The 221,304-nt window shown below is 69.5% G+C and carries 199 protein-coding genes, 2 tRNA genes and 3 pseudogenes; 69 read left to right on the forward strand and 135 right to left on the reverse strand.

Annotated features, from left to right (window positions below; genetic code table 11):
* From ACE37J_RS06235 to ACE37J_RS06255, 5 genes and pseudogenes are all read right to left on the reverse strand, one after another.
* A partial coding sequence (locus ACE37J_RS06235) for a choice-of-anchor I family protein (protein ID WP_409708708.1) occupies positions 1–5,257 on the reverse strand: 5,257 nt, incomplete at its 3' end.
* A gap of 514 nt (positions 5,258–5,771) precedes the next feature.
* Positions 5,772–5,909: a hypothetical protein gene (locus ACE37J_RS06240; RefSeq protein ID WP_409709300.1), complete on the reverse strand. Its 138-nt coding sequence runs from the start codon at positions 5,907–5,909 to the stop codon at positions 5,772–5,774.
* Between the two features lie 352 nt (positions 5,910–6,261).
* A pseudogene (locus tag ACE37J_RS06245) lies at positions 6,262–6,327 on the reverse strand (resolvase); the annotation flags it as partial.
* A 142-nt stretch (positions 6,328–6,469) separates the two neighbouring features.
* The gene (locus ACE37J_RS06250) at positions 6,470–7,537 is read right to left on the reverse strand and encodes a 2-hydroxyacid dehydrogenase (protein ID WP_409708711.1); all 1,068 of its coding nucleotides are present in this window, start codon (positions 7,535–7,537) and stop codon (positions 6,470–6,472) included.
* 101 nt (positions 7,538–7,638) lie between these two features.
* Positions 7,639–8,529: a LysR substrate-binding domain-containing protein gene (locus ACE37J_RS06255; RefSeq protein WP_409708714.1), complete on the reverse strand. Its 891-nt coding sequence runs from the start codon at positions 8,527–8,529 to the stop codon at positions 7,639–7,641.
* Positions 8,530–8,787: 258 nt separating this feature from the next.
* Here ACE37J_RS06255 and ACE37J_RS06260 point away from each other — a divergent pair, with 258 nt between their 5' ends.
* The gene (locus ACE37J_RS06260; RefSeq protein WP_409708717.1) at positions 8,788–9,459 is read left to right on the forward strand and encodes an FMN-dependent NADH-azoreductase; all 672 of its coding nucleotides are present in this window, start codon (positions 8,788–8,790) and stop codon (positions 9,457–9,459) included.
* Positions 9,460–9,834: 375 nt separating this feature from the next.
* Here ACE37J_RS06260 and ACE37J_RS06265 read toward each other — a convergent pair whose 3' ends face one another.
* The 3 genes from ACE37J_RS06265 to ACE37J_RS06275 are packed head-to-tail and all read right to left on the reverse strand — an operon-like array spanning position 9,835 to position 12,954.
* Positions 9,835–10,545 carry an orotate phosphoribosyltransferase gene (locus tag ACE37J_RS06265; protein ID WP_409708720.1) on the reverse strand — a complete coding sequence of 237 codons (711 nt, stop codon included), beginning with the start codon at positions 10,543–10,545 and terminating at the stop codon, positions 9,835–9,837.
* Positions 10,542–11,852 (reverse strand): hydantoinase/carbamoylase family amidase, encoded by a 1,311-nt coding sequence (locus ACE37J_RS06270; protein WP_409708723.1) that lies wholly within the window; start codon positions 11,850–11,852, stop codon positions 10,542–10,544. The genes ACE37J_RS06265 and ACE37J_RS06270 overlap by 4 nt, the downstream gene beginning before the upstream one ends.
* Before the next feature lie 4 nt (positions 11,853–11,856).
* Complete coding sequence (locus ACE37J_RS06275) at positions 11,857–12,954, reverse strand: Ldh family oxidoreductase (RefSeq protein ID WP_409708726.1); 1,098 nt, start codon at positions 12,952–12,954, stop codon at positions 11,857–11,859.
* 300 nt (positions 12,955–13,254) lie between these two features.
* On the opposite strand from ACE37J_RS06275, the gene ACE37J_RS06280 reads away from it, so the two are divergent.
* Entirely contained in the window at positions 13,255–14,388 is a 1,134-nt protein-coding gene (locus ACE37J_RS06280) for an aromatic ring-hydroxylating oxygenase subunit alpha (RefSeq protein ID WP_409708729.1), read from the forward strand.
* On the opposite strand, the gene ACE37J_RS06285 is transcribed toward ACE37J_RS06280, so the two are convergent.
* Positions 14,372–15,310: a LysR family transcriptional regulator gene (locus ACE37J_RS06285; protein WP_409708732.1), complete on the reverse strand. Its 939-nt coding sequence runs from the start codon at positions 15,308–15,310 to the stop codon at positions 14,372–14,374. The genes ACE37J_RS06280 and ACE37J_RS06285 overlap by 17 nt on opposite strands.
* A gap of 122 nt (positions 15,311–15,432) precedes the next feature.
* Between ACE37J_RS06285 and ACE37J_RS06290 the strand changes: the two genes are divergently transcribed.
* The 11 genes from ACE37J_RS06290 to ACE37J_RS06340 are packed head-to-tail and all read left to right on the forward strand — an operon-like array spanning position 15,433 to position 25,011.
* Positions 15,433–16,206: an aspartate/glutamate racemase family protein gene (locus ACE37J_RS06290; protein WP_409708735.1), complete on the forward strand. Its 774-nt coding sequence runs from the start codon at positions 15,433–15,435 to the stop codon at positions 16,204–16,206.
* Positions 16,207–16,241: 35 nt separating this feature from the next.
* Entirely contained in the window at positions 16,242–17,732 is a 1,491-nt protein-coding gene (locus ACE37J_RS06295) for an amidohydrolase family protein (RefSeq protein WP_409708738.1), read from the forward strand.
* The gene (gene ehuA, locus ACE37J_RS06300; protein ID WP_409708741.1) at positions 17,725–18,558 is read left to right on the forward strand and encodes an ectoine/hydroxyectoine ABC transporter ATP-binding protein EhuA; all 834 of its coding nucleotides are present in this window, start codon (positions 17,725–17,727) and stop codon (positions 18,556–18,558) included. Before ACE37J_RS06295 ends, ehuA begins: the two co-directional genes overlap by 8 nt.
* A gap of 10 nt (positions 18,559–18,568) precedes the next feature.
* Positions 18,569–19,252: an amino acid ABC transporter permease gene (locus ACE37J_RS06305; RefSeq protein ID WP_409708744.1), complete on the forward strand. Its 684-nt coding sequence runs from the start codon at positions 18,569–18,571 to the stop codon at positions 19,250–19,252.
* On the forward strand, positions 19,249–19,908 hold the full coding sequence (gene ehuD / locus ACE37J_RS06310; RefSeq protein ID WP_409708747.1) for an ectoine/hydroxyectoine ABC transporter permease subunit EhuD: 660 nt from the start codon (positions 19,249–19,251) through the stop codon (positions 19,906–19,908). Before ACE37J_RS06305 ends, ehuD begins: the two co-directional genes overlap by 4 nt.
* A 40-nt stretch (positions 19,909–19,948) precedes the next feature.
* Positions 19,949–20,791 (forward strand): ectoine/hydroxyectoine ABC transporter substrate-binding protein EhuB, encoded by an 843-nt coding sequence (gene ehuB, locus ACE37J_RS06315; protein WP_409708750.1) that lies wholly within the window; start codon positions 19,949–19,951, stop codon positions 20,789–20,791.
* A gap of 54 nt (positions 20,792–20,845) precedes the next feature.
* Complete coding sequence (locus ACE37J_RS06320; protein WP_409708753.1) at positions 20,846–22,015, forward strand: M20 family metallopeptidase; 1,170 nt, start codon at positions 20,846–20,848, stop codon at positions 22,013–22,015.
* Position 22,016: 1 nt separating this feature from the next.
* Positions 22,017–23,249: a Gfo/Idh/MocA family protein gene (locus ACE37J_RS06325; RefSeq protein ID WP_409708756.1), complete on the forward strand. Its 1,233-nt coding sequence runs from the start codon at positions 22,017–22,019 to the stop codon at positions 23,247–23,249.
* 8 nt (positions 23,250–23,257) lie between these two features.
* Positions 23,258–23,947 (forward strand): SDR family NAD(P)-dependent oxidoreductase, encoded by a 690-nt coding sequence (locus tag ACE37J_RS06330; RefSeq protein WP_409708759.1) that lies wholly within the window; start codon positions 23,258–23,260, stop codon positions 23,945–23,947.
* A gap of 16 nt (positions 23,948–23,963) precedes the next feature.
* Positions 23,964–24,524 (forward strand): ureidoglycolate lyase, encoded by a 561-nt coding sequence (locus ACE37J_RS06335; protein WP_409708762.1) that lies wholly within the window; start codon positions 23,964–23,966, stop codon positions 24,522–24,524.
* A gap of 13 nt (positions 24,525–24,537) precedes the next feature.
* Positions 24,538–25,011 (forward strand): RidA family protein, encoded by a 474-nt coding sequence (locus ACE37J_RS06340; RefSeq protein WP_409708765.1) that lies wholly within the window; start codon positions 24,538–24,540, stop codon positions 25,009–25,011.
* Positions 25,012–25,328: 317 nt separating this feature from the next.
* On the opposite strand, the gene ACE37J_RS06345 is transcribed toward ACE37J_RS06340, so the two are convergent.
* The 4 genes from ACE37J_RS06345 to ACE37J_RS06360 all read right to left on the reverse strand — a co-directional run bounded on the left by ACE37J_RS06345 (position 25,329) and on the right by ACE37J_RS06360 (position 29,361).
* A complete protein-coding gene (locus ACE37J_RS06345) occupies positions 25,329–26,801 on the reverse strand; it encodes a DHA2 family efflux MFS transporter permease subunit (RefSeq protein WP_409708768.1) in 1,473 nt (490 codons plus the stop codon).
* A 47-nt stretch (positions 26,802–26,848) separates the two neighbouring features.
* Positions 26,849–27,940, reverse strand: coding sequence for an HlyD family secretion protein (locus tag ACE37J_RS06350; protein ID WP_409708771.1), 1,092 nt, complete (start codon positions 27,938–27,940; stop codon positions 26,849–26,851).
* Positions 27,941–27,950: 10 nt separating this feature from the next.
* Positions 27,951–28,457, reverse strand: coding sequence for a MarR family winged helix-turn-helix transcriptional regulator (locus ACE37J_RS06355; RefSeq protein ID WP_409708774.1), 507 nt, complete (start codon positions 28,455–28,457; stop codon positions 27,951–27,953).
* Between the two features lie 412 nt (positions 28,458–28,869).
* A complete protein-coding gene (locus tag ACE37J_RS06360) occupies positions 28,870–29,361 on the reverse strand; it encodes a DDE-type integrase/transposase/recombinase (protein ID WP_409708777.1) in 492 nt (163 codons plus the stop codon).
* Positions 29,362–29,605: 244 nt separating this feature from the next.
* Here ACE37J_RS06360 and speB point away from each other — a divergent pair, with 244 nt between their 5' ends.
* A complete protein-coding gene (speB, locus tag ACE37J_RS06365) occupies positions 29,606–30,568 on the forward strand; it encodes an agmatinase (protein WP_409708780.1) in 963 nt (320 codons plus the stop codon).
* Here speB and ACE37J_RS06370 read toward each other — a convergent pair.
* A complete protein-coding gene (locus tag ACE37J_RS06370) occupies positions 30,565–31,485 on the reverse strand; it encodes an aminotransferase class IV (RefSeq protein WP_409708783.1) in 921 nt (306 codons plus the stop codon). The two genes, speB and ACE37J_RS06370, sit on opposite strands and share 4 nt — an antisense overlap.
* 224 nt (positions 31,486–31,709) lie before the next feature.
* On the opposite strand from ACE37J_RS06370, the gene ACE37J_RS06375 reads away from it, so the two are divergent.
* Positions 31,710–32,831: a M20 family metallopeptidase gene (locus ACE37J_RS06375; RefSeq protein WP_409708786.1), complete on the forward strand. Its 1,122-nt coding sequence runs from the start codon at positions 31,710–31,712 to the stop codon at positions 32,829–32,831.
* A 540-nt stretch (positions 32,832–33,371) separates the two neighbouring features.
* On the opposite strand, the gene ACE37J_RS06380 is transcribed toward ACE37J_RS06375, so the two are convergent.
* Together ACE37J_RS06380 and ACE37J_RS06385 are read right to left on the reverse strand one after the other, a co-directional pair.
* Entirely contained in the window at positions 33,372–34,688 is a 1,317-nt protein-coding gene (locus ACE37J_RS06380; RefSeq protein ID WP_409708789.1) for a PQQ-binding-like beta-propeller repeat protein, read from the reverse strand.
* A 7-nt stretch (positions 34,689–34,695) separates the two neighbouring features.
* Positions 34,696–35,361, reverse strand: a complete 666-nt coding sequence (locus ACE37J_RS06385; protein WP_409708792.1) for a tetratricopeptide repeat protein — start codon at positions 35,359–35,361, stop codon at positions 34,696–34,698.
* A gap of 206 nt (positions 35,362–35,567) precedes the next feature.
* On the opposite strand from ACE37J_RS06385, the gene ACE37J_RS06390 reads away from it, so the two are divergent.
* Both ACE37J_RS06390 and ACE37J_RS06395 read left to right on the forward strand, forming a co-directional pair.
* Complete coding sequence (locus ACE37J_RS06390) at positions 35,568–36,587, forward strand: efflux RND transporter periplasmic adaptor subunit (protein ID WP_409708795.1); 1,020 nt, start codon at positions 35,568–35,570, stop codon at positions 36,585–36,587.
* Positions 36,584–39,976, forward strand: a complete 3,393-nt coding sequence (locus ACE37J_RS06395; RefSeq protein ID WP_409708798.1) for an efflux RND transporter permease subunit — start codon at positions 36,584–36,586, stop codon at positions 39,974–39,976. The genes ACE37J_RS06390 and ACE37J_RS06395 overlap by 4 nt, the downstream gene beginning before the upstream one ends.
* A gap of 285 nt (positions 39,977–40,261) precedes the next feature.
* Here ACE37J_RS06395 and ACE37J_RS06400 read toward each other — a convergent pair whose 3' ends face one another.
* Together ACE37J_RS06400 and ACE37J_RS06405 are read right to left on the reverse strand one after the other, a co-directional pair.
* Complete coding sequence (locus ACE37J_RS06400) at positions 40,262–42,079, reverse strand: ABCB family ABC transporter ATP-binding protein/permease (protein WP_409708801.1); 1,818 nt, start codon at positions 42,077–42,079, stop codon at positions 40,262–40,264.
* Positions 42,080–42,439: 360 nt separating this feature from the next.
* On the reverse strand, positions 42,440–43,537 hold the full coding sequence (locus ACE37J_RS06405) for a LysM peptidoglycan-binding domain-containing protein (protein WP_409708804.1): 1,098 nt from the start codon (positions 43,535–43,537) through the stop codon (positions 42,440–42,442).
* 127 nt (positions 43,538–43,664) lie between these two features.
* On the opposite strand from ACE37J_RS06405, the gene ACE37J_RS06410 reads away from it, so the two are divergent.
* Positions 43,665–45,263: a peptide chain release factor 3 gene (locus tag ACE37J_RS06410; protein WP_409708807.1), complete on the forward strand. Its 1,599-nt coding sequence runs from the start codon at positions 43,665–43,667 to the stop codon at positions 45,261–45,263.
* Between the two features lie 66 nt (positions 45,264–45,329).
* Entirely contained in the window at positions 45,330–45,467 is a 138-nt protein-coding gene (locus ACE37J_RS06415; RefSeq protein WP_409708811.1) for an entericidin A/B family lipoprotein, read from the forward strand.
* A gap of 249 nt (positions 45,468–45,716) precedes the next feature.
* Here ACE37J_RS06415 and ACE37J_RS06420 read toward each other — a convergent pair whose 3' ends face one another.
* Complete coding sequence (locus ACE37J_RS06420) at positions 45,717–46,454, reverse strand: delta-class carbonic anhydrase (RefSeq protein WP_409708814.1); 738 nt, start codon at positions 46,452–46,454, stop codon at positions 45,717–45,719.
* A 163-nt stretch (positions 46,455–46,617) separates the two neighbouring features.
* On the opposite strand from ACE37J_RS06420, the gene ACE37J_RS06425 reads away from it, so the two are divergent.
* The gene (locus tag ACE37J_RS06425; RefSeq protein ID WP_409708817.1) at positions 46,618–48,129 is read left to right on the forward strand and encodes a DEAD/DEAH box helicase; all 1,512 of its coding nucleotides are present in this window, start codon (positions 46,618–46,620) and stop codon (positions 48,127–48,129) included.
* 21 nt (positions 48,130–48,150) lie between these two features.
* Here ACE37J_RS06425 and ACE37J_RS06430 read toward each other — a convergent pair whose 3' ends face one another.
* Positions 48,151–48,606, reverse strand: a complete 456-nt coding sequence (locus ACE37J_RS06430) for a YtoQ family protein (protein ID WP_409708820.1) — start codon at positions 48,604–48,606, stop codon at positions 48,151–48,153.
* A 164-nt stretch (positions 48,607–48,770) separates the two neighbouring features.
* Between ACE37J_RS06430 and ACE37J_RS06435 the strand changes: the two genes are divergently transcribed.
* Complete coding sequence (locus ACE37J_RS06435; RefSeq protein ID WP_409708823.1) at positions 48,771–49,673, forward strand: LysR family transcriptional regulator; 903 nt, start codon at positions 48,771–48,773, stop codon at positions 49,671–49,673.
* Here the strand turns inward: ACE37J_RS06435 and ACE37J_RS06440 are convergent.
* The 46 genes from ACE37J_RS06440 to bchF all read right to left on the reverse strand — a co-directional run bounded on the left by ACE37J_RS06440 (position 49,567) and on the right by bchF (position 92,620).
* Entirely contained in the window at positions 49,567–50,388 is an 822-nt protein-coding gene (locus tag ACE37J_RS06440; RefSeq protein ID WP_409708826.1) for a hypothetical protein, read from the reverse strand. The two genes, ACE37J_RS06435 and ACE37J_RS06440, sit on opposite strands and share 107 nt — an antisense overlap.
* Before the next feature lie 98 nt (positions 50,389–50,486).
* A complete protein-coding gene (locus ACE37J_RS06445) occupies positions 50,487–52,160 on the reverse strand; it encodes a ribonuclease J (protein ID WP_409708828.1) in 1,674 nt (557 codons plus the stop codon).
* The gene (locus ACE37J_RS06450; RefSeq protein WP_409708831.1) at positions 52,161–52,931 is read right to left on the reverse strand and encodes a type III pantothenate kinase; all 771 of its coding nucleotides are present in this window, start codon (positions 52,929–52,931) and stop codon (positions 52,161–52,163) included.
* Positions 52,932–52,945: 14 nt separating this feature from the next.
* Positions 52,946–53,698, reverse strand: a complete 753-nt coding sequence (locus ACE37J_RS06455; protein WP_409708834.1) for a biotin--[acetyl-CoA-carboxylase] ligase — start codon at positions 53,696–53,698, stop codon at positions 52,946–52,948.
* Entirely contained in the window at positions 53,688–55,133 is a 1,446-nt protein-coding gene (gene nuoN, locus ACE37J_RS06460; protein WP_409708837.1) for an NADH-quinone oxidoreductase subunit NuoN, read from the reverse strand. Before nuoN ends, ACE37J_RS06455 begins: the two co-directional genes overlap by 11 nt.
* 21 nt (positions 55,134–55,154) lie before the next feature.
* Positions 55,155–56,684, reverse strand: coding sequence for an NADH-quinone oxidoreductase subunit M (locus ACE37J_RS06465; protein WP_409709273.1), 1,530 nt, complete (start codon positions 56,682–56,684; stop codon positions 55,155–55,157).
* A gap of 2 nt (positions 56,685–56,686) precedes the next feature.
* A complete protein-coding gene (gene nuoL, locus ACE37J_RS06470; protein WP_409708840.1) occupies positions 56,687–58,624 on the reverse strand; it encodes an NADH-quinone oxidoreductase subunit L in 1,938 nt (645 codons plus the stop codon).
* A gap of 3 nt (positions 58,625–58,627) precedes the next feature.
* Positions 58,628–58,936, reverse strand: coding sequence for an NADH-quinone oxidoreductase subunit NuoK (gene nuoK, locus ACE37J_RS06475; RefSeq protein WP_409708843.1), 309 nt, complete (start codon positions 58,934–58,936; stop codon positions 58,628–58,630).
* Position 58,937: 1 nt separating this feature from the next.
* Entirely contained in the window at positions 58,938–59,552 is a 615-nt protein-coding gene (locus tag ACE37J_RS06480) for an NADH-quinone oxidoreductase subunit J (protein ID WP_409708846.1), read from the reverse strand.
* Positions 59,553–59,573: 21 nt separating this feature from the next.
* Positions 59,574–60,065: an NADH-quinone oxidoreductase subunit NuoI gene (nuoI, locus tag ACE37J_RS06485; protein WP_409708849.1), complete on the reverse strand. Its 492-nt coding sequence runs from the start codon at positions 60,063–60,065 to the stop codon at positions 59,574–59,576.
* Positions 60,065–60,811 carry a class I SAM-dependent methyltransferase gene (locus tag ACE37J_RS06490; protein WP_409708852.1) on the reverse strand — a complete coding sequence of 249 codons (747 nt, stop codon included), beginning with the start codon at positions 60,809–60,811 and terminating at the stop codon, positions 60,065–60,067. The genes nuoI and ACE37J_RS06490 overlap by 1 nt, the downstream gene beginning before the upstream one ends.
* 2 nt (positions 60,812–60,813) lie before the next feature.
* Entirely contained in the window at positions 60,814–61,845 is a 1,032-nt protein-coding gene (gene nuoH / locus ACE37J_RS06495) for an NADH-quinone oxidoreductase subunit NuoH (RefSeq protein WP_409709276.1), read from the reverse strand.
* The gene (locus tag ACE37J_RS06500; RefSeq protein ID WP_409708855.1) at positions 61,842–62,264 is read right to left on the reverse strand and encodes a hypothetical protein; all 423 of its coding nucleotides are present in this window, start codon (positions 62,262–62,264) and stop codon (positions 61,842–61,844) included. Before ACE37J_RS06500 ends, nuoH begins: the two co-directional genes overlap by 4 nt.
* Positions 62,261–64,282, reverse strand: a complete 2,022-nt coding sequence (nuoG, locus tag ACE37J_RS06505) for an NADH-quinone oxidoreductase subunit NuoG (RefSeq protein WP_409708858.1) — start codon at positions 64,280–64,282, stop codon at positions 62,261–62,263. Before nuoG ends, ACE37J_RS06500 begins: the two co-directional genes overlap by 4 nt.
* Complete coding sequence (locus tag ACE37J_RS06510) at positions 64,279–64,449, reverse strand: hypothetical protein (protein ID WP_409708861.1); 171 nt, start codon at positions 64,447–64,449, stop codon at positions 64,279–64,281. The genes nuoG and ACE37J_RS06510 overlap by 4 nt, the downstream gene beginning before the upstream one ends.
* Before the next feature lie 9 nt (positions 64,450–64,458).
* On the reverse strand, positions 64,459–64,731 hold the full coding sequence (locus ACE37J_RS06515; RefSeq protein WP_409708864.1) for a pentapeptide repeat-containing protein: 273 nt from the start codon (positions 64,729–64,731) through the stop codon (positions 64,459–64,461).
* Between the two features lie 4 nt (positions 64,732–64,735).
* Positions 64,736–65,239 (reverse strand): DUF3291 domain-containing protein, encoded by a 504-nt coding sequence (locus ACE37J_RS06520; protein ID WP_409708867.1) that lies wholly within the window; start codon positions 65,237–65,239, stop codon positions 64,736–64,738.
* Positions 65,236–66,534, reverse strand: a complete 1,299-nt coding sequence (gene nuoF / locus ACE37J_RS06525) for an NADH-quinone oxidoreductase subunit NuoF (RefSeq protein ID WP_409708870.1) — start codon at positions 66,532–66,534, stop codon at positions 65,236–65,238. Before nuoF ends, ACE37J_RS06520 begins: the two co-directional genes overlap by 4 nt.
* A 28-nt stretch (positions 66,535–66,562) precedes the next feature.
* Entirely contained in the window at positions 66,563–67,249 is a 687-nt protein-coding gene (locus tag ACE37J_RS06530; protein ID WP_409708873.1) for a hypothetical protein, read from the reverse strand.
* 12 nt (positions 67,250–67,261) lie between these two features.
* Positions 67,262–68,311, reverse strand: coding sequence for an NADH-quinone oxidoreductase subunit NuoE (gene nuoE / locus ACE37J_RS06535; RefSeq protein ID WP_409708876.1), 1,050 nt, complete (start codon positions 68,309–68,311; stop codon positions 67,262–67,264).
* Positions 68,311–68,589: a DUF2442 domain-containing protein gene (locus ACE37J_RS06540; RefSeq protein WP_409708879.1), complete on the reverse strand. Its 279-nt coding sequence runs from the start codon at positions 68,587–68,589 to the stop codon at positions 68,311–68,313. Before ACE37J_RS06540 ends, nuoE begins: the two co-directional genes overlap by 1 nt.
* Entirely contained in the window at positions 68,586–68,813 is a 228-nt protein-coding gene (locus ACE37J_RS06545; RefSeq protein WP_409708882.1) for a DUF4160 domain-containing protein, read from the reverse strand. Before ACE37J_RS06545 ends, ACE37J_RS06540 begins: the two co-directional genes overlap by 4 nt.
* Before the next feature lies 1 nt (position 68,814).
* Positions 68,815–70,020: an NADH-quinone oxidoreductase subunit D gene (locus tag ACE37J_RS06550; RefSeq protein ID WP_409708885.1), complete on the reverse strand. Its 1,206-nt coding sequence runs from the start codon at positions 70,018–70,020 to the stop codon at positions 68,815–68,817.
* Between the two features lie 2 nt (positions 70,021–70,022).
* On the reverse strand, positions 70,023–70,400 hold the full coding sequence (locus ACE37J_RS06555) for a nuclear transport factor 2 family protein (protein WP_409708888.1): 378 nt from the start codon (positions 70,398–70,400) through the stop codon (positions 70,023–70,025).
* Positions 70,400–71,005: an NADH-quinone oxidoreductase subunit C gene (locus ACE37J_RS06560; RefSeq protein ID WP_409708891.1), complete on the reverse strand. Its 606-nt coding sequence runs from the start codon at positions 71,003–71,005 to the stop codon at positions 70,400–70,402. Before ACE37J_RS06560 ends, ACE37J_RS06555 begins: the two co-directional genes overlap by 1 nt.
* Positions 71,006–71,013: 8 nt before the next feature.
* The gene (locus ACE37J_RS06565; RefSeq protein WP_409708894.1) at positions 71,014–71,547 is read right to left on the reverse strand and encodes a NuoB/complex I 20 kDa subunit family protein; all 534 of its coding nucleotides are present in this window, start codon (positions 71,545–71,547) and stop codon (positions 71,014–71,016) included.
* The gene (locus ACE37J_RS06570) at positions 71,538–71,903 is read right to left on the reverse strand and encodes an NADH-quinone oxidoreductase subunit A (RefSeq protein ID WP_409708897.1); all 366 of its coding nucleotides are present in this window, start codon (positions 71,901–71,903) and stop codon (positions 71,538–71,540) included. Before ACE37J_RS06570 ends, ACE37J_RS06565 begins: the two co-directional genes overlap by 10 nt.
* Before the next feature lie 245 nt (positions 71,904–72,148).
* Positions 72,149–72,225: transfer RNA gene (locus ACE37J_RS06575), tRNA-Asp, on the reverse strand.
* Positions 72,226–72,324: 99 nt separating this feature from the next.
* A tRNA-Val gene (locus ACE37J_RS06580) sits at positions 72,325–72,400 on the reverse strand.
* Between the two features lie 64 nt (positions 72,401–72,464).
* On the reverse strand, positions 72,465–74,870 hold the full coding sequence (lon, locus tag ACE37J_RS06585) for an endopeptidase La (protein WP_409708900.1): 2,406 nt from the start codon (positions 74,868–74,870) through the stop codon (positions 72,465–72,467).
* 132 nt (positions 74,871–75,002) lie between these two features.
* The gene (gene clpX / locus ACE37J_RS06590) at positions 75,003–76,274 is read right to left on the reverse strand and encodes an ATP-dependent Clp protease ATP-binding subunit ClpX (protein WP_409708903.1); all 1,272 of its coding nucleotides are present in this window, start codon (positions 76,272–76,274) and stop codon (positions 75,003–75,005) included.
* Positions 76,275–76,464: 190 nt separating this feature from the next.
* The gene (gene clpP, locus ACE37J_RS06595; RefSeq protein WP_409708906.1) at positions 76,465–77,094 is read right to left on the reverse strand and encodes an ATP-dependent Clp endopeptidase proteolytic subunit ClpP; all 630 of its coding nucleotides are present in this window, start codon (positions 77,092–77,094) and stop codon (positions 76,465–76,467) included.
* 238 nt (positions 77,095–77,332) lie between these two features.
* On the reverse strand, positions 77,333–78,547 hold the full coding sequence (gene hemA, locus ACE37J_RS06600) for a 5-aminolevulinate synthase (protein ID WP_409708910.1): 1,215 nt from the start codon (positions 78,545–78,547) through the stop codon (positions 77,333–77,335).
* Positions 78,537–79,349 (reverse strand): putative photosynthetic complex assembly protein PuhE, encoded by an 813-nt coding sequence (gene puhE / locus ACE37J_RS06605; RefSeq protein ID WP_409708913.1) that lies wholly within the window; start codon positions 79,347–79,349, stop codon positions 78,537–78,539. Before puhE ends, hemA begins: the two co-directional genes overlap by 11 nt.
* Complete coding sequence (gene acsF / locus ACE37J_RS06610; protein WP_409708916.1) at positions 79,349–80,422, reverse strand: magnesium-protoporphyrin IX monomethyl ester (oxidative) cyclase; 1,074 nt, start codon at positions 80,420–80,422, stop codon at positions 79,349–79,351. Before acsF ends, puhE begins: the two co-directional genes overlap by 1 nt.
* The gene (locus ACE37J_RS06615; RefSeq protein ID WP_409708919.1) at positions 80,419–80,715 is read right to left on the reverse strand and encodes a hypothetical protein; all 297 of its coding nucleotides are present in this window, start codon (positions 80,713–80,715) and stop codon (positions 80,419–80,421) included. The genes acsF and ACE37J_RS06615 overlap by 4 nt, the downstream gene beginning before the upstream one ends.
* A gap of 35 nt (positions 80,716–80,750) precedes the next feature.
* Complete coding sequence (gene puhC, locus ACE37J_RS06620; protein ID WP_409708921.1) at positions 80,751–81,212, reverse strand: photosynthetic complex assembly protein PuhC; 462 nt, start codon at positions 81,210–81,212, stop codon at positions 80,751–80,753.
* Positions 81,213–81,221: 9 nt separating this feature from the next.
* Positions 81,222–81,869, reverse strand: coding sequence for a photosynthetic complex putative assembly protein PuhB (gene puhB / locus ACE37J_RS06625; RefSeq protein WP_409708924.1), 648 nt, complete (start codon positions 81,867–81,869; stop codon positions 81,222–81,224).
* A 40-nt stretch (positions 81,870–81,909) separates the two neighbouring features.
* A complete protein-coding gene (gene puhA / locus ACE37J_RS06630; RefSeq protein WP_409708927.1) occupies positions 81,910–82,677 on the reverse strand; it encodes a photosynthetic reaction center subunit H in 768 nt (255 codons plus the stop codon).
* Positions 82,678–82,704: 27 nt separating this feature from the next.
* Positions 82,705–84,105 carry an MFS transporter gene (locus tag ACE37J_RS06635; RefSeq protein ID WP_409709279.1) on the reverse strand — a complete coding sequence of 467 codons (1,401 nt, stop codon included), beginning with the start codon at positions 84,103–84,105 and terminating at the stop codon, positions 82,705–82,707.
* A 38-nt stretch (positions 84,106–84,143) separates the two neighbouring features.
* Positions 84,144–84,833 carry a magnesium protoporphyrin IX methyltransferase gene (gene bchM, locus ACE37J_RS06640; protein ID WP_409708930.1) on the reverse strand — a complete coding sequence of 230 codons (690 nt, stop codon included), beginning with the start codon at positions 84,831–84,833 and terminating at the stop codon, positions 84,144–84,146.
* On the reverse strand, positions 84,833–85,732 hold the full coding sequence (gene bchL, locus ACE37J_RS06645; RefSeq protein ID WP_409708933.1) for a ferredoxin:protochlorophyllide reductase (ATP-dependent) iron-sulfur ATP-binding protein: 900 nt from the start codon (positions 85,730–85,732) through the stop codon (positions 84,833–84,835). The genes bchM and bchL overlap by 1 nt, the downstream gene beginning before the upstream one ends.
* Before the next feature lie 10 nt (positions 85,733–85,742).
* A complete protein-coding gene (locus ACE37J_RS06650) occupies positions 85,743–89,291 on the reverse strand; it encodes a magnesium chelatase subunit H (RefSeq protein ID WP_409708936.1) in 3,549 nt (1,182 codons plus the stop codon).
* The gene (gene bchB / locus ACE37J_RS06655) at positions 89,281–90,813 is read right to left on the reverse strand and encodes a ferredoxin:protochlorophyllide reductase (ATP-dependent) subunit B (RefSeq protein ID WP_409708939.1); all 1,533 of its coding nucleotides are present in this window, start codon (positions 90,811–90,813) and stop codon (positions 89,281–89,283) included. The genes ACE37J_RS06650 and bchB overlap by 11 nt, the downstream gene beginning before the upstream one ends.
* Positions 90,810–92,120, reverse strand: coding sequence for a ferredoxin:protochlorophyllide reductase (ATP-dependent) subunit N (locus ACE37J_RS06660; RefSeq protein WP_409708942.1), 1,311 nt, complete (start codon positions 92,118–92,120; stop codon positions 90,810–90,812). The genes bchB and ACE37J_RS06660 overlap by 4 nt, the downstream gene beginning before the upstream one ends.
* Positions 92,117–92,620, reverse strand: a complete 504-nt coding sequence (bchF, locus tag ACE37J_RS06665; protein WP_409708945.1) for a 2-vinyl bacteriochlorophyllide hydratase — start codon at positions 92,618–92,620, stop codon at positions 92,117–92,119. The genes ACE37J_RS06660 and bchF overlap by 4 nt, the downstream gene beginning before the upstream one ends.
* Before the next feature lie 340 nt (positions 92,621–92,960).
* On the opposite strand from bchF, the gene ACE37J_RS06670 reads away from it, so the two are divergent.
* The 6 genes from ACE37J_RS06670 (at position 92,961) to idi (ending at position 99,273) form a co-directional block, all read left to right on the forward strand.
* A complete protein-coding gene (locus tag ACE37J_RS06670; RefSeq protein WP_409708948.1) occupies positions 92,961–93,782 on the forward strand; it encodes a B12-binding domain-containing protein in 822 nt (273 codons plus the stop codon).
* Entirely contained in the window at positions 93,779–95,188 is a 1,410-nt protein-coding gene (gene ppsR / locus ACE37J_RS06675) for a transcriptional regulator PpsR (RefSeq protein ID WP_409708951.1), read from the forward strand. The genes ACE37J_RS06670 and ppsR overlap by 4 nt, the downstream gene beginning before the upstream one ends.
* Positions 95,189–95,343: 155 nt before the next feature.
* Entirely contained in the window at positions 95,344–96,240 is an 897-nt protein-coding gene (chlG, locus tag ACE37J_RS06680) for a chlorophyll synthase ChlG (RefSeq protein ID WP_409708954.1), read from the forward strand.
* Positions 96,240–97,532, forward strand: a complete 1,293-nt coding sequence (locus ACE37J_RS06685; protein ID WP_409708957.1) for a BCD family MFS transporter — start codon at positions 96,240–96,242, stop codon at positions 97,530–97,532. The genes chlG and ACE37J_RS06685 overlap by 1 nt, the downstream gene beginning before the upstream one ends.
* Before the next feature lie 2 nt (positions 97,533–97,534).
* Positions 97,535–98,725 carry a geranylgeranyl diphosphate reductase gene (locus tag ACE37J_RS06690; RefSeq protein WP_409708960.1) on the forward strand — a complete coding sequence of 397 codons (1,191 nt, stop codon included), beginning with the start codon at positions 97,535–97,537 and terminating at the stop codon, positions 98,723–98,725.
* A complete protein-coding gene (gene idi, locus ACE37J_RS06695) occupies positions 98,722–99,273 on the forward strand; it encodes an isopentenyl-diphosphate Delta-isomerase (protein WP_409708963.1) in 552 nt (183 codons plus the stop codon). The genes ACE37J_RS06690 and idi overlap by 4 nt, the downstream gene beginning before the upstream one ends.
* Positions 99,274–99,330: 57 nt before the next feature.
* Here idi and dxs read toward each other — a convergent pair whose 3' ends face one another.
* The 13 genes from dxs to ACE37J_RS06760 form a co-directional block, all read right to left on the reverse strand.
* Positions 99,331–101,241 (reverse strand): 1-deoxy-D-xylulose-5-phosphate synthase, encoded by a 1,911-nt coding sequence (gene dxs, locus ACE37J_RS06700; protein WP_409708966.1) that lies wholly within the window; start codon positions 101,239–101,241, stop codon positions 99,331–99,333.
* Positions 101,242–101,406: 165 nt separating this feature from the next.
* Complete coding sequence (pufC, locus tag ACE37J_RS06705; protein WP_409708969.1) at positions 101,407–102,426, reverse strand: photosynthetic reaction center cytochrome PufC; 1,020 nt, start codon at positions 102,424–102,426, stop codon at positions 101,407–101,409.
* Position 102,427: 1 nt separating this feature from the next.
* Complete coding sequence (pufM, locus tag ACE37J_RS06710) at positions 102,428–103,396, reverse strand: photosynthetic reaction center subunit M (protein ID WP_409708972.1); 969 nt, start codon at positions 103,394–103,396, stop codon at positions 102,428–102,430.
* A gap of 1 nt (position 103,397) precedes the next feature.
* The gene (gene pufL, locus ACE37J_RS06715; protein WP_409708975.1) at positions 103,398–104,273 is read right to left on the reverse strand and encodes a photosynthetic reaction center subunit L; all 876 of its coding nucleotides are present in this window, start codon (positions 104,271–104,273) and stop codon (positions 103,398–103,400) included.
* A gap of 138 nt (positions 104,274–104,411) precedes the next feature.
* Positions 104,412–104,576 (reverse strand): light-harvesting antenna LH1, alpha subunit, encoded by a 165-nt coding sequence (gene pufA, locus ACE37J_RS06720; RefSeq protein ID WP_409708978.1) that lies wholly within the window; start codon positions 104,574–104,576, stop codon positions 104,412–104,414.
* 10 nt (positions 104,577–104,586) lie between these two features.
* Positions 104,587–104,736, reverse strand: coding sequence for a light-harvesting antenna LH1, beta subunit (pufB, locus tag ACE37J_RS06725; protein WP_409708981.1), 150 nt, complete (start codon positions 104,734–104,736; stop codon positions 104,587–104,589).
* 126 nt (positions 104,737–104,862) lie between these two features.
* Entirely contained in the window at positions 104,863–105,078 is a 216-nt protein-coding gene (gene pufQ / locus ACE37J_RS06730; protein ID WP_409708983.1) for a cytochrome PufQ, read from the reverse strand.
* Positions 105,075–106,550, reverse strand: coding sequence for a chlorophyllide a reductase subunit Z (bchZ, locus tag ACE37J_RS06735; protein WP_409708986.1), 1,476 nt, complete (start codon positions 106,548–106,550; stop codon positions 105,075–105,077). The genes pufQ and bchZ overlap by 4 nt, the downstream gene beginning before the upstream one ends.
* Positions 106,550–107,992 carry a chlorophyllide a reductase subunit Y gene (gene bchY / locus ACE37J_RS06740; protein WP_409709282.1) on the reverse strand — a complete coding sequence of 481 codons (1,443 nt, stop codon included), beginning with the start codon at positions 107,990–107,992 and terminating at the stop codon, positions 106,550–106,552. Before bchY ends, bchZ begins: the two co-directional genes overlap by 1 nt.
* A gap of 255 nt (positions 107,993–108,247) precedes the next feature.
* Positions 108,248–109,252: a chlorophyllide a reductase iron protein subunit X gene (locus ACE37J_RS06745; protein ID WP_409708990.1), complete on the reverse strand. Its 1,005-nt coding sequence runs from the start codon at positions 109,250–109,252 to the stop codon at positions 108,248–108,250.
* On the reverse strand, positions 109,249–110,190 hold the full coding sequence (bchC, locus tag ACE37J_RS06750; RefSeq protein ID WP_409708993.1) for a chlorophyll synthesis pathway protein BchC: 942 nt from the start codon (positions 110,188–110,190) through the stop codon (positions 109,249–109,251). Before bchC ends, ACE37J_RS06745 begins: the two co-directional genes overlap by 4 nt.
* Positions 110,191–110,314: 124 nt before the next feature.
* Positions 110,315–111,421 carry a methyltransferase gene (locus ACE37J_RS06755; protein WP_409708996.1) on the reverse strand — a complete coding sequence of 369 codons (1,107 nt, stop codon included), beginning with the start codon at positions 111,419–111,421 and terminating at the stop codon, positions 110,315–110,317.
* 32 nt (positions 111,422–111,453) lie between these two features.
* Positions 111,454–112,338 (reverse strand): polyprenyl synthetase family protein, encoded by an 885-nt coding sequence (locus tag ACE37J_RS06760; RefSeq protein WP_409708999.1) that lies wholly within the window; start codon positions 112,336–112,338, stop codon positions 111,454–111,456.
* A 93-nt stretch (positions 112,339–112,431) separates the two neighbouring features.
* Between ACE37J_RS06760 and crtD the strand changes: the two genes are divergently transcribed.
* Positions 112,432–114,036: a 1-hydroxycarotenoid 3,4-desaturase CrtD gene (crtD, locus tag ACE37J_RS06765; protein ID WP_409709002.1), complete on the forward strand. Its 1,605-nt coding sequence runs from the start codon at positions 112,432–112,434 to the stop codon at positions 114,034–114,036.
* A complete protein-coding gene (gene crtC / locus ACE37J_RS06770) occupies positions 113,991–114,881 on the forward strand; it encodes a carotenoid 1,2-hydratase (RefSeq protein WP_409709285.1) in 891 nt (296 codons plus the stop codon). The genes crtD and crtC overlap by 46 nt, the downstream gene beginning before the upstream one ends.
* Here the strand turns inward: crtC and tspO are convergent.
* From tspO to ACE37J_RS06805, 7 genes are all read right to left on the reverse strand, one after another.
* Positions 114,856–115,320 (reverse strand): tryptophan-rich sensory protein TspO, encoded by a 465-nt coding sequence (gene tspO / locus ACE37J_RS06775; RefSeq protein WP_409709005.1) that lies wholly within the window; start codon positions 115,318–115,320, stop codon positions 114,856–114,858. The two genes, crtC and tspO, sit on opposite strands and share 26 nt — an antisense overlap.
* 6 nt (positions 115,321–115,326) lie before the next feature.
* Positions 115,327–116,217, reverse strand: coding sequence for a PhzF family phenazine biosynthesis protein (locus ACE37J_RS06780; RefSeq protein WP_409709008.1), 891 nt, complete (start codon positions 116,215–116,217; stop codon positions 115,327–115,329).
* Positions 116,214–116,645, reverse strand: coding sequence for a cytochrome c maturation protein CcmE (ccmE, locus tag ACE37J_RS06785; RefSeq protein ID WP_409709011.1), 432 nt, complete (start codon positions 116,643–116,645; stop codon positions 116,214–116,216). Before ccmE ends, ACE37J_RS06780 begins: the two co-directional genes overlap by 4 nt.
* A gap of 1 nt (position 116,646) precedes the next feature.
* Positions 116,647–117,465 (reverse strand): YihY/virulence factor BrkB family protein, encoded by an 819-nt coding sequence (locus tag ACE37J_RS06790; RefSeq protein ID WP_409709014.1) that lies wholly within the window; start codon positions 117,463–117,465, stop codon positions 116,647–116,649.
* Positions 117,462–118,496: an N-acetyl-gamma-glutamyl-phosphate reductase gene (argC, locus tag ACE37J_RS06795; protein ID WP_409709017.1), complete on the reverse strand. Its 1,035-nt coding sequence runs from the start codon at positions 118,494–118,496 to the stop codon at positions 117,462–117,464. Before argC ends, ACE37J_RS06790 begins: the two co-directional genes overlap by 4 nt.
* 357 nt (positions 118,497–118,853) lie before the next feature.
* Entirely contained in the window at positions 118,854–120,059 is a 1,206-nt protein-coding gene (locus ACE37J_RS06800; protein WP_409709020.1) for an MFS transporter, read from the reverse strand.
* Positions 120,056–121,495, reverse strand: a complete 1,440-nt coding sequence (locus tag ACE37J_RS06805) for an MATE family efflux transporter (RefSeq protein WP_409709023.1) — start codon at positions 121,493–121,495, stop codon at positions 120,056–120,058. Before ACE37J_RS06805 ends, ACE37J_RS06800 begins: the two co-directional genes overlap by 4 nt.
* An 81-nt stretch (positions 121,496–121,576) precedes the next feature.
* Here ACE37J_RS06805 and ACE37J_RS06810 point away from each other — a divergent pair, with 81 nt between their 5' ends.
* Positions 121,577–122,011, forward strand: coding sequence for a winged helix-turn-helix transcriptional regulator (locus tag ACE37J_RS06810; RefSeq protein WP_409709026.1), 435 nt, complete (start codon positions 121,577–121,579; stop codon positions 122,009–122,011).
* A 3-nt stretch (positions 122,012–122,014) separates the two neighbouring features.
* Here ACE37J_RS06810 and ACE37J_RS06815 read toward each other — a convergent pair whose 3' ends face one another.
* Positions 122,015–122,944, reverse strand: coding sequence for a lysophospholipid acyltransferase family protein (locus ACE37J_RS06815; protein ID WP_409709028.1), 930 nt, complete (start codon positions 122,942–122,944; stop codon positions 122,015–122,017).
* A gap of 253 nt (positions 122,945–123,197) precedes the next feature.
* On the opposite strand from ACE37J_RS06815, the gene speD reads away from it, so the two are divergent.
* From speD to ACE37J_RS06830, 3 genes are all read left to right on the forward strand, one after another.
* Entirely contained in the window at positions 123,198–123,731 is a 534-nt protein-coding gene (speD, locus tag ACE37J_RS06820) for an adenosylmethionine decarboxylase (RefSeq protein WP_409709031.1), read from the forward strand.
* Positions 123,728–124,576, forward strand: a complete 849-nt coding sequence (gene speE / locus ACE37J_RS06825) for a polyamine aminopropyltransferase (protein WP_409709034.1) — start codon at positions 123,728–123,730, stop codon at positions 124,574–124,576. Before speD ends, speE begins: the two co-directional genes overlap by 4 nt.
* A 123-nt stretch (positions 124,577–124,699) precedes the next feature.
* Positions 124,700–124,897 (forward strand): CsbD family protein, encoded by a 198-nt coding sequence (locus ACE37J_RS06830; RefSeq protein WP_409709037.1) that lies wholly within the window; start codon positions 124,700–124,702, stop codon positions 124,895–124,897.
* Positions 124,898–124,970: 73 nt separating this feature from the next.
* On the opposite strand, the gene ACE37J_RS06835 is transcribed toward ACE37J_RS06830, so the two are convergent.
* Positions 124,971–125,741: a response regulator gene (locus ACE37J_RS06835; RefSeq protein ID WP_409709040.1), complete on the reverse strand. Its 771-nt coding sequence runs from the start codon at positions 125,739–125,741 to the stop codon at positions 124,971–124,973.
* A 110-nt stretch (positions 125,742–125,851) separates the two neighbouring features.
* On the opposite strand from ACE37J_RS06835, the gene ACE37J_RS06840 reads away from it, so the two are divergent.
* From ACE37J_RS06840 to ACE37J_RS06850, 3 genes are read left to right on the forward strand one after another with little or no spacing between them, the layout of a single operon-like run.
* The gene (locus ACE37J_RS06840; RefSeq protein ID WP_409709043.1) at positions 125,852–126,022 is read left to right on the forward strand and encodes a NepR family anti-sigma factor; all 171 of its coding nucleotides are present in this window, start codon (positions 125,852–125,854) and stop codon (positions 126,020–126,022) included.
* Entirely contained in the window at positions 126,019–126,555 is a 537-nt protein-coding gene (locus ACE37J_RS06845; protein WP_409709046.1) for a sigma-70 family RNA polymerase sigma factor, read from the forward strand. Before ACE37J_RS06840 ends, ACE37J_RS06845 begins: the two co-directional genes overlap by 4 nt.
* Positions 126,556–126,561: 6 nt before the next feature.
* Complete coding sequence (locus ACE37J_RS06850) at positions 126,562–128,277, forward strand: sensor histidine kinase (protein ID WP_409709049.1); 1,716 nt, start codon at positions 126,562–126,564, stop codon at positions 128,275–128,277.
* 103 nt (positions 128,278–128,380) lie between these two features.
* On the opposite strand, the gene ACE37J_RS06855 is transcribed toward ACE37J_RS06850, so the two are convergent.
* Complete coding sequence (locus ACE37J_RS06855; RefSeq protein WP_409709051.1) at positions 128,381–128,554, reverse strand: DUF1328 domain-containing protein; 174 nt, start codon at positions 128,552–128,554, stop codon at positions 128,381–128,383.
* 144 nt (positions 128,555–128,698) lie between these two features.
* Here ACE37J_RS06855 and ACE37J_RS06860 point away from each other — a divergent pair, with 144 nt between their 5' ends.
* From ACE37J_RS06860 to ACE37J_RS06870, 3 genes are read left to right on the forward strand one after another with little or no spacing between them, the layout of a single operon-like run.
* Positions 128,699–128,878, forward strand: a complete 180-nt coding sequence (locus ACE37J_RS06860; protein ID WP_409709054.1) for a hypothetical protein — start codon at positions 128,699–128,701, stop codon at positions 128,876–128,878.
* A gap of 41 nt (positions 128,879–128,919) precedes the next feature.
* Entirely contained in the window at positions 128,920–129,423 is a 504-nt protein-coding gene (locus ACE37J_RS06865) for a Dps family protein (RefSeq protein ID WP_409709057.1), read from the forward strand.
* Between the two features lie 23 nt (positions 129,424–129,446).
* Entirely contained in the window at positions 129,447–129,674 is a 228-nt protein-coding gene (locus ACE37J_RS06870) for a hypothetical protein (RefSeq protein ID WP_409709060.1), read from the forward strand.
* On the opposite strand, the gene ACE37J_RS06875 is transcribed toward ACE37J_RS06870, so the two are convergent.
* Positions 129,661–130,611, reverse strand: coding sequence for an HWE histidine kinase domain-containing protein (locus ACE37J_RS06875; protein ID WP_409709063.1), 951 nt, complete (start codon positions 130,609–130,611; stop codon positions 129,661–129,663). The two genes, ACE37J_RS06870 and ACE37J_RS06875, sit on opposite strands and share 14 nt — an antisense overlap.
* A gap of 149 nt (positions 130,612–130,760) precedes the next feature.
* Here ACE37J_RS06875 and ACE37J_RS06880 point away from each other — a divergent pair, with 149 nt between their 5' ends.
* Both ACE37J_RS06880 and ACE37J_RS06885 read left to right on the forward strand, forming a co-directional pair.
* Positions 130,761–131,495, forward strand: a complete 735-nt coding sequence (locus ACE37J_RS06880) for a Crp/Fnr family transcriptional regulator (RefSeq protein WP_409709066.1) — start codon at positions 130,761–130,763, stop codon at positions 131,493–131,495.
* Positions 131,496–131,580: 85 nt separating this feature from the next.
* Positions 131,581–131,937 (forward strand): hypothetical protein, encoded by a 357-nt coding sequence (locus ACE37J_RS06885; RefSeq protein ID WP_409709069.1) that lies wholly within the window; start codon positions 131,581–131,583, stop codon positions 131,935–131,937.
* Between the two features lie 82 nt (positions 131,938–132,019).
* Here ACE37J_RS06885 and ACE37J_RS06890 read toward each other — a convergent pair whose 3' ends face one another.
* Entirely contained in the window at positions 132,020–133,576 is a 1,557-nt protein-coding gene (locus ACE37J_RS06890; protein WP_409709072.1) for a phospholipase D family protein, read from the reverse strand.
* A gap of 174 nt (positions 133,577–133,750) precedes the next feature.
* On the opposite strand from ACE37J_RS06890, the gene ACE37J_RS06895 reads away from it, so the two are divergent.
* Both ACE37J_RS06895 and ACE37J_RS06900 read left to right on the forward strand, forming a co-directional pair.
* On the forward strand, positions 133,751–133,945 hold the full coding sequence (locus ACE37J_RS06895; RefSeq protein WP_409709075.1) for a PLDc N-terminal domain-containing protein: 195 nt from the start codon (positions 133,751–133,753) through the stop codon (positions 133,943–133,945).
* Between the two features lie 58 nt (positions 133,946–134,003).
* A complete protein-coding gene (locus tag ACE37J_RS06900; protein ID WP_409709078.1) occupies positions 134,004–135,140 on the forward strand; it encodes an AI-2E family transporter in 1,137 nt (378 codons plus the stop codon).
* A gap of 15 nt (positions 135,141–135,155) precedes the next feature.
* On the opposite strand, the gene ACE37J_RS06905 is transcribed toward ACE37J_RS06900, so the two are convergent.
* The 4 genes from ACE37J_RS06905 to ACE37J_RS06920 form a co-directional block, all read right to left on the reverse strand.
* A complete protein-coding gene (locus tag ACE37J_RS06905; RefSeq protein ID WP_409709081.1) occupies positions 135,156–135,620 on the reverse strand; it encodes a hypothetical protein in 465 nt (154 codons plus the stop codon).
* The gene (locus tag ACE37J_RS06910) at positions 135,617–136,000 is read right to left on the reverse strand and encodes a phage holin family protein (protein WP_409709084.1); all 384 of its coding nucleotides are present in this window, start codon (positions 135,998–136,000) and stop codon (positions 135,617–135,619) included. The genes ACE37J_RS06905 and ACE37J_RS06910 overlap by 4 nt, the downstream gene beginning before the upstream one ends.
* A 378-nt stretch (positions 136,001–136,378) precedes the next feature.
* Positions 136,379–137,617, reverse strand: a complete 1,239-nt coding sequence (locus ACE37J_RS06915; protein WP_409709087.1) for a CoA transferase — start codon at positions 137,615–137,617, stop codon at positions 136,379–136,381.
* Positions 137,614–138,480, reverse strand: coding sequence for a MaoC family dehydratase N-terminal domain-containing protein (locus ACE37J_RS06920; protein ID WP_409709090.1), 867 nt, complete (start codon positions 138,478–138,480; stop codon positions 137,614–137,616). The genes ACE37J_RS06915 and ACE37J_RS06920 overlap by 4 nt, the downstream gene beginning before the upstream one ends.
* A gap of 155 nt (positions 138,481–138,635) precedes the next feature.
* On the opposite strand from ACE37J_RS06920, the gene ACE37J_RS06925 reads away from it, so the two are divergent.
* Positions 138,636–140,036 (forward strand): short-chain fatty acyl-CoA regulator family protein, encoded by a 1,401-nt coding sequence (locus ACE37J_RS06925; protein WP_409709093.1) that lies wholly within the window; start codon positions 138,636–138,638, stop codon positions 140,034–140,036.
* A 44-nt stretch (positions 140,037–140,080) separates the two neighbouring features.
* Here ACE37J_RS06925 and ggpS read toward each other — a convergent pair whose 3' ends face one another.
* Genes ggpS through ACE37J_RS06940 form a run of 3 tightly spaced genes read right to left on the reverse strand, consistent with a single transcriptional unit; the run spans position 140,081 to position 143,458 of the window.
* Positions 140,081–141,577, reverse strand: coding sequence for a glucosylglycerol-phosphate synthase (gene ggpS, locus ACE37J_RS06930; RefSeq protein WP_409709096.1), 1,497 nt, complete (start codon positions 141,575–141,577; stop codon positions 140,081–140,083).
* On the reverse strand, positions 141,567–142,352 hold the full coding sequence (locus ACE37J_RS06935) for an HAD-IIB family hydrolase (RefSeq protein WP_409709099.1): 786 nt from the start codon (positions 142,350–142,352) through the stop codon (positions 141,567–141,569). The genes ggpS and ACE37J_RS06935 overlap by 11 nt, the downstream gene beginning before the upstream one ends.
* Positions 142,349–143,458, reverse strand: coding sequence for an NAD(P)H-dependent glycerol-3-phosphate dehydrogenase (locus ACE37J_RS06940; RefSeq protein WP_409709102.1), 1,110 nt, complete (start codon positions 143,456–143,458; stop codon positions 142,349–142,351). Before ACE37J_RS06940 ends, ACE37J_RS06935 begins: the two co-directional genes overlap by 4 nt.
* Positions 143,459–143,658: 200 nt before the next feature.
* Between ACE37J_RS06940 and glgB the strand changes: the two genes are divergently transcribed.
* Positions 143,659–145,791, forward strand: a complete 2,133-nt coding sequence (gene glgB / locus ACE37J_RS06945; RefSeq protein ID WP_409709105.1) for a 1,4-alpha-glucan branching protein GlgB — start codon at positions 143,659–143,661, stop codon at positions 145,789–145,791.
* A complete protein-coding gene (gene gghA / locus ACE37J_RS06950) occupies positions 145,788–148,163 on the forward strand; it encodes a glucosylglycerol hydrolase (RefSeq protein WP_409709108.1) in 2,376 nt (791 codons plus the stop codon). The genes glgB and gghA overlap by 4 nt, the downstream gene beginning before the upstream one ends.
* Here the strand turns inward: gghA and ACE37J_RS06955 are convergent.
* Both ACE37J_RS06955 and ACE37J_RS06960 read right to left on the reverse strand, forming a co-directional pair.
* The gene (locus ACE37J_RS06955) at positions 148,146–148,754 is read right to left on the reverse strand and encodes a phospholipid-binding protein MlaC (RefSeq protein WP_409709111.1); all 609 of its coding nucleotides are present in this window, start codon (positions 148,752–148,754) and stop codon (positions 148,146–148,148) included. The genes gghA and ACE37J_RS06955 overlap by 18 nt on opposite strands.
* 20 nt (positions 148,755–148,774) lie before the next feature.
* Complete coding sequence (locus tag ACE37J_RS06960; protein ID WP_409709113.1) at positions 148,775–149,536, reverse strand: VacJ family lipoprotein; 762 nt, start codon at positions 149,534–149,536, stop codon at positions 148,775–148,777.
* Positions 149,537–149,786: 250 nt separating this feature from the next.
* Between ACE37J_RS06960 and ACE37J_RS06965 the strand changes: the two genes are divergently transcribed.
* Together ACE37J_RS06965 and ACE37J_RS06970 are read left to right on the forward strand one after the other, a co-directional pair.
* A complete protein-coding gene (locus tag ACE37J_RS06965; RefSeq protein WP_409709116.1) occupies positions 149,787–151,673 on the forward strand; it encodes a type I secretion system permease/ATPase in 1,887 nt (628 codons plus the stop codon).
* Entirely contained in the window at positions 151,670–153,007 is a 1,338-nt protein-coding gene (locus ACE37J_RS06970) for an HlyD family type I secretion periplasmic adaptor subunit (protein WP_409709119.1), read from the forward strand. Before ACE37J_RS06965 ends, ACE37J_RS06970 begins: the two co-directional genes overlap by 4 nt.
* Before the next feature lie 3 nt (positions 153,008–153,010).
* Here the strand turns inward: ACE37J_RS06970 and ACE37J_RS06975 are convergent, their stop codons facing one another.
* On the reverse strand, positions 153,011–155,293 hold the full coding sequence (locus ACE37J_RS06975) for an FAD-dependent oxidoreductase (RefSeq protein WP_409709122.1): 2,283 nt from the start codon (positions 155,291–155,293) through the stop codon (positions 153,011–153,013).
* 20 nt (positions 155,294–155,313) lie between these two features.
* A complete protein-coding gene (locus ACE37J_RS06980) occupies positions 155,314–157,347 on the reverse strand; it encodes a BTAD domain-containing putative transcriptional regulator (RefSeq protein ID WP_409709125.1) in 2,034 nt (677 codons plus the stop codon).
* Between the two features lie 98 nt (positions 157,348–157,445).
* Here ACE37J_RS06980 and ACE37J_RS06985 point away from each other — a divergent pair, with 98 nt between their 5' ends.
* Together ACE37J_RS06985 and ACE37J_RS06990 are read left to right on the forward strand one after the other, a co-directional pair.
* Positions 157,446–158,027, forward strand: coding sequence for a YqaA family protein (locus ACE37J_RS06985; protein WP_409709128.1), 582 nt, complete (start codon positions 157,446–157,448; stop codon positions 158,025–158,027).
* A complete protein-coding gene (locus ACE37J_RS06990) occupies positions 158,024–158,512 on the forward strand; it encodes a disulfide bond formation protein B (protein WP_409709131.1) in 489 nt (162 codons plus the stop codon). Before ACE37J_RS06985 ends, ACE37J_RS06990 begins: the two co-directional genes overlap by 4 nt.
* Here the strand turns inward: ACE37J_RS06990 and ACE37J_RS06995 are convergent.
* The 6 genes from ACE37J_RS06995 to ACE37J_RS07020 form a co-directional block, all read right to left on the reverse strand.
* Entirely contained in the window at positions 158,485–159,069 is a 585-nt protein-coding gene (locus ACE37J_RS06995; RefSeq protein ID WP_409709134.1) for an HNH endonuclease, read from the reverse strand. The genes ACE37J_RS06990 and ACE37J_RS06995 overlap by 28 nt on opposite strands.
* 146 nt (positions 159,070–159,215) lie before the next feature.
* Entirely contained in the window at positions 159,216–159,887 is a 672-nt protein-coding gene (locus ACE37J_RS07000; RefSeq protein ID WP_409709137.1) for a VPLPA-CTERM sorting domain-containing protein, read from the reverse strand.
* Between the two features lie 171 nt (positions 159,888–160,058).
* Positions 160,059–160,706, reverse strand: coding sequence for an alpha/beta hydrolase (locus tag ACE37J_RS07005; protein ID WP_409709140.1), 648 nt, complete (start codon positions 160,704–160,706; stop codon positions 160,059–160,061).
* Positions 160,703–161,326, reverse strand: coding sequence for a DNA-3-methyladenine glycosylase family protein (locus tag ACE37J_RS07010; protein ID WP_409709143.1), 624 nt, complete (start codon positions 161,324–161,326; stop codon positions 160,703–160,705). The genes ACE37J_RS07005 and ACE37J_RS07010 overlap by 4 nt, the downstream gene beginning before the upstream one ends.
* On the reverse strand, positions 161,323–162,126 hold the full coding sequence (locus tag ACE37J_RS07015; RefSeq protein ID WP_409709146.1) for a class I SAM-dependent methyltransferase: 804 nt from the start codon (positions 162,124–162,126) through the stop codon (positions 161,323–161,325). The genes ACE37J_RS07010 and ACE37J_RS07015 overlap by 4 nt, the downstream gene beginning before the upstream one ends.
* Positions 162,127–162,150: 24 nt before the next feature.
* A complete protein-coding gene (locus ACE37J_RS07020) occupies positions 162,151–162,759 on the reverse strand; it encodes a TlpA family protein disulfide reductase (protein WP_409709149.1) in 609 nt (202 codons plus the stop codon).
* Positions 162,760–162,811: 52 nt separating this feature from the next.
* Between ACE37J_RS07020 and ACE37J_RS07025 the strand changes: the two genes are divergently transcribed.
* Entirely contained in the window at positions 162,812–163,303 is a 492-nt protein-coding gene (locus ACE37J_RS07025) for a YcgN family cysteine cluster protein (protein ID WP_409709288.1), read from the forward strand.
* On the forward strand, positions 163,303–164,337 hold the full coding sequence (locus ACE37J_RS07030) for a threonine aldolase family protein (protein WP_409709152.1): 1,035 nt from the start codon (positions 163,303–163,305) through the stop codon (positions 164,335–164,337). Before ACE37J_RS07025 ends, ACE37J_RS07030 begins: the two co-directional genes overlap by 1 nt.
* A gap of 7 nt (positions 164,338–164,344) precedes the next feature.
* On the opposite strand, the gene ACE37J_RS07035 is transcribed toward ACE37J_RS07030, so the two are convergent.
* Together ACE37J_RS07035 and ACE37J_RS07040 are read right to left on the reverse strand one after the other, a co-directional pair.
* Complete coding sequence (locus ACE37J_RS07035; protein ID WP_409709155.1) at positions 164,345–164,665, reverse strand: c-type cytochrome; 321 nt, start codon at positions 164,663–164,665, stop codon at positions 164,345–164,347.
* Positions 164,662–165,873, reverse strand: coding sequence for an NADP-dependent isocitrate dehydrogenase (locus ACE37J_RS07040; RefSeq protein ID WP_409709158.1), 1,212 nt, complete (start codon positions 165,871–165,873; stop codon positions 164,662–164,664). The genes ACE37J_RS07035 and ACE37J_RS07040 overlap by 4 nt, the downstream gene beginning before the upstream one ends.
* 120 nt (positions 165,874–165,993) lie before the next feature.
* Between ACE37J_RS07040 and ACE37J_RS07045 the strand changes: the two genes are divergently transcribed.
* Positions 165,994–166,803: a class I SAM-dependent methyltransferase gene (locus tag ACE37J_RS07045; RefSeq protein WP_409709161.1), complete on the forward strand. Its 810-nt coding sequence runs from the start codon at positions 165,994–165,996 to the stop codon at positions 166,801–166,803.
* A gap of 32 nt (positions 166,804–166,835) precedes the next feature.
* Positions 166,836–167,573 (forward strand): RNA methyltransferase, encoded by a 738-nt coding sequence (locus ACE37J_RS07050; protein ID WP_409709291.1) that lies wholly within the window; start codon positions 166,836–166,838, stop codon positions 167,571–167,573.
* 101 nt (positions 167,574–167,674) lie between these two features.
* Here the strand turns inward: ACE37J_RS07050 and ACE37J_RS07055 are convergent, their stop codons facing one another.
* Genes ACE37J_RS07055 through ACE37J_RS07080 form a run of 6 tightly spaced genes read right to left on the reverse strand, consistent with a single transcriptional unit; the run spans position 167,675 to position 178,951 of the window.
* On the reverse strand, positions 167,675–168,376 hold the full coding sequence (locus tag ACE37J_RS07055) for a hypothetical protein (protein ID WP_409709164.1): 702 nt from the start codon (positions 168,374–168,376) through the stop codon (positions 167,675–167,677).
* Between the two features lie 2 nt (positions 168,377–168,378).
* Positions 168,379–170,331 carry a CHASE2 domain-containing protein gene (locus tag ACE37J_RS07060; protein ID WP_409709167.1) on the reverse strand — a complete coding sequence of 651 codons (1,953 nt, stop codon included), beginning with the start codon at positions 170,329–170,331 and terminating at the stop codon, positions 168,379–168,381.
* Positions 170,328–172,439, reverse strand: coding sequence for a CHAT domain-containing protein (locus ACE37J_RS07065; RefSeq protein WP_409709170.1), 2,112 nt, complete (start codon positions 172,437–172,439; stop codon positions 170,328–170,330). Before ACE37J_RS07065 ends, ACE37J_RS07060 begins: the two co-directional genes overlap by 4 nt.
* Complete coding sequence (locus tag ACE37J_RS07070) at positions 172,414–174,006, reverse strand: ShlB/FhaC/HecB family hemolysin secretion/activation protein (RefSeq protein WP_409709173.1); 1,593 nt, start codon at positions 174,004–174,006, stop codon at positions 172,414–172,416. Before ACE37J_RS07070 ends, ACE37J_RS07065 begins: the two co-directional genes overlap by 26 nt.
* Entirely contained in the window at positions 174,006–176,237 is a 2,232-nt protein-coding gene (locus tag ACE37J_RS07075; RefSeq protein ID WP_409709176.1) for a filamentous hemagglutinin N-terminal domain-containing protein, read from the reverse strand. The genes ACE37J_RS07070 and ACE37J_RS07075 overlap by 1 nt, the downstream gene beginning before the upstream one ends.
* On the reverse strand, positions 176,237–178,951 hold the full coding sequence (locus ACE37J_RS07080; RefSeq protein ID WP_409709179.1) for a hypothetical protein: 2,715 nt from the start codon (positions 178,949–178,951) through the stop codon (positions 176,237–176,239). The genes ACE37J_RS07075 and ACE37J_RS07080 overlap by 1 nt, the downstream gene beginning before the upstream one ends.
* 258 nt (positions 178,952–179,209) lie before the next feature.
* On the opposite strand from ACE37J_RS07080, the gene ACE37J_RS07085 reads away from it, so the two are divergent.
* Positions 179,210–182,803, forward strand: coding sequence for a M10 family metallopeptidase C-terminal domain-containing protein (locus ACE37J_RS07085; RefSeq protein ID WP_409709182.1), 3,594 nt, complete (start codon positions 179,210–179,212; stop codon positions 182,801–182,803).
* A gap of 13 nt (positions 182,804–182,816) precedes the next feature.
* Here the strand turns inward: ACE37J_RS07085 and ACE37J_RS07090 are convergent, their stop codons facing one another.
* From ACE37J_RS07090 to ACE37J_RS07100, 3 genes are all read right to left on the reverse strand, one after another.
* Positions 182,817–186,332: a M10 family metallopeptidase C-terminal domain-containing protein gene (locus tag ACE37J_RS07090; protein ID WP_409709185.1), complete on the reverse strand. Its 3,516-nt coding sequence runs from the start codon at positions 186,330–186,332 to the stop codon at positions 182,817–182,819.
* Between the two features lie 104 nt (positions 186,333–186,436).
* Positions 186,437–187,363: a 2-dehydropantoate 2-reductase gene (locus ACE37J_RS07095; protein WP_409709189.1), complete on the reverse strand. Its 927-nt coding sequence runs from the start codon at positions 187,361–187,363 to the stop codon at positions 186,437–186,439.
* Positions 187,360–187,923 (reverse strand): YceD family protein, encoded by a 564-nt coding sequence (locus ACE37J_RS07100; protein WP_409709192.1) that lies wholly within the window; start codon positions 187,921–187,923, stop codon positions 187,360–187,362. The genes ACE37J_RS07095 and ACE37J_RS07100 overlap by 4 nt, the downstream gene beginning before the upstream one ends.
* Before the next feature lie 131 nt (positions 187,924–188,054).
* On the opposite strand from ACE37J_RS07100, the gene ACE37J_RS07105 reads away from it, so the two are divergent.
* The gene (locus tag ACE37J_RS07105) at positions 188,055–188,531 is read left to right on the forward strand and encodes an outer membrane protein assembly factor BamE (protein WP_409709195.1); all 477 of its coding nucleotides are present in this window, start codon (positions 188,055–188,057) and stop codon (positions 188,529–188,531) included.
* A gap of 14 nt (positions 188,532–188,545) precedes the next feature.
* Here ACE37J_RS07105 and ACE37J_RS07110 read toward each other — a convergent pair whose 3' ends face one another.
* Positions 188,546–189,775, reverse strand: a complete 1,230-nt coding sequence (locus ACE37J_RS07110) for an MFS transporter (RefSeq protein WP_409709198.1) — start codon at positions 189,773–189,775, stop codon at positions 188,546–188,548.
* A gap of 289 nt (positions 189,776–190,064) precedes the next feature.
* Between ACE37J_RS07110 and ACE37J_RS07115 the strand changes: the two genes are divergently transcribed.
* Positions 190,065–190,715 carry a choice-of-anchor E domain-containing protein gene (locus ACE37J_RS07115; protein ID WP_409709201.1) on the forward strand — a complete coding sequence of 217 codons (651 nt, stop codon included), beginning with the start codon at positions 190,065–190,067 and terminating at the stop codon, positions 190,713–190,715.
* Between the two features lie 123 nt (positions 190,716–190,838).
* Here ACE37J_RS07115 and ACE37J_RS07120 read toward each other — a convergent pair whose 3' ends face one another.
* Together ACE37J_RS07120 and ACE37J_RS07125 are read right to left on the reverse strand one after the other, a co-directional pair.
* Positions 190,839–192,209 (reverse strand): cytochrome P450, encoded by a 1,371-nt coding sequence (locus ACE37J_RS07120; RefSeq protein WP_409709204.1) that lies wholly within the window; start codon positions 192,207–192,209, stop codon positions 190,839–190,841.
* A 5-nt stretch (positions 192,210–192,214) separates the two neighbouring features.
* Positions 192,215–192,886 (reverse strand): DUF2161 family putative PD-(D/E)XK-type phosphodiesterase, encoded by a 672-nt coding sequence (locus ACE37J_RS07125; protein WP_409709207.1) that lies wholly within the window; start codon positions 192,884–192,886, stop codon positions 192,215–192,217.
* A gap of 47 nt (positions 192,887–192,933) precedes the next feature.
* Between ACE37J_RS07125 and ACE37J_RS07130 the strand changes: the two genes are divergently transcribed.
* Complete coding sequence (locus tag ACE37J_RS07130) at positions 192,934–193,749, forward strand: alpha/beta hydrolase family esterase (RefSeq protein ID WP_409709210.1); 816 nt, start codon at positions 192,934–192,936, stop codon at positions 193,747–193,749.
* A 90-nt stretch (positions 193,750–193,839) separates the two neighbouring features.
* Complete coding sequence (locus tag ACE37J_RS07135) at positions 193,840–194,967, forward strand: aminotransferase class V-fold PLP-dependent enzyme (protein ID WP_409709213.1); 1,128 nt, start codon at positions 193,840–193,842, stop codon at positions 194,965–194,967.
* Between the two features lie 10 nt (positions 194,968–194,977).
* Here ACE37J_RS07135 and ACE37J_RS07140 read toward each other — a convergent pair whose 3' ends face one another.
* The 6 genes from ACE37J_RS07140 to ACE37J_RS07165 all read right to left on the reverse strand — a co-directional run bounded on the left by ACE37J_RS07140 (position 194,978) and on the right by ACE37J_RS07165 (position 204,202).
* Positions 194,978–196,966, reverse strand: coding sequence for an FG-GAP-like repeat-containing protein (locus ACE37J_RS07140; RefSeq protein ID WP_409709216.1), 1,989 nt, complete (start codon positions 196,964–196,966; stop codon positions 194,978–194,980).
* Between the two features lie 113 nt (positions 196,967–197,079).
* Positions 197,080–197,970 carry a calcium-binding protein gene (locus ACE37J_RS07145; RefSeq protein ID WP_409709219.1) on the reverse strand — a complete coding sequence of 297 codons (891 nt, stop codon included), beginning with the start codon at positions 197,968–197,970 and terminating at the stop codon, positions 197,080–197,082.
* A 116-nt stretch (positions 197,971–198,086) separates the two neighbouring features.
* Positions 198,087–200,123: a M3 family metallopeptidase gene (locus ACE37J_RS07150; RefSeq protein ID WP_409709222.1), complete on the reverse strand. Its 2,037-nt coding sequence runs from the start codon at positions 200,121–200,123 to the stop codon at positions 198,087–198,089.
* An 86-nt stretch (positions 200,124–200,209) separates the two neighbouring features.
* Entirely contained in the window at positions 200,210–202,303 is a 2,094-nt protein-coding gene (locus tag ACE37J_RS07155) for a PQQ-dependent dehydrogenase, methanol/ethanol family (RefSeq protein ID WP_409709225.1), read from the reverse strand.
* Between the two features lie 119 nt (positions 202,304–202,422).
* A complete protein-coding gene (locus tag ACE37J_RS07160) occupies positions 202,423–203,376 on the reverse strand; it encodes a hypothetical protein (RefSeq protein ID WP_409709228.1) in 954 nt (317 codons plus the stop codon).
* The gene (locus ACE37J_RS07165; protein ID WP_409709231.1) at positions 203,339–204,202 is read right to left on the reverse strand and encodes a DUF6502 family protein; all 864 of its coding nucleotides are present in this window, start codon (positions 204,200–204,202) and stop codon (positions 203,339–203,341) included. Before ACE37J_RS07165 ends, ACE37J_RS07160 begins: the two co-directional genes overlap by 38 nt.
* Positions 204,203–204,339: 137 nt before the next feature.
* Here ACE37J_RS07165 and ACE37J_RS07170 point away from each other — a divergent pair, with 137 nt between their 5' ends.
* Positions 204,340–204,828 carry a fasciclin domain-containing protein gene (locus tag ACE37J_RS07170; RefSeq protein ID WP_409709234.1) on the forward strand — a complete coding sequence of 163 codons (489 nt, stop codon included), beginning with the start codon at positions 204,340–204,342 and terminating at the stop codon, positions 204,826–204,828.
* Positions 204,829–204,911: 83 nt separating this feature from the next.
* Here the strand turns inward: ACE37J_RS07170 and ACE37J_RS07175 are convergent, their stop codons facing one another.
* Positions 204,912–205,721, reverse strand: a complete 810-nt coding sequence (locus tag ACE37J_RS07175; RefSeq protein WP_409709237.1) for a phytanoyl-CoA dioxygenase family protein — start codon at positions 205,719–205,721, stop codon at positions 204,912–204,914.
* 162 nt (positions 205,722–205,883) lie between these two features.
* Here ACE37J_RS07175 and ACE37J_RS07180 point away from each other — a divergent pair, with 162 nt between their 5' ends.
* The 8 genes and pseudogenes from ACE37J_RS07180 to ACE37J_RS07215 all read left to right on the forward strand — a co-directional run bounded on the left by ACE37J_RS07180 (position 205,884) and on the right by ACE37J_RS07215 (position 216,581).
* Positions 205,884–207,806 (forward strand): acyltransferase family protein, encoded by a 1,923-nt coding sequence (locus ACE37J_RS07180; protein ID WP_409709240.1) that lies wholly within the window; start codon positions 205,884–205,886, stop codon positions 207,804–207,806.
* 601 nt (positions 207,807–208,407) lie between these two features.
* The gene (locus ACE37J_RS07185; protein ID WP_409709294.1) at positions 208,408–209,595 is read left to right on the forward strand and encodes a DUF932 domain-containing protein; all 1,188 of its coding nucleotides are present in this window, start codon (positions 208,408–208,410) and stop codon (positions 209,593–209,595) included.
* Positions 209,596–209,714: 119 nt separating this feature from the next.
* Positions 209,715–211,865, forward strand: a complete 2,151-nt coding sequence (locus tag ACE37J_RS07190; RefSeq protein ID WP_409709243.1) for a ParB/RepB/Spo0J family partition protein — start codon at positions 209,715–209,717, stop codon at positions 211,863–211,865.
* A 109-nt stretch (positions 211,866–211,974) separates the two neighbouring features.
* Positions 211,975–213,018, forward strand: a complete 1,044-nt coding sequence (locus ACE37J_RS07195; protein WP_409709246.1) for a toprim domain-containing protein — start codon at positions 211,975–211,977, stop codon at positions 213,016–213,018.
* Positions 213,019–213,250: 232 nt separating this feature from the next.
* Entirely contained in the window at positions 213,251–214,168 is a 918-nt protein-coding gene (locus tag ACE37J_RS07200) for a DUF2493 domain-containing protein (protein WP_409709249.1), read from the forward strand.
* Positions 214,169–214,294: 126 nt separating this feature from the next.
* Positions 214,295–214,840, forward strand: a complete 546-nt coding sequence (locus ACE37J_RS07205; protein ID WP_409709252.1) for a hypothetical protein — start codon at positions 214,295–214,297, stop codon at positions 214,838–214,840.
* Positions 214,841–215,320: 480 nt separating this feature from the next.
* Positions 215,321–215,659 (forward strand): DUF736 domain-containing protein, encoded by a 339-nt coding sequence (locus ACE37J_RS07210; RefSeq protein ID WP_409709297.1) that lies wholly within the window; start codon positions 215,321–215,323, stop codon positions 215,657–215,659.
* Between the two features lie 290 nt (positions 215,660–215,949).
* Positions 215,950–216,581, forward strand: a pseudogene (locus ACE37J_RS07215) (tyrosine-type recombinase/integrase).
* Between the two features lie 277 nt (positions 216,582–216,858).
* On the opposite strand, the gene ACE37J_RS07220 reads toward ACE37J_RS07215, so the two are convergent.
* The 6 genes from ACE37J_RS07220 to ACE37J_RS07245 all read right to left on the reverse strand — a co-directional run bounded on the left by ACE37J_RS07220 (position 216,859) and on the right by ACE37J_RS07245 (position 221,102).
* Positions 216,859–218,070, reverse strand: coding sequence for an MFS transporter (locus ACE37J_RS07220; RefSeq protein WP_409709255.1), 1,212 nt, complete (start codon positions 218,068–218,070; stop codon positions 216,859–216,861).
* On the reverse strand, positions 218,067–219,260 hold the full coding sequence (locus tag ACE37J_RS07225) for an iron-containing alcohol dehydrogenase (protein WP_409709258.1): 1,194 nt from the start codon (positions 219,258–219,260) through the stop codon (positions 218,067–218,069). Before ACE37J_RS07225 ends, ACE37J_RS07220 begins: the two co-directional genes overlap by 4 nt.
* Positions 219,257–219,463: a hypothetical protein gene (locus tag ACE37J_RS07230; RefSeq protein WP_409709261.1), complete on the reverse strand. Its 207-nt coding sequence runs from the start codon at positions 219,461–219,463 to the stop codon at positions 219,257–219,259. The genes ACE37J_RS07225 and ACE37J_RS07230 overlap by 4 nt, the downstream gene beginning before the upstream one ends.
* Entirely contained in the window at positions 219,460–219,615 is a 156-nt protein-coding gene (locus tag ACE37J_RS07235; RefSeq protein ID WP_409709264.1) for a hypothetical protein, read from the reverse strand. The genes ACE37J_RS07230 and ACE37J_RS07235 overlap by 4 nt, the downstream gene beginning before the upstream one ends.
* 66 nt (positions 219,616–219,681) lie before the next feature.
* Positions 219,682–220,155: an ester cyclase gene (locus ACE37J_RS07240; RefSeq protein ID WP_409709267.1), complete on the reverse strand. Its 474-nt coding sequence runs from the start codon at positions 220,153–220,155 to the stop codon at positions 219,682–219,684.
* A 56-nt stretch (positions 220,156–220,211) separates the two neighbouring features.
* Positions 220,212–221,102 carry an SDR family oxidoreductase gene (locus ACE37J_RS07245; RefSeq protein WP_409709270.1) on the reverse strand — a complete coding sequence of 297 codons (891 nt, stop codon included), beginning with the start codon at positions 221,100–221,102 and terminating at the stop codon, positions 220,212–220,214.
* Positions 221,103–221,117: 15 nt separating this feature from the next.
* Here ACE37J_RS07245 and ACE37J_RS07250 point away from each other — a divergent pair.
* A pseudogene (locus tag ACE37J_RS07250) lies at positions 221,118–221,304 on the forward strand (hypothetical protein); the annotation flags it as partial.

The raw sequence follows: 221,304 nt of genomic DNA on the forward strand, positions 1-221,304 counted from the left end.
CGATCGCCTCGATGATGACGATCTGGCCCTCAAGCGCCGCACGGTCGTCCACGCCCACCTGGGTGACCCCGGCGGACGAGCCCTGGATCGCGCTGATGAGCGTGATCTCCGCCTCTTCGAGGTCGATCTCGTAGAAGCTGAGCGTATTGGAGACCTCGGAGGAGATGGCGAGCAGCGGATTGCCCGTCGGGCTCTCTTCCGCCGTGATGAACCGCAGCCCCTCCGGCCCGAAATCGCCCGGCGTCTGGAGATACTGCTCGAAGACCGGCGCCGCCGGGTTCGTCACGTCATAGACCATGACGCCGCCGACCCGCTCCAGCCCGATGAAGGCGTAGGTCTTGCCGTCGATCTCCCCGAGGACGACCGCCTCCGGCTCCGGCCCCTTGTCGTCGGAGCGGCTGTCGAAGGAGGAGGCGTTCTGGTTGCCGTTGAAATTGCCGGGAACCTGAACCGCCGTGATCTGCTCGAAATCGTCGCCCGAGTCGAAGACGAGGGTTCCGTTCTCGTCGAAGATCGAGAAGGAGCGGGCGCCGAAGCTGTGCAGCACGTCGATGTCGCCGTCGCCGTCCGTATCCCCGTCCACAGTCGAGAAGAGGAGCCGGCCGAGCTGCGTGTTGTCTGCGAGCTGGGCGAGGAGTTCGGCCCCGATATCCGGGTCCACCTCGCCGTTGGCGAGGTTGCCGTCCACCAGCTGCGCGCCCCGCGCCTCGTCCACGCCGCGGGTGTCGCCCTCGTTCGCGGTGAGGAAGTAGCGGACGCCGCCGACCTCGTAGCTGTCCATCCCGTCCGGCTGGAAGATGCCGAAGATGTCGTAATTGGCGATGTTGATCGCGCTATCCTGGTTGGAGGCGTCGAGGCCCTGGTTGACGACCGAATGGTCCTTCAGTCCCAGCGGCAGGATCGAGTCGATGGTGAAGGCGGTCGGGTTCGTGATGTCCTCGATCACGGCCACCGCGTTGTTCTCCTGCAGCGCGATATAGGCCGTGTTCCCGACGATGGTCGCGAATTCCGGCTCGATATCGGCGGCGACGGAGGGGGCGCTCGGATTGATCCGCACGCCCTTCGCCTCCAGCGCCTCCGCCGTGATCGAAGCGTCGGTGAAGCCGAGCGTCGTGACGGTCGAGGCCGAAAGGTCCTCAAGGTTCAGCGCGACGATGGAGACAGAGCCCTCCGGGTTCGGCAGCGCGTCCGGCTCGTTGTCGGAGCCCGCCGACTGGCCCTCGTTCGAGACGACGAGATGCGTGCCCGCCGCGTTGAACTTCACCGCATCGGGAAGCGGGCCGACATCGACCGAACCGAGCAGCTCCAGCGTCTCGGCGGAGAAGAAGAGCACCTGCCCGTTATCGGTGACGACCGCCGCCGGCAGCGCCACAGCGACGATCCCGTTCCGGACGGAGACCGACGTCACGTCGTCCGTCGCGAAGCCGAAATCGGTCGCCGCCAGCGTCGTCTCGACCGTGAGGTTCGAAAGGTCGGAGGCGTCCACCACGATCAGCCCCCCGCCCGAGGTGACGAAGGCCCGGCCCGTCGCCGCGTCGAAGTCCACGATCTCGGCCCCGCCGAGCGTGATCGTGCCGGCGAGGGCGATGGAGAGCTCGTTAAGCGGGTCCGGCGCGCCATCCGGCGTGACGGCCGGGTCGCCCCCCGGCGAGCCCACATCCGCGCCCGAATTGCCCGCCTCGGCCTCGGAGACCCGCCCGGTCCCGACCGGCGTCTCGCCGCCGATTGTGGAGAGCGCCCAGTTCGCGGTGTCGTTGTTGTCAGCGGCGAGGTCGGTCAGGAAGATCGAGCCGTTACCGTCGTCGAGATTGCCGATCGGGTTGTAGTCCACCACGTCGATGACATTTGCGAAGGTCGTCTCGTCGCCCTGATATTCCGCGAAGCTCGACCAGAGGCCGACGATATCGCCGCCATTGTTGAGCGCCAGCGCGGACCAGTTGGTCACGGCGATGAGGTTGAGCCCCGGCCCCCAGGCCGCGAGGAACTCTTCCGCCGTCACGTCGTCCGCGTTGTAGAGCACGGCGGAGGCGCCCGCCTCGATCAGGCCGCCGCCAACATTCGCCGCGCTGTGGAACGCGTTGTTGCCGTCATCGAGAACCCAGCCGGACGTGTCGATGGCTTCGGAGCCGACATTGACGATCTCGATCCACTCCCAATCGTCCTCGGCGGAGGCCGGGTTGTACATGATCTCGGAGATGACGATCTGCGGCCCCTCGATCACCTCCCCGAACACCGCGTCGGCGCGGAAGTTGAGGTTCTGGATTCGCGTGTCTTCGGAGAGCGGCGTGTCCGCCTCGGCGAAGGGCGTATTGAGGAAATTCGCGAGGAGGAATTCGGCGAAGGCGTCCTGCTCGGTGCCGTCATCCGCGAAGGTCGCCTCGCCGCTCCGCACGCCGGCCTCGGCGAGGTTCACGCGGTCCGCGCCGCCGCCCTCGGGGAACGGATAGCCGTCGCCGCCATCCGCGAGGAAACCGAGCGTCACCACGCGGATCGGCGTGTCGGGGGAGACGGTCTCGCCGTCCCGCACCAGTTCGATCAGCACTTCGCCGTCATCGCCGAGGATCGCGGCGTTGACGATGCGGGCGCCGCCCGGAAGGTCCGGATCGAAGGAGAAGGAGACGCCCGCCACCTGCGGGAAGCGGCCCTGCTGGTTCACGCCGCCGTTCTCGTCATAGGTCGAGGCCGCGACGCCGTGCTCCAGCACCGCGCGCAGCTCTTCTCCCGTCAGCGTCACTATGGTGAGGGAGTTGTTGAAGCGGAGCGCGCCGATGATGTCGTTCTGGCTGATCCCGCCTTCCGGCTTGATCACGTTCCCCTCGCCGTCGAGGATTTCCTCGTTCGGGATGCGCACGGCCTCCGTCCCTCCGGCAGGAACGATGATCTGCCCGATATCGTCCCGGATGCCGCCGCCGTTCTTGATGGAGACGAGCACGGAGGCGTCCGCCTTCTTCGCCTCGAAGAGGTTGGCGTCGGCGGTGAGGTTGCCGAGATTGGTCTCTTGCTGCCGCACCTCGGGGCGGAGGCCGGCGAGATAGACGTCGGAGACGCCGAAGACGTTGCCCTCGGTCAACTCGATCTGCGCTCCGATCAGGTCCGCCACCGCCTGGATTTCCGGGTCGATGAGCCCTTCGGCGCCCAGCGCCGCCACGCCCGCATCGTCCGTCGCATAGGCGCCGGATATCTCCGCGTCATAGCTCTCCGCGATGATGTTGCCCTCGGCGTCGAAGTCGATGACGAGGCGGCCGATATACTTGTAGGAGCCGTCGGTGTTCACGATCAGCGTCTGCGTGCCGCCGGCGTTCGTCTCCACAAGCGGATAGACGCCCTGCGCCGTGTCGCCGTCGCGCAGCCGGTCCGTCTCGTCGAGGAGGCGGGTGTTGGAGCCCCCCGCGACGATGATGTCGACGTCCGTAAGGCGCTTGGCCAGCTCCTGCTCGATTGATATCTGCTGCATGTGGGCGAGCAGGATCACCTTGTTCATCGTCGGGTTGGCGGCGAGCAGAGAGTCCACCTCCGCCTGGATGATCGCCGCGAGCGCGTCGATCTGCTCCGGCGTCGGCGCAGAGTCGAAATCCTCCGGAAGCACGCCGAGGAGGCCGGGGCTGGAAATGAAGTCGATGGTCGGCGTCGTGGCGCCGACGACGCCGACCAGCTCGCCGCTCATTTCGAACACGACGGAGGAGGTGACGGTGTTCGGCATCGGCGCGCCGCCGCCCGGAACTTCGAGCGGCGCGAGGCTCGGCTCGGTCGAGAAGTCGAGATTGGAGGAGAGATAGGGGAAGTCCGTCCCCATGAAGTCCGGCACGCCCTCGAAGCTGTAACTCGCCGGCGTCTCCGGCGTCGCAGGGTTTCCGTCGAGGTCGAAGGTCCCGTCGATCAGGTCGGCGATGAAACCCGAGCCGAAATCGAATTCGTGGTTGCCGAATGCGATGGCGTCGAATCCGAGTTCGTTCTGGATGATCATGTCCGCGAGGCCGGCGACGCCGAACACCGCCGCGGAGGCCTGGAAGAAGAGGCCGGGCAGGATCGCGTCGCCCGATGAGAGGCGGAGCGTGTTGTCCGCGATCCCGTCATTCCCGAGGTCCTGCGCCTCGAGCGCGTTCATCACGGCGGAGAGCCGCGGCGCGTCGAATACGGCGCCGGAGGAGGCCTCCTGGTCCGTCACATGGAGAATTTCGAGGGTGAAGGCGGAGACGGCGACTTGCTGCGTAAAGACGACCCCGTCCGTCGGCGAGCCGATCGCCGGCTGGTTTTCGTCATTTCGGGCGTTCGTCGTCGCAACGCCGTCCGTATCCGCTTCGCCGAAATTGTCCGCGTCGGAAGAGAAGTCGCCCGGGCCGACCTCGTAACTCTGGCCGCCATCTCCCTCGGCGTCCGGATAAGCTTCGAGGTCGATCAGGTCACCCGCATCCACCCCGTCGCCTTCGTCATCAAGGAAGAGCGCGACCGCGTCGCCGCCCTGCCCGAGCCCGGCGCCGGCATAGGTCCCGACCTGGCCAAGCTCGATCACCGCGCCCCAGATTGCGCGGAATTCGTCCGCGCTCGCGTCGTCCACGAATACGACGCTCTCGCCCGGCGCGATCTCGGTCACGCCCATCAGCATGTCGGCGTCGCCCGGCGCCGCGCTCTCGTCGTCGAAGAAGAGCGCGCCGTCCGCGATGGTCCAGGCGACCGTGCCGAAATTCGTCACCTCGAACCAGTCCTCGGTCAGGTTCGCGCCCGGCTCGTTGCCCGGCCAGATTTCCGTGATCTGAAGGTCGAAGGTCCCCGGCGCCGCAAAGGTCTGGCCCGTGTTCACTGCGCCCGGGGTCTCGGCCTGGCTCGGCTGGAAGGTGAAGTCCGCCGCCTCGGTTCCCGTCCCCGCCCGCTGGAGCGAGAAGCCGACGGGCGAATTGGAGGCTTCGGAGACGCCGACATCGGTGGAGGTCATCCCGTCCGCCGGGCCGCCGACCGCCGTGAACGCGCCTTCATAGGAGAGGAACTCGATCACCGCTCCCGCGTCGTCGACCAGCGCGAAGCCGTCCGGCGCGCCGTTCTGGATGGCCGCGCGCGGAAAGGCGAGCGCGCCGAAGCCGTTGGACAGGTTCGGGATCTCGCCCGAAAGCATGAATGTGTCGTAGGCTGATCCATTCGAGCCGTTGTAGAGCACGATGCTCCAGCCCGTCAGGTCCGTCCCCGCCGGGCCCGCGACCTCGATGAACTCGCCGGCGTCCGCGCCGTCATTGTCGTAGTGAAACTCGTTGATGAAGGCGTTCATGGAGGGGCCCCGTACGTTGGAATCAAGTCGGGCGACACAGCCCGAGACGGTCGGCAAATTCGCCGCGCTCCTTAACTATTGGTTCACCATGACGTGACGCTTTCGTGACGGCGCGCGAAGGCTTCCCCTCCCCTGCGGCATGGCCAGGCTCGCGCTGTGAACCGCCCGACGGCGACCTTCGCCCTTCATCTCGGCGCGCACAAAACGGGCACGAGCCATCTTCAGGCCACGCCCGTGCCCGAACGCCCGGTCTCTTGTCGCCTCAGGCTTGCTCACTCCGCCGATGGCGACAGTGCGGAGCGAGGCGACAAGCCATGTCTGCGCCGAGCCGCACCGGGCGCGCATGGCTCCGCGCCCTCGCCGCCGTATGGTGCGCCGGGCGGCGGCTCTCAGTTTATGGCCAGCAGCGACCGCGCCGCCGCCTGAAGGATGTCCTGCGCCATGCGAGTTCGCACCGCCACACGCCGCCCTCTCGGGGCTCGCCCAAATTCTCCTGCAGCCAGTCGCGCGCCGCTTACGAAACGGGGCCCGGTATCGTCACCGTGCCGTGATCGTCGATCCGGATGTGTCGCCAGCCCTTGGTCATGCGAATGACGATCGCCGACGCTCCCGCTTCGAGCCAGCGCGGGGCGAAAGCTTCTGAACGGACCATCGGAGGACTTCGGCGTGAGCCGCGCCATTGGCAAGGCGCGTCGGAGCTGCCGCTCGCCCCCTCCAACCTTTCGATCAAGTTCCGGAAGTTGGAGACGCCCCGGGCCCCGCCGCGCCGCGTCAGCACGCCCCTCCGCAACGATCCCCCGGAGGGTGGTGGCGCCCGCAGCCCCGATCTCGGTCAGCACCGGCGCGAGATCCCGCACGAAGGCGCCGGCGTTGCGGGAGACGGCCATGCGGAGGAGCGTTCCGCCCTTGCCGGCGGGGTGAAGGGCTGCGGCTCCGTCCGGGTTCCCGAGCTTAACGCCACGGGCCTTGGCGACTGCCAGCGCCTCGCGGGTGCGCCGGGAGATGAGGTCGCGCTCGGCCTCGGCGACGAGCGCCATGATCCCTACACTGAGATCGTTCGCCGCCGGCATGTCGCAGGCAGTGGACTACCATGCGCCGTTCGATCTCCTCGAGGCGAAGCCTCAGCCAGTCCCCGCTGTGATTGTGGACGATGGCCTCGCTGCGAATGGCTGCTCCCAGCCCTTTCTCTCGGTTCCCTGCGGCCGCCGATCGTCAGCCGCCTTGTCCGGAGCCCAGGAAGACCACGTTACGCGGCGCCTCCCCGCGCCCGATCCGCGCGCAGTTTTCGGCCACGAACCGCCAGCGTCGCTGGTGCATCTCCTCGGTCGATGCGCTGCGGTGGCCGGAGAGAATGACGTTGTCCAAATCCTGAAACGGGCGCTTGGAGGGCCACACGTCTTCGCCGCCAGGCTGCGGGTAGGCGTACCAGACGTCCAGGACCGCGCCGCCGATCCGCCGCTCGGAGAGCGCCGACCAAAGCGCATCCTCGTCCACGATCCGCCCGCGCGCCACGTTGATCAGAACGCCGGTCGGCTTCATCAGCGCGAGGCGCTCCGCGTTGATCAGTCCGATCGTCTCCTCGTTCATGTCGCAGGCAATCAGGACGAAATCCGCCTCCGCCAGCAGCTCGTCGAGCCGGTCGTTCTGGCCGAGCCAGTCCAGCTCCGGCGGGCGCGGAGCCGCGCTTCGGCGCACGCCCACGCAGCGCATGCCGAACGCCTTGGCGCGATGCGCGGTCTCGCGCCCTATATGGCCGTATCCGACGATGCCGAGCGTTCGCCCGCGAAGCTCGCCATGCGAGGGCGCGCGCCCGGTTGCATGGCCGCCCCAGCCCGAACTCCGGAACTCTTCGTCGAGCCGCCGCAGCCCGATCACCCATTCGAGCATCCCGGCGAGCACGTATTCCGCGATGGCGGTTTCATGTTCGAAGGTGTTGGCGACGGGCACGCCGGCGGGCATCCTTTCGGGCGACGTGAAGTCGTAACCGGCCCAGGGAATCTGAAACAGTCTCAGCTTCGGCGTCGCCGGCCACGGGACCGGGATCGCTCCGCCGACGATGACGTCGGCCTCTTGCGCGAGCGGCGCAAAGACAGCGACTTCATCCGTATCCGGATTCCACACGCGAACCTTCCAGCCCTCGGGAGCGTATCGGCGCATCAGATCGGCTTTAGGGGCGGCGATCCGTCCCTGGACGAGTACGGTGGGCATTTCTGATCCTGCGTATGGGTGACGGTGCGCGGGCTCATCAAACAGCTGCCCATGCAGGCGAGCCGCCGGCAATGGCGGGCTGGCTGTGCCGCCGAAATGATGCGAACGAAACGGACGGCGTATACGATTGCACTATGAAGCCGCTCCGGCAACCCTGTCGCGACCAAGATGAATCAGCTCTCGTCCCGGAACGTGCTCTGCGCCCAGTCCATGAACCGGACGATCTTGCGTTCGCGCCGCCGACCTGGCGCGCAGATCGCCGTGTAGGTCCCTGCGGCGCCAGGCAGGATCACGTCGGGACGAAGCTGGACTAGCAACCCGCGCTCAAGCGCGTCGCCTACCAACGCGCTGCTCATCAGCGCGACGCCGTGTCCCGCGATGGCCGCCTGCAAGACAAAGAGCTCCTCTTCGTAGCGCAGAAGCCTTACGCCCTGCCGCGGCGCGTCGCCACTCGCCGCAAACCAGGCGCCCCACGTGACATTGGCCAGCACCGGCCGCTGCCAGCCGGTCTCGATCAGCGTGTCGGCGCCCTGCGGCCCCCCTTCGAACCGGTCCGGCGCGGCGTAGGCGCCGAAACGCTCGGTGATCAGAGGCACGACATGGTCGCCCTGTGGCGCTTCCGCGGAATAGCGGATCGCCACGTCGACCCGTCGGTCGCGTCGCAGATCCACTAGATCTGCGCCGGTCTCGACGCGCACACGCAGTCCGGGCCACATCGCCTGGAAGGCAGGCAGGCGCGGCATGAGACGGAGGGCGGCGAACGCTGCGGTGGTCGTGATCGTAAGGCTCTGCTCGGCCTCAACGACCTCCTCCAGCGCCGTTCGCATCGCGAGGAGGCCCTCATGCACCGCGGGCGAGAGCCGGGCGCCAGCCTCCGTCAGGTCGACTGCGCGCGTGCGGCGCACGAAGAGCGGCGTGTCCAGCATGTCTTCGAGCGCGCGGATTTGATGCGAGACCGCGGTCGGGGTCACGCCAAGCTCCGCAGCGGCTTCCTTGAAGCTGCCGAGACGCGCGGCGGCCTCGAAGGTTCGAAGGGCGGCGGGCGAGGGTATGCGCGCGAACATGACTCAACATGGATCAATCCTCTTCATCTGTCAGTCAGAATTTCTCCTTTGTCTCGTGACCCGTCCTTTTCCATCTCTTCCAGCAAGGCTCGGCGATGGAACCGTTTGGTCTGGTAGCCAGCCTCGTGGCGGGAGCAAGCCCGGCACGGAAAGGAAACTGACGGAAGAAGAGAGCGCATCCATGAGCAACCATTCCAGACGCGCTCTGGCAGTCACCGCCGCCAGCCTGCGCGCCGCGGCCTGAGAGGGAGAAGTCCAATGACGACCATTCTGCGGATCGACGCCAGCCCGCGGCGGGAGCGTTCGCTCACCCGGCGACTGGCAGACCGCTTCATCGAAACATGGCTGACGGCGCGCCCCGGCGACCGGGTGATCGCCCGCGACGTCGGTCTCGAACCGCCGCCGGCAGTGAGCGAGGCATGGATCGCCGCGGCCTTCACGCCCGAGGCGGAGCGGGACGGGGCGCAACGCGCGCTGCTCGCGCTATCTGACACTTTGATCGACGAGCTGGCGGCGGCGGATGTGATCCTGATGGCGGCGCCGATGCATAACTATGGCATGCCGGCGGCGCTCAAGGCATGGATCGACCAGATCGTGCGGATAGACCGGACCTTCACCTTCGATCTCGACCGAGGAGACTGGCCGCTCGAGCCGGTGATGGGAGACAAGACGCTGGTGCTGCTGACGGCCAGCGGCGAGTTCGGCTTTGCCCCCGGAGGCGTCCGCGAGGGTTGGAATCATCTCGACCCGCATATCCGGACGGTCGCCCACTATCTGGGCGTCAGCGACACACACCACCTGGCGATCGAGTACCAGGAGTTCCGCGATGATCGGCACGAGGCCTCGGTCAAGGCGGCTCACGACGCGGTTCCCGGCCTGGTCGATCGCCTGACCCGGCGCGACATGACTAACTTGCGCGCCGGAGAGTGAGAAAGCAGGCAGATCACCATGGCCGCTCGGCTCGTGTATCGATGTGTCGGCAAGGGTTCTTCGAGGCGCGGCGCGTCATAGACTGCCCGCTGCGTCGCTTTCGACGTCGCGTGAAGGCTCAGATGGCCGGCGCTCCTGGTCGAGTAGAAGCACCGGTAGTTCCTGCAACAGGTTTGCGTTGCTCACGGCACAGGGCCGACGCTCGTTCACTGCGCAGCGAACGTCTGAACCGCGATACCGGACTTGGCGGCGTCACGAAGCGAGCGACGTTCGGGGCCGCCGCCCTGGCTGGGCCGCCCCCTTTGTCTCGGCCATTCGGAGCGTCTGCACGACAATGAAGGCCAAGGAGGCCGGCTCTCAGCGGCAGGGCCCGAACTATATTGCCCGCGACGCTCCCAATTCCGGGAACGTCCCCACGCCGCCATGGGCCGCAGACCAGCCCATCGGGTTGGCCAGGAAGGCCTCAACGGCGACCCGGTCACGGGGCGGAAAGTGGCCCTTTGCCGTCGCGATGCGCAGGATGTCGGCCCAGGTCGCGAGCGAATGGATGCGGATCCCGTTCTCCTTCAGCATTGCATCCGTCTGTGGGAAGATGCCGTAGTTGAAGACGACGAACGCGTTCTCCACGATCAAGCCGCCTTTCCGCATCGCCTCGCAGAACCGCACCTTGCTGCGGCCATCGGTCGTGAGGTCTTCCACGAGTAGAACACGTGCGCCCGGGGCGTATTCGCCTTCGATCTGCGCGTCGCGGCCAAGGCCACGGGGCTTCTTGCGCACGTATTGCAGCGGCAGCATCAGCCGGTCAGCGAGCCAGGCCGCGAAAGGGATGCCCGCCGTCTCGCCTCCGGCGACCGCGTCGAGCTGCTCGAAGCCGATCTCTCGCAGGATGACGGAGGCTGCAAACTCCATAAGCGTCATCCGCATGCGGGGGTAGGAGATGAGCTTGCGGCAGTCGATGTAGACCGGGCTCGCCCAGCCGGACGTGAAGCGGAAGGGCGTGTCGGTGCGGACCTGGACTGCACCAACCTCGAGCAGCATGCGCGCAGTCAGGTCGGCGATCGTGGCGCGGTCCGGAAAGTCGGTCATCCGGACGTCCCGGCCAGCGCCTCGGCCGCGCGGCGAAGCACGCGGGCGCCGATGAGCATGTCGTCTATGTCCATGTCCTCGTCCGGGTTGTGGGAGCCGTTCTCGTTCCGCACGAAGAGCATTCCCGAAGGAACGCCGGCAAGCTGGAAGATCGCCGCGTCATGGCCTGCGCCGCTCGGAACCGTCTCGGTCGGCATGTCCTCGGCCGCGCAGGCGGCGGCGAGGGCCGCCGTCACCTCCGCGTCGAGCATCGCCCCGGGGGAGTGAACCGGCGCGTCAAAGACGAAACGCACGCCGCGGTCCCGCGCGATATCGGCGCACTCGGCGTGAAGCAGGCCCTCGACGGCCTTGATGGTCGCCGCGTTCTGGCTGCGAGCCTCGAAGCTGAAGGTGGTCTCTCCCGGGATGCGCGACATCGCGTTGTGGGACGCATCGGTGTGGATGACGCCGGCGGTCAGCACGAGGTCGCCGCCCTGCTGTTCGATCTCGGACCAGTGGTCATCCATCCGTATGAGCAGGTCCGCCGTCGCCATCACCGCATCGCGGCGGAGCCAGCGAGGGACGGCGCCGGAATGTCCTGCTTCGCCCAGGCAGCGGATCTCGCGGTGGCGGACGTTGCCGCGGATGCCGGTGACGGTGGCGACGGGCCAGCCGCGCGCAAGCAGCAGGGGACCCTGCTCGATGTGAAGTTCGAGGAAGAAGGCCATGTGGGACGCATCCGCCAGCGGTTCGCCGCGTGCGACGCGGGACGTGTCGACGCCGCAGGACGACATGGCATCGGCGAGCGGAACGCCGTCGAGGACGCTGCGCGCGGCGAGGGCGCCGGGAACGAGGCGGCCGAACATCGCGAGCGAGCCGGTATAGGCATGGCCGAAGATCGCGCTTTCCTCGCCGCGCATGGCGATCGCGCGGACGGGCAGAACGGTCTCAACCCCATCGCGGTCGAGTGAGATCAACGCCAGCATCGCCGCGACCGTGCCCGCGAGGCCGTCAAAATTGCCTCCCTGGGGAACGGAATCCACGTGGCTGCCGACAAGGCCATGACGCGCGTGGTGGTCTGTATCGTCCGCGCGGGACATGATGAGCCCGCCGGCCGCATCGAGCCGGGTGCAGAGGCCGTGTCGGCGGGCGACCATTCCGAGGTAGTCTAGAACCGCCGTTTCCACCGGCGACCATGCGGGACGCGAGACGCCGCGCACGTCGGGCGAGAGCGCCCTGACATGATCGAAGATTTCCAGCGCAAGGGCGCGCCCCTCCCCGCCGAGGACGTCGCCGCGCGCGCTGGCGAGAAGGGTGCGTGCGGGCATGAGGTCAGGAGACGACCGGCGGCAGGGCGTCCGCGAAGCCGAGACGGCGCGCGAGCGAAATCGCCATTTCCCATTCCTCGTCCCGGACCTCGACGCCCTCTGCAAGCCAAGCCGCCTTGCGGGCCTGCGCGCCGCCGCCCGGCATCCGCACGGCCCTGAAGCCCTGCGCGGGGGGAGAGGAGGTGAGCGTCGCCACCATCCGTTCGGCGGCGGCATGGAAGGCGGCGGGCTCCTGGAAATGGGCGATCGAGATCGCGATGAAGGTCTGTGAATAGTAGGCTGCGCGGTCGCGTGTATCGGCCACCTTCGGCGCCTCGGTCTGCGGCGTCGCCCCCCAACTGCGCTCGCCGCTGAGAAGGGCGGCCAGCATCTCCACGATCAGCAGCATCCCGAAGCCCTTCGGGCCTGCGGGCAGGAGCGCCCCCTTCATGGGGCTTTCGCGATCCATCGGGTTCAGGATGACGTCGCGCGGCTGGTCGGTGTAGCGCCCGGCCGTATCGACGAGCCACGCGCCGTCGAGCCTGCACCCGTCGCGTGCGGCGAGGACGACGTTTCCCATGGAATAGGCGCTGGTCGCCATGTCTATCACGATGGGGTCCGCCGCCCCGGCCGGGACGGCGACCGAGAACGGGTTCGTGCAGAACTGCACCTCCGTCCCGCCCCAGGGCGCGACGAGAAGCGGGCCGGTGCTCATCGCGATGCCGATCATGTCGTGCGGCACGGCGCGGAGCGCGAAGCTCGCCACCATTCCGCAATCGCCCGAGTTGCGCGTGGTGACCATGCCGATTCCGGTATCGCGGGCCTTGCTGATCGCGAGGTCCATCGCGCGGGCGGAGATCACGTGGCCGGAGCCGCCATTGCCGTCGACGACCGCCGTGCCGGGGCTGTCCTCGATGATGGCGAAGGGCGCGCCGAAGCGGGCGACGCCTGCGCCGAAGAGTTCGTCCATGTAGCCCACGAGACCCAAGCCCTGCGTCTGGTGGGCGCGCAGGTCGGCGTCGAGCAGGCTGTCCGCAAAGAGGCGCGCCTCGTCATCGGCGGCGCCGTGGGCGCGGGCGAGCCCGTCGTAAAGCGCGTGAAGGGTGGGCGCGGGGATGCGCATGGTCCGCTCCGGCAAGGATTGTCATCGTCAAGAATTGAGCGGGCGCAGCCACGGAAAAATCATTAATGAAGTCGTGGGAAGTTTGATCGAAACCAAAGTTTCGGCGCGGCGGATCGCAGACGGCCCGTGCAAACCTGTGGAGAGGAGCGGCGACGGCGAATGCAGCCTCCGGACCCGCCGGGATGTTTGACGCCTGTCAAAGTGAGGGGCTCACCATTACACATGTTCCCTGCTTGCCGGCCCTTCCAAATAGACCCTGCAGGAGTGCCGTTTGCGCCTCGCGAAACGGAGGGATTCGAGATGACCAGATTCGACCGCATCGAAGCGCTGGACGACCTCCGGGCGAATGTCGCCGTTCCGTTCCGGCGCGCCCGCGCGATGCCGCGCAGCGTCTATACCTCGCCCGAGTTCATGGCGCTCGAGATCGAGCGGATCTTCGCGCGCGAATGGCTCTGCGCGGGACGAGCGTCTGCGCTCGCGGCTCCTGGCGACTACCTCACGATGGAGATTGCAGGCTACCCGATCATTGTGCTCCGTGATCGCGAGGGCGGCCTGCGCGCGCTTTCGAACGTGTGTCTGCACCGCATGTCCACGCTGCTTGAAGGTCAGGGCCACATCCGCGCCATCAGTTGCCCCTATCATGCGTGGTCCTACAACCTCGACGGCAGCTTGCGCGGGGCGCCGGGGATGGCGGCGAACGAAGACTTCTGCAAGGCCGACTACCGCCTGCCGGCGTTCCGTTGCGAGGAGTGGCTGGGCTGGATCATGGTGACCGTGAACCCGGACGCCCCGCCGGTGGCCGAGCAGTTGTCGGAACTCGGATCGCTCGTGAAGCACTACGGGATGGAAAACTACGTCGAGTCCTTCCGCGAGACGCTGACGTGGAACACCAACTGGAAGGTGCTGGCGGAGAACTTCATGGAAAGCTACCATGTGCCGGTCTGCCACAACGGCACCATCGGGCCACAGGTATCGCTTGACGAGGTGGAGTGCGTGCCGGGGACCGCCACCTTCAACTACCATTGCGCGCTGAAGAGCGAGGACCAGTACCTCGCCCTCGCCCATCCGAGCAATACGCGCCTGTCGGGGGATGACCGGCGGCGGACCTATATCATCAGCGTTTATCCCGGCCTCTTCATCTCGCTGTCGCCGGGCTACTTCTGGTACCTGTCGCTCTACCCCCGCGCGCCGGGCGAGGTGGACGTGATCTACGGCGGCGGTCTTGCCCCCGAGTTCATGGAGGACCCCGACGCGCCCATGCATTTTGCCGCGCTCAAGGCCCTGATCGACGAGGTCAACGCCGAGGACAAGGGGTGCACGGAGCGGGTGTTCAAGGGGCTGATGGGCGCCGTCGCAGGATCCGGGCACCTGTCCCACCTCGAACTGCCGAACTACGAATTCGCGCAGTACATCCTGTCTAAGGTCGACGCCTGAGCGCTGACTGCTTCATCGGAAGCGGCGGCTCTTCGGTCAGCGCGGCCGCGTTCACCTCGGCGAGAATGAGCGGGACAAGCGTCGCGGCCGCGGTGGACAGGTCGAGTGAGCGGGGCAGCACCAGCGCGTGGTGCGAGACCTGTTCGAGTTCCGGCGCCGCAATCGCCCAGAGGTCGCCCGCCTCTTCCCAGGGCCGGGCGAGGTGGTCGGGGACCAGCCCGATATAGGTTCCCGTCAGCACGAGTGTCAGCATCGCCTCCATGTTGTTGGCGGTCGCGCGCACGTTCATGTCAAGAAACCGCTCCTCGTCGGCGCGGCCGAGATGGCTGCGCAGGACGAAGGGATGCAGTGCGAGCGCGGTTCGGGAGATCGCGCCCTCGCGCCCGAAAAGCGGATGATCCCGGCCGCAATACAGCCGGTGGCGTTCAATGAAGAGCCGGTGGAAGTCGAGCCCCGCCACGGGCCGCACGAAGGGGCTGATCGCTGCGTGAAGATCGTGGGCAAGCACCCGGCGCTCGAGTTCGGAGCGTTCGTTGACAAGCAGCTGCATCTCCACCTCGTTGTCGAGCCTGTTGAACTTCCTCAGCGCCTCGGTAAGCGGGCTGTGGGGATGGGTGATGAGCGAATCGACGATGCCGAGGCGGATCTTTCCGGTGAGGCGCTTGCGCAGGGACAGGATGCTGTCGAAGTGGTCGTCCATCGTGTTCAGCATCCGTTTGGCCTGCTGGTAGGTCAGATACCCACGGTCGGTCAGTGCGAATCCCGCCCGGCCGCGCTGGCACAGGCGGAAGCCGAGCCGCTTTTCCAGTTCGGTCATGTGAAGCGAAATCGTCGAGGTCGAGGTGTCCAGTACGCTTTGTGCTGCGGAAAGCCCCCCGGCTTCCACGACTGCCCGAAAAACGCGCAGCAGGCGGATGTCCACGTCGGCAAGACGGCCCATTTGTCACCAAACTTCTGATTCTGCCAAAGTAAGGTGCGCCAAAGTCCAGCTGGAATGAAGCAGAATTCCGCGCCTAACTCGCTGACAAGCGAAAGGAAACAGCGATGTCGCGGACTTGGCGGGTCATTCCGGGCGACGCGCACGGCTTTGACGACGGGCCGGGCGCGCGGGCTTCGATCGGGGTGATCGGACTGTCGGTGGACCGCGCGAGCGTGCTGGACTGCGGCGCCTTCCTCGCACCGTTTCCCGGAAGCGACCTGTTCGTGACCCGCGTGCCGATGAGTCCCGTCTGCACGCCGACCACGCTGGCCGAAATGGCGGACCACCTCGCGGCCGCGGCGGCGCTTCTCGTCCCCGAAAGCCCACTGCATGCCGTGGCCTTCGCCTGCACGTCTGGGCTTGTCGCGATCGGGGCCGAACGCGTTCACCGCGCCATCGCGGCGGGGCGCCCCGGCGTGCCGGTCGTCACTCCGCTCGAGGCGGCTGCCAAGGGTCTCGAACGCCTTGGCGCTCGGCGGCTGTCTATCCTCGCGCCCTATCACGAGGACGCCTGCAACCTGATCGCGGGGCATTTCGAGACAGCGGGTTTCACGCTCGACCGCTGCACGACCTTCGATCTCGACGGCGACCTTCAGATGAACCGTCTGTCGGGCGCCGCGCTAAAGGCGGGGGCGGCGCAGGCGCTGCACCCCGAAAGCGACGCGCTCTTCATCTCGTGCACAGGGCTGCGCACCAGCGGGATCATCGCGGCGCTGGAGGACGCGCTTGGCGTCCCGGTCGTAACCAGCAACCAGGCCATCGTATGGGACTGCCTGCGCCATGCGGGCGAGCGGGAACTTGCGCGCGGCGAGGGGCGGCTCTTCGGGCTCGCTGCATGAACGCGGCGGGCGACCTCCTTATCCGGGGCGGGCGAGTGCTCGACCTCGACGGCGACGTGGACCGTCCGCAGGTTGCGGATGTGCTGATCCGGGGCGGGCGCATCACGGACGTGCGCGCCGACATTTCCGTCGACGCCGGGACGCCAGCCATCGACGCGACGGGGCATCTGGTGATCCCGGGCCTGGTGAACGCCCACTATCATTCGCACGACGTGCTCCTGCGCGGGCTGTTCGAGCAGATGCCCCTCGATGTCTGGGGCATGTATAGCGGACCCGGCAACTACCCGGCGGCGAGCGCCGCCGACGTGCGGCTGCGGACGCTTCTGGGCGCGGCGGATTGCTTGGTGAACGGGATCACCACCGTGCAGGACATGGTGACGGTCACAGGCGCGCTTGGCGAACAGGTCGACGCCGTGCTGGCGGGATACGCAGACGCAGGCATCCGGGTTTCGCTCGGCCTGCAGATCGCTGACCGGGTTGCGGCCGAAACGGTGCCCTACTGGGACGAAATCGGCGGCGCCGTCGGCGCCCGGCTGCGCCAGCCGGTCGATGTGAGCGCGCTCAGGGCCCTGATTGAGGCGACGATCGAGACGCGGCCGGACGACAGGATCACATGGGCGCTTGCGCCATCCGCGCCGCAACGGGCCTCTGACGAGCTTCTCGACTGGGTCGCGGGACTTGCGCGGGAACAAGACATTCAGGTCTTCACCCATCTCTACGAGGCGCGAAATCAGGCCGTCATGGCTCGGATCAGGACGGCGGAGGGGTCTCTTGTGTCGCGGCTCGACCGCTTCGGGCTTCTGTCCCGGCGACTGACCATCGCGCATGGCGTCTGGATCGACGACGACGAGGTCGCCCGCTTCGGCGCTGCGGGCGCGAATCTTGCCTGCAATCCCGCGAGCAACCTCAAGCTCCTGAATGGTTTCGCACCGGTCCGGCGCTATGCCGACAGCGGCGCCGGACTGGCGCTTGGCTGCGACAACTGCAGCGGCAACGACGTGCAGAGCCTTTTCCAGTCGATGAAGCTCTTCGCACTCTACTGGGGAATGCAATCCGACGCTGGCGAGACGGGAGCGGCGCGGCGCGCCTTTCACGCGGCGACGTTGGGGGGCGCGCGGGCGCTGGGACTCGAAGGTGAGGTGGGGGCGCTCCGGCCTGGGTTCCGGGGAGACGCGGTTCTTCTCGAGCTTTCCGGGCCGTCCTATCGGCCGCTCCATTCGGCGCTGCGGCAGGTGGTCTATGCAGAGACCGGCCAGGCGATCCGCGCGGTCGTGGTGAACGGGCGGATCGTCGTCCGCAACGGTGAACTCGCACGACATCGCTCCGATGCGCTGCGCGACGCGGCGGAGGAGGTGCGCGCGCGCATGGCGCCCGCGATCCGCGATGTAACCCTCCGCAACGCGGAACTGCTCGAGCCGCTTCTCGCGGCCTATCGCCGGGCCGAAGGTTATCCGCTGCCCATCGATCGCTACCGCCTTCCGCGGCCTGGCTACAGCGCCATGGCATGCGGGTGTCGCCATGACTGAACTGCGCGTGTCGGGATGGGAGCCGGGGACCGCCGAAACGCCGAAGGCTGCCGCCGCCTATGTCGAGTTCCGTTCGGTCCTGAAGTCCTTCGGCGCGGCCACGGTCCTGAAGGACTTCAGCCTCACGGTGCCGAAGGGCCAGCGCCTCGCGCTCATTGGGCCGAGCGGGTCGGGCAAGACGACGATCCTTCGCATCCTCATGACGCTCGAGACGATCCAGGGCGGGTCGGTCTGGATCGGCGGCGCGCCGCTGTTCCACGAGGCGCGCGGCGACGCGCTCATCCCGGCGTCCGAGACCTACCAGAGGCGACAGCGGCGGCATCTGGGCATGGTGTTCCAGAGCTTCAACCTGTTCCCGCATCTGTCGGTGATCGAGAACATCGCCCAGCCGCAGCGGCTGAACCTGAAGCGCTCCCGTGCGGAAGCCGAGGCGCGGGCGATGGAGCTTCTCGATTCCGTCGGGCTGGCGCACAAGGCGCGGGCCTGGCCCGACGAGCTGTCGGGCGGGCAGAAGCAGCGCGTGGCCATCGCCCGGACGCTCGCGATGGACCCCGACATCCTGCTGTTTGACGAGATCACCTCGGCGCTCGACCCCGAACTGGTCGACGAAGTGCTGAGCGTCCTGCGCGGACTGTCGAACCGCACCGACCTCACCATGCTCCTCGTCACGCACGAGATGGGCTTCGCGCGCGAGTTCGCCGACCGGGTGATCTTCATGGAGGCGGGGCAGATCGTGGAGGACGCCACGCCCGAGACGCTGTTCATCGCCCCTGCGCAGGACCGTACGCGGCAGTTTCTGCGCAAGATCCTGCCGCACACGCGCTGAGGGGCAGGGCATGGAGCGCTTCCTTCCCTACGCGCCTCTCCTCCTCGAAGGGCTGAAAGTCACGCTCGCCATCTACGCCTGCGCCGTGGTGGCGTCGGTGACATTCGCGATCTTCGCGGGCGTGGTGCGCTTTGCGGGGCCCGCCTGGCTGCGCTGGCCCGTGGGCGCTGTGGTGGAATTCCTGCGCGGCACCTCCTGTTTCGTGCAGCTCTTCTGGTGCTTCTACGCGCTGCCGATGCTGGGGGTCACGCTCTCGCCCTTCGTGACGTCGGTCATCGTGCTCGGTCTAAACTCGGGCAGCTTCGGGTCCGAGGTGGTGCGCGGGGCGCTTGAGGCCGTGCCGAAGGGGCAGACCGAGGCGGCGCGGGCGCTCAGCTATTCGCCCTTCCGCATCTTCGTCCACGTGCTTGCGCCGCAGGCGGGCCGCATCGCCATCCGGCCCGCGGCGAACCTGCTCGTCGACCTTCTCAAGCTGACGCCGCTCACTTCGCTCGTGACGGTCTCGGACCTGACGCGCAATGCGATGATCATGCGGACTCAGACGGGGAGCACGCTCGTCACGCTTCTCGTCATCTTCGCGCTCTACTTCCTGCTCGCCTCGCTGATCTATGCCGTGATGAACCGGCTCGAGGCGCGGCTCCATCACAGGCGCGCAGCGCGGCGCGCCGAGACGCCGGTCGGGGCGGCCGCATGAGCTGGAGCAACGAGTTCGCCCTGTCGATCCTGCCGCTGCTGCTCAAGGGCTTCCTGATCACGGTGCAGGCGACGGCGGGGGGCACGGTGCTGGCGCTGCTGCTCGGCCTCGTGCTTGCGCTCTTCGCCTACGCCCCGCAGGCCGCGCTGCGCCAGGGGGCGCAAGCGGTGACCGAGCTTCTCCGCCGCACGCCGCTTCTCGTGCATCTCTACATCCTCTTTTTCGCCTTGCCGGACCTCGGCGTTGTCCTGTCGCCCCTGGCCGCGGGCATCCTCGCGCTCGGGCTTCACACCGGGTCCTACATGTCGGCGGTCTACCAGTCGGGCATCAACGCAGTGCCCGCGGGGCAATGGGAGGCGGCGCGGTCGCTCGGCTATTCGCGGCGTGACATCTGGGTGCGGATCGTGCTCCCGCAGGCCGTGCCGATGATGATCCCCGCGCTCGGCAACTACATCCTGCTGATGTTCAAGGAGAGCGCGATCCTGTCCGTGATCGCCGTTCCCGAGGCGATGCAGACCGCGCTGTCGATCGGCAACAAGACCTACCGCTACCTCGAGGCGGTGACGGTCGTGGGCCTCCTCTACCTCGCCATAAGCCTGCCCGTCGCCGCCGCGCTTCGCGGGCTCGAACGGCGCTACGTCACGCCCTCGCAATGATCCACGCCACCCTCAGATGACATCAGCCAAGGAGTCTCCCATGTCCAGACCGTCCCTCCACACCCGCAGCCTGATCGCGGCAACCCTTCTCGCCACGGTGGCGCTTCCTGCGGCGGCGCAAGGCAAGCTCGACCAGATCAAGGCAGACGGCGTCATCCAGATGGGTGTCGCGCTCGAGCCGCCGTACTCCATTCTCGAACCCGACGGAAAGCTCACCGGAGCCGATCCCGACGTGCTGCGCGCGGTCTTCTCCGAACTCGGCGATGTGGACCTCAAGGCCAACGTCGTCGACTGGGGCGCGCTGATCCCGGGCCTTCTGGCCGGGCGGTTCGATTCCGTCGCCACCGGCCTCTTCATCCGCCCCGAGCGCTGCGAGGCGGTCCTGTTCTCGCAGCCCGTGCTTTGCGCATCGGAAGCCTTCATCGTGCGCGCGGGCAATCCGAACGGCATCACGACCTATGCCGAACTCGCGGCCAGCGGTGTCATGTTCTCCACCGTCGCGGGGGCCGAGGAAAAGCGGGCTCTGGAAGTCGGCGTGCCGCCCGAACGGATCATGGTGGCGCCCGACATCTTTGGCTCGGTGGACCTGCTCAAGAGCGGGCGCGTGGACGTCATCGGGTTCCCGGACGTGACGCTGATCGAGGCGATGAAGTCGCTGCCCGAGGGCGAGTACGATCTTCTGACCGGGCTCGCGGGCGAGCCGATCCAGTGTTCCGCGGCGGCCTTCGCCAAGGGGAACGCGGACCTTCGCGACTTCTTCGACGCGCGCCTCGCGGAGCTTCAGGCGAGCGGCGAGTTCGCCGCGATCCTCACGTCCTACGGCTTCGATCCGACCGTGACCGCGAAGACCGACCGCACCACGCTCTGCGGCGCCGAGAACTGAGCCAGGAGAGGCCCCGGCCCTTTCGGCCGGGGCGCCGCAAGAACGGCGGCCCTCATGACCCGAACCACCCTCGTCCCGCCCGCACGGCTGACGGACTGGGCGCGACGCCTTGTCGCCGCGCCCAGCCCGCAGACGGATCTGTTCGAACGCGAGCCTGCCGTGCAGGGCTTTCTTGCCGGGCCGGTTGTGGAGCTGCTGGATGAGATCGGACTGCCGCACCGGCGGGACGGTATGGGCAGCGTGATCGTGGAGATCGGCCCCGAGGGCGGGCCGTCTCTGATGTTCATGGCCTATGCGATGACGCATCCGGCGAACCGCATGGCGGATCCCTTCGGGGCGACGCTGGTCGATGGCGGAACGCGCCTGCGCGGCCGGGGCGTGGCCGAGCAGAAGGGCGCGCTGGCCGCGGCCCTTGCGGCCGTCGCGGCCATGCAGGACCGCGCACTCGGCGGACGGCTTGTCCTCGCGATCACCAGCGCGGGCGAGACGGGGCGGCACGACGCCGCGGCGTCGGTGCTGGACGTGCTGGGGTTTGTGCCGGACATGACGGTGATCGTCGTGGGCACCTCGGGCCGGCTCGCGCTGGCCAACAAGGGACGGATCGACGTGGAGGTCGCCGTGCGCGGGCGCGCGGCGCATTCCTCGACGCCGTCGGCCGGAATCGACGCGATCGAGGGCGCGCGACGGGTGCTAGACCGTGTGCTGGCGCTCGACATGGGCGCGCGGGCGCATCCGGGCCTTGGACAGGCGACGCTGGCCGCCACGTCGATCCGGTCATGGCCGGAAGCCACCCACACGATCCAGGACGAGGTTCGGCTGGTCTTCGACCGTCGCCTCCTGCCGGGCGATGACCCTGAGGCGGCCTTCGCCGCGATTGCCCGCGCCGCCGACATCGGACCGCCGTGGGAGGTCGACTGCCGGCGGGGGCCGCACATGTTCCCCGCCGAGATCGCCGCCGACGGCAGGTTTGCCCGCGCGGTGACCGCGGGCTGCCTGGCGCGCGGGCTGTCGCCGCCTGCGCCCTTCTACTCGCACGGGGCGCTCGATGCGGGGCTCTTCTGCGCGAAGGGCGCGGAGGCCGCCTTGTGGGGCCCCGGAGAGACGATACTCTGGCACTCGGACGAGGAGAGCATCGCGTTGGCGGACCTGCAGGCCGGGGCGGAGGGCTATCTCGGGCTGATCGAGACGGTGCTGTGCAGTGCGCCCCGCAGGAGTGAATACTGAGATGCCCGATTTCGAACCCTTGCGCCTTGGCCTGATCGGATGCGGCGGCATGGGCTTGCGCCACGCGCTCGCCGTGGCCGACATGCACGCGGCCGGGCGCCGCCCTGTCGAGATCGTGGCCATCTGCGACACCGACGAGGGAAAGCGCGCCCGCGTGGCGGCGCTGCTGTCCGAGCGGACGGGCCGGCAGCCGGCGCAGCACGTCTCTACCGGAACGCTGCTCGACGACCGGAGGGTCGAGGCGGTGGACGTGGTGCTGCCCACCTCGCTTCACCATGCGACGGTGCTCGATGCGCTGTCGGCAGGGATGCACGTGCTGGTGGAGAAACCGCTCGCGCTCACGGTTTCCGCCTGCGACCTGATCGTCGCGGCGGCGGCGCGGGCCGGCAAGGTCGTGGCGAGCTCCGAGAACTACCGCCGCCTGCCGGGCAACCGCGCGCTGGCCGCACTCATCGCTGACGGCGCGCTCGGGCCCCTTGATGCAATGTTCGTCCGCAACTTCGCCCCGCCCGAACCGCCGGTCAAGCGCGGGGAAGCTCCGGTGGAGAGCCCCGGATGGTACCGCGCCCGCACCCATGCAGGCGGCTACCACGCGATGGAGATGGGCGCGCACGAAGCGGACCTGCAGGAGTTCTGGTTCGGTGCGGTCGCATCCGTTTCGGCCGAGATGCGAACCTTCGGGCATTCGGTCTCGCCCGACGTGACCGAGGATCTTCTGACGGCGACCTTCCGGTTTGAAAGCGGGTTCGTCTCGAACATCGCCTTCGCCTCGACCATGCGCGGGTTCGAGATCGCGGACCGACTGCTGATTGGGCAGGCGGCGGTCCTGTCGAGCGCCGCCTGGCACGAATGGCAGAATGGCGCGGTGGCGCGGGCGGACGGGACGCGGCAGTCATCGGACGACCTCGTGGCCGCATGGCTCGGGAGCTTGGCGCCGGACACACGCCAGCGGCTTCTTCCCGAGGGCGTGTGGACGCGGGGACGCGACGGATCCGTCGCAACGGAACCGCTCAGCTATGGCGTGGGCGTGGCGATCCACGACTTCGCGCGGGCGGTCCGGACAGGGACCGCGCCCGAAATCCCGGCCGACCGGGCGCGGCGCGCGGTCGCGCTCTGCTGCGCCATGATGGAAGCCGCGCACGCCGGGGCGCCGGTGCGGATGGAGCAGATCCTGTCGGGCGAGATCCGGGCGGCGCAGGCGGCGCTCAACCAGGCCATCGGGCTTCCTGCATGACGGGAGTGTTGACCGGGCGTCTCGCGATCGTCACGGGCGCCGCGCAGGGAATCGGCGCAGGAATCGTGGCCGCACTCCGCGCAGAGGGCGCAACGGTGACGGGTATCGACCGGCAGCCGACCCCGGACGGCGGGATCGTGTGCGACCTGGCCCGCGGCGACGACATCGTTGGAGCGGTCGCCGCAGCCGTGCGCCGGATGGGGCGCATCGACATCATCGTCAACAACGCCGGCGTCAACGAAAGGCGCGTTCTCGGCGATATCGACGCGGGCCATCTCGACCGCCTGATCGCCGTCAACCTGCGCGCGCCGATCCTCGTGTCGCAAGCGGCGCTGCCGCATATGGGCGAGGGCGGGCGCATCGTAAACGTGGCCTCCGAACTCGCCCATCTCGGACGCGCAGGCGGGTCCGTCTATGCGGCGACCAAGGCGGGGCTGATCGCGCTGACCCGGAGCTGGGCGCGCGAACTGTCGCCGCGCATCCTGGTCAACGCTATCGCCCCGGGGCCGACGGACACACCGCTTCTCGGCTTTGACCGCCTGCCGCCGGAACGGCGGGCCGAAGAGACCGCGAACCCGATGGGCCGCATCGGGACGGTGGCCGAGGTCGCCGCCACCTGCGTATTCCTGTGCGGACCGGGCGGGAACTTTTATACCGGACAGTGCCTTGGCCCGAACGGCGGCGCCGTGATGACGTGAGACGCAGGAGAGACCCATGCGGCGCACCGTGCCTGTTCCCGTAACGCTCGCCACGCCCGAAAGCTTCGCGCCCTACGGGCATGTCCTGGACCCGGCGACGGCGATGCCGGGCTATGTCGGCCCGGGCTATTCCACGACGCGCTTTCCGCTGCAGCTTGGCGGCCTCCCCGACCTCACGCTGCTGCGCCATCCGTTCGACCGGATCGCCTGTCATGCGATGGAGCGACACACGCAGGTGACGGAGTTGCGGGTGCCGCTTGAACCCCGCGCCTCGATCGTGTTCGTCGCGGCCCCCGGCGCGGCGCCGGCGCCAGGGGACGTGCGAGGCTTCCTCGTCGATGGCGCGACGGCCATCCTGATCGCGCGGGAGTGCTGGCATTCGCCGTCCTACCCGCTGGACCCGCGGGGCGCGTCCTTTGTCCTGCTGTCCGACGCCGAGACCGAGGCGGAGCTGGAGACGGCGGGGCAAGGGGCCACGTCCCGCTTTACACATGTCGCCGACTGGGGCGGAGAGGTGGAGTTCATCCCCGATCTTTCCGGGCTCGGCCGGCCCAATGACCGGCTTCGGCCGGCGTGACGAAAGGATCGCCATGGGACGGATCGACCGCAGGCTCGCGGAACTTGGACTGGCGCTGCCGCCGCCATGGACGCCTCAGGGGAACTTCCTGCCGTTCCGGCGGGACGGCGATATCGTCTACCTCGCCGGTCAGACCTGCGAGTGGGCCGGGCGAGTGGTCTGCGCAGGACCCGTGGGCCGCGGCGGGGCCGATGTCGCGGTCGCCCGCGAGGCCGCCAGGGTTTGCGCGCTCAATCTTCTCTTCACGCTCAGGCTGGCGTGCGACGGCGATCTGGACCGGGTCCGGACGGTCCTGCGGCTCGGCGGCTTCGTCAACTGCGTCGCCGGCTTCGACCGGAGCCCCGACGTGGTGGACGGTGCGACAGACGTGTTCCTGGCTGTCTTCGGTGAAGCGGGACGACATGCGAGGACTGCGGTCGGCGTGGCGGGGCTTCCCGGAAACGCCGCCGTGGAAGTCGATGCGATTGTGGCGCTGGAGACCCGGTGAAGGGTCAAGAAGCCGGGTTCCGGTCCGTCCTCCCCTTGTCCTTCGGGCCGCTCACTCCCGGCCCTGGCTTCACCCGTCGACGGGGACAAGGTGCGCGACGGGCGTCTCTCGTTTCGCGGATGACATCGTCGTTGGAAAAACGGACCTTTAGGCTGGACGCAGCGAAAGTCCGCTTTCCGCGCTGTCTGTATGAAGGCAAGAACGGCCGGGAGCCGCCGTTCCAGGCTCCAGCCGCTTTTGCGGCGGCGAGGGTGCAGCGGGCGTGATCGGCCAGGACGGACCTTCCGGGCACTAGGGCGCGCCGACGGGTCCGCGCTCTAGCTACGACGCGTCCGCACAATCAAGACCAGCGGCGCTGCGAGGACGGCGCACACGGCGAAGAACAGAAACGCGTTGATATAGCCGATCATCGTCGCCTGGCGCCCGATCTCTCCCGCGACCCGGCCCACCGCCGCGAGGTCGTCGAGGTCGAGCGCCCCGTCGATGCCGGGCTGGGAGAAAGCCTCGCGGTACGGGGTCACCGCCGCGCTCAGCTCCGACCGGTTGACCGCGGTCTGCCGGATCACCAGCGCCACGGTGATCGAGATGAAGATCGAGCTGCCCATGTTGCGCAGCAGGTGGAAGATGGCCGTGCCGTCGGGCACCAGCGGCTTGGGCAGCGTCGCGAAGGTGACGACGCTGAGCGGGATCCACATCAGCCCGACGCCCAGCCCCTGCAGCGCCGAGGCCCACAGCACCTGCCCGATCGAGACGTCGACGCTGAAGCCCGCCATCAGCCAGCCCGACCAGGCCTGAAGCGCCAGTCCGGTCATCATCGGGATGCGCGGGTCGAGTCCGCCGATCACGAACATCGCCGCGAAGCCGACCAGCGTGCCCGCCCCCCGCGCCGAGAGGATCTGGCCGATGATGCTGTCGGGGAAGCCGGAGACGGTCTGCAGCAGCGTCGGCAGCAGGGTGATGGGCGTGAAGTTCAGCATGCCGAAGATGAAGATCAGCACGGTTCCGACCACGAAGTTTCGGTCGCGGAGCAGCGCCGGGTTCAGGAATGGCGTGCGGGAGATCGCGTTGCGGACCCCGAAGACCCACAGCGCCGAGAGGCACACGGCGAGGTAGATCAGGATCTCCCACGACTCGAGCCAGCCCGCCCGCTCGCCCCGGTCGAGCGCCAGCTGAAGCGCGGTGATCGCGACCGCCAGCGCGCCAAAGCCCGTCCAGTCCAGCTTCGGGTGGCTCTTCGCGTCTCCGGCGGGGATCATCGCCAGCACGCCGACCAGCGCGACGGCGGTGAAGGGCACGAGCATGAAGAAGACCCAGCGCCAGCCGTACGCCTCCGACAGCGCGCCGCCGAGGGCGGGGGCGATGATCGGGCCGAGGATCACGCCCGTGCCCCAGATCGACATCATCTTCTGGCGCTTCTCCTCCGGAAAGGCCTCGATCACGATCGCCTGGCAGAGCGGCACCAGCGGCGCCCCGAAGGCGCCCTGGGCGATGCGGTAGACCACCAGCTCGGGCACCGAGTTCGCGAGCCCGCAGGCGACCGAGGCCGCGCCGAAGCCCATGATGCCCCACACCATCAGCCGCCGCCGCCCCAGCCAGCCGGCCAGCCAGCCGGCGATGGGCGTCACCACCGCGGTGGCGACGATGTTGAAGGTGACGATCCAGGCGATCTGGTCGGGCGTCGAAGAGAGCGAACCCTGCATCTGCGGCAGCGAAACGTTCGCGATGGTCACCGTCATCGCGTAGAGCATCGTCACGAAGGTCAGCGTGCCGAGCAGCATCGCCTGGCGCATCGCCGAGGGCGCCGCGGCCGCCGGCGCGGCGGCGAGCGCGGCGCCGGTCACTGCGGCTCGCCGCGGATCCAGGCGGTGGCGGCGTCGATCAGCTGGGGCGTCGGTCGCGCCCACCCGGTGTCGATCGAGACCGCAACGCTCATGCCCGCGCGCAGCGTCGGCTGATCGGGCGCAGGCTCGATCTCCAACGTCACCGGCACCCGCTGCACCACCTTGACCCAGTTGCCCGACGCGTTCTGCGGCGGCAGCAGCGCGAACTCCGCCCCCGTGGCGGGCGCGAGGCTGGCCACTGTCGCCGACCAGGTCAGGCCGGGATAGGCGTCGACCTCGAAGACCGCGGACTGGCCCTCGCGCAGATGGGTCAGGTCCGTCTCCTTGAGGTTCGCTTCGATCCAGAAGCGCTCGGCGTCGATCAGGGTCATCACCGCGGCGCCGTCCTCGACGTATTCGCCCGGCTGCAGGCGCACGTTGGCGGCGAAGGCGTCCGCGGGCGCGCGCACCGTGGCCGCGGCGAGGTCGTGCTCGGCCTCGCGCAGGGCCGCCAGGTGCCGGCGCACCTCCGGATGGGCGTCGACCGATCCGTCCGGGTCTCCGGCGAGCTCCGCCAGCGCCTCGCCGATCTCCTCGACGGCGAGGCGCGAGCGGCTTTCGGCCTGCGCCAGCGCGCGCTCGGCGTCGCGCAGGCGGACGTTGGAGACCGCGCCTCCTTGCGCCAGCGCCCGCGTGCGATCAAGGTCCTCGTGCAGGAAGACGCCGTCGCGCGTCGCCGCCTGAAGCTGCGCCAGCGCCATGCGGTGACGGGCCTTGAGCGCCTCGACGCGCAGCCGCGCGGCGGCGAGATCGGCGGCGCGGCGGTCGCGCTCGATCTCGAACCGCGTCGGGTCGAGCCGGAACAGCACCTCGCCCTTGGCGAAGCGCTGGTTGTTGACGACCCCGACTTCCACGACGAGGCCCGAAACCTCGGAGGCCACAATGATGATGTCAGCCTTCACGTAGGCGTTCTCCGTCGTGACGTGCCGTCCTGACGCCATCCAGAACTGGTAGCCGCCAACCGCGATCGCGACCGGGCCGACGACCATGAGCAGCGTGCGCGTCAGGGCGCGCCGCAGCCACGCGAAGAGGCGGCCGATGCGGGCCATCGCCGCGGCCCTACTCCGCCGCCCGGGGCGCGGTCGCGTCCCGCGGAGCTTCGCCCGCCGCGGCGGCCGTCGTTCGGGCCTCGGGCGAAACGTTGGCCTTGATGCGCAGCAGCATGGCGACCAGCCTCTCCCGCTCGTCCGCGCTCAGCCCGGCGAGGGCGGCGTCCTGCGTCTGCTCGGCCAGCGCGCGCATGCGCGGGAGCAGCGGGCGCGAGCCCTCGCCCATATGCAGCCGCCAGGCGCGGCGGTCCTCGGGGTCGCGGCGCCGCTCCACCAACCCGGCCGCCTCCAGCCGGTCGACGTGGCGCGACAGCGTGACGACGTCGAGCTCAAGGATCTCGGCCAGCGCCCGCTGGTTGACGCCTTCGCGCGGGGCGAGGTGCACGAGCACGCGCCATTGCGAGCGCGTCAGCCCCAGCTCGCGCGCATGCACGTCGAACCATGCGCGCATCAGGCGCGAGACGTCGCTGAAGAGGAAGCCGACGCTCGACTCGGCATCGATGAAGTTAGCATGCATATTATAAGCTTGCCTACATTCGTGAAACTGTCAATCGCAGGCGGCGAATCCGGCGGTCGGGCAAGACGCGCGACGCCCCGCCGGCACAGCCCTGTCCACCTGACGGCGCGCAGCTAGAGGCGGCGCGCAGCGGCCATTCGCGCGGTTCGCAACGAACGGCGGCTTCCCGCCCTGATTGCCCAAATCGCGCGCGCCTGCTGTACGCGCCGTCTCGCCGCCCTCACTGGCGCGATGGAGGACAGGTTGTTCCGCCCCCGGCGCGTTCATCCGGCTGAAACCGGAGCGGGGGGTGAGAATCATCCGCTTGCGCGAAGCGGCGTTGGGCGCTCGACCGGAGTTGGAGTTGGAGTTCCCCCGGGTTTGTTGACGGTTGCGGGCCAGAGATCTCTGGCGTCTCGAGGGCGCTCCTTCCTTAGTCGATGGGTGCGAGATATCCCGGAGCCGAGTGACGGCGGCCTCGATTGCATCTGAGTCCGAAGGCCACGGACGTGTGCCGCGAACCCTGGTCGCTGTGGTGGATCACGTCCGGCGGCTTGCGCTGACCGGCCGCCACGTTCATCGCGTCGAGAACGAGCTGCGTCTTCAGCTTCGTCCCCATGGCCCATCCGACGATCCGTCGCGAGAACGCATCGGGCGCCACCGCCAGATGCAGGAAGCCCGCCCAGGCCGGCACATGGGCAATGTCCGCCACGCAGGGCATGTTCGGTCCGTCAGCGTAGACCTTGCGATCGACCAGATCGGCAGGTGGGCGCACGCGGTGGCCCCGAATGGTTGTCGGCGCGCTCCGGCGACGGCTGACGCCAGCCGGCCCTGCCGCTTTCATCAGCCGCTCCACGCGCCTGCAGCCGAGCGACGCGAGATTCGAACTCCCGCGCGAGGTCATCGGAACTCCGCCCAGCCCCATGCTGCTCGACAATCTGTTCCCGAAAAGCCGCCGGATGCGGGTTTCTTGTTCGTGGCATGCGAACACCCTACCCCTCCAGTCAGGGGGCGTCCGCGAAACCGGGGGGAACTCCAGGTCCGGCCGGGCTCTGATCCGGGCGCTTCGATCGAGGGCGGACGGGGGCGTCAATGCAGTTGGCGCGTTGCGAAAAGCCGCGCTACGCTTGGCCCGCAGTTTCCGAGCAGATCGGGGAAAGAGGCGAGGCATGGTCGATCCGAAGTATCAGCCGCTGGACGCGACGAAGGTGCCGCGATTTTCGGACGTGGCGACGTTCATGCGCACGCGCCGGGTTGATCCGGTTCGGGACATAGACATCGGGCTCGTGGGCGTCCCGTTCGATATCGGCCTGAACTACAGGTCCGGCCCGCGGGAGGCGCCCGGCGCCGTGCGGCACGCGAGCCGGCTGATCCGGACGGCGCATCCCTCCACCAATGTGGAGCCCTACAAGCTCTGCAACGTCGCGGACCTGGGCGACGCGCCCGTGAACCCCATGAACCTCGACGCCTCCATCGAGATGATCGAGGCGTTCTACGCAAACCTGAAGGCGCTCGACATCCGCCCCGTGACCATCGGCGGCGACCACACGATCCCGACGCCGATCCTCCGTGCGCTCGCCAAGGACGGGCCGGTCGGCCTGCTGCAGATCGACAGCCATGCGGACGTGATGGACGAGATGTGCGGCACGAAGGTCAATCACGCCACCTTCATGCGGCGCGCGCACGAGGAGGGGCTGATCGACCCGTCGCGCACCGTGCAACTCGGCCTGCGCGGCTCCCGCTTCGTGCCGGAGGACATCCGGTACGGCTACGACGCCGGCTTCACGATCATGACGATGGACGACTACGAGGAGATCGGCCGCGCCGCGGCGATCGCGAAGATCCGGGAAACGCTCGGCGAGGGGCCGGTCTACATCACCATCGACATAGACGGGCTCGACCCCTCCTTCTGCCCCGGAACCGCCGTGCCGGAGATCGGCGGGATCACGCCGCGCGACGTGCAGAAGATCCTCCAGGGCCTGATGGGGTTCGACATCGTCGGCGCCGATATCTGCGAGGTCGCGCCCTGCTACGACCCGACCGGGATCACCGCCGTCACCGCCGCCAACCTGATGTTCGAACTGACCTGCCTGATCGCCCACAGCCTGTCGTCGGGCCAGATCGGGGGCTAGAGACGATCCAGATATTGCTGGACGAAGTCGCAGCCGACCAGTTCGACATAGGCGTCGATCAGCCGCTTCGTCACCGGCCCATAGGCGCCGTGCGGCATCGCCGCGCCGTTGATCGAGGCGACGGGGCAGATGCAGAGCGAAGTGGAGGTGATGAAGGCCTCGTCCGCGTTGTAGGCGTCGTAAAGGTCCAGATCGTCCTCGACGCATTCGACGCCGAGATCGGCGGCGAGCTCCATGGCGGTGGCCCGGCTCACGCCGGGCAGCACGAATTTCTCTCGCGGCGTGCGGATCACGCCGTCCTTCACCAGAAAGATGTTGGAGCCGAGCCCCTCGTTCAGGTTCCCCGCCATGTCGAGGAGGATCGCCCAGCCCTTCGGGTTCTGCGCCTTCACCTCAAGGTCGCCCATGATGAGGTTGAGATAGTTGTGGGTTTTCGCCCGCGGCGTCAGGCATTCCGGAGGGATGCGGCGCACCGAGGGCGTCACGACCTGGATGCCGTCGCGATACATGTGCGCGCGCTCGGCCATAGGCATGGGCGAGCATTCGATGATGACGTTGGGGCCGTAGTGATCCCAGTTGTCGCCCTCGACCTTGAGAACCCCGCGGCTGAGCCGCTGGCCGACCCAGTAATCGTCGTTCTCGCCGAGCAGATGCCTGTTCCGGTCCACCACCTCGCGCGTGATCTCGGCCATGCGCTCCGGCGGCATCGTCGCGTCCATGTGGAGCGCCTTCAGCGAGCGATAGAGCCGCTCGATATGCTCGTCGAGCTTGAAGATGCGCCCCTGGAACGTCCGCGTCAGATCGAAGGCGCCGTCGCCGTAGAGAAAACTCCGGTCGCGGAAGGGCACGACGGCCTGGCTCTCGGGCATGAACTCGCCGTTCATCCAGACGGTTCTCTCGTTTGCGCGTCCGTCCATGATGTCCTCTCCTCGCCAAGTCCTCCCGGTCAAGAAGACCGCCAGTCGCGCCCGCGCGCAAGGCCCCCCGGAACGTTCCGCAGCGCCGCGCCCGCTTCCGCCGCTTCCGGCGCATGTTGCGTCCGGCCTCGGCGGCGCAGATTGTCGCGAGCGAGGATTCGGGGGGATCGGGCGGCCGCGCGTGGCGGTGAACGCCGAGACGCCTCGCCCGGCAGGAGACCATGATGAATACGCCCGACGCCGAAGCCCTTCTGGAAGAGATCAACGGCTGGGCCGCCATCGAGAGCAAGTCGGAGGAGCTTCAGGGCGTGACGAGGATGATGGAGCGCGCCATGGCCGATTTCGAAGCGGCTGGCATGCTTGTGGAGCCCATCGCGGGAACCGAAGGCCTCGGGCCGCATTTTCACGCCCGCACGCCCTGCGGGCGGGAGGGTCCGTCCGTCCTCGTGCTTTGCCATCTGGATACGGTTCACCCGGCCGGCTCGCTCAGGCGCAATCCGATCCGCACCGAGGGCGACCGCGCCTTCGGCCCGGGCGTGTACGACATGAAGGGGGGCGTCGTCCTGGCGCTCGCGGCGGCGCGCTCGCTGATCGGGGCGAACGTCCGGACGCCGCTGCCGATCCGTTTTCTGGTCGTGTCCGACGAGGAGATCGGCAGCCCGACATCGCAGCCCCACATCCGCGCCGCCGCCGCGAACGCCGCCCATGTGCTCGTCACCGAACCGGCCCGTGACGGCGGCAAGGTCGTCACCGCGCGAAAGGGCGCAGCACGGATGAAGATCGCAGCGCAGGGGAAGCCGGCCCATTCCGGCGTCCGGCATCAGGACGGGGAGAGCGCCGTGCTCGAAATGGCGCGGCAGATCGTCGATCTCGAGGCGATGACCCGCTACGAGACGGGGCTGACGCTCAATGTCGGCCTTGTCCACGGCGGCAGCGGCGTCAATGTCGTCCCCGAGCATTGCGAGGCGGAGCTGGACATCCGCATGACGGACCTCGCCGAAGGCGAAGCCGCCATCGCGAGGATCCGGGGGATCAGGCCCTACAATCCCGAAATCAGGCTGACCGTTTCAGGCGGGATGAACCGCCCGCCCTACGCCAAGTCGAACTCCGTCGCCGCGCTGTTCGAACATGCGCGGGGGCTGGCCGCAGAGATCGGTTTCGAACTTCACGACACGTTCACCGGCGGCGGCAGCGACGGCAACTTCACCGCCTCCATCGCGCCGACTCTGGACGGGCTCGGCGTCGACGGGGCGGGAGCGCACACCATGGAGGAGCATCTCCTCGTCTCCTCGCTCGTTCCGCGGATGCTGCTGTTGCGGCGGCTGTTCGAGACGTTGAAAGCCTGAACCGGCCGGTGCGGCTCCGGCGCGGGCGGCGGGCAGGAGGGCGCCGGGGCGCGCCTCGCCCGGCGCAGTTTCAGCGCTGTTTAGGCGGGGGTTGCGACGCCCCCGGCGATGCGCTCCCTCGGTTTCCGGTGCGAAAGGGGCGGCCTGCGGCGGCGCGCTCCGGCATCCGTAGATAATCCTCCGTCGAATGGCGTAGCTGGCCCTGATCGCGGGCGGGAGCGACCCGGCCTCCCCGCGCCCCGCCCATCCACGACATTCGCCGGCGCGACCTCGATCCCCCGCACGATCCCGCCCGCGCCCGCGCCCGCGTGGCGGGAAAGGCGCATCCGGCCACCGCGCAAGCTCGGATCGGCCCCGAAATCCGGTCGGGCCGCCGAAGCCCCGCCAGCAAGGAAACGCTCTCCCGCGCCATCAAGGCCGAATGCCGGGTGATGGGAGGGCAGCGCCGCCTTCGCGCGCAGGCCTCAATCATCGCGATGCAGAAAATCCTTCTGCGCCAAGGGCCTGCACCCTCTGCACAGCGTGTGCGCGCGCCCCGCCTCAGCGGAGCGCGACCAGCTGCCCGCCCGTGGTGACGACATAGACCGTCCCGTCCGCCACCACCGGCGGGACGCCGGAGAGGCCGGAGATCGGCACGCTCGCGCCCGCCGCGCCCGTCGTCGGGTCGAAGCTGAGGAGGGCGCCGTCGGAGCTTGTCAGCAGGAGCCGCCCGCCGGCGAGCACCGGCCCGCCATAGGCGAAGGCGCCCGTGCGGTCGTCCGGGTCGTCATATTCGGGGAGCGGGACGGACCAGAGCGTGGAGCCGTCCTGCGCCGAGAGCCGCTTCAGCTCCGCCGTGTCCGTCACCAGCCAGATCGTCTGCCCCTCGGCCCAGACCGGGCCGCGGGCCCCGAAATCGCGGGTCCAGCCGCGGCGGCCGTTCCGCCCGTCGATGGCGCCGAGCCGGCCGCTCTGGTTCCCCGCGATCACGGCGACGCCGATGATGACCGGGTCCGCCGAGATGTCCGAGATCACGGCGCGGGCGAGGCCGCGGCGCCCGCCGCTCAGGACGTCCGACCAGAGCCGCTGCCCCGTCGCCGCCCGCACGGCGATGAGCTCGCCCGAGCCGAAGGGCAGGATCGCGACGCCGCCGGGGGAGATTGCGGGGCTCGCGCCGCCGAAGATCCCGGCGCCCGAACTCGCGCCGCCGACGCGCCAGCGCACCGACCCGTCCTCCGCACCGAAGGCCATCGCCGTATTGTCCCGCGCGACGGCGATGACGACGCCGCCCGCCGCCGCCGGGGCGGCGCGGATCGGGGCCGGCATCTTCTGCCGCCAGATCTCGGAGCCGCTCGCCGGGTCGAGCGCGACGACCTCGCCGAAGCCGGTGGTGACGAAGAGCCGTCCGCCGTCGATGGCGAGCCCGCCGCCGAAGCCGACCTCCCCGCCCTCGTTCCCGGGCGAGAGATCGACGCTCCACTGCCGCCCGCCGGAGGTGGAGAAGCCGCTGACCTGCGCCTCGGAATCGAGGGTGAAGACGCGCCCGCCATCCACCACGGGCGCCGCGGTCAGCCTGTCTCCGCCGACGCCGATATCGCCGCGCCAGGCGACGGAGAGGGAGGCGCCGGCGGCGAAATGCCCGCCGCCATGCGTCGGGTCGCCGTTCACCTGCGTCCAGGAGGCGTTGCGGACGGGCGCGCCGATGCCGCCGATCTCGGCGACGAGGGCGGGCGGCGCCGTGCGCTCCTCCTCCACCGCGCGGACGGGAATGCGGACGCCGGGCAGGCGCTCCTCGTCATCCTCGAACAGGGAGCAGGCGGAGAGGGCGAAGACGCCGGCGAGGGCGGCGAGGGCGGCGAGGAGAATGCGCGTGCTCATGCCGGGCTCACCCTTCCGCCGCTTCGTCATCCGCGCCGATCGCGACGAGCGCGGCCTCGGCCCGCTGGCGGAGGCCCTGCGGCGTCTCCGCATCCTCCGCGATGGCGCGGAAATCGGCTATTGCGTCCGCCGTCTGCCCGAGCGCGAGCCGCGCGGCGCCCCGCGCCTCCAGCGCGAGCAGCCGGAACGGGCCGGCGCCCTCCGCGATGGGCGCGAGCGCGTCGACCAGCGCCTCTGGCGGCAGGCGCGGCGCATCGGCCATCACGGCGCGGAACGCGGCGAAGTCGCGCAGGAGCGGGTCCATCCCCGGCTCGGCCGCGGCGGCGCGGTAGGCCTCGGCCGCATCAGCCGCCTTCCCCTCCGCGGCGAGAACGCCGGCGGCGCGAAGCCGCGCCAGCGCGGCGGCGCCCTCGTTCCCCGTCTGGTCGGCCAGCGCGGCGAGGGCGGCGGCGGCCTCGGTCGGCGCGGTCTCGACCGCGGCGATCATCGCGGCGCCGGCGCGCTGCGCCTCCTTCTCCGCCTCGATATCCATCCAGGCCTTCGCCCCGGCCAGCGCCACGACGAGGACGACGCCGCCGATCACGAAGGGGCCAAAGCGCCGCCAGAGCGCGAACATCCGGTCCCGCCGGACCTCCTCGCTCACCTCGTCGATGAAACTGTCCCTGTCGCTCACATGCGCCTCCGCGGCCCCTCGACCCTTCGCGGCGGACAATATTCAAGCCGCCCGGAAAAGCCCATAGCCGAAAACCGCCCGGGTGACGCCACGGCATGCGCCCAAGAGGCGCGGGCGGGCCCGATGGAGGTCTTGTCCGGAAAGGACTATGTTATACCTCTGTTGCGTGGTCGCAGGGCGTCCACGCGGGACAAGGCGGCCGAACGATGAAGATCGCGCTTTCCTGGGCCATTTCGCTCGCACTCGCAGCAGGGGCGGCCGCAGAGGGGGCGCGCGCGCCCGTCTCGGTCGTCGCGACCGTGTCGACGGCGCAGCCCTATACCGAGACGCTGGTGCTTCGGGGCCGGACCGAGGCGAACCGCCATGTCGAGCTGAAGGCCGAGATTTCCGGCCTGATCGACTCGGAGCCGCTCCGCAAGGGAACCTTCGTGCGCGCGGGCGAAACGCTGTGCCGCCTCGCGGACGCAGACCGGACGGCGGAACTGGAGGAGGCGAGGGCGCGGCTCGTCGAGGCGGAGCTGAACTTCGAGGCGGCCCGCGAGCTTTCCAAGAAGGGGTTCACCTCGGAGACGCGGGCGAACGCCATGATCGCGGAGCTCGCGCAGGCCCGCGCCCGCGTTCTCCGCGCGGAGCTGAACATCGAGCGCCTCTCGATCCAGGCGCCATTCGACGGCGTGCTGGACAGCGACACGGCGGAACTGGGAACCCTCCTCATGGGCGGCTCGACCTGCGCGACGCTGATCGCGCTCGACCCGATCAAGCTCGTCGCCTTCGCGCCGGAGCGGTCTGTGGACCAGCTTGAGGTCGGCGCCGAGGTTTCCGCCAGGCTCATCACCGGGCGGGAGGCGACGGGGCGCATCAGCTATGTCTCCCGCTCCGCCGACCGCGACACGCGCACCTACCTGATCGAGGCGGATACGCCGAACCCCGACCTCGCCATCCGGGACGGGATGACGGCGGAGATCGAGGTGAAGCTCGAGCCGCGGGACGCGCATCTCGCGCCGCAGACGGCGCTGACGCTGGATGACGAGGGGCGGCTCGGCGTGCGGCTCAACGAAGATAGCGTCGCCCGCTTCGTTCCTGTCGAGGTCCTGAAGGACGAACCGCGCGGCGTCTGGCTCTCGGGGCTGCCCGAGCGGGCGGAAATCATCGTGGTCGGGCAGGAATTCGTCACGGACGGGCACGCCCTCGCGGTCGAATATACCGGGGCGGAGCGCACGCAGTGACCGGGCTCGTCACCTGGGCGGTGCAGCGGAGCCGCATGATCCTGGCGCTGGCGATCATCACGGTCGCCGCCGGGCTCGCCGCCTATGTCAACCTTCCGAAGGAAGGCAGCCCGGACATCGACGTGCCGGTGCTCTATGTCTCCGTCCCCCTCCCCGGCGTCAGCGCCTCGGACGCGGAGCGGCTCATCGTGAAGCCTCTCGAATCCGAGCTGCGCGGCCTCGAAGGGCTGGACGAGATGACCGGCATCGCGACCGAGAACCACGGCGCGGTGCTGCTCAAGTTCGATTTCGGCTGGGACAAGGCCGCGACTCTCGCCGAGGTTCGCAACAAGGTGGACCGCGCGCGGTCCGAGATGCCGGGCGAGATCGAGGAACCTCAGGTCATCGAGGTCAATCTCTCGCAATTCCCTGTCCTCGTCATCTCCCTGTCCGGCGACGCGCCGGAGCGAACCTTGCTGCGCGCGGCGAAGGACATGCAGCGGGAGATCGAATCGCTCTCCTCCGTGCTGGAGGTCGGGCTCGCCGGCCACCGGGACGAGATGCTGGAAGTGCTGATCGACCCCCTGAGGATGGAGGCCTACAACGTCACGGCGCAGGAGCTCCTGAACGTCGTCTCCGCCAACAACGCGCTTGTCGCCGCCGGCGCGCTGGAGACGGGAACGGGCGCCTTCTCCGTCAAGCTGCCGGGCTCCTTCGAGACGGCGGCGGAGATCTATGAACTGCCGGTGCGGCTGCAGGGCGACCGGATGGTGACGCTGGGCGACATCGCCACGATCCGCCGCACCTTCAAGGACGCGGAGGGGACGGCGCGCTACAACGGCGAGACGACCGTCGCGCTCCAGGTCAAGAAGCGGGTCGGCGAGAACATCATCGAGACGGTCGCCTCCGTGCGCGCCGCCGTCGCAGCGGCCGAGGCGCGCTGGCCGCAGGCGCTGCGCGACTCGGTGGACATCGACATGTCGATGGACGAGAGCCAGCGCGTCTATGACATGGTGGGGCAGCTCGAGGGCTCGGTCCTAACCGCGGTGCTGCTCGTCGTCTTCGTCGTCGTCGCCGCGCTCGGCTTCCGCTCCTCGCTCCTCGTCGGCGTCTCGATCCCCTTCTCCTTCCTCCTCGCCTTCGCGCTGCTCGCCGTGTTCGGGATGAGCGTGAACAACATGGTGATGTTCGGGCTGATCCTCGCCGTGGGCATGCTGGTGGACGGCGCCATCGTCGTCGCCGAATACGCGGACCGGCGGCTTTCGGAAGGCGCGGACCCGGGCGAAGCCTATGGCGAGGCGGCGCGGCGGATGTTCTGGCCCATCGTCTCCTCCACCGCGACGACGCTCTGCGCCTTCCTGCCGATGCTGTTCTGGCCGGGGATGCCGGGGCAGTTCATGGGGCAGCTTCCGGTCACGCTGATCTTCGTCCTCTCCGCCTCGCTGATCGTGGCGCTGATCTTCCTGCCGGTGATCGGCTCGGTGCTCGCGCGCGGTTTCGCGGCGGTCGGGCGGATTTTCGCATCCGTCGGCCTCCGGCGGCGGCCCAAGCCGAAGCCGGTCGAGTACGGCTATCGCCGCACCGCCTTCGGACGGGTGATCCAGGCCGTGGTCGGGAACCCCGTCATGCCCTTCGTCGCGATCTTCGCGGCCGTCGCTCTCATGGCCGGTTCCGTGATGCTGTTCCAGACGAACGGCAAGGGCGTCGAGTTCTTCGTCAAGACGGAGCCGGAGCGGGCGATCATCCATGTCCGCGCCCGCGGCAATCTCTCGCTGGCGGAGAAGGACCGGCTGGTGCGGCAGGTCGAGCAGGAGGTGCAGGGGATCGAGGGCGTTTCCGCCGTCTTCGCATTCGCGGGCAAGGGCGGGCTCGACCAGCAGGGCAACGACGCGCCCTCCGACGCGGTCGGGCAGGTGCAGCTCGAACTTGCGCCCTGGGGGACGCGGCCGCACGGCGACGAGATCATCGAGGAGGCGGCGCGCCGCGTCGCGCGGGTGCCGGGCGTGATCGCCGAACTCTCGATCCAGAAGGACGGGCCGCAGCAGGGCAAGCCGATCCAGCTCCGCCTCTCGACGCCGGACTGGGAGACGCTGATGGCGGTCGCCGCCGCCGCGCGCGCCGGGTTCGAGCAGGTGGACGGGCTCGTGGCGGTGGACGACACGCGCCCCCTGCCCGGCATCGACTGGGAAATCGACGTGGACCGGGAGATGGCGGGCCGCTTCGGGACCGACATCGCGACCATCGGCACCATCGTCCAGCTCGTCACGCGCGGCGCGCTCCTCGACACGATCCGGCCTGACGACAGCGACGACGAGCTCGACATCCGCGTGCGCTTCCCCGAGCAGGACCGGCTTCTCTCAACGCTCGAACAGCTGAAGCTGCGGACGAGCCAGGGGCTCGTCCCGCTCTCCAACTTCATCGAGATCCGCCCCTCCCCGAGCATCGGGGAGATCGCGCGCTTCGACACCGTGCGCTATATCGACGTGCGCGCGGATCTCGCGCCCGGCGTCAACGCCAACGAGAAGATTGCGGAGATCACCGCCTGGCTGGAGGCGAACCCCCTCCCGCCCGGCGTGACCTGGAGCTTCCGCGGCGATCAGGAGGAGCAGGCGGAGAGCATGGCCTTCCTCGGCTTCGCCTTCATCGGCGCGCTCGGCCTCATGTTCGCGATCCTGCTGGCGCAGTTCAATTCGGTCTACAATTCCGTCCTCGTGCTGACGGCGGTGGTGATGTCGATCTCCGGCGTCCTTCTCGGCATGGTTGTGATGGGGCAGACCTTCTCCATCATCATGACCGGGACGGGAATCGTCGCGCTCGCCGGGATCGTGGTGAACAACAACATCGTGCTGATCGACACCTATCAGGAATACGCGCGGGAGCATCCGCGGCTCGAAGCCATCATTCGGACGGCGGAGCAGCGCATCCGGCCGGTGCTCCTGACCACGGTCACGACGATGGCGGGCCTCGCGCCGATGATGTTCGCGACATCGCTCGACTTTTCCGCCTTCGGCCCGCTCTTCGCCGGGGGGCTCCTCAACGCCGCGGCCTGGTCCGCCTTCGCCGCCGGCGTGCTTGATGTCGGCGCGCCGACCGCGCTCTGGTGGGTGCAGCTCGCCACGGCGGTGGTCTTCGGGCTCGGCGTCTCGACCTTCCTGACGCTGATGGTGACGCCCGCAGCGCTGGCGATCCGCGTTTGGGTCAATGACGGGCTCTTCGGCCGCTACGGCGCGGCGCATCGGGCGCTCGTGCGGGCGACCGTCTTCGGCGCGCGCCGGCGGCGCTTCTTCGCCGAGGCCGCGCGGCGGCGCGCGATGCGGAAGGCGGAGGCCCCGGAGTTCACCTGGGCGGACGAGACCGAGCCGCCTTTCCTGCCGGCTGCGGCGCGGCCCTTCAAGGACGCGGCGGAGTAGGCGCGGCCTTAGGGCGGGAGCAGCGGGAATACCGATGTTTCGAAACGCGGCGCGATCCGGCGAGGCCTGCCGTCGTCCGAGCGGCGCGCGAAGGGGCGCGGCCTCCCTCGGGGGGTCGCCTCGGACCGGCCGAGCTTATCGATTTATGGCGTAATATACTCTGACGATTGAGCCATTTGCGGCGTTGCGTTGCGGCCTCCCTGGCGGGAGGGAGGAAGCGGCCCGGGCTGGTCGCCCGGGCCAGGGGAAGTGGGGGAGCGCTGCGCTCCCGCCCGGCCGGGGCGGTCAGGCCGCCTCCTCCTCCCGCTCCGCCTCCTGCCGCCGCCACATCTGCGCATAGCGGCCGCCGCGGGCGATGAGGTCGGCATGGGCGCCGCGCTCCACCACGCGGCCCTCCTCCAGCACGAGTATCTCGTCCGCCTCCACCACCGTGGAGAGGCGGTGCGCGATCATCAGGACGGTGCGGTTCGCGCCGAGGCGCTTCAGGCTCTCCTGAATCTCCTGCTCCGTGCCGGTGTCGAGCGCGGAGGTCGCCTCGTCGAGGATCAGGATCGGCGGGTTCTTCAGGATCGTGCGCGCGATGGCGACGCGCTGCTTCTCCCCGCCCGAAAGCTTCAGCCCGCGTTCGCCCACCATCGTCTCGTAGCCTTCCGGCAGGGCGGAGATGAAGTCGTGGATCTGGGCGGAGCGCGCGGCCTCCACGATCTCCTCCTCCGTCGCGCCCTCCCGGCCATAGGCGATGTTGTAGCGGATCGTGTCGTTGAAGAGCACGGTGTCCTGCGGGACGACGCCGACCGCGGCGCGGAGGCTCGCCTGCGTCACGTCCCGAACATCCTGCCCGTTCACGAGCACGCGGCCCTTCTGCACGTCATAGAAGCGGAAGAGGAGGCGGAAGAGCGTAGACTTGCCGGAACCGGACGGGCCGACGACGGCGAGAGTCTTGCCCCCCGGCACGGTGAAATCCACCCCCTTCAGGATCGGCCGCTCGCCCTCATACGCGAACTCGACAGTCTCGAACCGCACCTCGCCCGTTCCGGGGTCGAGCGCCTTCGCGTCCGCGCGGTCCGAGACCTCGGCGGGCTGGTCGAGCAGCGTGAACATGTCCCGCATGTCCACCAGGCTCTGGCGAATCTCGCGGTAGACCGTGCCGAGGAAGTTGAGCGGCATGGTGAGCTGGATCATGTAGGCGTTGACGGCGACGAACTGGCCCACCGTCATCTGCCCCGCCTGCACCCCTATCGCCGCCATCGCCATGACGATGACGAGTCCGGCGGTGATGATGACCGTCTGCCCGACATTGAGCCAGGCGAGGGAGACGCCCGTCTTCACCGCCGCCTCCTCGTAGCCCTCCATCGAGCGGTCATAGCGCGCCGCCTCCCGCGCTTCCGCGGTGAAGTATTTCACCGTCTCGAAGTTGAGGAGGGAGTCGACCGCCTTCTGGTTCGCGTCCGTATCCCGCTCGTTCATGCGGATGCGGATCTTCACCCGCCATTCCGTCACCTTGAACGTGAACCAGACATAGATCGCGATGGTCACGACGATGACGAGGAAATACCAGCCCGAGAAGGCGAAGAAGAAGATCGCCGCGACCATGCCGAGCTCGAGGATCAGCGGGCCGATGGAGAAGAGCATGAAGCGGAGGAGGAAATCGACGCCCTTCACCCCGCGCTCGATGATGCGGGAGAGGCCGCCCGTCTTCCGCGTGATGTGATAGCGGAGGCTCAGCGCGTGGACATGGCGGAACGTCTCCAGCGCGAGCCGCCGGAGCGCTCGCTGCCCGACCTTGGCGAAGACGCCGTCCCGAAGCTGCGCGAAGGCGATGGAGGCGACGCGCGCGAAGCCGTAGAAGAGCACGAGCGCGACGGGCGCCATGAGCCAGGTCGCCGGCGCCGGCGCGTCCGCGGCGAGCCCGTCCACCGCATACATGAAGCCCACGGGCGTCAGCACCGTCGCGATCTTGGCGAGGATCAGCGCGGCCATCGCGCCGACGACGCGGATCTTCGCCTCCCGCTCCCCGTCCGGCCAGAGATAGGGGGCGACGCGGCGGATGACGCGGAAATCCACCTCCCCGCCGCTATGGCTGCGGCTGCGCATGTCGTTCATCGGATCGTCCTTCCTTCCCCCTCCACTTAGCGCGGGCGGGCGGGCGACGCCATGGCGGGCGGAGCGAAGGCTGATTTGGGGGCGAAGCATGGCCGATGAACCCGGCCGGGCGGAGGCGCGGCGCTCCCCCCGTGCGCCTTGGCCCGGGCGACCAGACCGGGCCGCGGCCTCCCTCCCCCCAGGGAGGCCGCATAGCAACGGCGCAAGACGTGCAATCGTTCGAGTTAGTGGCGACATAAACCACAAGGGCCAATCCGCTCGAGGCGGCCCCCCGAGGGAGGCTGCGACCCTACACGCTCCGTTCGCATGCCGGCCAGCCTCGCCGGAGCGCGCCACGCTTCCGCCGGATCTGCCTCTCCCCTACTCCCCCGGCGCCGGGAGCGTGAAGATCTGGCCCGGATAGATCAGGTCCGGATCACGGATCGCGCCTCGGTTCGCGCCATAGATCAGCGTATAGCGTATGCCTTCGCCATAGACCGAGGCGGCGATACGCCAGAGGCTGTCCCCCCGCTGCACGGTGAAGGCGCCGGGCGCCGCGGCGGCGGCCTCGGCCGGCTCGCGCAGGAACGGCGTCTCGATCCGGCTCTTCACGCCCGCCGGGGTGACCTCGTCGAGCCGCAGGCGATAGGCGCCGGCGGCGACGCCCGCGCTCTCCCAGGCCCAGGCGCCGGCCGCGTCCGCCCGCGCGGCGCCGAGCGGCGCGTCGTCGAGATAGAGCCGCACCTCGGAGCCCGGGTCCGCGCGGCCGGAGAAGCGGACGCGCCCCTCGGCGTCATAGGAGATGACATCGAGCGCGACGCCGCCTTCGGGCCGCGGCGCGGGCTGGAGGATCTCGGCGCCGGCTTCGGTCGCGCGGGCGACGACGGGGGCGGCGCCCTCCCCTTCCCCGCCGAGGATGAGGACGGGCGCAGGCTCCGATACGGGCGGCGCCGCGGCCTCCGCCGCTTCGGACGGCGCCGGCGCGGGGAGGGCGGCGCGCGCCGTGACGCTCTGCGCCTCCACGTCGGGATCGACTCGGACGAAGGCGGTGAAGGCGCCGTCCGCGCCCGCCCGCGCCTCACCGACGACCGCGCCGCCCACGACGATCTCGACCTCGGAGCGCGGCTCGGCCCGCCCGGCGACGAGCCCGGCCCCGTCCGGCTCGACGCGCACGAGGTCGAGCGCGGGGGGCGCCGGGGCCGCGACGGGCTCGGGCGCATCCGGCGCGGCGGCTTCGGGCTGAGGCGCGGGCGCGGGCGCCGCCTGTTCCGGCTCCGGCGCGGCGGCGGTTTCCGGCGCGGCGGGTTCGGGCGACGGCGGAGAGGCGGGCGCGACGGTCGCATCCGCGATCCCGGCGACGGGCGGCGCGGAGACCTCCCCGGCCTCCCGCCCGAAACCGAACCAGAGGGCCGCCAGCGCCGCAAGGGCCAGCGCCGCCAGCCCCGCTCCTCTCCCGAACCCGGCCCTTCGTTCCGGCATGCGGCGCTCTCCCTTGAATTCCACGGTTTTCATGCCGCGAACGCGCAGCCCTGTCGAGCGGCCAATGCGCGCGCCGGGGCCCAGGCGGCGCCTTTCGCCGCGGCGCGCGCCCCGCTATATGGCGGCGATGCTCGACAACGCCCCCGCCCTCCCGCCGGAAATCGCCCGCCGCCGGACCTTCGCGATCATCTCGCATCCCGACGCCGGGAAGACGACGCTGACGGAGAAACTGCTGCTTTTCGGCGGCGCCATCACCATGGCCGGGCAGGTGCGCGCCAAGGGCGAGGCGCGGCGCACGCGTTCCGACTTCATGAAGATGGAGCAGGACCGGGGCATCTCCGTCTCCGCCTCCGCCATGTCCTTCGAATACGGGCCCTACTGGCTTAACCTCGTGGACACGCCGGGCCATGCCGACTTCTCGGAGGACACCTATCGCACGCTGACGGCGGTGGACGCGGCGGTGATGGTGATCGACGGCGCGAAGGGCGTGGAGAGCCAGACGAAGAAGCTCTTTGAGGTGTGTCGCCTCCGCGACATGCCGATCCTGACCTTCTGCAACAAGATGGACCGGGAGAGCCGGGACCCGTTCGAGATCATCGACGAGATCCAGGAGACGCTGGCGCTCGACGTCTGCCCGCTTTCCTGGCCGGTCGGCGTCGGGCGGGATTTCGTGGGCGCATGGGACATGGTCAACGACCGGCTGGAGCTGATGGACCGGGCGGAGCGGAACGTGAAGGGCCGCTCCCTCTCCTTCTCCTCGCTCGACGATCCGAAGCTCGCAGACCATGTCGAGCCGCATCTGCTGGAGACGCTCCGCGAGCAGGTGGAGATGGCGCGTGGGCTCCTCCCCGCCTTCGACCGGGAGGCGTTCCTGCAGGGAACGATGACGCCGATCTGGTTCGGCTCCGCGATCAACTCCTTCGGCGTGAAGGAATTGCTGGAGGGGCTCGGCGCCTACGCCCCCGCCCCGCAGCCGCGGATGACGGACCGGCGGCAGGTCTCCGCCGAGGAGAACAAGGTCTCTGGCTTCGTCTTCAAGGTGCAGGCGAACATGGACCCGAAGCATCGGGACCGGGTGGCCTTCGTCCGCCTCTGCTCAGGGCATTTCAAGCGCGGCGCGAAACTCCGGCATGTGCGGAGCGGCAAGCCGATGGCGATTTCCAACCCCGTCCTCTTCCTCGCCAATGACCGGGAAATCGCGGACGACGCCTGGGCGGGGGACATCATCGGCGTGCCGAACCACGGGCAACTCCGCATCGGCGACGCGCTGACGGAGGGGGAGGACCTCCGGTTCACCGGCATCCCCTCCTTCGCGCCGGAATTGCTGCAATCGGTGCGCGCGGGCGACCCGATGAAGGCGAAGCATCTCGACAAGGCGCTGACCCAGTTCGCCGAGGAGGGCGCGGCGAAGCTCTTCAAGCCGGAGATCGGCGCGGGCTGGATCGTCGGCGTCGTCGGCGCGCTCCAGTTCGACGTGCTGGGGAGCCGGATGGAGACGGAATACGACATGCCGGTGCGCTTCGAGCCGACGCAGTATTCCTCCGCCCGCTGGGTGCGGGGGGAGCGCGAGGCGGTGGAGGCCTTCGTGAAGGCGCATCGAGGGCAGATGGCGCGGGACCATGACGGAGACCCGGTCTTCCTCACCCGCATCCAGTGGGACATCGACCGGGCGGAGAAGGATTTCCCGGATGTGACGCTGGCGATGACGAAGGAGATGATGATCTGAAGCGGCGCGGGAACGCATCCCCGCGCCCCGCGTTTCATGGCGACCGAACCTGAAAGGATCATCGCCATGTCGTTCCGTCTCATCGCCCTCGCCCCGCTCGCCCTGCTGGCGCTCGCCGCGTGCAACACCGTCGAGGGGTTCGGGCAGGATGTGCAGTCCGGCGGCGCCGCGCTTGAGGACGCCGCCGAGGACGCGCAGGAGTAAGTATGCGCGGCGCTTCTAACAGGCCGGCCGCCCTGCGAGCGGCGCACGGAGGGGCGCGGCCTCCCTCGGGGGGCCGCCTCGGAACGACCGGGCCAAGCGGTTTATGGCGCAAGATACTCTGGCGGCTGAGCTATTTGCGCCGTTACGATGCGGCCTCCCTGGGGGGAGGGAGGCCGCGGCCCGGTCTGGTCGCCCGGGCCAAGGGGCGAGCGGGAGCGCTATGCTCCCGCCCGGCCGGTTGGTCTCGCCCTATTCGATCCGCGAGAGCAGCGCCGGCGCCGTCACCAGCGGGCGGACGCCGTGCGCCTCCTCCTCCCCGAAGACGTTGCCCTCCGCCCATTCGTGGAGCGAGCCGATATGGAGCTTCACGCAGCCGGGCCGGACGGACCAGGTGACCTGGAGCGGCGAGCAGACGCTCTCCGAATAGCTCGGCCCCGTCGTCGAGCCCGCGAAGACGACGGGCGCGCCGCCCGGCAGCGCGCGCGGCTGGCGCCCCTGCCCCGGCCAGTCGAAATCGCGGATGTCGGCCGCTGCGGGATCGTTCACGAGAAGGAAGACCTGCGCCTCCACCCGCAATTGCGGGTTGCCGCAGGCCTGCGAGAGGCAGGCGCCGAGGCCGGGGCCGGGGGCGACGTCGCAGGTCGAATAGACCCAGTGGACCTCGAACGCGTCGCCCGGCTCCACCCCCTCGAACGCGCCTTCGAGCGGAGCGAGCTCCGCCGCACTCGGCTCCTCGTCGCAGAGGAAGCCGGCGCCGCCGGGCGCGAGGCGCATGAAGCCCGGCCCGCGATGCTCGGCCTGCACATGCCCGTGGATGTTGCAGAGGCTCATCGCCTCCGGCGCCGGCGCGGTCGCGAAGCGGACCGGGTTCGCCCCTTCCCGCGCAGAGATGTCCCGCGGCGTCTGGGGGCCGTAGCCCTCGCACAGATCCTGCGCCGCGGCGGCGCCCGCGCCCAGCGCGATGATGAAGGCGGTCAGTATTCGCATGTCGTGCTCCTCCGGCGACTCATTCAGCACGCGAAGATTGACATTTACACCTTCGCGCGTATTTTGCGGCGCACAAGAAGGAGAGCGGCAATACGGTCGCTCGCTGGCCGCGTTCGGAAATGGCGGCCGAGACACTGGCGCCACTGAAACGCGAAAGGGCCGCATGACCACCTTCTCCGAGCTGAACCTCGACCCGAAAGTCCTCCAGGCCGTCACCGAGGCGGGGTATACGACCCCGACGCCGATCCAGGAGCAGGCGATCCCGCATGCGCTCGAAGGGCGGGACGTGCTCGGCATCGCGCAGACCGGAACGGGCAAGACGGCGGCGTTCACGCTGCCGATGATCTGCCGCCTCGCCAAGGGCCGGGCGCGCGCGCGGATGCCGCGCACGCTCGTCCTCTGCCCGACGCGGGAGCTGGCGGCGCAGGTCTCCGAGAATTTCGAGACCTATGGCAAGCATCACAAGCTGACCATGGCGCTCCTGATCGGCGGCGTCTCCTTCAAGGACCAGGACAAGCTGATCGACCGCGGCGTGGACGTGCTGATCGCGACGCCGGGGCGCCTCCTTGACCATTTCGAGCGCGGCAAGCTGATGCTCACCGGCATCGAGGTGATGGTGGTGGACGAGGCGGACCGGATGCTCGACATGGGGTTCATCCCCGACATCGAGCGCATCTTCAAGCTGACGCCTTTCACCCGGCAGACGCTGTTCTTCTCGGCGACCATGCCGCCGGAGATCACGCGGCTGACGAAGGAATTCCTGAACGATCCGGTGCGCGTCGAGGTCGCGAAGCAGGCGACGACGGGGGAGAACATCACCCAGCGCATCATCGCCTGGAAGGCCTCCTCGAAGGAGCGGGCCGACGCCGAGAAGCGGGACATGCTGCGCGCCCTGATCGACGGCGAGGGCGAGAAGCTCACCAACGCCATCGTCTTCTGCAACCGCAAGTCGAATGTCGACGTGGTGGCTAAGAGCCTCGCCAAGCACGGCTACAACGCCGCGCCGATCCACGGCGACCTCGACCAGAAGGTGCGGATGAAGACGCTGGATGCGTTCCGGGCCAACGAGCTGAAGATCCTCGTCGCCTCGGACGTGGCGGCGCGCGGGCTGGACATTCCGCTTGTCTCCCATGTCTTCAACTTCGACGTGCCGATCCATTCGGAGGACTACGTCCACCGGATCGGGCGGACGGGCCGCGCCGGGCGCTCCGGCGACGCGCTGACGCTCTGCCTGCCGCATGAAGAGAAATATCTCGAGAAGATCGAGGCGATGATCGGCGCCACGATTCCGCGCGCGGACGCGCCCGGCCTCGCCCCGCGCCCCGCCCGCCCCGAGCGGGAAGAGCGCCCGCAGGCCGAACCGCGCCGCGCGCGCGGCCCGCGCCGGGAAGAGGCGCGGCGCGAGGAGCCTGCGCCGAAGACGGAGGAACCCGCAGCCGCGGCCCCCGCGCCCACGCCCGCGCCGGAGCGCCCGCGCCCCGAGCCGCGGCGCGAGGACAGCCGGCGGGACCGGGGCGACCGCGGCGAGCGGCGCAACGGCGGCGGCGGGGCGCCCGTCGTCGGGCTCGGCGACCATATGCCCGCCTTCATGATGATCCCGCTGCCGAAACTCTCCGCCCGCGCGAAGGCGGACGAGCCCGAGGCGGAGGGCGGCGACGCCGAAGCGGCGGCCTGACCCGGCGCGGCGCGCCGCCCCTCAGCGGGGCAGCGCGCCCGTTTCGACATAGGCGAGAATCTCGACGACCTGCGCCGGCGTCTCGGCCACCGCGAGGGCGGCGGCGTCCACCTCCTTCAGCGCATGCTGATGCTCCGGCCCGTGCAGGACGATCAGCGCCTTGCCGAGCGCGGCGGCCATGCCGGCGTCGAAGGCCGCGTTCCATTGCCGGTATTTCTCTCCGAAGCGGACGACCACCACATCGGCCTTCTCGATCCCCTGTCGCGTCCGGATGGCGTTGAGCTTCGCGCCCTTGTGGTCATGCCAGAACTTGTTCTGCTCGGCGCCGAGGATCGCGACGCCGCAATCGTCCGACGCCTCGTGATCCGTCACCGGGGCGGAAAACCGGATGTCGAGCCCGGCCTCCCGGCAGCCGGCGACGATCTCATCCCGCCAGTCTGTGTGAATCTCGCCCGAGAGATAGACGGACATGCTCATCGGCGGCCTCCTGCTTCCCTGCTGCATCGGCCCAGTGTGACGGTCGAACCGGCGATGGCAACCCGCCAGATCTCTGACGGGCTCTTCGCATTTTCGTGACCCGGCTTGACCGCCGCCTCGCACCCGCGCTTCAACATCTGCGGCGCAAGAGCGAGAAACCGGCCATGGAGCTCAACGATATCCGCTATTTTCTCGCATCCTGCGAGACCCTGAACTTCACGCGCGCGGCGGAGCTCTGCGGCGTCTCGACGCCCACGGTCACACGCTCCATCCAGAAGCTCGAGGAGAAGTTCGGCGGGCAGCTCTTCCGGCGCGAACGGCGGCTCACGCATCTGACCGATCTCGGCCGGCTCGTGCAGCGCCACCTGGCCGATGCGCAGAAGGCGACCGACGAGGCTCTCGCCGAGGCGGGGCGCTACGCCGCGACCGAGACACGGCTCCGCCTCGGCGTGATCGCGACGATGCCCGCCGCGCATCTCGTGGCGTTCCTGACGCATCTACGCCAGAAGGCTCCGGAGCTGGACATCGATATCTGGGAAAGCCACTGCGCCGAACTCGGCGCCGCGCTGGAGGCCGGGGAGATCGACGTCGCGCTCATGTCCCTGCCGGATTATCCCGAAACGATGCGCCCCGCCCCGCTCTTCCGGGAACCGTATTTCGTCGCCTTCGCGCCGGGCCACCGTTTCGAGGCGATGAACGCCGTGCCGATGAGGGAATTCGAGGGCGAGGACTACGTGAAGCGGCTCCATTGCGAATTCCCCTCCAACTTCGTGAAGCTGGGGCTCGCGAAGCCCTATGGCGCGGTGCGCGTCCGCTATGCGACGGAGCGGGAAGACTGGGTGCAGAGCATGGTCGCCGCCGGGCTCGGCATGACGCTGATGCCGGAATACCTGCCCGTCCTGCCGGGGATCGTGCTCCGGCCCATCGTGGAGCCGGAGGTGCATCGTACGATCAGCATCGTCACCCGCGCCGGGCGCCGCCATTCGCCGCCGGTCGCGAAGGCGCTCGAAGCCGCACGGACGATGGCGTGGCCGCAATCCGCGAGGCCGACGGCCCACTCCGCCTGACCGAGAGCCGCGAGACAAGGCCGAGCCCTGCGAGCGCGGCGAGGAGGAGCGGCGCGGCGGGCGGAAGCGGAACGGCGGCGACGGGGGTCGTGGGCGGCGAGAGCGGCGGCTCGATGACGACGGGCGGCTCGGGCTCGATGATCTGCTGAAGCGTGAAGCCGAGCCTGTTGATCCTGAAATTGCCGCTGACCGCCCGCACGATCAGAGCGCTGATCAGCGTGTCCGGGGCGAGAAAATTGTCGGAGGTGAAGGTTTGAAGCCTGTCCTGCAAGACATTGGCGATGAGCGCGCCCTCGGGCGAGAAAACCTCCACGAACCGCGATCCGATGCCCCCGCCGGTAGGTCCGCCGGCGAGGTTGACGCCGACGGTGACGCCGGTCACCGGCGTCGTGAAATCGAAGCGGAGGAATTCGGGGGGGTCGATGACCCGCTCTTCCCCGTCCGGCTGCGAGCTGAGCCCCCCGTCAATGGAGAGGCCCCCGTTCGCCGTCACCACCAGTCGCTGGGGGATAAAGCCGTTCGTTCTCGTGCCGAACGCGGACACCGAGACAAGCCCGCCGCCGAAGGCGACGGGGACCGGCTCGAAGGTGATCGTCTGGAAGGGCACATTCTGAAGGAGATCGACCGAGCGGCCGAGATCGAGCGAGACCGTCGTCGCGGAAGCGGCGAACGGCGCGAGGGCGGCGAGGGCGACAACGGCGAGCTTGCGGATCATCTGACGCGTCTCCGGTTGGGTTCCGCAGACGCATGTATGGGGGACGCCGGCTTTCCGGCGCCCCCGCGGCGGTTAACGGTTCGTTACGCCACGAGCAATCACTCGCTTTCGAGCCGCGTGACCATCACGCTGGTGACCGGCTTCTTGCCCCAGACTTCATGCGCCGCGCGGCGCGCGACGCGCTCCACCAGCTCCTGCACCTTGTCGTCCGAGCGAAGCTCGCGCTTCGACGCGGTGGAGATCGCGTGGTCGATCCGGTCCGAGATCAGCGCGTCCAGCGCCTCGCCCCGCGGCTTCACGGGCGCGCCGGTGACCTTCACCTGCGGGTCTGCGAAAAGCTCCCCGTCCTCGTCGATCACGACGGAGACGGCGACATGGCCCTGCCGCGCCATCTTCAGCCGGTCGCGGATCACGCCGTCGAGCGCGCCGACGAGGACCTCGCCGTCGAGGAAGAGCTTCCCCGTCTCCACATGGGAGACGATCTTCGGCTTGTTGAGGTCGAGCGCGACCATCGAGCCGTTCGGCGCGACGATGGAGGCCGCGCCCCAGTCCTTCGCGAGCCCCGCATGTTCGACGAGATGGCGATGCTCGCCATGGATCGGCGCGGCGACCTGCGGGCGAAGCGCGCGGTAGATCTTCTCGATCTCCTCCCGCCGGCCGTGGCCGGAGACATGGACCGGCTCCATGTCGTCGTCGATGACCTCGATCCCCTGCTCCGAAAGCCGGTTGTAGAGGCCGTAGACGCCCTTCTCGTTCCCCGGAATGGTCTTGGAGGAGAAGATCACGAGGTCCCCCGCCTTCAGCTTCACGGTCGGGTGGCTCCCGTCCGCGATCCGGGCGAGCGCGGCGCGGCCCTCCCCCTGGCTGCCGGTTATGAGGTAGAAGAGGTTCTCCGCCGGAATGTCCCTGATCCGGTCCTCCGGCACGATGGGCGGGAAGCCCTTGAGCGCGCCGGTCTCCAGCGCCGTCTCGATCATCCGGCTCATCGCGCGCCCGGCGAGGGCGACGGAGCGGCCGCATTCGGTCGCGACCTCGGCCAGCGTCTTCAGCCGGCCGACATTGGAGGCGAAGGTCGTGGCGGCGACGGCGCCCTTCGCGCCGGTGATGATCCGCTTCAGATGCGGCCGCAGCGGCTGCTCACCGCCCGACTCGCCCTCCTCGAAGATGTTGGTCGAGTCGCACATGAGCGCGAGCACGCCCTCGTCCCCGATCCGTTTCAGCCGCTCCATGTCCGTCGGCTCGCCGATCACCGGGTCCGGGTCGAGCTTGAAGTCGCCGGTATGGACGAGCCGGCCGCCCGGCGTGTCGATGACCAGCATCGCCGGGTCGGGGATCGAATGCGTGACGGGCAGGAAGGTGACGCGGAACGGGCCGGCCTCCACCGGGCTGTCCCATTTCACGGTCTTGACGACCTGCGTGGGCTGCCCCGCCTCCTGCATCTTCCGGCGGATGATCTCCGCCGTGAAGCGCGGCGCGGCGATGAACTTCGCCTTGATCCGCGGCCAGAGCCGGCCGATCGCGCCCACATGGTCCTCATGGGCGTGGGTGATGAAGACGGCCTCCAGCCGGTCCCCGATCTCCTGCACGAAACTCACGTCGGGCATCACGAGGTCGACGCCGGGCGCCGAGTCCATGTCTCCGAAGGAGACGCCGCAATCCACCATGATCCAGCGCCGGTCCTTCACCGGGCCGAAGCCGTAGAGATACATGTTCATTCCGATTTCGCCCGCGCCGCCGAGGGCGACATAGACGAGATTTGCAGTATCAGCCATTTAGGGTCTGTTTTCCTTATGGATTTTCACGAGGCCCCGCATCGTCAGGTCCCCGTCGACATGGTTAATCGCGGTCGTTCCCTCCGCCATGAGGGGGGAAAGGCCGCCCGTCGCGATCACTTTCATCGGCGCGCCCACCTCATCGGCGACGCGCCTGCAGACGCCTTCGATGAGGCTGACATAGCCCCAGTAGACGCCGGATTGCATGCAGCTTTCGGTGTCGAGCCCGATCACGCTCTGCGGCCTGGCGACATCGACATTCGGCAGCTTCGCCGCAGCCTCGTGCAGCGCCTTGAGCGAGAGGTTGATGCCGGGAACGATCAGCCCGCCGGCATAGGCGCCCTCGAAATCCACGACGTCGAAGGTCGTCGCCGTGCCGAAATCGACGACGATGAGATTGGGCCCGTAGGCGTCGAAGGCGCCGACGGTGTTGACGAGCCGGTCCGCGCCGACCTCCCGCTCCCGCCGCACCTTCACCTTGACGCCGAGGCGGCAGGAAGGCTCGCCCACCACCAGCGGGTCGCAGCCGAAGAAATCCCGGCAGAGGCGCTTCAGGTTGAAGAGCGTCTGGGGAACCACGGTCGCTATGATCGCGTCGTGGATGTCCGCGAGGGCGACGCCGTGATGGTCCATCAGCCGGTTGAGCCAGACGAAATATTCGTCCGAAGTCCGCGGCCCGTAGGTCGAGCAGCGCATGGAGGAGACGAGACGCTCCCCGTCGAACACGGCGAAGACGGTGTTCGTGTTGCCGGCGTCGATGGCGAGGAGCATGGCCGTCGGCCCTTTCAGGGGAAGTAGATGTCTGCGGCGTGGATACGGCGAAGGCCCGCGGCGGTTCTTAGGACAAGGGCGCCCTCCGCGTCCACATCCTCGAACAGGCCCTTCACGCTCTCCCGCGGCAGGCGCGCCTCGATCGGCTGGCCGAGCCGGGCGGCGCGGGCGAGCCAGGCGTCGCGGAGCGGCGCGAAGCCCTCCGCCGCGAGGCGCAGCCGCCAGCGTTCGAGCGACGCGGCGAGGATCGCCAGCGCCGCCTCCGGTTCAAGCCGCCGCCCCGTCTCCGCCAGAAGGTCGGTCGGCGGATGCGCCGCCTCCGGCGCGGCCGGCGGATGCGAGACGAGATTCACGCCGCAACCGATCGCGAGCCAGTCCATCGCCGCGCCGCGGCCCGACCCTTCGAGGAGGACGCCCGCCGCCTTGCCGCCGTTCAGCAGCGCATCGTTCGGCCATTTCAGCGCGGCGCGCCCGCCCGCGCTCTCGAAAATCTCCGCGATGGCGAGGCAGGCGGCGAAAGAGAGGAGCGAGGCCTCCGTCGCGCCGCCTTCCGGCCGGAGGAGAAGCGTGGCGTAGAGATTGCCCTGCGCCTCGCCCCAGGCCCGCCCGCCGCGGCCGCGGCCGCTCACCTGCCGGCGCGCCATGATCCAGAGAGGGCCGGGCTCCCCCGCCTCCGCGCGGAGGCGGGCTTCGTCATTCGTGCTGCCGGTCTCATCGAGGATGACGAGGCCGACGCCCGGCGGCCAGCCGGGCGGCTCAGCGGACAAGCGCTTCGGCGGCGGCGCGGCTCGCCTCGATCAGGCCGAACCCGTCCACGAAGGGGAGCCAGCCCACGCTCATCGCGAGGGCGGCGCCGCCGAGCGCGATCCGGTGCGGCGTGAGCAGGCGACCGTCCAGCCCCTCCTCCGTCTCGTCGAAATACATCATCTTGATGATGCGGAGATAGTAGAAGGCCCCGATCACCGAGGCGACGGCGCCGGCGACGGCGAGCGGCGCGAGCCCCGCCTCCACCGCCGCGACGAAGACGAAATACTTGGCGAAGAACCCGGCGAGCGGCGGAATGCCGGCAAGCGAGAAGAGAAGCGCGGCGAGCGCCATCGCCTGCCCCGGATGCGTCTTGCCGAGGCCCGAGAGATCCGCCACCTGCGTCACAGGCCGCCCGCCCCGCTCCATCGAGAGGATGAAGGCGAACATGCCGAGATTCATCACCACATAGATGGCGAGATAGGTCATCAGCGCCTCGGCGCCCTGCACCGTGCCGGCGGCGAGGCCGACAAGGGCGAAGCCCATATGGCCGATCGAGGAATAGGCCATCAGGCGCTTGATGTCCTTCTGCCCGATCGCGGCGATCGAGCCCCAGAACATCGAGGCGATGGCGATGAAGACGACGATCTGCCGCCAATCCGAAACAGCCTCGCCGAAGGCGTCATACATCACCCGCGCGAAGAGCGCGCCGGCGGCGACCTTGGGGGCCGAGGCGAAGAAGGCCGTCACCGGCGTCGGCGCGCCTTCGTAGACGTCGGGCGTCCACATGTGGAAGGGCGCGGCCGAGATCTTGAAGGCGAGCCCGGCGGCGAGGAAGGCGATGCCGAAGAGAAGCCCGAGCGAGACCTCCTCCGCCGCCACCACCGCCGCGATCCGCTCGAAATTCGTCGAGCCGGTATAGCCGTAGACGAGCGACGCGCCATAGAGCAGGAGCCCGGAAGAGAGCGCGCCGAGCACGAAATACTTGAGCCCCGCCTCCGTCGATTTCAGGCTGTCGCGCCGGAAGGCGGCGACGACATAGAGCGCAAGGGATTGCAGTTCCAGCCCCATATAGAGGCTGATCAGGTCCCCGGCCGAGACCATCACCATCATGCCGAGCACGGCGAGGCCGATCAGCACCGGGAACTCGAACTTCATCAGCCGCCGCTTCGCGAGATAATCCTGCGCCAGGATCAGGATCGCGGCGGCGGAGAGGAGCATCAGCACCTTGGCGAAGCGGGAGAAGGCGTCCGAGACGAAGGCGCCGTCGAAGGCGCGGCCCGAGCCCGGGTCGAAGGCGATCATCGCGGCGAGGCCGGCCATCAGCGCGGCCATCAGCCCGTTGATGAGCCCGGCGCGGGAATCCCCGCCGCCATAGGTCCCGAACATCAGGAGCGCCATGGAGCCGACCGCGAGGATCAGCTCCGGCAGGATCAGGTCGATATCTGCGCCGGTCATGCCGTTCTCACTTCCCCGCCTTCATTTCAACGCCAGTTGCGTGGCTTCGTGCGCCGCGTCCACCGAGGCGAGCAGCGCCTCCACCGAGGGGCCGATCATGTCCGTCACCAGGGAGGGATAGACGCCGAGGATCACCGTGCCCGCGACGAGCGGCGCGAAGATCGCCGCCTCTCTCCGGTTCAGGTCCTGTATCTGCTTCAGCCCGCCCTTGATCAGCTCCCCGAACACCACGCGCTTGTAGAGCCAGAGCGCGTAGCCGGCGGAGAGGATCACCCCCGTCGTGGCGAAGAGGGCCGTCCATGTCGAGACCTGGAAGACGCCCGAGAGCGTCAGGAACTCGCCGACGAAGCCCGAAGTGCCCGGCAGGCCGACATTCCCCATCGTGAAGAGGAGGAAGATCGCCGCATAGAGCGGCATCCGCACGACGAGCCCGCCATAGGCCGAAATCTCCCGCGTATGCATCCGGTCATAGATCACGCCGACGCAGAGGAAGAGCGCGCCGGAGATGAAGCCGTGGGAGATCATCTGGAAGATCGCCCCGTCCACCCCCTGCCGGTTCGCGGCGAAGATGCCCATGGTCACGAAGCCCATATGCGCGACGGAGGAATAGGCGATCAGCTTCTTGATGTCCTCCTGCATCAGCGCCACCAGCGAGGTGTAGACGATGGCGATGGCGGAAAGGACGAAGACGAAATCCGCCATCAGGTCGGAGGCGACCGGGAACATCGGCAGCGAGAAGCGCAGGAAGCCGTAGCCTCCCATCTTCAGCAGGATCGCGGCGAGGACGACCGAGCCCGCCGTCGGCGCCTGCACATGCGCGTCCGGCAGCCAGGTATGGACCGGCCACATCGGCATCTTCACCGCGAAGGAGGCGAAGAAGGCGAGCCAGAGGAAGGTCTGGAAGCCGCCGAGGACCTGCCAGCCGAGGAAATCGACCGGAGTGGAGGCGAACTGGTGCTTCAGCAGCGCCGCGATGTCCGTCGTCCCCGCATCCCAGTACATCGCGATCATCGCGACGAGCATCAGGAGCGAGCCGATCAGCGTATAGAGGAAGAACTTGAACGCGGCGTAGACCCGTTCCTTCCCGCCCCAGATGCCGATGATGAGGAACATCGGGATCAGGCCGCCCTCGAAGAAGAGGTAGAAGAGGATCATGTCGAGCGCGCAGAAGACGCCGATCATCAGCGTCTCGAGCACGAGGAAGGCGACCATGTATTCCTTCACCCGCGTCTCGACGCCCCAGGAGGCCCAGATCACCAGCGGCATGAGGAAGGTCGTCAGCATCACGAAGAGGATCGAGATGCCGTCGACGCCGACATGATAGGAAAGCGCGCCAAGCCATTCCCGCTTCTCCACGAACTGGAAGCCCGGGTTCGTCGGATCGAAGCCGATCAGGACGGGGAGCGAGAGGATGAAGGTGAAGATCGTGGTGAACATCGCCGTCCACCGGGCATTCTGCGCCGCCTGCGCGTCATTCCCCTTCACGAGGAGCATGACGATCAGCGCGCCGATCAGCGGCAGGAAGATGATGATGGAGAGATAGGGCAGCATCATCAGCCTCCGACGACCGCATACCAGGTGATGAGCGCGGCGAGGCCGAGGATCATCGCGAAGGCGTAGTGGAACATGAAGCCCGACTGCGCCCGCCCGGCGAGGCCCGTGAGCCAGGGAACGACCCCCATGGCGAGCCCGTTCAGCGCCCCGTCGATCACCGACCCGTCGCCCCGCTTCCAGAGGAAGCGGCCCGCCCACTTGGCCGGGCGGACGAAGAGCCAGTCATAGATCTCGTCCACGTACCACTTGTTGAGCAGGAAGAGGTAGAGCGGCCGCTGGTTGCGCGCGAGCGCCTCCGCCGAGCCCGGCTTCAGGATGTACATCAGGTAAGCGATCCCGAACCCGATCAGCATGGCGACGAACGGGGAGACCTTCACCCAGGAGGGAACCTCGTGCGCGTCATGCACGACCGTGTTGCCCGGCCCGGAGAAGATCGCGGCGCCCCAGAACTCGTTCTCGTGGTGGCCGAAGAAATCCCCGTAGAAGACCATGCCGGCGACGACGGCGCCGAAGGCGAGGACGTAGAGCGGGATCATCATCACCATCGGGCTCTCGTGCGCGTGGTCATAGGTGTGATGGTCCGCCCGCGTCTCCCCGAAGAAGGTGAGGAAGATCAGCCGCCACGAATAGAAGGAGGTCATGCAGGCGGCGACGAGGAGGAGGACGAAGGCATAGGAAACGCCCTGCCCCGCGAACACGCTCTCGATGATCGCATCCTTCGAGAGGAAGCCCGCGAAGCCGATATAGGTGAGCGGTATCCCGACGCCGGTGATCGCGAGCGTGCCCGCCATCATCATCCAGAATGTGACGGGGATCTTCTTCCGGAGCCCGCCGTAATTCCGCATGTCCTGCTCGTGATGCATGGCGTGGATCACCGAGCCCGCGCCGAGGAACAGGAGCGCCTTGAAGAAGGCGTGGGTGAAGAGGTGGAACATCGCCGCCTCATAGGCGCCCACGCCCGCCGCGGCGAACATGTAGCCGAGCTGCGAGCAGGTGGAATAGGCGATCACCCGCTTGATGTCGTTCTGCACGAGGCCGACCGTCGCGGCGAAGAAGGCCGTGGAGGCGCCGATGATGACGACGAACATCAGCGCGTTCGGCGCGAACTCCATCAGCGGCGACATGCGGCAGACGAGGAAGACCCCCGCCGTCACCATCGTCGCCGCATGGATGAGGGCGGAGACGGGCGTCGGCCCCTCCATCGCGTCCGGCAGCCAGGTGTGGAGAAGGAACTGGGCGGATTTGCCCATCGCGCCGACGAACAGGAGGAAGGCGATCAGCTCCGCCGCGTTCAGCTCCATGCCGATGAAGGAGATGGAGCGCTCCGCCAGCATCGGCGCGGCGGCGAAGACATCGTCGAAGGCGATGCTGTCCACCATGAAGAAGATGGCGAAAATGCCGAGAACGAAGCCGAAATCGCCGACCCGGTTGACGACGAAGGCCTTGATCGCCGCGGCGTTGGCCGAGGGCTTGTGATGCCAGAAGCCGATCAGGAGATAGGAGGCGACGCCCACCCCCTCCCAGCCGAAGAACATCTGGAGGAGGTTGTCCGCCGTCACCAGCATCAGCATGGCGAAGGTGAAGAGCGACAGATAGGCGAAGAACCGCGCCTTCGACGGATCCTCCTCCATGTAGCCGATGGAATAGAGATGGACGAGGGAGGAAACGGTGGTGACGACGACCAGCATCACGCAGGTCAGCGTGTCGACCCTGATCGCCCAGTCCGCCTGCATCGCGCCGGAATCGAGCCAGCGGAAGAGCGTGATCGACTGCGAGGGCTCCCCCGCATAGGTGAAGAACACGACCCAGGAGAGCAGCGCGGAGAGGAAGAGGAGGCCCGTGGGGATGAGCATCGCCATCCGCTCGCCCATCGACCGGCCGAAGAAGCCCGCGAGGCAGGCGCCGAGCAGCGGCGCGAAGAGGAGGATCTGGAACAAGGCTCAGCCCTTCATCACGTTGACATCCTCGACCGCGATGGAGCCGCGGTTCCGGAAGAAGCAGACGAGGATCGCGAGGCCGATCGCCGCCTCGGCCGCCGCCACGGTCAGCACGAAGAGCGTGAAGACCTGCCCGACGAGATCGCCGAGATGGGCGGAGAAGGCGACGAGGTTGATATTGACCGCGAGCAGGATCAGTTCGATCGACATCAGGATCACGATCACGTTCTTGCGGTTCAGGAAGATGCCGAAGACGCCGATGACGAAGAGGATCGCCGCGACGGTCAGGTAATGGGAAAGCCCGATCTCCATCTCAGATCCCCTGCCCCGGCTTCACGTCCTTGAGCTCCACCGACTCCTCGCGCCGCCGCCAGATCTGCGCGGTCGCGTCCTGCCGCTTGATCCCCTCGCGATGCCGGAGCGTCAGCACGATGGCGCCGACCATGGCGACGAAGAGGACAAGGCCCGAAAGCTGGAAGAAGAAGACGTATTTCGTGTAGATCAGCCGCCCGAGCGCGACCGTGTTCGTCACGTCCTCCGGCGCCGGCGTCTCCGCCATGCGCTGGATCGGCGCCTCCGGCGCGATCACCCAGGCGCCGATGACAAGCGACAGTTCGAGCAGGAGGACGACGCCGATCAGCGCGCCGATGGGCAGATAATCCGCCATGCCCTTCTTCAGCTCCGCGAAGTCCACGTCCAGCATCATCACGACGAAGAGGAAGAGGACGGCGACCGCGCCGACATAGACGATGATCAGCAGCATCGCCACGAACTCCGCCCCGAGGAGGACGAAGAGCCCCGCCGCGGAGAAGAAGGTCAGTATCAGCCAGAGCACCGAATGGACCGGGTTCCGCGCGAGCGTGACGAGCGCGCCGGAGACCACGGCGACCGTGGCGAAGACGTAGAAGGCGACGGCGGTCAGCCCCATGATGATCCCCTCTCGCGGCGCTCAGCGATACGCCGCGTCAAGCTCGATGTTGCGGGCGATCTCCCGCTCCCACCGGTCTCCGTTCGCGAGGAGCTTGTCCTTGTTGTAGAACAGCTCCTCCCGCGTCTCGGTCGCGAATTCGAAATTCGGGCCCTCGACAATGGCGTCCACCGGGCAGGCTTCCTGGCAGAAGCCGCAATAGATGCACTTCGTCATGTCGATGTCGTAGCGCGTGGTGCGGCGCGAGCCGTCCTCCCGCGGTTCGGCCTCGATGGTGATCGCCTGCGCCGGGCAGATCGCCTCGCAGAGCTTGCAGGCGATGCACCGCTCCTCCCCGTTCGGATAGCGGCGGAGCGCGTGTTCGCCGCGGAAGCGGGGGGAAAGCGGCCCTTTTTCAAAGGGATAGTTCAGCGTCGCCTTCGGCTTCATGAAGTATTTGAAGCCGAGCCGGAAGCCGCCGATGAAATCGGCGAGCATGAAGTACCGGAACGCCCTGTCGAACGGGATGCCCATCACGCCTCCGTCATTTCCGGCGCCGCCTCGCGCCACCGCGCCTGATAGTCGCTCTGCCAGGCCGCGCGCGCGGGCCGCGCGCCCGCTCCTTTGCGCACTTCGTAGTAGAGGTAAACCCTGCCTTCCGGAAAAGGCCGCGAAAGCCGCAGCCGCCGCCCCGTCTCCGCCGCATCCGGAAGGGGGATCGGCGGCTCGGCCGGGTTCGCGGGAAGGGCGAGGACGCGCAGAACCTCGCATCCCGCCGCCCGCTTCCAGTAGGACCAGGCGAAATCCGGGTTGAACTGGTAGAGCCCGTGGAAGGGCCAGCCGTTCATCCCGTTGGCCGAGGCGAAGATCCCGCCCGGCTTCAGCATGGCGAACACGTTGGAGAGCGCCTGCGGCGCGTCGAAGACGTGCTCGATCGTCCCGCCGTCGAAGATGAAGTCGAACGCGCCGTGAAGATGCGCAGGGACGGGCTCGTTGAGATCGTGGACATGCGCCGCGCCCTCATAGGCGCTCGCATCCATCGCCTCCATTTCGCCAAGGCCGGCGGCGCGGAAGAAGGGCTCGGCGAAGCCGTCAGGCCCCGCCAACGCCTCGGCCTCCGCCGCCACGCCCGCCCGCGCAAGCGCGAGCCGGTAGCGGCGCCGATAGCGCCCCTGGAAGTGGAAACCCTGCCGACCGAGCATCAGCCCGCGCCCCGGCGCGACATCCGCGCGGGCGCCAAGCTCCAGGAGCCGTTCGAACAGGGCGCAATCCACCCCCATGCTCACCCCCCCACGGCCCAGCGGGCGTAGCCCGGCACGCCGAACTGCGCGAAGGCGGCGACGATGACGACCCAGCCGAGCGAGAGCGGCAGGAACACCTTCCAGCCAATCCGCATCAGCTGGTCGTAGCGGTAGCGGGGGACGATGGCCTTCACCATCGCGAACATGAAGAAGAAGAACACCACCTTCAGGACGAACCAGAGAACGCCGTCCGGCAGGCCCGGAATCGGCGAAAGCCAGCCGCCGAAGAAGAGGATCGTCGTCATCGCGCACATCAGCACGATGTTCATGTATTCGCCGATCATGAAGAGGAGATACGGCGTCGACGAATACTCGACCTGATAGCCGGCGACGAGCTCCGACTCGGCCTCCGGAAGGTCGAAGGGCGGCCGGTTCGTCTCCGCCAGCGCGGAGATGAAGAAGAGCACGACCATCGGCAGATGCGGCAGCCAGTACCAGTTGAAGAACCCGAGCGAGCCATCCTGCGCCCGCACGATCTCCGAGAGGTTCAGCGAGCCGGTGGAGATCAGCACGCCGACGATGATGAAGCCGATGGAGACCTCGTAGCTCACCATCTGCGCCGCGGAGCGGAGGCCGCCGAGGAACGGGTATTTCGAGTTGGAGGCCCAGCCCCCCATGATCACGCCGTAAACCCCGAGCGAGGAGATGGCGAAGATGTAGAGGATGCCGACATTGAGGTCGGAAATCACCCAGCCGTCCGCGAACGGGATCACCACCCACATGATCGCGGCGAGCGTGAAGGTGATGAGCGGGGCGAGCAGGAACACCGCCTTGTCCGCCCCCGCGGGGATCACGACCTCCTTCACGATGAACTTCAGGAAGTCGGCGAAGGACTGGAAGAGCCCGAACGGCCCGACGACGTTCGGCCCCCGCCGGAGCTGCACCGCGGCCCAGACTTTCCGGTCCATGTAGAGGAGGAAGGCCAGCGAGACGAGGAGGGAGACCGTCACCAGCAGGCATTGCCCGAGGATGATGAGGAAGGTCCCCGCATTGGTGTCGAAGAAGTCCATCAGGCCTCGCCTTCGCGGGGCAGGCCCGCTTCATCGCAATAGATCAGCCAGTCGGCCACGGGCGCGGCGCGCCCCTCCGCCGGCGCCGCCCCGGCGGATCGCGCGGCCGTCGCGGCGGTCTGATAGACGAGATCGGCGGTCACCGCATCCCCCTCCTCTTCCCGCTGCGCGACCCCGCCGACCCATTCGAGCGCGCCGGCCCCCTCGCCCCGCGCGCGCTTCGCGGCGAGGCAGTGATGCGCCTCCAGCGCATCCTCGTTCCGGGCGAAACCCGTCACACGGATCACCCCGCCCTCGACCGAGGCGACCGTGAGAGGAGCCGGGGGCGGCGCCTCCGGCTTCGGCAGGGCGCCGACCGCGCCGCCGCCGCCGCCCGGCGGCGCGCAGGCCGCGAGGCCGAGGAGGAGGAAAGCGCGCTTCACTCCGCCGCCATCCGCGCCGCGCGGCGCGCCTTCGCGTCCCGCGACAGCGCCGCCATGATCTCGGAGGCGCGGGCGATGGGGTTGGTGAGGTAATGGTCCTCGATCGCGGGGCGGAACGCCGCCTTCTCCATCGCCCCCGCCGGCTCCGCCTTCCACTCCGCCGGTTCGACCTGGTCGACCCGCGCGAGATGCGGATGCGCGGCGAAGAGCGCGGCGCGGAGCTGGTCCATGCTGTTCCACGGAAGCGCGGCGCCCATCTCCCCGGAAAGCGCGCGGAGGATCGCCCAATCCTCCTTCGCCTCGCCCGGCGGGAAGCCGGCGCGGTTGGCGATCTGCGCGCGCCCCTCGGTGTTCACGAAGAGGCCGGATTGCTCGGTATAGGCCGCGCCGGGCAGGATCACGTCCGCCCGGTGGGCGCCCCGGTCTCCGTGGCTGCCCTGATAGATGACGAAGGCGCCCTCCGGCATCTCGCATTCGTCGGCGCCGAGATTGTAGACCACCTCCGCCCCTTCGAGCGCCGCCGCCATGCCGCCCTCGGTCGCGAAGCCGAGGTCCATCGCGCCGACCCGGCTCGCCGCCGTATGGAGGACGAGGAAGCCCGAGCCCGAAACCTCCGCCATCTTCATGGCGTTCCCGAGCACCGCCGCGCCGTCCGGCCTGCGGAGCGCGCCCTGCCCGAGGATGACAAGCGTGCGCTTCGCCTTCGTCTCCTCCGAGACGCCGTCCGCGATCATCGCGGCGAGGCTCTCGGGGCCGGCGCCGGCGTGGAAATACTCGTAGGTCAGGTCCGCCGGCTCCCCGATCAGCGCGACGGAGGCCCCGTTGAGCCAGGCCTTGCGGATGCGGGCGTTCAGCACCGGCGCCTCGATGCGCGGATTGGTCCCGACGAGGAGGATCATCTCCGCCGCGTCGATATCCGCGACCCGCGCCGTGCCGACATAGCCGGAACGGTTCCCGACGGGGAGCGCGGCGCCGTCCGTCCGGCATTCCACCTTGCCGCCGAGCCCCTCGACGAGCGCCTTCAGCGAGAACATCGCCTCGACCGGCGCGAGATCGCCCGCGAGCGCGGCGACCCTGCCGCCCTTCAGCTTCGCGGCGGCGAGCGCCAGCGCCTCGGGCCATGCGGCGGGGCGGAGCTTGCCGTTCTCGCGAATATAGGGACGGTCCAGCCGCTGCCGGCGGAGGCCGTCGCAGATATGGCGCGCCTTGTCGGCGATCCACTCCTCGTTCACCTCGTCATGGTTGCGCGGCAGGATGCGCATGACCTCGCGCCCCCGCGCATCGACCCTGATGTTGGAGCCGAGCGCGTCCATCACGTCGATGCTCTCGGTCTTCTTCAGCTCCCAGGGCCGGGCGTTGAAGGCGTAGGGCTTGTTCGTCAGCGCGCCGACCGGGCAGAGATCGACCACGTTGCCGATCATCTCAGAATCGAGCGCGGCGTTGAGATAGGAGGCGATCTCCGAATCCTCGCCCCGCCCCGTCTGCCCCATCTGCGTCACGCCGCAGATTTCCGTGGTGTAGCGGACGCAGCGCGTGCAGGAGATGCAGCGCGTCATCTGCGTGCCGACAAGCGGGCCGAGATGGATGTCGTCCGCCGCCCGCTTCGGCTCGCGGTAGCGCGAAAAGTCGACGCCATAGGCCATCGCCTGGTCCTGGAGGTCGCACTCGCCCCCCTGGTCGCAGATCGGGCAGTCGAGCGGGTGGTTGATGAGGAGGAACTCCATCACCCCCTCCCGCGCCTTCTTCACCATCGGCGTGTTGGTGAAGACCTCGGGCGGCTGCCCTTCCGGCCCGGGCCGGAGGTCCCGCACCTGCATGGCGCAGGAGGCGGCGGGCTTCGGCGGGCCACCCTTCACCTCGACAAGGCACATCCGGCAATTGCCGGCGATGGAGAGCCGCTCATGGTAGCAGAAGCGGGGGATTTCCTTGCCCGCCGCCTCGCAGGCCTGAAGGAGCGTCAGCGCCCCCTCGACCTCGACCTCGATCCCGTCGACCTTGATCTTCTTCAGGGTGCTCATCGCTTCGCCTCGCTGATCGCGGGCGCGCCCGCGATCCATGTCTTCAGTCCGGCGAGGAGCCGCGCCAGGGCGCCCGCCGCGCGGGGGGCCTCCGGCGCGCTCACGCCCTCCGTCCGCGCCGCCGCCTCGCGGAGCATGTGGCGGAGATGATCGGGGTTGTCGCCCATGCACATGGCTCAGCCCTTCCCCGCCGCTTCATAGGCCGCGAACAGCGCCGAAACCGTTACGCCGTTGATCGTCATCCCCGTCATGTTCGCGTTCTCGATGGAGGCGCCCGAAAGGTTCACGTCGCCGAACCGCGCGCCGCTCATGTCCGCATCCGCGAAAGACGCCGCGGCGAGGCGCGCGTTGGTGAACGCGGCGCCCGTCATGTCCACATCGTCGAAGACCGAGCCGGCGATGGCCGCCCGCCGGATCTCCAGCCGCTCCCTGATATCCGCCAGCTCCATCGCGCTACTCCGCCGCCACGCCGTCGCAGGCCCGGCTCTTCCAGAGCCGCGCCTCCTCCAGCCAGTCCCACCCGAAGGCGTGGTCGGAGGGGCCGTGAGCCTCAAGGTGACGGAACCGGGCCATCGCCTCGTCGATGGTCGGGCGATGCCCGGCGGGCACATGCCACATGACGAAGCGGAGCGCATCCGTCAGGTCGTACCATTCCGCCTTCCGCTCATAGAAGGCGCGATGGACCGTGTTCCAGACGAAGGCTTCGAGCGCCTCGACGCTCTCCCAGACCGAGAGGGTGGACGCCGTGCGCGGGTTTCCGCCGAGCGGCCCTTCCGGATCGTTCTGCGCCCGGTCCATCTCTTCGTCCGACAGCCGCCAGACGAAGCCCGGGCTCCGCGCGGCGACGCCGTTCACGAGGTCGAGCCCCTCCGCAAAATCCTTCACGCGCGGGTCGTCCCAGTCGTGCCGCAGTATGCCGATGTTGAACTCGGCGAGGTGCTGGGCGCCGCCTGTCACTCCGCCGCGACCGCGCTGACGCGGCCCCTCTGCTTCGCCTTGATCCGGTCCTCGATCTCGCCGCGGTAATGGCGGATGAGGCCCTGGATCGGCCAGGCCGCGGCGTCGCCGAGGGCGCAAATCGTGTGGCCCTCCACCTGCTTGGTGACCTCCTGCAGCATGTCGATCTCCTCGAGCGCCGCATCGCCCGTCACCAGCCGCTCCATCACGCGCATCATCCAGCCCGTGCCCTCGCGGCAGGGGGTGCACTGGCCGCAGCTCTCATGCTTGTAGAAGGCGGAGAGACGCCAGATCGCCTTGATGACGTCCACCGAATTGTCCATCACGATCACCGCGGCGGTGCCGAGGCCGGAGCGCTGCTCGCGCAGCCAGTCGAAATCCATGATCGCGCCGTCGCGCATCATCTCGCCGGGGAGAAGCGGCACGGAGGAGCCGCCGGGGATCACGGCCTTCAGGTTGTCCCACCCGCCGCGGATGCCGCCGCAATGCCGGTCGATCAGCTCGTCGAACGGGATCGACATCGCCTCCTCGACGACGCAGGGCCGGTTCACATGGCCGGAAATCGCGAAGACCTTGGTGCCCGCGTTGTTCGCCCGCCCGAAGGAGGCGAACCAGTCCGCCCCGCGGCGGAGGATCGTCGGCGCCACCGCGATGGACTCGACGTTGTTCACCGTCGTCGGGCAGCCGTAGAGGCCGGTATTCGCGGGGAAAGGCGGTTTCAGCCGCGGCATCCCCTTCTTGCCTTCGAGGGATTCGAGAAGCGCCGTCTCCTCCCCGCAGATATAGGCCCCGGCGCCGTGGTGGAGATAGAGGTCGAAATCCCAGCCGGATTTCGCGGCGTTCTTCCCCAGCAGCCCGGCGTCATAGCATTCGTCGATGGCGGCCTGCAGCGCCTCCCGCTCCCGCACATATTCGCCGCGGATGTAGATGTAGCAGGCATGGGCGTTCATCGCGAAGGAGGCGATGAGGCAGCCCTCGATCAGCGTGTGGGGATCATGGCGCATGATCTCCCGGTCCTTGCAGGTGCCGGGCTCGGATTCGTCCGCGTTGACCACGAGATAGGAGGGCCGCCCGTCCGATTCCTTCGGCATGAAGGACCATTTGAGCCCGGTCGGGAACCCCGCGCCGCCCCGCCCGCGGAGGCCGGAGGCCTTCATCTCGCTGACGATCGCGTCCCGGCCGCGGGCGATGATGCCCGCCGTCCCGTCCCAGCAGCCGCGGGCCATCGCGCCCTTCAGGCTGCGGTCGCGCATCCCGTAGAGATTGGTGAAGATCCGGTCCTTGTCGTCCAGCATGTCTCTCTCTTCCCGTCTCTTCGGGGGTTCAGGCGCCCGAAAGCGCCTTCGCCTGCTCGATCCAGCCTTCGCGTTCGATCCGGCCCTTGAAGTTCAGCTGCTCGTCCACCCGCGCCACGTCCTCCGCCGACCAGCCGGCGATCTGCGCATAGGTGAGAACGCCGAGCGCGTGGAGCTTGCCTTCAAGCACCGGGCCGACGCCCTTGATCTTCTTCAGGTCGTCCGCGCCCTCCGGCGCCGGCTTCGGGGCCTCGTATTTCCAGGAACCCACGCCGTCGCGCAGCGTCGCCTCCTCGGCCAGCGGCGCGCTCGGCCTGATCGCAGTCTGGCCCCCGGTCTTCGCAGCCATGCCGCTGTCGGCGCGGACGCCGGACGACCAGTGGCCGCCTGCAACCGGGGCCGTGGGCTCCGCCGCGACAGGCGCGACCGGCTCGGGCTCCTTCGGCGCGGGCGCCCGCGGGGCCGGCGGCGCGGGCCGCGGCAAGGTGGACGTGGGGATCGAGGGCTTCGGCGCAAAGGGCGCCGCCGCGGCGCCCGCGGCGTGGGCCGGCTGGCGGCAGATCAGCTTCGGCAGCCATGTCCAGAGCCCGATGGCGAAGAGGACGAAGAGGACGATGGTCGCGACCGCGAATTCCCCGACGATCATTCGCGCCGCGACCGCCGCGACGATGATCGCGAGCGTGTAGGACACGACCCTGCACATGCTGGCGGACATTCGCTTTCCTCCCTATCCGGCGGACAGTTTCCGGGCCTGTTCGACCCAGCCGTCCCGCTCGATTCTCCCCTTGAACTTCAGCCGCGCGTCGACCCAGGCGATCTCCGCCGGGCCCCACGCGGCGATCTGGTCGAAATGCCAGAATCCCATCTCGTTCAGCAGCGCCTCAAGCTTCGGGCCGACGCCGTCGATCTTCTGCAGGTCGTCCGCCGCGCCGCCGCGGGGGGCGGAGAGCGTCTCGGGCTCCAGCTCCTCGACAGTCGGGGCCGCCGGTTCGGCGGCCGGGCGCGCGATCTTCTCCGCCTCGTCGGGCCGGGGCTCGGCTTTCGGCGTCGGCGCCTCGCCCTTCGGCGCGGCGGGGGCGACCGAGGGGCGGGACATGCCGCGCCCGTCCGTGATGCGGGAGACCGTATCGCCGAGCGCGAGGGCGAGCGCGACGGAGCCGTTCGCCGCCTCGCGCGCCTTCGCGGGAACCTTCAGGCTCGTCTCCCCGCCCAGCGGCTCGGAGGCGAAGCGGCCGTTCTGCGGCCCCGGCTTCGGCGTCTTGCCTGCCGCGAAATCGTCGATGATCCCGGCGAAGCCCTCCGCCGTCAGGTCCTCGTAATAGTCCTTGCCGATCTGCGCCATCGGCGCGTTGGCGCAGGCGCCGAGGCACTCGACCTCCTCCCAGGAAAATTTCCCGTCGGGCGAGAGCATGTGCGGCTCCGGCGCGATCCGGTCCTTCGCCACGGCCACAAGATCCTCCGCGCCGCAGATCATGCAGGAAAGCGTGCCGCAGATCTGGAAATGCGCGACGGAGCCCACGGGCTTCATCTGGAACATGAAGTAGAAGGTCGCGACCTCCAGCACGCGGATCTCCGCCATGCCGAGCATCTTCGCCACCGTCTCGATGATCGGGCGGGAGACCCAGCCCTCCTGCTCCTGCGCGCGCCAGAGGAGCGGAATGACGGCGGATGCCTGCCGCCCCTCGGGATATTTCGCGATCTGCGACTCCGCCCAGCGGAGATTCTCCGGCGTGAAGGCGAAGGAGGCGGGCTGTTCGTGATGGAGGCGGCGGAGCATCAGGCGGTCGCTTTCTCGTAGTCGGAGAGTTGCGCGTCGCCCCGGAGGCGCAGCGCGTCGGCGCAGAAATCGGCGCCATTCGGCCATGCGACGCCGGAGCCGAACTCGTCGATCGCAACGCGGCGGAAAAGGTCCGGATCGTTCAGGGCTTCGAGCAGGTGATGCCGCCGCAAAAGCTCGGACACGTCGACCCTGCGATGCTCCCCGTCCGACCAGACGATGTCGAGCAGGCCAGGCGCCGCTGCGCGCACGGAGAGGAGCTTCGGAAGCCGGCTCACGGGTTGAACTCCCGCCATTTCGCCTCGAGCGTTGCGCGGTTGGCGGCGGCCCAATCACGCGCCTCCCGCTCCGCTCGTCTGTCCACCGCGCCTTCCAGGATCGCGAGGGAGGCGATGGTCATCCGCGCCTCGGAGTCCGGCGTGACGATATGGAAGTGCGGCGGATTGTGGTCACGAAAATACATCGCGATCACGCAGTACTTGAGGCGGACGAGGACGGGCATCTCACCGGTCGATCTCCCCGAACACCACGTCCAGCGAGCCCAGGATCGCGCTCACATCCGCCAGCTGGTGCCCCTTGCAGATATGGTCCATCGCCGCGAGATGCGGGAAGCCCGGCGCCCGGAGCTTCGCGCGCCAGGGCTTGTTGGTGCCGTCCGCCACCAGATAGACGCCGAACTCGCCCTTCGGCGCCTCGACGCAGGCGTAGACCTCGCCCTCCGGCACCCGGAAGCCCTCGGTGTAGAGCTTGAAGTGATGGATCAGCGCCTCCATCGAGCGCTTCATCTCGCCGCGCTTCGGCGGGGCGATCTTGCCGTCGCGGGTGATGACGGGCTCGCCCTTCACCTTGTCCAGCTTTTCAAGCGCCTGGCGCATGATCTTCACGCTCTCCCGCATCTCTTCCATGCGGCAGAGATAGCGGTCATAGCAGTCGCCGTGCTTGCCGACGGGGATCAGGAAGTCGAACTCGTTGTAAAGCTCGTAGGGCTGCGCGCGCCGCAGGTCCCATGACCAGCCCGAGCCGCGGACCATGACGCCGGAGAAGCCGAGCGCCTGCGCCTCCTCGATGCTCACGACGCCGATATCGACATTGCGCTGCTTGAAGATGCGGTTGTCCGTCAGCAGCCCTTCGAGATCGTCGAGGATGGAGGGGAACTCCTCCGTCCACTGCCAGATGTCGTCGCAGAGCGCGTCCGGCAGGTCCTGATGCACGCCGCCGGGGCGGAAATAGGCCGAGTGGAGCCGCGCGCCGCAGGCCCGCTCGTAGAAGACCATGAGCTTCTCGCGCTCCTCGAACCCCCAGAGCGGGGGGGTGAGCGCGCCCACGTCCATCGCCTGCGTCGTGACGTTGAGGAGGTGGTTGAGGATGCGCCCGATCTCGCAATAGAGGATGCGGATCAGCGAGCCGCGCCGCGGCACGGCCGTCTCCGTCAGCCGCTCGATGGCGAGGCACCAGGCATGCTCCTGGTTCATCGGCGCGACGTAATCGAGCCGGTCGAAATAGGGCAGGTTCTGGAGATAGGTGCGGCTCTCCATCAGCTTCTCGGTGCCGCGGTGGAGGAGGCCGATATGCGGGTCCGTCCGCTCCACGATCTCCCCGTCCAGCTCCAGCACGAGGCGGAGAACGCCATGCGCCGCAGGGTGCTGCGGGCCGAAGTTGATGTTGAAGTTCCGGATGCGCTGCTCCGGCGTCTTGAAGTCTCCGTCCATCGTCAGAGCTCCGGGCCTTCCGCGACGCGGAAGACCTTGGAGATCACGACCCAGCGGCCGTCCAGCTTCAGGAAGTTGAGATAATCCGTGAAGCGGCGCGGCGGCAGGGCCACCGAGAGCGTCACATGCGCCATCTCCGGCCCCTCGGACCGGACGGCGTGGATCGCGTAATCCGGCGCGCCCGGCATCGCGCCGCGCGCCTTCGCGCGGTCGAGGAACACCTGCCTGCTGTTCTCGATCAGCGCGCCGTTCTGCGCGGCGTAGAGGTTGGCGCGCGGATGGAACAGCGCCTCCAGCCCCGCCACGTCGCCCTCATGGAGCGCGACGCAATAGGCGACGGCGGCGGCTTCGACCTCGGCGAGGGCGGAATCGTCAAGCATCAGGCGGCTCCCTTCTTCTCGTCGCCGGGGAGGATGTAGTCGGCGCCCTCCCACGGGCTCATGAAGTCGAACTGGCGGTATTCCTGCACGAGGCTCACGGGTTCATAGACGACCCGCTTCTGCTCCTCATCGTAGCGGACCTCGACATAGCCGGTCGTCGGAAAGTCCTTCCGGAGCGGATGGCCGCGGAAGCCGTAATCCGTGAGGATGCGGCGGAGGTCCGGATGGCCGGAGAACATCACGCCGTACATGTCGAACACCTCGCGCTCGAACCAGTCGGCGCAGGGGAAGACGGAGACGCAGGAGGGGACGAACTGATCCTCCGCCACGGCTACCTTCACCCGCAGGCGCTGGTTCTGCCGCATCGAGAGGAGGTGATAGACGACGTCGAACCGCGCCTCCCGCCCCGGCCAGTCCACCCCGCAGATGTCCACCAGCGTGGTGAACTGCATGGCGCCGTTCGTCTTCAGCCAGGTCAGCAGCTCGATCAGCGCGCCCGGGCCTGTCTCCACCGTCAGCTCGCCGTTGGCGACCGCCGACGAGACGAGCGCGGCGCCCTTCGCCGCCTCGATCTGCTCGCTGAGCTCGTTGAGAGCCTCGCTCATGCGCCCTCCTATCGGACTATGGTTCCCGTCCGGCGGATTTTCTTCTGCAGTTGCAGGATGCCGTAGAGCAGCGCCTCCGCCGTCGGCGGGCAGCCGGGAACGTAGATGTCCACCGGCACGATCCGGTCGCAGCCGCGGACGACGGAATAGCTGTAATGGTAGTAGCCGCCGCCATTGGCGCAGGAGCCCATGGAGATGACGTAGCGCGGCTCCGGCATCTGGTCATAGACCTTGCGGAGCGCCGGGGCCATCTTGTTGGTCAGCGTGCCGGCGACGATCATCACGTCGGATTGCCGCGGGCTCGCGCGCGGCGCGAAGCCGAAGCGTTCCGCGTCATAGCGCGGCATCGAGGTCTGCATCATCTCGACGGCGCAGCAGGCGAGGCCGAAGGTCATCCAGAAGAGCGAGCCGGTGCGCGCCCAGTTCACGAGATCCTCGGCCGTCGTCAGCAGATAGCCGCGATCCGCCAGCTCGGCGGAGACGTTCCGCGCCAGCACATCCTTGTCGGCGCCCGCGGCGACCGGTCCTGCGGTCACTCCCATTCGAGGGCTCCCTTCTTCCATTCATAGGCGAAGCCGACCGTCAGCACGCCGAGGAACACGATCATCGACCAGAATCCGAAGAGCCCGATATCCTGGAAGGCGACCGCCCAGGGAAACAGGAACGCGACTTCGAGGTCGAAGATGATGAAGAGGATCGACACGAGGTAGAATCGCACGTCGAACTTCATCCGCGCATCGTCGAAGGCGTTGAACCCGCATTCATAGGCGGAGATCTTTTCCGGGTCCGGCCGCCGCACGGCGAGCACGAGAGCCGCGATCATCAGCAGCAATCCGAGCCCCAGCGCCAGCCCGAGAAAGATCAGGATCGGCAGGTATTCCCGCAGCAGATCATCCATGCGTCCGGTCTCCCCTGCGCTATCTTGCAGTGCAGCGCACGTCGCCCCGTCTCTACTCCCGCCCCCCCTTCCGGTCAACCGAGACCGGGGGGCGATTCCGCGCTCCGGCGCCTGTCCGCATGAGCATCCGGGTGGACGGGGCGCAGCGCGTCGGCGGCTCCGGCATCGCATCGGGGGCGTGAAAAAACCGTTATCCCGCGCGATTCCGGCGCATTCGAAAGACGGCTTCGGAGGGGGGAGGGAGATGGCGCGGTTGACGGGGCTCGAACCCGCGACCCCCGGCGTGACAGGCCGGTACTCTAACCGACTGAGCTACAACCGCGCATCTCTCCCGCCAGCGTCGCCGCCGGCGTGAGCGTTTCTCTATTCAAGCCGGGCGGGCGCGTCAAGCGCGTGGAAACCGAAATTGTCACGATGGCGGTGGTGGGCGGTGACGGGATCGAACCGCCGACATCCTCGGTGTAAACGAGGCGCTCTGCCAGCTGAGCTAACCGCCCTTCGCCGGCGGGTTTAGACGAGCGCGGGGCGAAAGGCAAAGCGCCTTTCGCCCCGCGCGGCAGGTCAATGGGCGGAGGCGCCCGATTCCTGGCCGCCCTTGGCGGCGAGCGCCGCCGCCTCCGCCGCCTCGTCCCATTCGATGGGCTCGGGCGCCCGGACGAGCGCGCGCCGCAGCACCTCGGAGACGGTGGAGACCGGGATGATCTCCAGCCCGTTCTTCACATTGTCCGGAATCTCCGGCAGGTCCTTGGCGTTGTCCTTCGGGATCAGAACCGTCGTGACGCCGCCGCGAAGCGCCGCGAGGAGCTTCTCCTTCAGCCCGCCGATGGGCAGGACATTGCCGCGGAGCGTCACCTCCCCCGTCATCGCCACATCGCGGCGGACGGGGATGCCCGTGAGCATGGAGACGATGGAGGTCACCATGCCGATGCCGGCGGAGGGCCCGTCCTTCGGCGTCGCGCCTTCGGGGACATGGACATGGATGTCGATCTTCTCGAACTCGGGCGGCTTCACGCCGATGGAGATCGCCTGGCTCCGCACATAGGAGGAGGCCGCGTCGATCGATTCCTTCATCACGTCGCCGAGCTTGCCGGTCGTCTTCATGCGGCCCTTCCCGGGCAGCTTCAGCGCCTCGATGGAGAGGAGGTCGCCCCCCACCTCCGTCCAGGCGAGGCCGGTGACGACGCCGACCTCGTCCTTCTCCTCGGCGAGGCCGAACTTGAAGCGGCGGACGCCGAGCATCTTCTCCAGCCGCTCGGGCGTGACGACGACCTTCTTCTCCGCGCCCTTGACGATCTCCGTCACCGCCTTGCGGCAGAGCTTGGCGATCTCGCGTTCGAGATTCCGGACTCCGGCCTCCCGCGTGTAATAGCGGACGATGTCGATCAGCGCCTCGTCCGTCAGGCTGAACTCGCCCTTGGTGAGGCCGTGGCCCTTCATCTGCTTCTCGATGAGGTGGCGCCGCGCGATCTCGGCCTTCTCGTCCTCGGTGTAGCCCGAGAGCGGGATGATCTCCATCCGGTCGAGGAGCGGCCGGGGCATGTTGTAGCTGTTGGCCGTGGTGATGAACATCACGTTCGAGAGGTCGTATTCGACCTCAAGGTAATGGTCCATGAACGTGGCGTTCTGCTCCGGGTCCAGCACCTCCAGCATCGCGGAGGCCGGGTCGCCGCGGAAGTCCTGCCCCATCTTGTCGATCTCGTCGAGCAGGATGAGCGGGTTCGTCGTCTTGGCCTTCTTCATGGACTGGATGATCTTGCCCGGCATGGAGCCGATATAGGTCCGCCGGTGGCCGCGGATCTCCGCCTCGTCCCGGACGCCGCCGAGCGAGATGCGGATGAACTCGCGCCCCGTCGCCTTCGCGACCGACTTGCCGAGCGAGGTCTTGCCGACGCCCGGCGGGCCGACGAGGCAGAGGATCGGGCCCTTCAGCTTCTTCGAGCGCTGCTGGACGGCGAGATACTCGACCATCCGCTCCTTGACCTTCTCCAGCCCGAAATGATCCGCATCGAGGATCTCCTCGGCCTTCTTCAGGTCCTTCTTGACGCGGGACTTCACGCCCCACGGGATCGAGAGCATCCAGTCGAGATAGTTCCGCACCACCGTCGCCTCGGCGGACATGGGGGACATCTGGCGGAGCTTCTTGACCTCCGCGAGCGCCTTCTCCCGCGCCTCCTTGGAGAGCTTGGTGCCCTCGATCCGCTCCTGGTATTCCGTCGCCGCGTCCGCGCCCTCCTCGCCGTCGCCGAGTTCGCGCTGGATCGCCTTCATCTGCTCGTTGAGGTAATATTCCCGCTGCGTCTTCTCCATCTGGGACTTGACGCGCGTCTTGATCTTCCGCTCGACCTGCAGGACGGAAATCTCCCCCTGCATCAGGCCGTAGATGCGCTCCAGCCGCTTGGCGACATCCGTCATCTCCAGCAGCGCCTGCTTTTCGGAGAGGTTGACGCCGAGATGGCCGGCGATCGTGTCCGCGAGCTTGGCGGGCTCCTTGATCTGGGAGACGGTGCCGACGGCCTCCTGCGGCACGCTCTTGTTGAGCTTGACGTACTTCTCGAACTCGGCGGCGATGGAGCGGCTCAGCGCCTCGACGGCGTCCTTGTCGCCGGCCGTTTCCGGCAGGATCGTGGCCGAAGCCTCGAAATAATCCTCGCGGTCGCCGAAATTGTCGATCCGCGCGCGGGCCTTGCCCTCGACCAGGACCTTCACGGTCCCGTCCGGCAGCTTCAGGAGCTGGAGCACGCTCGCCACGGTGCCGATCCCGTAGATCGAGTCGGCGCCGGGCTCGTCCTCCGAAGGGTCCTTCTGCGAGGCGAGGAGGATCGACTTGTCGTCCTTCATCACCGCCTCGAGCGCGCGCACGGACTTCTCCCGCCCCACGAAGAGCGGAACGATCATGTGCGGGAAGACGACGATGTCGCGAAGCGGCAGAACGGGAAGCGTGGCCGCTTCGGGCGAGTGATCGGTCATGTGTCTGCTTTCTACTTGCGGCGAACGGGCGCGGCCCGCAGGCGGCTCCGCGCAGGTTCCCGGATCACAGGGGTAACATTCGAAATGGAGCGGCGGCGGCCCGATTTCAAGCGAGCCGCCGGGGCGGCGAGGTCAGGCGGAGCTCGCCGAGGCGTCGCCACGCTTCTTCTCGGAATAGATCATCAGCGGGTGAGCGCCGTTCTCGATCACGTCCTCGTTGACGACCACCTCTGCGACGCCTTCGAGCGCCGGAAGTTCGAACATCGTGTCGAGCAGAACGTTCTCGAGAATCGAGCGGAGGCCGCGCGCGCCGGTCTTCCTGTCGATCGCCTTGCGCGCGACGGAGTTCAGCGCCTCTTCGGTGAAGGTGAGCTTGGAGCTCTCCATCTCGAACAGGCGCTGATACTGCTTCACCAGCGCGTTCTTCGGCTTCGAGAGGATCGTGACGAGCGCCTTCTCGTCGAGGTCCTCCAGCGTGGCGATCACCGGAAGGCGGCCGACGAATTCGGGGATGAGGCCGAATTTCAGCAGGTCCTCCGGCTCCAGCTCCGAGAGAAGCTCGCCCGTCTTGCGCTCTTCCGCGTCCTTGACGTCGGCGCCGAAGCCTATGGAAGAGCCCTTGCCGCGCTGCGCGATGATCTTGTCGAGCCCCGCGAAGGCGCCGCCGCAGATGAAGAGGATGTTCGTCGTGTCCACCTGCAGGAATTCCTGCTGCGGATGCTTCCGCCCGCCCTGCGGCGGCACGGAGGCGACGGTGCCCTCCATGATCTTCAGCAGCGCCTGCTGCACGCCCTCGCCCGACACGTCCCGCGTGATGGAGGGATTGTCGGACTTGCGGGAGATCTTGTCGACCTCGTCGATATAGACGATGCCGCGCTGCGCCCGCTCCACGTTGTAGTCCGCGGCCTGGAGGAGCTTGAGGATGATGTTCTCGACATCCTCGCCGACATAGCCGGCCTCCGTCAGCGTCGTCGCGTCGGCCATGGTGAACGGCACGTCGAGGATGCGCGCCAGCGTCTGCGCCAGCAGCGTCTTGCCGCAGCCCGTCGGGCCGATCAGCAGGATGTTGGACTTGGCCAGCTCCACATCGGTGGATTTCGCCGCATGGTTCAGGCGCTTGTAATGGTTGTGGACCGCGACGGAGAGCACGCGCTTGGCGCGCTTCTGGCCGATCACGTAATCGTCCAGAACCTCGCAGATGTCCTGCGGCGTCGGCACGCCGTCGGTGGACTTCACGAGGCCGGACTTGGTCTCCTCGCGGATGATGTCCATGCAGAGCTCGACGCATTCATCGCAGATGAACACGGTCGGCCCGGCGATCAGCTTCCGCACCTCGTGCTGGCTCTTGCCGCAGAAGGAGCAGTAGAGCGTGTTCTTGGACTCGGTCCCTCCGGACTTGCTCATTCGGCTCTCCCGGCCCCGGGGGGTGGGGCTTCAAAATACGTAACCAGCGGGGATTAACGAAAGATCGCCAGTCGCATCCGCACGTTCGAATCCCGCTTTGCAACAGTTGTGCATGGTCCGCCCACCCGGCGCAAGGGCGCCGGGCGTGCGTAACGTCACAGGTTCTAGGGAACGGCGCGCCGCGGGTTCGTCACGCTTCCGCCGCGGGAACGTCGCGGCTGCTGACGATCTCGTCCACAAGGCCCCAATCCTTCGCCTTTTCGGCGGTCATGAAGTTGTCGCGGTCGAGCGCGCGCTCCACCGTCTCGTAGTCCTGCCCGCAATGCTTGACGTAGATGTTATTGAGCCGCTCCTTCAGCTCCAGAACCTCCCTGGCGTGGATCTGGATGTCGGAGGCCTGGCCCTGGAAGCCGCCGGAGGGCTGGTGGACCATGATGCGGCTGTTCGGCAGGGAGAAGCGCATTCCCTTCTCCCCCGCCGCGAGGAGGAGCGAGCCCATCGAGGCCGCCTGGCCGACGCAGAGGGTGGAAACCTTCGGGCGGATATACTGCATCGTGTCGTAGATCGAGAGCCCGGAGGTGACGACGCCGCCCGGGCTGTTGATGTACATCGCGATCTCCTTCTTCGGGTTCTCGGCCTCGAGGAAGAGGAGCTGCGCCACCATGAGTGTGGACATGCCGTCATGCACCGGCCCGGAAAGGAAGATGATCCGCTCCTTAAGGAGGCGCGAATAGATGTCATAGGCGCGCTCCCCGCGCGCCGTCTGCTCGACCACCATCGGAACGAGGGTGTTCATGTAGGTGTCGATCGGGTCTCTCATCGGGGGGCCTTTCGGTGGGTCTGAGCGAGTCTTAGGGGCTCGCCCCGCGCGCTTCAAGCGAACGCCTTGAGCGTTTTCGGTCCGGACCGGATCACCGGTCCGGGCGGAAAACGCAACAGCGCGAAACGCGCGTTTTTTCCGGTTTCCGCTCCGACCGATCCGGTCGGAGCGGAAACAGTCTGAAAATGCGGGGCGCGGAGCCCGCGAAGGCCCCGCGCCGTCAGGCTTCGCCGCCGGCTCAGGCCGCGCGGCGCGCCAGCGCGCACTGGCTCCAGAGCGAGGAGAGCGCGGAGACGAGCCGCTCGATATCCGCCTCGGAATGGAGCGGCGAGGGCGTGAAGCGCAGCCGCTCCGTCCCCTTCGGCACGGTCGGATAGTTGATCGGCTGCACGTAGATCCCGAACTGGTCCATCAGGATGTCGGAGATCATCTTGCACTTCACCGGGTCCTTGATCATCACCGGGATGATGTGGCTCGGGTTCGGGAGATGCGGAATGCCCTCCCGGTCCAGCGCGGCGCGAAGCTGGCGGACGCGGAGGCGCTGCATCTGGCGCTCCGAGTCGCTCGTCTTCAGGTGCCGGATCGAGGCGGTCGCCGCCGCGGCCACCGCCGGCGGCAGCGCCGTGGTGAAGATGAAGCCGGAGGCGAAGCTGCGGATGAAGTCGCAGAGCGCGATGGACCCGGCGATATAGCCGCCGACGACGCCATAGGCCTTGCCCAGCGTCCCCTCGATCAGCGTGATCCGGTCCATCAGCCCTTCCTGCTCCGCGACGCCGCCGCCGCGCGGCCCGTAGAGGCCGACGGCGTGCACCTCGTCGAGATAGGTCATCGCGCCGTATTTCTCGGAAACCTCGACGATCTCCCGGATCGGCGCGATGTCCCCGTCCATCGAATAGACGCTCTCGAAGGCGACGATCTTGGGCCGCGAGGGGTCGATGGCCGCGAGCTTCCTTTCGAGGTCCGCGACGTCGTTGTGCTTCCAGATCACCTTCTCCGCCCGGCTGTGGCGGATCCCCTCGATCATCGAGGCGTGGTTGAGGCTGTCGGACAGGATCACCGCGTTCGGTAGGCGGGAGCCGAGCGTGCCGAGCGCCGCCCAGTTCGAGACATAGCCCGAGGTGAAGAGGAGCGCGCCCTCCTTCCCGTGCAGGTCCGCCAGCTCCCGCTCCAGCAGGTGATGATGGTGCGAGGTGCCGGAGATGTTCCGCGTGCCGCCGGCGCCCGCGCCGCAGCTTTCCACGGTGCGGACCATGGCGTCGATCACGTCCGGATGCTGGCCCATGCAGAGATAGTCGTTGGAGCACCAGATCGTGACGTGCCGTTCGCCCGCCCCGTGGCGGTTCTTGGCGACGGGGAAGGCGCCCCTCTGGCGCTCCAGATCGGCGAAGACGCGATAATTGCCTTCTTTTTTCAGGGCGTCGAGCTGGGCCTCGAACAATTGATCATAGTCCATGAGCGTCCTCGCTTCGTCTTGTATCTTCCGTGTCCTTCCGGGCCGGAAGCATCCAGCGCCAGAGTTTCGCATCCGGCGCCGGTAGAATCATAAACCAGTGTTCGAGCATCGCCAGAAGAGTCAGTGTCGCAAGCAGCGCATATCCCGCCTCCGCCCCTGCGCTTTCCGCCCCGTGGAGCCGCTCCAGCCAGTGCGCGGAGGCGAAGGCGAGGGCGGTGACGGAGATCGGGAAGACCCAGTTGAGCGGGCGGATGCGGAAATGGCTCGCAAGGTGGGCGAGCGGCCGCGGCAGGAATTCGAGATTGATCCGCGGCACGCCGTAGAAAAGGTTCAGCTTCGCGCTGATCCGCGCGAGGAAGAGCACGAGGAAGGTGTGGAACGCCACCGCGTTCGTCGCCTCCCAGGCCGCCAGCGCCATCAGGCCGAGCGCCGCCGCAAGCAGGAATTCGTGCCAGGCGATGGTGCCCCAGGCGCGGATGAACCGCTCCCATTCCGGCGTCCCCGCCGGCAGCGGGCGCGAGTTCGGTCCCGTCACGATCCCCGAGAGGAATGCGAGCTCGATCCAGCCCCAGATCGCAAGGGCGGAGAGGAAGGCGCCGAAGGCCGCCGCCGCCCCCTCCCCCTGCAAGGTCGCGTAGAACCCCCAGACCCCGCCGAGCAGGATCGGCAGGCCGTAGAGCACGGAGCGCAGATGCGCCGCCCCGCCCTTCCGGTCCGCGATCCGCACCCGGCAGAGGATCGCCCCGGTGGAGAACCACCAGAGGAACAGGGCCGCGACGACCCATGTCCAGGTTCCGCCCATCAGTAGGCGGGAACCAGCCGCGGGTCGGCCGGCGGCGTCGAGGGCTTCGAGGGGATCAAGTAGAGCCCGGCGAAGGCGAGCCCGGCGTGCGCGCCGGCGAGCGTCTTGCCGATGCGCCCCATGAGACCGCCCTTCTTGTGCGCCTTCTCCATCGCGATGAACGCGGTGTTGAGCCGGTCCAGCCCCTTCCGCCAGCGCGGGTTCTCCATGTCGAGCTCGAGCGGGAAGATCTGCTTGGAGATCTCCGTCGTGACGCGGAACACCTCCTGATCGTACCAGTCGATATCGATGCCGAGCGCCTCGTGGAAGCGATGGCGCGCATGGTCCCGCACCCACATCGTGCCGAAGACGGCGACGAGGAAGAACTTGATCCAGAGCTTGTTCAGCCCGGATGTCAGCTTCGGGTCCGTCTTCATCAGCAGGGCGAAGGCCTCGCCATGGCTGAACTCGTCATTGCACCATTCCTTGAACCACTTGAAGATCGGGTGGAACCGATGTTCCGGATGCTTCTCGAGATGCCGGTAGATGGTGATGTAGCGCGCATAGCCGATCTTCTCGGACAGATACGTCGCATAGTAGATAAACTTCGGCTTGAAGTATGTGTACTTCTTCGCCTTGGTCAGGAACCCGAGGTTCACGCCGATCCCCGCCTCGCGGAGCGCGTCGTTGATGAAGCCGGCGTGGCGCGCCTCGTCGCGGGACATGAAGCCGAAGAGCTCGCAGATGTCCTTGTTCGTGCCCCGCCGCTTCATCTCCTTGTAGAGCACGCAGCCGGAGAATTCCGCGGTGAGCGAGGAGACGAGGAAGTCGATCGCCTCGGCCTTCAGGCCCGGCTCCATGTTCTCCCAGTCCACCTCGTCCCAGTCGGCCGTCTTCTTGAAATGGTTCTTGTTCGGATCCGAGCGCATCTGGGCGATCAGCCGGTCCCATTCCTCGCGGACGGGGGAGACGTCGATCTTGTCCATCTCGTCGAAATCGGTGGTGTAGAAACGCGGGTTCAGGAGCGTCGTCTCCTGCGCCATCGCGTTGGTGTCGAGGGCGTTCGCCGCCTCGATCGGGCTTTGCGCGTTCATGACAGCCGCTCCTCAGAGAACGAGAATTCACAGAGCTCCATGAATTCGAAATCGCCGGTCGCGCGGGTCCAGGCCCGCTCCAGCGCCGTGGCGCGCGTGATCTTCGCGATCCGGTCTTCCGTCACCACCTCGCCATAGGCGGCCATGATCGGCGGCCCCTCGACGATCACGCTGTCTCCCGGGTTCACGACCGCGCCGTTGTTGAAGCGGACATGGGCGTGCAGGCTTTCGAACTTGTGGCTGACCTCGACGGTGCAGGGCGCCGTCTCCACCTTTCTCTTCAGTATTCCCATGGTTTTTTTACTCCCCTTTTATTGGCAGTCCCGTCTCAGTCCAGAAGCCGCGAGAAGGCGGCCTCGTTGTCCCGGCCGAAGCCGATGAGCTCCGCCCGCCAGCCGGTATGGGCGTCCCTCAGAGAGAGGCGCCCGTCGGTGAAGCGGACGAGGCGGATGGGGGCGTGGATGGCGACCCCATGCTTGTTGCGCTCGCGGACGAGCACGCGATAGACCCCGGCGATGAAGCCGCCCTTGTCGGGCGTGAGGCTTGCGATCACCGTTCCGTTGACGTCCATCACCTCCGCCGATCCGTTCATCGAGCCGGAAAGGATGATCTCCCGCTCCTTGAACACCGGCGTGTCCGTCGGCGGCATGGCTTCGAGCGGCCTGTCCGTGACGACGGCGTAAGAGACGATGAGCAGGGCGGAGAGGACGAGGACGAGCACCGCGCGGAGGAGGACGACCGGGATCTTCTCCCGCTCCCGCCGCTGCAACGTGGTTTCGGCATGGGCCATGGCCGCCTCCTATTCCGCTGCGAAGGCTGTGGCGGCGCCGGCGCGCGCGCCTTGCTTCGCTGTGACGACCGGCATGGAGAGCCGGCTCTCCGCCGCCTCGGCGAGGATGCGGGCGACGTTCGCCGCGTCCGGGATCGCGCGGAGCGTCGGCTCCGTCTTGGCGATGCGCCAGGGGCGCACATGCGGCCAGAGGATGAGGTAGGAGACGGTGTTCGCGCCCTTGAGCTTCAGCGCGATGCTGCCCGTCCCGTCCTTGGCGAGGGCGAGGCCCGCCGTCTCGATCTGGCTGTAGGGCAGGTTGAAGGTGACGGTCAGCGCCGCGCCGACGCGCATCGCCACCCGCTTGTTGGTGATCGTGTAGAGCGAGGCGCGGGCCTGCGCCCAGGCGACGGCGTAGAGAAGGCCGCAGGCCACGACGCCGATGGCGACATACCAGGAGGCGCCGGCGAGCCCGGCGACGAACCCGCCCTCGTCCCCCGCCACGATCCCGCGCCAGAGCGCGAGAACCGCGAAATAGGCGGCGACGGGGCGGATCAGCAGCGCATCCCGCGCCAGCGCCCACGGGTCCGGCCGCCCCTGCCAGAGGATCGCCTCGTCTTTCGGCGGCCTCTCCGGCAGGCCCGGCACGGGCTCGGTTGCGAAATCGTCGTGGCCCATTTCGGCCTCCCCTTTTATCGTTCGTCCGCAGTCGCGTCTTTCAGAGCTGCGGCTCAAGCCGCTCGGCGGAGGCGTAGAGCTTGCCGCCGGCGTAGTAGCCGCAGATCTTGTCTTCCTCGAGCAGCGTCACCTGATGCGGCGAGGCCGTCTTCGGCACGTTCGCGAAGTGCTTGCCGAAGATCGAACGGATCTTCACGCCGGAGGAGCGGATGACGCAGAGCTGCATCGGCGCGAGCCGCCGCCCGCCGCCATGCGCGTCGTCGAGCGCGATCTCCAGATAGCGGACGAGCTGCTCGGGCTCGTCGATCCACATGTCGACGATCTCGCCGACCGTCTCTCCGTCGCCGGCGATCACCGGCAGGCCGCGCGGGTCGCGCCCGGCGGAGACGGCGAATTGCGAGGCGCCCGCCATGGGGACGATCTTGGGATGGCCGTGGCCGTCAAGCTCCGGCACGTCGCGCCGCGGCGCCCAGGAGGCCGGGCCGACGCCGTCCACCATCGGGTCGCCCGTCGGCTCGAAGGGGGAGCCGGCGGCGACGGAGGTCTGCCGCAGCGCGACCTCGCGGTTCTCGGGCTTGTAGTCCGGCACGGTGACCTCGCCGCGCCCGTGCATGAGGCGGAAGGTCTTCGGCTTCGGCAGCGGGAACGGGCCCTGGTTCGGCGCAGGGTCGCCCTGGTCCGTCTCCAGCGGGTAGCCTTCGCGCATGTTCTCCGTCTGGAGATAGTAGATCAGGAGCGCGAAGAAGCCCCAGAAAAGGTAAAGCGACAGGGACGCTAGGTCCAGGGTGCCGATGATGGGTTCGATCATGAGAGGGTCCTCCCTTTGGCTCGGCGATCAGGTGGGAAAGTCGGCGAGGCCGATCCTGCGCGACTGGTCCCAATGCGGTTGCGTCTGGCGGGCGCCGGCGCGGACAAGCGGGCCGAGCGCGACGAGAGTGAGGAAGATCAGGCCGATCTCCAGGTGATAGACGACGGAATAGCCCGTCGCCGGGTCGTTGAGCGCGACGCCGAGGCTCCCGTCGAGCGCGAGGCCGTTAACGAGGTCGCGGAGCCCGCCGCCGATGGCGATGGCGAGCCCGGCCGCCGTCGCCTGCGCCGCGCCCCAGGCGCCGAGCGCGAGGCCCCGGCCCGCGAGGCCCGCCACCGGCATCGTCATCGCGGCGGTGAGGGTCGCGACGGCGAAGAGCCCGCCGCCGAAGCCGATCCCCGCCGCGCCGGCGAAGAAGAGCGCGGGCGAATGCATCGGCGCGGCGAAGATGACGGCGGAGAAGGCGCAAAGCCCGGCGAGGAGCCCCCGCGCGGCCATGCGCGCCGGGTCCGTCCCCGCGCGGAGCCAGCGCGCCGCGAGGAAGAGGCCGAAGAGCGCGCCCGCGGCCCACATCGCCGTCAGAAACGTCGTCGAGCCGACGGAAAGCCCGAGGATCTCGCCGCCATAGGGCTCCAGCAGAACGTCCTGCATGTTGAAGGCGAGCGTGCCGAGGAAGACGGTGACGAGCAGCCGCCCCGCCGGCCCGCCCGCGGCGAAATCCGCCCAGGCGTCCGCGAAGCGGGGGCGCGGCGCGGCGCGCTCCTCCCGGCTCATCGGCCTCGGCGCCTCCTGCTTCCAGAGCGCGACGAGGTTGAGGAGGATGCCGACAAGCGCGGCGCCCTGCACCGTCTCGATCAGCGCCAGCTGCGAGAAATCCTTCAGCAGCCAGCCGATGACGAGCGAGGAGCCCGCCATGCCCAGAAGCAGCATGACATAGAGCAGCGCGACGACCCGCGGCCGCGTCTCCTCGTCCGCCCGGTCGGCGGCGAGGGCGAGCCCGGCGGTCTGCGTCATGTGGATGCCGAGGCCGGTCATCAGGAAGGCGAGCGCGGCCAGCGCCTCCCCCGCCCATGACGGCCCGAGCGTCTGGTCGCCCGAAAGCACGATCAGCGCGAAGGGCATGATCGCGAGCCCGCCGAACTGCCAGAGCGAGCCGAACCAGAGATAGGGAATGCGCTTCCAGCCGATCGCGCTCCGGTGCGTGTCCGACCGGAAGCCGAGCAGCGCCCGGAACGGCGCGGAGAGGACGGGCAGCGCGATCATCGCCGCGACGATGATCGCGGCGACCTGAAGCTCCACGATCATCACGCGGTTCAGCGTGCCGAGCAGCATCACTGTCGCCATCCCGGTCGAAACCTGGAAGAGCGAGAGCCGCAGGAGCTGGCCGAGCGGCAGGCCCGCAGAGGCGGCGTCGGAGAAGGGCAGCATCTCCGCCGTCAGCCGCTTCAGATATGCCGGCGTCTTTCTCAACGCGAAAGCTCCATCGCCTGGGAGATGTAGAAGCCGCGGCTCACCCGCTCGACGCGGGAGAGGCGGAAGGGGGAGAGCGCGGGCCGCTTCGCCGCCTCGCGCCGGATCGCGGCGTCCGAATGCGGGATGATCGCGGGCGACCGGTCCGACCGGGGGAAGACCTGCCCCATCAGCCAGAAGGTCCGCAGGAAGGCGGTGGAGGGGGCGATGGTGAAGACGAGGCTCCGCTCCGTCCGCGCCGCGAGGGTCGCGAGCGCCGCGCCGATATCCTCCGCGCGGTAATGGATCAGGCTGTCCATCGCCATCACATGGTCGAAGCGGCCGAGATAGGGGTCGAGCATGTCGCCCGCGACGAACTCGATCCGCCCCTCCAGCTCCGGCGGCGTCCGCCGCCGCGCCACGTCGAGGAGGGAGGGGGAGATGTCGGTCGCCACCACCTCGGCGCCGCGCTGCGCGAGCTCGATCGCCATCTGCCCGGCGCCGCAGCCCGCATCGAGCACGCGCCGCCCGGTCAGGTCCGCCGGCAGGCGCTCCAGCATCGCGGCGCGCATCCGGTCCCGCCCCTCCCGCACCGTCTGGCGGATGCGGGAGACGGGCGCGTCAGAGGTCAGCCGCGCCCAGGTGTCGGAGGCGGTGCGGTCGAAATAGGTCTCGAGCCGGGCGCGGGTGGCGGCGTAGTGGCTCATCAATCGAATCCCAGAAGCTCGAAAATGTCCCGGTCCTCCAGCGGCGCGGGGGCGAGCGCCTCCGTCCCGTTCCATAGCGTCTCCGCGAGGCGGACATATTCCTTGCGGACCATCACCACGTCCTCCGAGTCGTCCATCTCGAAGAGCGTCTTCTTCTTGAGGCGGGAGCGGCGGATCGCGTCGAGGTCGGGCATGTGCGCGATGCGGTTGAAGCCGACCTTGGCGCAATACTTGTCGACCTCGTCCGTCTCCCGGCTCCGGTTGGCGACGCAGCCGGCGAGGCGCACGCCGTAATTCTTCGACTTGGCCTGAACCGCGGCGATGATGCGGTTCATGGCGTAGATCGAGTCGAAATCGTTGGCGGTGACGATCAGCGCCCGGTCGGCGTGCTGGAGCGGCGCCGCGAAGCCGCCGCACACCACGTCCCCGAGAACGTCGAAGATCACGACGTCGGTGTCCTCCAGCATGTGATGCTGCTTCAGGAGCTTCACCGTCTGCCCGACGACATAGCCGCCGCATCCCGTGCCGGCCGGCGGGCCGCCCGCCTCCACGCATTTCACGCCGCCATAGCCCTCGAAGACGAAATCCTCGGGCCGCAACTCCTCGGGGTGGAAGTCCACCTCCTTGAGGATGTCGATCACCGTCGGCACCAGCCGGCCCGTCAGCGTGAAGGTCGAGTCGTGCTTCGGGTCGCAGCCGATCTGCAGCACGCGCTTGCCGAGCTTCGTGAAGGCGGCGGAGAGGTTGGAGGAGGTGGTGGACTTGCCGATCCCCCCCTTGCCGTAGACGGCGAAGACCTTCGCGCCCTCGATCTTCATCGAGGGGTCGAGGCGAACCTGGACGGAGCCTTCGCCATCCTCGCCTTTCAGCACGGGCGGTCTTGCATCGAGCGGGCTCATCTTCGTCCTCCTATTCCGCGGCCATCGTCACGCCCTCGAGAGCATCCTCGAGTTCGTCGGCTCCGTTGCGGAGCGCGGCCAGGGTCGCCTCGTCGGGCGTCCAGTAGTTGCGTTCGTGCGCCTCCAGCAGGCGGTTCGCCATGCGGGCGGAGGCGGCGGGGTTCAGCGCGGCGAGCCGGCGGCGCATCGCTTCGTCCGTCACGAAGGTCTCGGTGAGCCGCTGGTAGACCCAGGGGTCGACCTGCCCGGTGGTCGCCGACCAGCCGAGCGTGTTCGTCACATGCGCCTCGATCTGGCGCACGCCCTCGTGGCCGTGCTTCAGCAGGCCCTCGAAGAACTTGGGGTTGAGCGCGCGGGTCCGCGTCTCCAGCGCCACTTGCTCCTTCAGCGTGCGGACCTTGGCGCCGCCGCGCGTCTGGTCCCCGATGAAGACCTGCGTCTCCGCCCCGGTCGCACGCTTCACCGCGCGGGCGATGCCGCCCAGCGTGTCGAAGTAATGGTCCACCGTGGTGACGCCGAGCTCCACGCTTTCGAGGTTCTGATAGGCGAGGTCGACCGTCTTCAGCGTCTCCTGCAGCAGCGCGGGGTTCTTGGCCGCCTTGCCGTCGCGGCCATAGGCGAAGCATTTCCGCGCCTCGTAGGCGTCGGCCAGCTCGTCCTCCTCGCCCCAGGAGGCGCCGTCGATCATCTGATTGACGTTGGAGCCGTAGGCGCCTTCCGCATTGGAAAAGACGCGAAGCGCGGCCTCCTCCATCGTCGCGCCCGTCGCCGCGGCATAGGCGAGCGCATGGGCGCGAACGTAATTCAGCGCCTCGGGCTCCTCCGCCGTCGCGGCCTTGAAGGCGGCCTCGGCCAGCATCCGGGTCTGGAGCGGCAGGAGGTCGCGGAAGATGCCCGAAAGGGTCATCACCACGTCGATCCGCGGGCGGCCAAGCGTCTCCAGCGGCACGAGGTCGGCGCCGGCGAGGCGGCCGAAACTGTCAAAGCGCGGCGTCGCGCCCATCAGCGCCAGCGCCTGCGCGATCGGCCCGCCGTCGGACTTGATGTTGTCCGAACCCCAGAGGACCATCGCCACCGTGCGCGGCGTGGAGCCCTGCGCGGCGAGAAGCGCGGCGGCCTGCTTCGCCCCCTCCGCCATCGCGAAGGCGGTGGGCATCCGGAACGGGTCGAAGGCGTGGATGTTCCGCCCGGTCGGCAGGATCTCGACATTGCGGATCAGGTCGCCGCCCGGCACCGGCGCGATGTAGCGGCCCGAAAGGGCGCGGAGCAGCGCGGGCACCTCGTCATCGCCCGAAAGCGCGGCCTCCACCTTGGCGCGCGTCTCGGCGTCCACCTCGCCCATGGCGGAGAGATGCGCCGCCTGCGTCTCGGGAGAGAGCGGCCGGCCGACGACGTGGAGCCCGTCGGTGATGAGCGCCTCCTCCGTCTCGATCAGCTTGAGCCAGAGCGCGTCGGGCGCGGCGCCGTCCATGTCCACCGCCGCGGCCTGCGCGGCGATGAGTTCGCCAAGGTCCGCCCGCTCCGGCGCGTCGGGCGCGAGGCCGCGCCAGCGCGTCAGGCTGTCCTTGAGTTCCAGCAGGCCCTTGTAGAGCCCCGCGGCGGCGAGCGGCGGGGTCAGGTGCGTGATCGTCACCGCGCCGGAGCGCCGCTTCGCCAGCGTCGCCTCGGAGGGGTTGTTGGCGGCGTAGAGATAGACGTTCGGCATGTCGCCGATCAGCCGGTCCGGCCAGTCCGCCGCGCCGAGCCCGGCCTGCTTGCCCGGCATGAATTCGAGCGCGCCGTGCATGCCGAAATGCAGCACCGCATCGGCCCCGAAATCGTCCCGCAGCCAGCGATAGAAGGCCTGGAAGGCGTGGGTCGGCGCAAAGCCCTTCTCGAAGAGGAGGCGCATCGGGTCCCCCTCCCAGCCGAAGGCGGGCTGGACGCCGACGAAGACGTTGCCAAGCTGCGCGCCGAGGATGAAGACTCCCCGCCCGTCCGCCTGCGCCCGCCCGGGCGCCGCGCCCCATACGGCCTCCGTCTCCTTCAGATGCGGGTTCTCCGCCACCAGCCGGTCAGCCGGCACATGCGCGGCGACGTTCGCCTGCTGCCCGAAGGCGCCGGAATTGCCCTGGAGGATCATCGCGCGGAGCGCGTCCACGCTCTCCGGCGGGTCGAGCCGGTAGCCCTCCGCCTTCATCCGCTGAAGCGTGTTGAAGAGCGATTCGAACACGCCGAGCCAGGCCGCGGTGCCGACCGCGCCTGCGTTCGGCGGGAAGCCGAAGAGGACGACCGCCACCTTCCGCTCCGCGGCGCGCGAGCGGCGGAGCCGGACGAGGCGCAGCGCCCGCTCCGCCAGCCGCTCGATACGCTCCGGGCAGGGCGCCATCGTCTTGCCCGCGCCGCCCCTGCAGCGATGGGCGCAGCCTTCGCAGCCCTCCTCGCCGTGCCGGCCGGCGAAGACGGTCGGGTTCGTCGCGCCGTCGATCTCCGGCAGGGCGACGAGCATCGTCGTCTCGACCGGGCCGAGGCCCTGCGGGCTCGCGGACCATTGCCCGAGCGTCTGGAACTCCAGCGGATGGGCGCAGATGTAAGGCACGTCGAGCGCGGAGAGCACGCGCTCCGCCGCCGCGCTGTCATTATAGGCGGGCCCGCCGATCAGCGAGAAGCCGGTGAGGGAGATGAAGGCGTCCACCTCGCCCTTGAGATAGGCTTCGATCGCCGGCCGCCCGTCCAGCCCGCCCGCGAAGGCGGGGATGACCCGGAGCCCCTTCGCCTCCAGCGCCCGGATCGCCGCATCGTAATGCGCGGAATCGGAGGCGAGGACGTATGAGCGCATGAGGAGGAGGCCGACCGTGCCGACCGGCTTCGCCGGGGCGGGAAGGTCGGAAAGCTTCGTCGTGATCCGGCCCTTCACGTCGGGGTGGTAGAGCCCGACATCCGGGTATTCCACGGGGAGCGGCGCCTTACCCTTCCGCAGCGCCTTGTCGGAGGCGTAGCGGGAGATGAGGAAGCGGACCATCGCCTCCACATTGTCGTCCGACCCGCCGAGCCAGTATTGCATCGTCAGGAACCAGGCGCGGAGGTCCTGCGCCTTGCCGGGGATCCAGCGGAGGATCTTCGGCAGCCGGCGGAGGATCGCCATCTGCCGCTCGCCCGATTCGGAGTTGGGCTTCGAGCCCTTCAGCTTCTTGAGGAAGCCCATGATGCCGGAGGCGGGCTTCGAGAGGTCGAGATCGCCCATCTTCGTGAGCTGGATCACCGAACGATCCGCGACGATGCCCACCATCGCGTCGCAATGCGGCCGCCGCGCCTGAAGGTCGGGGAGGATCGCCTGCACATGCTCTTCGAGGAAGAGGAGGTTGGCGACGACGATGTCCGCCTCCGCCACCGCGGCCTTCGCCGCCAGCAGCCGCTCCGGCCTCTCGCCCCATTCGGCGGCGGCGAAGACCTCGACGACGAGACCCGGGAAATCCCCCGCCAGCCGCGCCGTCGCCCGCGCCGCCGGGCCAGCCGCATGGCTGTCCAGCGTCACGATGACGACGCGATAGGCGGCCGTTCCGGGGGCTTCACCGCGCATAATGGGCCTTCGCCTCGTAGAGGGTTTCGACCGAGATCGCGGAGACGCCGCGCTCCACCGCGAATTTCTCGGTGTTCCGCCGCGCCTTGCCGCGCACGAAGAAGGGGATCTTGCGCAGCTCCTTCTCGGCGTCGGCGAGCCAGGTGACATTGTCGTTCACCGCCGCGGCGAGCGCCGGCTCGGGCTCCGGCGCCGCGTCCATCGCGCGCGGCGCATGGCCGCCGTGATGGCTCGGCCCCGCCTCGTCCCGGAACTCGAAATCGTCGCGGAACATGTGGAGGAGGTGTTCCTCCAGCCCCATCACCAGCGGATGAACCCAGGTGTCGAAGATGACGTTCGCGCCCTCGAACCCGACCTGCGGGGAGCGGCGGGCGGGGAAGTCCTGCACATGGACCGGGGCGGAGATCACGGCGCAGGGAATGCCGAGCCGCTTGCCGATATGCCGCTCCATCTGCGTGCCGAGGATCAGCTCCGGCTGCGCCTCCTGGATCGCCGCCTCGACCTCGAGGTAGTCGTCGGTGACGAGCGCCTCGAGCCCCATCGACTTCGCCAGCGCCCGGATCGGGCGGGCGAATTCCCGGTTGTAGCAGCCGAGGCCGACGACCGCGAAACCCATCTCTTCCGAGGCGATCCGCGCGGCGGCGGCGGCGTGCGTGCCATCGCCGAAGATGAAGACGCGCTTGCCGGTCAGGTAGGTCGAATCGACCGAGCGCGAATACCAGGGGAGCCTGAGCCGCCCCTCGTCCGGCGAGGCGTCCATCTCCGTCAGCCCGTTGACCTCGCAGATGAAATCCCGCGTGGCGGAAACGCCGATGGGGACCGTCTTGGTGAAGGGCAGCCCGAGCTCGCGCTGCATCCAGCGGCAGGCGCCCTCGCCCGTCTCCGGATAGAGGAGCACGTTGAAATGCGCCGCGCCGAGCCGCGCGACATCCGCCGGGCTGGCGCCGAGCGGCGCGACGACGTTGACCGCGACGCCAAGCTCGAAAAGGAGCCCGGTCAGCTCCTCCACATCGTCCCGGTGGCGGAAGCCGAGGCCCGTGGGCCCGATGATGTTGCAGCTGATCCGCTCCGTCCGCGCCATCGGCTTCGCGAGATGCCGCACGATCTGGAGGAAGGTCTCGTCCGCCCCGAAATTCTCCTTGCGCTGATAGCTCGGCAGGTCGAGCGGGATGACCGGGATGGGCAGGTCGAGCGCCGCCGCCATCCCCCCCGGATCGTCCTGGATCAGCTCCGCCGTGCAGGAGGCGCCGACGATGATCGCCTCCGGCCTGAACCGCTCGTAGGCGTCGCGGCAGGCGTCCTTGAAGAGGTCCGCCGTGTCGGAGCCGAGGTCGCGCGCCTGGAAGGTCGTGTAGGTGACGGGCGGCCTATGGTCCCGCCGCTCGATCATCGTGAAGAGAAGGTCGGCATATGTGTCGCCCTGCGGCGCATGGAGGACGTAATGGAGCCCCTTCATGCCGGTGGCGACGCGCATGGCGCCCACATGCGGCGGGCCCTCATAGGTCCAGACGGTCAGCTTCATCCCGCCGCCTCCCCGGTTTTCGGCGCGAGCGCCTTCAGCATCTCCCGCCGCCGGAGCGGGCGGGCGAAGAGCGCGGCGAGATCGCCGGCCTGTTCGTAGAAATGGACGGGCGTGAAGACGAGCTCGATCGCCCACTTCGTCGCCAGCCCCTCGGCCTCCAGCGGGTTCGCGAGGCCGAGGCCGCAGACGGTGAGGTCCGCCCGCGCGGCCCGCGCCCGGTCGAGCTGCTTGTCGACATCCTGCCCCTCGGAGAGGAGCGGACCCTCTGCAATCAGGTCCAGATCGGGGCCGACGAGGCCCTTGTGGATATAGGGGGCGCCGATCTCCACCGCGCGCATCCCGCATTCGCGGGTCAGGAACCGCGCCAGCGGGATCTCCAGCTGGCTGTCGGGGAAGAAGAAGATCGAGCGGCCGTCCAGCGTCTCCGCCGCCGCGGCGACGGCGAGCCGGGCGCGGGCGCGGGGCGCGGCGGTGACCGCCTCGAACCGCTCGTCCGACACGCCGAACTCGGCGGCGACGGCGCGAAGCCAGAGCGTCGTGCCCTCCTCGCCGAAGGGGAAGGGCGCGTCGATCCGGCGCGCCCCGCGCCGTTCGAGCGCCGCCGCCGTCTCCCCGAGGAAGGGCTGCGTCAGGGCGAAGACCGTGCCCTCCCCCACCGCCAGCGGCGCATCCGCGCGGCGCGAGGGAAGAACGCGCACCGTCTCGATCCCGAGCGCGGAGAGAAGCGAAAGCGCCTGGTCCTCCACCACGTCGGGCAGGGCCCCGACGAGAAGGAGCTGGCGCTCCGCGCTCTCGGGCAGGACCGGGACCATCGATTCGAGGCAGGCGTCCTCGCCCTGCGTGAACGTCGTCTCGATGCCGGAGCCGGAATAGTTCAGCACGGCGACATGCGGCGCATATTTCTTCGTCAGCCGCTCCGCCGCGCGGCTGAGATCGAGCTTGATGACCTCGGAGGGGCAGGAGCCGACGAGGAAGAGCCGGCGGATATCGGGGCGCCGCGCGAGCAGCCGCTCCACCTCCCGGTCGAGTTCGTCATGCGCGTCGGCGAGGCCGGCGAGGTCCTTCTCTTCAAGAATCGCCGTGCCGAAGCGCGGCTCCGCGAAGATCATCACGCCGGCGGCCGACTGCAGGAGATGCGCGCAGGTGCGGCTGCCGACGACGAGGAAGAAGGCGTCCTGCATCTTCCGGTGCAGCCAGATGATTCCCGTCAGCCCGCAGAAGACCTCGCGCTGGCCGCGCTCCTTCAGCACGGGCGCCTCGCGGCAGCCCTTGGCCGGCGTGTCGGAAAGGGCGAAGGGCCGGTTCACGCCGCGCCCCCCTGAAGCCGCGCCATGCGCAGCTTCCAGAGGAACTGCCCGGCGTTGATCACATAGGCCGCGTAGGCGGCGAGCGCGAGAACCATCAGATCGAACGGCGCCAGCGCGCCGGACCAGAGCGCCCAGAGATAGGCGGTGTGGAGCGCGATCACGAGGAAGCTGAACACATCCTCCCAGAAGAAGGCCGGGGCGAAGAGCCAGCGCCCGAACACGACCTTTTCCCAGATCGCGCCGGTGACCATGATCCCGTAGAGAAAGCCCGTCTTGACGACGATGGAGACCGTCGCCGCCGCATAGCCCTCGCCCGTGGCGAGGAACCGCAGCACCAGCGCGAGCGAGACAAGGAAGACGAGGAATTGCGCCGGCGCGAGAACGCCCTGAACCAGGGTCCAGACCGTGCCGTCGCGCCGCCGCCGCTCTTCCGCCGTATAGAGCGGCCGGGCGCGGGCTTTTCCCGTCAACCCTTCCCGCCTGTCTTCGCCTCTCGGCATCCTGTCGCCTCCCGCCTTTCGGCCTTCGATGAACGATATGTGTCCGTGCGAAGGACTGTCAATTGAAACTTACAGTTTTTCGCCGCGCCGTCAGGAGGCGGAGACAGGCGCCCGCAGGCAGCGAGAAGATGACAACTCATTGAAATCATGTGATTTCCGAAAATCTCCCTCAACCTGAGCGGGAAAAATCCGCGGGCGATGTTCACGATGCGAAAATCGTTGTCAGGTTTTTTTGACAATCGCGCGCGAAGGCGGCAGAGTGTGCCCATGCCGCTGCGAGTCGTTCGGCCACGATGCGCCGGGCGCTTGCAGACGGGTCCGAACCCGGGAGATGCGGGTCATGCAGAAAGACGCACGTTCGTCAGTCCGGGAGCGGGCCGCGCCGCATCGCAGCGAGGTGAACTCGCTCGCCAGCCGCGCGCTCGCCGTTCTCGCCGCCCGGTCTCCGCGGAGCGGGGAAGCGGCGGAGCCGTCGCTCCTTGCGCTGCTGGAGACGGCGGCCTTCGAGCAGGATCGCGGGCGCAGGCTGAAGGTGCTCGACGATCTGCAGGGCCGCGGCGTCAGCGACGAGAGCATCGTGGATCTCTACATCCCCGCGCTCGCCAGGCGGCTCGGCGAGGACTGGTGCGATGACAGGCGGAGCTTCGCCGAGGTCTCCATCGCCGTGGCGCGGCTCCAGTCCATGCTGCATGACATTGCGGTGGACTGGGCGCAGGAGCGGCCGGGCGCGGCGGATGCGCTGGAAGTCCTCATCGTGGTGAGGGATCAGGAGTACCACACGCTCGGCGCGCTGATCGCGGCCACGCAATTCCGCCGCGCCGGGGCGGAGACGCGCATCGCGCTCGGCGTGACGGACAGTGAAATTCTCGCGGAAGCCCTGTACTCCAGGGTGGACATTGTGGCGATTTCGGCTTCGAGCGGAGAAAATCTTGATTCCGTTGCGAGACTGGTGGAAAAACTCAAGCAGAGAGAGGACGCGCCGGTCGTGGCCGTCGGCGGATCGGCGCTCATGTCCTGCGATGACCTCGCGGCGCGCGTCGGCGCAGACATCGCGACCTGCGATCCGCGAGAGGCGCTGCGGCTGTGCGAACTGACAAGGTCGAAAGACGACAGGACGAAAGCGGGCGGCCGCAAGCCGCCCCAGTCAGCGTCGGCGCCGTGAGCGCGCGGGACGGTTCCCTCTGGCCCGGCCGGACGCTTCCCCAGATCGCGCCGGAAATCCTTACCGACATTCTGGCCCGCGCCTCGGACATCGCCATCGTCGTCGCCGACGGCGGGCTGGTGATGTCCCTGCTGATCAACCCGAACAACCGCTCCTTCGGCCGGCTCGACCATTGGCAGGGCCGCGACCTCAGGGATTTCCTGACGCCGGAGAGCGTGCCGAAGCTCGACGCGAAGCTGGCCGCGGCCGCCTCGGGCGGGGACATTTCGGGGCCGATCGAGCTCAATCATTCCGACAACGCGACCTGGGAATTCCCCATCCGCTACACGCTCCACCCGCTCGGGCGGGACGGGGCGATTCTCATGCTGGGGCGGGACCTGCGGCCGATCGCCGAGGTGCAGTTGCAGCTCGCCAAGGCGCAGCTGGCGCTTGAGCGGGACCATGAGGCGCAGCGGGAATTCGACACGCGCTATCGCGTCCTTCTCAACGTCACGCATGATGCGGTCGTCTTCGTCGCCATCGGCAGCGGGCGGATCACCGACCTCAACAAGGCCGCCGCCGCGCTGCTCGGCGCGCAGCGCGATTCGCTGATCGGCGCGTCCTTCGCGCAGGAATTCGAGTCGCGCCGGGGCGGCGAGGTGATCGAAAGCCTGATCGGCGCGGTGGACCGCGGGCCGACGGAGCTTCGCACGCGCCGCGGCGGGCGCGAGGTGCGGGTCAGCCCCACCCTCTTCCGCGCCGCCGGCGAGCGCCTGCTCGTCTGCCGGATCGACCGGGACGGCGGGGCGGAGCGGAGCGGCGACGAGCTGAGCGAGGGGCTCCAGGGCCTCTACCGCGAAGGGCCGGACGCCATCGCCTTCACCGGGGCGGACGGCGTGATCCGCGCCGCGAACGACGCTTTCCTCGCGATGATCGAAGCGGCGGACCTCGCCGCGCTCAAGGGCCGCCTCTTCTCCGACTTCCTGGGCCGCGGCGGCGTGGACATGCGGATCCTGACCGAGAACGCCGCGCGCGCCGGGCAGATCCGCCTCTACGCCACGCGCCTTTCCGGCGTCTTCGGCTCCGAGGTCGCCGTCGAGATTTCCGCGACCTATCTCGAGGACAGGACGCGCCCCGCCTACGCCTTCGTCATAAGGGACGCCGGGCGGGCCGAGGGCGTGCGCGCCGCCGCCGGCGCGGGCGCCGCCGCAACGATGGACGACCCGTCACGCTCCGTCGTGGACCTCGTGGGCTCCACCACCCTGCGCGAAATCGTGGCGGAGACGACGGAAGTGGTCGAGAAGATGTGCATCGAAACGGCCGTCTCCCTCACCAACAACAACCGCGTCGCAGCGGCGGACATGCTCGGCCTTTCGCGCCAGAGCCTCTATGTGAAGCTGCGGAAATACGGCCTCCTGGAACGCTGAACCGCCGTTCGCCGGCGACGCCCCGCTCCGCGGCGGGGCTCAACCTGCGCCCTGCCCCGCCTTACCTCCGCAATTCCCCCCGATGGAACCCGCCCCCGCAAACGGGGGCGTTTTTCTGTTGAACGCGCCCTGACTGTCAGTAATATCTGACAGTCATGAGCGTCAACCAAGCGATACACCTCCGGCGCGCGCCCGACCCTGCGGCGCTCCTCGAACTCGTCAAGCCGATCACCTGGTTCCCGCCGATCTGGGCCTATCTCTGCGGCGCCGTCTCCTCGGGCGAGCCCCTGCTGGAAAACTGGGGCCTCGCCCTCGTAGGCATGGCGCTCGCGGGGCCGATCACCTGCGGCATGAGCCAGGCCGCGAATGACTGGTGCGACCGGCATGTGGACGCGATCAACGAGCCCAACCGGCCGATTCCCTCGGGCCGCGTGCCGGGCCGCTGGGGGCTCTACGTGGCTCTCGCCATGTCCCTCGTCTCCCTCGCCGTCGGCTGGACGCTCGGCCCCTGGGGCTTCGGCGCGACCGTCTTCGGCGTCCTCGCCGCCTGGGCCTATTCGGCGGAGCCGGTGCGGCTGAAGCGGTCGGGATGGTGGGGGCCGGGGCTTGTCGGGCTCTGCTACGAGGGGCTGCCCTGGTTCACCGGAGCCGCCGTCCTCGCCGCCGGGGCCCCGGCATGGGAGGTCGTCGCCATCGCCGCGCTCTATGCGCTCGGCGCGCACGGGATCATGACTCTCAACGATTTCAAGGCGTTGGAGGGCGACCGGAAGATGGGCGTCAATTCCCTCCCGGTCACGCTCGGGCCCGAACGGGCGGCGCGCTTCGCCTGCTGGGCGATGGCGGTTCCGCAGGTCGGCGTCGTGGGCCTCCTGCTCCTCTGGGAGCGCCCCGCCTTCGCCGCCGCGGTCCTCGCGCTCCTCATCGCGCAGCTCTTCGCGATGCGCGTCCTGCTGCGGGACCCGAAGGGCAAGGCGCCCTGGTATAACGGCGTCGGCGTCGTCCTCTACGTCTCGGGCATGATGGTCTCCGCCTTCGCGCTGAGGGGTTTGTGATGGGCCTTTCCTGGCTCTCCATCGTCCGGCTCGGCCTCGTGCAGATGGCGCTCGGCGCCGTCGTCGTGCTCACGACCTCGACGCTGAACCGCCTGATGGTGGTGGAGCTGGCGCTCCCCGCCGCGCTCCCCGGCGCGCTCGTCGCGCTCCATTACGGCGTGCAGATCAGCCGCCCCCGCTGGGGCTTCGCGGCCGATTCCGCCGGGCGGCGGACGCGCTGGATCGTGCGGGGCATGGGCCTTCTCGGCCTCGGCGCCGCCCTCGCCGCGCTCTCCGTCATCGTGCTGGAGACGCGCTTCGCGGAGGGCCTCGCGCTCTCGATTCTGGCCTATGCGCTGATCGGCTTCGGCGTCGGCGCCTCGGGCACCTCTCTTCTTGCGCTTCTCGCCGCCGGCGCGGCGGAGCGGCGGCGGGCCGCGGCGGCCTCCATCACCTGGCTGATGATGATCTTCGGCATCGCCGTCACCGCCGGAACGGTCGGCGCCCTGCTCGACCCGTATTCCCACGCCCGCCTCATGGTCATCGTCGCGGCGGTGACGGGCGGCGCCTTCCTCGTCACTTGCCTCGCCGTCGCGGGGATCGAGCGCCGCCTCGCGCCGACCCCGCCGCAGCCCGAAGGCGCGCCCTTCATGGAGGCTCTGCGCGAGGTCTGGGCGGAGCCGAAGGCGCGGATGTTCACGCTCTTCGTCTTTCTCTCGATGACCGCCTATTTCATGCAGGAGCTGATCCTGGAGCCCTATGCCGGCCTCGTCTTCGGCTTCTCGCCCGGCGCCTCCACCGGCCTTTCGGGGGCGCAGCACGCCGGCGTCTTCGCGGGGATGCTGCTGGTCGGCGTCGCCTGCACCGGGTTCCGCATCGGTGCGCTCCGCACCTGGGTCGCGGCGGGCTGCGTCGGCTCGGCGGGCGCGCTCGGCCTCATCGCCGCGCTCGGGCCGATGGGGCCGGGCGCGCCGCTGGTGCCCGCGGTCGTCCTACTCGGCTTCTTCAACGGCATGTTCGCCGTCGCCGCCATCGGCGCGATGATGGCGCTGGCCGGCGAGGGGCGGGAGCGGCGGGAGGGGACGCGCGTCGGCCTCTGGGGCGCGGCGCAGGCGCTCGCCGCCGGGTTCGGCGGCCTCCTCGGCGCGGTCGCCGTCGATCTTTCGCGGAGCCTGGTGGGCGCGGACGCGCCGGCCTTCGGGCTCGTCTTTGCGGCGGAGGCGGCGCTCTTCCTCGCCGCCGCGCTCATGGCCATGAGAGTTATGGAAGGCGGGCGCATGGCGATGCGCGCCGCCGCCTTGCCGGGAGAGTGACGATGCAGGACAGGGATTTCGATGTGGTCGTCGTCGGCGGCGGCCCCGCCGGCGCCACGGCGGCGGAGGACCTCGCGCGCTCCGGCGCCCGGGTCGCGATGCTGGACCGTGCCGGGCGGATCAAGCCCTGCGGCGGCGCCGTCCCGCCCCGGCTGATCCAGGATTTCCATATCCCCGACAGCCAGATCGTCGCGAAGATCGCGACGGCGCGGATGATCTCCCCCACCGGGCGCGCCGTCGATATCCCGATCGAGAACGGCTATGTCGGCATGGTGGACCGGGAACATTTCGACGAGTTCCTGCGCGCCCGCGCCGTCGCTGCCGGCGCCGCGCGCTTCACCGGCGCCTACAAGCGGATCGAGCGGGACGATCAGGGCCCCCGCGTCGTCTATCGCGAAAAGGCGAGCGGCGAGGAGCGGGAGCTTTCCTGCCGCCTCGTGATCGGGGCGGACGGCGCGCGCTCGGATGTCGGCCGGCAGGAAGTGCCGGGGGGCGACAAGATCCCCTATGTCATCGCCTATCACGAGATCATCGCCGCCCCGCAGCCCGGCGGCGCCTATGACGCGACGCGCTGCGACGTGATCTATGACGGGATCGTCTCGCCCGATTTCTACGGCTGGGTCTTCCCCCACGGCGCCTCCGCCTCGGTCGGCATGGGCACGGGCGTGGACGGGGTGGACCTGAAGAAGGCCACCGCCCTCCTCCGCGAATCCTCCGGCCTGACGGGCTGCGAGACGATCCGGCGTGAGGGCGCGCCGATCCCCCTCAAGCCGCTCGACAAATGGGACAACGGGCGCGACGTGGTGCTGGCCGGGGACGCGGCGGGCGTCGTCGCCCCCTCCTCCGGCGAGGGGATCTACTACGCGATGGTCGGCGGCCGCGTCGCCGCCACAGCCGCCGCCGCCTGCCTCGCCAGCGGCCGCGTGAAGGACCTTCAGCTCGCGCGCAAGCTCTTCATGAAGGAGCACAAGACCGTCTTCAACGTGCTCCGCGCGATGCAGGACGCCTATTACAAGTCGGACGAGCGGCGGGAGCGGTTCGTCTCCCTCTGCCACGATGTGGACGTGCAGCGCCTGACCTTCGAAGCCTACATGAACAAGAAGCTGGTGAAGGCGCGCCCGCTCGCGCATATCAAGATCGCGATCAAGAACATCGCGCACCTGACCCGGCTCATCCCCGCGGTGTCCACATGAACCAGATGAGCAACCGGGCGCTGATCCCCGCCTGGGTGGAGGGCGCGCTCCAGCCGGTCGAGAAGCTGGAGGCGCATCAGCGCGGCCTCCGGCACAAGGCCGTCTCGGTGTTCCTCATGGAGGGGGATTTCCTCCTGATCCAGCGCCGCGCGATGGGCAAGTATCACACGCCCGGCCTCTGGGCGAACAGCTGCTGCACGCATCCGCACTGGGGCGAGGACCCGGACGACTGCGCCCGCCGGCGGTTGATGGAGGAGCTCGGCGTCGCCGGCGTGACGCTCCGCCACGCCGACCGGGTGGAATATCGCGCCGATGTCGGCGAAGGGCTGATCGAGCATGAGGTCGTCGACCTCTATATCGGCGAGGCGCCGCAAGGGCTGGAAATCCACCCGGACCCCGAGGAGGTGATGGACTGGGAATGGATCGACGTGGAGGACCTCGCGGACGAGATCGGCGAGGACCCGTCGCGCTTCACGCCCTGGCTCTGCATCTACATGGAAAAGCACCGCAACGCGATCTTCGGGCCGCGGGTGGAGGCGGCGGAGTAAGTCGCCGAAGGTCGGGATTTCGAAAGGCCCCGGGCGTCGCCCGGGGCCTTTCGCGTTTCAGGCCCGCTTTTCGCCGAACTTCGGGGAGGCGACGCCGAGCGCGGCAAGCGCCTGCGCCTCGATGTCGGCGGCGGTCAGACCCGCATCCGCATACATCGCCGCCGGGCTCGCATGTTCGATGAACCGGTCGGGGAGCGTCATCGTCCGGATCCGGAGCCCGCTGTCGAGCCGCCCCGTCCGCGCGAGGAAATGCAGCACATGGGCGCCGAAGCCGCCCGCCGCCCCCTGCTCCACCGTGATCAGCGCCTCGTGATGCGCGGCGAGCTGGGCGATGAGGTCCTCGTCCAGCGGCTTGGCGAAGCGCGCGTCCGCCAGCGTGACGGAGACGCCCCGGCGCTCCAGCGCCTCGGCCGCCAGCCGGCATTCGGAGAGATGCGCGCCGAAGGAGAGGAGCGCGAGCCGAGTCCCCTCCTGCACCACCCTGCCCTTGCCGATGGCGAGCGGCGCCCCCCGCTCCGGCATGTCGACGCCGACGCCCTCGCCCCGCGGATAGCGGAAGGCGATGGGCCCCTCGTCATGCGCCGCGGCGGTGGCGACCATGTGGACCAGCTCCGCCTCGTCCGCCGCCGCCATCACCGTGAAGCCGGGCAGGTTGGCGAGATAGGCGACGTCGAAGCTACCCGCATGGGTCGCCCCGTCGGCGCCCACCAGCCCCGCCCGGTCAATGGCGAAGCGCACGGGCAGCCCCTGCAGCGCCACGTCATGCACCACCTGGTCATAGCCGCGCTGGAGGAAGGTCGAATAGATCGCGCAGAAGGGCCGCAGCCCGGAGGCCGCCATGCCGGCGGCGAAGGTCACGCCATGCTGTTCCGCGATGCCCACGTCGAAGACCCGCGCGGGAAAGCGCTTCGCCAGAATGTCGAGCCCGGTGCCCGAGGGCATGGCGGCGGTCACGGCGACGATGCGGGAATCCCGCGCCGCCTCCTCCGTCAGCGCATTGCCGAAGACGGCGGTGTAGGCCGGCGCGTTCGACTTGCCCTTGGCCTGCTTGCCGGAGACGACGTCGAACTTCGCGACGCCATGATACTTGTCCGCCGAGGCTTCGGCCGGGGCGTAGCCCTTGCCCTTCACCGTCAGCGCATGGATCAGCACCGGCCCCGTCGCCCGCGCCCGCGCGGCGCGGAGCACGGGGAGGAGCTGGCTCATGTCATGCCCGTCAACCGGGCCGATATAGGTGAAGCCCAGCTCCTCGAAGAGCGTGCCGCCGGTTCCCATGCCGGTCACGAGCTGGCGCGCGCGCCGCGCGCCCTCGCGGAACGGGCCCGGGAGCGCCGCCTCGAAGCCCTCCGCCATCTGGTGCAGCGGCGTGTTGGCGTAGAGGCCGGAGAGATATTTCGACATGGCGCCGACGGGCGGGGCGATGGACATCTCGTTGTCGTTCAGGATGACGAAGAGCCGCCGCTTCTCGTGCCCGGCGTTGTTCAGCGCCTCGTAGGCCATGCCGGCGGAGATCGAGCCGTCGCCGATCACGGCCACCGCATCCCCCGTCGGGCGCCCCATGTCCCGCCCCACGGCGAAGCCGAGCGCGGCGGAGATCGAGGTGGAGGAATGCGCGGCCCCGAACGGGTCGAATTCGCTCTCGCTCCGCTTCGTGAAGCCGGAAAGCCCGCCCTCCTGCCGCAGCGTGCGGATGCGGTCCCGCCGCCCGGTCAGGATCTTGTGCGGATAGCACTGGTGCCCGACATCCCAGATCAGCTTGTCCACCGGCGTGTTGAAGACGGCGTGGATCGCCACCGTCAGCTCGACGACGCCGAGCGAGGAGCCGAGATGCCCCCCGGTCTCGGAAACGGCGTCGATCGTCTCCGCCCGCAGCTCCCGCGCCAGCTGCGCGAGGTCTCGGTCCGAGAGGGCGCGGAGGTCGGAGGGGCCGGCGACGCGGTCCAGAACGGGCGTGACAGGGCGGGGCATTTCATGCTCCTCTCAGAAAAAAGCTCCGTGGGCCGGTGAGGGCCGCACGGAGCCAGGTTCCTGCATCCAACAGGAGGGGAGACCGGGGGCCTGGGAGGGCCCCCGGACGTCAGGCCCCGCGAGGGGCCGGACCTTGCCGGGGGCTGGTGCGCGCACCTTCGCCCCTCATTCGTCGAGCGTCGCGCCGGGAGCGGAAAGCTCCGGCCAGTCCGCCAGCATGGGCAGGCCCTGCATCGGCTTGGAATAGCCCTTGTGGCAGGTTGCGCAGGCGGCCTTCGGCGCGTCGGCGTGAACCGGCCCGAGCCTCTCGGCGGGCAACACGCCCTCCAGCGGCTCCAGATAGGTCACGTTGAGATCCCGCACCATGTCGATGCCCATGAGCGCACTCGCCCATTGCGGGGTGACCTGCCCCGGGTCATAGAAGGCGCGGCTGTTGTGACAGAAATTGCAGTTCACGTTCAGCGAGTTGGAGAAGTAGTTCATCAGGCTGTAGGTGCGCTCGGTATCCTGCCAGGTGGCCGTGCCGGCGTTCTCCACGCGGGGTTCGAGGTCATGGACCTTGATGTTCCCCTCCTCGACCAGCAGCTTCTGCAGCATGTCCGACGGGAGCGAGGTGGAGCCCGAAACGGCCGTCACCCGGTTCTGCACCGCGCCCCAGCCCGCCATCGCCTCGACGGTCGGGTCGACGCGGTACCAGATGTTGGAGGGCACGACCTCCCCGCGGTGGCAGGTATAGCAGGTGACGCCGACATCGTTGATCGCGGTATGGCCGCCCCAGTCGTCGTTGAGCACCTGCGTCATGGAGATCATCAGGCTGGCGACGACGTCCTGATAGCTGTCCTCCTTGCCGGAATAGAGGTCCGGAATGCCGGTCCACTGCCGCATCGCGCGGGTCAGACCCTCGCTCACGGGGGAGTCGACGATCGGCAGCTCATCGGCGGCCGCCGCCTCGATGGAGGCGGCGTAGCCGTCCGCGGTCGGGTCCGGCCCGGCGGGGAACTTCGTCACCGACATGCCGGTGCCGCGCGGGCCGGTCTGCGAGGATTCGGTCATGTAGGGCCAGCCCCACACCACCAGCATCGCCGCCAAGAACACCGCCCCGCCCACGCCGCCCATCAGGAAGATCGGCTGGAACGGATCCGTCGGATTCTTCCGGTTCCATTCAGTGAACCATTTGGGAAACATCTCAGTTCCCTCCCGCGCTGTAGGCTTCGTAGCCGTAGTCGCCCGTATATTCGGGGGCGAAGTGGTGCTCGACCGCCCAGAGATACCAGTTGTCGACCACGGTGCCGGTCAGAAGGATGCCGATGCCGCCGGTGATCGGGGTGAGGACGGCGAACCACCACGCCCAGCGGTGAATGCCCTCCATCGTCGCGTTGAAGCCCATCGTCCAGCGCCAGAAGAGCGCGGCCCGCTCCGAGGCGGTGCCCCGGTCCGCGATCTGTTCGAGCTCCCGGTCGCCGCCGAAGCGGGTGACCGCGAGGATCGTCGCCCCGTGCATGGCGAAGAGAAGCGCCGAGCCGTAGAGGAAGACGATGGAGAGCGCGTGGAACGGGTTGTAGTAGAGGTTGCCGTAGCGGATGGAGAAGGCCGTCGTCCAGTCCAGATGCGGGAAGATCCCGTATGGCACCCCTTCGGACCATGACCCCATCAGGATCGGCCGGAAGAGCCCGAGCACGAGGAAGAGCCAGATCGCCGCGGCGAAGGCCCAGGCCACATGCTTGCCCATCTTGTGCTCGGCCGCGAGCAGATAGGCCCGCAGCCACCAGGAGATGACCGAGACGAGCAGGAAGAAGCTGGCGATGATGTACCAGCCCCCGTCGCGCAGCGGCGGCATCTGGAGCCCGTATTCCGGGCTCGGCGGCTCGAGCGCGAGCCAGAAGCCCTGCCGCAGGAATTCGGGGATCGACCAGCCGACCTGCGCCAGCATGTTGAGCCCGATGATGTTGAGCGCCAGCGTGCCGGTGGCGAGGCCGATGAGCCCCGTCCAGCCGAGATAGATCGGCCCGAGCTGGGCGTTCCCCATCCAGCCGACGAGGGAGGAGAAGAAGGGCTTGCCCACCCGCTCCCGCGTCATCCGGCCGTTGTCGTCCAGGCCCATTTCGGGCACGCCCTGAACCTGCACCTGGGTGAAGATGTTCTGATATTCGGGCATCTCACATGCCTCCCGTCGCGGTGGCGGTGACGGCGGCCGCGGTCGGGCTCGGCGTCGGCCAGATCGGCAGTTCGAGCCACCAGTTCCACCATTCCGGCCATCCCTCGGTCCATACCGGCCCGGAGATCACGATGCAGATTGCGGACCAGAAGCCGGCGTTGAGCGCCAGCAGGAGGCCGACCCGGTGAATGCCGAGCGTGCCGACCGAATAGCCGATGAAGTCGCGGAAGAAGGTGTCCTCATGGTCCGGGCTCTTCATCTCCTCCCCCTTCTCGGGGTTGGCGGCGGAGAGGATGAGGCCCCCGTGCAGCGCCAGCGCGAGGCAGGTGGCGAAGAAGAACGTCACCGCCAGCATGTGCGCCGGGTTGTAGTGGAAGTGGAGATAGGCGTAGCCCGTGTTCGAAACCCAGTCGAGATGCGAGAAGATGCCATAGGGGAAGCCATGCCCCCAGGCGCCCATCAGGAAGGGCCGGAACACGACCAGCGTGACATAGGCGAAGATCGCGACGCCGAAGGCGACGGGAACGTGATAGCCCATGCCGAGCTTGCGGCAGATCTCCACCTCGCGCAGCGCCCAGCTCACGAAGGCGCCGATGGCGCAGAAGGTGATGATCTGCCAGAGCCCCCCCTCCATCAGCGGCGCGAGGCCGAGGCCATAGGAAAGGTCGGGCGGCGCGATGTTGATCAGCCAGGGGTTCCATTCCCCCTGCTGCGCCGCGCCCCAGAAGATGAGGACCGTGCCGAGCGCGGCGAAGAACGCCGTCGTCACGCCGAAGAAGCCCACATAGAAGGGTCCGACCCAGAAGTCGAAGAGGTCGCCCCCGATCAGCGTCCCTCCGCGGACGCGATATTTTCGCTCGAAGCTCAGTAGCGCCATGTCTCTCGCCTCCGCTGGAATGCGGCCTCTCTCGTTCGATCGTCATCCGGCTTTCCGGATCGCTGCGGGCGAACCTGCCGCCCGCAGCCTTGTCGTCGGCGACCCTGGCCAAGGCCGCCGCGCGTCAGCGTTCGGGGGTCAGCCCCCGGCGGCCTTCTGCGCGGCGAGCTCAAACCAGTTGAAGTGGTCGGTGCTGAGCAGGACGAGGTGAATCATCGCCGCCAGCAGGAACAGGAAAACGCCCTGCGCCACGAAGACGCGACGCGGGTCGAAGACCAGCCAGATCTTGTAGAACTTGCTCATCTTGTTCTCCTCAGAACCACGGGCGCCAAATGAACACGGCCAGATGAGCGACGACGGCCACGATGGTGAACAACGTGAGCCCGCTCATATAGACCGAGTGCAGTTCCTGCGCCTGGTCGTCAGTGAGACCTGTGAACGACAGGTCGGTACGATCAGCCATAAACTCTCCTCCGGATCGTTAGACTGACGCCGCGCCTCCCGGCGGCCGGGGTCTTTCGGGGCATTCGCCCCTCAGACGATCCGCCGACCCGGTCGGGCCGGCGAATGGGGTGTCCCGCGTGACGCTTCACACGGAGAATATCAGCGGCGTGATCTCCCACGCCTTCGCCCAGGCCCGCGCCACCGGCCCCGGCCCGCCCTGCCCGGTCATCCGGGCGTAGACGCAGAAGCCGAAGGCGACCGGCAGGGCCGCAAAGAAGATCAGCGCGAAATAGATCCAGAACTCCGCGCGGGGCTTGCGCTCCGAGTGGTTCACAGGGCCGTTCGAGGTTTGATCGGTCATGCCGTTCCTCCTTTCGGAACTGCGCCGCCGGGCCGGAGCGCGGCGACGGTTTCTCTCCCCACATGGCTCGCCCCGGCCTTCAGCGCGGCGCTTTCGGCGGCGTCGCGGAGGGACTTGGCGGCGGAGATGCGGGTCAGAATCGGGTGCTCGGCGACGATCCGCTCCAGCAGCTCCTGCGCGTCCCCGTCCCAGGGGAGGTCGCGGCGGAGCGTGGCGGGCGTCGCCTCCGCCCGGTCCATGTCGGAGCCGAGCGGGAGAATGTGGAAGAGCGCGTCGAAGAGCGCGTTGCAGACCTCCTGAAGGAGGTAGGTCGCGCCGGCATAGCCCATGAAGGGCGTGCCCGTCGCCCGGCGGATCGCGGCGCCGGGGAAGCTTGCGGGGATGAAGGCCGGCTTCGGGCCGAAGCCCCCGGCCATCTCCGCCATGTACATCTTCTCGTTGATCGAGCCGAGGACGACGAGCGGCCGCCGCCCGTGGATCAGCGCGCGGACCTCGTCATTGTCCGTCTTCTTGCCCCGGATGCGGGAGACGGCGAAGGCGCAGGGAAGGCCCAGCTCGTCCTCCAGGAAATGGCGGATGCCGCGGGAATAGGTCTCGTTCGCCGCGATGCCGAAGCTCGCCGTGGCGAAGAAGTCCTGCGTCACCGAGCGCCAGAGATCCCAGACCGGCTTGATCGTCGAATGCTTCTCCCGCTCGATGAAGGGCTCGGGGTCGAGCCCCAGCATCTCCCCGAGCGTGCGGAGGAATTTCGTCGTCGAGTCGAGCCCGAGCGGCGCCTGGAGGTAGGGCTTGCCCAGCACCTCCGCGAGGCCGCGGCCGAATTCGCGGTACATGACCACGTTCGCCTCGGCGTTCACCAGCTTCGGCATCTCGGCCAGATGCGCGCCGAGCGGCATGACCATGTTGATCTCGGCGCCGATCCCCTCGATCAGCCGGCGGATCTCCGCCAGGTCGGAGGGCATGTTGAAGACGCCGTACATCGGCCCGAGGATGTTGACCCGAGGCTTCTGCCCTTCCTCCAGCGGCTTGGTGGAGGGCGCGCGGCCCTTCGTCATGCCGAATTCGGTGAAGAGCCAGGTCATCGCCCGGTCCGCCGCCTCCCACTGGTCCTCGTCGATCGTGCGGGGGAGGAAGCGCTGGATGTTCGTGCCCTGCGGGGTGACGCCGCCGCCGATCATCTCCGCGATGGAGCCGGTGACGACGACGGCGGGCAGCGCCGGGTCGAGCGTCTTCCAGGCGCGCTTCATCGCGCCCTCCGTCCCGTCCCGCCCCAGCTCTTCCTCGCCGAGGCCGGTGACGACGATGGGAAGCTCATGCGGCGGCAGGCCGTCCGTATAGTGCAGGACCGACGTGACGGGCAGGTTCTCGCAGCCCACCGGGCCGTCGATCACGACCTGAAGGCCCTTGGCGGCGCAGAAGGCGTAGATCGCCCCCCAATAGCCGCCGGCGCGATCATGATCCGTGACGAGCATCAGATCATCTCCTCGGCCTTGGCGGCCCGCGCGGCCTTCTCCAGCTTCTTCTGCCGGAGCGCGCGGTATTGCGGCTGGAGGTTCGGAGACCCTTCCCAGACGCCCGCGCTGTCGCCTTCGCCGACGCCTTCGAAGAAGGCCTTCATCCCGTCCATCCGCGCCTTGTTGCCGATGGCCGCGTTGACGACTTCCTGGAGCGAGCCGGCGCCCGCCGGGCCCATCAGCGGCCGGGCGGAGATGAGATTGGTGAAGTAGAGCGAGGGGATGCCCATCGCCTTGCCCTTCTGCACCACCGGCGTCGTGCCGATGGCGAGGTCGGGGCGGATCGCCTCCATCGCCGCGAGATCGTCCTCGAGCGAGGCGCGGTATTTCACCTTGACGCCGCGCGCCTCCAGCCAGTCCCGGTCCGCCGCGCTCATCTCGGTGCGGTGGCAGGCGGTGCCGACATAGGGCACCTCCGCGCCGCTCTCGATCAGGAGGCGGGCGACGAGAAGCTCGGAGCCCTCATAGCCCGAAAGCGTGATCGTCCCCTTCACCCGGCTGCCCTGGAGCGCGCCGCGGATCGCGGGGAGGAATGCGTTCTGCGCCGCGGCGATCTTCTCCGCCGCCACGCCATACGCCGCGCCGATATTGGCGAGCCAGTCCGCCGTCCCGTCATGGCCGACCGGCGCGGAGCCGACGAGGCTGCGCCCCGCCGCCTCGAATTCCCGCATCGTCGCGGAATAGAAGGGGTGGATCGCGGCGGCGACGCCGCAATCGAGCGCGGCGTAAAGCTCCCGCCATTCCCGGCAGGGGACGACGGGCCCGGCCGCAAGCCCCATCGGCTCCAGCATCCGCCCGATCATCATCGGATCGGCGGGGAACATCTCCCCGATCAGCGCGACGGTCGGCCGGCTGTCCCGCCCGCCCGTCGGGCGCTGCACGGGGCCGGCCTCGGCCTCGGCGCGCGCATAGGCGAGCATCGCGCCGGCGAGCACGTCCTTCGCCTCCGCATGGGTCGGCACGCCGAAGCCCGGCACGTCGATCCCGATGATCCGCACGCCGTCGATCTCCTTCGGCAGGAGCCGCAGCGGCACGCCGGAGGCGGTGGGGACGCAGAGATTGGTGACGACGATCGCGTCATAGCGCTCCGGATCGGCCAGCTTGAAGACCGAATCGCGGATGTCCTCGAAGAGCTTGCCGGTGACGAGGCTCTCCGAATTGAACGGCACATAGCCGACGGAGCGGCGCGCGCCATAGAAATGGCTCACGAAGGTGAGGCCGTAGACGCAGCAGGCCGAGCCCGAGAGCACCGTCGCCACGCGCCGCATCCGCAGCCCGACGCGCAGGCTCCCGAAGGCGGGGCACATGCTCTGCGGCTTGTCGTGCGGCCCGAGCGGATAATCCTTCCGGAACCCGTCGAGGAGTTCCGAATTCCCGGCCTTGCGCGCGGCCGCCTCCATCTCGGAAGCGCCGGCATGGCAGCCGAAGCCGTCCCCCTTGCCGGGGTCGACGGCGAGCGGCGCCGCGACGGCCTCTTTGATTTCGGGGCCGTCGCTCATGCCGAAGCCTCCCGCCGCTGGCCGGAGAAGGGGCAGACTCCCGGCGCCGTCACGCTCTCACGCGCCGGCGCCGGGGCCCTGGCGGGAATGGGGCGGCTCACGGCGCCCCCCTCGAGCGCGATGAGCCGCTGGTCGCATTCCGCCATTCTGTCGAGATCAAACATCGTCGTAGACCACTTCGAGGGATTTCTTCGGCGCGGCGTTCTTGCCGCGCATGTCTTCGTCGGAAGCCGGGGTGAGCACGAAGTCCGCCCCCGTCTCCTCGGCCGAGAAGAGGCCGAGCAGCCCGTCCTGCGTCAGCGGGTGCGGGTGGCCCGGCGGCGCGACGGCCACCGCGTCCCCGAGCCCGGCGAAGAGGTCGCCCCACTGGGATTTCGCGGTGCCGACGATCTGGTAGTTCGCGGATTTCTTGCGGAGGTCGTCATCCTGCGGGATCGCGGCGAGGATCGGGATGCCCACCGCCTCCGCGAAGGCCGCCGCCTCGCCCGTCCCGTCATCCTTGTTGATGACGAGCCCGGCGACGCCGACATTGCCGCCCATCTTGCGGAAATACTGCACCGCGGAGCAGACATTGTTCGCCACATAGAGCGACTGGAGGTCGTTCGAGGCGACGAGGATCACCTTCTGCGCCATGTCCCGCGCGATGGGGAGGCCGAAGCCGCCGCAGACCACGTCGCCGAGGAAGTCGAGCAGCACGTAGTCGAAATCCCAGTCATGGAAGCCCAGCTTCTCCAGCAGCTCGAAGCCGTGGATGATCCCGCGCCCGCCGCAGCCGCGGCCGACTTCCGGCCCGCCCAGCTCCATCGCGAAGACGCCGTCGCGCTTGAAGCAGACATCGCCGATCTTCACCTCCTCGCCCGCGAGCTTCTTGCGGGTCGAGGTCTCGATGATCGTGGGGCAGGCCTTGCCGCCGAAGAGGAGCGAGGTCGTGTCGCTCTTGGGGTCGCAGCCGATCAGCAGCACCCGCTTGCCCTGCTCCGCCATCATGTGGCTGAGATTGGCGAGCGTGAAGCTCTTGCCGATGCCGCCCTTGCCGTAGATCGCGATGATCTGCGTCTTCTTGGTCGGCGGCGCGGTGGGCACTTCGAGCGTCGGCTCGGCGGCCTCCGCGCGCAGGCGCTCGTCGTAATCCCCTTTGAGGTTCGGAACGTCGAGGGTCATGCGGCTCTCCAGTCCAGGATCATCTTGAGGCAGGCGGGGTCGCCGAAGGCCGTGTCGTAGGCCTCGGCGGCGGCGCTCGCGGCGCGGCGATGCGTGACGAGCCCGGCGAGCGAGAGCGCGCCGCTCTCGATCAGCGCGCGCGTCGCCTTCAGGTCGTCGGCGTTCCATTCCGCGGCGATGCGGAACCGCGCCTCCTTCATGAAGGCGGGCGGGAAGGCGAAGCTGATCGGCGCGGGGTAGAACCCGGCGAGGACGATCTCCCCGCCCTTCGCGATCCGCCCGATCAGCGTGTTGAGGAGGGCCGCGTCGCCCGTCGCGTCATAGATCGATTCGTAGTCGCGCCGCGGGTCCGCCTCGGGGTTCAGCACCTCGTAGCCAAGGGCGCCGGAAGCGCGGTCCGGGTTGATCTCCCAGACGGTCGGCGCCGGCGCGCCCGCGGCGACGGTGAGCCGCGCCAGGAGCCGGCCGAGCACGCCGTGCCCGACGATGAGGTCGGGCGGCGCGTTCCGCATACCCGCCATCGCATGGCGAGCCGTGGCCGCCAGGGCGAGGAGCGCGCCTTCGGCGCCGAGCTTCGCGTCGATCCGCGTCGCGCGGGCGCCCGCCGTCACCAGCCGCCGCGCCGCGCCGCCGAAAAGGCCCTTGGCCTCGCGATAGCAGGCCGCGCCGGGGGCGAAGACGTGGTCGCCGGTGCGGAAGCCGCTCTCCGGCCCCGCCTCCACCACCTCGCCCGCGGCCTCATAGCCGGGGACGAGCGGATAACCCATGCCGGGGAACGGGGGCATCTCCCCCGTCCAGAAGAGCTTTTCGGTGCCGGTGGAGATTCCCGAATGGGCGATGTCGACGACGATGTCGCCCGGCCCGGGCTCCGCGAGGGTGAGCGCGCCGAGGGCGAGGTCTTTCGGTCCCTTGAGGATGACGGCTTCTGTCGTCTCCACGCGCTCGGCTCCCTTTCCTGGCGCCCCTTCCGGGGACTCGCGGCGTCTCTCTCTCGCGCCGTATGTGTAAGTCTAGCGTGACAGTCTGTACTGTCAATGTAATTGGACAAGAAATCGGCGCCCCTTAGCGGGGCTTCGTCGCCGTCACGATCGAGGTGACGAATTCGCGCCGCGGGCGGGGGGTCCGCACCTCCGCGAATCCGGCCGCGGAGAGCAGCGCCGCGACCTCGGCCTGCGAGCGGGCGCGGCCCGTCCGCATCGCCATGCAGTAGAATGCGAAATAGACATCCCCCGAACGGTTCGGCCGCGCGCCGCCCGTCATCGGCTCGGAAACGACGATCCGCCCGCCGGGCGGCAGGGCCTCGAAGGCGGCGCGAAGGAGCGCCGCCACCGTCTCGTCCCGATGGTCATAGAGCACGCGCACGAGGCTGATCGCATCCGCCCCGCCGGGCAGCGGCCCGTCCCGGAAACTCCCCGGAACGATCTCCGCGCGCCCCTCCATGCCCGCGGCGCGAAACCGCGCGGCGGCGGCGGGCGCGACGGCGGGCAGGTCGAAGAGCCGAATCTTCAGCGCGGGATTCGCCCGCCCGGCGGCCTCCAGAAAGGCGCCCGTGCCGCCGCCGACATCCATCAGAAGCCGCGTATCGGCCAATGAAACGGCGGCCAGCGTCTCCTCCGCCACCATGATCTGGCTCTTCGCCATCAGGTCGGAATAGCGCGCGGCCGCCTCCGGCTCCTCCGCCGCGGCGGCGCCGAAGACATAGGGCCAGAACCCGGCCAGCTCCGTCTCCGTCTCCCCGCGGAAGAAGGCCGCCGGGTCCTCTAGATCGCGATAGAGTACGCGGTGATGCCGGATCATGTCTTCGAGCCCCGGCGCGCCGAGCAGCGCGGCGCCCTTGCGCGAAAGGCCGAAGGCCCCGCCCCGCATCTCCATCAGCCCGAGCGCGACCCCGGCGCGAAGCAGCGCCGCCATCCGCTCCGCCGGAACCCCGGCGCGGGCGGCGAGCGCGGCGGCCTCCATCTCCCCGCCGCGAAGGGCGCGGAGCGTCCCGAGCTCCACCAGCGCCATCAGCGCCTGGCTGTAAACGAAACCTGACAGGAGATCGAACATCTCCGCCCCCTCCCGCCGCGTCACGGCGCGGGTGAGGGGGAAGCGCGCGGCCCAGGCCTGAAAGCGCGGGTCGGAGACGAGTCCGTTTCGCCAGCGCCGCCAGCGCGCGGAAAGGCTCATGCCCGCCGGCGGCTCCGCCGCCGCCGCCAAGGCTAGACCGCCCGGCGCAGCGCGGCGGCGGGCGCGATCGGCGTCAGCCGCTCCGCCTGCGCGCGGACCATCGCGCAAAGCGCGGCCTCGCCGGGGCAGGAGGGGATCGAGGCGATGGCGCCCGAAAGCGTGTTCTTCAGCCGGGTGATCGCGCCGGAGACGCCGTATTCCGCCACGGCGTTGGGCCGGGCGTGGATCTCGTCCTGATGCGCGGGCTTGCCCAGCGTCTCCTCGTCATAGAGCGCGTCGCGAAGGTCGTCCGCCACCTGGAAGGCCTCGCCGATCCGGGCGCCGAGCTCCGTCCAGGCCTCGGGCTCCTGCCCGGCGGCGACGGCGCCCATCCGCGTCGCGGCGGTGAAGAGCGCGCCGGTCTTGGCGCGGTGATAGGCGAGGAGGTCGACCTTCGGCTCGCTCTCCCAGCCCTGCCCGGCGCAGATGCCGTTCGGCATGCCGGTCGATTCGGCGAGGATGCGGATCAGCTTGATCCCCCGCGCCGGTTCGCGCTCCGCCGCCTGGGCCAGCACGTCGAAGGCCATGACGATCAGGCTGTCCCCGGTCAGGAGCGCGATGGGCTCGCCATAGGCCTTGTGGACGGCGGGCTTGCCGCGGCGGATGTCCGCATCGTCGAAACAGGGCATGTCGTCATGGACGAGGGAGGCGCAATGGATCAGCTCCAGCGAAGCCGCCGCCGCGTCCGCCAGCGCGGGCCGGTCGTCGCCGCAGGCCTTGGCGACCGAGAGGAGGATGGTGGGCCGGATGCGCGCCCCGCCGGGGAATACGGCATGGGCGAGCGCGGCGGCGAGCCTGGCCGGCGCCGCCTCGCCATTCCCCTGCCCTTGCGAAATCGCGGCTTCGAGCGCCGCCTCGACACGGTCCGAGATGCCCATGCGCGTCTCCTGTCCTGCGCGACCGTCCAGTGAAGTGGACAGTCAGTGTAAATTATGATGGACAGTCGGCCCCGCCGAGTCAACGATGGCGTCATGCTGAAGGCCGAAAACCGCGCAGAGAACCGCGCAGAGAACCGCATCGTGATCGTCGGGGCCGGGATCGGCGGCCTCGCCGCCGCGCTCGCGCTCACCGCCGCGGGGCGCCGCGTGACCGTGTTCGAACGCCACGCCCATATCGGCGGCAAGGCCCGGAATGTGGAGACGGCCGCAGGCCCCGCCCCCGCCGGGCCGACGGTGATGACGATGCGCTCGGTGTTCGACGGGCTCTTCGCCGCCGCGGGCGCGCGGCTCGACGATCATGTGCGCATCCACCGCGAGCCGCTCCTCGCCCGGCATTTCTGGCAAGACGGCTCGACGCTGGACCTGACGGACGATCCGGCGGCGAACGAGGCGGCCGTCGCCGCCTTCGCCGGCGCGCGCGAGGCCGCCGCCTTCCGCCGCTTCGCCGCCGATGCGCGCCGGCTCTACGACGGATTCGAGAAGCCGATGATGGAGGCCGCCGCGCCGACCTTCGGCGCCCTCGCGCTTCACGTCCTCCGCCATCCCTCGCTCATCCCCGCGATGACGCCGCACCTGACCCTCGCGCAGGCCCTCGCCCGCCGCTTCGCCGACCCGCGCCTCCGGCAGCTCTTCGGCCGCTACGCCACCTATGTCGGCGGCGCGCCGGGCCGGAGCCCCGCGCTCCTCTCCCTCATCTGGGAATCGGAATCGCGCGGCGTCTGGCGCGTGGAGGGCGGCGTCGCCGCGCTCGCCGCTTCGATGGCGCGGCTGGCCGAGGCGCAGGGCGCCGAGTTCCGCCTCGGCGCCCATGTCGAGGAAATCGAGACGGAGCGCGGCGCCGTCGCCGGCCTCCGCCTCGCCGGCGGCGAGAGAATCGCGGCGAAAACGATCCTCTTCAACGGGGACCCGGCGGCCCTCCGCCGCGGCCTCCTCGGGCCGGGCGCAGGGGGCGCGGTCACGAAGGCCGCAATCTCCCCCCGCTCCCTTTCCGCCTATGTCTGGAGCTTCGCGGCGGAGCCGTCCCGCCCGGACCTCGCCCATCACAACGTCTTCTTCGGGCCGGACCCGGCGCGGGAATTCGGCCCCATCGAGGCGGGCGCCATGCCCGATTCCCCCTCGCTCTATGTCTGCGCGGCCGACAGAGGCGGGATCGGGGGCGAGAACGCCGCGCCGGCCGGGCCGGAGCGGTTCGAGATCATCATGAACGGCGCGCCGGACGAGCCCGGCCGCGTCGAGGAGCGCGAAAGATGCAGGGACCTGACCTTCGGAACGCTGGCCCGCTTCGGGCTGACCTTCTCCCCGGCGCCGGGGCCGGAGAGCCTGAGCAGCCCGCGGGATTTCGCGGCGCTCTTCCCCGGATCGGACGGCTCGCTCTACGGGCGGAGCCCGCACGGGGCGATGGCGGCCTTCGCGCGGCCGACGGCGCGGAGCCGCGTTCCGGGGCTCTTCCTCTGCGGCGGGGGCGCGCATCCGGGCGCGGGGGTTCCGATGGCCGCGCGCTCCGGCCTGCGCGCGGCCGAGGCGATTCTGGCGGGCCCTTCTTCGACATCCATGTCGGCCCGGACGGCTACGCCTGGTGGTATCTCGACGGGATCAGCGACGACGGGGCGCGCGCCGTCTCCGTCATCGGCTTCATAGGCTCGGTCTTCTCGCCCTGGTATCGCTGGAGCGGGCGGCGCGACCCGGCGAACCATTGCTGCATCAACGTCGCGACCTACGGCCCCGGCGGCCGCTTCACGATGACGGACCGGGGCCGCGCCGCGCTCCGCCTCTCGCCCGGCAAGTTCGAGGTCGGCCCCTCATCGATGCGATGGGACGGGGCGCGCCTGATCGTCGAGATCGACGAAATCTCCACCCCGCACCTCACCCGCCTCCGCGGCCGCATCGTCCTCACCCCCTCCGCGATCACCGATGTCGAATTGCCGCTGACGGAAGACGGCGCCCATGTCTGGCGCCCGTTCGCGCCCGTCGCGAAGATCGAGGTCGAGCTGGACCGCCCGGGCTGGGCATGGTCCGGCCACGGCTATCTCGACGCGAATTTCGGCACGCGCGCGCTGGAGGCGGATTTCTCGCACTGGTGCTGGGGCCGCTTCCCGACCGCCTCGGGCGGCGCGCTCGCCTTCTACGATGCGGAGATGCGGGACGGATCCCGCTTCGACGCCGCCTTCGCCTTCGGGGCGGACGGCTCCGCCCGCGCCGTCGAGGCCCCGCCCCCCGTGCGCTTCGCCCGCTCGCTCTGGGCCGTGAAGCGGGAGACGCGGGCCGACCCGGGCTTCCGCCCGCGTCAGGTCATGTCGATGCTGGAAGCGCCCTTCTACACCCGCGCCGTGGTCGAGACGGAGATCGGCGGGGAACGCCTCACCGGCGTTCACGAGGCGCTGGACCTTGACCGCTTCCGCGGCCCCTGGCTCATGCCCATGCTCGCAATGCGCGTCCCCCGCCGCGCGGGCTGGACCTTCAGGCCGGGCGCGGCTCCGGATTGAGCCGCATGACGGACCAGTTCAGCGCCCCCGCCACCGTGACCCAGAGCAGATAGGGCGCGATCAGCAGCCCCGCGAGCGTGTCGAGCTGGAGAAACGTCCAGAGCGTCGCCGCCACCGCGAGCCAGAGGAAGCTCAGCACGATCATCCCCGCCATCATCTTCTTCAGCCCGAAGAAGACCGGGGACCAGAGCGTGTTGAGCGCGATCTGCAACGCCCAGAACGCCATCGCCAGCGCGGAGCCTTCCAGCGGCGCGACCATCGCGGCCGAGGCGGCGATGCAGATATAGAGCACCGACCAGGCGACCGGGAACAGCCAGTCCGGCGGCGTCCAGGAGGGTTTCGCGAGGTTGCGATACCAGTCCCCGGGCGAGAACATCGCGCCCGTGGAGCCCGCAGCGGCGCAGGAGGCGAAGAAGACGATGAAGAGGAGCCAATCCATCCGGCGTTATATAACCGCCGGAGCGGAAAAATCGACCTCGCCCTTCATCACCACGACGCCGGAGCCCCCGACCTTCACGCCCTCGATGGCGGAGGCCGCGCCGAGCACCTCGACCGAGGCGCGCCCGGGCCGCCCCATGTCATGCCCCTGCTCCGCCGTGAACCGCCGCCCGATCAACCCCTCCGAGAAAAGGAGCGCCGCCATGCACCCGGTCGCGGAGCCGGTGAACGGGTCCTCCGGCGGGAAGGGCGGCGGCAGGAGCAGGCGGGCGAAGGTCTCCCCGTCCGCCGTCGCGCCCTTGGTGACGCAGAGGAAGGGCTCCATGAAATCCGCATCCTCCGCCGCCTTGAAGGCTTCGAGCGCCGCCGGGTCGAGCCGCGCCGCGCGCAGCGCGCCGAGCGAGCCGAGCCGCGTGACGAGGAAGGCCGAGCCGGTGGAGACGGTCCGCGGCGTCCCCGCCACGTCGATCTCCTTCAATCCGTAGAGCGCGGCGATGGCGGCCGGGTCATAGCTCCGCCCGAAGACCGGCGCGGGCTGCGTCATCGTCACGAGCGCGGGGCGCCCCGGCCGCGCCTTGACCTCGATCGGCATCACCCCCGCGCCGACCTCGAGCGTGAAGGCGGAGGGCGCCGCAACGCGCCCCGCGGCGATCAGCGCCGTGACGGTCGCCACCGTCGGATGCCCGGCGAGCGGGATTTCCCCGGTCGGCATGTAATAGCGCGCGCCGAAATCCGCCTTGTCGGAGGAGACGACGAAGGCGCATTCGACAAGCCCCGTCTCCTTCGTGAAGGCGATGCGCTCCTCCACGGGGATCGCGTCGGCGTCGAAGACGACGGCGCAGGGGTTGCCGCCGAAGCGCGTCTCGGTGAAGGCGTCGATCCACCAGACAGGGTTCAAGACCCGGTCCCTTCGGGCATCTTCTCGTGCAGGTCGCGGATCTCCGCCGGCATGTATTTCTCGTCATGCTTGGCGAGAACTTCGGAGGCGATGAACACCCCGTCCACCACCCGCCCGTCGGCGACGGCGCCCTGCCCCGCCTTGATCAGGTCGGGCAGCACGCCCTCGAACCGGACTTCGACCTCCGTCTCGAAATCGGTGAGGCGGAAGATGTTGAGCGCCCCCTTTTCGAGGCTGCCCTCCACCACCATCCCGCCGACCCTGAGCCGCTCCTCCGGCCCGCGCGGCTCCGCCGCAAGCTCCGTGGGCGTGACGAAAAAGGCGATCGTGTCCTGGAAGGCGATGGAGACGAGCGCGGTCGCCGCCGTCATCAGAACGCCCCCCGCCACGATCAGCGCCATCCGCCGCTTCTTCCGGGTCAACGCCATGTCAGGTCTCCTCCTCAGGCGCGGCCATCGCCGCGTTCACTTCCGCTCCGAATATCACAACTGCGCCGGTCAGATAAAAGAAGAGTAGCGTCACTATGACGCCCGCGAATGCGCCATAGGTCACAGCATAGTCCGGCGCGAAGGCAAGATAGAACGAAAAGCCGGATGCGCCCGCGATCCAGAGCAGCGTGGCGATGATCGCGCCGGGCAGGATCGCCTTCCACCGCGGCGCCCGGCTCGGCAGCCACCGGTAGACGACCGAGAGGAAAAGCGCGAATCCGCCGACCCCGATGAGATAGCGGACCGGGCCGATCCCGCCCGGCGGCGTGAAGCCCGTCCACGCCTCCGCGAGCCGGAGCGCGAGCGGCGCGAGGATGATGACGAAGCCGAGCGCCGTGAAGGTCACCGCCGCCAGCAGCACGAAGCCGAGCGCCACCGCCCGGCGAAACAGGAACCCGCGCGAGGCCGGCGCCTCATAGGCCCGGTCGAGCCCGACGCGCAGCGCCTCCACCGCGTTGGAGGCGACATAGATCGCGCCGAGCCCCGCAATGGTCAGCAGCCCGCCGCGGCTTCGCCCGATCACCTCGTCGAGCACCGGGAGCAGCGTCTTGGCGATATGCTCCGGCGCGAGGTCCGCCAGCGCGTCGAAGACGGCGCGGCTGTCCTCGGGGCCGATCAGGAAGCCGGCGAGCGAAAAGAAGAAGATCGCGAAGGGAAAGAGCGAGAGGAACACCGAATAGGCGATGAAGCCCGCCATCGCGAATCCGTCATGCGCGTCGAAGCGCCGATAGGCGGCGAGGGTGACGCGCCAGAGTCTCACGGGAAGAGCGGCGCCGCCTCCAGCCCCGTCGCCTCCGGCAGGCCGAGGGCGATGTTCGCGCACTGGATCGCCTGGCCGGAGGCGCCCTTCACGAGGTTGTCGAGCACCGAGACGATGATCGCCCGGCCCGGCTGCCGGTCGGCGAAGACGGCGATGCGGTTGAGGTTGGAGCCCCGCACATGCCGCGTCTGCGGCGCGTCCGCGCCGAACGGGAGCACGTCCACGAAGGGCTCCCCGGCATAGCGCGCCGCGAGCGTCTCGTGAACCTTCGCCGCCTCGCCATGAACATAGATCGTCGCGAGGATGCCCCGGTTCGCGGGAATGAGATGCGGCGTGAAGCTGACGACGACGGGCCGCCCCGCCGCCTTCGACAATTCCTGGTCGAACTCCGCCGTATGCCGGTGCTTCGCGACGTTGTAGGCGTCGATCCCCTCGGTGATCTCGGAATAGAGCTTCCGCTCCGAGGGCGCGCGGCCGGCGCCGGTGACGCCCGTCTTCGAGTCGATGACGATATGGTCCGGGTCGATCACGCCCGCCTCCAGCAGCGGCACGAGCGGCAGCAGCGCGTTGATCGCGAAGCAGCCCGTCCCGGCGATGAGCCGCGCCGTCCGCATCTCCTCCCGGTAGAATTCGGGGGCGCCATAGACGGCGATCTTCTGGAGCTCGGGGGAAAGGTGCTTGCCGCCGTACCATTTCTCGAAGGTCGCGACGTCCCTGAGCCGGAAATCGGCGGAAAGGTCCACCACCTTCACCCGCTCCGGCACGCGCACGATCACCGCCTGCGCGGCGGCGTGCGGCATGGCGCAGAAGGCGAGGTCCACGCCCTCCCAGTCCACCTCGTCCAGCGTCGTGAGCGCCGGGAGCGGGATATGCGCGAGATGGGGGAAGACCTCCCCCATGCTCATCCCCGCCTTCCGGTCCGCCGTCATCGCGACGATCTCGAGCGCCGGATGCGTGTGGATCAGGCGCACGAGCTCCGCCCCGGTATAGCCGGAGGCGCCGAGTATGGCGGTCTTGTAGGTCTTCGTCATGGCTGGGCTCACGCTGCGGTTGCGCGGCCTCTTACGCCATGGAGACGGGGAAATCCACCGCGCGCCCTGCATCTGCGAACGCTTTCGGGCCGGGCGCGGCGTCGAATTTCGCCCGCGCAACAGGCAGCGCCCGCCCCCATCTCTCTTCGGTCCGCGACGGGCGCGGCGTGCTTCGCGCCGGAGCCGGATCGCCGCCATTGTCCGGACAAGTGCAATACGTTTGTAATACGCTTGTAATACGCTTGTAATATCCGAACGCTGCCAATTTTCTCAACAGAGTCAGTTGCTTGTCCGACCTGCCCCGGAAATTCGACTTTCCGCCCCGTTTCCGCAACAGACGTTGCGCCCGCGCGCTCCTCACGCCGTCGCCGGCCGCGCCCCTTCCCGGATCGGAAGATGGATCAGCGCCGCGAAGAGCCCGAGCGCGACCGCGAGCCACCAGACGGCGCCATAGCCCCCCGTCATGTCGAAAAGCCGCCCGCCGAGCCAGGCCCCCGTGAAGCTGCCGATCTGATGCCCGAGGAAGACGATGCCGACGAGCGTGGAAAGGAAGGTCAGCCCCTGCGTCTCCGCCACCAGCGCGGTCGTCAGCGGCACGGTGGAAAGCCAGAGCACGCCGATCGCGGCGGAGAAGATGAAGACGCTCATGGGCGAGAGCGGCGCCAGCAGGAAGGCCGCGATCACCGCCGCGCGGGCGAGATAGATGCCGGAAAGGAGCCGCTTCTTCGACCAGATCTGCCCCGACCAGCCGGAAAGGAACGAGCCCGCGATGTTGAAGAGCCCGATCAGCGCCAGCGCCCAGCCGCCCACATAGGCGGCGAGCCCGGCGTCGAGGCAGAAGGCCGCGAGATGCGTCTGGATGAAGGCGACATGAAAGCCGCAGACGAAGAAGCCGAAGAAGAGGCAGGGAAAGCTCCGCTCCCCGATCGCCGCCGAAAGCGCCCGCCCGTAATCCGCGAGCCGCACCCCCGCGGCTCCCGGGCGCGAGACGCGCGATATCACCGCCGCGGCGGGCGGGATCAGCAGGAAGAGCGCGGCCATGGCGCTCAGCGTCGGCCGCCAGCCGAAGCTCTCGATGGCGAAGATCGCGCCGGGCGCCGCCATGAACATGCCGAGCGAGGCGGAGGCCGTGCCGAGGCCCATGATCGTCCCCCGCCTTTGCGGCGTCACCGCCTTGCCGAGCGCGACGATGACGATGGGGAAGGAGCAGGCGCCCGTCCCCGCCCCGGCCAGCGCGCCGGCGAGGATGAAGATGTCGGGCGAATCCGTCACCGCCCTGATCCCGAACCCCGCCGCCGCCATGAGCGCGCCCGCGGCGATGGCGAGCGCGGCGCCGAACCGGTCCGCCGCCATCCCGGCGAGCGGCTGCGCGATCCCCCAGGCGAGGAGCTGCACCGCGACCGAGAGCGAGAAGATCTCCCGGCTCCAGCCGAGATCCTCCGTCACCGGCCGCAGGAAAACCCCGAAGCCGACCGAAAGGCCGAAGCCGAGAAAGGAAATCAGGCATCCCGCAGCAATCGCCGCTGAGAGGCCCGGCGTCGCGGAATCGGCTCTGGCGTTCATCCCGTCTCTCCTGTCCGGCGCGGAACCATCTCGCCCGGCCGCGCCGCATTCAAGCCCCCGCCCCAGGCGCCGAGCCGGATCGCCGCCGCCGTCGCCGCGCCGAAGACGGCCATGCCCGCCGCGACGCCGAGGAACACGCCCTCGACCCCGAAGCCGAACCACCCCGTCAGCGCCAGCGCCAGCCCGAAGGCGACCGCCATGCGCAGGAGGCCGGAAAGCACCGGCCAGAGCATCCGCCCCGCGCCCTGGCTCGCGAAATAGAGCGCGAGGCCGAGCCCGAAGAAGAAATAGAACGGAGCCACAATCCGCAGATAGGCCTCCCCCGCCGCCCAGGCCGCCGCCCCCCGGTCGAGGAAAAGCCCGAGCCAGAGCGCGGGAAAGGCGGCGACGAGGAGCCCGATCCCGCCCACCAGCGCAGCGGCGGCGAAGGCGCCCGTCCAGGCGATGCGAAGCGCCCGCGCCCGGTTACCCGCGCCGATATTGGCGCCGACCATCGCGGTGAGCGCCGCGCCGATCCCGAAGACGACCGGCACCATGAGGAATTCGAGCCGCGCGCCGAGCCCGTAGCCCGCCAGCGCCGCCTCCCCGAAGCGGGAGACGAGGGCGACCATGAGGACGATGGTCAGGACGGTCTGAATCGCATTGAGCGAGGCGACGAGGCCGACCCGCAGGATATCCGCAAAGTCCCGCGAGGCGAGCGCGGCCAGCGCGCCGCGGAGCGGCAGCCCGGCGCGGCCGGAGAGGACGAGGAAGAGCCCCGCCGCCGCCCCGCCGGCATGGGCGATCACCGCGCCCGCCGCGATCCCGGCCATGCCGAAAGCCGGCAGCGGCCCGAAGCCGAGCGCCAGCGCGCCCGAAAGCGGGATGGACCCGAGCGCGACGAAGAGGAGGATCGTCGAGGGCGCGCCCATGTTCCCCGTGCCCCGGATCACCGAGAGCGTCGCATGGCAGAGCCAGATCGCCGCCGCGCCCGCGAAATAGACCGTCGCATAGGCCATCCCCTCCGCCGCCGGCGCCGCCGCGCCGCCGCCGATCAGGAGAAAGAGCGGCCGCCCGAAGGCGAGCACGAGGATGAGCGAGAGCGCGGCGAAGCCGAGCCCGATGATCCACGCGGCGAGCGCCACCCGGCCGGCCCGCGCAGCGTCGCCGGCTCCGAGCGCGCGGGCGACGGCGGCGGAGATCGCCCCGCCCATCGACCCGGCTGAAAGCATCTGCGTGAGCATCACGAGCGGAAAGACGAGCGCGAGCCCCGCGAGGGCGGAGACGCCGGAAGCGGCGGCGAACCACCCCTCCGCGATGCTCGTCGCCGCCGAGACGAGCATGGCGACGACATTCGGCGCCGCGAGCCGCGCCAATGTGGGGCCGACAGGCCCTTCGAGCAGGAGCCTCGTGCGCGTCGCCCGCGCCGCCTCCGCCGTCCCCGCCGCCCTGGTCATCGCGAAGGCTCCGTTCCGTTTTGGAATTGACCCACACTCCGTTCCCTTTCGGAACCTGTCAAGCGCTGCTATGCTGCTCGCATGCGCTGGACCGAACTGAAGGACGAAGCCTGCCCCGTGGCCCGCGGCCTCTCCGTGATCGGGGACCGCTGGACGATGCTTGTGCTCCGCGATCTCTTCCTCGGCTTCCGCCGGTTCGAGGAGATCCAGTCCCGCCTCGGTTGCGCCCGGCATGTGCTGGCGGACCGGCTGCGGAAGCTGGAGACGGCGGGCGCGGTGGAGCGGCGGCCCTATCAGGAACGGCCGCTCCGGCACGAATACCGCCTCACCGAGGCGGGCAAGGCGCTCCACCCGGTCATCGTCACACTTGTTTCATGGGCGGAGGCCCACCGGCCCGCGGAGGGCGGCATCCGCCTCGTGGACAGGGAGACGGGGGCACCCGTTCGCCCCATTCTTGTCGATGAGACGACGGGAGCGCGGATCACCCACCGAAGCGTGAGGGCGGAGAGGCCCTGAACGTCAGGCCGCGTCGGAGCGCCGGCGGGTTCCGTTGCGGTCCCGCCCGATATAGGCGGCCTCGAACTCGTAGCCGTAGTCGAGAGACTCGAGCGGCTCGGGCGAAAGAGCGTATGTCTCGTCCCGCAGATAGTCCATCAGCGCCGCCGCATCCCCAGCGCGGGCGCGAATCTCCGCGTCAGGCAGGGGCGCGCCGACCGTCGCCTGGATCGCCCCGCCGACCCGGGCGCCGAACTCCTTGATGAGGAGGGCGACGCGCAGCGTCGGGTGCAGGTGGCTGGCGATCTGGAACATCCGGCTGTTCGCGCCGTGGAAATAGACCGGGACGACCGTCGCCTCGGAGCGGGAGACGAGCCGCGCCGTGAAATTGCGCCACACCGGGTCCATCGGCGAGCCGAAAGGCCGCTTCGAGGTCGAGACCGTGCCGCCGGGAAAGATGCCGATCGCGCCGCCGCCGGCGAGATAGTCGAGCGCGCGGCGCCGCGTCTCGATATTCGTGGCCTGCGCCGCCTTGTCCTCGTCGAAGCTGATCGGAAGGATGACCTGTTCGAGCTCCCGCGCCTTGTGGAAGATCTTGTGCGCCACGATGCGGAAATGCGGCCGGCGGGCGGAAAGGATGCGCCCCAGCGCCATGCCGTCGAGAATCCCGAACGGATGGTTGGCGACCAGAACGAGCGGCCCCTCCCCCGGGATGCGCTCGAGCCCGTCGGGCCCGAGATCGACGGTCACGCGGTAGCGCTCCGTCATCACCTCCCAGAAGTTGCGCCCCGCCGAGACCTCGCGCTCGTAGCCGAGGGCCATCCGGATCAGCTTCGGCCGGCCGGTCAGGTTCTCGATGGACCTGATCACGGCGCGGCCGGCCCGGGAGCGGGCGCTCCATGCGTAGGAGATTTCCCTCGGGGTGGCCCCCGACTCGTCTGCGGAATGGCTCATGCGCGCAGAAATAGCGCGGCGATGTGACGTTTCATAGTGACCTGAGCGACAGTGCGGCGCCTGACCGTCTCTCCCCGGCAACGGGGCGGCGCTCTGCGAAGTCAATGCCGCACTGCAGGAAAAAACATCTTGCATCTGCGGCCTCCCACCCCTATCTCGCCGCTTCCACAGGGCGGCCGACCCCATCCGCGAGTTTCTCGGGGGGCAGCTAAGGCGCCACTGGGTATGGTATTTTTGGTTGGAGGGAGGCGCCATGAACAGCGCAAGCCTGATCCGACTGGGGACCGACCTGGAATATGGCGCTACCCATGAGGACGCGGAGAGCCGCATCGGCGAAGCCGTGCGGAAAGACGACAAGCCGAAACTCACGCTCGCGGCGAGCAACCTGCTCGACAGCGACCGCGAAGACCATTTCATCCGCCGCGATGGAAAGGTCTACGCCGGCACGCATCTCATCATCGAGGTGGTGCAGGGCGCGGGGCTCGACGATCAGGAGCGGATCGAGTCGGCGCTGCGCGACTGCGTGACGGAATGCGGCGCGACGCTGCTGCACATCCACACGCACAAGTTCACGCCGCAGGGCGTGAGCGGCGTGGCCGTGCTGGCGGAGAGCCATATCAGCGTCCACACCTGGCCCGAAATCGGCTACGGCGCCTTCGACGTCTTCATGTGCGGGGACGCCGAGCCGCGCCGCGCGGTGGAGGTGCTTCGCCGCGCCTTCGACGCCGGCGAGGTCCGCGTGAAGGAGCTTCTGCGGGGCGAGGGGATCGTCGGGGCCGCGCCTTGAGCGGCTGGTTCGACGAGACGCTGCACCAGGCATACAGGCAGGGGCTCCGGGAGGGGCGCGTGCTCTATGACAGCGAGACGGCGCATCAGCGGCTCCGGCTCTTCGAGAATCCGGTCTTCGGCCGGGTTCTCACCCTCGACGGCGTCGTGCAGGTCACGACGGGGGACGAGTTCATCTATCACGAGATGATGGCCCACACGCCGATCCTCGCCCACGGCGCGGCGCGCTCCGTCCTCATCGTCGGCGGCGGGGACGGGGGCATGGCGCGGGAGGCTCTGAAGCATCCCGGAATCCGCCGCGTCGTGATGGTGGAGATCGACGCGGGCGTGATCGAGTTTTCCCGCAAGTTCCTCCCCGGCGTCTCCGCCGGCGCCTTCGACGATCCGCGGCTCGAGGTCGTGATCGCGGACGGCGCGGAATACATCGCCCGCAAGGGCGAGTCCTTCGACGTCATCCTCGTCGATTCGACGGACCCGATCGGGCCGGGCGAGGTTCTCTTCACCGAGACGTTCTACGGCCATGCGAAGCGGCGGCTCGCGCCCGGCGGCGTGCTCGTCACGCAGAACGGCGTCCCCTTCCTCCAGCCGGACGAATTGCGGAACACGATGCGCGCCTTCCGCGCCCTCTTCGCGGATGCGACCTGCTACATCGCCTCGATTCCGACCTATGCGGGCGGGCCGATGGCCTTCGGCTGGGGCACGGACGGGCAGGCGCGCGACGCGGTCGAGGATGTGCTGGAAGGGCGGCTCGCCGCCTCCGGCGTCTCGGGACTCCGCTACTACACGCCCGAAGTCCACAAGGCGGCCTTCGCGCTGCCGGGATACGTCGCCGCCCTCCTGAAGTGAGCGGCGGCGACAGGCCGTTCGCGCGAAGCGGCTCCGATGTCTTCAGGAACGATCGCCCGCCTCGGGCGTTGAGGAACCGAGCGCCATGAGCGACTCGGAAATCAACCCGAACGGAGGCATGAAATGAACAGCGATCAGATCGAAGGCGCGTGGGAGCAGGTCAAGGGCAAGGCCCAGCAGCAATGGGGCAAGCTCACGAACGACGATCTCGACGTCATCGAGGGCAACCGCAAGGAGCTCGTCGGCAAGATCCAGGAGCGCTACGGACGCGAGCGCGCCGAGGCCGAGCGCGAGGTCGATGAATGGCTTTCCGGCCGCTGAGGCGGTTCGACAAACGGCCGGCCGCCAACCCGGCGGCCGGCCGTTGCGAAGGATGATCGGGCGGCGACGCCGCTCAGCCCGCCGAAGCCCATGTCTTCTTGTGGAAGAGCGCCTGGGCGATGGCCGCCTCAACCGATTTCGGCCGGAACGGCTTGGTGAGCAGGAAGAGCGGCTCGACCCGGTCGCCGGTGAGCAGACGCTCCGGATAGGCGGTGATGAAAATGACCGGAACATCGGACGTCTTCTGGATCTCCTCCACGGCCTCCACGCCGGACGATCCGTCCGCAAGCTGAATGTCCGCGAGGATGAGGTCGGGCCGCATTTCCGCCGCGGCGGCCACGGCCTCGCGATGCGTATCGGCGACGCCGACGACGGCGTGACCCATTTCCGCGACGATGTTCTCGATGTCCAGCGCGATGATCGGCTCGTCCTCGATGATGAGGATGCGCGCCCGCGCGAGTGTGGAAAGTTCGTCGGCCGCGGCGGCGTTGAGCATCCCCGCTTCCTCCGCGTCGATTTCCATCACGAGCGCGGCCTCTTCGGGGCTGAAATCCTCCACCGTGACGAGAAGGAGGAGTTGGCGGGATCGGGGCGTGACGGGGCCTTCCATCGCCGCGTCGGCCGCTCCGGCCGCGGCAGTCCAGATGCGGGAGAACAACCGATAGAGCGCCACCCGCGGGTCGAGATCGTGGTCCATCGCGTCACGGTCCGCGATCAGCGCCTCAAGCGTCTGCGCCACATAGCCGTCTCCGGCCCTCTGGTCGCCCGTGAGCGCGCGCGCATAGCGGCGGAGATACGGAAGATGGGGCGCAATGACCGTGGACAGGTTCTCGCGCTCTTTCATAGCTTGCATTCCATGAACTCCAATTTTTTCAGTCCCACGCGGAACCAACGCGCCGGTCGGGCGTTGGTTCCATGTGCGCGCGAAAAAATTCGGGGCTGAAGATGGACAAGATGAAACGCGAACCGGCGAACGGCGCCGCGGCGGATACGGAGGCGGACCTGCGGAGCGATCCGCTCATCGGGCGCCTGCGGACCATGTTCGACGAGGTGGCGGCGGAGCCGCTGCCGAACGACCTGATGCGATTGCTCCAGCAGCTCGACGAGGCGGAGCGCAAGCGATGAGCGGCGGCTTCAAGGAGGCGCTCCTCGCGGCGATGCCGGCCGTCCGCGGCTTCGCCCGCACGTTCGAGCGCAACGGCCCGCGGGCCGACGACCTCGTGCAGGAGACAATGGTGAAGGCCTGGGCGAACCGGGAGAAATTCCGGCCGGGCACCAACATGAAGGCGTGGCTGTTCACGATCCTCCGCAACACCTACATCTCCCAGGCGCGCAAGAAGCGCCGCGAGGTCGAGGACGCGGACGGCGCGCTGACCGGCGCGCTCTCGGAGGCGGGGCGGCAGCAGGGCCACATGGCGCTTCTCGACCTTCGCGCCGCGCTTGCGGAACTGCCCGACGACCAGCGCGAGGCGCTGCTGCTCGTCGGCGCCTCCGGCTTCAGCTATGACGAGGCCGGAGAGATCGTCGGCGTCGCGGCGGGAACGATCAAGAGCCGCGTCAGCCGCGCCCGCGCGCGCCTCGCGGAGCTGATGGGCGAGAGCGGCGACGCCGGGCTCGATCCGCCGGATACGGCCCCGCTCCGCCCCGCGCTTTGCTGACCGCTGATGACGCCTTTCCTCGCCGCCTTTGGCCGCTTGAGGGTGCGCCTCGCCCTGATCGTCGGGCTTGCGCTGACGCCGGTGGGCCTTCTCGCCTTCGTTCAGGCCCTGAACGGGCTGAAGGCGGGCGAGGAAAGCCGGAACGCCGAGTTCCACGCAAAGAGCCTCGCCGCCGTCGACCAGGAGCGGGCGATGTTCGGCGAAATCCGCCAGACTATAAAGACGGCCGCGCTGACGCTGCAATCGTCCTCCGATCTGCTCGACGCCTGCGACGGATTTCTTCGCCGCCTCGCGGCGGAGAACCGATGGATGACGACCGCCGTGCTCTTCTCGGACGATGGAGAGACGACCTGCGGAACCGACACGCCGATCTCCGTCGCAGATACGGAGCACTGGGGCCGCTTCAAGTCGCGCCGCGACTTCACGATTTCCGGCGCACGGACCGGACGCATCTCGGGCCAGCGCGTCATCGCGGCCTATTATCCCGTGTCCGATCCGGCGCGCCGGATCGCCGCCATCGCGGTCGGCGTCGATCTTGATCACTTCTCCACCCTCTCGCGGGAAGGGCCGGTCGAGAGTCTCTCGGTCGTTCTCGGCTATGACGGGGAGGCGATCTTCGCCGGTCCGGGCGAGTCGCGAAAGGCGGAGGCCTACGCCTGGCTCCCAGAGGATCGGTCGCCGCTGCGGGTTTTCGGCGACCGGGAGCTGCGCGCGGCGGGCGCGGACGGGGTTCAGCGCATCTACTTCGTCAGCGCGATCGAGACCGGACAGCTCTGGATGGTCACGGCGCGGACGCCGCCCAGCCTCCTCGAACTCGCGACGACGCCGCAGGCGACCGCGCTGCTCATTCCCCTGCTGCTCTGGCTCATCGCGGTCGGCGTCACCTATTTCGCGATCGATCTTCTCGTCTCCCGCCATATCGAGCGGCTGAGGACGGCGGCGTTCCGAATCGGCCAGGGCGATCTCGAAACGCCGGTCGGCGATTTCGACGAGGCGCCGCGGGAACTGCGCGCGCTCGGGCATTCGATCAAGGCGATGTCGGCGCGGCTCGCGGGCCGCGACGCACGCCTTCAGGAAACGCTGGAGATGCAGCGCAGGCTGCTTCTCGAAGTCCACCATCGCGTGAAGAACAACCTCCAGACGATATCGAGCCTTATGAATCTCGAGATGAGGCGATCAAGCGACGCCGTCGCGCAATCCGCGCTCAGGCAGCTTCAGGACAGGATCCACGCGCTGGCGCTGGTCCATCAGAACCTCTACGCGGCGGAGAATGTCGAGCGGATCGCGCTCGACCGGCTGATCGGAGACATCTGCCGCCACCTTCAGACCTCGCTCGCACCGCGTGGCTTCGCCGGCCGCATCTCGACCGATCTTGCGCCGGTCGTCGTCGATACGGCGATGGCGACGCCGATCGCGCTCTTCCTGTCCGAGGCGGTCGGCAACGCCTACAAGTACGCCGATCCGGCGTCGCCCGCCCTGTCGGTCTCGCTCTCGGAAGACGAGACGGCCATCACGCTCTCGGTCTCCAACCGTTTCGTAGCGGGCGCGGAGTCTCCCGATGGCGGGCCGGCCGGCCTCGGCCTGCGGCTGATGGCCGGATTCGCGAAGCAGCTCGGCGGGACGCTGGACACGGAGATCGACGGAGCGTTCCACCGCGTCACGCTTCTCGCCCCGCTGAAGCCGAGCGCCGGCCTCTTCTCCATACGGAAAGGCGCCGCCTGACGCCGGCGGTGCCCGCGGCGACAGGGCGCTTCCCGAAAGGCTGGAACGAAAAGGGCCGGGCGTCGCCGCCCGGCCCTTCCCTTCGATCGCCGCGGTGTCGCCCTTATCGCGGCGCGCGTCCCCGTAGCGCATTTGCGAGGAGCGCGATCACGAAGAGCACGATGAAGACGACGAACAGTATCTGCGCGACGTTCGCGGAGACCGCCGCGATGCCGCCGAAACCGAGAACGCCGGCGATCAACGCGACGACGAGAAATGTGAGAGCCCAGCCGAGCATGTCAGTCTCCTTTTCATGGCCTGTGCCTGAGTGGCTACTTCCGGCTTAACGGCCCGCCACGCAAATCGTTCCATAGACAGAACCCGGAACGATTCCGCCTCCTCCGCGTTTCAGCATCAAGTTCGACAACGCAGGAGAAAAAGAATGAACCCGGTTACTACAGGCGTCGTCGTCGCGATTGCGATCGTGGCGGTGTTCATCGCCGGCGTTTCGATCGACTTCGGCGGCGGCTACGCGCCCATCAACGTGGAGATCGGCGGGGAAGGCCCGCTGGAACGCGCCGGCGAGGCGCTCGACGACGCCGCGAAAGCGGCGACCGAGTGAAGCAGCGCCGCCGTCCGACCCCATAGGAACAGGAGACTGACATGAAAACCGAAGTGAAACCCGTCCCCTTCGCCGCCCGGCCGAAGACCTTCCGGCCCCAGACCGGCGTCGAGAACATCGGCAAGATCGCTGACGGCCTCGCCGCCGCGCTGAGCGACACCTACGCGCTCATCATGAAGACGCATGCGTGCCACTGGAACATCGTCGGACCGCTCTTCTTTTCCGCGCACACGCTGACGGAGGAACATTACAAGGAAATGTTCGCGGCGGCGGACGTGATCGCCGAGCGCATCCGCGCGCTCGGGCGCCTCGCGCCGGCGAGCCCCGTCTCCGCGTCGGCGGCGGACGCGCTGAAACCCGACGCCTCCGCGCGGGAGATGATCGAGGCGCTCATCGCCGATCACGAGGCGCTGGCCCGGCTCATGCACGACCTTGTCGAGGCGGCGGCCGAGGGCGGAGACCCCGTCACCGAAGACCTCGCGACGGCGCGGTCCGCCTTCCACGAGAAGGCCGCCTGGATGCTCCGCGCGATGATCGCGGACTGAACGGGGCCGAAAGGAGACAAGCCATGAAACCGCTTCTTGCAGGCGCGGCCGCCGCGTCGCTTCTTTTCCTCGCCGCCTGCGGCTCCAACCCGACCGATCGGGCGCTTTCGGGCGGCGCGATCGGGGCCGGCGCCGGAGCCGCCGGGGCCGCGGTTCTCGGGGGATCGGTGGTCGGCGGCGCCGTTCTCGGCGGTGCGGCCGGCGCGGCGACCGGCGCGCTGACCGACGAGGACGACATCAATCTCGATTGACGAAGTCACCGGCGATCACGGCCTCGGCCGGCGCCTCGATCCGGATCTCGAGTCCCTCGCGGCGCCAGTCGCGCGTCGCGACGATCCCGAGCCGGGCGAGCACACGGCCCGTGATCCCTAGGCCGGCGCCGGAGCCCTCCCCCTTGCGCGCGCCCGCGGCGCCTCCCGCGCGGCCCGTCTCTGTCCATCGCAGCCTGAACGTCCCGCCATCGACGCTCCAGGCGATGTCGAGCCGCCCGTCCTCCCGCCCCAACGCGCCGTACTTCACGGAATTGGTGAGCCATTCGAAGAGCGCGACCCCGAAGGCCTCGTGCGCCGCCTCCGTCAGCGGCGCCGGCGCGCCCGACACGACGATCCGCCCCGAAGCGTCGCCGAAGGGCGCAGCCACCGCCCCCACCAGTGCCTCGAGGGACGAGCCGCCCTCCGCTCCTTCCTCTATGGTGAGGCGGTGCGCATTGGCCAGCGCGCTCATCCGCGTGCGGAGATCGTCCGCCAGCGCCCCGGCGCTTTCGGCCTTCCGCGACTGAAGAGAGACGAGGCCGGCGAGAATGGAATAGAGATTGCCGGCCCGGTGCTTCAGTTCCGCCTGCCGCAACCTCAGCCGCTCAAGGCCCGAGAGTTCCGGCGTGATGTCGAACGCGAGCCCGCGAAAGCCGAAACGCCCTTCCGCGGATACGACCTCTCCCGCCACCTTGAGGTTCCGCGGCGCGGCGTCCGAGGCGACGACGAAGGCCGCCTTCCCGCCCGGCGAAAGCGCCCCGGCCGCCTCCGCCCCCGCGCCGGCGAAACCCTCGCCGAGCGCGTCGACGAGCCGGAGGCAGAGCGCGCGAATGTCGGGCTCGGGGGCGATGTCGAGCAGGATCGCCCCCGCCGACGCGATGGCCGCCTCTCCCCTCCCGCCTGCGGCGGCGGGGGCTGGCGGTGCATGGTCCTTCATGGCCAAAATCCGATCTGTCGTTCCAACCCGGCTTGTCCCGACGGGAAGATGCGAAACGAATCGCGTTGCGTTGCATTGAGGAAGCGAAGGGGCATTCATACTCGCTGCAGACGACCCGTCATTAAGATGGCTTAACCGGAGTCTTCGCCGTGAGCATTCGATGCGCGAAGTGCCCGCTGCGGGCGCGAAAGGCGTTCAAGAGCCTGTCCGACGAGGATCTCGCCTTCATGGAGCGCTTCAAGACCGGCGAGCTTCATGTCGAGGCGGGAACGCCCGTCGTCATCGAGGGCTCGAAGTCCCCGCATTTCCACACGGTGCTCTCCGGCGCGGCGTTGCGCACGAAGCTGCTCGCGGACGGGCGCCGCCAGGTGGTCAACTTCGTCTTCCCCGGCGATCTGGTCGGCCTGCAGTCGAGCCTCTTGACGGAGATGGCGCACGGCGTCGAAGCCGTCACCGACATGCGGCTCTGCGTCTTCTCGCGGGAGCGGCTGTGGGAGCTGTTCCGGAGCAGCCCCGCCCGCGCCTATGACCTGATATGGCTCGCCGCCACGGAGGAACGCTCCCTCGGGGAGATGCTTCTCTCCGCCGGCAGGCGGGACGCGCGGGAGCGGGTGGCGGCGCTGCTCCTCTATCTAGGCCGCCGCGCGGAGGAGAGCGCCTTCTCCGACACGCGGCTGGAGACGCCCTTTCCCTTCCGCCAGCAGGATCTGGCGGACGCAGCCGGCCTTTCGCTCGTCCACACCAACAAGATGCTTCAGAGCTTGCGCGCCGCGCGGCTGATCCGCATCGCGGACGGGACGATGACGATCCTCGACGAGACGCGCCTGAAAGAGGCGGCGATGACCGACGAGGAGCCGGGCGGGCAAGGCCGCCCGCTGCTCTGACCCTCGGCAAGGAACGATCCGGCGCGCGACGCGTTCTTCCGGTGCGCGCCATCGGCGCAAAGCAATCACCGGAAGGAGGATCGACATGTCCACCCAGCTCAAGTCCGTCGCCGAGAAGGCGCCCCAAGCGTCGAAGGATCTCTCGGCCGCGCAGGCCGACCTCTCGGACCGGATCGATACGATCAAGGCCGACATCGCCGCGCTTGCGAAATCCGTGAGCGCGCTCGCCGGAACCGGCGCCGAGGCGGCCAAGACGGAAGCCGCCCGCCGCGCGGCTAACCTGGGGCGCGAAGGCGAGGAGGCCGCCCGCGCGGCGGCGCGCCGCGCGCAGGAGGGCGGCGAAGCGGTCACCGGCTATGTCCGGAAGGAGCCGTTCATCGCGCTCGCGGCCGCGGCGGGCGCGGGGCTCCTGATCGGGATGCTCACCGCGCGTCGCCGCTGACGCCGCAATCGGCGTCGACGAAAGACGAAGCGCCCGGCGGGAACCCCGCCGGGCGCTTTCGCGTCGAAAGGCCCACCGCCGCTCAGAAGAGATCGTCCGGCAGGAGCGGGAAAATCCGGCCGAACCGGGCGGGGCGCTTCATGTCGTGCGGCAGCAGAAAACCCTTTCTGAGATCGGGCGGCTTCGAGGCGTTCAGCGTCGCCGCCTCGCGCCAGGTCGCGGCGCGGTCGGGCGGGCCGTGCGGCTCCCCGAGCCAGCTCTCCGCCAGCCGCGCCTGAAACGCGCCAACTTCCGCCTCGTCCCGCCAGACGAGCGAGACCTCCGTATCCCATCGCAGCGACCGTCCGTTGAGATTGGCCGAGCCGATCAGCGCCGCGACGCCGTCCGCGATCAGCACTTTCGAATGCACGTAGACGGCGCCGGCGCCATGCGCCACGAAATCGTCGGCCTTCTTGCGCCGGGCCGGTTTCGCCGGGCTCAGGATGGCGGCGCGTTCGCCGAAGGCGGCGCGCAGGCGCCTGAGCGTGCGCAGCTGAAGCGCCTCTCCATGCCGCGTCGCCGTATCGCGCCGCCCCTCGAAGGCGTAGGCCTCGGGCGCGAAGGGCAGCACCAGCACGAGTTCGAGCCGCGGCTCCGCGCGCGCCGCCGCCGTCAGCGCGTCGACGACACGCCGGCAGCGAATGAACTGCGTCTCGATATAGAGGAAGCGCCTTGCAGACCATATCAGCCCGAGAACCGCGCGCTCGGTCTCGCCGTCGGTCCGTCTCGGCGCGAAGGCGAAGGCGCCGCCGGCGGGGACAGAGCGCGTCATGACGACGGCGAGGAGCGGATCAGGCTCCCCCTCCGGCTCCGCGCGCCAGACCCGAGGCTCCGCGAGCGACGGCAGCGCCGCCCGGTCGTCGCGCTCCGCCCAGTCCGCCGATGCGTCGCTCCAGATCGCGGCGCCGGCATGGGCGACCCCCGCGACGGCGGGCCCGTCCACCGCGAGCGTGACGTCCCGCCACGTCTCGGCCGCCGGTCGGTCATGATCAGGCGTATCCCAGCGGCGTTCGTCGAAATCGAGCCCGCCGACCAGGGCGAAGGCTCCGTCGACCACGGCGACCTTCTGATGATGGGTGACGGGAAAGAGCCGCGGAGGCGAGGCCTCCGCCGCGCCGCGGAGCGAGGGATGGGTCGCGAACGCGTCCTCCTCCTGCGCATGGATGCGCTTCAGCTCCCGCCGCGCGCGGGCGGCGAACAAACGCCTCCAGAAAAGGCCAAGTCCGGCCGGATGCCGCGCCGCCATCGCCTCGATCGGGAGGCCGCCTCCAGCCGAAGCCGCGCGCGCCGACAGGTGACGGAGCGAGGCCCACGCCTCCCGATGGAGCGCCGCGCCGCCGATCGGGTCGAAATCGGAAACCTGAAGCCTGACCTTCACGCCTTTCCGCGCCACGGCGACGAGGAGCCCGGCCCAGTCCTCGCCCCCGCCTTCAGCGCGGGCGAGGTCCCGCGCCGCCTCGTCCCGAAGCGTCATCCGCGTATCGAACACGCGAAACAGCAGCGAAACCTCCCGCTCGGCCGATGCCGCCCGCCGCTCCAGCAGCGGGAACGCCTCGGCCGCAGTTATCAAGGGCGTCGCCCCGGACCGTCGCTTCGCCATGCCGATACATCCCGGATTTCCACGCGCCGGATACTGCGCATGACTGATGGAACGAAATCAGCGCGCCCGCGTTCCAACGCCGGGCGAAGAGTTTTCTCCTCGCGGCGTGTACGACCCTCGACGCGGCGCGGCGCGGATTCTTCGCCTCCCTGACAAACCTGGAGGACCTGGGGAATGAGCGTGGAAATCACCGGAATCGGGGGGCTGATCCTCCTTGCGCTCAACATCTGGGCGATCGTCTCCGTCATCGGCTCGGGCGCTTCGACCGGGCGAAAGGTCCTGTGGGTGCTCCTGATCCTTGTCCTGCCGCTGCTCGGCCTGATCCTCTGGCTGCTGTTCGGCCCGCGCGCATCCTCCGCGCGCGTCTGACGCCGCCGTGGAGGCGCGTGTCGATCTTTCGAATGCGCCGGCGGAAAGGCCGGGCGGGATGGATGGCGAGCACGCCGCTGTCGCGGCCGCGCCCTCTCCGCAAGCCGGGCCGGCCCACGATAGGCGCACGATCGAACTCGCAGGGCTTCGGCGCGTCGTCGCGGCGATCCTCGTTATTCACCTGATCGCCGCGATCTACTTCGCGAAGGACCTGATCCTGCCGCTGGTCCTTGGCGTCCTCCTCGCCCTGACCTTCAGCCCTCTGGTGCGGGCGACAGTGCGGGCCGGCGCGCCGACGGCGCTGGCGGCGGGGACGTTCGTCTGCCTGCTCGGGGGCGGCGCCGTCGCGCTCATCTTCTCGCTGAGCGACCGGGTGTCCGAGCTCGCCGCCGAGGCTCCGCGCCTCGGCTTCCTGCTTCGCCAGAAGCTCGCCCAGCTCAGCGCCTCGGTCGAGGCGGTGAAGGACGCCTCCGAGGAAGTCGAGAAGATCGCCGACGCCGCCCTCTCATCCGGAGAGCCGACGGTCGTCGTCGCCCAGCCCGGAATGCTCGGCGCCGCGATCGGCAATCTTGCAGGCGGCGCGACCACCCTCGCCGTCGCTTTCATTCTCGCGCTCTTCATTCTCGCGGCGGGCCGAGGCGTTCACGCGAAACTCGTGCGCGCCTTCCCCACCTTCAGGGAAAAGCGGAACGCGCTCGAAACCGTCTACGAGATCGAGATCCGCATTTCCCGCTACCTGTTCACGATCACGCTGATCAATGCAGGGCTCGGCGTCGCGATCTTTCTCGCCTTCTTCGCGGTCGGGATGCCCTACGCCTATCTCTGGGGGCTCGCCGCCTTCCTTCTCAACTTCATCCCGTTCATCGGCACAGCCATCGGCGCGGCGACAGCCGCGGCGGTCTCGATCGTGAGCTTTGACGGCATAGGCTACGCCCTTCTGGCGCCGCTGGCCTATCTTGCGCTCGGCAGTCTCGAAGGGCAGGTCGTGACGCCGTCGATCCTCGGCCGTCGCCTTGAGCTGAGCGCGATCTCGGTCCTCGTCTCGCTGATCTTCTGGACTTGGGCCTGGGGCGTCGCCGGCGCCCTGCTCGCCGTGCCGCTGCTCGTGCTGGTGAAGGCCGTAGCGGAACGGATCGACGCCCTCCGCGGCCTGTCGCTCCTGCTTTCGTCCGAGCCCGCGGCGCGCGATCCGTGAAGCGCCGTCCGCGCGCTACGGGCGCGAGCCGGCGTCGCCGCGGGCGCGCACGCCGTAGTCCCAGCCCTCGCGAGCCCGATCCGCAGCCTGGACGGCCGACCGCTCTTCGCGCGGCGAAAGGGGGGATGCGCCCGCCGCCATCGCCCCGGCGATGAAGGCGAGGGCGCCGAGCGCCGACGGCTCCCCGCCGGAGGCCGGTTGAACGTCCGGCGCGCCCGGGGCGGGTCGACCGCGGCCGAGATGCGCGCCGATCAGCCAGGCGAGCCCGAAGCCTGCGATCAGGGAGGGCGCGGGCGCGGCGCGTACGGTTTCGGCGACATGTCCGGCGCCGCCGAGCCGAGCGCCCGCCTCGGCCATGAGGTTCGCCGGCGTGAGCGAGGCCCGCGCCCGCGCCGCCGCCGCGGCCGCCTTCGCACGCTGACGCCCGGTCTCGGCCTCGAGCGCGTCGAGGCGCGACGCATGGCGGTTGCGAAAGATCACCTGAGCGCCCCGCGGGCCAGCGCAAGATCCCGCGCTAGGGCGCGGACGCTCCTCCGCGGCCCGGCCGCCGCAGCGCGGATCTCGCTTCGCCCGAACAGCGCGGCGATGGCTGCGAGGGCCGCTGTCGCAAGGGCGGCGAGCAACGCCGCCGGAGCCGCCGCAAGGCCGGCGCCGATCAGCGCCGCAACCAGCGCCCCCGCGAGAAGCCCCACCGTCGCCAGCGTCAGCGTGGCCGCCAGGATCAGAAGGCCAAGCCCCGCCACCGCCCTTGAACACATCGCGCCCATTTCTGCGCGAAGGAGCTCAAGCTCCATGCGGCGAAGTTCGGCCGCCTCGTCAAGAAACTCCGCGAAGGCGCCGTCTGGCGCGGGTCTGTTCATGGCGGCCTCCTCGCGAAGCGGGGTTGTGGGCCGGATTCCTCACAACGTCACTGAAACGCGCGAACGGCGGAAATGGTTCCGACGGGCTCGATGCGAGCCCTCGACGCCGCGACGCTTCCATCTTTCGCGCCCTATGCGGCGGTATCGAAAGCGCGTCTTGGCGGCTCCGCGCCACGGCCGCCTTCACGGTCGTCTCCGAGATATCCACATCCCGCGAGATGGTTCTCCGCAAGATCAGGCGCGCCGCCAGCCCTTGGCGCCGATAGCCTCTCGCCAACGAAAGAGACGCCGCCTCACATCCGGTCCGCGTCGGCCCTAAATCGGACCGAAGCCGCTCCGAGGTCGACCGGGGCGGTCAAGGCGCCGCGGCGCTCCGCTTCATCCCGCCAGTCTCGCCTCACGCGAAGGGCGCGCGATGACCCCCGCATCGAAGAGCGAGGCGATCTCCGTATCGGGGAGGCCCGCCACATCCGCCAGAATCTCCTCCGTATGCTCGCCGAGCAGCGGCGCCGGGCGGGCGTCGTCCCGCGCGAGTCCCGCGAAGGTCATCGGGGAGGAAGGGCTGAGATAGCGGCCGACTCCCGGCTGCTCCACCATCGAGAACATCGGGTTCTCGGTCGAGAAGTCCGGGTCCCTTTCCAGCGCGTCGGCGAAGCTGCGGAAGACCGACCAGGTGATCCCGGCCTTGTCGAAAGCGGCGGCGAAATCGGTGACGCGCCGCTCCGCGAACCAGGGGGCGAGAATGGCGGTGATCGCCTTCCGCGCCTTCCAGCGCGCGCCCTCGTCCGCGAGATCGAGGCCGAGCCGGTCGCCGAGCGCCGCCATTTCGTCCGTCATCCCCGTCGTCTTCAGGAGACCGGCCCATTGCCGTTCCGTAAGGCCGATGACCATCACCCGTTCGCCGTCAGCGCAGAGGAAGTCCTGCCCATAGGCGCCATAGAGCGCGTTCCCGGCCTTCGCGCGGCTCACGCCGTTCACCGCCACCTCTCCGATGATCCCGAGATGGCCGAGCATCGCCGCGGCGACATCCTTGAGGCTGAGCTCCGCCGCGTCGCCCAGGCCGGTCTTCAGCCGCCGCCGCTCCGCCGCGAGGAGGGCGGAGACGACCATGTTCCCCGCGATGCAGTCCCACGCGGGGAGCGCATGCGCGACCGGCTCTGACGAGCCCTCCGGCCCCGTCGCCATCGGGAAGCCGACCGCGGGGTTGACGGTGTAGTCCACCGCCGGGCGGCCATGCCGGTCCCCCGTCAGGTTGACCATGCAGAGATCGGGGCGCCGGGCGCGGAGCGTCGCGTGGTCGGTCCAGCCCTTTACCTTCAGGTTGGTGATGAAGAGACCGGCATCCTCGCCCGGCGCGCAGATCACTTCCGCAACGATCTCCCGCGCGCGGGGATGCTTGAGGTCGATGGCGAGGGAGCGCTTGCCCTTGTTCAGCCCGGCCCAGAAGAGCGAGCGGCCGGACCGGGTGACAGGCCAGCGCGTCGCATCGAGCCCGCCCTCGATCCGGTCGAAGCGAATGACATCCGCCCCCATCTGCGCAAGGGTCATTCCGGCGAGGGGAACCGCGACGAAGGCCGAGCCCTCGACGACGCGCATGCCCTTGAGAACGCCGCTCATTGCGCCCACTCCAGCCGCGCCTGCATCCCCTGCCGCCCGTCGGCGACGGTGCAGAGCGTCATCGCCGGCGCTTCCGGCTCGCGGCGGCCGACAAGGCGCAGGGGCTGGTCGTGAAACATCGGACTCACTCCTCTGAAGCGAAAGGCGGAGGGGGCGGCGCCGGCGTGGCGCGCCCCGGCCTCTATGAGCAGGATCGCCTGCAAAGGGCCGTGGACGACGAGGCCGGGATACTTCTCAACCTCGCGCGCATAGGGCTGGTCGTAGTGGATGCGGTGGGAGTTGAACGTGGCGGCCGAGAAGCGGAAGAGCCGCGCCGGCCCCGCTTCAAGGCCTTCTTCCCAGTCCACGGCTTCCGGCGCCGGAGTCGGCTTCGGAAGCCGGAACTCCGCCGGGATCTGGAGGTAGACGATATCCTGCCGCTCCTCGACGCGGCCCTTCGCGCCGGAAATCTCGTGCCGGACGGAGACGAACACCATCGGCCCCGCGCCGCCCGTCTTCTCCTCGACCGAGAGAATCTCTGAGCGGCGGCCGAGCCGTTCGCCGATGTGGAGAGCCCCTTCGAAGGACAGCGCGCCGCCGGCCCACATCCGGCGCGGCAGCGGAACGGGGGGGAGGAACCCGCCAGTGCGCGGATGGCCATCCTCCCCGAGGGCCGACATCGGCGCGAATTCCGGAAACGCCGCCCAGTGCCAGAGCGGCGGCATCGGCGCGCCGGGCGCGAAGTCCGGCGGCGGCGCGGAGTGATGCCCTGTGGAGACGGCGAGCATGCCGGCAATCTCCATCGTCAGCCGCCCGTCGCGCGTCTCGCTGCGCCCGACCCAGTCCTCGGGTCGCGTCGGCTCCGTCCTCGTCCGGGTGTTCATCCGGCCCTACCCCGCCCTTTTTGCGTTCGCCATGATCCCATAAGTCCACGCGGCCCGCGGGCGGAAACGAAACCGCGTCCTGTTGTGTTTGCGAAATTTTACAAATGCACAAATCTGTGTACTTGTGTAATCGCGTGCGGGCGGGAGACGCTGGAATGAAGACCTTCATCGGGCCGCATCTGCGCCGGCTCCGGCGAGAGCGCGGGGAGACGCAGGCGAGCATGGCCCGCGCCCTCGACATTAGCACCTCCTACGTCAATCTCCTCGAAAAAAACGAGCGCAGCGTCTCCGTTCCCGTCCTCCTGAAGCTGATGGAGGCCTACGGCGTGGACTGGCGGGACATCGCGGAGGATGACGACACCGCGCGCCTCGCCGATCTCCGCGCCGCCTTGCAGGATCCGCTTTTCGACCAGAATCGCCCGGACCTCGCCCAGCTTCGCGCCGCGCGGGCGCACAGCCCTGACCTCGCCGAGTGTTTCCTGAAGCTCCACGCCGCCTATCATTCGGTGAGCGCGCGGCTCCTCTCTGTCGCCGGGGCGGACGCGGCCTCGGAGGCGCTCGCCGCTTCGCCCGAGGCTTCTGTCCACGCCTTCTTCCGCCGGCGAAGGAACCATTTCGACGCGCTCGAGCGCGCAGCGGAGGCGTTCCGGGGCGCGGGCGTCGAAGCGGCGGACGAAACCTACTCCTGGATCAAGCGGCGGCTCGGCGAGGCGCTCGGCGTCCATGTGCGCCTCGCGCCCGCGGCGGAGTTGCCGAACACGCTCCGCAGATACGACGAGACGCGGCGCGAGGTGCTGCTTTCCGAAGCGCTGGACCAGCCAAACAGGATCTTTCAGCTCTTCCACGTCGCGGCGCTTATCGAGCATGGCGCGCTCCTCGAAGATCTCGTTTCCCAATCGGGGATCGAGGATGCGAGGGGCCGTGCGCGCTGCCGGGTCGAGCTCGCCAACTACTTCGCCGCTGCGGCGCTGATGCCCTACGATCGCTTCCTCGCCGAGGCGCGCGGCTCGAAGTACGATTTCGACCATCTGGCGACGCGCTTCGGCGTCAGCTTCGAGCAGGCGAGCCACCGGGCGGCGACGCTGCAGCGGCCCGGCGCGCTCGGCGTGCCCTTCTTCTTCCTGCGGATCGACCGGGCGGGGAACGTGACCAAGCGATTCAATTCGACCGATTTCCACCTCGCCGAATATGGCGGCGCCTGCCCGCGGCTGGAAATTCACGGCTGCTTCCGGACACCGGGGCGGATCGTCTCGCAGCTCGTGGAGATGCCGGATTCAACCCAGTTCCTCGTCTTCGCCCGCACGGTGGACAGGCCGAGCTTCACCCGCAGGTCTCAGGACCTGCGCCTCGCCGTGGCGATCGGCTGCGCCGTCGAACATGCCGGGGCGATCGGCTACGCCGAGGAGATGCGGCTCGACGGCGCCCACGCGGCGCAGATCGGCATCAACTGCCGGCTCTGCCCGCGCCTCACCTGCGATCAGCGGGCGCAGCCCGCGCTCCTGCCCTCCGGCCCGGTGGACGAGAACCGTAGGGGCGCGACCCGCTACGACAGCTGAGCGCGCCCGCCCTCGCGTTCAGGCACCGCGAGAAGGCCGTGAATTCAGGCCGCCTCCGTGCGCCGTTCGGCGCTGGCGTCAAAGAGCCGCTGCTGCTCCTCCGCCCAGGCGCGGATGTCGTAGCGGGCGACGCGGGCGCGGAGGGCGCGCATCCGGTCCCGCCGTTCGGGCTCATCCATCGAGAGGGCCTGGTCGATGGCGTTGTCCATCGCCCGGTAGGAGAACGGATTGGCCAGCACGGCCGGGCTCAACTCAACCGCCGCGCCGGCGAATTCGGAGAGGACGAGCACGCCGTCCCCGTCCGCCCGGGCCGAGACGAACTCCATCGCGACGAGGTTCAGCCCGTCCGCCAGCGGCGTGATCCAGGCCACATCCGCCGCACGGTAATAGGCCACAAGCTCCGCGAAGGGGATTGCGGTTGAGATGAGCGCCACCGGCTGCCACTCGAAACTGCCATAGAGCCCGTTGATCCGGCCGGAGATCTGCTCGATCTCGCCCTGCACCTCCTCATAGGCGGTCATGTTCCGGTTGGCCTGCACCGAAACATGGAGGAGCCGGACCTTCCCGTGAAGGTCGGGGCGGCGCTGCAAGAGCCGCTCATAGGCCTGCAACTGCTCGATATTCCCCTTCGTGTAATCGGTGCGGGAGACGGAGACGATCAACTTCGCGTCCCCAAGCTCCTCGCGGATCGCGGCGACGCGCGCATCCGTCTCGTCCGCCTTCGCCAGCCCGGAGATATACTCCTCGTCCACGCCGACAGGGAAAGCGGAAATGGCGACATCGCGCCCGTCATAGCGGAGCAAGACGGGCGTGCGCCGCTCGGAGAGCGCGGCGCCCTCGGGCGTGAAATCCGCGCGCACCCTCTCCCATTCGATCCCCTCGATGTCAAAAAGGCTGGAGGCGACCGAGACGAAATTCGCCGCATAACGCGGAATGTGAAAACCCACGACATCGCAGGCGAGGAGGCTTTCCACGATCTCCTTGCGCCACGGGAGCACGTTGAACATGTCAGAGGCTGGAAAGGGCGTGTGATGGAAGAAGGCGATGCGCACGTCCGGCCGAAGCGTGCGGATATAGCCGGGCACAAGCCAGAGATTGTAGTCGTGGACCCAGATGACGGCGCCCTCGGCGGCCTCCCGCGCCGCGGCCTCGGCGAAGGCCCAGTTCACTTCGCGGAAGGTAGGCCAGTCCACCGGGTCGTAGTTGTATCGGTCCTTGAAGGAATGGAGGATCGGCCAGAACGCCTCCTTCGAGGTGATGTGGTAGAAGGAGGAGACCTGCTCCGCCGTCAGCGGCAGGCGGGAGACGTTGTAGCTCCCGAAATCGTCCTTGATCTCCACCACCCTCTCGAAGTCCGGGTTGGCAGGGTCCTCCGCCAGTTTCCAGGCCACCCAGGAGCCCTTGCCGACCCTGCCGAAGAAGCTTTTCAGCGTCGGCACGATGCCGTTCGGGCTCTTGTTGGGCCTGAGGACGATCTCCCCGTTCTCCTCGACCTCCTCATAGGGTTGCCGATGATAGACGATGACGAGATCAGAGCGCATGGGCGCCTCCTTCCTGCATGGGGTGAAGGCCGAAGCGGCGGATCGCCTCAAGGATGCCGGCGGCGCCCCTGCCCTCGGCCTTGTGAACATGATCGAGCCCGCGGACGCGCGCGAGGAGCCCGGGCTCCGACCCGCCGACAGCGACGGCGGGGAGCCCGGATTCGAGCATGGAAAGATCGTTGAGCGTGTCCCCCGCCGCCAGCACCCTGCGCTCGTCGAGCCCGAGATGGACGACGAGGCGCCGGAGCGTCGGCCCCTTGGAGACGCCCCTCGGGAGAACGTCGAAGAACCGGTCGTCCGAGATCAGATGATCGTAGCCGAGCGCCGCGACGACCGCCTCGGCGCGCGGATCGAAGGCCTCGGGGTCCATGTCGTAGCTGACGCGGTGGCGGAACGGGGTCGGCTGCAATTTCAGGCCGGCATGGCCTTCGAGCGCGGCGCGAACGCGCGGCCCGCCATCGGCCCAGCGTCGCGCGATCTCCTCCTCAAGCTCCGGCACCGGCCGAACCGGCTCGGCCAAGCCTCGATGGACGGAGGCGACCGTCGTGCCTACGTCGCCGATCACGAATTCCGGCCAGGGCGCGCGGCCCGAGCCGCAAAGCTCCGAGATGAAGGCCGGGTCCCGCCCCGTGACGAAGACTAGGCCGACCGTCGCCCGGTTCGCCTCGATCCAGTCGTAGAGCCGCCGCCGGTCTTCCTCGGAGCCGCCGAGAAAGGTGCCGTCGAGATCGGTGGCGAGGACGAAGCGGCGGGCGGAAAGGGGCGGCGCGCTCATCGCGCCGCCTCCTCGGCCCGCCGCTCGATATAGAGATCGAGCGCCTTGGGCTCCGCCTCGATGGGCCGCGCCCAGAGCGCCCGGAACGTCTCCCCGATCCCCGCTCCTTCATGGAGAATCGACCGCACCGCCTCAGCGATCGGCATCTCGACGCCCTTCTTCCGCGCCAGGTCGGTGACGGAGATCGCGTTGAGCTCCCCTTCTACGACGACGGGCCGGCCGCCGAAGCACTCCTCCCGCTTCTTCCCCGAACCGAGCTGCACGCCGAAGGACATGTTGCGCGAGGAGGTGGAGGAGCAGGTGAGCGTCAGGTCGCCGGCGCCGGAAAGCCCCGTCACCGTCTCACGGCGCCCGCCGAGCGCCTCGGCGAGGCGCTTCATCTCGTCCATCCCGCGGGAAATGAGCGCGGCGCGCGTGTTCTCCGCGAAGCCTGCGCCCGTCATCATCCCGCAGGCGATGGCGATGACGTTCTTGACCGCGCCGCCAACCTCGACGCCCACGACATCGTCCGAGACATAGGGCCGGAACGCTTCCGACCCGAGCGAGACGGCGAGCCGCGCGGCCACGGCGCGCTCTGGCGCGCCTTCCGGAAAGTCGGACGCAATGGTGACGGCGGTGGGGTGTCCCGCCGCCGCCTCGTGCGCGAATGTCGGGCCCGAGAGGACGCCCAGCGCCCGGCCCGGCAATTCCTCCGCCACGATCTCCGTCATCAGGAGGCCGGTGCCCGGCTCGATCCCCTTGGCGCACAGGATCACCGGCGCCTCCGGGGAAAGAAGCGGGCCCATGCGGCGCGCCATCTCCCGCACCGCGTCGGAGGGCGTGACGAGCAGCGCGGCGTCCGCCCCGGCAAGGGCGAAAGCGAGGTCGCCCGTCGGCGTCACCGCTTCGGGGAGTGCGGCGTCGGGAAGGTAGCGCGCGTTCCTGCGCGCCCCGGCCATCGCTTCGGCCGCCCCGGGCGCGCGCGCCCAGAGCGGCGCCTGACGCCCGGCGCGCGCCGCCAGGATGGCGAGCGCCGTGCCCCATGCGCCGCCGCCGATGACCGCGATACGTTCATACGGTTCAACCTCCAGTAGCGGCGCCTTCGTCACGTCTCGCCCGGTCTTCATTCCATTCCCTCCTTGACGCCACGGCTCGTTGTGCGCTGCGTCATTCTTGGCAACACTACGGGTTGCGAAAGACAGCGTTGATAAACTATATAATGTGTCATGAACGAAGTCCAACATCGTGCGGCGCAGCGAGGCTGCGCAGCTCTAACCCTGCTAACGCCACAGCCATGATTTCGTTCCGGCGATCGGATCGGGCGGAGATGGAAGAGGCTCGCCTTGTCGCCGAAGGGCGTCACGAGGCGTCGTACGATTTCCTCGGTCTGCACGAAGACGGGGACGGCTGGAGCCTCCGGGCTTTCGCGCCCGGCGCGAACGCGGCGCGCCTGGAAGGCGGACCGGCGCTTCGCCCCCTCGGCGAGACCGGCGTTTTCGCCGCCCGCCTCGCCGCGCCGCCTGAAGCGCGGTCGATCATGGCGGAGGGGCCGGGGGGCGCGTGGTCGTTCCCCTGCCCCTATCGCTTCGGTCCGCTCCTCGGCGCGCTGGACGAGCACCTGATCGGCGAAGGAACCCATCTGCGGCTCTGGGAGGCGTTGGGCGCCCATCTCCTTATTCACGAGGGCGTGGCGGGCGTCGCCTTCGCCGTCTGGGCGCCGCGCGCGCGTCGCGTCTCCGTCGTCGGCGACTTCAACGCATGGGACGGTCGGCGCAACGTGATGCGCCGGCGCGGGGCCGGGCTCTGGGAGGCGTTCGTTCCCGGCCTCGAAGCCGGCGCCCGCTACAAGTTCGAGCTTCTGGGGCCGGACGGCGCGCTCCTCCCCCCCAAGGCGGATCCGCTCGGCCGCGCCGCGGAGTTGCGCCCGGGCGATTGCTCCGTCGTCGCCCGGCCGCTCCCTGCCCCGGACATGGCGCCCGAAGCGCCCGGCGCGCGGGCGCGGCCAATCTCGATCTACGAGGTTCATCTCGCCTCTTGGCGCCGGGGGCCGGGCGGGCGGCCGCTGACATGGGACGAACTGGCGGAGGCCCTGCCGCCCTACGCCGCCGCGCTGGGCTTCACGCACATAGAGGCGCTCCCGGTCATGGAGCATCCGTTCGACGGCTCCTGGGGATACCAGCCCGTGGGCCTCTTCGCGCCGACGAGGCGACACGGCCCGCCGGAGCGCTTCAGCCGTTTTGTCGAGGCCTGCGCCGAGGCGGGGCTCGGCCTGATCCTGGACTGGGTTCCGGCGCATTTCCCGGAGGACGCGCACGGCCTCGCCCGGTTCGACGGCGAGCCGCTCTACGAATACGCCGACCCGCGTGAGGGCGCGCATCCGGACTGGGGGACGCTCGTCTACGATTTCGGGCGCGCGGAAGTGCGAAACTTCCTTCTCGCAAGCGCGCTCTACTGGGTGAAGGCGCGCGGCGTCGCCGGCCTCCGCGTCGATGCCGTCGCCGCCATGCTTTACCGGGACCATTCGCGGCTGCCGGGCGAATGGCTCCCGAACGTGCATGGCGGGCGTGAGAACCTCGAAGCCGAATCCTTCATCCGCCTGCTGACAGAGACGCTGGCGCGCGAAGCGCCCGGCGCCCTGCTCTTCGCCGAAGAGTCGAGCGCCTGGCCCGGCGTCACCGCGCCGGCGGAGGAAGGCGGCCTCGGCTTCGACTTCAAATGGAACATGGGCTGGGCGCATGACACGCTCCGCTACATGAGCCTCGATCCGGCGGAGCGGCCCGCGAACCACCGGGACATCGCCTTCAGCTTTCACTACGCCTTTTCGGAAGCCTTCGTGCTCGCGCTCAGCCACGACGAGGTCGCCGTCGGCAGGGGCTCCGTTCTGGGGCGGATGCCCGGCGACGGCGCGACACGCTTAGCCCAGCTTCGCACATACTACGCCTTCATGTGGGCCCATCCGGGGAAAAAGCTCCTCTTCATGGGGCAGGAATTCGCGCAGTCCTCGGCTTGGGACCACGAGGCCGCTCTGCCCTGGGGCGAAGCGGACGCACCCGGCCATGCCGGCGTCGCCCGGCTGGTCGCAGACCTCAACCGGCTCTACGCCGAGGAGCCGGCGCTCCATGCGCTCGACGCCGCGCCAGAGGGATTCCGCTGGATCGATGGAGGAGCGGCGGACACGGCGGCGCTCGCCTTCCTCCGGCAGGCGCCCGGCGCGGCGCCGCTTATGGCGCTCTTCAACTTCTCGGCCGCGCCGCTGAGCGGCTGGCGCTTCGGGGCGCCGGCGCCGGGGCGATGGCGCCGGGTTCTGGACACGGAGAAGGCCCGATACGGTGGACCGGGCTGCGGGCCGGAAATCGCCGAGGCGGAGGCCGAACCCGCGCACGGTTTCGCGCACTCGCTCGCGCTTGACCTCCCCCCCTTCAGCGCCGTCTGGCTCCGCCATGAGGAGGACAATCAATGATCCAGCTCGCCGAAAGCGCCACGGAGGCGCTCGTCGCGGAGGCGGCCTCGGCCCTCGCGCATGAGCCGACCGCGTTCCAGGCCGCGCGCCGCATCGCGAGACGCCTCGGCGCGCACAGGCGCGGGGAGATTGCGGAGATCGGTTTCTGGGCGCCCGAACTTCTCGAACGCCGGATACCGGACGGGGACGTCGCGCTCGAAATCCTGAGCCACCGCGCGCCCCTCGCGCTCGACGTCTCGCGCCAACAGGTAAGCTTCCGTCGCACGCTCATTCCCGTAGGGCGCATCGACGCCTGGTGCTTCGCCGCCGTGGAAGGGATGCAGGCCGGCTCCCGCGGCGTTGTGGGGGATTTCTACGCTCTTGTCTGGCGTGACGGCGAGGGTCGGGAGCGGCGGGTGCTCGACCCGCTCGCCGCATCCCTCCCCTTTGGCGCCTTCGCCCCTGCGGAGTATTACGATGTCGAGGGCATGCAGGCCGCCCGCACCGACCACGCCTATTACGAAGCGATGCGCAAGGGCGCCGACGGGCCCGTTAAACTCGGCCCCGCCGCCAACATCCTCCAGCTTCACGCGCCGACGGCCACGCTCGGCATGACGCTGGCGAGCCTCGCGCGCCATGTCGAAACCCTCGGGGAGCGGGTGCGCGCCGGAGGCGAGCCGGAACCGGCGGACCGGATTTTCCTCGGCTACGACGCCTGGCAGCTCCTGCCGGTGGAGCCGACGACGGTCTATGAAGCCGGCCCGCCATTCTGGCGCGATCTCGACGTCGCGGCGGGCGCCGCCGCGGTGGAACTCCGGCGGCCGGACACCACGAACTGGGGCTATGACGTGGTGATCTCGGGCATGGCGGCGGTGAACCCGGCGCTGCTGGAGACCGGCCGACCCGACGAACTCGTGGATCTCGCCGCCGCGCTCCACAATTTCCCGACCGGGCCGAAGAAGCTGATCCTCGACGTCGTCTACGGCCACGCGGACAATCAGGGGCTGGACGCTCTGAACGCCCATTTCTTCGCCGGCCCGAACATGTACGGTCAGAATCTCGCCTACCGGAACCCCGCCGTCCGCGCGATCCTGCTGGAGATGCAGCGCCGCAAGGTCAACTTCGGCGCCGACGGCGTGCGGGTGGACGGTGCGCAGGACTTCAAGTGGTGGGACGCGGACGCCTACGTCCTGCGCCATGACGACGAGTATCTGCAGGAAATGTCCGACCTCGTGCAGGAGGTGGCGGGAACCAGCTATCGTCCCTGGATGATCTTCGAGGACGGGCGCCCCTGGCCGGAGGAGGACTGGGAGCTTTCCTCGAGCTACCGCGCCGTGACGGATTCGCAGAAGGATGACGACGTGTTCCAGTGGGGCCCGCTCTCCTTCGCGCACAACACCCCGTTTCTCTATTGCTTCTGGCTCAACAAGTACTGGCGCATCCGGGAGATCCTGGAGAACGGGGAGAACTGGATTTCCGGCTGCGCGAACCATGACACGCTGCGCCGCGGCACGCAGGTCTCCACCAAGCTCAACATCAACACCCGCCTCGGCGAGACGCTGATGGAGATTCTCGACAAGGCCTATGACAATCCTGCCGCGCAGATGTTGACCTACGCGGCCTTCCCCGGCGTGCCGATGGACTTCCTGAACGCCACGGCCCGCGCCTCATGGGGCTTCATCCGCAATCAGGACGACCGCTGGGGCGTCAAGGTTGCGGCGGAGGAGGCGATCTCCCTTGAATGGCAGGTGGACGATTACGGCTATTCCCTGCCCGCGAGCTTCAGGCGGCTGAAGGAACTGGGCTTCGGGACGCGGGAGGAGCTGGCGCGCTTCATGGCGTTCCTGCCCGCGCTGGTCGAGGTGACGGAATACGACCTCCCCACCATCGCGACCCTGCTGACCGAGGTCGACCCGCCGCTCGCCGGCCCCCGCCCCTTCGACGTGCCGGCGCTGAAGCGCATCGCGCGGGCATGGATGGACGACATGCACGACTACTGCAACGTCTCGGGTTATCTCGACCATCTCGGCGAGGCGCAGACGCGGTTCATGCTGGACCTGAGGGAGTTCCGCCGCGCGCGCCCCTGGCTCAGGCGCAATCTGGGCCCCGGCGATCATTTCGACTTCCGCCGCCCGGCGAACGGCTCCGTCGTTTTCCGTTCTCTCCGTCGCGGGCCGGACGGGGAGGAGGTCTACGCCGTGATGCATCTGGAGGGCCAGCCGCTCTCCGCCTTCGACCCTTTGTCGGAGCCGGTCCCCGGCCTCGAAGGCGGCGAATGGCGGCTGCTCCTCCGCACGCCGCCGATCGGCGCGGACTATGAAGCCGGCGAGATCGTCCTGAGGGACGGAATGGGGCTGCTCTACGTCAGGTCGGGCTCAGGCGCCGGCGGATGAGGCGAGATCGGCGATGAATCGGTCGATATCGCCGCCCCGCGACTCGATCATGCCGCCGAAAGTCTCGCGGAGCGTGATCGCCAGCGAAACGCCCTCGAAGATGATGTCGGCGAGCAGCGGGGAACCCGTCCGGTCGCTCACCAGCCATTCGACGGCGACGGGCGCGCCGGCGGGCCGAACGAGCGTGCTCTTGACGATGACGCCCTTGTTTCCGGCGTCGATAGCGCCTCCGACGACAATGTCTTCACCCGCATACTCGCCGAACCGGTTCTGGTAGGTGTTCGAGATATAGGTCCGGTAGGCGGCGAGGTAAGCTTTCTGCTGAGCCTCGTTCATGTCGCGCCAGGCGCGGCCGGCGGCGAAACGGGCGACCGCGTCGATGGCGCTCCGGCGCTCGAGCAGCGCAAGGAATTCGGCGGCGCCGGCAGGGCCCTCACGCCCGTTCTCTACAAGCGTGCGCAGTTCTTCCACCACCTCGGCGACAAAAGACTCGGCCGCCTTCGTATCGAGCGCCGCCGCCGGGCGCCCTGCAAGCGCAGCGCCCAGTAACAGAACGAGCGCCCCGCGCCGCGTGATCGCCGTCACCGTCATATCGCCTCCACTCGGCGGCCTCAGTCGCCGAAGATGTTCGGCGCCTGATCGGCCGTCGTCTCGCCCGCCACCTGCCGCCGCCGCGCCTGGACATAGCCTGTCCGCGACGTGACGTAGCTGTCCTCGCTTTCATATAGGACTTCGTCGATCAGCCCGAAATTGTCGTCCCGCGCCCTCACGACGGCGAGAGGAGTGCGCGTCGCGTCGATGATCATGATCGTATTCGCCACCTCGACGGCGCCGACCGTCACGAGGATCGCCGGATCGAGCGCGAAGTTCACGAGGCGGCCGACGAGGTGGCGCTCAGTGTTCGGGCCGAAGATCGGAGCCTCCACGAATGCGCCCTCCGGCGCGCCCCAACGCGCGAGCGTCACGCCGAAATCGGTCGGCGTATGCGGCAGGCCGAACTCGGTCGCCGGATCCAGGAGGCCGCCGGCCCCGATGATTGTGTTCAGCGAGAACCGCGCGAGCGCCGCTCCGGCCTCCTCCGCGTCGCCCTGCAGGATCCGGTTGATGAAGATTGCCGGCAGGCTCAGATGGTCGAGCCCGTTGCCGACCATGTGCTGGATCAACGCCGGCGTCACCGTATCATAAACCTGGGTGACCGGGCGAAGGAGCGCCGTGTCCAAGCCCTTGTTGAAGGCGTGTACGGAACGGTTCGTCTCCTCATAAGGGTCCGCGATGAGCTGGCCCTCGACAACGGGCGCGCTTGCACACCCGGCCGCCAGCAATGCGAGCGAAAGAAACGCCGCCGCCCTGGCGCTGAATATTCCGCCGCTCATGCCCAGCTCCCGAATCCGTTCCTTGCGGGCGCAAGCCCGACACTCCCTCATGCCCCAGCCTGCCAATACGCGCAAGCAGGCGGCGCCCGGGCGGGCGTGACGTTGCTCACAACCGCGACGCCGCGGCGAAGGGCGGATTCGCCTTTCGCACCGAACATGCTAGAAGCCCCCGAAAGACGGGATCGCGACGGGATTGCTTAACGCGGCGCGGCTAGAACGGACCGCGGATCGAAGACGGAGAACGGGCTTCATGGCGGATCAGAGCGCGGCGGGCCGGCAGGAACTGAGGAAGGCGCTGTTTTCCTCGCGCAGGCTTCTGGTCGGCGTCGGCGTGTTCAGCGCCTTCGTCAACATCCTGATGCTGACAGGCCCGCTCTTCATGCTCCAGGTCTATGATCGGGTGCTGGCCTCAAATTCCGAGGCGACGCTGGCCGCGCTCTTCGCGCTCATCTGCGCGCTTTTCCTCTTCATGGGCCTTCTCGACCATGCGCGCGCCCGCGTCCTCGCCCGCGCCGGCGCCCGGTTTCAGGACCTGCTGGACCGCCGCGTCTTTGACGCCGTTCTCCGCAGAGCGGTCGCGCCGTCGGAACGCTCCCGGCCGCAATCGGGCCTGCGCGACCTTGAGACGATTCAGCGCGTGCTCTCCTCCCCGGCCCCCTTCGCGCTGTTCGACATGCCGTTCGCGCCGCTCTTCTTCTTCATCATCTTCTCGTTCCACTGGTCGCTCGGCGCGCTCGCGCTTGGCGGGGGCGCGCTGCTTCTCGTCATCACGATGCTGAACGAATGGTCCTCCCGGAAGCCGATGACGGAGAGCCAGCGCGCCTCTGCCCAGTCCGAGGCCTTCTCCGAGGCGCTGCGGCGGGAGGGCGAGACGGTTCAGGCGCTCGGCATGCGCGGCGCCGCCCTCTCGAAATGGCGCAAGTTCCGGGAGCTCGCGCTCGCCTCGTCGATCCGCGCCTCGGATTCCACGGGCGGCTACGCCACGGCGTCGAAGACGCTGCGCTTCTTCCTCCAGTCGGCGATGCTGGCGCTCGGGGCGCTCCTCGCCATCGAACAGCTGATCTCCCCCGGCATGATGATCGCCGCCTCGATCCTGATGGGGCGCGCCCTCGCGCCGCTGGAGCAGGCGATCGGCCAGTGGTCCAACATCCAGCGCGCGAAGGACGGCTGGAACAACCTCTCGGACCTTCTCGCCCGCACGCCGGAGGAGCAGCAGCGGACGAAGCTCCCCGCGCCGAAGGGGCGGATCGACGTCCAGAACGTCTCCGTCATCGCGCCGGGGGAGCGCGCGCCGACGCTGCGCGGCGTCAGCTTCACGGTTGATCCCGGCAAGGCGCTCGGCGTGATCGGGCCCTCCGCCTCGGGCAAGACCACGCTGGCGCGCGCGCTCGTCAACATCTGGAAGCCGGCGCAGGGCGTGATCCGGCTCGACGGCGCGGCGCTCGACCAGTTCGAGGATGACGTGCTCGGCGCCCATATGGGCTATCTGCCGCAGGACGTTTCGCTCTTCGAGGCGACGGTGGCGGAGAACATCGCCCGCCTCGCCGAGACGGTGGACCCGGAAGCCGTGGTCGAGGCGGCGAAGCGCGCCGGCGCGCATGACATGATCCTGCGACTGCCGAACGGCTACGACACTCCGGCCGGCCCATCGGGCGGGCGGCTCTCGGGCGGGCAGCGCCAGCGCATCGCCCTCGCCCGCGCGCTCTACCGCGATCCTGCGGTGCTGGTGCTGGACGAGCCTAACTCCAATCTGGACGCTCAGGGCGAGGCGGCGCTGGTCAACGCCATCGTGGAGGCGAAGGGCCGGGGGCGGACCGTCATCATCATGGCGCACCGGCCCTCCGCCATCGCAGCCTGCGACCTCCTCCTGGTGCTGGAGGGCGGGCAGCCGCGCGCCTTCGGCCCGAAGGACGAGGTGCTGCGCCAGACCACCCAGAACCACCAGCAGATCGGCCAGGCGCCGACCGGGGTGACCGCCACGCTGCCCGGCGCGGGCGCGCGGCCGCCTTCCCGACCCGCCGGCCCGCCGGGAGCGCCGCCGGGAACGCCGCCAGTATCGCCGCCGGGCGGCAGAGGGCCTGCCGGGCCGGCTTCTGAACGGCCCGCGGCGCCGGCTGAAGGGAGCTCCGAACCATGACCTATCTTCCCGCCCCCGAGTCCTCCCCGGAAAAGACCGTAGCGCGCCGCTGGTCGGCAGGCCGCCCGATGTGGATCGGGCTCCTCACGCTGGTCTTCCTCGTCGGCGGCGTCGGCGGCTGGGGCGCCTTCGCCTCCATCGCCGGCGCGGTGGTGGCGACGGCGAAGCTCAAGGTCGAATCCGAGCGGCAGGTCGTCCAGCACCCGGAGGGCGGCGTGGTGAAGGAGATCCTCGTCCGCGAAGGGCAGGTCGTGGAGGCGGGGGAAACCCTGATCCGGCTCGACGAGACGCTGATCGCCGCCGAACTCGCCATCGTCGAGGGGCAGCTCTTCGAACTCGTCGCCCGCCGCGGCCGCCTCACGGCGGAACAGCTGGACAAGACGGAAATCGTCTTTGATCAGGAGCTGCTGGAGGTCGCCGCCGCCGATCCCGAAGTCGCCGCGCTCGTCACCGGCCAGCGTGAGCTCTTCGCGGCGCGGGACGAGACCCTGAAGAGCCAGAGCGAGCAGCTCCGCGAGCGGCAGGCCCAGATCCGCGAGGAGATCATCGGGGCCGAGGCGCAGCAGACGGCGCTGCTCAGCCAGCTCGATTTCGTCGGGCAGGAGCTTGGCGACCTCAAGGAACTGCAGAAGAAAGGCCTCGCCCAGGCAAGCCGCGTCCTCGCGCTCGAGCGGGAGAATGCGCGCCTCCTCGGCCAACGGGGCGAGCTGATCGCCAATATCGCCCGCCTGAAGGGGCAGATCTCCGAGATCGAGATCCAGCTTCTCGGCCTCTCCTCCACAAGGCGCGAAGAGGCCATCACCCAGCTGCGCGACAACCAGTTCCGCGAGAACGAGTTGAGGGAGCGGCGCAACTCCCTCCTCGAACGGATCGCGCGGCTCGAAATCGTCGCGCCGCGGCCCGGGCGGGTCATCGGCATGACGGTCTTCGCGCTCCGCGCGGTGGTGCGCGCAGCCGAGCCGATCCTCTACATCGTCCCCTCGGACGAGGCGCTTGTGGTCGAGGCGGAGATCGACACGCGGCAGGTTGACAACGTCTTCCCCGGGCAGGAGGCGCGGCTCCGCTTCTCGGCCTTCAACATGCGCACGACGCCGGACCTTGCAGGCAAGGTGATCCGCGTCTCGCCCGACGCCTTCACGCAGGAGCAGACCGGGCGCAGCTATTATGTCGCCCAGCTTACGATCAACCCGGGCGAGATCGAGAAGCTCGGGGATGTCGAACTCGTCGCCGGCATGCCGGTCGAGGCCTACATCACGACCGGCGAGCGCTCGCCGATCGTCTACCTGATGAAGCCCTTCATGGACTACTTCAATCAGGCGATGCGGGAGGAATAGGGCTCACGGCGCGGGCGGCCTCGGATCGAGCCCGATCACGCCGCTCTTCTCCCGCCGGATTCCGAGTACGGCCTCCGCCGCAAGGAGGCCGGAACGGACGGAGCCTTCCATCGAGCCGACATTGAGGCCGTTCTCCGTCCAGTCCCCCGCGATGAAGAGGTTGGGGAAGCCGGTGTCATGGGCCGGAAGGCGCCAGCGCGTGCTTCCCGGCGGGGTGGAGACATACTGGTCGGAAGGGTTGGCGTTGACCCGCCAGTACTGATCGTCGAACCGCGCCGCGCCGCGCTTCGGCGCCGCGCCTTCAGGCGCGGCCGGGTGCAGAAGGTCGAAGTCAAAGGCGAAGGGGTCGCCATAGCCCTTCTGCGCCGCCACGGTCGCGCCTTCGAGCATGAAGCCGCCTGTCGCCTGCAGGAACTGTATAGACCGCGCCTTCACCTCCGCCGTCAGCCGGGCGGGGAAATCGGCGCCCTCCGTCCCGTCCACCGTCCCGTGGAAAGGCAGCGTGCCGCAGAGGAGGAGAAGGGAGGCGGGGCGATGCCCTTCGGGCCATTCCTCGTAACGGATATACTTGGTGAAATCGCCCTGCCCGTTCGGTTGGGTCATGAAATTCGCGGAGAGGAGATAGTCGTCATAGGCGTTGGTGTAGCCGCCCCAGCCGAGATCCCACGGCGTCTCGTTGAGCCATAGCTGCATCGCCTGCGTCATCACCGTGCGGCTCTCCTGCAGCATGCGTCCCCAGCGCCGTTTCCTCTTCGCGAGATCGCCCGTCATGAAAGGCAGCGCGCCAACCGAAACGCCGAGGATCACCTCGTCGAAGTCTTCCCCCCGCTTCAGGACGCGCCGCTCGGCGGGGACGGCGTCGCACCAGAAGCTCTCGAGATCGGCGCCGGAGGCGCGGAGCCGCTCGCCCTCCTCGAGCTGGTCCCAGAGCGGCCGGTCCGGCCAGCAGGGAAGCGGGCGCGCGCCCTCCACCTCCGTCTTCACATCGACATAGGGTCGATAGGCGTAGCGCCCGGCCTTCACCTTCGCCTGAACGTCGATCTCCACCCGGTCGATCTCCGCCTTCCCCTTCGCCAGCCGGAGCGCCTTCACGTCATGGAAGAACGCGAAGCGCACGCCGCGCTTCTCCAGCGCCTCGTGCAGAGGCGCTATCAGCGTCTCGCCCGATCCCGCCTCGAAGAGCTGGATGAACCGGCCCATGTAGGTGAAGGTCATCAGCGTCCAGTGCAGGTAGGCTCCCGCAGCCATGACCGCCGGCTGCAGGCTGTCCCCCTCCGGGTACTGATAGGTGATGTTGGGAGTCGAGGAGGTGAGCGGGGAGCGGATCGTCTCCTCGGACGCCCCGTGGCGGCGCAGCCAGTCGACATGGTCCTCCGCGTCGAGCGCGGCGAAGCCTCGTTTCATCACCCTGTCGGCGAGCACGCCCCGCGTGATGACCGCGAAATAGTCGAGCAGCAGGCCGAGCCGCCGCAGCCGGTCCCGCGCCGCGCCGCCGCCGCCGGCGGAGGCGATGCCGGAGAAGAGCGCATGCCCCTTCGCGAAGGTCTCCGCCGCGAGGCGGAAGTCCTTCCCGTCGAAGGCCGCCTGCGCCGCGCGCGCGAGCCCACCCAGCGCCGCGTTCATCGCTTTCGCGCCGGGTTCTATCCTCAGATCATAGCGCCCCGAGGCCGGATCGGAGACGGCAGGGCTTCCGCCGCCCGGAGGAATCTCCCCATGCGCCAGCACATAGCCTGCGGTCGCCGCGTTCCGGTATGTCTTCGCCCAGGCCTGTCGCAGCGCGAGCATGGCGAGCCGGACCAGCCCGAGGAGCCAGACGTCGATCCGCGCCAGGTTGGGCGCTTCCGAGACGATTTCAGAAAGCGTCGGCTCCCGTCCGAGGCATTCGTCCAGCCTGTGCCACCAGGGCTCGCAATAGATCGGCCAGGTCTTGATGGCGCCCTCGTCCATCTCGTAACGGATGACGCCGGACATGCCGTGAAACGCCGTCTCGAAATCGGGGAGGGGATGGTCGGCTGGCCGTTCCAGCGAGTCAAAGACGCGCTTCATCACCGTCAAGGCGTTGTAGTAGCAACCGAGGAAGCCGTGGATGCCGTGCTCGTAGAGCCGATTCGAGCGGTCGAGGTCGCGCCCCGTCGCGCATTTCCCGCCAAGCCGCCAACCCTTCTGGTAGACCGTGATCTCGAACCGGTCGTTCCAGCCCGGCTCCTCCGTCAGCCTGAACGCCGCCACGAGGGCGGAGGGCCCGCCGCCAAGAACCGCAATCTTCTTTTTCGCTGCTGACTTCATCGAAATCTCCTGGCTTCGCCTCAGGTCGTGAACGCGCCTCCCGCCTTGTTGAGAGCCGCAATGAACCGCGCCGCGAGCGCGGGTTTCGAAAATGGATGGCCGATCCGGAGCGCGGCGTCGGAATAGCGCCCCATCAGCCGCGCGCCCTCCGCCAGCGCCGCCCGCGCCGCCGTCTCGCGCCCTGTCTCGGAAAGGATCGCGGCGCGAAGATAATGGTTCTGGAACCAGGCCGGCCGGATCGTCAGCGCAAAATCCGCGATCTCCAGCGCCCGCGCATGGTCCTCCTCTATCCATGCGGCGAAAGCCTTTGTCCGGAGCCAAAGCCCCGAATGCACGTCGTAGGGGGAAAGGGAGAGCGCCTCGTCCGCCAGCCGCACGGCCTCCGCCGTCTCTCCCGCAAAAGCGTGGAAGCGCGCCAGCTCCCCCGTCGCGGGCACGAGCGAGGGGGCGAGCTTCCGCGCGAAGGAGACATGGCTCTTCGCCTGTTCGAGTTGCTCGGGCGTGGAGAGCATGACGCCAAGCGTGAACTGCGCCCATCCGTCCTGCGGCGCGATCTGCACTGCGCGCCGCGCCCAGCGCTGCGCCTCCGCGACCGAGGCGCGCGGGTCGTCAACCCAGTCGCTCCAGGCGTCGAGCATGTGGGAGAAGGCGAGCACGCAATGCGTCGGCACGTCATGCGGGCTGACCTTCAGCGCCTGGCCGAGCAGCGCCTGCGCCTCCCGGTTCGGCTTCGGCCGCGTCGTCCAGAACAGCCAGCGCGCCCGCATCAGCAGCCGCCAGTGGTCGGGATCGGCCGGCGCGCGCCATTCCGTCTCCGATTCGCGGCGGGACTGGTCGTCGATCACCATCGGCTCGAAGATGGAGGCGATGCGCCGCGCCAGGTCGCGCTGGAGGGCGAGCACGTCCTCCACTTCATCCTCGCTCTCGTCGGAAAAGATCGTCTCTTGGTCGGCGACGCGGCTGAGCGTCGCGAGGATCGAGACGCGGCGTCGATGCATGCGCACGTCTACCCGCAGGATGTAGTCGGCGAAGTCGCGCACGTCGCGCTGGTTGCGGTCCACGTCGATATCGGCGGGCAGGAAGGGCGAAGGGTTCAGCGCCGCGACGCGAAGCCAGGCGGATTTCGAAAGATTCGACACGAGCTGCTCGGAGACGCCGTCGGCGAGATAGGCGAATTCATCCGGCAGCCGCCGGCTCACGTTCAGAACGGCGATGGTCGGGCGTCCGTTGGCGGCGCGGCCGGAAGGTCGCGGCGGGTCCGGCGTCAACGGGGCTATCGGCGTCTGCGACGCGACGAGATCGGTCAGCCGCTTCTCCGGCTCCTGCGCGAGTTCGCGCAGGATCAGCGCCCGGAACCGTTCGAAATGCGCACGCGCCTCCCCCCGCCTCCCGTTGGCGAGATGGCAGCGGATCAGGAGCTCGTGCCCCGGCTCGTGCAGCGAGTCGATGGCGATGATCCGGTCGGCCGCCCGCTGCGCCCGCCCGACCCGCCCCGCCGAGAGATCAACCGCGCCGAGCCGCACGAGGGCGGCCACCGCCAGATCGCGATAGAAGCTTTGCCGGCTTGTCGACCAGGCGAGAAAGTTCTCGGACCGGGCGCGATTGTCGTCAAGAAAGTCGCCGCGATAGAGTTCGAGCACCCGCGCGAGGCTTTCGGCATCGTCAGCCGCCGCCGCGGCGGCGAGCTGCGCCGCGTCATAGACGAATTTCCCGTCGACGAGGCCGATATGGCTGTCCGTCACGACGAAGACGGCGTCGAACGCCTCTTTGCCGAGCGCCTTCTTGATCCGCCGCACTTCCTGGCGAAGACTGCCGCGACCCTGGACCGGATCGGACCGCTCCCAGAGGAGATCGACCAGCGTCTCGCGCAGCATCGGCCGCGGCGCCGCCTCGGCGAGATAGACGACCAGGCCGAACGCCTTCATGCCGAGGGTCGCCGCCGCGCCGTCGACGCCGATACGCAGCGCGCCGCTTCCGAGGGCGGACAGCACGATCACGGGCGCGTCAGGCTTCTCATGCTTCACGTTTCCCCGCTCTGTCGACCAGTCTGACATCGTGCATATCCCAGGTAGCGCTCCGCCACCAAGAGGATAGCTGCGCTGCGGCGCAATAGGCGATGGACAGCGACGCGGCGCGCGGATAAGCGCATCAGATGCTGAGACGGCTGTATGACTGGACACTAGCGCTCGCCGAGACGCCCCACGCGCTCTGGGCGCTCGCGGTCGTCAGCTTCATCGAGAGCTCGGTCTTTCCCATCCCGCCGCACATTCTGCTGATCCCGATGGTGATCGCGCGGCCCGAGGCCTGGGCGCGCATCGCTCTCGTCTGCTCCGTCGCCTCCGTCGCCGGCGGTGTGGCGGGCTACGCGCTCGGCGCCTTCGCCTTCGAGAGCGTCGGTCGCCCCGTGCTCGAATTCTACGGCTATGGCGAGAAGTTCGACGTCTTCGCCGCCCAGTATAACGAATTCGGCGCCTGGGCCGTTCTCTTCGCCGGCGTAACGCCTTTTCCCTACAAGATCATCACCATTCTCTCAGGCGCCACCGCGCTCGATTTCTGGGTTTTCCTCTTCTCTTCCATCATCGCCCGCTTCGCGATCTTTTTCCTGATGGCGGTTCTCCTGTGGAAGATCGGGCCGCCGGTGCGGGTCTTCATTGAAAAGCGGCTTGGCCTGATGGCGACGTTGTTCTTCGTGCTTCTCTTCGGGGGATTCGCGGCCGCGAAATACCTGGTGTGAGGCGCGCCCTCCCGCTCGTCGCGCTGCTGGGTCCTGCCGCCGTGCTCGGGGCTGCGCTCTTCAGCCAGCATGTCGGCGGGCTCGCGCCCTGCCAGATGTGCATCTGGCAACGGTGGCCGCACGGGATCGCCATCGGCCTCGCCGCGCTCGCGCTCCTGCTCGGTCGTGGGAGGCCGGCGGCGCTCCTCTTCTTCCTCGGGGCGCTGGCGCTGCTCGTGGGATCGGGCCTCGGCGTCTTCCACGCCGGGGTCGAACTCGCCTGGTGGGAAGGGCCGACCGAATGTTCCGGCGCGCCTGCGACGGGGTTGAGCGCGGCGGATTTCGTCGAGCGTCTCAAGGCGGCGCCGCTGGTCCGTTGCGACGTCGTCGCATGGTCCTTCCTCGGGGTCTCGATGGCGGGGTGGAACGCGATCCTCTCCGCCGGCCTCGCAGGGGCGACGCTGCTCGCCGCGCGGGATCAGGCGTCGAGCTCTGCGTCCCAGTAGAGGTAGTCCATCCAGCTTTCGTGAAGGTGGTTGGGCGGGAACTTGCGGCCCGTGTTCCGCAGAGCCTCGGCCGTCGGCCGGTGCGGCGGCTTTCGGAGGTTCATCCGCGCCTCGCGCAGCGTCAGGCTCGCCTTGGCGAGGTTGCAGGGGGAGCAGGCGGCGACCACGTTCTCCCATGTCGTCCTGCCGCCCCTGGAGCGGGGGATGACATGATCGAAGGTCATCTCACCCGTCGCGCCACAATACTGGCAGGTGAACTCGTCCCGCAGGAAAAGGTTGAAGCGGGTGAAGGCCGGGTAGAGCGCCGGGCGGACATATTCCTTAAGGACGACGACCGACGGGATGCGCATCTCCATGGACGGGCTGCGCACCACCTCGTCATACTCCGCGATGATCTGCACCCGGTCGAGGAAGGAGGCCTTGACCGCCTCCTGCCATGGCCAGAGTGAAAGCGGAAAGTAGGAAAGCGGGCGGTAATCGGCGTTGAGCACGAGCGCGGGGTGATCCCGCAGCCGCCCCGGGGAGCGGACGAAATTCATCGCCGCCGTCCCGGTCATCTCGCGTATCGCTCCCTGAGGATCATCACCTTCGCCTCCGTGTCGGATCGACTATATCTTGCCGACCCGACCGATCAAGCATCAAGATGAGCACGATCTGCGAAAGAAATATGACTTATCCACAGGTCGGGCCGCAGGGGCCCGCCTCAGGCGGCCCGGCGCGCCCGAAGAAGGCCGAGGCCGCCCAGGCCGCCGAGGAGGAAGAGGATCGAGGCCGGCAGCGGCACCGCGGAGACGGAGACCGCATCCACGTCGAACCCGTCACGGCCGTTCACGAACGGGCTGGTGTCCACCAGCGCGAGCCAGGAGAACGGGCCGCTGATCGCGATCGTCGCCCCGCCCGCCGTGTTGGCGACGCCGTTGGGGATCGAACCGACCTTCTGGAAGCCGAGCGAGAGCAGATCGGAGAGCCCGAAAGCGCCGTCGAAGGGCGTGTAGCCGCCGGCCAGCGCATAGACATCGGCCGTCTCGACGAAGGAGCAGGTTCCGTTCGGGCTCTGCGGCCCGGTGCAGCCGAAGGTCACCTCGAACACGGTGGCCTGCGTTCCGAAATCGACGCCGAAGCCGAACACCGCCGCGCCGCCAAGGCCAAGGCTGTAGAAGCCGCCACCCGAATTCGCGAAGGTCGCATCGGGCGCGCCGAGCGCATTGCCGCCCGCGGCGCGGTTCGTGTTGTCGACCGGCGTCGTCGTGAAGCCAAGCTCGGCCGCGCCGGTGCGGCCGGAGTCGATCTGCGTGGCGAACACGGTCGTCGCCGCCGCATCATGCGCAGCGAAAAGACAAACGCCAAGCGCAAGGCCAGCCAGAGATTTCTTCATGATTTCTGCTCCCACAACAGAGACGACAGGCCGCCGTCTCCACAAACAACCGGGCGAGACCCACACGTTCATCGCCCGTGCCAAAGGGGATAGATCGGATTTGCGGCGACTTGAAGTAGAAATAGCGTCGTGTCTGTCTGAATCGTGATTAATCGCGCATCCGCTCGCTGTTCAGGCGAGCACGCGCCGCAGGAACTCCGCCGCAAGGCGCAATCCGTCCGGCGCGATGCCGTGGCCGATCCCCCGGCTCACATGCGCCGTCGCCTCCACGCCCATGCCGTCGAGCCGCGCCTTCATCTCGTGGAGCGCCTTCACCGGAATCACCTCGTCCGCATCGCCATGCACGATGAGGACGGGCGGCTTCGCCGTCGCCGGCGCAGGGTTTTCCATGTAGCGGCCGGAGAAGGCGACCATGCCGGCGATCGGCGCCGGGCGGCGGAGCGCGACGTCGAGGCCGACCATCGTGCCCTGGCTGAAGCCGACGAGCGCCAGCCGGTCCGCGCCCAGTCCCTCCTCCTCCAGCGCCTCGTCCAGATAGGCGGAGAGCGTGGCGGAGGCCTGCTTCGCCCCCTCGATCATCGCGCTTTCGGGCGAGCCGTCGATCCAGGAGATCGGAAACCACTGATAGCCCATCGGGTTGACAGCGCAGCGCTCCGGCGCGTTCGGCGCGCGGAAGACCGTGTCGGGCAGAAGGGGCGCGAGCGCGCCGGCGAGGCCGAAAAGGTCCTGCCCGTCCGCGCCATAGCCATGCAGGAAAATCACGAGGCTCTTCGCCTCGCCCGAGCGCGCGGCGGCGCGCGGCCCTGTCAGGATGCTCATGTCGCGCCCTCCCTGCCCTTGATCGCGCGGTAGTAGGCGAAGAGGATGCGCGCCGCAACGGCCCGCCACGGGCGCCACGCCTCCGCCATCCGCTCAAGCTCCGGAATCGCCGGCCGCGCCTCGAGCCCGTAGAGCGCCCGCGCCGCCTCGCGCAGCGCGAGGTCTCCGGGCGCGAACACATCCGCCCGGCCGACCGCGAACATGAGGTAGATCTCCGCCGTCCAGCGCCCGATCCCGGGCAGCGCCGTGAGCGTGGAGACCGCCTCGTCCTCCGGCGCCGCGCGCAGCGCCGCATAATCGAGATTCGACGCGGCGAGCGCGCGCGCATAGGCCGCCTTGGGGCGGGAGAGGCCGGCGGCGCGCAGCGCCTCCTCCGGGGCGGCGGCGACGGCCTCCTCCGTCGTCAGGCCCGCCGCCTCCAGCCGCGCCCAGATTCCGGCGGCGGCGGCGACGGAGATCTGCTGGCTCACGATGGCGTTGAGGAGGGCCGGGAACCCGTCCTCCCGGCGGCGGAGCGGCGGCGGCCCCGAAATCTCCACGGCATGGGCCATGCGCGGGCAGGATGCGGCGAGGAAGGTCGCGCCCTCGGCCACATCCGCCGTCGTCTCGATGATCCTCACCGGAAAAACCTTCCGAGCAGGCCGCCGCGCGCGCCCCAGCCGGGCGCCGCGCGGTCGAACTTCGCAGCCGCCCGGTCGAAGGCGGAGAGAACGTGGCCGGGCAGGCTCCGCTTCAGCATCGCCCGCGCCGCCTCCCGCGCCTCCGCGCCCATCGGCCGGTCGAGCGACCACGGCAGATGCAGCGCGGAAACGGCGAGGGCGCCGAGCTCCGCCCGCTTCATAGAAAGATCGAGGAGGAAGATGTTCCCGCCCCCGCCCGCGCGCCGCCGCGACGCGGGCGCCTGGTCGAAAAGATGCTTCGGCCCGATCCCGGCGGGCTCCGCGCCGCGCCGGTGAAGAAGAAGATCGTGATGAATCGCGATCCGCGAGCCTTCCAGCACCTCCGAGAGATAAAGCGTGTCGAGCAGCGGCCAGGGGTGCCTGTGGTTCGCGTCGACAAAAGCCATGTCGAACCGCTCGCCCCGGCTCAGGAGGTCCGCCGCCCCGCGCCCGACATGGCGAGAGAGCGAAACACCCTCCGCCCCGCCGATCTCTCCGAGCAGGAACCCCGTCTCCCGGGACGGGTCGCCGAAGAACCGCGCGGAGACGTCATGCGTCACGAGCCGCTCCCCGCCATGCGCCGCCAGCATGAGCCGGATCAGCGCGCCGGACAGGCCCGACGCCGTCCCGATCTCGACGAAGCGCCGCGGCCTGCGCGCCGCCACCGCGTCAAGAATGAAGCCGGCCTCCTCGACGCTGACGGAGCCCCAGCCCTTGCGCCAGAAGCGGGCATGGATCGCGGCGATGCTGTCTCGGTCCACGGGGCCCCTCCGGCTCGGCCCCCCCTAACCGCCCGCGACGGCTCCGGAAGTCAAGAGCAGGCGGGACGCCTCGGCGCTTTCCGCCGCCAGCAGCGCCGCGAGCCAGTCATGCGTCGCCTCGTCGCCCCAGGGCGCGAGTCCCTCGAAGGCGGCGACGACCTGCCCGAACCGGTCCACCACGATCGTCGTCGGCGTGCCCCGCATGCCGACCTGCGCGGCCAGGAGGTGATCCGGGTCGAGCAGCGGAGGCAGGCCGCCGAGTCCCTGCTGGTCGAGATGCGCGAGCACTTTCGCCGCCGCATCCGCCTCGTCCACCGAGACGGTGACGATGGAAAGCCCCTTTCCCGCATAGCGCTCCTGCAGCGCGGCGAGCTTCGGCATCTCCTTCAGGCAGACGGAGCACCAGGTCGCCCAGAGCGAGACGACCGCGACCTCCCCGCGAAAGGCGGCGAGCGTCATTTCCGCCCCGCTCCGCGCGTCGGTCAGCGGCGTCTCCGGCGCCGCCACCTCCCGCGTCACGCGGATCACCCGGTCCTCGAAATACCCGCCCTCCGGCGGCGCGAAAAAGCCAACCGCCGCCTGCCCGGCGATGAAGAGCCCCGTCAGCCCGAAGACGATCAGAAGGATGCGCATCCGGCCTCCCTTGTTTCGCGCGCGAGGATATGGCCCTTGGGCCGGGATGGCGATGCGGCGGAAGGGCGGTAACGGGATGGTGAAGGAGCGGGCGCCGGCGCTCAGGCCCGGCTTCTGGAAGGGCCGCGCGCTCGAAGACCTCTCCCGCGAGGAATGGGAGGCGCTTTGCGACGGCTGCGGCCGCTGCTGCCTCATCAAACTTGAGGACGAGGATACCGGCGCCATCCACTTCACCGACATCGCCTGCCGCCTCTTCGACCCGGAAACCTGCCGCTGCGGGAACTACGCGCTCCGCTTCCAGCTTGTGAAGGGCTGCGTCCGCCTCTCGCCGGACACGATCGAGCAGGACCGGGAATGGATGCCCACGACCTGCGCCTATCGCCTCCTGTCCGAGGGGAAAGACCTGCCGGACTGGCACTATCTCGTCTCCGGCAGCCGGGAGACGGTGCGGGAGGCGGGCATCTCCGTCCACGGCCGCACGATCCCGGAATTCGAGGTGGACGAAGACGATTACGAAGACAGGATCATCGAGGACATACGCTGATGTGGTTCACGTCGGACAATGCGGCCCCCGCCGCGCCTGAGGTGCTCGCCGCGCTCGCCCGCGCCAATGCGGGCCCGGCGATGGCCTATGGCGGCGATGCGGAGACTGAGCGCGCCCGCGCCATGGTGCGTGAGGTTCTGGAGGCGCCGCAGGCCTCGGTCGAATTCGTCGGCATCGGCACGGCGGCGAACGCGCTGGCGCTCGCCGCGCTCACCCCGCCCTGGGGCGCGGTCTTCTGCCATGACGAGGCGCATGTGGAGATGGACGAATGCGGCGCGCCGGAATTCTTCACCGGCGGGGCGAAGCTCGTCTCCGTCCCGGGCGCCGACGGGCGGATGGACGGCGCCGCGCTCGAAGCAGCGATGGCCCGGGTCGGCGGCTCGGTCCACCATGTCCAGCCCGGCGCGCTCTCGCTGACGCAGGCGACGGAGGCGGGCACGGTCTATCCGGCGGCGGAGATCGCCGCGCTCGCCGCCCGCGCGAAGGCGGCGGGCGTTCCCGTCCATCTCGACGGCACACGCTTCGCCAACGCCCTTGCGGCGACCGGGGCGAGCCCGGCGGAGATGTCCTGGAAGGCGGGGGTGGACGTTCTCTGCCTCGGCTTCAGCAAGAACGGCGCGATCGGGGCCGAGGCGGTGGTGTTCTTCGATGACGCCAAGGCATGGGAGTTCCAGCTCCGGCGGAAGCGCGGCGGGCATCTCTTCTCCAAGATGCGCTTCGTCGCGGCGCAGGTCTCCGCCCTCCTCGAAGGCGGCGTCTGGCTCCGCCTAGCGGCGCACGCCAACGCGATGGCCGCGGCGCTCGCAGAGGAGCTGAAAGGCGTGGAGGGCGTCCGCATCCTCCATCCCGTCGAGGCGAACATTGTCTTCGCCGACCTGCCGGTAGCCGCGCACGAGGCGGCGAAGGCGAAGGGCGCCGCCTATTACGACATGCCGGGCGCGCAGGAAGGGTTCGTCCGCGTCCGTCTGGTCGCCTCCGGCGCGACGGAGGCGGCGGAGGTCGAGGGGCTCATCGCGGCGCTGAAGGCCGGATGACCGCGCCTCACTTCAGCGTCGCGAGATAGGCCACGATGTCCTCGATCTCGGCGGTCGAGAGGTCGAATGTCGGCATGTCGCCCCTGACATGCGGATTGGCGAGGAAGCCGCGGACATAGTCCGGCGACCGCTCGGCGGCGATGCGGGCGAAGCCCGGAGCCACATCGGCGGCGCGCTGGCCCGCGCCCGTCGCGTGGCATTCGGCGCACCAGCGTTCGGCCAGCGCCGCGCCGCGCTCTGCCGACGGCGCGGCTCCGGCCGCGAAGGCCGGAGCCGGGGCGGCGAGGAAAAGACCCGCCGCCAAGCTGAGGAAGCCGGCCCGATTCACCCCATCGCCTTCTGCAGGTTGGCGTCCACCGCGTCGAGGAAGCCGTTCGTCGTCAGCCAGCCCTGGTCCGGGCCGACGAGGAGGGCGAGGTCCTTCGTCATCTTGCCCTCCTCCACCGTCTCGACGCAGACGCGCTCCAGCGTCTCCGCGAAATTCAGGAGCCTCGCGTTGTCGTCGAGCTTGGCGCGGTGCTTCAGCCCGCCCGTCCAGGCGTAGATCGAGGCGATGGCGTTGGTGGAGGTTTCCTTGCCCTTCTGGTGCTCGCGGTAGTGCCGCGTCACCGTGCCGTGCGCCGCCTCGGCCTCCACCGTCTTGCCGTCCGGCGTCATCAGCACGGAGGTCATGAGCCCGAGCGAGCCGAAGCCCTGCGCCACGGTGTCGGACTGAACGTCGCCGTCATAGTTCTTGCAGGCCCAGACATAACCGCCCGACCACTTGAGCGCGGAGGCGACCATGTCGTCGATCAGCCGGTGCTCGTAGGTGATGCCCGCCGCCTTGAACTTCGTCTCGAACTCCTCCTCGTAGACCTTCTGGAAGATGTCCTTGAACCGCCCGTCATAGGCTTTCAGGATCGTGTTCTTCGTGGAAAGATAAACCGGCCAGCCGAGGTTGAGGCCGTAATTCATCGAGGCGCGCGCGAAGTCGAAGATCGACTCGTCGAGGTTGTACATCGCCATCGTCACGCCGGAGCCGGGGGCCTTGAAGACCTCCTTCTCGATCACCTTGCCGTCGGCGCCGGTGAACTTGATGGTCAGCGTGCCCGCGCCGGGGAAGGTGAAGTCCGTCGCCCGGTACTGGTCGCCGAAGGCGTGGCGGCCGACGACGATGGGCTTGGTCCAGCCCGGCACCAGCCGCGGCACGTTCCGGCAGATGATCGGCTGGCGGAAGATGACGCCGCCGAGGATGTTGCGGATCGTCCCGTTCGGGGATCGCCACATCTGCTTGAGCTTGAACTCCTCGACGCGCTGCTCGTCCGGCGTGATCGTCGCGCATTTGACGCCGACGCCGTACTTCTTGATCGCGTTGGCGCTGTCCACCGTGATCTGGTCGTCAGTCCGGTCCCGCTCCTCGATGCCGAGGTCGTAGTAATGCAGGTCCACGTCGAGATAGGGCAGGATGAGCTTCTGCTTGATGAAGTCCCAGATGATGCGGGTCATCTCGTCGCCGTCGAGCTCGACGACGGGGTTCGCGACTTTGATCTTGTCCATTGTCCCCTCTCCGGTGGCGTTCGGCCTTCTGCGGAGGCTATACCCCGGCGGAGCGGGCGCGAACAGGCCCTGCGTCACGGTTTCGGGCGCGTCGCATGCGCGCGGATACAAGGAATGCGAATGATCCTGCCGGAGAAGGCGAAGGCGATGATGGAGCGGACACTGTCGGGCGCGGCGGCGGAGGGGGTGTTCATCCCCTATCGCCATGCCTCGGAGATCTCGCCGCCCGGCCCCTACCCCGCCTTCGAGGCGCTCTTCGCCGCCGCCGAGCCGGCGTTCCGCTTGGTGCTGGCGGAGATCGGGGCGCGGGCGGGGGCGCTCGAGGCCTTCGCCGGCCCGCCGCCGCTGCCGCGCTGGGATCAGGACTGGTTTCCGCGGGCGGACGGGGCGGCGGCCTTCGCCCTCGCCGCCTCGCGGAAGCCGCGGCGGGTGATCGAGGTCGGCTCGGGGCATTCGACCCGCTTTCTCGCCGCCGCCGGCGCGCCTGTGCTCTGCATCGACCCGGCGCCGCGGGCCGCGCTTGCCGGCCTCTCCGTCGAGTGGCGGGGGGAACTGCTCTCGGAGGCGCATCTGCCGCTCTTCGCCGCGCTGGAGCCGGGGGATTTCGCATTCTTCGATTCGAGCCATGTGCTCGTTCCGGGGTCCGACGTGGACATGATCCTGAACCGCATCCTGCCCGCGCTGAAGCCCGGGGTGATCGTGCATGTCCATGACGTGCTGCTGCCCGATCCCTATCCGGCGGACTGGGAATGGCGGGGCTATGCGGAGCAGAACGGGCTTGGCGGCTGGCTGCTTTCGGGGGCGCTCCGCCCGCTCTTCGCCTCCCACTACGCCGTGAGCCGGATGGGGGCGGCGGAGACCGGCGCCCTTTCCCGCCTGCCGCTGCGCGCCGGCGCGCGGGAGACGAGCCTCTGGGCGGTGAAGGCGTGAGCGCGCCGGTCTTCATCCTCGTCGAGCCGCAGATGCCGGAGAATATCGGCGGCGCGGCGCGGGCGATGTGGAATTTCGGGCTGGAGCGGATGCGCCTCGTCGCGCCGCGGGAAGGGTGGCCGAACCCGAAGGCGGTGGCGATGGCCTCGGGCGCCGGGCGGCTGCTCGACCATGCGCGCCATTTCGAGACGACGGCGGAGGCGGTCGCGGACCTCACCCATCTCTACGCCACCACGGCCCGGCCCCGGGGCATGACGAAGCGCGTCATCTCGCCGGAAGAGGCGGCGGCGGAGATGCGGGAGCGGATCGCGGCGGGGGAGCGTGTCGGCGTCCTCTTCGGGCGGGAGCGGACGGGGCTGGAGACGGCGGACATCGTGCGGGCGAACACCATCGTCACCGTCCCGGTGAACCCGGATTTCCCCTCCCTCAACCTCGCGCAATGCGTCCTCCTTCTCGGTTATGAATGGCGGAAGCAGGGGGGCGAGCCGACCCGCGCCGTCGCGCCCGACACGCCGGCGGCGAGCCACGAGAAGGTGGAGGGGATGCTCTCGCATCTGGTGGAGGAGCTGGACTCCGTCCACTTCTTCTTCCCCGAGGCGAAGCGGGAGGCGATGCTGGCCAATCTCCGCAGCCTTTTCCATCGCGCCCCGCTGACGGACCAGGACGTGCGGACGCTCCGCGGCGTCATCCGGGCCCTCGCCTCGAAGCCGCGCCGCCCGCGACCGGGCGCGGCCCAAGAGGCCCCGCCGGAGCCGGAAACCGAAGCCTGAAGTGGGCCTCCGAGGCCCATAACCATGGTTATCGGCCTCGGAGCATTGATATCGTTCGATTTTATTCGTGATCGATTGTTTCAGCCCGGCGAAGCCCCGCTTCAGCCGCCCTTCGCCAGCGCCGCCACCGCCGCCTCCGCCTGCGCGAGGCAGCCCGCCTCCAGCAGCGCCGGCAGCGTCTCCGCCGGCGCCGCTCCGGCGGGGACCGGCTTCAGCGCCAGCTCCCCCGGCATCTCCACGTCGTTCATCGCGATCCGATAGCGCGCCCCCGCCGTGAAGGGGGCGTCGTCCGGCCAGGCCGCCGTGCTCTCGCCCGCGGGCCAGAAGATCTCCGCCCGCGCGCCGCCCTCCCCGATCAGCGCGACCACGCGGTCCGCCTTCGCGGCGGCGAGGAAGAGCGTGGGCTTCGGCCCCGGCACGCACCAGGCGCCGTCGGCCAAGAGCTGGAGCTGCGTCTCCGTCGCCGTCTCGGCATCGCCGCTCCGCGAGGCGCCGAGCGCCGTCATCCGCTCCCGCCGCCGCACGAGATCCGCGAGCGGGGAGGCGGCGGCGACCTGCGCCCCGCCGCCGAGCGCCGCGCCGATGGCGCCCTCATAAGGCCCCTCGATCCGCGCCGGGCCCGCCGGGCCGATCAGCTCCAGCACCTGCCCCGCAGCGAGGGAGACGACCGTATCGGCCGGCACCATCCGCCCCGGCCCCGGCTCCGCGAGAGGCGAGGCGGTGACGACGTAATCCTGCGCCGCCAGCGGCGCGGCCAAGGCGAGAAAGAGGGCGCCGAACGCGCCCGCGAGGATGTTCCGCATGGCTATTTCTCCTTCAGCGTGATGACGCGGCCCGTCTCGCCGTCAGCGAGACGGGCCATATGGAACCGCACGAGGCCGTCCTGCGGCGCAGCGGCCTGGAGCGCGGCGAAGCGCGAAGCGGCCTCCGGCGCGCCCGCCGCCATCGCCTCGAAGGCGGCGAGATAATCGGGGAGGGAAAGGGCGCGCGGATCGTCCTCCGCGAAGGCCTCCGCCGTTTCCTGCGGCTCGGCCCGCCCCTTGACCCGGAGCGCGCCGATGGGGCGGAAGCGCACCCCGCGAACGTCGCTTCCCGCCGCTGCGAGCGTCGCGCCCGAGATGCAGAGCCGCCCGCCGAACGCCTTGTTCGCCCCTTCGAGCCGGGCGGCGAGGTTCACCGTGTCCCCCATCGCCGTATAGTCGAAAAAGAGCTCCCCGCCGAAATTGCCGACCGTCGCCTCCCCGGTATGGACGCCGATCCGGGTGATCCCGAAGGGCCGCCCCGAAGCCGCCTCGGCCGCGACGAAATCCTCCGCGAAGCGGTCCAGCGCCACGGCCATGCGGATCGCCCGCGCCGCATGGTCCGGCTGGTCCACCGGCGCGTTGAAGAAGCCGACCACCGCGTCGCCCACGAACTTGTCGAGCGTGCCGCCATGTTCGATGAAGATCCGGGAGGCGCCGCCGAGATAGCGGTTCAGCATGTCCGAGAGCGCCTCCGGCGCCATCCCCTCGCAGATCGAGGTGAAACCGGCGACATCGGTGAAGACGCAGGTGACGACCCGCCGCTCCCCCCCGAGCCGGAGCGCGCCCGGCTCCGCCTCGATCCGCCGCACGATCTCGGGCGAGACGAAGCGGCCGAACGCCTCCCTCAGCCGCCGCCGCGTCTCCGAATCCCGCCGCCAGCGCGCGAGGCCGACCGCCCCGGCGGCGAGCGCGCCAGCCGCGAGCGGCGGCAGGACGGGCGCGCGGACGGAAGCCTGCGTCAGCGCCGCCGCGGGCGCCGCCGCCGTGAGCGCAAGGAGCGCGGCGACGAGGCCGGCGCGGCCGATCACCGAGAGCGGCGCCAGCACGGCTCCGACCGCGAGGAGCGCGGCGGCGAGCGTCATCGCCGCTTCCGCGCCGATCCCGGCCAATTCGAGCCGCCGCCCGTCCAGAAGCTGCGCGAGCGCCTGCGCGTGGACCTCGCCCCCCGGCCGGTCGCCATCCCCGGCGACGATCTCCAGCGGGGTCGAATGCCGGTCCACCGCGTCGAGCCCGACATGGATGAGGGCGACCCGCCCCTCGACCTGCGCGGCGGTGTAATACTGGTGAAAGGCGGCGACGAGCCGGGGCGCGAATTCGCCGCCGCCCGCGACCGGCGTGAAGTCGATCTCGAACCCCGTCTCCGCCACATCCTCCCGGCCCGCGGCGCGCGCGAGCGCCACGGCGAGAGAGGGCGCCTCCCGCCCGCGTATCTCCCGCGGCGGCGGGGCGGCGCGGGAGACGCCCGTGAAGGCGTCCTGCAAGAGCGTCGCCTGCGCCACTTGCGCCTCCGCCGTCGCCGCCGCCAGCCAGTCCGCCTGCTTCGCGTTCAGCCCGTCCGCCTCGTCCGCCACGACGACGACGACGGGCGGCCCCTCCCCCGCCGTGATCGCCTCGATCAGCGCCAGGTCCTTCTCCGGCTCGGTCGGCTGGTCGATCAGGAGGTCGAGCCCGATCGCCGCCGGCTTCAGCGCCGCGAGCGAGGCGATGAGATCGGCGAGGAAACCCCGGTCGATCGGCGAGCGATAGGGAAAGGCGGAGAGCGTCGTCTCCTCGATCACGATGAGGACGATGTCCTCCCGCGTCGACGCCGGTTCGCGGGAAAGGGCGTGGACGAGATCCCGCGCCCGCTCCTCCGCCGCCGCGAGCGGGGCGACGAAGCGGAAGGCGCCGAAGCAGAGCGCGGCGGAAAGGAGCGCGGCGGCGATGCCGAAGAGCCGGAACCGCTCCCGCCTCAACGCCAGTCCCCGATCAGGAGGAAATTGGCCCAGAGGAAGGGCTCCGCCGTCGCCGGGTCCGCGATCAGCGCGGCCTGCGCGCGGCGGAGCGCCTCCGCCCGCCCCGCGCCCTCGGCCAGCGCCTCGTAGAAAAGCGTCATCAGCCGCGCCGTCGCAAGGTCCTCCGCCGGCCAGAGCGAAGCGAGGACGGAGCGCGCGCCGGAACGGAAGCCGACCCCGGCGAGGCCGAGCGGGGCCCGCTCCGCCGCCTCCCCGCCCACATCCGCCGCCGTCGAACAGGCGCTGAGCGTCAGGAGGTCCACCGGCGCGCCGGCCTGCACGGCGCGGGCGCGCATCGTCGCCTCGAGCCGCGTGACGTCGAGCCTTCCGTCCTTCGTGACGATGAAATTGTCCGCCGGTTCGGCGCCGAATTCGGCATGGGTGGCGATGTGCACGATGTCATAGGGCCGCCGCGCGATGCCGGCCGCGAGCGCGTCCGCGCTGAAGCCTTCGCCCGCCAGTTCATCGGCGCCGAAGAGCGCGGCGATTGCCTCCAGCTCCAGCGGCACCGAGGCGAGGGGGACATAGCCCTGCCCCACCGCCTCCGCCCCGGCGGCGAGGGCGGAGGCGCCGGCGAGACTCTCCTCCCCCTGCTCGACGAGCCCGAGGCTGAGGATCGTCGCGAGCCCGTAGCGCGCGCCGAGCCAGGTCGAGCCGTCCCAGAGCGCGGCGAAGGGAAGGGCGCGGAGCGGCCCGTCCGGCGCGATCACCAGCGTCTTCGCCCCGCCCGCCTCAAGCTCCGCCGCGACGGGGCGGATCAGCGCGTCATAGAGGAGCGCGGCGGGCGGCGGCGGGCCGCCGAGCCGCAGGTCGATGAGGTAGCGGAGCTTCGTCACCTCCGCGCGCAGCGCCTCCCGCCCGAGCGGAACGGCATAGGCGCCGCCGCGCCCGCCGAGGGACCAGATCACCTCCGTCCGGTCCTCGAACACGACGGGATAGAGCGTCGCGGCCCCGGCGCCGATCTCCTCCGCCGCGACGATCCGGCCGCGGGCGGGGGTGCAGCGCTCGGAGAAATACTCGTCCACCTCGTCGAGCTTCAGATCCTCGATCAGCGCCCGCGCCGCCTCCAGCGCGCCCTCCTCGCGCGGGCCGGAGAGGAGGAAATCCACATAGTCGAGCTGGAACGGGCGGGGCGCGAAGCGGCGGGCCGAGGTCGCGGGCGGGGCGCCGAGCGGGGCGCGGGCGCGGAAGCCGCGGAGCCCCTCGAAGGCGGCGGCGAAGGCGTCGCGGGCCTCCGCGCTCCGCCCGGCGCGGCGCAGCGCCTCGGCGCGCAGCCAGTCCGCGCTGAATCCGACATCCTCCATGGCGAGCGCGGAGGCGAGGCGCCGGGCCGCCGCCGCCTCCGCGAGCGAAGCCTCCCATCGCCCCTCCGCCAGCGCCGCCTCCGAGAGGCCGAGCGCGGCGAGCGCGGCGCCGCGGCCCGCGCCCTGACGCTCCGGCCCGTAGGCGCGGGCGGCGAGGGCGGGCGCGGCGGCGGCGAGCGCGGCGTCCCCGATCTGGATGCGCCCGGCGCCGCCCCCCTCCCCGAGCGCGCCGAGCGCGGCGGCGAGGATCGCGCGCGCCTCCCCGGGCTCCCCGCGGGCGAGGGCGACGCGGGCATGGGCGGCGGCGGCGTGGGCGACAATCTCGGGCGCGCGGGCGGCGGCCGCGCCGCGCGAGGCAAGCGCCTCCGCCTCGTCGAGCCTTGCGGCGCGCATCGAGGCCGTCTCCGTCCGCTGCGCTTCGGCGAGGAGGCGCGCGAGCGTCGCCGCCGCCACCGCCTCCAGCGCAGGCTGCCCGGCGGAGCCTTCGAGCGCGGCGCGGAGGCGGGTCTCGGCTTCCCCGTCCCGCCCCGCCTCGGCGAGGGCGAGGCCCCAGGCGCCTTCGGCCCAGGCGCGCTCGGGCGCCGTCTCCGCCGCCTCCGCCGCCGCCTCAAGAATGGTCAGCGCCTCGCCGAGCCGCCCCTCTGCGCGGAGCCCGTCCCCCTCCGCCACGCGCGAAGCGAAATCCGCCGCCGCGGCGGAGGCGGCGAGGGCGAGCGCGAGGAGCGCGGCGCCGAGCCGTTCAGGGAAGCGCGATCGTGACCGCAAGATGCGCGCCCTCCCCCTGAAGCCCCGTGCCCCGACTTCCCCCCGAAAGCGCCGCGCCGAAATAGAAGGCCGCGTCCACGCCCGGGCTGGGGGACCAGAGGAGGCCCGCCCCGGCCCCGATCAGGCCCTCCGCCTTCCGCCCCTTTCGCCTTGTCGCGCCCGCATCGATGAAGGGCGCGAGGGTCAGCGTCGCCGGATGGTCGGGCGGCGTCAGCTCGGGGACCGGCAGGTCGATCATGGCGAGGCGCAGCTCCAGCGAGCCGACCGCCGCGTCGTCCCCCGCCAGCGAGGCCTCGCCGAAGCCCCTCACCGTGTCCCGCCCGCCGATGGCGACCTGTTCGAGGGGCAGGAGCCGCCGGTCCGCGATCTGCCCCTGCGCGCGGGCGATCACCGTCGCCGCGTCCGTCAGCCGCGCGGCGAGCTGGGCCTGCGCGACGAGGACGAAGAACCGCCCGTCCGGCAGGTCGCCCGCATTCTCCGTCGCGCCGAGGATCGGCAGGCCCGCGGAGCCCGAGACGCGAAGCGCGAGGCTCCGGGCCTCCGCGAGGTCGGAAAACTCGAAGGCGAGGGAGAGGACGGAGGTGCGGCTCAATCCGTTCTCCGGCCCTTCCTCGAAGGAAAACGGCACGCCCGCGACGGTGGAGCGCGCGCGCTTCCGGTCGAAGGCGAGGATGCCATTGAGCCGCCGCCGGCTCGTCTCGATCAGCGGCACGGTGACGCCGAAGCCGATCCGGGTGAACGTGCTGTCCACATCGGCGGAGCGGAACGGCTCCCGCACGAATTCCGAAACCGCATGTTCGAAGGAGATGAAGGGGGCCGGTCCGCCGGGCCGCACCGGCGCCTCCGCCTCGAAACGCGCGCGGCGACGGCCTTCGGTTCCCTCCAATTCCAGCCGCGCCTCGTCGCCGGAAAAGAGGAGGTTCCGCGCGGCGAGGGAGAGCCGCGCCGTCTCCTCCCCCGCGATGTCGGGCGTGTCGTTGGAAAGGGTCAGCGCCGCGTCGTAGGGGCGGCGGGCGGCGATGTCGAGGTCGAGCGCCGTCTCCCCCTCCCCCGCGCCGGGGCGGATCGCGGCGTCCACCCGCGCGACGTTCCGGTCGCGCAGGAGGATGCGCAGCGCCTCCTCCGCCGCGGGAAGGGAGAACGGCCCGTCATCGAGCGCCACGCGCTCCCGCAGCCATTCGGCCCCGATCTCGCCCGGCCCGCGCGCGCCCGCCTCCGCCACGCCCTCGCCCCGCACGCGGATCCCGGTCAGCCGCCCGGCGACGATTTCGAACGTCGCCTCCCCGGCGCCGGCGTCCACCGTGCGGAGCCGCACGCCGGAACTGACATAGCCGGCGGCGACCAGCGCCTCCGTCATCTCCCGCCTCAGCGCCTCCAGCGCGGCGAGGTCGACGCGGCGGCCGAGCGCGCCCTCCGCCGCGGCGCGGAGGCCTTCTTCCCCGATCAGCGGCGAGTCCTCCGGCGTGAGCAGGACGGCGCGGAGCGTCATGTCCACGTCGACCTCCAGCGGCTCCGCCGCGGCGGCGAAGGCCGCGAGCGCGGCGAGACAGGCGAGCGCGAAGCGCATCACCGGAGCGGGTCGCACGGGCGGTCGCGCGTCCCCGCGCGGAAGGGCGCCGCGGGCGCGCCCGCGCCGGGCGCAGGCACGGCGAGGCCGAAGAGCGCGGGCGCCGCCCCCTCCGCCCCCCGTTCCGGCGGCGCGAGGCGCAGCGCGCTGCCGCCCGTCACCGCGGCGACGCAGAAATCGTCCACCAGCGCGAAGCGGTTGAAGAACTCGGTCGGCGGCGCCTCCGTCTCCGCCGATTGCGCGCCGATGGTTCCGAGAATCTGCACCTGCCCCGCCTCGCCGAGATTGGAGCTGACGTCGATCGTCGCGTCCGGCGGCTCGATCAGCGTCACGTCGGTCGCGACGCGCACCACGCCGCCGTCGCCCTGGTCCGCCGTCGATTCGAGCCTGGCCTTGTCGTTCAGCACGAGGAGGCCGCCCGTCACGGTGATCGCCCCGCCGTCGCCGTCGCTGGCGCCGACCGAGGTCGTCACCGTCCCGGAATCGACGAGCGTGAAGCCCCGCGCGTCGAGCCGGATCGCGCCGCCGTCGCTGGAGCCCGAAGCGGTGGTGACCTGAGAGCCGGCGCCGACCGTGATGGAGCCTGCGCGAATGACGATCCGCCCCGCGGCGCCGCCCGCCGCCGGGGCGCGGCTCGCGATTTCCGCGCCCGTCGCCGTCTCCACCCGGTCCGTCATCGCGATGCGGACGGCGCCGGCGGCCCCGGTGGAGCGCCCGGTCGTCGTGATCTCGCCCCCGTTCTCGATCCGGAGCGTCCCGCCCGTGATCTGCACCTCGCCGGCGGGTGAGGCGTTGAAGGTCTCCGCCCCCATCTCCGCCTCGTTCGTGAGCAGGATGAAGGGGGCGGAGACGGTCAGGTCCCCGCCGGGCCCGGAGAGGCCCGCCTCGGTGCCGCTGAAGACGCCGGAGGGTTGCGGTTCGGAGCCGTCGTCTTCCTCCCTGAACACCCCCCGGAAGACCATGCTCTCTCGCGCCCGCACCGTCACCTCGCCGCCGGCCCCGCGGGCGCCGCGGTTCGGGTCATCCTTGTCCGGTATGGCGAGCGCGCCGCTGCCGATCTGCCCGCCCGCCGTGGCGAGGAGCGTGTCGACCGAAACGCGGATAGCGCCCGCATCCCCGAAACCGACCGTGGAGGAGAAGATGCGCCCGCCGTCGAGTAGCTGGAGGTCCCCGCCCCGGATCAGCACGAGCGAGGCGTCGCCCGGCGCGCCTTCCGAAACCTCGCTCTCGATTGCCGTCTCCCTCACCTCGCCCGCGCGATCGAGCGTCAGCCGGTCGAAGCCGGTGACGCGGATCGAACCCGCCGGCCCCGCGCCGCGCGTCTGGGAGCGGATCGCGCCGCCAGCCACGATATCGATCTCCGTCGCGCGCACGCGCACGTCCCCCGCCGCGAAGTCGCCCGCGGTCGCCGTGCCGATCTCGGAGCCGTCGATCAGCAGAGCGCCCGCCTCGACCCGGACCGAGCCGTTGCCCTGGGGGCCCGCCAACGTGGAGATGGAGGCGCCGTTCACGAACTCGACCGTCCCGCCCGTTGACCGCGCGCCCGTCCCCGCACCGACATCCGCGACATCGCCCTGCGCCCCGGCGAAGAAAACGAGGTCGCCGCCCAGCTCGGACTCGAACCGCTTCCCGTCAACGACGATCCTCCCGCCGGAGAGCGCGATCCCGTCGCCCTGCGCCGGGAGCCGCCCGCCGGAGAGGAGGATCGCGCCCGGCGCGCGGTCGACGAACCCGAACGCTTCCGGCGCCGCAGTCGTGATGGTCAGCGGCGCGGCGGCGTCCGCCGAAAGGCGCGTCCCGTCCCCGAAGATCAGCGTATCCCCGGCGGAGAGGCGGAGCGCCGCGCTGGTGCGGAACTCGGCGTTGGCGCCGATGGTCAGGCCGTTCGGGTTGAAGAACCAGAAATCAGCGGCGACAGGGGAGAAGCTCCCGTCCACGAAGCTCACGATACCGTCGATCGTGCTGGCGTTCGCGCCGGTGACCCGCCCGATCACCCGCTCGACGCCCGCGGGCAGGCCGAAGGCCGCCGCCGCGCCCGTCTGCACGTCGAAGGCGGAGAAGGAATGGATGAGGCTCCCCCCGGCCCGCCGCCCGAGCGCGGGATCGACGAACATCGCGGAGCCGTTCAGCGAGGCGCGGCCGCCCACCGTCCCGTCCGTCACGATCTGCGCCGGGGCCGGCGCGGCGAGAAGGGCGAGAAGGAGGGCCGGGAGGAGGAAGGGCGCGCGCATCAGAGCTCCTCGAACACGATCCGGTCGCCGAAAATGTCGCCGCCGCCGAAAGGGTCCGGCTCCCCTTCGGTCTCCTGCCGGCGATAGACGATCCCGCCGTTCGAAAGGTCGTAGTTGGCGAAGCCGGGGCCGTTGAACTCGACGTCGAAATGCGTGTCGCCGAGATAGCCCGGGATCGCCGCATCGCCCGTGAGCGAGGGCGCGCCCGAACCCGGCGCCGCGAGCGACGCGAAGCGCAGGGCGGGGGCGAAATCCCCGGCGTTCGGGTCGATGGAGAGGTAGGCGAGCGCGCGCCCGTCCGGCGAGAGGGCGGGGCCGTATTCGCCCCGCCCCGCCGCGTCGATGGTGAGCGCGGAACTGACGGAGAGCGCCGCCCGGTCGAAATGGACGACGCGGACGGCGAAATCGCCCGGGCCGTCGCTCTTCTCGAAGCCGAAGGCGATGGTGCGCCCGTCGGCCGAGATGGTCGGCGCGAAGGCGTCCGTCGTCAGGCCCCGGCTCACGAGCCGCGTCGCGCCCGTGTCCACGTCCTGCACGAAGACGTCCATGGCGCCGGCGTCGTCGTCCGAGGGGTCGAAATCGAAGCGGGAGACGAAGACGACGAGCCGCCCGTCCCCGCTGATGCCGACCGAGGGCGCCTTGTGGAGGCCGGATCCGTCCGGATAGCTCGACGGCACGCCGCCCACCGAGAACCGCACGGGCCCGAGCAAGGAGTCGAACTGCTCCACGCCGGTGACGAGGAAGGTCCGGTCGGTCGCGAGGTCGCGCACGTAAACGTCCTCGACGAAATTCCCGTCCGAGTGGAAGACCTCGTCGATCACGCGCCCGCCCTCCGGGCTCGAATTTTCGTCGAAGAAGCCGACGCCGCGCGTGATGAAGACGACGCGCTCGCCGTCGTCGGAGGCCGCGAGGATCGGCGGGGAGGCGGTGTTGAAGGCCGCCGTGAAATCCGGCGCCGGAACGCCGCCGACCGCGAAGTTCCCGGCATCGTCCGGGTTCGAGAGGCGCGTGACCAGAACCGGGTCCTCGTCGAGGTTCAGCATGTCGCGGCGGTAGATGTCTCCCGGGCCGAAGAAGCCGTTGGCGGCGTTGTTGTTGTCCGGCTCCGGCCCGAACGCGTCTGCGTCCGTGGCGAAGAAGACGTATCGCCCGTCCGCCGAGATGTCCGGGCTGTAGAACTGGGCGAAGTTGAACGCGCCCGGATGGGCGAAGAAGGCCGAACCGTCCCGCGCCGCCTCCGTCACCCGCATGGCGGCGCCGGTGGCGGTGTTGGTGACGAAGACGTCCATCGAGGCGTCCTCGATGACGAAGCCGTCTTCGCTCAGGCGCCGGGGGTCGGGATCGGTCGGGAACCCGTCGGGGTTCCCCTTGTCCACCCATACGGCGATGCGCCCGTCCGGCGTGATCGCCGGGTCGGCGGCCGTGTTGGTCTGGTTCGTGAAGCCGTAGGGATTCGCGTCGAACGCGGAGGCGGCGCGCGGGGGCGCGACGAAGCCGTAGGTGGCCAGCTCTTCGGTGGTGAAGCTCACCCCTTCAAGAAAGAGCGCGTCCTGAAAGCCGGCGCCGCGATTGACGGCGATCATCGTGCCGCCGGAGACAGGCGTGGCGCCGACGACCTCGGCGATGGCGTCGAAGTCGATTCCGGCGAGCGCTTCGGTGAGGCTGATCTTGTCGCCGAGCCCGTACTCGAAGTCGGTCACCCGGTCGACCTCGGCATCGATCCCGCCGTTCAGGAGCCGGATCACGAACGTGTCCGCCCCCGGCCCGCCGGTCAGCGTGTCGAAGCCGGCGCTCGTGCCGAGCGTATCGTTTCCTCCGAGCCCCAGGACCGTATCGTTCCCGGCGCCGCCCTGAAGCTCGTCCGGCCCCGCGCCGCCGGAGATCGGCTGGGGCGGGGGCGGGGGCGTCGTTCCGCCTCCGCCCGGAGTTCCGCCGCCCGGAGCTCCGCCGCCCGGCGTTCCGCCGCCGCCCGGCGCGCCGCCGCCGCCGCCAGGGCCGGCGGGCAGGCCGAAATCGGCGGCGGAGAGTGCGCCGGCGGCGAGGCCGGCGAAGACGATCCGCCCGCCGCCCGGCAGGGTCAGCGTCAGGCCCTCGGGGCCGGAGGCGAAGGCGAGGTCGTCGAAGGAGTCGATCCCGGCGAAGCCGGAGAGCGAGACGCGGTCCATGCCGGCGCGGAAATCCGTGATCGTGTCGGTCGCGGGCCCGCCGGCGAAGTCCGCGGCGCGGAAGAGGAAGAGATCGTCCCGCCCGCCGCCCGTCAGCCGGTCGTCGCCCTTGCCGCCGCGAATCGTGTCCGCCCCGGCGCCGCCGATCAGACGGTCGCCGCCGCCGCCGCCGTTCAGATTGTCCGCGCCGCCGCCGCCTTTCAGCGTGTCGCTCCCCGCCCTGCCCTTCAGGTTGTCGGCTCCGCCGCCGCCTTTCAGGCTGTCGTCGCCGCCGCCGCCGATCAGCCGGTCCGCCCCGCCGCGGCCGATGAGGACGTCGTCGCCGCCGCGGCCCAGCAAGCGATCCGCCTCCGCGCCGCCCGAGAGCGTCTCGTCCGCCCGGGAGCCCGCAAATGTGGCGTTCGCCATCGGGGCTCTCGCGAGGGCGGAGAGCACGGCCTCGGGGCGCCCGGCCGGGCGGTCCTCCGCCGCCACCTCAAGGCCCCAGACCGGGGCGGCGCTCTCCGCCGCCTCCGCCCGCCTCGCCCGTTCCGCCCACAACCCGGTCATGTCGCTCCCGCCCCCTTCGCGCCGGCCGCAGAGGCGACGCTTCCGCAACGATAGCAGAGCCGCCCCCCGGAGACAGCGCCAAAGCGCACGCGGCGGGCGGCGCGCGATGTGCGGCGGGTCACGTCGCGGTCACGGGGCAGGCCTTATCTGTTTGTGGTGAATTGGCGTGACGCTTCCCCCGCCGGGCCTGTATCATCCCTCCCGGGGGCGGAGCGCGTACGAGACGGAGACTGGAACCGATGCGCCGGACCGCTTGCCATGGCTGACTCGGAAGGCGCCGGCCTCGGGGTCTGGGAATGGATCGAGGCCGAGCCGCGCCCGGAGCGCGACGAGATGGTCTTCGAAGCGCTCCTCGCCTCGGCGCGCCGCGCCTCCGTCGTGAGTTCGGGCGACCGCGGGGACGACCTTCTCGAAGGAACGGGCGCCCCGGACCGCATCCTTGGCCGCGGCGGGGACGACACGCTCCTCGGCCGTGGCGGGAAGGACACGCTCGTCGGCGGCGGCGGGAACGACCGGCTGGTCGGCGCCGGCGGGAAGGACGACCTGAAGGGCGGCGGCGGGAGCGACACGCTCCTCGGCGGCGGCGGGAAGGACAAGCTGAAGGGCGGCTCCGGCGCGGACGAGCTTCTCGGCGGCGGCGGGCGCGACAACCTGAAGGGCGGGGGTGGCGACGACACGCTCGAAGGCGGCGGCGGGCGGGACATGCTGCGCGGCGGCAAGGGCGACGACCTGCTGACGGGCGGCGGCGGGCCCGACACGTTCATCTTCGCCGCGAACGAATTCGCCGGCGGCGCGACCGACACGATCACCGACTTCGTTTCGGGGAAAGACCGCGTCTCGCTCTCCGGCTTCGCAGGCGTCGACTCCTTCGACGACCTCGCCTTCGCCTCCGGCCCCGAGGGCCTGACGCTGACCCTGCCGGGCGGCGGGCGGATCGTCTTCGCCGACCTCGCCGCCGGCGCGCTCTCCGCCGCCGATTTCGGCCTGCCCGCCGGCCCGGTCGGGGGCGGAAGTCCGGGCGGCGGCGGCGCGCCGGGCGGCGGCGGGACGACGGGCGGCGGCGGGACGACGGGTGGAGGCGGAACGACAGGCGGAGGCGGCGGAGCGACCGGAGGCGGCGGAACGTCAGGCGGAGGAACCACCGGCGGCGGCGGAACTTCGGGCGGCGGAACGACCGGCGGAGGCGGAACGACAGGCGGAGGCGGAACGACAGGCGGAGGCGGAACGACAGGCGGAGGCGGAACGACGCCCCCGCCCCCGCCCCCGCCCCAGCCGATCTCCGGCGGCGCGGGGCCGAACGAGCTTCAGGGCGGCGCCGGGAACGATACGGTCCTGGGGCTCGGAGGAAACGATACACTCGGCACGAGCGCCGGCTTCGACACGCTGACCGGCGGGCCGGGGGCGGACACGTTCGTGATCCGGCTCCTGAACGGCGGGATCGACGCGCAGGTCGACCGGGTGACCGACTTCGAGTACGGGCTCGGCGACAAGATCAGCCTCACCGAAGCCCTCGCCGGGGTCACCTTCACGAACATCGCAGATGTGGTCGACCTCGCTTCGGAGAACGGCGGCACGATGATCGCCGTCAATCGCGGCGGCGGCTTTCAGGACGCGCTCTTTCTCGCGGGCGTGACCTTCACGCTGGAGCAACTCCAGAGCTACGGCTTCGTCCTCCCGCCCGCCGGCGCCTCCGCCTTCGTGGAGAACCCCTACGGGTTCACCAACACGTCGAACACCTCCGCCGACCCGACGGCGACGCCGGACGGGCTCTATGTCGCCTGGGTGGACAAGGAAAATCTCGACGGCCTCGCGGGCGACTTCACCCTGCCGACGAACGGCAACCCGCTCGGCGAGGACGCGGCGACCATGGACGTCTTCGTCCGCAACATGGCCACCGGCGCCGTGCAGCGCGCCAGCGTCGGCGAGGGCGGGCTCTACATGGAGACATCGACCGGCGCCCGCGCCGCCTCGATGAGCCCCGCAATCTCGGAAAACGGCCGCTTCGTCGCCTTCGCCACGAACGGGCAGGGCCTCCCCTCCGACACGAACGCGACCGGAGATGTCTATCTCCGCGACCTGCTGCTGGATTCGGACCCCATCCTCATCAGCCGCGGCGCGGCCAACGTCGCCGCGGGCGGCGTGCCCATCGGATCGAGCTTCCAGACGTCGAGCGTCTCCGTGCTCGACATTTCAGCCGACGGGCGGAAGGTCGTCTTCGTCACCGACGCCGCGCTGGCGGCCAATGACCTGAACGCGACGCGGGACGTCTATCTCCGCGACCTCGACGCCAATAACGGGGCCGGGGCGACCACGCTCGTCAGCCGCACCTTCGACAACGTCAACAACACGAATTTCAACGCCAGCGGCGGCGTCGCCAACCCCTACGAGTTCGGCTCCTACGAGGGCGATGTGGTGAAGATATCGGCCGACGGCCGCTATGTCGCCTATGTCACGAACGCGAACGGGCTCTTCGGCGATCTCGGCGGCCCGCCCTCGGATTTCGACGGCGGTTTCGACGTCTATCTCCGGGATACGCTTCTCGACCGGACGCTGCTCGTCTCGGGCAACGGGGCCGCGAACGTGCAGGGCTTCGACATGAGCGCGGACGGCTCGCGCATCGTCTTCTCGACCGAGGACGCCCTCGTGACCGGGCCGGGCGGCGACCGGAACCTCCGGATGGACGTCTACCTCGCGGAGATCGACCTCGCCGAATGGGCGACGCAGACCGCGCAGACCGGGCTCATCGACCTCCGCCGCGTCAGCCTTGGCGAAAACGGGCGGGAGCTTCTGGGCGGCGACAGTTTCAGCCCTGTCATCTCGCCGGACGGCAACCGGGTCGCCTTCATTTCCGACGCGTCCGACATCAGGAATGCGGACCCGAGCCTCTTCGACCCGGGCCGGCTTCAGCTCTATGAGGTCAACCTCTCGACCGGCGCGCTGCGCGAGGCGCCGGCGGGCTTCGCGCAGGACAGTTCGGGCGGCTCGTTCCTCAGCCGCGCGGCGCACGACCTGACGAACGACACCCTCGTCTTCCGCGACAATCTCGGCTCGGGCGACAGCATCGCGGTGGGCGCGACGGTTCCGCCGCCGGCCGTCGCCGACATCCCCTCGAACGCGTCGCAGTCGCTTTCGCTCGACGTGATCCGCGGGGATGTCATTCGCAGCGAGATCAGCTCCTCCTTCGACGTGGACGCCTTCCGCCTGTTCGGCGGGCCCAACTTCTCCCTGAGCGTTCAGGGGCTCGCGGACGCGAACGGCGCCACCTTCAACCCGCGCGTCGAAGTCCGCTCCGGCAGCGCGACGGGGACGCTCGTCGCCGGCGACCTCAACAGCGGCCTGAACGGCGACGCCTATCTGAACATCACCAGTTCGCCCACGGGCCCGCTCTTCGTGCGGGTATTCGGGGAGAGCGGCTCGACCGGCGCCTACACCGTTCGCGTCGACAACTTCTTCCCGACGGACGACATCGACACGCCGGTCATCCTCCCCGCGGGCGGGAACCAGAACGTCAGCTTTCTGAGCGCCAGCACCTCGGACTGGTTCAGGTTCGACGCGGACCAGCCGGGCTTCCTTCAGAATTTCCGCGTCACCGTCACCAAGAACAGCGGCGCCGCGGCGCTCTCCGACGTCCGCATCCTCGTCCGCGACGGCGACGGAGACCTGGTCAGGGTCGGCTCGTTCGGCGCGTCCACCCTCACCTTCACCGAGGGCGAGGTCGCAGATTCCGTCGGCTTCATCGAGATCGACTCCCGGAGCTCGGCCGGCTCGATCAATTATAACGTCGCGCTGGAGATAGAGGGCGGGTTGATCGCGATCCCGACCACCCCGATCACCTTCGACCTCTTCGGCTGAGCCGCTCCACGGCTCAGAAAATATCCTCGAAGGGAACCGGGTCCTGGTTGATCGTCAGCCGGTAGCTTCCGGTCCCGCCGTCGGCGCTGCTGACCTCGATGAAGAGCGTCGCGAAGGCCTGCGGATCGACGCGGACGAAGGCGTTGCGGCCAATGCCGTCATTGTCGTCGATCGCGTCGTTGAAACCGGGATTGTCGATGTCGTTCTCGATAGGCAGCACCGCCCCGTTGTTCCGGACGACGAGGAACGGATCCGCCAGCGACCCCGCCCCGGTGTCCACACCCTCGACCGAGATCGAGATCTGCGTGGAGCCCCCGCCATCGGAATAGCGGAACACGTCCACGTCCCCCGGCGAGTCGATCTCGCTGCGGACGGCGGTGAAGCGCTCCACCCGCGCGATGCTTCCGGCCTCGGCGGCGCTGCCCGGCAGGTCCGCCGACGGGGGCGGGACGAGCCCGGCGATGGCGATCGCGTCCGTTTCGTTCCGGTTCGTGCCTGGAGCGGCGTCCACCGACTGGCGGAAGATGAAGCCGTCATCCGTCAGCACGGCGTGGGGGATCAGGCTGTCAGCGTTCGCGCGAGCGCGCGGCGCGTCGGGCACGCTGATCTCGCCGGTGGCGAGATCGACGACGTAAAGCCGCTCGAACGAATCCCCCCCCACGCCGCCGCCCGTGTTGAACGGCGTCAAGGGGTCGAAATTCGTCAGGTCCCGCGCGTTGGAGAGGAAGGCGACGCGGCTCCCGTCCGGCGAGATGATTGGCGCGAAGCTGTCGTCGTCCCGAAGCTGGAAGCCGCCCTCCGCCTCGCTCACGCGGGAGCGCGAGGTGACCGTGAAGGCGGCGAGGTCGATATCGGCGACGTAAATGTCGCTCAACCCGTTCGTATCGTCCGGCTCCGCCGCCTCCTCCGTGGCGAAGACGATGCGGGAGCCGTCCGCGCTCATGTCGAAGCTCGTCGTCCCGCCAGCCTCGGGCGAGGAGACAAGGAGGAAGCGCCGCGCGACCGTGTCGAAGAGGTAGATGTCGGCCAGCCCGTCCGTATCGCCGGCGCCGACGAAGCTGGCGAAGCTCGCGAAGGCGACGTAGCGGCCGTCCTCCGAGATCTTCACGATGTCGCCCTGGCCCTCGTTGAAGCCTTGCGGATAGGGCTGGGCGACGCCCTGCGCGAAGCCGCCGAGGCCGCTGATGAGGGTCGTCCGCTCCGTGTCGAGATCGCGGAGATAGACGTCGAGCTGGCCGTTCGTATCGGTCGCGGTCGGGCCGGAAAGGTCCGTCCTCGTGACGAAGACGATCTTCCGCCCGTCCCCCGAGATATCGACCAGCGAGACGCTCTCGTTCGAGATCGAGCCGTTGAGCCCGCCGCGGTTCACCGTGCTGATCGGCGTCCCGGGGGCGTCCGAGTTCCCGTTGTCGTCGACGGAGACCAGAACCGGCTGCGAATCCGGGAACGCCATGTCGCGTACGAAGATTTCGCCGTTGTTGCCAGCGCCCGGAATGCCCTGAACATAGGCGACCATCCGCCCGTCGGCGGAAAGGGCGGGGCTCGTGGCCTCGATATCCTGATTTAGCCGCTGGCTGACCCGCTGGATCGCGCCTGTCTCCGTGTTCATGATGAAGACGTCGCGCGTCGATCCGTTTTCGTCGTTGCGCGTCGGCGTGCGGTCGTTCGGGTCGCCGTCGAGGTTGAGCCGGTCGACCCAGACGACATGCGCGCCGTCCCGCGTCGCCGCCGGGTCCGAGGTTGCGAAGCTGTTGTTCTCGAAGCCGTAGGGATTGTCGACGAACGCGCCATTGCCCGGCGGGGCCTTGAAGCCGTAGCTGATCAGCTGCTCGGTGGTGAAGTTCACCCCTTCGAGCCGCATCACGTCCTGAAACGCCGCGCCGCGCTTCACGGAAATGATCGTGTCGGCCCCCGCGATCCGCGCGTTCGCCACCTCGTCCAGCCGGTCGAACGGGACGCCGGAGAGCGCCTCGACAAGGCTCACCTTGTCGCCCTCGCCGTATCTGAAGTCCCGCACGATATCGACGCTCCCGTCGAGCTGGCCGCCGATGGTCCGGACGACGAAGACATCCGCGCCGGTCCCGCCCTCCAGCGTGTCGATCCCCGCGCCGGCGCCGAGCGTGTCGTTCCCGGCGAGGCCGCGGATCAGGTCATTCCCCGGCCCGCTCGAGATCGCGTCCGCGCCCGGCCCCCCGGTGAAGGGATCGGCGGTCGCCCCACCGCCGCCCGTTCCGCCTCCGCGGATGATGAAGTCGCCCGCGGAGGGCGTGTTGCCGGTGACGAGGATCACCCCGTCGCCGATCCTCAGTTCGGTCATTCCGCCGGAGCGGCCGATCTCGATATCCTCGAACCGCGAAACGCCGGAGACGCCGCTCAGGTCGATCTTGTCCATGCCGGAGCGGAAGCGGAGGATCGTCTTCACCCCGTCGCTCAGCGCCGCGTCGTTGAAGACGAAGATGTCGTCCCTGCCGCCGCCGATGAGCGTATCGTCGCCCTTGCCGCCGACGAGCGTGTCGCTGCCGGGGCCGCCGATGAGCCGGTCGTCTCCGCCGCCGCCCTTCAGGAGGTCGCCGCCGCCGCCGCCCCTCATCACGTCGTCGCCGCCGCCGCCGATCACGCGGTCGCCCCCGCCGCCGCCGACCAGCGTGTCGTCGCCGCCGCCGCCGCGGAGAACGTCTTCCCCGCCGCGGCCCTTCAGCTTGTCCGCCCCGCCCCGGCCGATGAGGACATCGCGATCCGCGGTTCCTTCAAAGGAATCGTTCTCCCGCGTCCCGACCCTGCGGACCGGCGCGGACAGGGCGGGCGAAGCGCTTCCCGCCCGCGCGAATTCTTCCGGATCGTCGACGATGAAGTCCGCCGCCTCGGGCGCGTCGCCCCCGATCCGGATGGTCGCGCCGCCGAGGGAGAGCTCCGTGAAGCCGCCCGCGCGCGTTCCCTCGATGTCGTCGAACCGGCCGACGCCCGAAACGCCGCTGATATCGATCCTGTCCACGCCCGACCGGAAGCCGAGGATCGTCTTCACGCCGTCGCGGAGATGGGCGTCGGCGAAGACGAAAACATCATCCTTGGCGCCGCCGATCAGGGTGTCGTCGCCCTTCCCGCCGGTCAGCGTGTCGGAGCCTGCGCCGCCGACCAGCCGGTCGTTCCCGCCGCCGCCCTTCAGCATGTCGCCGCCGCCGCCGCCCTTCACGAGATCGTCGCCGCCGCCGCCGACCACGCGGTCGTCTCCGCCGCCGCCGACGAGCCTGTCTCCGGCGGCGCCGCCGCGGACCACGTCGTCCCCGCCGCGGCCCTTCAGCGTGTCCTCGCCCGCACGGCCGATCAGCGTGTCGCGGAGGGCGTCGCCGACGAACATGTCGTCAGCCCCCGTCCCGGTCTTGCGGCTGCTGGCGGCGAGGGCGGGCGCCGGGTCCTCCGCCCGGCGGAACTCCAGCGCTGCGGCGCTGTCGTCGCGGGCCGCCTCTTCAACCGGAACCCTGTCCTGCGAGGTCGTGGGGCGGGCCCAAAGCGGGGTGCGATCACCCGGCACGGGAGTTTCCTGCATGTATCATGGGGCCGGGGTTAACATTATTGGCCGCTCGCGTCAGTCCGGAAATGCACATCGACCGGAATCGAGGGGCGCCGCCGCCGCGATCAGGCCTTCGGCGCCCCGGACGCGAAGGGCGAAAGCGCCTTCGCCACGAAGTCGTGCACCGGCGTCTCGATCCCGCGTTCCGCGCCGAGCCGCGCGACCGCGCCCGAGAGATAGGCGAGTTCGAGCGGCCGCCCGCGCAGGAGATCGTCCAGCATGGAGGAGCGCATCCCGGCCGGCGCCGCGTCCACGAAGCCCATCGCCCGGTCCGCATAGTCCGCCGCCAGCGCCGGCCGCTCCGCGCGGCCGACCGCATGGGTCTCCGCAATCGCGCGGGCGAGGAGGCCGCGCGTCTCCGGGTTTTCGCGGACCGGGCCGATCGGCAGCCGCGTCAGCGCCGTCAGCGCGCTGAAGGCGGAGAGCATGACGAACTTCTCCCAGATCTTCACCTCGATGTCGGGGGCGAGCGAAACCTCCACCCCCGCCGCCTCGAATGCGGCGAGGAGCGCGCGGGCGCGGCCCGTCTCCGCCCCGCCGAACTCGCCGAAGGCGACGCGGGCGAAGGGGCCGGAATGGCGGATGACGCCCGGCGCGCGAATATCCGCCGGGATCTGCGCCGTCCCGCCCATCACCCGTCCGGCCCCGATCTCCTCCCCGATCCAGCCCCAGGCCTCGACCCCGTTCTGGAGCGAGAGCACGCCCGTCTCCGGCCCGAGGAGCGGCGCGAGCGCCCGCGCCGCCGCCCGCGTGTCCGGCAGCTTCACGAGGAAAAGCACGAGGTCCACCGGGCCGATCTCCGCCGGGTCCTCCGTCGCCTTCACTTGCGGCAGATGCAGGTCGCCGAGCGGGGATTCGACGCGCAATCCCTCCGCCTTCAGCGCCGCGAGATGCGCGCCGCGGGCGATGAAGGAGACATCCGCCCCCGCCGCCGCCAGCCGCCCGCCGAAATAGCCTCCGAGCGCGCCGGCGCCCATCACCGCGATCTTCATGCCCCGCCCCCTTCGCCGCCGAGCCGGGATTTCAGCGCCGCGAGCCCGGCGAAGGGCTTCGCGGCCTCGTCCGTCATCGGCTCGACGCCCTCGGGCGCGGCGAGGACGGGCTCGAAGGCCGCGCCGGGCGCCCGCGGATAGGGATCGAGCGCGAGCGCCAGCGTCTCCATCGCCACGAGGCCGAGATCGATCCCGTGGCCGAGCGGCTCCGGCGGGTCCTCCGCCTCCGGGTCGACGACCGCCTCCGCCGTCTCCTCCGTCGCCGCGGGGTCGTAGCGGCGGAGGAAGGGCTCGTCGACCGGCGCGGCGACCGGCTCCAGCGAGACGACGCATTCCTGCACGGCTTCGGCCACGACCCGCCCCTCCACGCGCCAGCCCTCGCGCCCCTCCCGCGCGATGCGCGCCTCGATCCGGAGCGCGCCGAGCCCGAGGAGCCCGAACGCCTCGGCCACGGCGCGGCGCTCCGCCTCCGTCGCGGTTTCCGAAATCGACCTGCCGTCGAGCCCTGCGAGGCGCTGCGGCGTGAGAAGGCGGCTGAAGGCGGGGGAAAGGTCGGTCATCGGCGCCTCTTCCGGCGAATTCCTGGGCGGGCCCGCATCGCGCCGGGCGGCGCCGGCCACGGCCGCCTTGAACTTAGATCATGCGCAGGCTATCCGAAACAAGGTCGGAAACGCGAAAGGGCCGGGGCGCGATGCGGCGGATCGGAACAGTCTCACTCCTCGCCTTCGCAGCGCTCGGCCTTGCGGCCTGCGAGCCGGTGGTGACCAATCACGGCTTCGCCCCGCAGCTGGCCGATCTCGACACGATCCGGGCGGGGGAAGACACGCGCGGCTCCGTGATGCGGAAGCTCGGGCGCCCCTCCACCGTCTCCAGCTTCGATTCCGACGCCTGGTATTACGAGGCGTCGCGGGTCGAGACCTTCGCCTTCTACGCGCCGGAAGTGGTGGACCGTAAGGTCGTCTCCGTCCGGTTCGACGGCGACGGGCTCGTGACCGACGTCGCCAGCTACGGGATCGAGGACGGGAAGATCATCGACCTCGTGACCCGCCGCACGCCGACCTACGGGCGCGAGCTGACGGTGCTGCAGCAGATCTTCGGCAATCTCGGCCGCTTCGACGCCGGCTCCGTCTTCGACGGGCGGACGCCGGGATCGCCGGGCGCGCCCTGAGATCGGGGTAACGATCAGGCGCCGCGGCGCCTGAATTTCAGCCAGATCAGCGTCACGACCGCCAGCGTCAGGAACGGCGCGACGGCGATGTTCACCGCGTCCCACCCCGCCTCCACGCTCTCGAACCCGTTCAGGAGCGCGCCGGAGGAGAGGGAGGCGATGGTGACGAGCCCGAAGACGAGGAAATCGTTGAGCCCCTGGACCTTCGCCCGCTCCTCCGGCCGCTGCCCCGCCGTCAGCATGTCCGTCGCGCCGATGAAGCCGAAATTCCAGCCGATCCCGAGAAGGACGAGCGCGACGAAGAATTCGAGCGTCCCCGTCCCCGACATGGCGACGACGGCGGTGAGCCCGAGGAGCGCGAGCCCCGCCAGCACGATCCGCTCCGCCCCGAAGCGGGCGATGAGATGCCCGGTGAAGAAGGAGGGCGCGAACATCGCCAGCACATGGGCGGAAACGATGCTCCCCGCCATGTCCGGCGAGAAGCCGCAGCCGACGACGGCGAGCGGCGTCGCCGTCATCACCAGATTCATCAGCGCATAGGAGACCATCGCGCAGATCATCGCGGCGCGCACCCGCGGCTCGGCCAGGATCTCCCGCATCGGCCGGCCCGAGGGCGCGCCCTTCGCCCGCCGCGGCGGGCGCGGAATGTCGAGGAAGAGGAGGAGCGGCGCGGCGAGAAGGTTGAGAAGCGCGGTCGCCACATAGGCGCCTGCGAAGGGCACCGGCGCCAGCGCCTCCCGCGCCAGCGGCACGATCATCTGCGGCCCGATGATCGCGGCGGCGAGCCCGCCGGCCATCACATAGCTGATCGCCTTCGGCCGGAAGGCGGGCGAGGCCGTGTCCGCCGCCGCGAACCGGTACTGGCCCTGCGCGGCCATGTAGATCCCGATCAGCGCGGAGCCGGCGAGAAGGAGGGGGAAACTGCCGAGAAGCAACGCCAGCGCATTCAGCGCCGCGCCCGCCGCGCCCCCGGCGACCCCGACGAAGAAGCCGGCGCGCCGGCCATAGCGGCCCATCAGCAGCGCCACCGCCGGCGCCGCGAACATCGAGCAGAACACGGTGGCGGAAATCGGCAGCGTCGCCAGCGCCTTGTTCTCCGCCAGGATCTGCCCGGAAAGCCCGCCAAGCACGAAATGCACCGGCATCTGCGCCCCGAGAATCGCGCTCGCGAGGGCGAGAATCACGACGTTGCGGCGGGCTCGCCCGTCATCGGGCGCGAGGGAGGCTGATTCGGCGATGGTCATGCGCAGCGTGTCCGGTTCGACGCGGCGGGCGCGCCCGGGGCGAATATGCACGTCGGGCCGCGCGGCGCCAGACCTGCCCAAGCCAATGCCGCATGTGATGAATCGTTAAGCATTTGGTTACGGATTTGCGGCTATGATGTGAGGTTTCTCACATGGCGGAACATTAACCATTTCTTCACTTGCGATTCTGCCGCACCGCAGCATATCACCGCGACATCCGGGGCGTGTTTTTCCCGGTGTGTGAATCCTCCAGTGGGGCGTGACTGTAGATCCACAGAGAGGACGTAAAATGCGTAACCTTGTCTTGTCCGCTTTCGCGGCGGGGGCGTTGCTTGCAAGCCCTGCCCAGGCGGCGACGGTGTCGTTTTCCGACGCGCTCGCCCTTCAGGACGTAGAGATCAGCGGCACGCTTTCCGTGCCTCAGTTCGATCCGTCCCTCGGCACGCTCACCGGCGTCACGTTCACAATCACCGGCGCGATCGCCAGCATCCTCGGCGTCACGAACAGCGGTACGAACGTGATTACGGGCGCGGCGACCACGACGGTGGACTTCAACGTCTCGTCTTCCGCCCTGTCCCTCCCCGGCATGCCGGACTTCTCGGTCGTCGGATCGACCGGGCTGGTCACGCTCGGCGTCGGAGAGAGCGCTCTGTTCCCGGTGACGGGCATGAACTCCATCTCCGGCAGCCCGGCCCCGTCGGCGGCGTTCATCGGCGGCGGCACGGTCGATCTCGACTTCATGACGACCACGAGCTTCGGCGGCTCGGGCTTCGGCGGCGACATCATCATCAGCCAGGCCACCGACGCCGGACTCATGTTCCAGATCGAATACGAGTTCGACGCCGTGGCGATCCCGCTCCCGGCCACTGCTCCGCTTCTTGCGGCGGCCGCGGGCCTGTTCCTGTTTGTCGGCCGCAGGCGTGCGCGGCGTCTCTCCTGAACGGGAGTTAACCTTCACGGCCCGGGCCGCGTTGATACTGGCCCGGTAGAGTATCGTGGTTTGCGGGGCGCGTAGCGTCCTTGCCCCGCAGCGTTGTGTTTTCCGGGCGTGGCCAAGGGCCGTTCAGACAATGGGCTCCGCCCGGAGCCTGACCCCGCCAGAAGGGCGTAGGGTCAAGGTCATCGCAGGTTCCGGCGGAGGCCCGCCGGGAGTGAACCGCCACCGCGCAAGCAGCGTGGCGAGGATGAGTTTCGCCTCCATCAGGGCGAAGCCCATGCCGATGCAGATCCGCGGCCCCGCGCCGAAGGGAAGATACTGATAGCGATGCCGCCCTCTCGCGGTCGCCGGAGCGAACCGCTCCGGGTCGAACGCGTCTGCATCCTCCCAGAGCATCCGGTGCCGGTGCAGCGCATAGATCGGCAGCATCAGGATGTCCCCCGCCATGATCGGGCGGCCGCAGAGACGGTCTTCCTTCTTCGCGATCCGGGCGAGGAAGGCGGCGGGCGGATAGAGCCGCATCGCCTCCTCCAGCACCTGCCCGACATAGCCGAGCGCCGGCAGATGCGCGGCCTCCGCCGGGCCCGACCCTATCGCCGCCCGCGCCTTCTCCCGCGCCCGCTCCTGCGTCGCCGGGTCGATGGCGAGGAGCCAGAGCGCCCAGGCGAGCGCCAGCGCCGTCGTCTCGTGCCCCGCCACGATGAAGGCGAGCATGTTGTCCCTCAGCTCCTCCGGCGTCATCTTCCGCCCGCTTTCCGGGTCCTCGGCGAAGCGCATGAGGTCGAGCAGGTCCTCCCGCTGCGGCTCGTTGCGCCTTGCGGCGATCACCCGATCCATCAGCGGGCGAAGGTCGGAGGAGCGGCGGCGGAAGAGCGTGGCGGGCCGCGGCACCCAGGTCGGCACGGCCAGCACGTCGAGGAGGGAGACCTTGCCGACCGTCTCCATGTATTCGTCGATGGCGCGGGAGACGGCGGGGCGGTCCAGCGTGTCCTTCCCCGAAAGCGCCACGTCGCAGATCACGTCGAAGGTCGCGGCGATCATCTGGGCGTAGGCCTCCACCCCGCCCTTCGCCGCCATCTCCTCCCCGATCCGCGCCGCGCTCCGCTCCGCAGCCGCCGTCATGAACGGGGAGAGCGCGACAAGATGGCGATGCGCGAAGACGGGCGCCGCCGCCCGCCGCTGCCAGCGCCAGTGCGCCCCTTCCGCGATGAAGAGGCTCTCCCCGATCGCGGGGCGGAGCAGCCGCTTCGTCACCGGCGATTTCGGATATTCCTCCACCCGGTCCTTCAGGATTCGCTCCAGCGAATCCGGGTCCATCACCATGTGCCATCGCGCCACGGTGACGCCGGTGAGCATCGGCTGGCGGAAGGCCAGCGCCGGCACGATCTCCAGCACGTTGCGCCGCGCCTTCCGCACCGTCTCCATGATCGAGAGCGGCGCGGTCGCGACGGCGACCTTCGGGGGTTCGATGCGGGGTCTTGCGGGGGCTCCGTCCATGCCCTTCAGATAAGGCCCCCGCGCCCCCCGGCAATGGCCGCCTCGCCCGCCTCCGTCAGCGCGTAGACCCCGCGGGAGACGCGGCGGAACCAGCCGTAGTGATTGTCGCGCAGGATCGCGCCCGCGCGGGGCGCCGCCGCCGCCCGGCCCGCCGCCGCCGGCCGCGCCTCCCCCGCCTCCGCGAGATGCGCCGCGAGGCGGAGCGCCTCCTGCCGGTAGGCGGTCATCAGCCGCAGCCCGCCCGTGCCGCCCGCATTCGGGTCCCCCTCCCGCCGCCCGAATTCCCGCAGGATCGCGCCCCGCGCCCGCGCGTTCCGCCGCGGCGGCGGCGCGCCGGGGTCGAGCGCGGCCTCCACGTTGCCGGCGGCGTCCACAAGCATAAGCCCGAGCCCGAGCCGCCGGCAGAGCGCCAGCGCGTGCCGCCGCCGCCGCCGCCCCGCCAGCGCCGAAGCCGGAACGGCGAGCGCCACCCGCTCGAAGGCAAGCTGCCGCGCCACGCCCTGCATGACGAGCGCGAGCGTGAAGCCGCGCTTCAGCTCCACCGCCAGCGGCTCCTCCCCCTCGCGAACCGCCAAGAGGTCGCAAGGGCCGACCTCGCCCTTCGCTTCAAAGCCTTGTGAAGCGAGAAACGCCTTCACCGGGGCGTAAAGGCTGGTCTCCGGCGGTTTTGCGGTCATCTTGCCGGTATAGGGGCGCGCGGCCCCGGCGGGAAAGGGGGCTGGCGATGCGGCGATGGATCATGGCGGCGCTCGCGCTCCTCGCCCCCGCCGCCGCGGCGGATGCGCCCTGCCCCGTCGAGGCGCCCTGCGAGGCGGGCGGCGGCGAATACGCGCTCGTCCTGCCCGAAGGATGGGACGGCGCTTCGCCCCTCCCCGCCCTCGTCTTCCTCCACGGGCACAATTCCGACATGGGCGCGACCGTCGGCATGGCCTCGCTCCGGTCGGCCTTTGTCGAGCGGGGCTGGCTCCTCGTCGCCCCGCGCGGCGCCCGGCGGGAGGAGGGCGCGCCGCGGCGCTGGGCGGGCGTGACCGATCCGGGCTGGCGGGATGACCGGGCGTTTCTTCTCGCCGTGATCGAGGATGCGGCGCGGCGCGTTCCGCTCGCGGGCAAGCCCGTGATCGGCGGCTTCTCCGCCGGCGGCTCGATGGCCTGGATGATGAGCTGCCATGAGGGCGCGCGGTTTTCCGCCGTGATCTCCGTCGCCGGCGCGCTCCGCCAGCCGAACCCCTCCCCCTGCCCCGCGATGGCGCCCCGCGCCTTCCATCTCCACGGCTTCACCGATGCACAGGTCCCGCTCGAAGGCCGCGCGATCCGCGACTGGCGGCAGGGGAGCGTGGCGGAGACGCTGGCGGAATTCCGCCGCGCCAATCGCTGCCGCGACTGGCCGGAGGCGACCTCCGCCGAGCCCGGCGCATGGCGGAGCCGGGCCTGGACCGGCTGCGCGGCGGGCGGCGATCTCCTCTCTCTCGAACATGACGGCGGCCACGGCCTGCCCCCCGGCTGGGCCGAGGCGGCGGCGCGCTGGCTCGCGAAGGAATGACCGGCGCCGCCGATCGGCGACGGGAGTTTCCTCTCGCCGCCGCGGGGCGGAGCGCTTAGACTTCGCCGCAAGAAAGCGGAGGAGACGGGAATGAACGCGCTGCTGCCCGATGTGGACCCTGACGGCCTGCTCGAATACTCGGTCGTCTTCACCGACCGCTCGCTCAACCACATGAGCAAGGCCTTCCAGCAGGTGATGCGGGACATTTCGGAGACGCTGAAGGGCGTCTACGCCGCCGACCATGTCGCGCTCGTCCCCGGCGGCGGCACCTACGCCATGGAGGCGGTCGCGCGCATGTTCGCGGGGGGCGAGCGGGCGCTCGTGATCCGCAACGGCTGGTTCTCCTACCGATGGACCCAGATCTTCGAGGCCGGCGCGATCCCCGAAAGCCATGACGTGATGAAGGCCCGCCGTACCGGCAACGCGCCCGACGCGCCCTTCGCCCCCGCGCCGGTGGAGGAGGTCGTCGCCAAGATCAGGGAGACGCGCCCCGCCGCCGTCTTCGCCCCCCATGTCGAGACTTCCGCCGGCATGATCCTGCCGGACGACTACATCGCCGAGGTCGCCGCCGCCGCGCATGAGGCGGGCGGGCTCTTCATTCTGGACTGCATCGCCTCCGGCTGCCTCTGGGTGGACATGAAGGCGCTCGGCGTCGACGTGCTGATCTCCGCCCCGCAGAAGGGCTGGAGCGCCTCCCCCTCCGCCGGGCTCGTGATGATGTCCGCCCGCGCGCGGGAGGTCATGGAAGGGCGGAAAAGCTCCTCCTTCGCCGTCGATCTCAAGACCTGGACGAAGATCATGGAGGCCTACGAGGCCGGCGGCCACGCCTATCACGCGACGATGCCGACGGACGCGCTCCGCGGCTTCCGCGACGCGATGAAGGAGGCGGAGGCGGAGGGGTTCGATCGGCTGAAGGCCGCGCAGGAGGAGCTCGGCCGCCGGGCGCGGGAGGCTTTCGCCGCCCGCGGCCTCCGCTCCGTCGCGGCGGACGGCTTCGCCGCGCCCGGCGTCGTCGTCGCCTATACGGCGGACCCGGAGATCAAGTCGGGCGCGAAATTCGTCCGCGCCGGCGTGCAGGTCGCCGCCGGCGTGCCGCTCCAGGTGGACGAGGGGCCGGATTATTCGAGCTTCCGGATGGGCCTTTTCGGCCTCGACAAGCTCCGGGACGTGGACGGCGCGGTGGCCCGGCTCGAAGCGGCGCTCGACGCCGCGCTCTGAGGCGCCGCGCTCAGAAGAGGAAATCCGCCGCGCTGAAATCGCCCTCCAGCGCGTTCTCGACGCGGATAAGCGTGTTGCGGAAGGCGATGGTCACGTCCGCGCCGTCCTGCGCGATGGTCAGGCCGCCGAAGCCGCCGGCGCCGGAAATCTCGATCCGGTCGGTTCCGTCCTCGTAGCGGCGAACGAGGTTCTCGTCGTCATTCGCGCCGAAGACGAAGGCGTCCGCGCCCCGCCCGCCGATCAGCGTGTCGTTCCCCGCCCCGGCGATCAGCCGGTCGTTCCCGCCGCCGCCGGTGAGGAGATCGTCGCCCCCGCCGCCGCTCAGCGTGTCGTTCCCGCCGCCGCCGCGCAGCTTGTCGTTTCCGCCATTGCCGAAGAGCCTGTCATCGCCGCCATTGCCGATGACGAGATCGTCGCCGCCCCCGCCGCGGGCGAAATCGTCGCCTCCCTGCCCGCGCATCCGGTCGGCGCCGCCATTGCCGATCAGCCGGTCGTCGCCCGCCCCGCCGAAGGCCTCGTCATCGCCGCCGCCGCCGATGAGGCGGTCGTCCTCGCCATTGCCGCGCAGCGTGTCGTTCCCCGCCCTGCCGCGCAGAACGTCCGCGAACTCGCCCCCGGCCATCGCGTCGTCCGTCACGAAGCCGTCGCGGTTCACCGCCCGGTCGATCACGCCGAGGCTGGCGAAGGCGAGATGCCCGCCAAGGTCGAAGCGCGGGGTGTTCGGCAGATCCTGAACCTCCACGAGATTCACGAAATCGGGGATCCCGTCCCCGTTCAGGTCCGCGAAGATGAAGGCCTGCCTGCCCGGGAACTCCGCCTCGTCGATCCGGGTGAAGCGCCCGCCCTCGTTCTCGAACCAGAGCGTTCTCTGGCCCGAGAAATCGGGCCGGGCGCGGCTCACGACGATGTCGAGGTCCCCGTCCGCGTCGAAATCGACGAGCTGGAAATCCGGCGTGCCGGCGATGCGCGGCAGGCCGATCCCGGCCTCCTGCCCTTCGATCCGGTTCGACACGTCGACATAGCCCTCCGCCCCCCGGTTCTCGAGGAGCTGGATGAGGAAGCCGTTTCCGCCGGTATCCCAGTAGATGACGAGATCGAGGTCGCCGTCATTGTCGAAATCGCCCCAGCGCGTGTGCTCGCCCGCGAATTCCCCGCTGGTGAGCCGCGCAAGCGGAATGGGCGGGGAAAGCTGGTTGGCGATTTCGAGCGTGAAGTTTCCCGCGCCGTCGTTTTCGGCGTAGCCGAAGCCTTCGAACACCGGCCGCCCGGTGTCGAAGCCGAAGATCGGGCCGAAGTAGATGTCGAGGTCGCCGTCGTCGTTCCAGTCGATCAGCGCGGGGAAATAGCCGCTGCGCCCGCCGTCGAAGGCCGGGTCGATCCCCGGCCCGGGCGTGAAGCCGCCCCGGCTCTCGAAGAAGACGGGGGCGGAAAAGCCGCCGCGCCCGTCCCCGAACAGGAGATAGGGCGGGATGCTCTCGTCATCGTTCAGATTGGAGACGAAGATGTCGTCCCGCCCGTCCCCGTTGAAATCGGCGACGACGGAGCCGTGGCTGAAATCGGTGAAATCCGGCAATGCGCCGGAGCCGTCCGTGAAGCCGCCGCGGCCATCGGACAGGAGCAGCCCGTTCCGCTCGCCGGGAAACGGGAAGGACGCTTCGGAGCCATGATTGTCGAGAAACACGTCCGGTCGCCCGTCGCCGTTGAAGTCGCCGATCTGGAAGCCGCGCAGCAGGCTCGCGCCGATACCGGAGGGGAGAACCTCGTCGGTCACATCCCGCAGCCGCCCGCCCTGGAGCGCAAGGGCGACAAGCGGGCTCGGCGCTTCGGGCCTCTGGTTGGAGCCGGTCGGCGTGGTGGAGACGAGAATGACCGTTCGGCCGCCGGCCTCGACGGCGACGGACCGCTCCCACAGCAGCAGGTCGTTTCCATGTGGCCGCCCGAACGGGGCGCCCATGAAGATCGGCTCGCCCCAGGTGACGGAGCCCGGTCGGTTCAGCATGTCTCGCCCCACAGATCGACTGCGGGAGCATTACGCCCGCCGTCCGCGGGCGCAACTCCGTGCAGGAGCGGGGCGCCGCCGGCAGGCTGGCGGAGCGAGCGGGCGCGCTGCGCTCAGAAGAGGAAGTCCGCCGCGCTGAAATCGCCCTCCTCCGCGTTCTCGACGCGGATGAGCGTGTTGCGGAAGGCGATGGTCACGTCCGCGCCGTCCTGCTCGATGGTCAGGCCGCCGAAGCCGCCGACTCCGGAAATCTCGATCCGGTCGGTTCCGTCCTCATAGCGTCGAACGATGTTCTCGCCGTCATTCGGGCCAAAGACGAACACGTCCGCGCCCCGCCCGCCGATCACCGTGTCATTCCCCGCCCCGGCGATCAGCCGATCGTCGCCGCCGCCGCCCTTGAGGAGATCGTCGCCCCCGCCGCCGGTCAGCGTGTCGTTCCCGCCGCCGCCGCGGATCTTGTCGGCGCCGCCATTGCCGAGGAGCCGGTCGTCTCCGCCGCCGCCGATGACGAGGTCGTCGCCGCCGCCGCCGCGGGCGAGATCGTCCCCCGCCTGTCCGCGGAGCCGGTCGGCGCCGGCATTGCCGATCAGCGTGTCGTTCCCCGCGTCGCCGTCGAGGCTGTCGTCGCCCCGGCGTCCGCGCATGTTGTCGTCCCCGGCGAAGCCGCCGATATCGTCGTCGCCCTGCGAAAGGATGATCCGGTCGTTCCCGGAGAGGATGAAGGCCGAGAAAGCCTCGCCCACACCGTCAACGAGAAGTTGCTCGAACCGGCGCGCGTCCCGGTTCACATTCGTTACGTCGAGTTCGACCTCGCCGTCGATCAGCACCCGGAATCCGCTCACCGTGCCGTCGATGTTGTCGCCGGAGAGGCGGAACTCGCCGAAATACTCTTCGGTGCGGTTCCCCTGCCTCAGCGTGATCCTGTTCGCCGAGCTCTGGGTGTTCCCGTCCTGAATGAAGTCATCGTCGAGAATCGTTTCCGAATTGACCCGTACAACCGCCATAGCTTGCTCCGCCCCATGATTGGCCACAACATGTAGCGGAGGCGTATGACGCGAATGCGACGCCGGCAAGCCGAAAAAACTTGCCCGCGCCGCGCCGTGGCTCAGTCAAGCCAGGCTTAACCGACCGCCTCCAGCAGCCCCCTCCGGCGCAACAGGGCGTCGGCCTGCGGGGCCCGGCCGCGGAAGGCGCGCCAGGCCTCTTCCGGGTCCTGCCGGCCGCCGGCGGAATAGATCGCGGTTTCGAGCCGCTTCGCCGTCTCCGCGTCGAACGGGTCGCCCGCCTCCTCGAAGGCGGCGAAGGCGTCCGAGTCCATCACTTCGGACCACATGTAGCTGTAATAGCCCGCCGAATATCCGTCCCCCGCGAAAACGTGGGAGAAATGCGGCGTCCGGTGCCGCATGACGATGGATTTCGGCATCCCGATCCGCGCCAGCGCCTCCGCCTCGAAGGCCGCGACGTCGAAGCCCTTGCCGTCGGGCAGGAGGTGCATTTCGAGATCGACGAGCGCGGAGGCGACATATTCGACGGAGGCGAAGCCCTGCCCGAAATTCCGCGCCTTCAGCACCTTGTCGATCATCGCCTTCGGCATCGGCGCGCCCGTCTTCACATGCCGCGCGAAGCGGGTGAGGATCTCGGGCTCCGTCAGCCAGTGCTCGTAGAGCTGGCTCGGCAATTCCACGAAATCCCGCGCCACCGAGGTTCCGGCGATGGAGGGATAGGTGACGTCGGAAAGCATCCCGTGCAGCGCATGGCCGAATTCGTGGAAGAGCGTCCTCGCGTCCTCGAAGGTCAGCAGCGTCTCCCCCTCCGCCTTCGCGAAGTTCATCACGTTGGAGATGACGGGCCTTACCCGCCCGCCGAGATTGCGCTGCCCCCGCCACGCGCTCATCCAGGCGCCGGAGCGCTTGGCGGGGCGCGCGAAGTAATCCCCGATGAAGACGGCGAGATGCTCGCCCCCCCGCGTCACCTCCCAGACGCGGGCGTCGGGGTGCGGGCGGGGCGCGGATTTCCGTTCGGTGAAGCCGAGGCCGAAGAGCCGGCGGGCGACGTCGAAAGCGGCGCGGATCATCGCGTCGAGCGGCAGGTAGGGCTTCAGCGCGTCCTCGTCGAGGTCATGCTCCGCCTTGCGCTGCTTCTCCGCGTAATAGCGCCAGTCCCAGGCCTCGATCTCGATATTCGCGCCCTCCGCGGCGGCGAGCCGGGCGAGGCCCGCGCGCTCCGCCTCCGCGCGCCGCTTCGCCGGCTCCCAGACGGACATGAGGAGCGCGCGCACCCGGTCGGGCGACTTCGCCATCTGGTCGTCAAGCTTGAAGGCCGCGAAGTTGGGGAAGCCGAGGAGCCGCGCCCGCTCCGCCCGGAGCGCGACGATCTCCGCCGCGATGGCGCGGTTGTCCGTCTCCGCCCGCATCTCGCCCCGCCCCGTCCAGGCCCGCCAGGCCTCCTCGCGGAGCGCGCGGTTCTGCGAGAATTGCAGGAACGGCGTGATGAGCGAGCGGGAGAGGGTGACGACATGCCCCTCGATCCCCCGCGCCTTCGCGGCGGAGGCGGCGGCGGCGAGGAAGCTTTCCGGCAGGCCCGCCAGCGCCGCCTCCCCTTCGAGCTTCATGTGCCAGTCGTTCTCGTCCTTCAGCACGTTCTGGCTGAAAGCGGCGCCGAGTTCGGAGAGGCGGGAGGCGATCTCCGACATGCGCGCCCTGTCCTCGCCCCGGAGCTGCGCGCCGGCCCGCACGAAACTCGTGTAGGTCAGCTCCAGCACCCGGTCCGATTCCGGGTCGAGCCCGAGATCGGCGCGCCGGGCCATCAGTTCGTCGATCCGGCGGAAGAGCCGGGCGTTCATCACCGTCTCGACATGATGGCGCGTCAGCGTCGGCGCCGCCCAGCGCTCGATCGCCTGCATCTCGTCCGTCGCGTTCACCCCGGCGAGGTTCCAGAAGACGGAAGAGACCTGCGTGAGCGCCTTGCCCGAAAGTTCGAGCGCGGCGATCGTGTTGGCGAAGGTCGGCGGGAACGGGTCGTTCGCGATGGCGTCCACCTCGGACCGGTCCTCCGCCAGCGCCGCCTCGAAGGCGGGGCGGAAATGCTCGGGCCCGATCTCGTCGAAGGGCGGCAGGCCGAAGGGGGTGGTCCAGTCGCGGAGGAGCGGGTTGGGCATGGCGCGGGCCTTGTGTCGGAGAACCGCGCCAGCCTATGCGAGAGCGGCCGGCGCGCAAACGGATTTCGCGCGCCGGCCGCCTTGCCTCATTTCGGGCGCACCGCGTCCGCCGTGCCCTGGACGAAGGCGATGACGCGGGTCAGCTCCTCCTCCGTCATACGCCCCTCGAAGCTCGGCATGCCCCCGTCGACCATGGCGCCGCCGAGCACGATCTCCTTCGCGCCGGTCAGCGTCTCCGCCGTCGAGAAGCCGAGATTGGGGATGTTCCCGCCATTGTTCACGCCGGGAACGCCGTGGCAGAACAGGCAGTTGGAGACATAGAGCGCCAGCCCCTCGCCCACATGCTCCGGGTCATAGGGCACGCCGGAGACGAGCGTCGTCCGCTCGTTCTTCACGAAGGCGGGCATCGTCGCCTCGCCGCCGATCCTGAAGGTGTAGACGGTGCCCGGCCCCACATTCTCCGTCGCCTTCTGCATCAGGCCATAGACCCCGCCCCAGCCGGCGGCGATGGTGACGTATTGCACGCCGTCCTTCTCCCAGGTCGCCGGGGCGGCGACCACGCCGGTGCCCACCGGCGTCTCCCAGAGCGCCTCGCCCGTGGAGGCGCTATAGGCGGCGAAGCGCCCGTCCGCCGTGCCCTGGAACACGAGGTCGCCCGCCGTCGTCAGCGTGCCGCCGTTCCAGGGCGAGACATGGTCGATCTTCCAGCGCGCCTCCTGCTTCACCGGGTCCCATGCCAGAAGCTGGCCGAAGGGCTGCGCCTCGGGCGCGACGGTGTTGAAGAGGAAGCCGAGATTCCACCCCTGGCCGGACATGGTGGACATCGGCTTTTCCTTGTTGAGCTCCCAGGCCGGGTCCGTCTGCTGCACGAGCGGAATGCCCTGCGCCGGGATGTAGACGAGCCCGGTTTCCGGGTTGAAGCTCATCGGATGCCAGTTATGCGCCCCATAGGCGGAGGGGATCGTCTCCCACGGCGCTTCCGGGTCGCGCGCCGCCGGGTTCTCGATCGGGCGGCCGTTCTCGTCATAGCCGGTCGCCCAGGTGACATGGACGAAGGGCTCGGCGGAGATGAACGCCCCGTTCGTCCGGTCGATGACGTAGAAGAAGCCGTTCTTCGGCGCCTGCATCAGCACCTTCCGCGCCTCGCCCCCGATCTCGAGATCGGCGAGGATGATGTGCTGGGTGGAGGTGTAATCCCAATGGTCGCCCGGCGTGTTCTGGTAGTGCCAGCGATACTCGCCGGTGTCCGGGTCGAGCGCGACGATGGAGGCGACATAGAGATTGTCGCCGCCGCCCGGGCTCCGGTAGTGCCGGTTCCACGGCGAGGCGTTGCCGGTGCCGACATAGAGCAGGTTCAGTTCCGGGTCGAAGGCCATCGCGTCCCAGATCGTGCCGCCGCCGCCCGCCTTCCAGTATTCGCCCGCAGGGTCCCAGGTCTTCGCCGCCGCCTCCATCGAGGCGTTCTCGTAGGGCTTCGCCGGGTCGCCGGGGACGGACCACCAGCGCCAGGCCATCTCCCCGCTCTCCGCGTCATAGGCGGAGACATAGCCGCGCACGCCGTATTCCGCGCCGCCATTGCCGATGATCACCCGCCCGTTCACCACGCGCGGCGCGCCGGTGATGGTGTATGACATCTCCCGGTTCTCGATCGTGTCGACCTTCCAGAGCCGCTCGCCCGTCGCCGCGTCGATGGCGTGGAGCCAGCCGTCATAGGCGCCGACGAAGACCGTCCCCTCATGGATCGCGACGCCGCGGTTCACCACGTCGCAGCAGCCGCGGTCGGCATATTCGCCCGGCACTTCCGGATCGTAGACCCAGAGCCGCTCGCCCGTCACGGCGTCGAGCGCGTGGACGACGGACCAGGAGGCGGTGACGAACATCACCCCGTCCACCACGATCGGCGTCGCCTCCACGCCGCGGCGGGAGCCGAGGTCGTAGGCCCAGGCGAGGCCGAGCTCGCCGACATTATCCGCATTGATCGCGTCGAGCTTAGAATGCCGCGTCTCGGCGTAGTCGAGGCCGTAGCTGGGCCAGTTCCGCGTCTCGGCGGCGTTGGCGATGATCGCCGCGCCGTCGATGGCGCCCGTCGCGGCGCGGATCGCCTCCGGCGTGACGGTTTGCGCGAAGGCTGCTGCGGGCAGGACGGCGAGGATCGCCGCCCGGCTGGCGAGTCTGAACATGGGCGTCTCCCTGGCAGGCGGCCGTAGCGGCCGCTCATTTTATGGGCTCAGCCTGCGGTTGCGCAGCCCGTCCGTCAATACGGATTTCCTCATTTCCGGCAGGCGGAGCGCGCCGCCGTTCAGCGCGCGCCCAGGCGCCCGCCGGGCCGCGCCAGCGCCGCGGCGCGCGCCCCCGGCTCCTCGGGCAGCGGCAGGCCCGTCTCCACCCGGAAGTCGCCGTCATAACCCCCTTCGAACAGCGTCCGCCCGGTGAAGCCGGCGAGCCGCGCGGCCGGGTCGAAGGAATGGCCGAGGCCGGAGACGGCGAAGCCGGGCGCGGCGGGCGCGGGCTCCAGATAGCCTTCGACCGACAGGCGTTCGAGCGGCCCGGCCGCCCCGGTGAACCGCCCCGTATCGAGCGCGCGGATCAGGAGCCGCCCGTCCTCGAAGCGCCCGAGCGCGGTGACGAAAGTCCCCTCCGGCGGCGGCGCGAGGCGGATGAGGAGCGCGGCCGCCGCGCCGCCGACGGTGACGCCGCCGCCCGCCCCGGAGCCGATCTCCCCCGCGATCACGTCCGGCCCCGGCGCCGCCGGCGCGATGCGCGAGGCGACGACCGCGCCGCCGCGCCAGAGGCCGGAGACGGAGACGCGCATCCCCGCAAGGCCCGGCGCGGTCTCCCCGATCACCGGAACGCCGTTGACGAAGAGCCCGCGCTCGCCCGCCTCCAGCACGCCGACCAGCGGGTCGGAGACGACGATGCGCCGGGCGAAGAGCACGGCCCCGCGCCGCTCCGCCTCGATGGTCAGCGCCTGCCCGACCGTGAGGGAGGAGAGCGGAACCGGCCCGAAGGCGTTCTCCGCCGCCGTCTCCGCGCCCGTGCCGACCGCAAGGCCGTTGACGAGGAGCGAGCCGAAGCCGGTGAGCACGCCGACGATCCCCGTCCCCCCGATCCCGCCCCGCGGCTCCTCCTCCGGCGCGGCGGCGAAATCGGGGGCCTCGCCGCCCGCGCACCCGGCGAGGAGCCCCGCGCCGAGGCCGGCCATCATGCGCCGCCGGTCAATCATCCCCGCCTCCTTCACGCGCGTCTCCCTCACGCTTGTCATTCTCTCGATACAGATAGAGACCGAAGCGGAACCGCGCACGGTTGGAAGGCTCCGAAGCGTCCCGGCCCTGAAGCCGGTGCGCCAGCCGGTTGAGCCGCGTGAGAGAGCGCTCCGCCTCCCGCCGCGCCGCGTCGGCCAGTTCCTCGGCCGAGGCGGGGGAGAGCCGGTTGTAGAACAGCGCCCGCTCGACATGGCGAGGCGTCTCGGCGGCGAGGTTCTCCGCCCCCGCGGCGATATGGTCCCCCACGTTCTCGGCGAGGAAGATCAGCGCCTGTTCCCGGTCCGCCGGCCCGCGGAGCGCCCCTTCGAGCAGACGGAGCCGCCCCTCCCCGTCCGCCCCGACCAGCCCCTGCCGCTCCAGCTCGTCCCGGATCGCGCGCGGGCGCACGTCCCGGCTCACGGAGGCGCAAAGCGCGTCGAAGCTGGCGCCTTCGCCATGCGGGGGGAGCGGCGCGGGCCCGCCCTCCGCATCGGCGAATTCCGGCGAGGCGAGCCAGCGGGCGATCACCGTGGCGAGGACGTTCGCGCGCTCCCGCAGCGCATCCTCCGCGTGCCTGTCCGGGTCGCGCAGCGTGTTCACGTCCCGCCGGTGCACGCCCGTCATCAGCGAAATCGCGCTGACGGTGGGCTTCTTTCCCGCCCGCACGATCTCCGCCTCCGCCGCCTCCACGAAGGCGGCGCGGGCCAGCCGCTCGAAAGCGGGCGCCGTCATCCCCTCGGCGAGGAGAGCGCGGGCGAGCGGGCGGAGGAGGAGGCGCGCGACGCGGATCAGAAGCGCCGCCCGCGCGCCCTCCGCGGGGGGAAGGGCTCCGGTCATGTCAGGCGATAACATACGTGTGAGAATTGCACACGGAAAGCCGGATTCCGCCCCCTCTCGCCTTGATCGCGGCGTCGTGAGGCGCATTTACCGTTCCAAGCGTGGGCATAATGCACACGCACGATACGGAGGACGACATGAAGACCCTTTTCGCCGCCGCCGCCTTTTCCCTCGCCGCGGCCTTCGCCGCCCCGCAGGCCTCTTTCGCCGCGGACAAGGACATCGTCGACACGGCCGTGGGCGCCGGCTCCTTCAACACCCTCGTCGCCGCCGTTCAGGCCGCGGGCCTCGTGGACGTGCTGAAGGGCGACGGGCCGTTCACCGTCTTCGCGCCGACGGACGAGGCCTTCGCCGCGCTGCCGGCGGGGACGGTCGAGAACCTCCTTCTCCCCGAGAACAAGGACCAGCTCATCGCGATCCTGACCTATCACGTCGTCCCCGGCGTCGTGATGTCGCCCGACATCGCGGGCAAGACGCTCGACGCGACCACCGTGCAGGGCGGCGCGCTCGCCATCAACGCGACCAGCGGCGTGATGATCAACGACGCGACCGTGACGACGGCGGATGTCGCCGCCTCGAACGGCGTCATCCACGTGATCGACAAGGTCCTGCTGCCCGCCAGCTGAGGCCCGACCGGAAAGCCGGCCTCTCTCCCCTCTCGGGCCGGCCCGGCGCCGGCGCCCACCCCCTCGGGCGCCGGCGCTTCCGTTCAAGCGGCGCGCCAGATGACCGGGAACCAGTCCTCCCTGAGCCGCTCGCCCGGCTGCATCCCGTGGCCCGGATAGGGCGGCGATGTGCGACCCGGCCGCTCGACATAGCGCGCATCGTCCCCCACCAGCCGGAGCGAGAAGGCGCGGCGGCGCGAGGGGGAGTCGTTCCCGCGGGCGCCGTGGAGCGTCTTGTAGTGGAACGCCACCGCATCCCCCGGCTCCATCTCCCATTCCAGGACCTTGAAGCGCATCGGCTCCTTGTCCGGGTCGGGAACGGGAATGTATTCGCCGGTGTCGGGGAAGAAATTCTCCTCCGTCAGCCATTTCGTCGGCAGCACCGGCTTCTCCCAGCGGTGCGAGCCCGCGACGCAGCGGAGCGAGGCCTCCCGCACCGGGTCCATCGGCGACCAGAAGCTGATCGTCTGCCGCCCGTCGACGAAGTAATAGGGCCCGTCCTGATGCCAGGGCGTCGGCTTCGAAGTGCCGGGCTCCTTCACCAGCACATGGTCGTGGAAGACCTGCGCCGTCTGCGACCGCATCAGCCGCGCCGCGACCGCGCCCGCCGCCGAGCCCTCGATCACCGCGCGGAACTCGGGGATGCGCTCCCAATTGCAATAATCGTCGAAGAACCGCCCGCCCTCGCCCGGCTTCAGGTTCTCCGCGGCGTAGGGGCCGGGCTCCGCCATGTTCCGCTCGATCCCCGCGCGGATCTGATCCACCCAGTCGCGGAAGAGGCCGCGGATCACCACCGCGCCGTCGCGCTCATAGGCCTCGACATCGGCCTCCGTCACAAGCTCCGCCCCGCTCATCCGCTCCTCCCCAGGCTGACGCGTACGGCATAGACCCGATCGGGCGGCGGAGAAACGGGAATTTCGAATCCGCGACGTTCCGCGCCGCGCCGCCGGCAGTTTCGGCTTGGCGCCCGTCCGCCCCGTTGCTATCCAAGCCCCTGCTCCAGACAGGCCGTGGCGATGCATTACAGAAGAGAAGTCGATGGCCTCCGGTCTGTGGCGGTCCTGCCGGTCATTCTTTTTCACGCCGGGTTCGACGTGTTCAGCGGCGGCTATGTCGGCGTAGACGTCTTCTTCGTCATCAGCGGCTATTTGATAACCAGCATCCTGATCGCAGATCTGGAGCGTGGCGACTTCTCCATCTCCCGTTTCTACGAACGCCGCGCGCGGCGAATTCTTCCTGCGCTCTTCGTGGTGATGCTGGCCTGCCTGCCCTTCGCCTGGATGTGGATGCTCCCGGCCGATCTGAAGGATTTCGCGCAGAGCCTTGTCGCGGTGGTCTTCTTCGCCTCGAACATCCTTTTCGAGCGGGAGAGCGGCTATTTCGCGGCGGATGCGGAGCTGAAGCCGCTCCTTCACACCTGGAGCCTTGCGGTGGAGGAGCAGTACTACCTGATCTTCCCCGTCTTCCTGTTCCTGCTGTGGCGCTTCGGGCGGAACCGGGTGTTCTGGTCCGTCGCCGCCGCCGCCGCGCTCAGCTTCGTCATCTGCGAATGGTGGTGGCGGGACAGCCCGAGCGCCATCTTCTACCTCGCGCCCGCGCGCGCATGGGAGCTTCTCGCCGGCTCCCTCGCGGCCTTCTATCTGCAAGGCAGGGCCCAGCCTTCCAGCAACGCCCTGAGCCTCGCCGGCCTCGGGCTCATCGTCTACGCCATCTTCGCCTTCGACGAGACGACGCCCTTCCCCGGAATCTACGCCATCGCGCCGGTGCTCGGCTCGGCCCTGATCATCCTCTTTGCGGGGGAGCGGACCCTTGTCGCGCGTCTCCTCTCCGTCAAGCCGATGGTCGGAATCGGCCTGATCTCCTACAGCGCCTATCTCTGGCATCAGCCGCTCTTCGCCTTCGCGCGGATCAGGAGCGTGTCCGAGCCCTCCCATGCGCTGATGGGGGCGCTCGCCGTGGCGGCGCTGCTTCTCGCGTGGGCGACATGGCTCTTCGTGGAGACGCCGTTTCGCCGCCGCCCAACCCCCCTGCTGCCCTCCCGCCAACAGGTCTTCGTCGCGAGCGGCGCCGCCGGCGCGGTCTTCGTCGCGATCGGCGCGGCCGGGCATGTCGGGCAAGGGTTCCACGGCCGGTTCGACCTCGACCGGGCGTTTCTCGATCACTTCGAGAACAGCGTCCCGACGCATGAATTCCTCCACCGGGCGGACCTCTTCCGGCACTATCGGGACGAGTGCAATTTCTTCATCCATGACGTCGGGAACTACGAGGGCGTGAAGGAAAGCATACCGGAATCCTGCACCGTCCCGCAGGATCCCGCGAAGCCCACGATCCTCATCTGGGGCGACAGCCATGCGCAGCATCTCCATCCGGGCGTCGAGGCCGTCGCCGATGGGCGCTGGAACATGCTCCAGGTCGCGACCTCGGGCTGCCGTCCGCATCTCCTCTCATCCCCGATGAGGGAGATCTGCGCCCGTTCCAACAAGACGGCGCTGGACGCCATCGCGGCGGTCCGGCCGGAGATCGTGCTGATCGGGAGCATAGGGATGTGGGACGTCGCGGCCCTGAACGGGATCGCGGCGCATCTGAAAGGCCTCGGCGTGAAGACCGTTCTCGTCTCCGGCCCCCCTCCGCACTGGCGCCCGTCGCTGCCGTTCCTCATGGCGTCGAGAGACCTCGGGCTCGAACGCCGCACCTGGCGCGGCGTGGACCTCGCCTATGTCGACTACAGCGAGCAGTTCGTCGCCGCCGCGGGCGAGGAGGGGAACGCCTTCGCCGTTCTCGACCTCATGTCCGCGCTCTGCGACGAGGCGGGCTGCCTGACCTATATCGGGGAGGACCGGCGGGAGGGCATCACGTCCTTCGACTACGGCCACCTCATGCCCGCCGCCAGCCGCCTCGCCGCCGAGGCGGCTCTGCGCCCGTTCCTGGACGGCCGGTAGCCTCCGGTTTCCCTCCCGACCCCATCGCGGGTATAGGGAGGGCGAAGAGCCACGGAAGCCGACGAACCATGCACCCCCCTTCGCGTTTCTCCGTCGCGCCCATGATGGATTGGACGGATATCGAAATTAAATCAATGCATTACACGATGCCATTTGCACTTCATGTTCACGTCTTGATCGCGCAGTCTCGCGCTCTGGCGTAGGTCTGCGTCGATCCATAGGATGACCGGACCGACCTGCATTCCGAAGTAATGAAGCCGTAGTCGGTTACCTGTGATCTGGGCCCCGTGGGCCTTGTCAAGATTTGGGTAGCGTCCACTGCAGCGTGAAGCGAACATAAGTCTTCGATCGCCCGGGATCGCGTGAAATCGCCGCCCACGATCGGCGAAATACGCAGGCTGGTTCGTTCGGCTACCGTGATCTGCCAGCCTGCTCGGTATGTCGTAGCCGATAGCGCCGAGCGTCGATCCTCATCTTACGCCTCAACCATACGTCCCGCGCCGCGCCCGGCCAGAGTAAGAGGCTGCGCCGGGTTCCGCGACGGGTTTGGAGGCGTGGGGAGAGGCCCTACGCCGCCCGTCCCGGGAGACGAATGATGGATATGCAGGTTCTGGACGGCGGCCGTGACGCAGCCGACGGCTACAGGGTGGACGCGTCGCGCGGCGAGCGCGTGGGGCGGGTCTCGTCGGAATGGTTCAACCGGCCGGATGACGAGCGGTATCTCTCGCTCGACGATCTCTTCGCTTCGGTGAAGGGCAGGGCCGAGCGCAGCCGCACGCGCACCGTGGAGAGCGCGGCGATCCGCGTCGAGGCCGAGCGTGAGAACCCCGAGCGTCTGGGCCTCGTCCTGCCCGGCGCCGATGCGCCCGCCGCGCCGACGCACTGGAGCTTCGGGCAGCTTTCGAGCCTTGTCGGCGCGCCGGCGGCCTATCTTCGTCAGCTCCCGGCCCCGCTGGCGGGGATCAACCTGCAGTACGGGCTGACCAACCACCGCGCCGAGCAGGTCAAGACGCTGGAGACCGAGGACGGCCGGACCGAGCTCCGCGCCGTCACCGGGCCGGACTACGGGCGCATCTACGACCACGAGCTGGTCGCCGCCGTCCGGCGCATCGCCGGGAACGGCACGGGAGACACCCGCTGGAAGGTGCCCGGCGTGCTCGACTGGTCGACCGGCGTCTACACTCCGATGGTCGACGTCACCAGGGACACGACCACGCTTTACGCCTCGGACCGCGATGTGTTCCTGTTCCTCGTCGACGACCTGAACCCGATCGAGGCCGGGCGCCTGCCCGACGGATCGCCGGACCTCTATTTCCGGGGCTTCTACTGCTGGAACTCCGAGGTGGGCGCGAAGACGCTGGGCATCGCCAGCTTCTATCTCCGCGCGGTCTGCCAGAACCGCAACCTCTGGGGCGTCGAGGACTTCCAGGAGATCACGATCCGGCACTCCAAATACGCCGCCAACCGCTTCGCTCACGAGGCCGCCCCGGCGCTCACCCGCTTCGCCGAGTCCTCGCCAGCGCCCTTCATCGAGGGCGTTCGTTCCGCTCGGGAGAAGATCGTGGCACGGACGGACGACGACCGGCAGGACTTCCTGCGGAGGCGCGGGTTCTCGAAGGCGGAGACCGGGCGGATCGTCGAGACGGTCCTCACCGAGGAAGGCCGCCCGCCGGAGAGCGTCTTCGACTTCGTGCAGGGGATCACGGCGGTCGCCCGGACCAAGCCGCATCAGGATGCGCGGCTGGCGATGGAGGGCAAGGCGAAGGTGCTGCTGGACCGCGCGGCCTGAGCGGCGCCCCGACCGGACGATGCACGGCCCGCCTCGGAGGGAGAGGGGGGCCGTGTTCCTCGTGACGGGTTCGGAGGTCGGGAGAGAGGCTCCCGGCCGGCCCGTCGCGGAGACGAGAGATGGCCCGGAAGACCCAGACGCAGAAGATCACCCTCAGCGCATCGCGAGACATTCCCTTCGACAGGCTGACGCTCAGCCAGTCCAACGTCCGGCATGTGAAGGCCGGCGTCTCGATCGAGGAGCTGGCCGAGGACATCGCGCGGCGGACGCTCCTCGCCTCGCTCACCGTCCGGCCGGTGCTGGATGACAAGGGCGCCGAGACCGGCATGTTCGAGATCCCGGCGGGCGGCCGGCGCTACCGCGCACTGGAGCTCCTCGTCAAGCAGAAGCGGCTCGCCCGCAACGCCCCCGTCCCCTGCATCGTGCGCACCGACGGCCTCGCGGAGGAGGACAGCCTCGCCGAGAACGTCCAGCGCGCGCCCTTGCATCCGCTCGACCAGTTCCGCGCCTTCCAGGCGATGCGCGAGAAGGGCCGGAGCGAGGAGGAGATCGCCGCGGCGTTCTTCGTCGCCCCCGCGGTGGTGAAACAGCGGCTGAAGCTCGCCGCCGTCGCGCCCACGCTGCTCGAAGCCTATGCCGAGGAGGCGATGACGCTCGACCAGCTGATGGCCTTCACCGTCAATCCGGACCCGGAGCGGCAGGAACAGGTCTGGGAGGCGTTGCAGCGGCATTACAGCAAGGCCCCGCACGAGATCCGCCGCATGCTGACCGAGGGCGCGGTGCGGGCCTCGGACAAGCGGGCGCAGTTTGTCGGGCTCGACGCCTACGTCGAGGCCGGCGGCGCGATCATGCGCGACCTCTTCAGCCAGGACGACGGCGGCTGGCTGCAGGATGCGGGGCTCCTCGACCTGATGGTCTCGGAGAAGCTCGCGGAGGAGGCCGAGGCGGTGCGGGCCGAGGGCTGGAAGTGGGTCGAGGTCGCGACCGACTTCGTCTACGGGCACAGCTGGGGGATGCGGCGGCTGCGCGGCGAGGCCGAGCCGATGAGCGCCGAGGAAGTCGCCGCGCATGCGGCGTTGCGCGCGGAGATGGACGCGCTCGAGGCTGAGCATGCCGATGATCCCGAGCTGCCGGAGGCGGTCCACATCCGGCTCGGCGAGATCGAGACGGCGCTGGAAGCGCTCGAGGCGCGGCCCTTGCGCTTCGACCCCGAGGACCAGGCCCGCGCCGGGGCCTTCGTAAGCATCGACGCCTCCGGCGGGTTGCGGGTCGAGCGCGGTTTCGTCCGCCCCGAGGACGAGCCGGCGCCGGAGCCTGAGGCGGCGGCGGAGACGGGTACGGCCGATGCCGGCGGCGATGGAGTCGCGGCGTCGAGGGGCGACGACGATGCGGTATCGCCGGAGGCGGCCCCGGTCGAGGAGGACGAGGACGAAGGGCTGAAGCCGCTATCCGACCGGCTGGTCGCCGAGCTCACCGCCCATCGCACCGTCGCGCTCCGCGATGCGATGGCGCGGGATCCGGAGGTCGCGATGCTCGCGGCGCTCCATGCGCTGGCGCTCCGGCTCTTCCACCGCTACGGGCTCGACAGCTGCGTCGAGATCGAACCGCGGAGCGCGGTCTTCGGCGCTCAGGCCCCCGGTCTCGGCGACATGCCCTATGCGCAGGCGATCGAGGCGCGGCATGCGGACTGGGCGGCGCGCCTGCCCGCGGCCCCGGAAGAGCTCTGGGAGGCGCTGACCGGCTTCGACGCCGAGAGCCGCGCGGCGCTCTTCGCCCATTGCGTCTCACTGACGGTGAACGCGGTGCACGACCCCTACCATCGCCGGCCCCGCGCGCTGGCGCATGGCGACGCGCTGGCGGCGACGCTCGGCCTCGACATGAGCCGGGCGGGCTGGACGGTCTCGACCGAGTCCTATCTCGGCCGGGTCACCAAGGCCCGCATCCTCGAGGCGGTGCGCGAGGCGAAGGGCGAGGCGGCGGCCGAGCGGATCGCGGGACTGAAGAAGCCCGAGATGGCGGCGGCGGCCGAGGCGCTGCTCGAAGGCGCCGGCTGGCTGCCGGAACTCCTCCGCACCTCCCCCCTGGCGGAGGACGACGCGCCGGAGATCGAGCTGGTCGAGGCGGATGGCGCCGCGGTCGAGGCCAAGCCGGAGGACGGCGTAGCGCGATCGGACATCGACGGCGGTGAAACGGCCATGGGCGATCCGGAGGGTGTGGGCGAAGATGACTCGGTCGCTGGCGAGGCCTTCTCGAGGGCCGCCGCCGAGTGATCCGCCGGGGTCGGAGGGGTCGCTCCCCGCCTCTCCGATCCCGGACGCCTGGGGTCCGCCGGCGACGGTGGACCCCTCTTTCGCCGCCATCCGATCCGAGGCGCCGCCGATGGAAAGCCCCGCCGCCCTTCTCGCCCGCCGTCTCGCCGAAGAGGCCGAGGCCGTCTGCCGACACTACCTGCCGAATGGCCGGAAGCAGGGCCGCTACTGGGTCGCGGGCGATGTCCACGGCTCCACGGGCCGCAGCCTCTATGTCCGCCTGACCGGCCCGACCGCCGGACCGGGCGCCGCCGGCAAATGGACCGATGCGGCGACCGGCGAGTTCGGCGACCTGATCGACCTGATCGCCGCCAATCAAGGCTGCGCCACGCTGCGTGATGCGCTCGAAGAGGCGCGCCGGTTCCTGAACCTGCCGCGTCCGTTGATCGCTCCGTCCAGCGCCTCGCCTTCGCCCGCCGGATCGGTCGAGGCCGCAAGACGGCTCTGGGCCATCGGCCGGCCGATCTCTGGCACGCTGGCCGAGCGCTATCTCGCCGGGCGGGGCATCGTTGGGCTTGGCGACCTTCCCACGCTGAGGTTCCACCCCGCTTGCTTCCATGTCCGCGAGAGCCGGTCGCCGACCGCCCCGCCCGAGACCTGGCCGGCGTTGCTGGCGAAGGTCGCCGATTTCGACGGACGCATGACCGGTCTCCATCGCACCTGGCTCGACCCGGACAGCGCGGGCAAGGCGCCGGCGATCCCGCCGCGCAAGGCGATGGGGCGGCTCATCGGCGCGGGCGTGCGCATCGGAACCGCAACCGACATCCTCGCCGCCGGCGAAGGGCTCGAGACCATGCTGGCGCTCCGCTCCGCCCTGCCGTTCCTGTCGGTCGTCGCCGCGCTCTCCGCCACCCATCTCGCGGCCCTGATCCTGCCCGATGCGCTCCGCCGACTCTACGTCGCCGCCGACCGCGACGAGGCGGGCCACGCTGCGGCGGAGGCGCTCGCCGGCCGCGCTGTCTCGAATGGGATCGAGGCGATCCGCCTCCTCCCTCGTCTCGGCGACTTCAACGACGACCTGGTCGCCTTCGGTCTCGCCGATCTTCGCGCGCATCTCCGTCCGCAGCTTGCGCCCGACGACGCAGCTCGTCTCCACGCGCTTGCCGCGGGCTGACCGGGCACGGACGCTGGGCTCAGGCTCATTCCCCCCGTCAGCACCGCGCCTTCGGGCCTTCCGAGAGCGGGCGAGACGGAGCAGAGCCCGGCCGGCCCCGCAACGGCGAGCCGTCCTCCGCTCCGCTCCGGCCGCCGCATGCGCGGCGGTGCAGGCCCGCCCGGCCCCTGCTTGCCCGTCGCCCAGGAAGGCCCGCGAGAGGCGCGGGCCGGAGAGACGGGAAGACCCGACCATGACCGACATCCAGACCCGATCCACAACCGCCATCGTGCTGGACGAATTGCAACTCTACGGCCACCGCCCCTTCGCCGACGAGCCCGACCCGCGCCCCTTGCCGGAGCCCGAGGCCCTGCAGGGCGCCGTCGCCGACATCTTCGACGCGCTGGTCGCGACGCTTGGCGACACCCGCCTCGAGCCCGACATTGAGGATGTGCTCTGGCGGGTGACCGACCTCTTCCACCGGATGACGGCCCGCGTTGAACATGAGCTCGACGCCAATGAGCAGGCGCAGCGCCGGGCGCAGGCGGAACAGGACGGCTCCGAGATCCGCTCGGTGGAGCTTGAGACCCTGGTCGCCGAGGGACTTTCGCTGATCGAGCGGCGGAACGCCTGGGAGGTGATGCGCGATCTCGCCGCTGAGGGATTCGAAACCCATCTTGGCGAGATCTGGCGCCCGCGCGCCGGAAGCCATGTCCGCCATCGCAGACTGACCGCCGCGCTGATCGACAGCCGTGACCACATCGCCGCTCGACGCCGGGCCGCAATCGAGCCGCTCCTGCCGGCGGGGCCGAAGATCGCCTTTACCGGCGGCGCCGAGTGCGACGACCACGCCGCGATCTGGGACGCGCTCGACCGCGTGCGGGCCAAGCATGCCGACATGGTGCTGCTGCATGGCGGCTCCCCGCGCGGCGCGGAACGCATCGCCGCCGCCTGGGCCGACAACCGCAGTGTTACGCAGATCGTCTTCCGCCCTGATTGGACGCGCCACGGCAAGGCGGCGCCGTTCCGGCGCAACGACCAGCTCCTCGAAGTGCTTCCCATCGGGCTGATCGTCTTCCCCGGCTCCGGCATCACCGACAACCTCGCAGACAAGGCCCGCGGCCTCGGCATCCCGCTCTTCGACTTCCGATCCGTGCGGCCGACAGCCTGAACGGAGCCGGCAAAGCCGGGTTGTCGCCCGCGCCGGACGCTTCCGGCGCGGGAGCGACTCTGCTAATATGTCGACGCGTCAATTGGCGGTGGTGGCGACGCGATCCCCTGTTGGAGGAGCCCCGCCATGCTGGCCTCGACCCTTCTCACCGCCTTCGGCCTCGGCGCGATCTGCTGGCTGATGTTCACCCTCGCCGTCTATGCGCTTCCATTCTGGATCGGCCTCTCCGCCGCCCTCTGGCTGCATGCCGACGACCACGGGTTACTGGTCGCCATAATCGGCGGCCTTGCAGCGGGTGGCGTCGTCGCCGCCCTTGGCGAGGTCGTCTTCGCCCGCGTCCGGTCCGTGCCGCTCCGGCTCGCAATCGGTCTCGTCTACGCCATCCCGGCGGGTCTGGCCGGGTTCCACATGACCAGAGGCGTCGCCGCGCTCACCGGCGCCCGCGAGACCGCTTCCCTCATCCTCGCCGGTCTCGGCGCGCTGGTCATTGGCGCCGCGGCCTGGGCCCGCATCGCCGGGTGGTCCGGGGCGGAAGGGATCGCGGAGATCGCCGAAGGCGATGGTCGGCCTGCGACGGGCGAGGGGGACGGTCTCCGCACCCTCCGATCACGGGGTAACGTCCGCTGGCGAGATCGGGCGGTCAGAAAGGGACGCCGACCGAGGCTGAGATAGGCGCGGCCCAAGGGCCGAATCGGAGCGCGACAACGCTGTCTCCGACGCCTAACGAAGCCGCGCTTGGAGGGCTTGGCGCTGGCGGGGACCTGTTCCGAAGCAAGCGACGCCCGCCGCCGGCACGCCGGGGCCTCTCTTCGCGCGACGCCTGTCGCCGCGGTCTTGCCGGGGCGTCCGGCAGCCTGTGATCGTCTCTCCCGGCTGACGCCCCCGTCCCTCGCGGACCTCTCCGTGGCTGATCTGACCGGGACCGGCTGACGCCTCGATCCTCGGGCCGCAACGGCGCGCCCGGACTTTCTTCCCCTGGCGGCCCGTCTCAAGCGACGGATCCGCCATTCCTCGCGGGGCAAGAAAATCCGGTCCCGCCGTCCTCCGCGATGCTCCGGGTCCGAAGGACTGCGTCCGCGGATCGCCCCGGTCCTGACGATCGCCATCGAGGCCGCGATGGGCGCGGGCTCGGACAGCAAGGAGACCAACGACATGGCCACCATCGGAACCTTCCGGAAGACCGGCGCCGAATACGCCGGCGAGATCGTCACCCTCAGCGTGCAGGCCAAGGGCGTGCGCATCGTCCCCGAGGACAGCGTCCCCACCGCCAACGCCCCCTCGCACCGCGTCTTCGTCGGCCGCGCCGAGATCGGCGCCGCCTGGTCGAAGCGCTCGGCCGAGGGCCGCGACTATCTCAGCCTCAAGCTCGACGACCCGAGCTTCACCGCGCCGATCTACGCCAACCTCTTCGACGACGCCGTGATCGAGGGCGGCGAGGAGACCTTCTCCCTCATCTGGTCCCGCCCCACCAACCGTCGCAACGGCGACTGACCGCGAACCGCCCCGCCCGGCACCACCCGGGCGGGGCGGGCCAACGAACGCCCGGGCCGAGCGCCGTGGCGCAGGCGAAGTGAGATTGAGGCAAACCGCGCTGAGCTGACATTCGTCCCAGCTGCAGCGAACGACCGCTCTTAGCCCTCATGCTAAGTTCTGCGGGACACGCGAAGGTGCGAGAAGGGCTCGAGCCGGCCATTCTGTGCAGCGCCGTTCATCAGTGGTATCTTGGCGGCCCCACCTCGGGTTGGAGATGCGAGGGGGAGGGTCGGATCGGAGTATCCTTCATGCGCATTGCGAACCTTCCCGCCATTCGGCCTCGCCGCCCCGCCTGGAACAAGGGACGGATTGTCGGCCAGAAGCGCCCGCTGCTGCCCAAGCATGTGTGGTCGATCCGCGTGAGGCTGGAGATCGCGCAGAAAGTCCGTGACCTGGCGCGCTTCAACACGGCGATCGACAGCAAACTGGGGGGTGGGATCTCGTCCGTCTGAAGGTTGCGGACGTCTACGCCGCCGGGCAAGTCAAGGAGCGCGCTTCAATTCTGCAGAGCAAGACCGGGAAACCGGTGCGCTTCGAGTTGATGGAGGGAACGCGGACGTCCGTCCGTCAATGGCTCGAAGATCCGATGATGATCGGGCAAGAGTTTCTTTGGCCGGGCCGCTTTCACGAGCCGCTCCACATTTCTACGCGCCACTATGCGCGTCTTGTCAGCGAGTGGGTGACGTCGATCAGCCTTGAGCCCGGCGCCCATGGCGCCCACTCGATGCGTCGAACTAAGGTGGCGCAGATCTATCGCAAGACCGGCAACCTGCGCGCTGTCCAGCTCCTGCTTGGCCACACCAAGATCGACAGCACGGTCTGCTATCTCGGCGTCGAGATCGAAGACGCGCTTGCCATCGCCGAAGCAGTGGAGATCTGAGATGGAAGGCCGCCTCGCACAGGCGGCCCATATCCGCCGCTTACCAACTCTAGATCCTTCTGCCGTGCAGCTCCCTGGTCGGACATTCCTGCGCTCGCAATCCGGGATATGGCCCGCAGGCCCTGTTTTCGCGGTGTTTCGATCCTTTACACCTGGCGTGCACCCCTGCGCCCGCTCTCATCGCCAGAATGCCTGAGCCCAAGTCAATTCGAGAACCACAATACCCGACCGCCGCTCAAAGACACCGCCTGAGCGCAGCGACGCGCTTCAAAGGCGCTCAGCGCCTCACGGACAGCGACCGCCTCCAGACAATCCACGCCGTCATGGAGAGCAGAAGCTGCAAGCCGGCCACCGGGAACACCGTCCCGTCATAGATCAGTCCCTGGATCAGCGCCGCGGCCGCAGCCGCCAGCATCTGCACGAAGCCGAGCGCCGCCGCGGCGGCGCCGGCGGCGTTCGGATGCGCCATCATCACGCCCGCCGCCGTGTTCGGGGCGAGCAGGCCGCCGCCGAACCAGACGGCGAACTGGAGCGCCGTGATCGCCGGAGTGGAATCGAGACCTAAGACCCCCGCGCCGAGCAGCGCCGCGGGGGCCGCGAGCATGATCGCTAGGCTGACCGAGATGGTGCGGGTCCGCCCCCAGCGGGGAATGGCGACGCGCGCCGTCATCGCGCCGGCGAGAAAACCGGACATCGCGAGCGCGGCAAGCGCGCCGTATCCAGAGGGCGCGAGGCCGCGCCCCTCGATCAGGAGAAACGGCGCTCCGGCGACGAAACAGTAGAGGCCAGCATAGCCGATCGCATGGACAGCCATATTGACGAGGAACTCGCGATGACGAAAGAGCCCGAGATAGACGCGGTGAGCGGCCTCGACCTCTTGCCCTGCCCGCTTGGTCCCCGTCTCTGGCAGGATCATCAAAGCGGAAAGGAGCCATGCCATCGCCGCAAGGGCGGCGGCCGCGAAGCCCGCCCGCCAGCCTCCGAAGTCCTGCAGCAGGCCTCCGGCGAGCGGCGCGAGCAGGAAGCAGGCTGACATCAGCGCGAAGAGGAGCGCCATCGCCCCCGCGGCGCCCTCCGCCCCGTAGACGTCCCGCACGATGGCGCGCGCCGTGACATATCCCGCGGCGGCGCCAAGACCCTGAACCGACCGCGCGGCGATGATTATCCAGAGATCGCCCGCCAGCGCAGCGGCGAGCGAGCCGGCGAGGGCGAGCGCCGCCCCGATCAGCAGGGCCGCACGGCGCCCGCGTCTGTCCGATAGCGGGCCGAAGACGAGCTGCCCGACGGCGAAGGCGGCCGCGAACGCTACGATGGCGAGCTGGACCGTCGCGGGGCCTGCGCGAAAGACCTCGCCCATCATCGGCATCGCCGGGACCAGCAGGCCGGTCGAAGCCTCGCCGAAGGCCGAGCAAAGGACGAGCGTTGCAAATGCGAGCGCGCGGAGCCCGACCGGCCGCGCGATATGGTCTTCAGTGCGGAGCCCGGTCATCTGCGGCTCTGCGCGATGGCGGCCTCGACGAGACCGCGGACCTCGGCCTCGCTCGCGGCGCGCGGGTTCGTTCGGGCGGCGGCGTCCTGCATCGCCTTTCCGGCGATGCGGGCGGCGCAGTCCTCCGGAACGCTGATCTCCGCGAGGGAGCGGGGAATGCCGATTTCGTCGAGGAGGGCTTCGACATGAGCGATGAAGACCTCGACCGAGCGGCTCGGCAGGGACATGGCCTCGGCCATGCGCGCGGTCTTCTCCTCCATCCCCGGCAGGTTGAAGCGCAGCACGGCGGGCAGCAGGATCGCGTTGGTGAGGCCGTGATGCGTGTCGAACTCCGCCCCGACCATGTGCGAGATCGCATGGACGAGGCCGAGGCCCCTCAGGAAGGCGATGCCGGCGAGGCACGAGCCCATGAGCATGCCCCCGCGCGCAGCCATGTTCCCCGGCTCGCGCACCGCGACCGGAAGCCATGCCGCAATGAGGCCGAGCGCTTCGAGCGCCGCGGCGTCGCAGAGCGGGTGATAGCCGGGAACGAGGAACGCCTCGATTGCATGGGTCAGCGCGTCCGCCCCCGTCCAGGCCGTGAGATTCGGCGGGAGGCCGACCGTCAGCTCCGGGTCGAGAAGGGCGAGAGACGGTTTCAGCTGCGGGTGCCAGAGGCAGAACTTCATGCCCTTGCCGGCATGAGTGACCATCGCGGTGCTCTCGGTCTCCGCCCCCGTCCCCGCCGTCGTCGGGATCGTGACGAGGCGCGGAAAGGCGACGCCGGGCGGCAGGACCGGCGGCGGCCGGTCGAAGTCGAAGGCCCAGAGGTCGGCCTCGATCCCCGCGGCGAGGCAGATCGCCTTGCCGGCGTCCATCGCGCTGCCGCCGCCGATGGCGATGACGGCGTCATGGCCGCCCGCCCGGATCGCCTCGCACCCCGCTCCGATCTCCTCGCCGACCGGGTTGGGCGAGATGTCGGCGAAGAGTGTCGTGTTCAGCCCAGCGTCGGCCAGAAGATCACTGAGCCGCGCCACGAAAGGCAGCGCGGCGCTGCCCCGGTCGGTGACGACCATCGGCCTCCGCATGCCCATCGCGGCGCAGCGCCGCCCGATCTCGGCCAGCCGCCCCGCGCCGTAGGTGATGGGGACGGGGAGCGCCCAGTCCTGCGGGGCGAGGAGCGTCGCCTCGTCGGGAGCCCGGTTTCTCATGCGCGCTCCGCCTCTTCTAACTCGCGCGAAGCCGCCGCCCCGATCGCGGACCGCCGCTCGGCCGGCGAAACGTATTCCTGACCCCCCACAGCGACCTCCCGGCTGGCGAAGCGAATGCCGGCCTGCTCGCGGGCCGCGCGGATAAGATGCGGCAATTCGCGCCGGACCGGGAACTGCTTGCCGGGGACCGCCTTGAACTTCACCCTGAGGATCGTGGCGCTTCCTCCATCTGGATCATACCTTTCGATTTCGGCGTCTCCAGCAGCCCGATACCGCGCGAGGCGCCCGCCGTCAGCTTCTCGCCGATTCGCTTTGCGATCCTCTGCACCTTGTGCGGATCGGTCTCGAAGGTCATCCCGCGTCTCTCGATGGCGACCGCCGCCGGCCGCGCTCCGACCGGCGGCGCGGGGACCGGGCGTCGTCACTCCGCCGTCAGCTGTGCGACGGCGCCGGTCCAGTCTTCGAGGTGATAGGTGAGCGCAATGCGCCCGTCCTCGACCGTCACGATGTCGATGGACATGGCCTCGAAGCTCTTGCCGGTGGCTGGATCGACTCCGAAGAACGGGCCCACCGGCGTGCCACGGAAAAGGCTGCGGACCACGAAGCGCCCATCGCCGAGGTCAATGATTTCCTGCGGCTCCCACGTCAGGTCGGGAACGACCTGCCCGAGGAAGGCGATGGTGTTCAGCATGCCCTGCGCACCCTCGCCGCCCGGCGGAGCGGGGATCGAGATGACATCGGGCGAGAAGATTTCGTAGTAGCGCGCCTCCGTCGTCCCCGCCGGGTCGGTCAGGATGTCGGAATAGAAGGCGCGCACCGTGTCGATGTCGCCGGCGAGGGCGGGGCCGGCGAGGGTCGAAGCGGCGAGAACGAGGGCTGCAAGCGGTCGAGTCATGAACGATGGTCCTTTCTCTGTCGGGAAGGGGGCTTAGGGGCCGGGTAGCCCGCCAGTCAGGCGTCGGCTCCCCGGAGCACGCCATCAAGCTGCATTTCTTTCAGGATGGCGTCCTGCAACGCCTGGGTCTCCGCATTGATCCGGTCGACGCCCCAGGTCATGCCGACGACCGTGCGGGTCGGGCGCCTGCCGGGAGGCATGTCTGCAAGCCGGAGATAGGCGTCCACCACCCATTGCGGATCGGGGGCGCCTTCGCTCGTCAGGAGCGCGGCGAAATGCGCGCCCATTGCGGTCGGCACGCCCGCAAGATCGCCATAGGAGACGAGGACATCCGCCCGCGCGGGCGGCTTGCCGGCGCTCAGAAGGCCTGTGCCGAAGGGACCGGGCTCCACGATGGCGATGTCGACGCCGAAGGGCGAAACTTCGTAGCGCAGCGCCTGGGAATAGCCCTCCAGCGCGTGCTTGGTGGCCGTGTAGGTTCCGAAGAAGGGCGGCGAGATGCGCCCGACCAGTGATGAAGTGTTGATGATCAGCCCCGCGCCCGCCGCCCGCATGCCGGGCAACACGGCCTGCATGGCGCGGACGGCTCCGAAATAGTTCGTCTCCATCTGCTCCTGCGCCTGCGCGACGCTGAAGGCTTCGGTGAGGCCGAGATACATGACGCCGGCGTTGTTGATCAGGATGTCTACGGGGCCCTCCGCGAGGATCGCGGCGAAACCGTCCGCGACCGAGGCGTCGTCGCTCACGTCCATCTCGATGATGGAGATGTTGGCGGAATGCGCCTCCAGCGCGGCTTTCTTGCCGGCGTTGCGCCCCGCCGCGTCGCGCATCGTGGCCCAGACGCGGTCGCCCCGGTCCGCGAAGGCGCGCACCGCCCCTTCGCCGAAACCGCTGCTCGCCCCCGTGATCGCCACCGTTCGGCCGACTCTCGCCTCTGCGCTCGCCATCCTGCGATCTCCTGCTTGAATGTGCTGTTACCAATCGGTACGAATATCTGGACGGCCTCGTCAAGATATAAAATACCGATTGGTATTAATATGAGTGACAGTAATCCGAAACCTTCACGCGGCCGCCCGCGGACGATGGATGCCGGCGAGGTGCTGGATGTCGCCTTGACCGCATACTGGCGGGGCGACCCCGCCGACGTGT

It is taken from the genome of Pikeienuella sp. (genome assembly GCF_046290545.1).
Lineage (GTDB): Bacteria > Pseudomonadota > Alphaproteobacteria > Rhodobacterales > Rhodobacteraceae > Pikeienuella.

Coding starts and splice junctions, on each gene's coding strand:
- ACE37J_RS06240 (WP_409709300.1), bottom strand. CDS start 5,909: ATGGTCCGTTCAGAAGCTTTCGCCCCGCGCTGGCTCGAAGCGGGAGCG.
- ACE37J_RS06255 (WP_409708714.1), bottom strand. CDS start 8,529: ATGTTCGCGCGCATACCCTCGCCCGCCGCCCTTCGAACCTTCGAGGCC.
- ACE37J_RS06260 (WP_409708717.1), top strand. CDS start 8,788: ATGACGACCATTCTGCGGATCGACGCCAGCCCGCGGCGGGAGCGTTCG.
- ACE37J_RS06265 (WP_409708720.1), bottom strand. CDS start 10,545: ATGACCGACTTTCCGGACCGCGCCACGATCGCCGACCTGACTGCGCGC.
- ACE37J_RS06270 (WP_409708723.1), bottom strand. CDS start 11,852: ATGCCCGCACGCACCCTTCTCGCCAGCGCGCGCGGCGACGTCCTCGGC.
- ACE37J_RS06275 (WP_409708726.1), bottom strand. CDS start 12,954: ATGCGCATCCCCGCGCCCACCCTTCACGCGCTTTACGACGGGCTCGCC.
- ACE37J_RS06280 (WP_409708729.1), top strand. CDS start 13,255: ATGACCAGATTCGACCGCATCGAAGCGCTGGACGACCTCCGGGCGAAT.
- ACE37J_RS06290 (WP_409708735.1), top strand. CDS start 15,433: ATGTCGCGGACTTGGCGGGTCATTCCGGGCGACGCGCACGGCTTTGAC.
- ehuA (WP_409708741.1), top strand. CDS start 17,725: ATGACTGAACTGCGCGTGTCGGGATGGGAGCCGGGGACCGCCGAAACG.
- ACE37J_RS06305 (WP_409708744.1), top strand. CDS start 18,569: ATGGAGCGCTTCCTTCCCTACGCGCCTCTCCTCCTCGAAGGGCTGAAA.
- ehuD (WP_409708747.1), top strand. CDS start 19,249: ATGAGCTGGAGCAACGAGTTCGCCCTGTCGATCCTGCCGCTGCTGCTC.
- ehuB (WP_409708750.1), top strand. CDS start 19,949: ATGTCCAGACCGTCCCTCCACACCCGCAGCCTGATCGCGGCAACCCTT.
- ACE37J_RS06320 (WP_409708753.1), top strand. CDS start 20,846: ATGACCCGAACCACCCTCGTCCCGCCCGCACGGCTGACGGACTGGGCG.
- ACE37J_RS06325 (WP_409708756.1), top strand. CDS start 22,017: ATGCCCGATTTCGAACCCTTGCGCCTTGGCCTGATCGGATGCGGCGGC.
- ACE37J_RS06335 (WP_409708762.1), top strand. CDS start 23,964: ATGCGGCGCACCGTGCCTGTTCCCGTAACGCTCGCCACGCCCGAAAGC.
- ACE37J_RS06340 (WP_409708765.1), top strand. CDS start 24,538: ATGGGACGGATCGACCGCAGGCTCGCGGAACTTGGACTGGCGCTGCCG.
- ACE37J_RS06345 (WP_409708768.1), bottom strand. CDS start 26,801: ATGCGCCAGGCGATGCTGCTCGGCACGCTGACCTTCGTGACGATGCTC.
- ACE37J_RS06350 (WP_409708771.1), bottom strand. CDS start 27,940: ATGGCCCGCATCGGCCGCCTCTTCGCGTGGCTGCGGCGCGCCCTGACG.
- ACE37J_RS06355 (WP_409708774.1), bottom strand. CDS start 28,457: ATGCATGCTAACTTCATCGATGCCGAGTCGAGCGTCGGCTTCCTCTTC.
- ACE37J_RS06360 (WP_409708777.1), bottom strand. CDS start 29,361: ATGGGGCTGGGCGGAGTTCCGATGACCTCGCGCGGGAGTTCGAATCTC.
- speB (WP_409708780.1), top strand. CDS start 29,606: ATGGTCGATCCGAAGTATCAGCCGCTGGACGCGACGAAGGTGCCGCGA.
- ACE37J_RS06370 (WP_409708783.1), bottom strand. CDS start 31,485: ATGGACGGACGCGCAAACGAGAGAACCGTCTGGATGAACGGCGAGTTC.
- ACE37J_RS06375 (WP_409708786.1), top strand. CDS start 31,710: ATGAATACGCCCGACGCCGAAGCCCTTCTGGAAGAGATCAACGGCTGG.
- ACE37J_RS06380 (WP_409708789.1), bottom strand. CDS start 34,688: ATGAGCACGCGCATTCTCCTCGCCGCCCTCGCCGCCCTCGCCGGCGTC.
- ACE37J_RS06390 (WP_409708795.1), top strand. CDS start 35,568: ATGAAGATCGCGCTTTCCTGGGCCATTTCGCTCGCACTCGCAGCAGGG.
- ACE37J_RS06400 (WP_409708801.1), bottom strand. CDS start 42,079: ATGAACGACATGCGCAGCCGCAGCCATAGCGGCGGGGAGGTGGATTTC.
- ACE37J_RS06405 (WP_409708804.1), bottom strand. CDS start 43,537: ATGCCGGAACGAAGGGCCGGGTTCGGGAGAGGAGCGGGGCTGGCGGCG.
- ACE37J_RS06410 (WP_409708807.1), top strand. CDS start 43,665: ATGCTCGACAACGCCCCCGCCCTCCCGCCGGAAATCGCCCGCCGCCGG.
- ACE37J_RS06415 (WP_409708811.1), top strand. CDS start 45,330: ATGTCGTTCCGTCTCATCGCCCTCGCCCCGCTCGCCCTGCTGGCGCTC.
- ACE37J_RS06420 (WP_409708814.1), bottom strand. CDS start 46,454: ATGCGAATACTGACCGCCTTCATCATCGCGCTGGGCGCGGGCGCCGCC.
- ACE37J_RS06425 (WP_409708817.1), top strand. CDS start 46,618: ATGACCACCTTCTCCGAGCTGAACCTCGACCCGAAAGTCCTCCAGGCC.
- ACE37J_RS06430 (WP_409708820.1), bottom strand. CDS start 48,606: ATGAGCATGTCCGTCTATCTCTCGGGCGAGATTCACACAGACTGGCGG.
- ACE37J_RS06435 (WP_409708823.1), top strand. CDS start 48,771: ATGGAGCTCAACGATATCCGCTATTTTCTCGCATCCTGCGAGACCCTG.
- ACE37J_RS06440 (WP_409708826.1), bottom strand. CDS start 50,388: ATGATCCGCAAGCTCGCCGTTGTCGCCCTCGCCGCCCTCGCGCCGTTC.
- ACE37J_RS06445 (WP_409708828.1), bottom strand. CDS start 52,160: ATGGCTGATACTGCAAATCTCGTCTATGTCGCCCTCGGCGGCGCGGGC.
- ACE37J_RS06450 (WP_409708831.1), bottom strand. CDS start 52,931: ATGCTCCTCGCCATCGACGCCGGCAACACGAACACCGTCTTCGCCGTG.
- nuoN (WP_409708837.1), bottom strand. CDS start 55,133: ATGACCGGCGCAGATATCGACCTGATCCTGCCGGAGCTGATCCTCGCG.
- ACE37J_RS06465 (WP_409709273.1), bottom strand. CDS start 56,684: ATGCTGCCCTATCTCTCCATCATCATCTTCCTGCCGCTGATCGGCGCG.
- nuoK (WP_409708843.1), bottom strand. CDS start 58,936: ATGGAGATCGGGCTTTCCCATTACCTGACCGTCGCGGCGATCCTCTTC.
- ACE37J_RS06480 (WP_409708846.1), bottom strand. CDS start 59,552: ATGGGGCTGACCGCCGTCGCCTTCTACGTCTTCGCCACGGTCGCCGTG.
- nuoI (WP_409708849.1), bottom strand. CDS start 60,065: ATGGGCATCCCGTTCGACAGGGCGTTCCGGTACTTCATGCTCGCCGAT.
- ACE37J_RS06490 (WP_409708852.1), bottom strand. CDS start 60,811: ATGGGGGTGGATTGCGCCCTGTTCGAACGGCTCCTGGAGCTTGGCGCC.
- nuoG (WP_409708858.1), bottom strand. CDS start 64,282: ATGAGCACCCTGAAGAAGATCAAGGTCGACGGGATCGAGGTCGAGGTC.
- ACE37J_RS06510 (WP_409708861.1), bottom strand. CDS start 64,449: ATGGGCGACAACCCCGATCATCTCCGCCACATGCTCCGCGAGGCGGCG.
- ACE37J_RS06515 (WP_409708864.1), bottom strand. CDS start 64,731: ATGGAGCTGGCGGATATCAGGGAGCGGCTGGAGATCCGGCGGGCGGCC.
- nuoF (WP_409708870.1), bottom strand. CDS start 66,534: ATGCTGGACGACAAGGACCGGATCTTCACCAATCTCTACGGGATGCGC.
- ACE37J_RS06530 (WP_409708873.1), bottom strand. CDS start 67,249: ATGTCCGCCAGCATGTGCAGGGTCGTGTCCTACACGCTCGCGATCATC.
- nuoE (WP_409708876.1), bottom strand. CDS start 68,311: ATGCTCCGCCGCCTCCATCACGAACAGCCCGCCTCCTTCGCCTTCACG.
- ACE37J_RS06545 (WP_409708882.1), bottom strand. CDS start 68,813: ATGCCCGTCCTCGTCCGCCTCAAGTACTGCGTGATCGCGATGTATTTT.
- ACE37J_RS06550 (WP_409708885.1), bottom strand. CDS start 70,020: ATGGACGGAGACTTCAAGACGCCGGAGCAGCGCATCCGGAACTTCAAC.
- ACE37J_RS06555 (WP_409708888.1), bottom strand. CDS start 70,400: ATGCTTGACGATTCCGCCCTCGCCGAGGTCGAAGCCGCCGCCGTCGCC.
- ACE37J_RS06560 (WP_409708891.1), bottom strand. CDS start 71,005: ATGAGCGAGGCTCTCAACGAGCTCAGCGAGCAGATCGAGGCGGCGAAG.
- ACE37J_RS06565 (WP_409708894.1), bottom strand. CDS start 71,547: ATGGGAGTGACCGCAGGACCGGTCGCCGCGGGCGCCGACAAGGATGTG.
- ACE37J_RS06570 (WP_409708897.1), bottom strand. CDS start 71,903: ATGGATGATCTGCTGCGGGAATACCTGCCGATCCTGATCTTTCTCGGG.
- lon (WP_409708900.1), bottom strand. CDS start 74,870: ATGACCGATCACTCGCCCGAAGCGGCCACGCTTCCCGTTCTGCCGCTT.
- clpX (WP_409708903.1), bottom strand. CDS start 76,274: ATGAGCAAGTCCGGAGGGACCGAGTCCAAGAACACGCTCTACTGCTCC.
- clpP (WP_409708906.1), bottom strand. CDS start 77,094: ATGAGAGACCCGATCGACACCTACATGAACACCCTCGTTCCGATGGTG.
- hemA (WP_409708910.1), bottom strand. CDS start 78,547: ATGGACTATGATCAATTGTTCGAGGCCCAGCTCGACGCCCTGAAAAAA.
- puhE (WP_409708913.1), bottom strand. CDS start 79,349: ATGGGCGGAACCTGGACATGGGTCGTCGCGGCCCTGTTCCTCTGGTGG.
- acsF (WP_409708916.1), bottom strand. CDS start 80,422: ATGAACGCGCAAAGCCCGATCGAGGCGGCGAACGCCCTCGACACCAAC.
- ACE37J_RS06615 (WP_409708919.1), bottom strand. CDS start 80,715: ATGGGAATACTGAAGAGAAAGGTGGAGACGGCGCCCTGCACCGTCGAG.
- puhC (WP_409708921.1), bottom strand. CDS start 81,212: ATGGCCCATGCCGAAACCACGTTGCAGCGGCGGGAGCGGGAGAAGATC.
- puhB (WP_409708924.1), bottom strand. CDS start 81,869: ATGGGCCACGACGATTTCGCAACCGAGCCCGTGCCGGGCCTGCCGGAG.
- puhA (WP_409708927.1), bottom strand. CDS start 82,677: ATGATCGAACCCATCATCGGCACCCTGGACCTAGCGTCCCTGTCGCTT.
- ACE37J_RS06635 (WP_409709279.1), bottom strand. CDS start 84,105: ATGCTGCCCTTCTCCGACGCCGCCTCTGCGGGCCTGCCGCTCGGCCAG.
- bchM (WP_409708930.1), bottom strand. CDS start 84,833: ATGAGCCACTACGCCGCCACCCGCGCCCGGCTCGAGACCTATTTCGAC.
- bchL (WP_409708933.1), bottom strand. CDS start 85,732: ATGAGCCCGCTCGATGCAAGACCGCCCGTGCTGAAAGGCGAGGATGGC.
- ACE37J_RS06650 (WP_409708936.1), bottom strand. CDS start 89,291: ATGCGCGGTGAAGCCCCCGGAACGGCCGCCTATCGCGTCGTCATCGTG.
- bchB (WP_409708939.1), bottom strand. CDS start 90,813: ATGAAGCTGACCGTCTGGACCTATGAGGGCCCGCCGCATGTGGGCGCC.
- bchF (WP_409708945.1), bottom strand. CDS start 92,620: ATGCCGAGAGGCGAAGACAGGCGGGAAGGGTTGACGGGAAAAGCCCGC.
- ACE37J_RS06670 (WP_409708948.1), top strand. CDS start 92,961: ATGCAGAAAGACGCACGTTCGTCAGTCCGGGAGCGGGCCGCGCCGCAT.
- chlG (WP_409708954.1), top strand. CDS start 95,344: ATGAGCGTCAACCAAGCGATACACCTCCGGCGCGCGCCCGACCCTGCG.
- ACE37J_RS06685 (WP_409708957.1), top strand. CDS start 96,240: ATGGGCCTTTCCTGGCTCTCCATCGTCCGGCTCGGCCTCGTGCAGATG.
- ACE37J_RS06690 (WP_409708960.1), top strand. CDS start 97,535: ATGCAGGACAGGGATTTCGATGTGGTCGTCGTCGGCGGCGGCCCCGCC.
- idi (WP_409708963.1), top strand. CDS start 98,722: ATGAACCAGATGAGCAACCGGGCGCTGATCCCCGCCTGGGTGGAGGGC.
- dxs (WP_409708966.1), bottom strand. CDS start 101,241: ATGCCCCGCCCTGTCACGCCCGTTCTGGACCGCGTCGCCGGCCCCTCC.
- pufC (WP_409708969.1), bottom strand. CDS start 102,426: ATGTTTCCCAAATGGTTCACTGAATGGAACCGGAAGAATCCGACGGAT.
- pufM (WP_409708972.1), bottom strand. CDS start 103,396: ATGCCCGAATATCAGAACATCTTCACCCAGGTGCAGGTTCAGGGCGTG.
- pufL (WP_409708975.1), bottom strand. CDS start 104,273: ATGGCGCTACTGAGCTTCGAGCGAAAATATCGCGTCCGCGGAGGGACG.
- pufA (WP_409708978.1), bottom strand. CDS start 104,576: ATGAGCAAGTTCTACAAGATCTGGCTGGTCTTCGACCCGCGTCGCGTC.
- pufB (WP_409708981.1), bottom strand. CDS start 104,736: ATGGCTGATCGTACCGACCTGTCGTTCACAGGTCTCACTGACGACCAG.
- pufQ (WP_409708983.1), bottom strand. CDS start 105,078: ATGACCGATCAAACCTCGAACGGCCCTGTGAACCACTCGGAGCGCAAG.
- bchZ (WP_409708986.1), bottom strand. CDS start 106,550: ATGCTCGTCACGGATCATGATCGCGCCGGCGGCTATTGGGGGGCGATC.
- bchY (WP_409709282.1), bottom strand. CDS start 107,992: ATGGAGGCGGCCGCGCGCAAGGCCGGGAATTCGGAACTCCTCGACGGG.
- ACE37J_RS06745 (WP_409708990.1), bottom strand. CDS start 109,252: ATGACCCTCGACGTTCCGAACCTCAAAGGGGATTACGACGAGCGCCTG.
- ACE37J_RS06755 (WP_409708996.1), bottom strand. CDS start 111,421: ATGAGCCTTTCCGCGCGCTGGCGGCGCTGGCGAAACGGACTCGTCTCC.
- ACE37J_RS06760 (WP_409708999.1), bottom strand. CDS start 112,338: ATGGGCATCTCGGACCGTGTCGAGGCGGCGCTCGAAGCCGCGATTTCG.
- crtD (WP_409709002.1), top strand. CDS start 112,432: ATGCTGAAGGCCGAAAACCGCGCAGAGAACCGCGCAGAGAACCGCATC.
- tspO (WP_409709005.1), bottom strand. CDS start 115,320: ATGGATTGGCTCCTCTTCATCGTCTTCTTCGCCTCCTGCGCCGCTGCG.
- ccmE (WP_409709011.1), bottom strand. CDS start 116,645: ATGGCGTTGACCCGGAAGAAGCGGCGGATGGCGCTGATCGTGGCGGGG.
- argC (WP_409709017.1), bottom strand. CDS start 118,496: ATGACGAAGACCTACAAGACCGCCATACTCGGCGCCTCCGGCTATACC.
- ACE37J_RS06800 (WP_409709020.1), bottom strand. CDS start 120,059: ATGAACGCCAGAGCCGATTCCGCGACGCCGGGCCTCTCAGCGGCGATT.
- ACE37J_RS06805 (WP_409709023.1), bottom strand. CDS start 121,495: ATGACCAGGGCGGCGGGGACGGCGGAGGCGGCGCGGGCGACGCGCACG.
- ACE37J_RS06810 (WP_409709026.1), top strand. CDS start 121,577: ATGCGCTGGACCGAACTGAAGGACGAAGCCTGCCCCGTGGCCCGCGGC.
- ACE37J_RS06815 (WP_409709028.1), bottom strand. CDS start 122,944: ATGAGCCATTCCGCAGACGAGTCGGGGGCCACCCCGAGGGAAATCTCC.
- speD (WP_409709031.1), top strand. CDS start 123,198: ATGAACAGCGCAAGCCTGATCCGACTGGGGACCGACCTGGAATATGGC.
- ACE37J_RS06830 (WP_409709037.1), top strand. CDS start 124,700: ATGAACAGCGATCAGATCGAAGGCGCGTGGGAGCAGGTCAAGGGCAAG.
- ACE37J_RS06835 (WP_409709040.1), bottom strand. CDS start 125,741: ATGAAAGAGCGCGAGAACCTGTCCACGGTCATTGCGCCCCATCTTCCG.
- ACE37J_RS06840 (WP_409709043.1), top strand. CDS start 125,852: ATGAAACGCGAACCGGCGAACGGCGCCGCGGCGGATACGGAGGCGGAC.
- ACE37J_RS06845 (WP_409709046.1), top strand. CDS start 126,019: ATGAGCGGCGGCTTCAAGGAGGCGCTCCTCGCGGCGATGCCGGCCGTC.
- ACE37J_RS06850 (WP_409709049.1), top strand. CDS start 126,562: ATGACGCCTTTCCTCGCCGCCTTTGGCCGCTTGAGGGTGCGCCTCGCC.
- ACE37J_RS06855 (WP_409709051.1), bottom strand. CDS start 128,554: ATGCTCGGCTGGGCTCTCACATTTCTCGTCGTCGCGTTGATCGCCGGC.
- ACE37J_RS06860 (WP_409709054.1), top strand. CDS start 128,699: ATGAACCCGGTTACTACAGGCGTCGTCGTCGCGATTGCGATCGTGGCG.
- ACE37J_RS06865 (WP_409709057.1), top strand. CDS start 128,920: ATGAAAACCGAAGTGAAACCCGTCCCCTTCGCCGCCCGGCCGAAGACC.
- ACE37J_RS06870 (WP_409709060.1), top strand. CDS start 129,447: ATGAAACCGCTTCTTGCAGGCGCGGCCGCCGCGTCGCTTCTTTTCCTC.
- ACE37J_RS06875 (WP_409709063.1), bottom strand. CDS start 130,611: ATGAAGGACCATGCACCGCCAGCCCCCGCCGCCGCAGGCGGGAGGGGA.
- ACE37J_RS06885 (WP_409709069.1), top strand. CDS start 131,581: ATGTCCACCCAGCTCAAGTCCGTCGCCGAGAAGGCGCCCCAAGCGTCG.
- ACE37J_RS06890 (WP_409709072.1), bottom strand. CDS start 133,576: ATGGCGAAGCGACGGTCCGGGGCGACGCCCTTGATAACTGCGGCCGAG.
- ACE37J_RS06895 (WP_409709075.1), top strand. CDS start 133,751: ATGAGCGTGGAAATCACCGGAATCGGGGGGCTGATCCTCCTTGCGCTC.
- ACE37J_RS06900 (WP_409709078.1), top strand. CDS start 134,004: ATGGATGGCGAGCACGCCGCTGTCGCGGCCGCGCCCTCTCCGCAAGCC.
- ACE37J_RS06910 (WP_409709084.1), bottom strand. CDS start 136,000: ATGAACAGACCCGCGCCAGACGGCGCCTTCGCGGAGTTTCTTGACGAG.
- ACE37J_RS06915 (WP_409709087.1), bottom strand. CDS start 137,617: ATGAGCGGCGTTCTCAAGGGCATGCGCGTCGTCGAGGGCTCGGCCTTC.
- ACE37J_RS06920 (WP_409709090.1), bottom strand. CDS start 138,480: ATGAACACCCGGACGAGGACGGAGCCGACGCGACCCGAGGACTGGGTC.
- ACE37J_RS06925 (WP_409709093.1), top strand. CDS start 138,636: ATGAAGACCTTCATCGGGCCGCATCTGCGCCGGCTCCGGCGAGAGCGC.
- ggpS (WP_409709096.1), bottom strand. CDS start 141,577: ATGCGCTCTGATCTCGTCATCGTCTATCATCGGCAACCCTATGAGGAG.
- ACE37J_RS06935 (WP_409709099.1), bottom strand. CDS start 142,352: ATGAGCGCGCCGCCCCTTTCCGCCCGCCGCTTCGTCCTCGCCACCGAT.
- ACE37J_RS06940 (WP_409709102.1), bottom strand. CDS start 143,458: ATGAAGACCGGGCGAGACGTGACGAAGGCGCCGCTACTGGAGGTTGAA.
- glgB (WP_409709105.1), top strand. CDS start 143,659: ATGGAAGAGGCTCGCCTTGTCGCCGAAGGGCGTCACGAGGCGTCGTAC.
- gghA (WP_409709108.1), top strand. CDS start 145,788: ATGATCCAGCTCGCCGAAAGCGCCACGGAGGCGCTCGTCGCGGAGGCG.
- ACE37J_RS06955 (WP_409709111.1), bottom strand. CDS start 148,754: ATGACGGTGACGGCGATCACGCGGCGCGGGGCGCTCGTTCTGTTACTG.
- ACE37J_RS06960 (WP_409709113.1), bottom strand. CDS start 149,536: ATGAGCGGCGGAATATTCAGCGCCAGGGCGGCGGCGTTTCTTTCGCTC.
- ACE37J_RS06965 (WP_409709116.1), top strand. CDS start 149,787: ATGGCGGATCAGAGCGCGGCGGGCCGGCAGGAACTGAGGAAGGCGCTG.
- ACE37J_RS06970 (WP_409709119.1), top strand. CDS start 151,670: ATGACCTATCTTCCCGCCCCCGAGTCCTCCCCGGAAAAGACCGTAGCG.
- ACE37J_RS06975 (WP_409709122.1), bottom strand. CDS start 155,293: ATGAAGTCAGCAGCGAAAAAGAAGATTGCGGTTCTTGGCGGCGGGCCC.
- ACE37J_RS06980 (WP_409709125.1), bottom strand. CDS start 157,347: ATGTCAGACTGGTCGACAGAGCGGGGAAACGTGAAGCATGAGAAGCCT.
- ACE37J_RS06985 (WP_409709128.1), top strand. CDS start 157,446: ATGCTGAGACGGCTGTATGACTGGACACTAGCGCTCGCCGAGACGCCC.
- ACE37J_RS06995 (WP_409709134.1), bottom strand. CDS start 159,069: ATGACCGGGACGGCGGCGATGAATTTCGTCCGCTCCCCGGGGCGGCTG.
- ACE37J_RS07000 (WP_409709137.1), bottom strand. CDS start 159,887: ATGAAGAAATCTCTGGCTGGCCTTGCGCTTGGCGTTTGTCTTTTCGCT.
- ACE37J_RS07005 (WP_409709140.1), bottom strand. CDS start 160,706: ATGAGCATCCTGACAGGGCCGCGCGCCGCCGCGCGCTCGGGCGAGGCG.
- ACE37J_RS07020 (WP_409709149.1), bottom strand. CDS start 162,759: ATGCGCATCCTTCTGATCGTCTTCGGGCTGACGGGGCTCTTCATCGCC.
- ACE37J_RS07025 (WP_409709288.1), top strand. CDS start 162,812: ATGCGGCGGAAGGGCGGTAACGGGATGGTGAAGGAGCGGGCGCCGGCG.
- ACE37J_RS07030 (WP_409709152.1), top strand. CDS start 163,303: ATGTGGTTCACGTCGGACAATGCGGCCCCCGCCGCGCCTGAGGTGCTC.
- ACE37J_RS07040 (WP_409709158.1), bottom strand. CDS start 165,873: ATGGACAAGATCAAAGTCGCGAACCCCGTCGTCGAGCTCGACGGCGAC.
- ACE37J_RS07045 (WP_409709161.1), top strand. CDS start 165,994: ATGATCCTGCCGGAGAAGGCGAAGGCGATGATGGAGCGGACACTGTCG.
- ACE37J_RS07050 (WP_409709291.1), top strand. CDS start 166,836: ATGCCGGAGAATATCGGCGGCGCGGCGCGGGCGATGTGGAATTTCGGG.
- ACE37J_RS07055 (WP_409709164.1), bottom strand. CDS start 168,376: ATGCGGAACATCCTCGCGGGCGCGTTCGGCGCCCTCTTTCTCGCCTTG.
- ACE37J_RS07070 (WP_409709173.1), bottom strand. CDS start 174,006: ATGCGCTTCGCGCTCGCCTGTCTCGCCGCGCTCGCGGCCTTCGCCGCC.
- ACE37J_RS07075 (WP_409709176.1), bottom strand. CDS start 176,237: ATGCGCGCGCCCTTCCTCCTCCCGGCCCTCCTTCTCGCCCTTCTCGCC.
- ACE37J_RS07080 (WP_409709179.1), bottom strand. CDS start 178,951: ATGACCGGGTTGTGGGCGGAACGGGCGAGGCGGGCGGAGGCGGCGGAG.
- ACE37J_RS07085 (WP_409709182.1), top strand. CDS start 179,210: ATGGCTGACTCGGAAGGCGCCGGCCTCGGGGTCTGGGAATGGATCGAG.
- ACE37J_RS07095 (WP_409709189.1), bottom strand. CDS start 187,363: ATGAAGATCGCGGTGATGGGCGCCGGCGCGCTCGGAGGCTATTTCGGC.
- ACE37J_RS07100 (WP_409709192.1), bottom strand. CDS start 187,923: ATGACCGACCTTTCCCCCGCCTTCAGCCGCCTTCTCACGCCGCAGCGC.
- ACE37J_RS07105 (WP_409709195.1), top strand. CDS start 188,055: ATGCGGCGGATCGGAACAGTCTCACTCCTCGCCTTCGCAGCGCTCGGC.
- ACE37J_RS07110 (WP_409709198.1), bottom strand. CDS start 189,775: ATGACCATCGCCGAATCAGCCTCCCTCGCGCCCGATGACGGGCGAGCC.
- ACE37J_RS07115 (WP_409709201.1), top strand. CDS start 190,065: ATGCGTAACCTTGTCTTGTCCGCTTTCGCGGCGGGGGCGTTGCTTGCA.
- ACE37J_RS07120 (WP_409709204.1), bottom strand. CDS start 192,209: ATGGACGGAGCCCCCGCAAGACCCCGCATCGAACCCCCGAAGGTCGCC.
- ACE37J_RS07125 (WP_409709207.1), bottom strand. CDS start 192,886: ATGACCGCAAAACCGCCGGAGACCAGCCTTTACGCCCCGGTGAAGGCG.
- ACE37J_RS07130 (WP_409709210.1), top strand. CDS start 192,934: ATGCGGCGATGGATCATGGCGGCGCTCGCGCTCCTCGCCCCCGCCGCC.
- ACE37J_RS07135 (WP_409709213.1), top strand. CDS start 193,840: ATGAACGCGCTGCTGCCCGATGTGGACCCTGACGGCCTGCTCGAATAC.
- ACE37J_RS07140 (WP_409709216.1), bottom strand. CDS start 196,966: ATGCTGAACCGACCGGGCTCCGTCACCTGGGGCGAGCCGATCTTCATG.
- ACE37J_RS07145 (WP_409709219.1), bottom strand. CDS start 197,970: ATGGCGGTTGTACGGGTCAATTCGGAAACGATTCTCGACGATGACTTC.
- ACE37J_RS07150 (WP_409709222.1), bottom strand. CDS start 200,123: ATGCCCAACCCGCTCCTCCGCGACTGGACCACCCCCTTCGGCCTGCCG.
- ACE37J_RS07155 (WP_409709225.1), bottom strand. CDS start 202,303: ATGTTCAGACTCGCCAGCCGGGCGGCGATCCTCGCCGTCCTGCCCGCA.
- ACE37J_RS07165 (WP_409709231.1), bottom strand. CDS start 204,202: ATGACCGGAGCCCTTCCCCCCGCGGAGGGCGCGCGGGCGGCGCTTCTG.
- ACE37J_RS07170 (WP_409709234.1), top strand. CDS start 204,340: ATGAAGACCCTTTTCGCCGCCGCCGCCTTTTCCCTCGCCGCGGCCTTC.
- ACE37J_RS07175 (WP_409709237.1), bottom strand. CDS start 205,721: ATGAGCGGGGCGGAGCTTGTGACGGAGGCCGATGTCGAGGCCTATGAG.
- ACE37J_RS07180 (WP_409709240.1), top strand. CDS start 205,884: ATGCATTACAGAAGAGAAGTCGATGGCCTCCGGTCTGTGGCGGTCCTG.
- ACE37J_RS07185 (WP_409709294.1), top strand. CDS start 208,408: ATGCAGGTTCTGGACGGCGGCCGTGACGCAGCCGACGGCTACAGGGTG.
- ACE37J_RS07190 (WP_409709243.1), top strand. CDS start 209,715: ATGGCCCGGAAGACCCAGACGCAGAAGATCACCCTCAGCGCATCGCGA.
- ACE37J_RS07195 (WP_409709246.1), top strand. CDS start 211,975: ATGGAAAGCCCCGCCGCCCTTCTCGCCCGCCGTCTCGCCGAAGAGGCC.
- ACE37J_RS07200 (WP_409709249.1), top strand. CDS start 213,251: ATGACCGACATCCAGACCCGATCCACAACCGCCATCGTGCTGGACGAA.
- ACE37J_RS07205 (WP_409709252.1), top strand. CDS start 214,295: ATGCTGGCCTCGACCCTTCTCACCGCCTTCGGCCTCGGCGCGATCTGC.
- ACE37J_RS07210 (WP_409709297.1), top strand. CDS start 215,321: ATGGCCACCATCGGAACCTTCCGGAAGACCGGCGCCGAATACGCCGGC.
- ACE37J_RS07220 (WP_409709255.1), bottom strand. CDS start 218,070: ATGACCGGGCTCCGCACTGAAGACCATATCGCGCGGCCGGTCGGGCTC.
- ACE37J_RS07225 (WP_409709258.1), bottom strand. CDS start 219,260: ATGAGAAACCGGGCTCCCGACGAGGCGACGCTCCTCGCCCCGCAGGAC.
- ACE37J_RS07235 (WP_409709264.1), bottom strand. CDS start 219,615: ATGACCTTCGAGACCGATCCGCACAAGGTGCAGAGGATCGCAAAGCGA.
- ACE37J_RS07240 (WP_409709267.1), bottom strand. CDS start 220,155: ATGACTCGACCGCTTGCAGCCCTCGTTCTCGCCGCTTCGACCCTCGCC.
- ACE37J_RS07245 (WP_409709270.1), bottom strand. CDS start 221,102: ATGGCGAGCGCAGAGGCGAGAGTCGGCCGAACGGTGGCGATCACGGGG.